The following is a 224739-nucleotide window of genomic DNA, read 5'->3' on the forward strand; positions in this document are numbered from 1 at the left end:
GGCCGCGGACGGGTCGACGAACGCCATCGCGACTGGGTGCCCGAGCGTCGGCGAGAGCGCGCCGGAGGTCACGGAGCCGACGACCGTGCCGTCGAGCAGTACCGGGTACCCGGCGCGGGCGGCACGGCGGCCCTCCATCACGAGGCCGACGAGCACGGGGGCGTCGTCCGCGGGCTCGACACCCGACGAACCGACGAACGCCCCGTCCTTCGCGACGACCCGGCCGAGTCCGGCCTGCGCCGGGCGGGTGGACACCGTGAGCTCGTGCCCGTAGAGCGGCATCCCGGCCTCGAGGCGCAGGGTGTCGCGCGCGGCGAGCCCGGCGGGCACCACGCCACGCGGCGCACCGGCGTCGAGCAGCGCGTCCCAGATCGCCGGCGCGACGTCGGGGTCGCTGTAGATCTCGAAGCCGTCCTCGCCGGTGTACCCGGTCCGGGCGACGAGCACCTCGGCGCCGTCGAACGTCGCGTGCAGCACCCGGTAGTAGCGGAGCTCGTCGAGCGGCGACTCGGGCTGCAGCCGGTCCTCGACCACGAGTTCGTCGAGCGTCCCGGCGGCCGCTGGGCCCTGGACCGCGACGAGCGCGGTGGTGTCGGAGTCGTCGCTGACCTGCACGTCGAAGCCCGCGGCGCGTTCCTGCAGCGCGGACACGGCGACGGCACGGTTGGCGGCGTTCGCGACGACGAGGTACGAGTGCTCGGACACCCGGTAGACGACGAGGTCGTCGAGGATCCCGCCCGTCTCCTCGAGCAGGAGCGAGTACTTCGCGCGGCCGACGGTCATCGCGCCGAACGCCCCGGCGAGCGCATGGTCGAGGAAGGCCACGGCGTCGGGGCCGGTGACGCCGATCTCCGCCATGTGCGAGAGGTCGAAGACACCCGCGGCCTGGCGGACGGCGTGGTGCTCGGCGAGGTCGGACGAGTACCGGACCGGCATGCGGTAGCCGGCGAAGTCGGTGAACGTGGCACCGGCCGACTCGTGCGCCGCTTCGAGCGGGGACGAACGGAGGGATGAGGACATTGCGGAGTTCTCCTGGCGTGCGCAGGGCCCGGCCAGCGCCGGGCGGCACCCGACGACGATCGTCGGGTGGAACTCCCCCTCTGTCATGGGCCTGAGAGTTTCACCGCGGCCCGTGAGGTCCGCGGCTTTCACCGTGGGCGAGACGACCGGCCCCGATGGAGCACGGGCGTCTGCTTTTCAGAGTGGCCTGTCCGCTGCGGTGTTGGACCTGAGAGATTGGCGGGGAGGATGCTCCTTCGGTGCCGCTCGGCCGTCGGCGAGCGACGGCGGGCGGCGTCTCCCGCGGCGGGTGATCGGCCTCGATGTTCTGTTGTCCGCGGAGATCTTACCGAGATCGCGTTACGGGCATGTGAACCGTGCCACCGGTTCGACATCTCGTAGAGTGGCCACGTGGCAGGACAGAGACAGCGCCCCCGCGGGCAGCTCGAGCAGGCGGTGCTCGACGCGCTCTGGTCCGCCGACGGCGGACTGACGGCACGACAGGTGCTGGATGCCTTCCCGGAACCCCGTCCCGCACTCACGACCGTCCTCACCGTGCTCGACCGCCTGGGCCGCAAGGGCGCGGTGGAACGGCAGGAGCACGCGGACGCCGCACTGACGTTCCGTGCCACCCACTCGCGTGAAGAGCAGACCGCGTCGTTGATGTCGACCGCACTGGCGGCCGCCTCCGACCGGGAAGCCGCACTCCTCCAGTTCACGGGTTCGCTGGCCTCGGACGACCTCGACGTCCTCCGCCGCGCCCTCGACGCCCGCGCCCGCTCCTGACGGTCCCCCTCCCGTGGTGGTCACCGGCGTCGTCCTCATCGTGCTCGCGCTGGCGGTCGTCGCCCTCGCGCCACGGATCCTGACGAGGTCCGCCTGGACGATCGACCGGCCGCGCACCGCGCTGGTCTCGTGGTCGCTCGCGGTCGTCCTCGGCGCGCTCGGGTTCGTCGCGGGCATCACGCTCGTGGTGACGGCGAACCGGCCGGTCACCGATCCGTTCGCGCTCGGCGACTCCCCCTCGCACGGCCTGAACATCGGGGTCGCGCTCATCGCAGTCCTGGCGTTCGTCATCGCCGTGCGGGTCCGCCCCGGTTCCGAGCACCGGGCCGTCAAGGAGGCGATGCGCTCCGGTGCCGCCCCGCACCGGGAGATCGACGGCACCCTCGTCGCCGTGGTGGAGGCCGAACACGCCCTGGCCTGCGCAGTGCCGGGGCGAAGTGGTGGCGTCCTCGTCAGCTCCGGTCTCGCAGACCGGTTGCGGACGGACGAACTGGAGGCCGTGGTCGCCCACGAACGAGCGCACCTGCACCAGCGCCACGCGGCCGTCGTCGCGGTCGCGGAGTCGATCGAGCGTGCGGTCCCGTGGATCCCGGGGGCACGCGCCATGGCGCGCTCGACGCGCGTCCTCGTCGAGTTCGCGGCCGACGACGCGGCCGCACGCCGCATCGGACGTGACGCGGTGCGCCGGGCCGTGCTGGTGGCGGACGAGACGAGCGCGCTCGCGGCGATCCGAGCCTCCCGGCTGAGGTGAACGGACACCTGTCGGAGGCGAGGCATATGGTGTTCTCACCGTGAAGCCACTGACCGAAGCAGACATCCGTTCGTCATTCGTCAACGCCACCCAGGACGAACTCGCGCAGCTCCCGATCCCCGGACTCCACGAGATGCTCTGGGACGACCGCGAGTTCCTCGGCTGGCGGGACCCGCAGGCCGCGCGCCGCGGGTACATCGTGTCCTGGATCGACGGACGAGCCGTCGGCATCGTCGTGCGCTCCGCCGGTGGATCGCTCCGCCCCGGGATCGCCGCGATGTGCTCGTTCTGCCACTCCCCGCAGCCCGCGACCCAGGTGCGCCTGTTCTCCGCGGCGCGTGCCGGTGAGTCCGGCCGGAACGGCAACACGATCGGCACCTACATCTGCGAGGACCTCGGCTGCCCGCTCCTCATCCGCACCGCGCCGCCCCACCTGAACCCGCCGGCGACGATCGCGATGCGTGGCGAGGCCCTGCTGCAGCGCGTCCAGAACTTCACGGCCGACATCATGAAGACGGCGTGACCGGACGCTTCAGCACGGCACGCTGGGTCGTCGTCGAGGAACGGGGTGACGGGCGCTGGCGCCTCGCCCTGCACGATGAGGCCGATGATGAACTCGGGGCGTTCGGGATCGGGGTCGAAGGGCCGTGGGACCCGGACGTCGAGCCGCACGTGTCGTTCGTGCTGACGCAGCTCGGGCTCGCGCTCACCGGGGCACGACCGTGGCGCGTCGACGAGCTCGGCGACCACCGCGCACCGGTCCTTCCGGCGTAGCCGGGGCGCCGGTCCGCCGGTCCGCCGGTCCTCCGGTCGGCCGGTCCGCGGCGACGCTCAGTCCGCCCCGGCGACGAAGTTACGGAGGATCTCGCGGTCGTCGTCGGCACGCGCCGCCCAGCAGAGTTCGCTGCGGTGCTCCCCCGTGAGCGGCAGGAGCACGACGGTGTCGGGCGCGGCCAGGGTCGCGCTCGCCGGAGCGACCGTGACGCCGAGACCCGCGCCGACCAGGTGGAGCACCGTCGCCCAGGTCGTTGCCTCCTGCACGACCTCCGGCACCCGGCCGTCCCGGACCACCGGCGCCAGGTTCCGCTCGGTCGCGACGGCCCCGGCCTCGGCGGGGAAGAACACGAACGGGTCGTCGAGCAGTTCCCACCCCGCGATCGAGGTCCGGTGGGCGAACCGGTGCCCGAGCGGGACCGCGGCGACGAACGGCTCGCTCCGGAACGGCCGCAGCCGCACGCCCTCGGTCGGGTCGGGGTCGCGGACGATCGCCAGGTCGAGCTCGCCGCGGACGATGCGCGCGAGGAGCCGGGACGTGTAGCCCTCGGTGAGCTCCACGCGGACCAGCGGGTGGCGCTCCCGGAACCGTTGCACGCGCTCGATCGGGCCGAGCGGCAGCGCCGAGACGACGAAGCCCACGTCGAGCCGACCGGCTTCCCCGCGCCCCACCCGCACTGCCTCGTCGAGGTCCCGCTCCACCTGGGCGAGGAGCGAGCGCGCGCGGCCCTGGAGCACGCGCCCTGCCGGTGTCAGCGCCACGCTCCTGGACGTCCGGGCGAACAGGTCGACGCCCAGCGCGCGCTCGGTGCGCCGGATCTGCTGCGAGAGCGCGGGCTGGGCGACGTGCAGGGCCTCGGCCGCGCGGCCGAAGTGCAGCGCGTCGGCGACCGCGAGGAACGCGCGGAGCTGGCGGAGGTCGACGTCCGGGTGATCCATGCATCCAGCGTATCGATGGTCGCGAACGAGTATTGGACGTGACTTCGTGGTGGACCGAGGATGGGACCATGCCCGACACCGCATCCGTCACCATCAGCGACATGGCCTCGGCCGCCGACGCCGACGCCTTCCGGACACTGAACGAAGCGTGGATCGAACGCTTCTTCACGCTCGAGGACGAGGACCGCAAGCTCCTCGGCGACCCCGTCGGCCAGATCGTCGAACCCGGCGGCGCGGTCTTCGTCGCCCGGATGGACGATGCCGTCGTCGGGTGCGTCGGCATCATGCCCGTCGGCGACGGCGAGTACGAGCTCGTGAAGATGGCCGTCGCGGCCGACCACCAGGGTCACGGCACCGGCCGTCGACTCATCCAGTACGCGATCGACCGCGCCCGCGCCGTGGGTGCGCGACGGCTCGTGCTCGAGACGAACTCCGCGCTGGCGAGCGCCGTGCACCTGTACGAGACCACCGGGTTCCGGCACCTCGGCCCCGAGGAACGGCATGCGAGCCCGTACGTCCGCGCCGACGTCGCCATGGCGCTCGAACTCTGACCACCCCCGGGCTCGGCCGTCCCCCGGGCTCGGCCGTCCCTCTGGCTCGTCCAGCCCGTAGGGTGAGCGCATGGGGATCGTCGGGGTCGTGCTGTTCGCCGTCGCTGGGCTGGCACTGCTGAACGGCATGCCGCACTTCGTGGCGGGCTCGGCGGGGCTGGTGTTCCGCACCCCGTTCGGCCGGTACTCGTCCGCACGGACGAACGTGGTCTGGGGCATGGCGAACTTCGTCATCGCGATCGGACTGCTCTTCGGACGCACCGCCGTCGCCAGTCCGACGAGCGGCGACATCGTCTGGTTCGTCGTCGGGTCCCTCGTCTCGATCCTGCTGTTCGCGTTCCGCGCCGCCGACTTCTTCGACGACCGATCCGACCGTCCTGCTGACGGATCGCAGGAGTCGGCCGACAGTGCCTGAGGACATGCGGATCACCGAACGCACCGACGCCGACCTGGACACCCTCGTCGAGGTGCTCTGGCGCGTCCACACCGACGGCTACCCGGCCACCTGGCCCGACGACCCGCGCGCGTGGCTCCGCCCCGAGGGACTCCTCGGCGCCTGGGTCGCGGTCGAGGACGACCGCATCGTCGGCCACGTCGGCATCGCCGTCCCCGGCCCCGGGCGGATGCCCGAGGTCACCCGGCTCTTCGTCGATCCCTCGCACCGCTCCCGCGGGCTGGCCGACGGCCTGCTCGACGCCGCCGAGCGGTTCGCACCGGGTCCGCACATCCGGCTCGACGTCACGGAGGAGACGCCCGCTGCCTGGCGCCTCTACGAGCGGCGCGGCTGGCGGCTCACCGGCACCGGGCTCGCGGACTGGTCGAAGCCGTCGGGCGAGACGCCGCTGCTGCGGTACTACGCCAAGCGCGTCGGCTGACCCCGCCGCGGGTGCGCTTGCTACGCTCGGCGCATGGCGACGCACGAGGTCCAGGCCGTCCGCGACGAGGGCATGTGGCAGGTGTTCATCGACGGGTTCCTCGTGACCCAGGTCGCCCGCTGGCCCGCGGTGGGCTTCGTCGCCCGTGAATGGGTGGCCCTCACCGAAGAGGTGCCGTCCCGCGAGGTCGACATCCACATCCGGGTCGTCGGCCGCAACCAGTTCCTCGACGCCTGACGGCCCGCTCGCCCCTCAGCGCGCCGCGGTCAGGCGACGTGCCAGACCACGGCCTCCTGCGCGCTCGACGGGTAGGCCGCCGCGATCCGCAGCACCGCCTCGCGCAGGGTGTCCGGCGAGCACGCCAGGTTGATGCGGGCGAAGCCCCGCCCCTCGGACCCGAACGGCACCCCGGAGTTCAGCGCGACGAACGCGTGCTCCCGGAGCTGCACGGCCGGGTCGTCGCCGAGACCGATCCCGCGGAAGTCGAGCCACGCCAGGTACCCCGCGCGCGGCCGTGCGTACACGACGCCGGGCAGGTGCTCGGCGAGGAGCTTCGCGAGCAGCCGGTCGTTCGCCACGATCCGGTCGATGACGTCGTCGAGCCACCCGACGGCGAGCGAGAACGCCGCGAGGTTCGCGTGCAGCCCGAGGATGCTCGTCCGGCAGGCGACCTCCTCCCAGAGGGTGTCGAGGAGTTCGGCGGTCGCGGCGTCGCCGGCCACGATGACGGAGCACTTCACGCCGGCGAGGTTCCACCCCTTGCTCGCCGAGGTGACGCAGACGCTCCGCGCCCCCGCCTCGGAAGCGATCGACGCGAACGGGGTGAACTGCACGCCCGGGTGGGTCAGCGGTGCGTGGATCTCGTCCGAGACGACCAGCACGTCGTACTTCGCGGCCAGCGACGCCAGGGCCTCCAGGTCGGACCGGTCGTGGACGAGCCCGATCGGGTTGTGCGGGTTGCAGAGCAGGAAGACGCTGACGCCGGAGGCGAATGCACGCTCGAGCCCCTCGAGGTCGAGCCGGTAGACGCCCCAGCGCTCCGTGAGCGGGACCTCTTCCACCTGACATCGGGCCTCTTCGATGAGCTCGAAGAACGGCGGGTACACCGGCGGGGTGATCGCGACGCGGCCGCCGTCGGGCAGCGCGAGCCGCAGGGTCTCCACGATGCCGACGCTGACGTCGGTGGCGAGGTACACGCGGGCGGGGTCGACGTCCCAGCCCCAGCGGTCCCGGGCGAACGCGGCGAAGGCCGGTGCCAGCGGGCCCGGCCCGTCGAGGTACCCGAGGTCGGACTGCTGCACGCGCTCGACGAGCGCCTGCCGGATCTCCGGAGCGACCTCGTGGTCCATCTCGGCGACGAACAGGGGCAGCACGTCGGGCGCGTACCGCGTCCACTTGATGCTCGTCCGGACCCCGCGGAGCGTGCCGACCGGGTCCTCCTCGTCGTTCGCCATGCCCTCAGGATGCACCGACCGGGAGGCGCGGCGCGAGTCCGGATGTCATCGAGCGTCGTCTGCGGCCCGCGCTGGGGCCGGTGGCCACCCCGTCGGCCTACTGTCGGTCCCATGACCAGCAGCACAACGAGCAGCAGCACCGCCGACAAGGCGTCGACGCTGCAGACCCTCCACCAGGCACCCGAGATCCTGCGCGTCGTGAACGTATGGGACGCGATCAGCGCGAAGACGGTCGCGGCACTGCCGGAGACCAGGGCCATCGCGACCGCCGGGCACTCGATCGCCGCGTCCTACGGGTACGAGGACGGCGGGATGCCCCTCGACCTGGCGCTCCAGGGCGCCCGGATCGTCGCCGAGGCCGTCGACCTGCCGGTGTCCGCCGACCTCGACGACGGGTACGAGGACCCGGCGGAGACGATCCGTCGTGCGATCGGCTTCGGCATCGTCGGCGCGAACGTCGAGGACCGCCTCCGCCCGTTCGACGAGGCAGTCGCCCGTGTCGCCGCCATCACGAAGGCCGCGGAGCAGGAGGGCGTGCCGTTCCAGCTGAACGCCCGCACGGACGCCATCGCCCGCGGCGGGGACCGCCCGATCGACGAGAGCATCGCGGACGCGATCGCCCGCGGCAAGGCGTTCCTGGACGCCGGCGCACCGCTCGTGTTCGTCCCGGGTGCGATCCAGCGTGACGTCGTGGAGCGGCTCGTCGAGGGGCTCGGCCGCGGGAAGCTCTCCGTGATCGGCCTGCCCGGCGCCCTGCCCGCGGCCGAGTACGAGGCACTCGGCGTCGCCCGCATCTCCTACGGGCCGCTCACCCAGCGCGTCGCGCTCCGGGCACTCCGCGACCTGGCGACCGACCTGTACGACGGTGGCGTCGTGCCGGAGGACACCCCGACCCTGAACTGAACCAGCAGACGGACGGGAGGCCCGTGGCGGAGTCGCCACGGGCCTCCCGTCCGATGTGCGACCGGTACGGTCGGCCCATGGGTCTCGATGTCGACGCGCTGCTCACTCCCCCGTCACCCGTCGCCGCACGGGCGCTCGAGGTCGCGCGTGCCTGGTGCACGCCGGCGCTCGTCAACCACTGCCTGCGCTCGTGGGCGTGGGCATCCCTGCTGGCCACGGCGGAGTCCCTCGACCCGGACCGTGAGCTGCTCTTCGTCGCGACGATGCTGCACGACCTCGGCGTGACACAGTCCTTCGACGCCCACACCGTCCCGTTCGAGGACGCGGGCGGCGCCGTCGGCAGCGTGTTCGCAGTCGGTGCGGGCTGGAGCGGCGAACGAGCCCGTCGTGTCGGCGAGGTCATCGAGCGGCACATGTGGCCCTCCGTCGACCCGGTACTCGACCTCGAGGGGCACCTGCTCGAGGTCGCCACCTCCCTCGACGTCTCCGGCGCCGGCTTCCCGCGCTGGTCACCCGCCGATCTCCGCGCGGTCACGGCGGCCGTTCCGCGGCTCGACTTCTCCGGGTCGTTCCACGCGCTCGTGCACGACCAGGCCGTGCGCAAACCCGGGTCGGCGGCGGCTCGGCTCGACGGATCGGGCAACGTCCTCGCTGGCAGCGACCGATGGATGGACTTCCTGCGGGACGTCGTGTAGAGTTCTTGTTTGGTGCATTGCAGCGAACCCATCTGACTCGCGCACACCGAACCGTCTCGAAGCCGACTCACCCGAGTCGCATTCCCACGAGACCACCGCTCCGCCGCACGTCCGTACTCCGGACCAGGCCGAGCAGCACGTCGAATGCCGACGTGCGCGTGCCCACCACACGCGACCGACGCGACTCAGTCGTCCGTCGGACCGCAGCGTGGGCCGCCAGAAGACGAGAAAGCAACAACCATGACCAGCAACGAACGAATCACCATCCTCGGGACCGCCACCGCGGCACCCGTCATCTCCCCTGACCGCATCGCAGAGTTCCCCGTGCGGGACGCCGGCACCCAGCGCGAGTACCTCGTGCGCGTGCCCGTCGACGTGCTCGACCTCTTCGTCACCCCCGGCACCCGTGTCGAGGTCGACGGCGAGGCCGGCTGGACCGTCCCCGGCCGCCCGTGGCTCGGCGAGTCGAGCCGCACCCTGCTCCAGGCGGCGAGCATCCGTCGTTCGGAGCTCGCGCTCGCGGCCTGAGCCGCTCGGCCTCGGTGCCTGGGTTGCCTGGCACCCCATTGGCCACGAGACGCCGCTGAACACACGAAACGCCGCCGATTCCGGCGGCGTTTCGTCGTTCGTGGGGCGTCTCGATGCGATCGGGGTAGCCACCGCGGCTCAGGGGCCGTCGGCTCCTTCGAACGGAGTCCGGCCGTCGGCGTTGAGCGGGCGATCGGGGCCCGCTCCCGCTGCGGCGTCGCGGAGCCGCCGGATGAACGCCTGGTCCTCCAGGTCGAGTTCGTCCTCGGGCGCCGGGGTCAGGACGAGTTCACTCGCGGGGCCGACCAGCACCGTGGTCGTCTCGATCGCGCCGTCCGCTCCGACCGTTGGCACGTGGACCGTGTCCGTGCGCCCGTTCGCTCCGAGTACCGCCGCGTAGTCAGCGAGCGCTTCGGCGATGAGGTCGCCGGTCATGATGACGCTGCCGTCGTAGTTGATGTACTTCACGTTCCACCTCCCCACGTGACGGTATGCACGGCGGTTCCGTGCACGCCCAGTGGATGCGTTCGGTGGATGAGGCGGGGTGGGCGGCGGTGCGCTGCGCTCCGGGCCGGCGGGTGTGCGTGTGCGGCGGTGCGGCGGTGCGGGTCTCTGCGAGGAAAGCGACAACCCCCAGCCAATTGCGCAACGCATTCGGCAGCGGGATGTCGCTCGATGCGCACGAATGCCTCGGGGCGACATCACGCAGGCGAAAGCGCAGCGCAAACGTGTACGTACTGTCGCATCCCCGGCGAGGGTTGGGGCACGACCGGTCTCGATCTTCCGCGACGGTTGCATCCGGCGGCACTCCGGCAGTTTCGGTCGGATATAGTCCTCGGCTATAGGGAGGCGCACATGTTGCTCGACCGGTCATCTGAGCTCATCAAGTTCGCTCGTGAGGACATCGGCATGTCCCAGACGGACCTCGCACGCGCCGCCGGCATGCAGCAGCCGACCATCTCGGCGTACGAGAGCGGACGGAAGCGTCCGCGACCGGAGACACTGCAGCGACTCCTGACCGCAGCCCGCCTGCGGCCGAGCATTCCCTTGGAGCTCTTCGCCGATGTGATCCGCGCAGAGGCAGGACGGTTCCACCTGTCGAACGTGCGCGTGTTCGGATCGACTGTCCGCGGCGAGGACAACGAGCACAGCGACATCGACCTGCTCGTGTCGCTGGAGCCGGGGGCATCGTTGTTCGACCTCGGGGGTTTCGCGGATGCGGTCGAGCAGCTCACCGGGTTCGAGGTCGACATCCTCACTGAGGACCAGTCCTTCGACGAGCACTTCTCCCACGTCCGAGACCAAGCGGTCCCCCTGTGACCGGCTCCTTCACGAGGAGACCGCGGGTCGGCGTCGGAACCGACTCCGCGACACCCGACCGCTGGCCCGCACTCCAGGAGAGCTTCGTGGATCTGCTCTCCGAGTGCGCACAGATCGTCGAGCTCGGACGCGATGCCTTCAGTGCCCCGCGGAGCCTCACCTACCGGGCAGCAGAAGCGGTGATCATCCACTTCGACGACTTGCTCGGTCGGCTTCCGGATGACCGCGCGGCACGGCTGCCATCCGCGCTGTCACTCGCCGCGGTCCGCAAGACTCGGAAAATCCTGTCCCACGACTACCGTTCCGCACGCGCGGAGATCGTCTGGGACGTGATCGAACAACGGATACCGCAGGTCATCCTCGCGGTGATCGATTGACCGTCAGGAGGCGAGTACGGGACGCGACGCAGCGCTGATCTCGGTCCACACCTCGTCGAGGGAGAGCCCGAGGACGTCCGCGATCGCGGCGATCGTCGGGAAGGCCGGAGTGGCCACGCGACCGGTCTCGATCTTCCGCAACGTCTCCGGCGAGACTCCCGCGTCGAGCGCGACCTCGAGCATCGACCGCTCACCACGAGCCCGACGGAGCAGTGCACCGAGGCGCTGACCGCGTTCGACGTCAGCGGGAGTGAGCGGCAGGCGGACCATGCGACCGATACTAGTACCGGTATAGTCTTGCCGGGATAGTTATTGGCAGCACGGACGGAACGCAGCACATGATCGAGATCTTCACGCCGGACGAGCTCCCCCGCGCACGAGCGGTCGGTGCCCTCGTCGGCCGGATCCTGCACGCACTCCAGGGGCGGGCGCAGGTCGGGACGAACCTCCTCGACATCGACCGATGGGCGAAGGCGATGATCCTCGAGGCCGGCGCGGAGTCCTGCTACGTCGACTACGCGCCGTCGTTCGGCCGGGGTCCCTTCGGCCACTACATCTGCACATCGGTGAACGACGCGGTCCTGCACGGGCTCCCCCGCGACCAGGTGCTCCGCGACGGAGACCTGCTGACGCTCGACCTCGCGGTCTCGCTCGACGGCGTCGTCGCGGACTCCGCCGTCAGCTTCGTCGTCGGGAGGGCAGCGGTGCCAGAAGACCTCGCGATGATCGAGACCACCGAGCGGGCCCTCGCCGCAGGCATCGCCGCCGCAGTGCCCGGCGCGAAGATCGGCGACCTGTCGTCGGCGATCGGTGCGGTCCTGCACGAGGCCGGCTACCCGATCAACCTGGAGTTCGGCGGCCACGGTGTCGGCTCGACCATGCACGGCGACCCGCACATCGCGAACGACGGCCGCCCCGGACGCGGCTACACGCTCCGACCAGGGCTCCTGCTCGCGCTCGAACCGTGGGTGATGGCGGACACCGACGTCCTCGTCACGGACGACGACGGTTGGACCCTCCGGAGCGCGACCGGCGCACGGACGGCGCACAGTGAGCACACGATCGCGATCACCGAGGCCGGCGCCGAGATCCTGACGCTCCGAGGCTGACCGGCGCGAAGCCCCTTGTCAGTACGTGCCCTTGACGACGAAGTAGGAGCCGCGGATCTCGCCCGCGAGCTTCGACCGCTGCCGCGCGAACTTGAACGCCGACAGCTCCTCGGGCACGTCCATCCCGAGCGAGAGCTTGAACCCGACCGCACGCTTGCCGCCGTCCTCGATGGCGTACATCACGTTGATCGCCAGGCCGGACTCGTAGAAGACGTAGGCCATGCGGAGTCCCCCGACCTCGAAGGCGGAGACCTCGAGTGCCGGCGACGCGATCACGATGCCGCGCTCGTCGTCGAGCACCTTCGCCACGTACGCCACGACCTCGGGCGCCTCGTCCGCGGTGCTCGTGACGAACACGTGGTCGTACTTGTTCTTGTAGTACCGGGCCTCGTTCGCGCGGAGGCCGGCGAGCGCTTCGGCGACCGGGGAGGTCTCGAGGCCTGTCGTGGAGACATCGACGAAGTCGACCCTGTACGTCATGGCGCAACGGTACCGCCGATGCGGACGATTCAATCGAACCGGCAGGCGCCGACCCCGAAGTGCTCGTGCGCAGCCACGGGTCAGTTGTTGAAGCGGAACGAGTGCCCCCGCTCACGTGAGCTCACGCTAGTACAGATATCCGCGGATTGGCGGGGATCGACGATTCATGGTGTGCAGGCAGGATAAGGCGAGTTCAGGGGCGTTTGCGGCAGAGATGCGGCACAGCGAAGACTGGCGGATGGAAGCTCCGCCTGTCAGGGTGTGCGGCATGCACCCCGAGGATGAACGCTTCGAGTACCGCACGCGGTTCAGCCGAGAGGCCGACGGGCCGGTCCTGGTGGCAATGGAGCACTTGAGTGGACTGCGGCAAGCGGCCTCTGTCGGGTGGGAACTGGAGGCGCGTCGAGTGGGTCGCTGGCAGCCGTTCGACGCTTCTTCGATCCCAGGCTTGGTTCGGCTGCGTCAGCCAGATTCGAACACGGTGCATGCCGGAGTGCTCATCGACGGTTGGCGGCTCGACTCGGCTGGCGAGACCTACTCGACGTTCTGCGGCCCGAAGACGGGTGCGAACCGGTTGGTCGAGACGACTGACGCGCTGACTTGCAAACGGTGCATCGCGTCGAGCCGATCCTCCGAGAAGCCAACGGACGTGCGAGCTCTCATCAGCTGGCACGCGAAGGAGATCGAGCGTCTCGTTCGGCTGTCGGCGCTCTGAGCAGCGCGCCGAGCTGCTGGTAGTCGACAATGCTCGCCTATCGTGGCGCTGTGGCTGAAGACATCGAGTCCATCATCCGTCGCGTAGTGCGCGAAGAGCTCGAGAGGGCTCAAGTACCGACGGAGCAAGCGGCTGAGCTCAAACAGGCCTACACGGTCCAAAGCATGTCCGAAGCATACGAAGTGAGCGTCTCATACCTCCGCGATGACATCGCCCGGGGAAAGCTGCATCCGAAGTATCTCGGACGCAAGCCACTCGTCGGCATCGAGGAGGCCCGTCGGTGGTTCGCCTCGCTCGCGGACGACCGGCCAAGCACGTAACGACAATCAGCGCTAACCGTCGAGCAACTTCGCGAGTCGCTGGTCTTCAAGGCTGAGGTTGAAGCCGTTGTCGGGGTGATACGTCCATGAGGCGTGGATGCCTCGGAAGTCGGCTTCCTGCATACCGTCCAAAGCGCGGGTGCTGAGCATGCGGTCCTGCAAGGCGGCGCTTGCCTTTACCCGTTTGAGGACGCAAACGACGTTGAGGATGTTGACTTCGTCGGACTCGACGTCAACGTCGTCGTCCGCAGCAGTGGTGAGGATGAGGGAGACGCCCTTGTCGGCGTACTCGACGCCTTCCTTGCCCTTGAGTTCACACTTCGACACCGCGGTCTTGAAGCGCGGTGTGGGCGGCTCCTGCTTCGCGCAACCCGCTACGCCAACGATGACGATGCTTGCGATGGCCAGGGTGGTGAGAGCACGCTTCATAGTCGAAGCATAGGGTTTCTCAACTTTGACCAGCATGCCCCAGTTCGGGCGGTTGGTGTGAGGTGTCGGCGGAGCCTCGGGCTGGGCGATAGGCCCAATGTTCGCCAACACCGATGCTCATCACCGAACCCTAAGAGTCCTCTTGCTCCGCCTCAAGCGTCTTCTCTGCCACGATCTGGGTAAGGGCGGCGATCACATCACCCTTCGAGGCTTGCCTCAGCATAAGGTTCAGTCCAATGCCAGCGAGCACCTGCACGACATCGGCCACCCGCTGCTTCCCGCCTTCGAACATGTCGTCCATCGCGGAGTAACCCATGGGGTCGTCTTCATGAAGCCCCATGAGGACCATCCTGTAGGCAATCGCCTCATCAGCAGGACCGGCCTCGCCTGGTTCTCGCATCGATCGTTCTCCTTCATCGTGTCGGTGGTGGTCTGGATCATCGCATCATGCTCGAGCACAAGTGGGCTCCCCCGGAGCATCCCGACGTCGCGTTGGACGAGCCGTACGGGCTAGGGCCGGAGCACATCGAGGGGCCCGGAGAACGCCTAGCGACGCCACGTCCGGTGTACGTGTGGATCCGGTACCAGCACGCGGGGCTTCTGCGCCTCAGGGGTTTCGCTGTCGCTCACACCCCCGTGGCCGTCCTCGTGCAGGTGACGTGGCAGGGCCGCCTGCAGCAGGTGTGGTGCTGGCGAGCCGCAGTCAAGAATCGGACGTTGAAGGAACGGCGGCGTCCGCGACTGGATCGTTGAGGCTGGCGTGCTTCAGCGCCATGAGCGCTGCACGCTCGTAGTCACCGCGCATGAAGACCTTTGAGAAGGCTCGCTTGATCAGAGGCGGCTGCGAGTCCCGAAGAGTTGCGAATGTCAAGAAGTAAGCGTCGAAGTTGCTGATGCCTTCCCCGAGGGAGCGCGCGTGGTCCATCGAAGGCACCTCCGTTCCGCTCCCCGCAATGAGAAGCCCGCGGACGTAACTCACGTATAGGGCTGTGCGCCGCATATGCACGCGGTGCTTGGCGACCCAACCGCTTGGTAGCTGGCTGACCGCCGCAAACAGTTCTTGCGACGCTTGCGAGGCGTCCGCGGCTTGCTGCCTCTGCACGGCCCCGAGTTCGGGAGACTGGCGGGCGGTGGCGTCGTCGATCATCGACGACATCAGTAGGACAAGTTTTTGGAATCCGTAGATCACCTCGTCGAACTGCTGCCGCCCGCGCAGGAGACGGGCTTTGCGAGCTTCCAGTGCAGGCTTGGCCAGGTACTCGACCGCGAAGGTTGTGACGATGGCGAGCACGATGGGCAGGACGAAGGCCCTGACAAGTGGGTCCTTGAGCAGGTCTTCCAGCACGGCTAGTCGGCCACGCGCTTCGGTGCGGTCTTGGTGTTCCAGTGCCCCGGCTTCCACTCCCCCGTCGCCTCGAAGTGCTGACGTGTCTTGTAGTGATCGTTGAGCGCGCTGAGCACAGCAGCATGGGCCAGCCAGTAGGTCACGAAGACGCCAAGGACCGCGAGGACGAGCCAAACCAGAGTCATGCTCTGATTGTGGTGCATCTCGCTGACATTGTGTCAGTTCTTTGGTGACACCCCCGACCCCGGTTGGGTCGGGGGTGTCACCAGCCGCAGAACGCGGAACTCAGAACCGGGTAGCTCGGACGACTAGCCGGGACGCATAAGTCAGCGTGGCTCCCGAGTCCTGGTAGCCCTTGAGCTTGATGTAGTCGCCTGCGTTGCAATACATGGTGGTGGTTACGTTGCCGTAGGTGCCCGTCGCCCCCGGGCGGAGGTCGGCTGCTGGCGGGTTGGTTGACTGATCGTTCTGCGTGAGCTCGAGGTATCGGGTCCCGGAGCTGTTGGAGGTCCACTGAACGGTGCCGGTGACTTCGTACCAGCCAGCGATCGCCACGGGTCCGACGACGCCGTTGGAAAGCGGCATGAGGCTGCTGTCATAGGTCACCGAGGTGGCCGTAGAGCTACCGAGGGTGGCGAGTGTTGTCGAGCTGCTGAGCGAGAGGCGGCTCTGCTGCTGGATAACGGCGATGCTGTCCATATCCGAGCGCACCCAGGCAGCCGCACGACGGTAGAAGTACGACCCGTCGGCTACGTAGGCCGTGTTGCCCGTGGCCACCGTCGTGTCGGCCCGCATGTCGCTTTCACTCCGGTAGCGGATCGGGCTTCCCGAGAGTGCCGCGTAGCGGAAGCTGTTCGTGATCGTGACGCCCGACGCGTTCGTCGCGGTGACACCAGCCGGGACGAGGACCGCCGCCAACTCGAGCGCACCGGCCGGGATGGAAGGCTTCACCGGCGAGGCACTGGCGATACCAGTCGTCTTGCCCAGCGTCGGCACGCTGTCCGCGTCGCCCTGACCGCCGGCACCACCGTCGTTCTGCTTGACCCAGACGACATCGATACGCGAGTTCGATGACGGGGCAGCGTCCAGCTGCAGATTTACGCTGCCGGTATTAGTGATGATGATCGCGCCGTCCGACGCGGCTCGCGACAGCAGAAAATCGGCCGTCACGATAGCCACGTTCATGCTCGACGTCGATCCGACCACGTTGCCGGTGGCGCTTGACGTCCACAGGACGCCGGTGCGGACCGAACCGTCGGCCGATCGGACAAAGCGCGCTGCGTCCATGAGGCGTGCATCGAGCGGATTGGCTGCGCTGTTCTGGGTGAAACCCTTACTCAGAGTCATCGGTGGATCCTTCCAGGTTTTGCGAATCGTGTGCAGCGGTTCCCCAGCCGAAGTAATCTTCTGCCGAGGCACCCAATGGCCATTGGATTATGTGCTTAGTGTCGTCGATCATTTCGAGACCCGCTTTCTTTCTATTGTCGTCATCCGGCAATCCCTTCGAGGTAGCGGGCTTGAGCTCGCCCTGAGATCTCCGCAACCGTTTCCGAATCGAGGTTCGGCATTGGCTGGAAGTAGTTGTTCTGTTCGATCGTCTTCGTCGGACCAGAAGCAACCATCCGAGAAGGTGTCGGATCCATGTACCGCACGTTCGCGCCGTTGTTCATCGCCTCGAGCAGTGGCCGGTTCGCAGCAGTTGCGTACTGGTTCATCACGAACTCACGCCCATGCACCAGACCGGCAACCTGCGCCGTACCAAAGTTGCCCGTGTACCCGCCAGCGGAATACCCCGGCAGTCCGAGCGCCTTCCCAATCACCTTCTGCAGCGCCTTCGACTGATCCGCGATCGCCTTAGCGATTTTGTCCGCGTTCGCATTCGCCGCCGACAGTTGCTTCTCAGCCGTATCAATCAGCGTCTTGTAGTTCGCGTCCGCAACCTGCCCGCCAATCGCAGCCGACGTCGACTGAATCGACCCGTACTGCGAATTGATCGCAGACAGTTGACCTTTCGACATCGACGCAAGCGACTTCGCCAGAGGCAGACCCTCATCGACGCCGAGAGACGCAACCTCATTCAGAAGCGCCGGTGCCAGACCGTTCTTCTGCAACGTCACCAGCAACGCCTGGAACTGCTTCAGCTTCGACGCACGCGACGTCAAACCACGCAGCAGAGACGAACCCGACCGGTAATTGCCGTACGAGAAATCAGACAACTTCCCCGACACCGAAGACGCCATCGACGTGGACGACGACTTCAGATCATCGAGCTTGTCGGACGCGTTGTCCACAGCCTTCGCGGCGGCATCTGACTGCTTCTGCAGTCGCAGCATCGCTACTTCGTTCTTGTTCGCAATCGACAGGAACGAGGCTCGCTGACGGGTGCTGTACTTCCCGGAGTCCTGCCCCATCGAGTACAGGTCCCGCACGGCCGTGGACGCGTCGTAGGAGCCGTCACGGATCGCTGAGCGGAACGAGATGCGGTCACCCTCATCCGCGCCCGTAGGCGCGTTCTTCGCCTTCGTGAGGGCGTCCGCTGCCCGCTGAGCGACGACCCGGGCGGTCTTCGTCTCAGCCTGCGCTGCGAGAAGGGCCGAACGGTTCGCATCAGTCTTCGCCTTGTTGAACACCGACTGCGCCTGCCGCTGTGCGGTCTGTGCTGCCTTGAAGCGGTTCTTGGCGAGCTTGTTCTGCTCCGTGCGGGTGGCGACGAGCCCACCGTCCGCGTAGTGACCCGCGTTCACTCGGTCGAGGAACCCGGTGCCGTACTTGTCGACCGAGCTGCGGCGGATGATGTACTCGCCGTTGGAGAGCATCGCGGGGATCGAATCGGACGTGCCAGTCCCGGGCCCACGCACGACACCTCCGGAGGCCTTGTAAGCCGCCTTCGCCGCTCCTGGTGCAGCACCAGCGTCCACGGCCTGCTGCACCAGCACCTGCCGGACAGAGATGACACGCCCGTTGTTGCGGGTCACGAAGCTGTCCAGAAGCTGCTGAGCGGTCGAAACGCCCGACAGGTCGACCTGCGTGCGGAGGTTCTTCGGCAGAGCGTTGTAGGTGGCCTGCAGCTTCTGCGTTGCTGCCGAAGCCGTGCCCGTCTGCGCGTCGAAAAGGGTTGCCCACTCCTTGGGCGTGCCGAGGATCTTGTCCGCGTAGTCCTGAGCCGCCTGCCCCGTCACCCCGTACTGGCCGAGAGCAGCGATGAGCGAACTCCGTCCAGTCTCGAGGGCGTCCGTTGCTGCCTTCTGATCCCCGGCCTGCTGGTACAGCGCACCCGCGTAGTTCAGGCTGGACTGCGCGATCGAGTCGAGAGACGCGGAGTTCGCGCGCCCCTTCTCCGTCGACACGTCCAGCGACTTGCCGTTGTCTTCGATCGAAGCGGTGACGGCGTCGATCGCGGACTCGAAATCGCGCTGCGCGGAGTTCACGTCGAGCTGGTCGGACGTAAGACCCTTGATCTGTGCGACCAGATCACTGACCTTCTGGGCCGCGTCCTCCGCAGAGTCCGCGACGTCGCCGGTAGCAGCCGCAACAGCCGCTGCGGGGTCCTTCGCGTCCTGCGCGGCCGATGCATAGTCCCCCATCGCGAGCTGCGCGAGGTTCGTGTCCGACGCGGTGATCCCCATCGCGTTCGCCTGTTCCACGAGCGCGTTGCGGTAGTCGCCGCCGATCGCGTCCACGAGGCGGTGGATCGACGTTGCGGAACCGTCCGTCTGGTCGGCTAGCAACTTGAACGCTTCAGCCGCCCGAGACGGGTCCGCCCGCTGCAGCGTCCCGAGTTCGGTGTTGAGCTCGCGGAGCGCCTTCGCCGCGGCGAACGTGTCCGGGGATGCGAAGCGGGAACTCATCGCCTCGAGGAAGTTGCCGCTGTTGTGCTGCGCGAAGTCCGACAGCACCTTGTCAAGATCCTTGAACTGCGTCTGAATGTCATCCAGCCACGGGGCTTCGTAGCTGCCCTGCCCAATCGTCTTGTAGATCTCCACGGCACTCTTCGCGGTGACGAGCGAGTTCCCAACCTCCGCGCTGGTGGCCTTGAGCTTCGCGAGCTCCAAGTTCAGCAGCGCCACCGACGCGACACCGGCACCGATGCCAAGAGCCCACGGACCGGTCAGGTATCCGCTGATCGAACCGAGCGCACCCTTGCCGGTAATGCCCGCCTCACGAAGCGTGGCAAGAGCGGCGCGGAACTCCACGATCTTCGGGATTGCGACAAGCAGCCCGCCGGCCAAAAGGGATGTCCCACCGGCAACGCCGGTAAGTGCGAGCGCGGATCCCTTAACCGGTTCGGGAAGGTCGTTGAACGCGGCGACGACGTTGGTCATCGTCTGCACAAGCGGACGGAGCGCACCGTCAGCCGCTGAGCCCGTCTCGACCAGTCCAGACTGGAACGCAGATCGCAGCTTCTTGAGGTCACCGTTGAGGTTGTCCGACTTGATGCGCGCCTGCTCCATTGCGTAGCCGGCGTCGTTGTTCTGGTCGATGTACTCCTGGATGCCCTTCGCGCCCTCCTTGTAGAGCACCGTGGCGGCGCGCACGGCATCTGAACCGAAGATCTGCGCCAGCGCCTGCTGCCGCTGTGCATCGCTCAGCGTCGAGAGCTTGTCGTGGAGAACCTGCGCGATATCCGCAGCACCGAGGAACTGTCCGTTGGCGTCCTGGACGTTGATCCCGAGGGATTTCATCAGTTCCGCGGACTGCTTCGACGGGTTGGCGAGCTGCTGCAGCATCGTCTTCAGCGAGGTACCTGCGTCGGACCCGAGCAGACCAGCGTCAGCGAAGGACGACAAGATGCCCGTCGTCTCCTCGAGCGAGAACCCGAAGTTAGACGCGACCAGACCGGACTGGTTGAGCGCGTCACCAAGCTGCTCGACACCACCGAGGGCCTTGCCCGCGCCCGCAGCGAGTTCGTCCGCGATGTGCGGGACGTCCTTGCCGGAGAGCCCGAACTGCTTCATCGCGACGGCGGCAATCTGAGTCGCCTTGCCGAGTTCCACGTTGTCGGACGCGGCCAGCGCGAGCACACCGTTCAGCCCACCGCCGAGGATGTCCTTCGTCGCGAGGCCGGCCTTACCGAGCTCGATCTGTGCCTCAGTGACCTGCTCAGCGGTGTACCCGAAGGAAGCGCCGGCAGTGAGCGCCTGGTTCCGGAACTTGTCCATCTCCGACGCCGTGGCGTTGGTCGCCGCCTGGACCTTCGACATCTGGGCGTCGAAGTCAGCAGCAGACTTCACCACGAGGCCGACCGCCGCAACAGCCGCAGCACCAGCAGTGAGGAAACCAGCGCCGACCTTCTCGGACGCCTCCCCAACCTTCTCGAGCTTGTCGGATTCCTTCGCCGTATCCGCAGTCGCTTTGCGGACCTTCTCCATACCCTTGACGTAATTATCAATAGCGGCACGGATCGTAACTTGCACTACTCTGTCGGCCAAAATATTCTCCTGTGATTAGGAGAAATCGGCACGCCAAAACACTCACCCTTACCCGGGCATGCCAAGATCTCTCTTGTTCATGCCCGGGTAAACCGGCGGGCTGGTACTCGTCAATTCTAAGGCGACCGACTCGCATACGAGTGCCGATAGGGCACCTTCTAGGCCTCGGACGACTACACATTCGGGCTACCATCGGGCGAGTCGGCCCCTGGAGCCAGGTCTTGCGCGCGATGCTCCCACGCGCCATGATCCTGCTATGGACCGTCTCTACCGGGTGTTCGTCAGCTCCACCTTCACCGATCTGGTCGAGGAACGCAGGGAGGTTATGCAAGCCCTACTTGAGCTCGACTGCATGCCTGCTGGCATGGAGCTATTCCCCTCGTCGGACGCTCAGCAGTGGGACATAATTGAGCGCACGTTGGATAATTGCGATTATTATATTGTAGTCGTCGGCGGCCGTTATGGCTCCTTGACGGCCGAGGGGATCAGTTACACGGAAAAGGAATACGATCTCGCCCAAAAGCTCGGTATTCCCATCCTAGGTTTCATCCATGGGGACCCAGGGTCAATTCCCGCAGCGAAGTCTGACTTGGACAAGGATCTACAAGGAAAGCTAGAGGAATTTCGAAAGAAGGTCGAGGGGCGGCACATCAGGCGTTGGTCGAATGCCGACCAACTAGGTTCTGCGGTTTCCCGGTCGTTGACACAGGAGATTCAGCGAAACCCTCGATCCGGTTGGGTGAGAGGGGACAATGCTCTCACTCCCGAACTGGAAGCCGAACTTCGCGCCCTTCGGGCGGGTAGCCAATCACGCGTCGCCCCACCTCAAAGCGCAGAGGGCAAGGTGCTTCGACAGGGAGACGACCTGATCGAAATAACTTTCCTCTTGGTGTATGACTCCTACACTGAACCCGAAGAATTCACAAAGGAAGTCACCTGGGACAGGGTGCTGCAAGTTATCGGGGATAGCTTGATCACCGAGGCTGCAGAGTCGCAGCTGAGAATAGCCCTCTGCAATGCGCTTGCGGACACCGAACCCGATCCCGGCGTGGGTGTCTACGTAGCGCAGAATAGCTGGGCTATCATCGTTCGTCAGCTCCGTGCACTTGGCTATATCGAGTTGGGCACCAAGGCTCGCGCGGTAACTGACAGCCAGGTGTATTGGACCCTAGCGCCAGCTGGGGAAGAACGCATTATGGAGATCTCTGCTCTCTACCGAGAAGGATGACCGCCGGATTTGGCGTGGGGAGAGAAGCGCGCCCGCCCAGGAGGTCAGGGCTGGTACAAGGCTTGGTACAACCCCCACCCCTTGTCACTGGCTCGCCTCGGCAACCTGTTCGATCATCGAATCGGACAGTGCGCGAATCTCGGTGGGCTTGTCGGCTTGGAACGCGAAGTCGTTGAGTGAGTTCTGCAAACTCTGACCGGCACCCTCGTCGCCGTAGCGGATGTCCCATAGTTCCTGCGCCTTGGCCTCGAGGGTGGAGTGGTCTTCGAGGTATCGGTTGATGACGTCGACTTCACCGTCTCCGTATGCCTTCGCGAGGATGGCCTTGGCGAGGATGGTGTCGTTGCTGATGGCTGCCGTTTCGTAGAGCGCAGCCAGCGCCCTTCCATCCTCAGTTCGACTGGCTCGGTCGAGCGCGTCTCGGTACGAGAGCGTGTCCGAAGTGGACGCGTACTTCGGCAGGCCGAACATCTCCGCTTCGAGTGCCGTGCGCCGGCCGGTGAGCGTGGTGTCTCGCTCGTCACGCAGCTGTCCGAGCTGGTAATTGGTGTCGCGGTAGAGCTTGGCGATGGCCTGCTGCTTGGCATCGGGGGTGAAGCGTCGGTCGTTGCGGATCTCTTCGACGCGGCGCTGGTACTGCTGCCGAGTGGCTTCTGCGAGGTCGTGCTGCTTGGTGCGGGGTGTGGTCATGCTCGTTCCTTCCGTGCTTTGAAGTGCGCGAGTTGTTCGCGGTTGATTCGATAGGCGCGACCTACTCTGTTCGCTTTGAGTCTGTTCTCACGGATCGCCTTGCGGATTGCACGGTCTGTCATCGCGAGGGCGTCAGCTGCTTGCTTCGTGCTGAGCCATTCCGATTGTGCGGGTAGTTCCGGCAATGCAGCACTCTGAGTTCCGGTCGCGGCACTTCTCCACGACAATGCCGCTACCTTCATTGCAATTAGCGTCTGATCAATCTCGGCATCCTCACCACGATGCTCGAGGTGATAAGCCTCCAGGCCCGCGTACCGCAGCATCCACGCGGCCACCCGCCCGGAGACGATCAGCACGGGTCCCTCGAGCCCGTGCACAAGTTCATGAGCCTGCCGGCCCCTGGCCGCCACTTACGCCACCTCGTCAGCGGTCGACAGGGAGGCGAGATGGATCAGACAACGTGCGCCACGATCGCGACTCTTGTACCGGTGCTGCTTCTCGCTATCGCCCTTGAGGGCCGGAGCGTGCACGTGAAGCTGCGGCTGCAGCCCTGGTACCCGTGGCTCGTAGGAGCAGCGCTGGTGACCGGGTTCGCGGCGATGGGTCTCGCTTTGTACGGCACGTCGGCGAAGGGCTTTGAGGACGGCGACGGCGCGATCATCGTGACCTGGGTCTTCACCTGCATCACCGCGGCGTGCACGTTCTTCTTCCTCATCATGCTCGCGGTCTCTGTCGAGGTTGAGGCAGACGCTGCGAAGGCGCACGAAGCAGCTGTTGCGAAGATGAACAAGAGCGCGTGGGGACGCTTCCGGCTTCGGTTGGGCGGTCGCCGTGCCAATGGCTAGGAGCCTCACTCGGCGTCCCCCGTGGCGTCCTTGAAGGTCGACCACCACTGCTGAGCGGCGACGCGCAGGTCGTAGTCGCTCCCGTCGCCGACCTTGTACGCCGGCTCGAGGTAGAGCATCGCAAGGTGTAGCAGAGCCCCGTAGAGGACATCCGACCAAGCGTCTGAGCCGAGCTTGGCCGCTGCGAGTGCGTGGTGGTCCACAACAGTCCGCACCAGCTGATTGGGATCGTCGGTGACAGTCGCGAGCTGGGAGGCGAGAGCGTAGCCGGCGAGGCTAATCGATCCGGCCCCGACGACGGTGCTCGGGATGCCATCACTGTCTTCGTAGAGTTGCGTGAGCATCTTGTTGCCGGCTGCCTCCAGTTCGCCGAGGTAGGCCTTCAGCCAGGTGCGGCTTTCGTTGGTCATGGAAATCCCTAACGGTTGTGGTGCAGCCCGAAGGCTGGATGATCGAGACGGGGGCACGTCTCGTCGTGTTCGAGGACGGCATGCGCGATCCCGGGGCCTGAGATGTCGATGACTGCAGCTGCAGAGCAGTCGGGGCAGGCGACGGTCATCGGGTTCATGCGGCACCTGCGATGACTTCGGTGCTGTCGTAGGGGGTGTTAGAAGCGTTAGGAGTGATAGAACCGTCTTCGGAACTAACAGATCTAACGGAACTAACAGGGCCATAGAGGCCCCGTGATGGCTTCAAGATGCGCTTCGCGTCCACTGCGCGCTTGAGGTACACGTCGAGCTGAGCAACCGGGATCGTCGGCAGCAGGTGCTGAATCTCTTGACGCGAGACGGGAGCATCGGCCTGGTAGACGACGCCGATGATGTCGGCCATCCGATCCCCCACGCCCGCGGACACCTTGATCGCGTCAGCGGCAGCGCGGGCAGCCTCCAACCCTCCGCCGTTGAGTGCCCAGGCCCCAGAGTCGGACAGCAGCAGTGCGTACTCGCCCTCCTTCGCATCGCGAGAGGTGACATGCAGCGTCGCGCTCTGCTCCTGTCGCTCACGGCGCAGCACGAGCACGGTGTCGGCAGCTCCTGCGATGCCCTGGGTGCCGCTCACGGCGTCCAGGAAGTCATCTCCGCCGCTCTTCCGGGTGTGGTGGACGATGATGAGGGACGAGCCCGGCTCCGCGTCTGTGGTGGCCTTGAGTGCGCCAAGGAACTCGTAGTCCGCGGCGTACTGCGACTTCGTTGCTGCGGTACTCGGAAGTACCTTCCCGAGGGTGTCGAGGATGACGACGGGGTTCTGGTCGATGTTCCGAGAGATGAACTCTCTGATCGAAGGGATCACCTGACCGCCGTCGAGTGCTGTGACGAACTCGAGTCGGGGGGTAACCACCTCCGGGTTGAGCGTGCGGATGCGCTGCTGCAGACGGCGGGGGCCGTCTTCGAGTGCGAGGTACAAGACCGGTCGGGGCGCGCCCGTAGGTACACCGCCAAGTGCTTTGTCGCCAACGTGGAGCGAGAGCGCCAGGCCGAGCACAAGCCAGCTCTTGCCGATTTTTGGGGCAGCGACGAGCAAGGTCATGCCTTCGGGGATGATGCCTGGCACGACGTACTGAGTGGGTGGGAACTCCTGCTGCATCAGCCAGCGGGCGTCGAAAGTGGTCGGGGGTCGGGTCATTGGGGCTCCTGTCCGGAGTGGATCTGGGCGCGGATCTCGGCCGCACGTTTGGCTGCGGCTTCAGCGCCGCGATGTCTCTGTGCCGTGAGAAAGGCGTCGATGGTTTCGTGCTCACGGGACGGTTGACGTCGGCACATCTCCACGTAGAGGCGGTCCGCCTCGTGTTGGGCGTGGTCGACCTCGAGTTGCCGTGCGGCTCTGCCTTGCTCGTACGCGAAGACGTAGAGCTGGGTCAGTGCGGGTGACAGCTGCCGTAGCTCCACGACGCCGGCCGCCAGGTCGATCGCGAGTTGGTGTAGGTACCGCTCGGCATGTGGCGACAGGGTGATGTGGTCCGGGTACGAGAAAGCCCCCACCTCGAAAAAAGAGGTAGGGGCTGCTCGATCCGGACGACTCACGGCCATTCGGGCGGCTCCGGACGTTCCGCTTCCTGAGCTGCTTCAAGCAGGCAGATGGCGAGCCTCCGCGCCTCATCGCCAGCGAGCTCGGTCAGCGGGCGTTCCGCTCGCACGCCGACGATGCCGTTGATCGCGAGAACGGAGAAGCCTGTGGCTAACGTCTTCCCCGCGCCCATCAGGCAGCCACCTGCAGCGTCGGTGCGAGAAGAGGCACAGCGAGAGTGCGCGTCCTGACATCAGACACTCGAGCAATGAGGGCGTGCGCTAGCCGCAGCGCTTCCGCCGGGGTGAGGATGATCGAGTACCCGTCGCTGAACTGGCTTGGCTGCGCGTCGATGATCACCTCGGCTCGGCCGGTCAGGGTGGTTTCGACTTCTACGAGCTTGATCACGTCGTCCATCAGGCGTCCTCGTTGAGCTCGCTGGCGAGGGCTACGGCGCTGTTGTAGTTCGCGTTGAAGGATGCGACGCGTGCGGGCGTGAGTGGTGTGTCGTCGTCGCAGAGGTAGCCGGCCACGATCCAGCAAGACTCGGCTTCTGGGATCTCTTCGGATGCGGCGTACTTGATGACCTCGACGAGAGTGTCGCGGTCGCTGACGGTGAACGCCTTGTGCTGGAGCAGGTCGCCCCAGGTGAGCATGTGCGGGGTGCCGTTGAGGAGGCAGCCGTTCTCGTGGCAGTCGACGAGGATGATGGCGTCCTGGTCGATGTCGTGCCAGTGAATGTCGGTGGCCTCTGCGACACTGAAAACTGCGGGCTTGATGTTCGTCTGAGACACTGTCTTGTCCTTCTTCGGTTTCGTGATGGTTACTGGTTGGACTGGGGCCCGGTTGCCGCCGGGCCCTTCTTCATGCCGTACGTCATGGTCTTGCCGGACCGAGACGGGCGACGTTCTGCTATTCGGTTGAGGTAGCGCAGCACCTCGGCTGCCACATCAGGTTCGAGGTTCAGCTGGAGCGGCTTGTCCGATACAGACGGCATCCGCAACCACTCCCGGCTGCGATCGAGGCCTCCGCGCGACGCGGGGTCCGGATCATGCCGACGAACCATCAAAGGGCCAGTGAGCTTCCAGTCGACCGGCTGACCCCCACCTTCGATCGCGCGCACAACTGCGTCGAACGTCGGATCCCGATGTGGGAGAACCCCGCGACCTTGGTCCGGCGAGGCTACTGACGGGTCGCGGGTCATCCGGCCTCCCGCAGCGAGGCCGTCGAGTTGCCCTCGATGAGAGCGGACACGTCCTCGCGCCGGACGTACACGCGGCGGCCGATCCTGACGACCTTGATCGGGCAGTCGCGCGAGCGCAGCCACATCCGAGCTGCACCTTCTGTCTTCCGAAGCAGCGGTGCCGCTTCTGGGACGGTGAGCAGAGTGCTCATCGACATCTCCTTCAACTCGAGCTTGCGCCGCCCTGACAAGGCGACACCATCAGTATGCGCAGCATGCGGAGGTTTGTCAAACGTACGAAAGTGGGGCAAGATCAGACCATGCCTTTCCTCATCACGAGCGTCAGTGATCACGACCCCTCCGTAGCTGACGCCACGCTCGAGCCCTTCCCCGGGTTCCGGGTTGTGCCCCGGTTGTTCGTGCGCGTCGAGGGGGAACTGAACGTCGAGTACGAACCAGAGTTCGAGATCACCTTCGACATGCCGACGAGTAAGTACCGACCGACGTTCGTGGGCATCCGCGCAGACGAGGTGAACGGCACGATGCTCCGGACCGTCCGCGTGACTGACTATGTGAAGGGGGCGGCCCGGCTCGGTATCTACCTGCCATTGGACGATGACGTTGATCAGGAGCCGCTCGCATCGCTGTTCGACTTCGACCGAGGCGAGTCCATCTACGGCGACGAGTTTGCCCACTACCTCGCGCAGGGCGGTCCAAACGCTCTGGCGATCGCTCACGTCGCCTTCAGTTATGTCTTCGCCCAGCTCGCGTCTGAGCCGCCGGCGAAGGCCGTCCAGCGAGACGTGCGACTAACGCCCCGGACTGCTGATAACTGGATCTCGAAAGCGAGGGCGGCTGGTCTGTTAAACCCGAGTGGGGACGAGAACGACGCCGCGCCGCAGCTCGAGGCATGGAGCACTGTCATGGAACGATTTGAGGGGATGTCTTGAGATGAGTGACGTCTACAAGCGCACGGACGGCAGCTACCGAGCGCGCTTTGAGTGGAGGGACGACGAGGATCGTCGTCGCGAGAAGACGAAAGTGTTCCGGCTGAAAGGCGACGCACAGCGCTGGCTCGATGACCAGCGGATTGCTTGGAAGACAGGTAGCTGGGTTGACCCGAATCACGGTGTCACCACTCTGCAGGACTTCTTCGATCAGTGGGCACCGCGACAGGTGTGGGAGCCGACCACCGTGACGGCGATGACGCTAGCCGTCGACAAGTGCTCGTTCCGAAACGTACGGCTCGACAAGCTTCGCCGGTCGCACGTCGAGCAGTGGGTGAAGGTGATGACCACGGATCTGGCTGCGTCAACCATCCACACACGAGTGAACAACGTTCGCAGCGCGTTACGGGCCGCGGTGCGCGACAAGTACCTCGGAGCCGACCCCTCAGAGGGCGTCGTTCTCCCCCGACGCCGACGCGCTGCGCAGGCAATGCGGATCCCGACACCTGCCGAGCTGGCGTCCGTGATTGACGCCGCGGACGACTGGTTCAAGACGTACATCCGCCTCTGCGCGTTCGCTGGGCTCCGACTCGGAGAGGCCTCTGCGGTTCAGGCCGGAGACATAGCGTTCCTCGAGCGGAGACTGCAGGTCCGCCGTCAGGTGCAGCGTGCTGGCGGACAGGAGGTTCGGATCTCGCCGCCAAAATACGGCTCAGAACGAGACGTGTACGTGCCGGACGAACTCACCGCGGCTCTGTCGTGGCACATCTCAGAAGTGGGTGTTCGAGGGGATGAGCGGTGGCTGTTCGTCGGGTCTGGCGGCAACCCTCCGCACGGGAACACCATCTACTACTGGTGGGCGAAGACCATCGCTGCAGCCGGCGTTGAGCCCTTCAAGCTCCACGACTGTCGCCACTTCTTCGCGTCTGGCCTGATCGCCGCCGGCTGCGACGTCGTGACCGTCCAGCGTGCATTGGGGCACCACTCCGCCACGGTCACGCTGAACACCTACGCGCACCTATGGCCGGACGCGGAGGACCGGACTCGTGCCGCAACCGCAGGCCTTATGCGCCAGGTTTCCGAGACGAACGCGGCACTGGTGCGGCACGGAGTGGCCGAAACGCTCTAGATCCGCGCAGAATCGGACCCGTCAGTTGTTGATGCGGAACTCCACCACGTCGCCGTCCTGCATGACGTAGTCCTTGCCCTCGATGCGGGCCTTGCCGTGCGCACGCGCCTCGGCGATCGACCCGGCCTCCATCAGGTCGGCGAAGGAGATGACCTCCGCCTTGATGAAGCCCTTCTCGAAGTCGGTGTGGATGACGCCGGCCGCCTGGGGAGCCTTCCAGCCCTTGCCGATGGTCCACGCGCGCGCTTCCTTCGGCCCGGCGGTGAGGTAGGTCTGCAGTCCGAGGGTGTCGAACCCGATGCGTGCGAGCTGGTCGAGCCCCGACTCGGTCTGGCCGGTCGACTCGAGCAGCTCTGCGGCGTCCTCGGGGTCGAGGTCGATGAGCTCGGACTCGATCTTCGCGTCGAGGAACACCGCCTGCGCCGGGGCGACGAGTGCGGACAGCTCGCCCTTGCGTGCCTCGTCGGTGAGGATCGCCTCGTCGACGTTGAAGACGAAGATGAACGGCTTCGCACTGAGGAGGCCGAGCTCGGCGATCGGCGACAGGTCGATCTTGGTCGCGGAGAGCAGTGTGCCCTGCTCCAGGGCGGCGCGCGCTTCGCGAGCGGTCTCGAGCACGATCGGCTCGGCCTGCTTCAGCTTCACGGTCTTCTCGTAGCGCGGGAGCGCCTTGTCGATGGTCTCGATGTCGGCGAGGATCAGCTCGGTGTTGATGACCTCGAGGTCGTCGGATGGCGAGACCTTGTTCGCCACGTGCACGACGTCGTCGTCGGCGAACCCGCGGACGACCTGCGCGATGGCGTCGGCTTCGCGGATGTTGGCGAGGAACTTGTTGCCGAGCCCCTCGCCCTCGCTCGCACCCTTGACGATGCCCGCGATGTCGACGAACGACACCGGCGCCGGCACGGTCTTCTCCGAGTTGAACAGCGTCGCGAGCTGGTCGAGCCGCGAGTCGGGCAGGTTGACGACACCGATGTTCGGCTCGATGGTGGCGAACGGGTAGTTCGCCGCCAGGACCTGGTTCTTGGTGAGGGCGTTGAACAGGGTCGACTTGCCGACGTTCGGGAGACCGACGATTCCGATGGTGAGAGCCACGGGAGTAGAGCCTAACGGTGGAGGGCCTGGACGGCTGCCGCGACCGTCGCGAAGACCTCGGCCTGGGCCCGCTGCGATGCGCGCCACCCACCGGTCACCTCGAGCGAGTGGTCGGCGCCGGCGACGGTCTGGAGGCTCGCAGCCGTCCGCGAGACGCGTTCCGGCCGCCACATGCCGTCGTCCGACCCCCCGATCGCGACGTGCGTGTCCGGTGCGGTCGCCAGCGCGGCGACCACGTCGTCGTTCGTGAGCACCGGCGTCAGCCACACACCGCGCACCTCGCGCCGCACGGCCCAGGGCAGCGCGAAGCACCCGAACGACTTGGCGATGACGAGGTCGGGCACGCGTTCGCCGATCGCCGACCGGACGGCCGCCTCGACGAACGCGACGGGTGCACTCGCCGCAGTCTCGTCCACGGTCCAGGTCGGCGCGATGACCTCGCAGCCGGCGTCGACCGCGATCTGCCGGGACCACCACAACAGCGGCGCCTGCTGTCCGTACCCGGCGCCCTGGAGCAGCAGCACGAGTGGGCGTCGCATGGTCTCGTTCCCCATGTCCCAACCGTACGTGGCAGCCTGGCTGCATGTGGTTCGAACGCGATCGGCTCGGCGTGCACTCGATGGGGCACGATGCCCGAGGACAGCGGCGGTACTTCACCCCCGAGACGATCGACGCGCTCGGGGCGTTGCCCCCGCGAGAACTCGAGGACTTGCACGACGTCCTCGCGCAGCTCGAAGCCGACGTCCTCGTCGAGTACGACCCGGAGGACGCGTCGATCGACCACGACGACGAGGACCGGCACCGACTCGTGACGCTCCCGGTCGACTTCGCGTTCCCGCCGACCACCACCGACCTCGCCACGGCGTTCACCGCACACGTCCAGAGCGTCCCGCTCCGCTGGCGTCTCGACGTCGCAGCGGTCGCGTTCGAGCTCGTCGGGACCCTCCTCGACCCGTACTGGGCGGAGCAGCGGGCACGCCGGACTGCGACGTGGCGCATCACCGCACGACGCCGTCGCGGCTCCCGGCGGTCCCGACGCCGCTGAACCGCGCCGTCGAGGAGCTCGCGCCGGCGCAACGCCGTCCCGCGTTCCGACGATGTCGGCGCCCCGTGCGACGATCGGTTCCGTGCCGTTGAACTTCACCGCGATCGACTTCGAGACCGCGAACAGCTCGCCCGCCAGTGCGTGCTCGGTCGGACTCGTCAAGGTCCGGGCCGGCAAGGTCGTCGAACGGGCGTCGTGGTTCATCCGACCGCCGTTCGGGCACGACGCCTTCCTCGAGTGGAACACCCGCATCCACGGCATCGTCGCCGAGGACGTGGTCCGCGCGAAGACGTGGGAGCAGCAGTACCCCGACCTCGTCGCGTTCGCCGAGGGGGACGTCCTGGTGGCGCACAACGCCCGGTTCGACATGGGTGTGATCGCAGGCGGCTGCTCGGCGACCGGCATCGAGCTCTCCGAGCACCACTCGATGTGCTCGCTGCAGGTCGCGCGGCGGACGTACACGCTCGACTCGTACCGGCTGCCGGTCGCGGCGATGGCCGCCGGCTTCGAGGGCTTCCAGCACCACGACGCCGCGGCCGACGCCGAAGCGTGCGCGGCGATCGTGATCCACGCTGCCGGACGGCACGCTGCGGACACGGTCGAAGCACTCGGCGCAGCAACACGGGTGACGATCAACCCGGTGCGGATCCGTGCCGAGAAGCCGAAGGCGGCGAACCAGCCCCGGCTCTCGAACCGCCCGATGATCTTCGCGGACTGACCAGGCCGGACCGAACCGACGGACCTCCCGGCCGGGCCGCCACAGCGCTACGCTCACCGCATGGCGACCCCCAGCACGATCCAGCGCGAGACGGTCATCGCCGCGCGCCCGTCCGAGATCGTCCCGTACCTCGCGGACCTGCACCGCTGGGTGGAGTGGTCGCCGTGGGAGGGGCAGGACCCGGCCCTGCAGCGCGAGTACGGCGGCACCCCGGGCACGGTCGGGTCCACGTACGCGTGGAAGGGCAACCGCAAGGCCGGTGCCGGTTCGATGGCGATCACGAAGGTCGCCCCGGCAGAGGTCGACGTCGACCTGCAGTTCACCGCACCGTTCAAGTCGTCCAGCGCGGTCGCGTTCCGGTTGACGGACGTGAGCGATGCTGACCACGCGGATGCGGCCACACGCCTCGTCTGGTCGATGACGAGCCCGCAGAACCTGATGTCCCGCGTGATGGGCGTCTTCGTCAACATGGACAAGTTCCTCGGCGGCGACTTCGAGAAGGGGCTCGCGAAGCTCAAGGCGGCGGTGGAGCGCTGACGGAACGGACGCCGATGGTATTGTCACGACAATCCCACGCGGCACCGATGCCGTGCACCCGCACCTCCTGAAGGACCCAGATGACCAACGAAGGCCAGCTGCCGTCCGACCTGTTCATGGACCTGGACCGGTCGGGCCCGATGCCCCTCTACTTCCAGGTCGCCTCGCGCATCGAGGAGTCGATCCGCTCCGGCGCGATGCCTCCCGGCGCCCGCCTCGAGAACGAGATCGCCCTCGGTGAACGGCTCGGCCTGTCCCGCCCGACGATCCGACGCGCGATCCAGGACCTGGTCGACAAGGGCCTGCTCGTCCGCCGCCGCGGCATCGGCACGCAGGTCGTGCACGGCCCGGTGACGCGCAAGGTCGAGCTCACGAGCCTCTACGACGACCTGGCGCAGGGTGCGCAGAAGCCGGCGACGACGCTCCTGGAACGGAACGACGTGCCGGCGCCGGACGTCGTGGCCGAGGCGCTCAGTGTCGAGCCGGGGACGATCGTCGCGCACATCCGCCGGGTCCGGTTCGCCGAGGACGTGCCGATGGCCATCCTCGAGAACTACCTGCCGCCGGAGTTCCTCGACATCACGGAGACCGACCTGCAGGCGCACGGGCTCTACCAGCTGCTGCGTGCCCGCGGCGTCACGATGCGCGTCGCGAAGCAGCGGATCGGCGCGCGGGCGGTCACCGACGAGGAGGCCGGTCTCCTCGAGATCGAGGACGGCGACCCCGTCCTGACGATGAGCCGCACCGCGTACGACGCCTCGGGCCGAGCGGTCGAGTACGGCGTGCACTGCTACCGCCCGGACCGCTACTCGTTCGAGGTCACGCTCGTCGACAAGTAGGCCGTCGTCCGCTGCGCCTCACGCCAGTGCGGGCACCCCGAGCTCGCCGGTGACGTACTGTGCACGCCCGAAACCGAACGACCAGTCCTGCGGGCCGTTCTCGACGTAGCCGATGAAGACGTCCTCCGATGCGACGCCGATCCCGGCGAGCGCGTCGTGGATCGCCGCGTAGAGCGTGGTCTTCGCCTCGTCGGTCCGGCCGCGCTGCGTGAACACCTGGATCATCACGACGCCGTCGGTGCGCTCGAAGCCGAGCCCCGCGTCCTCGGCGATGATCTGCTGCGCCGGGTGCTCGGTGATGATCTGGAACCGGTCGCGCAGCGGGATCCCGTAGACGTCGACGATGGCGGTGTGGATCGCGTCCGCGATGGCGCGGACGGCTTCCGGGCTGCGCCCGGTGGCGAGGTCGATACGGACGAGCGGCATGGCGCCTCCTGCAGTTCGGGACTTTGTCCTGACAAACTAACATGAATCGGCCGGCGACACCACGACGGCCTGGAGGCTCGGTGCCAGCTGGCACCGAGCCTCCAGGCCGGTGGGGTGTCGCGTCGGACGCGCGCTGCCTAGACGGCCGGCACGATGATGTCGCGCACCAGCGCGTCGAGCTGCGCATCGGCGTCCAGGAACTGGCGGAGCGTCGTCACGGTCGCGCCGAACCGCTCGAACTCGTCGATGGTCATGCCGTCGACGTCGTAGCCGCGGGCGAACTCCGGCGTCGCCTTCCGCAGCGCGTCGAGCACGTGCGCCGGGACCTCGTCGTCGATCGCGTCCGGCCGGAACGGGAACGCGTTGGCGTTGATGTCCTTCGACCACTGGAAGGGCGGGGAGACCACGAGGTCGCCGCCCTGGAACTCGGACCACTGCAGGGCGTTGCGGAACGCGGCGACGAGCACACGGGATCGGAAGCCGCGCTCCCGGAAGACCCGGTACGCGTTCTTCACCGCCGCGACGCCGGCCCACTCGAGGTACCCGGGGTCGATCATGACGTGGTCGCGCTTGACGACCGTCTTCAGCCAGTCGTCGAGGCGACCCGCCATCAGCGTCACCACGTGGCCGAACTCCTGCTCCGGCAGGCCGTCGGCGGCGCGACGGTCGAGCGCGCGCTCGATCGCCTCTCCGACGGCGACGACCTGGGCGACCGAGAACGACACCGTCGCGTTGATCGAGACACCGCGGTAGGCCGCTTCCTCGATCGCGGCGATGCCGGTCTTCGTCGCGGGGATCTTCACGATGATGTTCGGCGCGAGCCCGGAGAACCGCACCGCCTGCTCGACCAGTGCGTCCTGGTCGCGGTGGAAGCGCGGGTCGGTCTGCATCGAGAGCCGGCCGTTCCGCCCACCCGACGCCTCGAACGCGGGCAGCAACTGTGCGGCCGCGGCGATCGAGAGCTCCTCGACGGCCTTCCAGCCGATCCAGGACTCCCCCGCGGTCGGGTGCTCGGCTGCGATCTGCCGGATCCGCGGCACCCAGGTCTCCGGGTCCTGCTTGATGCAGGTGTAGGCGATGACCGGGTTGCAGGTGGCGCCGACGGCACCGTACTCGGTGATCGCGGTGGCGAGCTCGCGCGGGTCGGCGGAGTCGTTCCACAGCGCGGTCGGGGTCTGCTCCGCCGCCTGGCGGGTGACCGGGCGGGCGTCGGTCTCGGTGGTGACCGGTGTGTCGAGGGTGTTCGTCATCGGTGCAGTCCCTTCGTGATCGTGTCGAGTTGGAAGCGCGAGACCTCGTCGGCGTTCTCGTCCTCGGCGAAGACGCTCGACACGGCGACCGTGTCCTCACGCGCGGTGAACCCCACGCGGTCGAGCGCGGCCCAGAACCGGTCGAAGTCGACGTCGCCCTGGCCCACCGGGAGGTGCTGGTGGACACGCACGGCGTTGCCCGGCGGGTTGGTGATGTACCGGAGGCCGTGCGACCGGTTGTGGTCGAAGGCGTCGGCGACGTGGACCAGCTGGAGCGAGTCGCCGGCGGCGTCGATGATCGCGTCCATGTCCCCGCCGTAGTGGAAGGTGTGGCACGCGACGTAGACGAAGCCGACGTGCTTCGAGTTCAGCCCGCGGATGACGCGGAGCGCTTCGAGGCCGTCCTCGACGAAGTCGTCCGGGTGCGGGTCGATCAGCACGCGGAGGTCCGCGTCCTCGATGATCGGCAGGAGCTCCTCCATGGCCCAGTAGAACTGCGCCTCGGACTCCTCGGCACGCTCGGGACGGCCGGAGAACTCGGTGTTGATCGTGTCCACACCGAGGCGCTTCGTGATCTCGATGACGCGCTTCCACTGCTTGACCGCGGTCTCACGGGTCTCGCGGTCGGGGCCCGACCAGCGGAGCACCGGCAGGACGCTCGCCACCTGGACCCCGGCGTCCGTGCACGCCGCCGCGAAGGCGTCGACGAGGTCGTCGTCGGCCTTCGGGTGGCGGAAGAACGGGATGAAGTCCTTGTGCGGGGTCAGCTGGAGGTACTCGTAGCCGAGGTCCGCGACCTTCTGCGGGAACTCCAGCAGCGACAGGTCGTGGTGGAACGGGGTCGGGTCGAGGGCGATCTTCGGCATCAGGCCCCCGCGAGTGCGTTCGCACCGGCGTCGTAGAACGCCGGCTTCGCGGTGGCGTAGGTGACGGACTCGAGTGCGCCGGACTGCTGCGCACGGACCGCGACCTCGGCCACGACGGAGGCCGTGTAGCCGTCCCAGGCGCTCGGGCCGTCGATGCCGCCCTGCTTCGCGGCGTCCACCCAGCGCTGGACCTCTTCGTCGTAGGCCGCACCGAACCGCTCGACGAACGACGGGGTCACGCCCTGGCCGGAGACCCCCTGCGACACGAGGTTCAGCGAGGTCTCCCGCCCGATGTACGCCACGCCGGACTCGAAGACCGCGTCGGTCGTCACCTGGTAGCCGAACTGGGCGTTCACGTTGATCTCGACGATCGCCATGGTGCCGGACTCGGTGGTGAACAGGACGAACTGCGGCTCGGGCAGGTCGGCCGGGGCCAGGGAGTTCTTCCGCGGCTTCTTGACCTCCACGCTCGTGATCGCCTCGCCGGTGATGAACGGGATGATGTCGATCTCGTGGATCACCGAGTCGTGGATGAGCATCGACTCGCTGAAGTTCGGCGGCGTGGTCGGGTTCCGGTGCGCGTGGTGCAGCGCGAGGAGGGCGCCGTTCGAGCCGGACTCGCGGAGCGCCTTGAGCTCCTGGTAGCCCTTGTCGAAGCGGCGCATGAAGCCGACCTGGATCTTCGGGCGGTCCGCCGTGGCCTGCTCGAGCTCCACGATCCGGAGGGAGTCCTCGGCGCTCGTCGTGAGGGGCTTCTCGCAGAGCACGGCGAGGCCGCGCTCGAGCGCCGGCACGAGGACCGGCTCGTGCAGGAAGCCCGGCGTCGCGACGATGACGGCGTCGATCCCGGTGGCGTCGAGCGCTTCCTCGAAGGAGGCGGCGGCGATCGCGCCGGGGGCCTTCGCGGCGGCGGCCGTGGCGCGCGCCGTGTCCGGGTCGACGATCGCGACGACGTCGGCGCCCGCGATGGTCGAGGTGATGCGACGGATGTGGTCGCTGCCCATCGCGCCCGCGCCGACGACGGCGACGCGGAGGTTGTCAGTGGTGCTCATGGTGTGCTCCTGCGGTGGTGGAGTGCTGCTGGTGGACGGCTCAGGACGCGCGGGCTGCGGACGTCGAACCGAGGATGTGCTGGAAGGTGCGGTCGGCGATCGGGCCGGGGGCGTCGACCGAGCAGCCGTACATGTCCTGCTCGACGATGCCGAAGACGTCCGGGTTGATCGCCGCGACCGCCTCGATGATCGGCGCGAGCGCGGGGACGCCGTGCGGGGGCTCGGTCATGATGCCCTGGGACACGGCGGTGGCGAACGGCACGTCGTTCTTCAGCACGTCGAAGAGCAGGTCGGTGTCCACCTGCTTGAGGTGCAGGTAGCCGATGCGCTCGGGGTGCTCCGCGATCAGCTTCAGGTTGTCGCCCCCGTAGTAGGCGAAGTGCCCGGTGTCGAGGCAGAGGTTCGTGTACTCGGGGTTCGTGACCTCGAGGAAGCGCACCGTCTCCTTGTACGTCCCGACGTGGCTGTCCGCGTGCGTGTGGAACTGCTGGTGGACGCCGTACTCCTCGAGCAGCGCCTTGCCGAGCTGGTCGTGTCCCTTGCCGAGGCGCTCCCACTGCTCGTCGGTCAGCGTGCGCGACTCGAGCACTTCCTCCGTCGCATCGGAGCGCCAGAGGTCCGGGATCGTCACGAGGTGTTCCGCGCCGAGCTTCGACGCGAGGCCGGCGACCGCCACGGCCTGGTCCCACGCGCGCTGGAACTGGTCCTCGCCCTTGTGGAACCCGGTGAAGACCGTGCCTGCCGAGAGCTCGAGCCCGCGGGACTCGAGCTCGTCGGAGAGCTGGGCGGGGTCGGTCGGCAGGTACCCGTACGGGCCGAGCTCGATCCACTGGTAGCCCGCCGCGGCCGCCTCGTCGAGGAAGCGCTGCCACGGGACCTGCTTCGGGTCGTCGGGGAACCAGACGCCCCACGAGTCCGGCGCGGTGCCGATCCGGATGGAGGCCGGCGCTGCGTCCGTCGAGGGATTGCCGATGGGGGTGGCGGTGTCGGTCATGACGTCGCTGTCGCTTTCTGTGTCGGAGGGGTCAGCCGAGCAGGGGCCGCTGGTTCGCGACCTGCTGCTCGTAGGCGGTGCGGGCGGCCCGGGTACTCGGCAGCGTCGAGGTCTGCGCGACCGGGACGTCCCACCAACCGGCGCCGTCGGGGGCGTACACGAGCGGGTCCGAGTTGACGTGCACGAGCGTGGTGTGGTCGTTCGCCTTCGCCTGGCGCACCGCGGCCTTGAGGTCCTCGATGGCGTCGGGCCCGGGCTGGACCTCGATCACGTCGACGCCGTAGGAACGCGCGTTCGCCGCCAGGTCGACGGGCAGCGGTTCGCCGTTCTCGAAGGACTCGGTCTCGTCGAGGTAGCGGTACTTCGTGCCGAAGCGCTCGGACCCGACGGTCTCGGACAGGTGCCCGATCGACGCGTAGCCGTGGTTCTGGATGAGCACGACGATGATCTTGATGCCCTCGGCCACGGCCGTGACGAGCTCGGTGTGCAGCATCAGGTAGGAGCCGTCGCCGACCATCACGATCGCGTCCCGGTCGGGGGCGCCACGACGGACGCCGATGCCACCGGCGATCTCGTAGCCCATGCACGAGAACGCGTACTCGACGTGGTAGCCGAGCTCGTCCCGCACGCGCCACAGCTTGTGCAGGTCGCCGGGCAGCGAGCCGGCGGCCTGGATCACGACGTCACGCGGGTCGGAGACCTCCTGCACCGCGCCGATGATCTCCGGCTGGCCGGGCAGCGCGTTGCCGGACGGCGCGAACGCGGCGTCCACCAGGGCGTCCCAGTCCTGCTTCCGCGAGGCGATCTCCGCGGCGTACTCCGCGTCCACGGTGAACGCCGGGTCCGCAAGCGACGCGGTCAACGCGACCAGGGCCTCCCGGGCGTCGGCGACCAGCGGGAGCTGCGTGCCGTGCTTGTACGCGTCGAACGCGGCCACGTTCACGTTGACGAACGTGACGTCCGGGTCCTGGAACGCGGTCCGCGACGCCGTCGTGAAGTCGCTGTACCGGGTGCCGATCCCGATCACCACGTCGGCGGAGGCGGCGATCGCGTTCGCGGCGGCCGTGCCGGTCGCACCGATGCCACCGAGGTACTGCGGGTGGTCCCACGTGAGCGAGCCGCCACCCGCCTGCGAGGTGCCGACCGGGATGCCGGTCGCCTCGACGAACGCGGCGAGCTCGGGAGCGGCGTCCGCGTAGAGGACCCCGCCGCCGGCGACGATCACCGGACGCTTCGCGTCCCGGATCGCCGCGACCGCACGGGCCAGGGGTCCGTGCTCCGGCAGCGGGCGACGGATGTGCCACTCGCGCGGCTGCAGGAAGGCGACGGGGACGTCGAACTCCTCGGCCTGCACGTCCTCCGGCAACGCGATCGTCACCGCACCGGTCTCCGCCGGGTCGGTGAGCACGCGCATCGCGGCGAGCGCGATCGAGAACAGCTGCTCCGGACGCTCGACACGGTCGAAGTAGCGGGACAGCGGGCGGAACGCGTCCGTGACCTGGATCGAGGTGTCGTGCGGCATCTCGATCTGCTGCAGCACCGGGTCGGTGGTGCGCGTCGCGAAGGTGTCGGACGGCAGCAGCAGCGCCGGCAGGCGGTTCGTGGTCGCGAGGGCGGCCGCCGTGAGCATGTTCGCGGCGCCGGGCCCGACCGACGCCGTCGAGGCGAAGGTCGCACGGCGGCGGTGCATGCGTGCGAAGCCGACGGCCTCGTGCACCATCGCCTGCTCGTTGCGGGCCTGGTGGTACGGCAGGAGACCGGGCTGCTCGACGTGGAGCTGCTTGATCGCCTGTCCGAGACCCGCGACGTTGCCGTGCCCGAAGATCCCGAAGATCCCCGGGATCGTCCGTTCGCGGACGTCGCCGTCGACGGTCCACTGGTTGGCGAGGAACTCGACGAGTGCCTGGCCGACCGTCATCCGACGCGTGGTCGTCATCGGACTTCCTCCTTGCCGTAGGGCAGGCGCGGGTCGAGCGTCTCGCTCGCCCACACCTGGCGGACCCAGCCGTGGGCGGGGTCGTCGGTGATGTTCCAGACGCGCTCCGGATCCGGCCCGGCCATCACGTTGAGGTAGTACATGTCGTAGCCAGGGGCCGCGACGGCCGGACCGTGCCAGCCGTACGGCACCAGGGCGATGTCGCCGGTGCGGACCTCGCGGAACTCGTCGATCGCGCGGTCGTCCGAGGCGTAGGTCCGGTGCAGGGCGAACGGGTCGGCGGTCTCCGGTGCCACGCCTTCCGCACCGCGGGTCACCGCGGACTCGTAGTAGTAGATCTCCTCGAGGTTCGACTCCTCCCCCGGCACGTTCGTGTCGTGCTTGTGGGGCGGGTACGACGACCAGTTGCCGGCCGGCGTGATCACCTCGCACACGATGAACTTGACCGCGTCGAGTGCTGCCGGGGTGCCGAAGTTGTGCACCTGGCGGCTCGACTGGCCGGCGCCGCGGAGCTCCACGGGCACGTCCTGCCGGGGCAGGTACGTGGTGGGCTTGACCGTGTCGGTGGGCGCTTCCGCGACCGCCACGCGACCTGCTCCGGTGATCCGTGCCTCCGTCCCGGATCCCAGGTAGAGGACGTCGGTCGGACCGTCGAAGACGCTGGCGCGTCCTTCGAGCGCTTGCACGCCGCCGCCGTGGGTCTGCTCGCCGCCGCCGTACGTGACCGTGAAGCTGCCGGCCAGCGGCACGACGATGCGTTCCACGGCGTCGGCGTTCAGCTCGAGCGAGCTTCCGTCGGTCAGCGTCCCGGTCCGGAGACCGGTGTGCGCCCACCCCTCGATGCGACCGTCGACCACGTCGGTCCAGCCCGCGTCGGGGCGGGTGCCCCGCGGGACGAACCAGGAGTCCTGCTGCTGCTGTTCCTGCGTCATCGCCTTCGTCCGGGTCAGTTGTTCGACGGGAAGCCGAGGTTGATGCCCCCGTGCGACGGGTCCAGCCAGCGGCTCGTGATCGCCTTCTGGCGGGTGAAGAAGCTCACGCCGTCGGCGCCGTACGCCTTGTGGTCGCCGAACAGCGAGTTCTTCCAGCCGCCGAACGAGTAGTACGCGACCGGGACCGGGATCGGCACGTTGATGCCGATCATGCCGACCTGCACGTCGCGCTGGAAGCGGCGGGCGGCGCCACCGTCGTTGGTGAAGATCGCGGTGCCGTTGCCGAACGCGCCACTGTTGATGAGCTCGAGGCCCTCTTCGTAGGTGGCCACCCGGACGATCGACAGCACCGGTCCGAAGATCTCCTCGGTGTAGACGCGGCTGGTGGTCGGCACCTGGTCGATCAGCGTCGGGCCGAGCCAGAAGCCGTTCGCGTCACCGTCGGGCTGCACGTCGCGGCCGTCGACGACGACCACCGCGCCGTCCTGCTCGGCGACCTCGATGTAGGAGGCGACCTTGTCGCGGTGCTGCTTCGTGACGAGCGGGCCCATGTCGCACCCGCGACGACCGTCGCCGATGCGCAGCGTGGCCGCGCGCTCCGTGATCTTCTCGATGAGCTCGTCGGCGACGGGCTCGACGGCGACCACGACGGAGATCGCCATGCAGCGCTCACCGGCGGAGCCGAAGCCCGCGTTGATCGCGTTGTCCGCGACGAGGTCGAGGTCGGCGTCCGGCAGCACGAGCATGTGGTTCTTCGCGCCGCCGAGGGCCTGCACGCGCTTGCCGTGCTTGGTTCCGGTCTCGTAGACGTACTGCGCGATCGGGGTCGAGCCGACGAACGAGATCGACTCGACGTCCGGGCTCGTGAGGAGCCCGTCGACGGAGGCCTTGTCGCCGTTCAGCACGTTGAAGACGCCGTCCGGGAGCCCGGCTTCCTTGAACTTCTCGGCGAGCCAGATGGCGGCGCTCGGGTCCTTCTCGCTCGGCTTCAGCACCACGGTGTTGCCCGCCGCGATCGCGATCGGCAGGAACCACAGCGGGACCATCGCCGGGAAGTTGAACGGGCTGATGATGCCGACGACGCCGAGCGGCTGACGGATCGAGTACACGTCGATGCCGGTCGAGACCTGGTCGCTGAACTCGCCCTTGAGCAGCTGCGGGATGCTCGTCGCGAGCTCGACCACTTCCTGCCCGCGGGCGATCTCGCCGAGCGCGTCGTCGATGACCTTGCCGTGCTCGCTGGTGATGATCTCGGCGAGCTCGGCCTTGTCGCGGTTCAGGATCTCGCGGAAGGCGAAGAGGATCTGCTGGCGCTTGGCGAGCGAGAGGTTGCCCCACGCCGGGAACGCCGCCTTCGCGCTGGCGATCGCCGCCTGGATCTCGTCCTCGTTCGCGAGGGCGACCTGCTTCGTGGCGACGCCGATCGCCGGGTCGTAGACCGGGGCGGTGTTGCCCGAGGTGGACTCGACGCGCTTGCCGTCGATCCAGTGGCCGATCGTCGTGGTGACGGTGTCCGAGATGGTCATGCGTTGGTTCCTTCGAGAGTGGTGGTGGTCACGTCTTCGTGGTGGGTGCTCGTGCCGGTGTGGACGAGGCCCGCGGCGACGTCCACCGCGGCGGCGACGTCGCCGTCCGGCGGGTACAGCAGGGTGCGGCCGACGACGAGGCCGCGGACGCCGGGCAGGGCCAGCGCGTCCGCCCACTTCGCGTACGTCTCGAGCGGCTTGCTCGACGGGTCGCCGCCGAGCAGGAGCGTCGGCAGCGTCGTCGCCGCCATCACCCGCTCCATGTCGTCGACGACGGGGATCTTCAGCCAGCTGTAGGCGCTGGTCTCGCCGAGGCCCGCGGCGATGGCCATCGAGGTGATCACGGCGTCGGCGGTCAGGTCGTTCACGACCTTGCCGTCCCGCCAGGTGGACATGAAGGGCTCGAGCATGATCGGCAGGCCGTTCGCCGCCGCCTCGGTGACCGCCCGCGCCGTCGCCTCGAGCGTCGGTGCCGTGCCGGCGTCGGCGAGGTTGATCCGCACGAGCAGCTTGGCGAAGTCGAGGCCGGCGTCCTTGATCGAGCGCGCCGAGTACGCGGTGTAGCGGTCGTCCATCTCGAACGACGCCCCGCGGAGCCCGCCGCGGTTCATCGAGCCGACGACGACCTTGTCGTCGAGGGCACCGAGGAGCGCCAGGTCCTCGAGGATGTCCGGCGTGCCGAGCACCCCGTCCACGCCGGGGCGGCTGACGGCGACCACGAGCCGTTCGAGCAGGTCGTACCGGTCCGCCATCGCGGACTCGTCGTCCCGCACGGCCAGGGCACCGCGTGCCGGGTGGTCGGCGGCGACGATGAAGAGCTTGCCGTCGTCGGCGAGCAGGTCGCGCTTGCGACGACCGTCGAGCGCGGCCTGCACCCGCTCCGGGTGGGCGGCGCGGACGTCGCGCAGCCGGGCGAAGTCAGCGTGGCTGATCTCAGGCATGGATGGCCTCTTCCGTCGGGTTCTCCTGCAGGAACGTCTCGATCTCGTCGCTCGTCGGCATCGCCGTCGAGCACTCGAACCGCGTGGCGACGATGGCACCGGCCGCGTTCGCGAAGGCGAGGATCCGCTCGAGGCCCCAGCCCTGCAGCAGGCCGTGGGTGAGCGCCCCGCCGAAGCCGTCGCCCGAGCCGAGCCCGTTGACGACGTCGATGTGGTGCGGGCGGAGCTCGACGAACTCGTCCCGGGTCTTCGCGAGGACGCCCTTCGGCCCCTGCTTGACGATGGCGATCTCGACGCCGCGCTCGAGCAGGGCGTCGGCCGCGCGGACCGGGTCGGTCTCCCCGACGGCGACCTCGCACTCCTCGCGGTTGCCCACGGCGACGGTGGCGTGGTCGAGGGCGACCGCCACCTCACGCGTCGCGGCTGCCGGCGAGGACCAGAACATCGAGCGGTAGTCCAGGTCGAGGACGGTGTGGAGGGCTGTGGGTGCCTTCGCCTCGGTCCGCGCCTGGAACGCGACGTGGTGCGCGCTGCGGCTCGGCTCCTCGCTGAGGCCGGTCACCGTGGTCCAGAACACCTTCGCGCGCTCGATCTCGTGCAGCGGGAGGGACTTCGCGGTGATCATCAGGTCCGGCGCCTTCGGGGCCCGGTAGAAGTAGAGCGGGAAGTCGTCCGGCGGGAAGATCTCGCAGAAGGCGACGGGGGTGTTCAGCCCCTCGACGGTGTCGATGAACGCGTTGGCGACGCCGAACTCCGGGAGCGTGCGGGCGATGTACCGACCGAACGGGTCGTTGCCCGTGCGGGTGATGACGGCGGCGTCGGCGCCGTGCCGGGCTGCGGCGATGGCGACGTTCGTGGCGCTGCCCCCGACGGACTTCGAGAACGTCGCGACGTCCTCGAGCGGGCCCGTCTGCTGGGGGTAGATGTCGACGCTCACGCGACCCATCGTGATCACGTCGTAGGCGTGGGGAGCTTCGTTCGTCATGCGACGTGAGGGACCTTCCGTGCGGCTTCATCGGCGGACGATCACGACTGTACACCTTCCTTGGCTTAATGTCATGACATGGTTTCGGACGCCGTCTCGACGGCTGCACCGGCCGGCCTGGAGGCTCGCCCCGCGTCCTGCCGGCGGGTGTCGGTGGGTCCTGGGAAGGTCTGGTCATGGACTTCCCCGCCCTGCTCATCGGCCTCCTGATCGGCGCGCTCGCGGGCGCCGCCGTCGCGTGGTCGTCCGCCCGGAGCCGCGCCGGCGCCGCCTCCGCGACGGCTGATGCGCTCCGCGCTCGCTTGGAAGAGGTCCGTCGCGACGCCGATGACCGCCTCGACGCGCAGGACACCCAGTACCGGCGACAGGTCGACTCACTGGAACGGCGGGCGGCCGAGCTCGAGCACCTCGTGCAGCGCATGCACGGCGCCGAGTCCGCCCGGGCGCAGGACGAGTCGAAGGTGCTCACCGCGCTCAGCCCCGTCGCGGACACCCTGGACGTGATGCGCGCCAAGATCGCCGAGCTCGAACGCTCCCGCAGCGAGCAGTACGGCGCGATCTCCACGCAGCTGCGATCGGCCGCCGAGTCCGAAGAGCGTCTGCGCGCCACCGCGGAGACGCTCGCGAGCGCACTCTCCGCCAACAACACCCGCGGGGTCTGGGGCGAGACGCAGCTCCGGAACGTGGTCGAGGCAGCGGGACTCCTCGAACGCGTCGACTTCGACGTGCAGTCCTCCGTCACCACGTCCGCCGGTGCCGCACGGCCCGACATGATCGTGCACCTGCCCGGCGGCAAGAGCATCGCCGTCGACGCCAAGGTGCCGTTCAGCGCCTACCTGCAGGCGATGGAGATCCCCGCGTCCGCCGTCGGCGCCGAGGGGGCGCGACGCACGCAGCTGATGGCGCAGCACGTCAAGGCGCTGCGCGTGCACGTGGACGCCCTCGCCGCGCGGGAGTACTGGTCCGGGTACGACGCCTCACCCGAGCTCACGGTGGCGTTCATCCCGTCGGAGTCGCTCATCGCGAGCGCCCTGGCCGCGGATCCCGGCCTGCTCGACCACGCCTTCCGGAAGCGGGTCGCACTCGCCTCGCCGGTCACGCTGTGGTCGGTCCTCAAGACCGTGGCGTTCTCCTGGCAGCAGGACGTCGTGACCGCTGAGGCCCGTGAGCTCTTCCGGGTCTCGCGGGAGCTCTACGGCCGCCTGTCGACCATGGCCGGCCACGTGGACAAGCTCGGGCGGGCGATCCGGGGCAGCGTCGTGGACTACAACCGGTTCGTGGGGTCGCTCGAACGCCAGGTGCTGCCGAGCGCGCGGCGGCTGTCACTGCTCGACGAGTCGAAGGTGATCGCGGACCCCACCACGATCGAGGACGAGCCGCGCCTGCTCACCGCACCGGAGCTCGTCGGCGCCGACCGCGACGACTAGCGACGGCGGGCACCGTCGCGCGGCGGCGTCCGTCGCGCGTGCCCGCCCGTCGCGCGTGCCCGCCCGTCGCGCGCGCTGCCCGCTCCCCGTCGCGCGTGCCCGCCCGCCGCGCGTGCCCGCCCGCCGCGCGCGGTGCGGATCGCTCCCGCACAACCAAAACCGAACTGCACCACGTGTTCACGTGGCGCAGTTCGGTTTTGGTTGTGCGAGATTCGCCGGCGGCGCGCGCCGGCGTCAGCGGATCAGAACCACTTCTCGGCGCGGTGGTCCGCCTGGATGCGGCGGATGGTGTTCGAGCGCGAGCGCAGCACGAGCGAGTCGGTGTGGATGACCCCGCGCGAGCGGCGGACACCGTCGACGAGGACGCCGTCGGTGACACCGGTGGCGACGAAGAACGTGTTGTCGCCCGTGACCAGGTCGTCCTGGTCGAGGACCTTGTCCAGGTCGTGACCGGCGGCGATGGCGCGCTCGCGCTCCTCGTCGTCCTTCGGCTGCAGCTTGCCGAGGATCACACCACCGAGCGCCTTGATCGCGCACGCCGTGATGATGCCCTCGGGGGTGCCGCCGACACCGACGCACATGTCGATCGGCGAGCCGGGCAGCGCCGCGGCGATGCCACCGGCGACGTCACCGTCGAGCAGCAGCCGGGTACCGGCACCGGTCGCACGGATCGCGCGGATCAGCTCGTCGTGACGAGGACGGTCGAGCACGGCGATGACCATGTCCTCGAGGTCCTTGTGCTTCGCCTTCGCCAGCGCACGGATGTTCTCCCCGATCGGCTTCTCCAGGTCGAGGACACCGCGACCATCGGGTCCGGCGGCGATCTTGTCCATGTAGAAGACGGCGGACGGGTCGTACATCGAGCCGCGGTCCGAGACGGCCATCACGGAGATGGCGTTCTGCCGGCCGGCGGCGGTGAGCGAGGTGCCGTCGATCGGGTCGACCGCGATGTCGCAGGCCGGGCCGTGCCCGTTGCCGACGTGCTCGCCGTTGTAGAGCATCGGGGCGTTGTCCTTCTCGCCCTCACCGATGACGACGACGCCGTCGAAGTTCACCGTGCCGAGGAACTTACGCATCGCGTCGACGGCAGCGCCGTCCGCGAGGTTCTTCTCGCCACGACCGACCCACGGCTGCGCCCGGATCGCCGCTGCCTCCGTCGCACGCACGAGTTCGAGGGCCAGGTTGCGGTCGGGCTGGAGGAACAGGGAGCCGGTTTCAGTGGTGGGAGTCACGCCCGCCAGCCTACTCAGCGGTGCCGGGGTCACACACCGGAGCGGCTGACTACGATCGGTTCGGACGCCACCGAGTCGAAGGAGATCCACGTGCCCATCGCAACGCCGGAACAGTACGCCGAGATGATCGACCGCGCGAAGGCCGGCAAGTTCGCCTACCCCGCGGTCAACGTGTCCTCGTCGCAGACCATCAACGCGGTCCTCCAGGGCCTCACCGAGGCCGGCTCGGACGGCATCCTGCAGGTCACGACGGGTGGTGCCGACTACTTCGCCGGCCACACCGTCAAGAACCGTGCCGCCGGTGCCCTCGCGATGGCCAAGTTCGCGCACGAGGTCGCCAAGAACTACCCCATCACGGTGGCGCTGCACACGGACCACTGCCCGAAGGACGCCCTCGACGGCTTCGTCCTCCCGCTCATCGCGGCGAGCGAGGAAGAAGTCCGACACGGCCGCAACCCGATCTTCCAGTCGCACATGTGGGACGGCTCGGCCGTGCCCCTGGACGAGAACATCGAGATCGCCCGCACGATGATCGAGAAGACCCGCAACATCAACGCCATCCTCGAGGTCGAGATCGGCGTCGTCGGCGGCGAGGAGGACGGTGTCGAGCACGAGGGCACGAACGACGCCCTGTACACGACCTCCGGCGACGTGGAGCGGGTCGTCGACGCCCTCGGCCTGGGCGACAGGGGCCGCTGGATCGCCGCCCTCACCTTCGGCAACGTGCACGGCGTCTACAAGCCGGGCAACGTGAAGCTCCGACCCGAGCTCCTCGGCGAGATCCAGGCAGCGGTCGCGGCGAAGCACGGCACCGGCGAGAACCCCCTCGACCTCGTCTTCCACGGCGGCTCCGGCTCGACCGACGACGAGATCCACGAAGCGGTCCGCAACGGCGTCATCAAGATGAACATCGACACCGACACGCAGTACGCGTTCACCCGCTCGATCGCCGGGTCGATGTTCACCAACTACGAGGGCGTCCTGAAGATCGACGGCGAGGTCGGCAACAAGAAGCAGTACGACCCGCGTGCATGGGGCAAGGTCGCCGAGACGGCGATGGCCGCCCGCGTGGGCGAGGCCGCGAAGGTCCTCGGCTCGGCCGGTCACAGCCAGAGCTGATCCACAGAGCACCATCCGGGAGGGCCGGGGCGCGTCCGCAGGGCGCGTCCCGTGCCACGATGGTCGGGTGACCGTCGACGCCATCGCCTCCGAGTTCGCCCACTTCGTCACCGAGTCGCCGACGGCGTTCCACGCCGCGGCCGTGACCCGCGACCGGCTCGTCGCCGCCGGCTTCGCCGAGCTCGTCGAGCAGGACGCCTGGCCGACCGAGCCCGGCGCGTACGTCGTCGTCCGTGACGGCGCGGTGATCGCCTGGCGCGTCCCGACCGGGGCGACCGCGACCACCCCGTTCCGCATCCTCGGCGCGCACACCGACTCCCCCGGCTTCCGCATCAAGCCGAACCCCGTCGTCCGTGTCGGCGGCTGGGAGCAGTTGAACGTCGAGGTCTACGGCGGTCCGATCCTGTCGACGTGGTTCGACCGGGACCTGCGGATCGCCGGCCGGGTCGTCCACGCCGACGGCACGGTCACGCTGCTCGACACCGACGCCGTCGCCCGGATCCCGAACCTCGCGATCCACCTCGACCGCGGCGTCAACGCCGGCAACGAGATCGACCGGCAGCGGCACACCCTTCCCGTGGTCGGCACGGACGGCACCGCTGCCGGCGGCGTCGACGCGCTGCAGTGGCTCCGCGGCCGCGTCGGGGAGACCGCCGTCTCGTGGGACCTCTTCCTGGCCGACACGCAGGCTCCCGCGCGGGTCGGGATCGACGGGTCGTTCCTGGCGTCGGGCCGGATGGACAACCTCACCAGCGTGCACGCCGGACTCCGCGGGATCATCGACGCCCCGACCGACGGTGCGCACATCCCGGTGTTCGCGGCGTTCGACCACGAAGAGGTCGGCTCCGCGACCCCGTCCGGCGCGGGCGGCCCGTTCCTCGAGGACGTCCTCGGCCGCGTGCAGGAGGGCCTCGGCGCCACCCGCTCCGAGGCCGCCCGGGCGTTCCGCGCCTCGTGGCTGCTCTCGAGCGACGCCGGGCACCTGGTGCACCCGAACTACGCGGAGAAGCACGACCCGACCAACCGGCCGCGGCCGGGCGGCGGTCCGCTCCTCAAGATCAGCGCGAACCAGCGCTACATGACCGAGGCGAAGGGCGAAGCCGTCTTCGCTGCGGCCTGCGACGCGGCCGGGGCGGCGTACCAGCCGTTCGTGAACGTCAACACGATCCCGGGCGGCTCCACGATCGGTCCGATCGCGGCGACCCGGCTCGGGATCCCCACGGTCGACATCGGCGTCGGGCTGCTCTCGATGCACTCGGTCCGCGAACTCGTGCACGTCGAGGACCTCGCGGCGCTGCACGGCGCCGTCACGAGCTTCCTGGCGGGCTGACGGCGGCGGGCCCTGGCTCGGCGGCCCTCGGCTGGGCCCGGGCCTGGGCTTGGGCTTGGGTCATGGCCTCGGCCTGGCCGGTCTGGGTCCCGGTCAGGAACCGGCGTGCTGCACGAGCCACGCCATGAAGTGGCCGTCCTGCATCACGACGGTGAGGAACGCCGACATCGTGACCACGGTCGCGACGACGCCCCCGAGGAGCGGCACCCAGACGGTGCGCTTCCGGCGGCGGAGACGGACGATCGACCACCAGGCGACGAGGACGAACACCACGACGCTGCCGAGGGCGCTCACGATCGCCGCCGTCGTCAGGGCACCCGGGTCGGACAGGGCCGTGTACCGGAGCTCGAGTTCGCGGGCGACGCCGGACGCCACGGTGCCGACGGACAGCGACTGCACGACCGAGACGAGCCCGAACGCGAGCAGCATCACGGAGAGCAGGAAGTCGGCGGGCGATGCGCCGAAGCGGGCGGCGACGGGGCCGTCGGCCGGTGCCTGGTCCCGGGCCGGAGCGGGCGTCCGGGACGCTGTGGTCGTCGGTGGCGCAGTGCTCGTCCGGGGTGCCCCGGTGGCGGCTGCCTGCTGTGCGGCGCGGGCCTGTTCGCGGCGTTCCTGCTCCGCGAGGACCGGGTTGACCCAGCCGTCGGGGGCGTACTCGCCGTACTGCGGGGCCGGACGACCCTGGACGCGGACGTCCGCCGTGCCGGCGTGGTCAGGAGCCGCGCGGTCCGGGACCGCGGACCACCCGTCGTCGGCGCTCACCGGTTCCGCCCGCCCAGCGCGCGCGTCGGGTTGCCCGCCGCGTCGGTGCGGAGTTCCTTGGGCAGGGAGAACATCAGGTCCTCGTGCGCGGTCACGACCTCTTCCACGCTGCCGTAGCCCGCGTCCGCCAGCTGTTCGAGCACCTCGTGCACGAGTTCTTCGGGCACCGACGCACCGCTCGTGACGCCGACGGTCAGCACGCCGTCGAGCCACTCCTGCCGGATCTCCTCCGCGTAGTCCACGCGGTGGGCCGCACGTGCGCCGTGCTCCAGCGCCACCTCGACCAGGCGGACGCTGTTCGACGAGTTCGCCGAGCCGACGACGATCACCAGGTCGGCCTGCGGAGCGACCTTCTTGATCGCGACCTGCCGGTTCTGCGTGGCGTAGCAGATGTCGTCCGAGGGCGGGTTCTCGATGGTGGGGAACTTCTCGCGCAGGAGCCGGACGGTCTCCATCGTCTCGTCGACGCTCAGCGTGGTCTGGGAGAGCCACACGAGGTTGTCGGGGTCGTCCACCACCAGGTCGGCGACGTCCTCGGGTCCGTTCACCAGGATCGTGCGCTCGGGTGCGTGCCCCATCGTGCCCTCGACCTCTTCGTGGCCGGTGTGCCCGATGAGGATGATCGTGCGCTCGGCCTTCGCGAACCGGGTGGCCTCGCGGTGCACCTTCGTGACGAGGGGGCAGGTCGCGTCGATGGCGTGCAGGTCGCGCTCGGCGGCACCGGCGACGACCGCGGGCGAGACGCCGTGGGCACTGAACACGACGTGCGATCCGCGGGGCACCTCGGCGACGTCGTCGACGAACACGGCACCGCGCTGCTCGAGCGTCGACACGACGTGCACGTTGTGGACGATCTGCTTCCGGACGTAGACGGGTTCGCCGTACTGTTCCAGGGCCTTCTCGACGGCGACGACGGCGCGGTCGACCCCGGCGCAGTACCCGCGGGGCGCCGCGAGCAGGACCTTCTTCGTCCCCGTGACCGGGTCGTTCCGCAGCCGACCGCGCGGCGCGGGGCTGCGCGGCGGGGCGAGTGGGACCGAGTGGCCGTTGGTGATCGTCACGTCCCCGATGATAGGTGAGCGGGACCGACACCGGCTGGGCGCACGTCAGCGGTGTCCGGCACGATGGGACCGCACCACCAGGAGGAGCGCATGGCGATCGAACAGGGACCCCCGACGGCCGACAACCCGTGGCCCGTCGCGCTGCTCGGCGCGAAGATGCGGGACTGGATCGACCGCCTCGGCACCGCCTGGGTCGAGGGCGAGATCACGCAGTGGAACGTCGCCGGCGGCAACGTCTACGGCAAGCTCAAGGACGTCGAGGTCGACGCGACCGTGTCGTTCTCGATCTGGTCGAGCGTCCGCTCCCGGGTCCCCGCCGACCTGAAGCAGGGCGCGCGGGTCGTCGCGGCCGTCAAGCCGAACTACTGGGTCAAGGGCGGCTCGCTGACGATGCAGGTCGTCGAGATGAAGCACGTCGGCCTCGGTGACCTCCTCGAGCGTCTCGAACGCCTGCGCCGGACCCTCGCGGAAGAGGGCCTCTTCGACCCCGCGCGCAAGCGTCGGCTGCCGTTCCTCCCCCACCGCATCGGGCTGGTCACCGGCAAGGACTCCGACGCCGAGAAGGACGTCAAGCGGAACGCCCAGCTGCGCTGGCCGCAGGTGGAGTTCCGGACGATCCACGCCGCGGTGCAAGGCGAGCGTGCCGTCGCCGAGGTGACCGCCGCGATCCAGGAACTCGACGCCGACCCCGAGGTCGACGTCATCATCATCGCCCGCGGTGGCGGCGACTTCCAGAACCTGCTCGGCTTCAGCGACGAAGGACTCGTCCGTGCCGCTGCCGCCGCGACGACCCCGATCGTCTCGGCGATCGGGCACGAAGCCGACCGGCCGATCCTCGACGAGGTCGCGGACCTCCGGGCGTCGACCCCGACCGACGCCGCCAAGCGCGTGGTGCCCGACGTCGCCGAGGAACTCGCGAACGTCCGGCAGGCCCGGGCCAGGCTCGGGCTGCGGCTCTCGCACACGCTCTCGGTCGAGGCGGACCGGATCGCGGCGCTCCGCTCCCGTCCGGCGCTCGCCTCCACCGCCTGGCTCGTCGACACCCGCGCCGAGGAAGTGGCGCGCGACCTCTCCCGCGCCCGGGAACTCCTCGACCGCCGCATCGAGCGGTCGCACTCGGACGTCGGGCACCTGACCGGCCGACTCCGGGCGCTCTCGCCGCGCGACACCCTGCGTCGCGGCTACGCCATCGTGCAGACCACGGACGGCGCGGTCGTCCGTGCCGCGGCCGACCTCGACGGCCTGACGGACGTCCGGGTCACCCTCGGCGCCGGCACCGCGACCGGAACGCTCGAGTCGGAGGGCCCGGGCCCCGACGGCGAAGGCTGATCCGGAGCGTCGGTGGACCCTCGGTAGGATCAGGGGGTGTCATCCGAGGAACAGTCCGAGTCCGACGTCCGGTCCCTGAGCTACGAGGCCGCGCGCGACGAACTCGTGCGCGTCGTCGCCGAGCTCGAGCAGGGCTCGGCCACGCTCGAGCGCTCGCTGTCGCTCTGGGAACGCGGTGAGGCGCTCGCCGCCCGCTGCGAGGAGTGGCTCGTCGGCGCGCGCGCCCGACTCGACGCCGCCCGTGCCGCAACCGAGGACGCCGACCGGTGACCGACCCCGAGACCGGCCGCCCGATCGTCGCGGAGCTCGGCCGCCCCGAGACCGCCGAAGAGACCTGGGCCCGCAAGGACACCGCGCGCCGCGCCCGTCGGCAGCACCAGACCGCGTTCAACCTGGTCCTCGCGCTGATCGCATCGCTCGGCATCGTGGTCTTCCTCGTCGCCGTCGTCGCACGCCCCGACAGCACCGTCGACCGTGACGTCGACTACCGTCAGGTCGCCTCGCAGGCGGACGTCCCCGGCGTCACCCTCGCGGCGCCGGCGCTCCCGAGCTCGTACACGTCGAACCGTGCGGACTACAAGGACCGGGCCGCGGACGGCGTCGACGTCTGGACGGTCGGCTTCCTCACCCCGGACGACCAGTTCGTCGGCCTGCAGCAGGGCATCGGCGCGAACCCGACGTGGGTCGCGAACCAGCTCGACCAGCACGCCGCGACCGGCAGCCGCACGATCAGCGGCACGAAGTGGACCGTGTACGACCGCCGCGACGAAGGCAAGGACGCCGGCAACCAGGCGTACTCGCTCGTCGCGACCTTCGGCAAGAGCACCATCGTGCTCGCCGGCACGGCGGACGAGAAGTCCTTCACGACCATCGCCACGGCCGTGGCGAAGCAGCTCGGCGCCTGAGCGCGCAGCACCACCCGAACCCGAGGAGCAGGACCCCATGACCGATCGCGCCGCGTCCACCCCCGCCGAGGCACTCCGTCTCCTCGTCGAGGGGAACGCCCGGTTCGCCGCCGACAAGCGACGCACCGGCCGCATCGACCCCGAGCGGCGCAGCGAACTCGCCGGCTCGCAGTCCCCGTTCGCCACGGTCCTCGGCTGCTCCGACTCCCGCGTGCCGTTCGAGCACGTGTTCGACGCCGGCATCGGTGACGTCTTCGCCATCCGCAACGCCGGCCAGATCGTCGACGACGTCGTCCTCGGCTCGATCGAGTTCGCGGTCGTCGCGCTCGGCACCCCGCTCGTCGTGGTCCTGCGGCACACCAAGTGCGGCGCCGTCGCCGCGGCCCGTTCCGGCGAGCCGGTCCCCGCACCGCACCTGCAGGTCCTCGTCGACGCGATCGCCCCGAGCGTCGAACGGGTGCGCGCGACCGACGCCGACCTGCCCCAGGAAGCCATCGGAGCCGCCCACCTCGAAGCCACGCTCGCCGCCGTGCTCGAGCGCTCCGGTGCCGTGTCCGACGCCATCGCCGAGGGTAGATTGGCCGTCGTCGGTGCGACCTACGACCTCACCACGGGCGAAGTGTCGATCGACACCGTCGTGGGCGACGCCTGACCCACGACATCAGCCCCACCAGGAAGGACCACGACGACGTGACCGACACCACCACGCAGCCCGCGACGACCGACTACCGGATCGAACACGACACGATGGGCGAGGTCCGCGTGCCCGCGTCCGCGCTCTACCGCGCGCAGACGCAGCGCGCCGTCGAGAACTTCCCGATCTCCGGCACCGGGCTCGAGTCGGCGCAGATCGTCGCCCTGGCCCGGATCAAGCGCGCCGCCGCGATCGTGAACGGCCAGCTGGGCATCGTCGACGCCGCCGTCGCGGACGCCATCGTGCAGGCCGCCGACACGATCATCGCCGGTGAGCACCACGACCAGTTCCCGGTCGACGTCTACCAGACCGGCAGCGGCACCTCCTCGAACATGAACATGAACGAGGTCCTGGCGACCCTCGCGTCGCGGAGCGGCACGGACGTGCACCCGAACGACCACGTGAACGCCTCGCAGTCCTCGAACGACGTCTTCCCGACCTCGGTCCACGTCGCCGTGACGGACGCGCTGATCCGGTCGCTCGTCCCTGCGCTCACGCACCTGGCCGAGTCGCTCGAGGCCAAGGCCACGCTCTGGGCCGACGCGGTGAAGTCGGGCCGCACGCACCTGATGGACGCCACCCCGGTCACCCTCGGCCAGGAGTTCGGCGGGTACGCGCGCCAGATCCGTCTCGGCATCGAGCGTGTCAACGCCACGCTCCCCCGCGTCGCCGAGGTCCCGCTCGGCGGCACCGCCGTCGGTACCGGCATCAACACGCCCACCGGCTTCCCGCAGCGGGTCATCGCCCAGCTCGCCGAGGACACCGGCCTGCCGATCACCGAAGCGCTCGACCACTTCGAGGCGCAGGGCGCACGTGACGCCCTCGTCGAGGCGTCGGGCGCGCTCAAGGTCCTCGCCGTCAGCCTGACCAAGATCAACAACGACCTGCGCTGGATGGGTTCCGGCCCGAACACCGGCCTCGGCGAACTGCACATCCCGGACCTGCAGCCCGGCTCGTCGATCATGCCCGGCAAGGTGAACCCGGTCATCCCCGAGGCCACCCTGATGGTCGCCGCGCGGGTCATCGGCAACGACGCCACGGTCTCCTGGGCCGGTGCGTCCGGTGCCTTCGAGCTCAACGTCGCGATCCCGGTGATGGGTACCGCACTGCTCGAGTCGATCCGCCTGCTCGCCAACAGCTCCCGCGTGCTCGCCGACAAGACCGTCGACGGGCTCCAGGCGAACCTCGAACGCGCCCGCGCCTTCGCCGAGTCGTCGCCGTCGATCGTGACGCCGCTGAACCGGGTCATCGGCTACGAGGCCGCGGCCAAGGTCGCGAAGTACGCCGTCGCCGAGGGCATCACCGTCCGCGAAGCGGTCGTGGCGCTCGGCCACGTCGAGCGTGGCGAGGTCACCGAGGCCCAGCTCGACGAGGCCCTCGACGTCCTCAGCATGACCCACCCGAACTGAGCCGCCGCGCGTCGCCGCCACCACGGCTGACGCGACCACACGGCCGACGGGAGGCCCGGTGCCAGCTGGCACCGGGCCTCCCGTCCGTCCCGGCGTCCCCACGTCGGCCAGCGCGTTCTGGTGGCGCACAACGGAAACCGCCTCGAACCACGGACGTCCGTGGTTCGAGGCGGTTTCCGTTGTGCAAGTCCGGCCCGCACCAGCCGCCGCGGCGGGCGGCGCGGCCGCGGCGGGCGGCGCCGCGGGCGCGGCGCTACACCAGGTCGGGCGAGTCGAGCATCTCCGTCACCAGGGCTGCGATCGCCGAGCGCTCGGACCGCGTCAGCGTGACGTGTGCGAACAGCGGGTGTCCCTTGAGCCGCTCGATGACCGACGCGACCCCGTCGTGCCGACCGACCCGCAGGTTGTCGCGCTGGGCGACGTCGTGGGTGAGCACGACCCGCGAGTTCTGCCCGATGCGGGAGAGCATCGTGAGGAGCACGTTGCGCTCGAGCGACTGCGCCTCGTCCACGATCACGAAGGCGTCGTGCAGGGAGCGACCACGGATGTGGGTGAGCGGGAGCACCTCGAGCATGCCGCGCTCGACCACCTCGTCCAGCACGTTGTCGGAGACCAGCGCGCCGAGCGTGTCGTACACGGCCTGCGCCCACGGGTTCATCTTCTCGCCGGCGTCGCCGGGCAGGAAGCCGAGCTCCTGGCCGCCCACCGCGTAGAGCGGCCGGAACACCATGATCTTCTTGTGCTGCTGCCGTTCGAGCACCGCCTCGAGACCGGCGCACAGGGCGAGCGCCGACTTCCCCGTGCCGGCACTGCCGCCGAGGGACACGATGCCGATCTCCGGGTCGAGGAGCGCGTCGATCGCGAGACGCTGTTCGGCAGAACGACCGCGGAGGCCGAACACCTCACGGTCGCCGCGCACCAGGGCGACGGAGCCGGCGGTGTGTACCCGACCGAGTGCGGATCCGCGCTCGGAGTGGATGACCACGCCGGTGTTCACCGGGACTCCGGCCAGCTGCGCGGACGCGATCTCCTCACGCTCGTAGAGGTCGGACATCTGCTCGCCGGACACCTGCAGCTCGGCGATGCCCGTGTAGCCGGAGTCGACGGCGAGTTCGGCGCGGTACTCCTCGGCCGCGAGGCCGACGGACGCCGCCTTGACGCGGAGCGGGAGGTCCTTCGAGACCACCACCACGTCGAGGCCGTCGTTCGCCAGGTTCATCGCGACCGCGAGGATCCGCGAGTCGTTGTCGCCGAGCTGGAGCCCGGACGGCAGGACAGACTGGTTGGAGTGGTTCAGCTCGACGCGGAGCGAGCCGCCCGCGCCGACCGCCACCGGGAAGTCGAGCCGCTCGTGTTCGACACGGAGCTCGTCGAGGATGCGGAGGGCCTGCCGCGCGAAGTACCCGATCTCCGGGTCGTTGCGCTTGGACTCGAGTTCACTGACGACCACGACGGGCAGCACCACGGCGTGCTCGTCGAAGCGGAACAGGGCCCGCGGATCGCTCAGCAGGACCGAGGTGTCCAGCACGTAGGTGCGCTGCGCGGTCCTGGTCGACGCATCGACCGAAGCCGACACCGACGCTGCTGACGAGGTTCCGTGGGAGACGTTCTGAGAGGTCACGACCACTCCATCCCCGGGCCGCGAACGACCCGGTCCTTGTCCTCGACACGGCCACGGAGCGGGTCCCGAAGCACCGACTGTGGCCGCTTCGATCGGGCGCGGTGCCCGATTCGGCAAAGCTACGTCCGGCCACCGACAGGGTCGCCACCGACACGCGGATCGCTCGGTTACGTTCGCGTGAACGGGACCTGAGAGCGAGCGGCGGGCGAGCCGGCCCCGCCGCGCGACTAGAAGGAGGTGGCGTAGGAGATGCAGGCGTCCCGGAACATGTCGAGCGTCTCGTCCGTCGTCGACGCGAACACCGACACGCGGACGGTCCCGAGCCGGGTGCTGGTCGTCACGCCGTGGTTGTGCAGCGCGGCGGACAGCGCGGTGAGGCGCCCCTCGGCCGGCCGGAGCACCACGATGCCGGCACGCTCGGCCGGGTCGCGGCTCGACTCGACCTCGAGCCCGAACTCGTCCGCGATCGCGAAGACCCGCTCGACCCGGTCCGCGACGCGCTCCTGCACCGCCCGGACCCCCACGGCCGTGAGGCGCTCGAGCGAGACCGCGAGCCGTGCCTGGGCGACGGGGTCGATCCGCGTCATCGTGAACCCGGCGGCACCCGGGCGGACCGAGGGCACCTCGACGGGCCAGCCGGTGGTGCCGTGCGGGCCGGAGAGCGCCGGCTGGAGGCGCTCGAGCGCACGGTCACTGAAGGCGGTGAAGCCGGTGCCCCACCCGGCGTGCAGCCACTTCTGGCCGCCGGTGGCGACGACGTCGGCGACCTCGTAGGGGGCGTCGACCACGCCGAAGCCCTGGATCGCGTCGACGATGAGCAGGCGGTCGCCGATCACGTCACGGATCCCGGCCAGGTCGGCGAGGTACCCGGTGCGCCAGTCGACGAGCGACACGGCGACGGCGGTGATCGCGTCCTCGGGCGAGGCGGGGGTGGCGGCCAGCCAGGACTCGACGAGGGACGGCGTGACCCAGCCGGCACCGGACTCGATGACGACGGGACGGACGCGGCCGCCGGTGGCGGACGCGGCGCTGGCGAGTGCGAGCGGCATCGACGGGTACTCGTCCGCGGCGACGAGCACGCCGCCGGTGAGGCCGAACGCGGTGTGCAGGAGCCCGGGGGTGGTCGCGGTCTGCGAGACGACCTGGTCCGCGCGGCGACCGACCAGGCGCGCGGCGACGGCGCGGACGCGGGCGTCCTGCTCGTCGAGCGTCTCCATGGCGCCGAAGCGCATGTGCTCCTGGATGGTGCCGAGGACCCGCTGTTCCTCGAGCACGGCGGTCTGCACCGGGCCGAACGCGGCGTGGTCGAGGTACCCGGGTTCCTCGGCGAAGCCGGCGACGTACTCGTCGATCTCGATCACAGTGGTGCACCTTTCACAGAAGCAGAACCCTGTGAGTGTACTGGGACCCGACCCGGCCGCCGAACCGGAGCGATCGGCGCGTCAGCCGGACCGGAGGGCCCGACGCGTCAGCCGCCGAACCGACGCGACCGCAGCCCGAAGTCACGCACGGCCCGGAGGAAGTCGACCTCGCGCAGGTCCGGGTAGAACGCCTCGACGAAGTAGAACTCGCTGTGCGCGCTCTGCCACAGCATAAAGTCCGACAGGCGCTGCTCCCCCGAGGTCCGGATCATCAGGTCCGGGTCCGGCTGGCCCTGCGTGTACAGGTGGTCGCCGATGAGCTCCGGCGTCAGGACCTCGGCGAGGGTGTCGAGCGTGCCGCCGCCCTCACCGTGCGCCCGGACGATGCTCCGCATGGCGTCCGCGATCTCCCGCCGGCCGCCGTACCCGACCGCCAGGTTGATGTGCAGCCCGGTGTGGTCGGCACTCCGTGCCTCGGCCTCGGACAGTGCGGTGACGAGCTCCTCGGGCAGGCCGTCGTTCGACCCGACGTGCTGCACGCGCCACGACCGGTGGTGCGAGAGGCGGTCGGCCAGCGCGGCGATGATGCCGATGAGCTGCTCGAGTTCGTCGCCGCCGCGGCCCTTGAGGTTGTCCGCGGAGAGCAGGTAGAGCGTGACGACCTGGACGCCGAGGTCGTCGCACCAGGACAGGAACTCGGGGATCTTCGCCGCGCCGGCCCGGTGGCCGTGCGCCGCGGTCTCGAGCCCGAGCTGCTTCGCCCAGCGGCGGTTCCCGTCGACGATCATCGCGACGTGCTTCGGCTTCGGTGCGTCCTCGATCTGGCGACGGATGCGCTGCTGGTACGCGCGGTAGAGGATCCCGCGTCCCGCCCAACCCAGCTTGCCCGTCACGCGACGAGCGTAGTGCACCGGACCTCGGTGCGGACTCCCAGCCGTCGGTCTGCCGGCCCTCCGTATCGTCGGAGCATGCAGCAGGACCTGGACACCGGAACCCTCCCCCACGTCCCGTTCACGGAAGAAGCGGCGACCGCCGTCGACGAGCGGCCCGCCTGGCGTGGGTGGATCCACCTCGGCACGTTCCCGTTCGCCGTCGCGATGGGGATCGTCCTGGTCACCCTCGCCGCCTCACCCGCCGCGAAGGCCGGTTCAGCGGTGTTCATGGCGACGTCGCTGATCATGTTCGGCGTCTCCGCGACCTACCACCGCTTCCCCTGGGGGCCGGTCGTCAAGCGCGTCCTGAAGCGCATCGACCACACGAACATCTTCCTGCTCATCGCGGGGACGTACACGCCCGTCGCGGTGTGTGCGCTGCCGCACACGCTGATGCTCGTGGTGCTGTGGGTGATGTGGGGCGGCGCGCTCCTCGGCATCGCCTTCCGGGTCTTCTGGATCGGCGCACCCCGGTGGCTCTACGTGCCGCTGTACCTCGCGCTCGGCTGCGCGGCCCTCGGGATCCTGCCGCAGCTCTTCGCCGCGAGCGTCCCGATGACGGTCCTGGTCCTGTCCGGCGGACTCGCGTACGTCGTGGGTGCGCTGGTCTACGGGTTCAAGCGGCCGAACCCCTCGCCGACGTTCTTCGGCTTCCACGAGGTCTTCCACGCACTCACCGTCGCCGCCTTCGCGGCGCAGTGGGCGGGCATCCTGCTGGTGGCGCTGCACCCGGTCCGCTGACGCTCGGACCCAGTTCGCCCGGCGGCACGACACGCGCGTTCCTTCCCATGACGCCCGCACTGGGAAGTCGAATCGCGCGTACGAGGTGGAAAGAAAGCACCCCCTACGCGCGATTCGACTCCCTACGCGCGATTCCGCTCACCACGCGCGATTCGACTCACCACGCGCGGGTCGACCCACCACGCCGGATTCCACCCACCACGCGCGAGTCAACCCACCACGCGCGGGTCGACCCACCACGCGCGAGTGGGCGCGCCGAGGGCGGACGGGAGGCCCGTGGCGGGGCCGCCACGGGCCTCCCGTCCGCCGATGGGTCGCGCCTACCCGCGTTCCGTGTCGTCGCCGACGTCGGTACGGCCCGGCTCGTCCGTGGGGACGGTCTCGCCACGCGCCTCTGCTTCCAGGCGCTCCCGGATCTCGGCGCGGTAGCGGGTCCGTCGGATGCGGCGGGTCATGTCGATGACGAGCAGGATCGTCACGACGGCGACGAGGGCGATCGCGATGAACCCGACGACGCCCGGTGTGACGTCCACGTCCGGGACGGTCGAGGTCGGGCTGGGGCTCGGGGTGGCGGCGAGTACTGCCGCGATGGTGCTCACGCGTTGACGTCCTGTTCCGGTGGGATCCCCGCGAAGAGGTCGGACTCCGGCAGGTCGGTGGGCACACGTGCCTCCACCAGCTGGTAGTCCTCGGTCGGCCACACCGTCGCGAGGAGGTCGTTCGGCCAGTAGAAGAAGGGGCTGTCCGGCGGCACCTGGGACGCGTGCGCACGGAGCGCCGCGTCCCGGGCGTCGAAGTACTCGTGCACGTCCACGTGCGTCGTCGCGAGGTCCGGGCGGTCCGCGAAGCGCTCCACCCACTCGCCGAGCTGCGGGACCAGGGGGCTGTCCGGGTCGCGTTCCTTCAGGGCCTCGTAGAAGGCGGTGAAGCGGCGCGGGTTCATGGTGCGCTCGTAGTACAGCTTCGAGATCGCCCAGGGTTCCCCGGCGTCCGGGTACTTGTCCGGGTCGGCGGCGTCGCGCCAGGCGGCCACCGAGACCTCGTGCGTGCGGATGTGATCCGGGTGCGGGTACCCGCCGTTCTCGTCGTACGTGACGAGCACGTGCGGGCGGAACCGGCGGACCACGCGGACCAGTGCCTCGGTCGAGAACTCGAGCGGGACGGTCGAGAACGTGCCGGGGCGGACGGTCTCGCCCTTCTCCGCGTCCGGCAGGCCGGAGTCGTGGTAGCCGAGCCAGACGTGGTCGATCCCGAGCGCCGCCTGTGCCGCCGCCATCTCCCCGCGGCGGAAGCCCGCCATGTCGCGGTGCGCTCGACTGGTCGCGGGTTCGCCGAGCTGGTCGTTGAGGATGTCGCCGGCTTCGCCGCCGGTGCAGGAGACGACCAGGACGTCGTCGCCCGCGGCCGCGTACTTCGCCGCGGTGGCCGCTCCCTTGCTCGACTCGTCGTCGGGATGGGCGTGGACGGCCATCAGACGGTGTGGCACGGGGATCCTCACGGTTCTCGATCGGGGACGCGGGTGATCCACGGAGACCGTGAACTACCCTGGGATCAGGATAATCACCCCGGGAGCCCCGAACTGTCCGAACAGCACAACCCGAGCACCACACGAACCACCGCAGCCGCCCTGGACGACCGCTACGGGCGGACCGCCGGCCGCACCCGCCGGACCCGGACGATCGCGATCGCCGCAGCCGCCGCGATCGTCGTCGTGTTCGGTGCCTGGGTGATCTGGGCGGGCCCCGGCCAGACCTCGCACGGCATCGACAGCGACGACGTTGGCTACGAGATCCTCTCGGCACACCGCGCGGTCGTGCACTCGCAGGTGTCGGTCGACCCGGGCACCGAGATGGACTGCGCCATCCAGGTGCTCGACAAGTCGTACACGATCGTCGGCTGGAAGGTCGTCTCGCTCCCCGCGGTGACCGAGCGCACCCGGTCCATCTCGACCGAGGTGAACACCACGACACGCGGCGTGACCGGCTTGATCCACACCTGCTGGGTTCCCTAGACTGCCGTGATTCGCCTGACGAGACCGACCGCTCCGGTCGGTCTCGTTCTTTCATGGCCGAAGGGATGACTTCCATGAGCAACGACACGCAGGCCATCTGGCTCACGCAAGAGGCACACGACCGTCTCACCGCTGAGCTCGAGGAGCTGAGCGGCGAAGGCCGTGCCGAGATCGCCCGCCGCATCGAAGCCGCGCGCGAAGAAGGCGACCTCAAGGAGAACGGCGGCTACCACGCGGCCAAGGACGAGCAGGGCAAGATCGAGGCGCGCATCCGCGTCCTCACCGAGCTCCTCAAGCACGCCACGGTGAGCGAAGCCGAGTTCGACGGCACCGTCGAACCCGGCACCGTCGTGACCGCGACGATCGCCGGCGACCCGTCGACGTTCCTCGTCGGCAGCCGCGAGATCGTCGCCGAGGGCTCGGACCTGACCGTCTACAGCCCGGTCAGCCCGGTGGGTGCCGCGATCGTCGGTCTCCGTGCCGGTGACACCGCGACGTACACCGCGCCGAACGGCAAGGAGATCACCGTCGAGGTGACGGACGTCGAGCGCTACGAGCCGTAGGGCCCGCACCCCACACCGACAGGAGGCCCGTGGCGGGATCGCCACGGGCCTCCTGTCCGTCGTCGGGAGAGCCGACCGCCTCAGTGCAGCAGCTGCTCCGGGCGGAAGCCCGCCTCGTGGAGCCGCTGGATGACCTCTTCGGCGTGCTCGGGGCCGCGGGCCTCGATCGAGAGGTCCAGGGCGACCTCGCTGATCACGAGCCCCTGGCCGTGGCGGGTGTGCAGGACCTCCACCACGTTCGCGCCGGCGTCGGAGATGACCTGGGAGACCCGGGCGAGCTGCCCCGGACGGTCCGGCAGCATGATCCGGATGCCGATGTAGCGCGACGCGGCGACGAGCCCGCGCGTGATGACCCGCTCCATCATGAGCGGGTCGATGTTGCCGCCGCTGAGGAGCACCACCGTGCGCCCGGTGTCCCGCACCGCGCCGGCCATGATCGCCGCGACGCCCACCGCACCGGCGGCTTCGACCACGAGCTTCGCGCGCTCGAGGAGGACCAGGAGTGCCCGGGCGGTGTCGTCGTCGGAGACCGTGACGATCTCGTCCACGAGGTCGCGGATGATCGGGAAGTTCAGTTCGCCGGGGCGGGCGACCGCGATGCCGTCGGCGATGGTCGGGCTCGTGGTGATGGTGACCGGTTCGCCGGCGTCGAGCGAGTCCGGGTACGACGCTGCGTTCTCGGCCTGCACACCGATGACCCGGATCGGCCGCCCGAGACGCTCGGCGAGGCCCTTCACGGCGATCGCGATGCCGGAGATCACACCGCCGCCGCCGATCGGCACGACGACCGTGTCGACGTCGGGCACCTGGTCGACGATCTCGAGGCCGAGCGTGCCCTGCCCGGCGATCACGTCGGGGTGGTCGAACGGCGGGATGAACACGGCGCCGGTCCGGGCCGCGAAGTCCTTTGCGGCCGACAGCGCTTCTTCGACGGAGTGCCCGCGGAGCACGACCTCGGCGCCGTAGTGCCGGGTGGCCTGCAGCTTCGGCAGCGCCACCCCGACCGGCGTGAAGATCGTCGCCGGGATGCCGAGCTCCCGAGCGGCGAGGGCGACGCCCTGCGCGTGGTTGCCCGCGCTCGCGGCGACGACGCCCTTCGCGCGCTGCTCGGCGGTCAGGGCGGAGAGCCGGTTGTAGGCGCCCCGGACCTTGTACGCACCGGTGCGCTGCAGGTTCTCGCACTTCAGGTGCACCGGGGAACCGAGGACCTCGGCGAGGAACTGCGAGGTCTCCATCGGGGTGACCCGAGCCACGCCCGCAATCGTCACGCGCGCCCGCTCGATGTCGTCGATGGTCGGGATCGTCGGCGCAGTGGTGTCGGTCACGGTCCCATCATCGTCGGTCCGGCCCGTCCTGACGAACCCGTGACGTCAGTTCGTGCTGGCGGTTCCCGGAGCGGCAGCCGGTTCCTTGTCGCTGCCGGGAGCCGGGACGTCGTCACGCGTGGTGTGGCGGCGTCGACGCAGCAGCTGCAGCTGCCCGTGCTGCCCGCGCTTCGGTGTCGCTTCGAGGACGTGGTCCGAGTCGAGCCGGCGCCAGCGACCGCTCGCGATCGTGGTGACCATCGCGTTCAGGGTGGCGATGAGCGGCACGGCGAAGAACGCGCCGGCGATGCCCGCGAGACCGGACGCCGCGGTGACGCCGAGGACGACCGCGAGCGGGTGCACCTTGACCGCGTTGCCCATCACGAGCGGCTGGAGGATGTGCCCCTCGATCTGCTGGACGAGCAGGACGACCGCGAGCACGAGGACCGCGGCGACCGGCCCGTTGAAGATCAGGGCGACGAAGACGGCCAGGAAGCCGGTGACGATCGCACCGACGACGGGGATGAACGCGCCGAGGAACACGAACGCCGCGATCGGGATCACGAGCGGCATGCCGCCGAAGAACAGCCCGACGATGAACGCACCGAGACCGATGCCGACCGCGTCGACGAACGCGACGAAGATCTGCACCCGGATGAAGCTCGTCAGGGTGATCCAGCCGGCCACGCCGGCACCGTCCACCGCGGCACGGGCCTTCTTCGGGAAGAGCCGGACGGTCCAGCGCCAGACGTTCTTGCCGTCGACGAGCAGGAAGATCGTCGTGAACAGGATGATGAACAGCGCTTCGAACGCGTGGGTCGCCCCCGAGCCGGCGCTCGCGACGCCGGACAGGATCGACGCCGAGTTGTCCTGCAGCCACTTCGTGCCGTCGTCGAGCCACCCGTTGACGTCGCTCTGGGTGATGCCGAGGCCGGAGTTCAGGACGAGGTCGCGGATGTTCGCGTACTGCGACACCGTGCGGTCACGGAGCGACGGGTACGACGCGATGACCTGGTCGACGACGAGCCACAGCAGCGCACCGATGGCCGCGAGACCGCCGAGCAGGCTGATCACGATCGCGAGCCACTTCGGCACGTGGTGCCGCTGCATCCAGTTCGAGATCGGCACGAGGAGCGCCGAGACCACGATGCCGACGAGGAACGGGATCAGGATCTCGCTGAAGATGGTCATCAGCCAGATGAAGAGCGCGATCACGCCGACGACGACGAGCACCCGCCAGGACCACGCACCGGCGATCCGGATCCCCGTGGGCACCGACTCCTCGACCACGGGGTCGGGGTGCGACTTCCGCTCCACGACCACTGGTTCGACGACCGTCTTCCTGCCCCATGCCATGGCTGGAGTGTATCTGCGCGGCGGCCGACGTGTTCCAGATGCGGCATATGACCAGAGCGTCGCACGTCGGCGGTGCTCAGTAGGGTCGAGTCGTGCCCAGGACCACGCTCTCCGCCGCCGAGGCCCGCCGCGTCGCACTCGCCGCGCAGGGATTCGGACGGCCGCCGCTCGACACCGTCCCGACCCGGGGCATCAGCGCCGGGATCGGTCGGCTGGGGCTGCTGCAGATCGACTCGGTGAACGTCTTCGAGCGCAGCCACTACCTGCCGCTCTTCGCCCGGCTCGGCGCCTACGACCGGCAGGCCCTCGACCGCCTCACCCTGACCAAGCGCGGCTCGCACCTGGAGTACTGGGCCCACGAAGCGGCGTTCATCCCGCGCGACGACCTCCGGCTGTTCCGCTGGAAGATGGACGCGTTCCGGGTGCGTGACGCCGGCCCGACGCGGATCGACGGAGTCACCCGCACCGAGGCGGTCCGGCGCGAGCTGCACGCGCTCCTGGCGAGCGAGGGCCCGATGCCGGCGAGCGCGGTCGAGCACGAGTCGAACGTCCGGCGCGGTCCCTGGTGGGGCTGGAGCGACGTGAAGCTCGGGCTCGAGCAGATGTTCCGCTGGGGCGAAGCGGTGAGCGCCGGCCGGTCCGGGTTCGAGCGCGTGTACGCGCTGCCCGACCAGGTCCTGCCCGCCGGGTTCCTGGACACCGCACCGGCACGCCCCGACGCCATCCGCGAACTCGTCGCCCGGGCGTCCCGCGCCCTCGGGGTCGGCACGCGGGCGGACATCGCCGACTACTACCGGCTCCGGTCGGACGACACCGGCGCGGCGATCGCCGAACTGCAGGACGCCGGTGTGCTCCTGCCCGTGCAGGTGGAGGGCTGGCGCGAGCGCGCGTGGATGCACGCCGAGGCCCGGGTGCCGCGGGCGCTCACGACCGACGCGGTCCTCAGCCCGTTCGACCCGGTCGTGTGGTTCCGGCGCCGGGCCGAGCGGATGTACGGCTTCCACTACCGGATCGAGATCTACACACCGGCACCGAAGCGGGTCTACGGGTACTACGTGCTCCCGGTGCTGCAGGACGACGCCCTGGTCGGTCGTGTCGACCTCAAGAGCGATCGGCAGCGCGGGGTCCTCCGCGTGCGGACGGCGTGGGAAGAGCCCGGTGCCACGCTCGACCCGGAGCGCCTGGCCGCGACGATCCGCCGGGCCGCCGCGTGGCAGGGGCTCGACGACGTCGAGGTGACCGACCGCGGCACCGCAGCCGCACGGCTCGCCGGAGCGCTGGGCGTCCCGCTCGTGCCCCACGTCGACGCGGACGACGCCGACGCGCCCGAACCGGCCGACGCCGACGGGTCCCAACCGGCCGGGCCCGCGGCACAGGACGCCGCGCAGGACGTCGGCTAGAAGCGGTCCTGGATGCCGCGGAGCCGCGCGATGCGGTCCGGCAGCGGCGGGTGCGTCGAGAAGAGCCGGTCCATCACGCCCGGCTTCATCGGGTCCGCGATCCACAGGTGCGCCATCGAGGAGTTCTGCGTCCGCATCGGCTGCCCGGAGGCGCCGAGCTTCTCGAGCGCCCGCGCCAGCCCCTCGGGGTGCCGGGTGGTGAGCGCCCCGGTGGCGTCGGCGAGGTACTCGCGCTGCCGGGACACCGCCGCCTGCACGCCCATGGCGGCGATCGGTGCCACGATCACGGCGACGATCCCGGCGATGAGCAGGATCGGGTTCGCGCCGCCGCCGCCGTTGTCGTTGTTCCGGTTCCGCCCGCCGGACAGTCCGCTGAAGATCGAGATGCGCAGGAGCACGTCGGCGATGAGCCCGACCGCGACCACCAGCCCGAAGACCATCGTCGACACCCGGATGTCGTAGTTCCGGACGTGTCCGAGTTCGTGCGCCATGACGCCCTCGAGCTCCTGGTCGTCCATGATCTCGAGCAGCCCGGTCGTCGCGGCCACGACCGCGTGCTCCGGGTCCCGGCCGGTCGCGAAGGCGTTCGGCGACGGATCGCGGATGACGAAGACACGGGGCATCGGCATGCCGGTGGCGATCGCCAGGTTTTCCACCGTCCGCCAGAGCCGCGGCTCGGTGTTCCGGTCGATCTCGATGCCGCCCGCGATGGCGGTGGCCTGCCGCGCGGCGGTGAAGTACTGCAGCACGGCGTACCCGAGTGCGACGACGAGGACGATGACGCCGATCGAGACGTTCCCCGCCAGGTACCCGCCGAGGAACCCGAGCGCACCGATGATGACCAGGAACACCAGGACGATGACGACGGTGTTGCGCTTGTTCCGCGCGATCGCGCTGTACATCAGCGGCTTCCGGGACGGTGGGTCAGAACTGGACGCGCGGCGGTTCGGCGATCGCCGAGGGCTCGGCGGTCTCGAAGAAGGACGCTTCGCTGAACCCGCGGCGCTTGGCGAACGTGGAGTTCGGGAGGACCTTGATCTTCGTGTTGAGCTCGCGGACCCCGCCGTTGTAGAACCGCCGGGCCGACTGGATCTTGTCCTCGGTGTCGACGAGCTGGGTCTGCAGCTGCAGGAAGTTCTGGCTCGACTGCAGGTGCGGGTAGCCCTCGGCCACGGCGAACACGCTCTTCAGCGCCTTCTGCATGTGGCCCTCGGCGGCTGAGGCGGCGTCCGCGTCCCCGGCGCTGAGCGTCTCCGCACGGGCCTTCGTGACGTCGGTGAAGACGGCCTTCTCGTGGGTGGCGTACCCCTTCACCGTGTCGACGATGGTGGGGATCAGGTCGGCGCGCCGCTTGAGCTGCACCGAGATGTCACTCCACGCCTCGTCCACGCGGACCTTCAGCGTGACGAGCGAGTTGTACGTGACCCAGAGGTAGATCCCGACGATCACGAGGACCACGACCACCACGCCGACGACGATCAGGGTCGTGATGAGTCCGGTGTCCATGCGGGAGTGCTCCTCGTCGGGTCGGGTTCGGCCAGGTCAGGCCATCGACGATTCTAACGACGCTGCGTGCGCCTGCCGCGCGCGAGCGGTGGTTCACGGGCGATTCCCCAGGCACGCACACCGGGCGTCCGGACAGGGGCCGGATCGCGCGGATCATCCGCGAGGTGTATTGACCGATGGGCCGTCGTCACGTGGGATGGAGGGGCATGAACACGCACGGGGACGACGTGGACACCAGGGCAGTCGGGGGCGACGGCCCCGTTCGTCGTGCCCGCGTGGGGGTGCTCGGCGGTCTCACCGCAGCCCTCGCGGCGGCGCTGCTCGCGCTGAGCGTCGCGCCCGCCGCGGCCGCGACGGGAGCCACCACTGCCGCGGCGGCGAACGGCGCCACCGCAGCCGCAGTCCCCGCGACGCCGACACCGACACCGGCGCCCACCCAGTCGCTGACCCGCCCGAGCGCCGCACCGACCGGCACCCCGACGTCGACCCCGAGCACCCCGCCGACCGGCCGACCGCCCGTCGACCCGACGATCGCCGACCCGGGCGACCTCACGAGCGCCACGGGCCGCTTCCACGGCACCGCGACCCCCGGCCACCGCGTCCGCGTGATCGATCCGAGGGTGACGAGTTCCTCGGTCTGCACGGCGACGACGAGCACCACCGGCGCCTGGTCCTGCTTCGGCCGCGTGCACACCGGCGCACAGCAGGTCTTCACGGTGCAGGACGTCTCCGACACCTCGCGCCACACCGCCGACGCTCCGGCCGCCGACGTCGTCGTGCCGCCCACCATCACCACGCGGGACCCCACCACCGGCACGGTCGTCGGCAGCGGCGACACGGGGACCACCGTGACGGTGTCGGTCTCCGGCTCGCCCGCGGTCCGCACGGCCACGGTCGGGTCCGACGGCCGCTGGGTCGTGTCCTGGTCGACCGGCGCGGCACCGCACCCGAGCGGCACGGTCACGATGACGGCCACCCAGACCGTCAGCACCGCGCGGGGCTACCGGTCCGACCTCCGGAGCGCCGCGTCCGCCCCGGTCTCGGTCACGTTCGACCGGACGCCACCGGCAGCGCCTCGGATCACCGCGCCGCGGACCGGAGAGCGCGTCGCCGACCAGCCGCTCACCGTGCGCGGGACCGGGGAGCCCGCGGCTGCGGTGACGGTCTACGTCGACCGTGCCCCCGTCTGCGGTGCGACCGTCGGCAGCGACGGTGCGTGGTCGTGCTCGACCCGGGGCGTCCCGCTCGCCGCGGGCGCACGATCGGTCACCGCACTGCAGCACGACGCCGCGGGCAACCACTCGGCGTCCTCGACCGCCGTCGTGGTCCGGGTCGCCGGCGCATCCGGCAGCACCCCGGGTGCCACCGCCACCGGTCCGGGCAGCACCGCGTCCGGCAGCACGACCCCCGGCGGCCCGACGGCCGGCGGGACGACGCCGGACCCGGGCGGGGACGGCAGCAGCACGGGTGCACCGGGCACGGGCACGGGCGGCTCCGGTGGTGGCGCGGGCGGGAACGGCTCCGGCGACGGCAGCGCAGGCGCCGGCGCTGGTTCGAGCGGCGGCGCAGGCCACGGCATCGACTGGTCCGGTCCCGCCGGCGACTGGTCCGTCGCGACGACGTTCGACCAGACCGTCCCCACGATCCAGTCCTCGTTCTCCTGGCGCACCCTGCTGGTCGCCGCGGCCGTCGCAGCGGCGTTCCTCCTCCTCGTCGCGGGCCCGGTCCGACTCGTCGCCCGGTCGCTCCACGGCCGCGTGTCCCTGCGACTCGCCTCGTTCACCGGCCGGAACCGTCCGCGCTCCGAGCGCCGCCGCGGGGACGACTCCCTGCCCGGGTGGGTGTCGGTCGGCATCGCCGTGGTGCTCGCCACCGTCCTGACCCTGCTCGGGGTCGGCGTCGAACTCGAGGCGCGCTACGTCCGCCTCGCCATCGCCGTCCTCCTCGGCACCGCCGTGCTCACGGCGGGCGTGGTCGTGGCGACGCGGTGGGCCGCCGGAGCGGACCGGCACGCGGTCGGGTACCGGGTCTCACCGTGGCTCGTGCTCACCGCCCTCGTGGCCTGCGCCGTCACCCGCACGGCAGACCTCTCCCCCGCGGTCGTGGTCGGCGTGCTGCTCGTCCCGGTCGGCCGGACCGACGTGGACACCGGTGCGATGCGCCTCGGGGCTGGGGTCGCCGCCTGCGCTCGGAGCGCCACCTGGCGGTCCGTCGCACTCCTCGTCCTCGCCGCAGCGGGGTGGGTGCTGCACAGCCTCACGCTCGGCTCCGGGTTCTGGGTCTCGCTCGTGTCGGAGTTCGCGATCACGCTCTGCGTCGGTGGCCTCGGCTCGTTCGTGGTCACCCTCCTCCCCCTGCCCGGCTCGGCGGGCGGCGCGCTCTGGGCGCACTCGCGGACCCGGTACGCGTCGATCGCCGCCGTGGGCGTCGCGCTCGGTGCCGCCGTGTACTCGGGCACCGCCGGCACGCACGTCTCCCCCGTCGTGATGGCCGTCGTCGCCTGCGGGTGCGTCGCCGTCGCGGCCGCCACCTGGGTGTGGGTCCGCGTGCTGGAACCGGACACGCGCGCCTGAGCCGAGCCGGGCCTCCCGACCGGGTGCACGTCCGGCAGAGCACCGGACCGGACCGGCCTGGAGGCTCGTCCCACCTCCGCCACGGCGACCCGCGTCGCCGACGCGGCCGGTCTCCGAGCGCGGCGCGTGCCACCCGGATCGGCGCGCGGATACGCTGACGGACGGTGCGACGGCAGCACCGGACGAGCCAGGGAGCGACGATGACCGAGACCCGATCCGACTACGACCCGACCCGCTTCCGCGAGGTCTTCGAGGGCAGCTACACCTACGCCAACGGCTTCGCGCGGAACACGCACCGCTTCGCCGCGCGGCCGGCCCTCCGAGACCCGGACTCCGACCGGTCGTGGACGTACGCCGAGCTCGGCGACGTGGTCGACCGGGTCGGCGGCTGGCTCGTCCGGCACGGGGTGGAGCGCGGTTCGGTCGTGATGGTGGAGCTGTTCAACTCCCCCGAGTTCGCGATGCTCTACCTGGCCTGCCACCGGATCGGCGCGGTGTTCTCGCCGACGAACTTCCGGCTCGCACCCGACGAGGTCGCCTTCATCGTCGACGACTCCGCCCCCGTCGTGCTCGTGTACGACGCGGCACGCGCGGAGGACCTCGCAGCTGCCCGCACCTCGGCGTCGCACCGGCCGGCACACGTCGTCGTGGTCGGCTCCGGTGATCCCGCGGTCGGCTCCGACGTCCCGTTCGCCGACCTCCTCGCCGACGAGCCCGTCACCGCCGACGAGCTCGCCGCCACCGAGCCGCGCTCCACGTACGACGAGACCACCCGCCTGTACACCTCGGGCACCACGGGACGGCCGAAGCCGGTCCCGCTGCCGAGCCTCGTGGAGGTGCTCAGCGCGCACGACGTCATCATGCACTTCCCGCTGAGCCCGTTCGACAAGACGCTCAACATGTCGCCGCTGTTCCACCGTGGCGGTCTGTACTCGGGCGGTCCGAACCCGGTGTTCTACGTCGGCGCCGAACTCACCACGCTCCGGCACTTCGACCCGGACCGGGTGCTCGACCTCGTCGAGTCCGAGCGGCTGACCTTCCTGATCGGCGCGCCGCCGAACCTCGTGCAGCTCGCGAACGCGCAGGAGCGCCGACCGCGCGACCTCTCCTCCCTGAACGGCATCGTGACGATGGGCGCACCGCTCGACCGGGCAGCGGCGCTCCGCTACCAGGAGCTGCTCTCCCCGCGGATCTTCAACGGCTACGGCACCACCGAGACCTTCTGGAACACGTTCCTGCGCCCCGAGGACTTCCCGGACGGTGCCGGCTCGACGGGCCGCGCCTCCACCGACGACGACGTCGCCGTGGTCCGGGTGTACACGGACAAGCTCGCCGATCCGAGCGACACCGTGCCGAAGGACGGCAGCGAGATCGGCGAGTTCGCGGTGCGCACCGTGAAGTCCGGGTACTCGTACCGGAACCCGGGGCTCGAGGCGGAGAAGTTCGCGAACGGCTGGTTCTACCCGGGCGACCTCGCGACCTGGGACGAGCACGAGCGCGTGACGATCGTCGGGCGCAAGGACGACATGATCATCTCCGGCGGCGAGAACGTGCACCCGGTGCAGGTCGAGGCCGTGCTGCAGGAGCACGCGGGCGTCGCGGACTCCGTGGTGGTCGGGGTGCCCGACGAGCGCTGGGGCGAGGTCGTCGTGGCGTTCGTGATCCGCGCGGACCAGGGTCTGCCCGCCGACGACGTGGCCGCGGCGGCGGCGCTCGAGGAGTGGACCGGGACGCACCCGGGGCTCGCGCGGTACAAGCGGCCGCGGCGGTACCGGTTCGTCACCGAGCTGCCGTACAACGCGACGGGCAAGAAGGTGCACTACCTCGCGAAGGCGACCGCCGCCGAGGACCAGGCCGCCGGCCGCTTCATCGAGCCGTAGGGGCGCTGGTCGCGCGGCCAGGAGGCGCTCTGGTCGCGCTCGTCAGTGTGTCGGCGTGCGGCGGGCGAAGAGGCCGGGCAGCAGCCCGCCGATCTTCGTGCCCACACACAGGCTCACGAACGTCGCGAGGGGCGTGGCGAGCGACTCCGGGTCGAACGTGGCGACGGCGACGAGCCCGACCGTCCCCGGCACGAGCAGCAGGAAGGCCGGCAGGAACGACACCGTCGCGGGGATCACCGGCACGAGCCGCTCGAGCCACCGCGTCGCGACGAACAGCACGGCCGCCGCGATGCCCGTCGCGACGACGCTCCCGACGAGCGGCGCGAGGCCGGACACGAGCGCGTAGGCCAGCACCATCACCACGATCGACGCGGCCGTGAGCTTCCAGCCGGCGCCGAACACCAGCCCGATCCCGATGGCGAGCACCCCGACGGCGACCCAGGACAGCCAGTACGGCGGGACGGACTCCCAGCCCGCCAGGTCGTTGCCGACCCCCGCGACCTCCCCCACGAGTGCGGCCGAGGTCGGGTCGACGTGCAGGCCGGTGACGGCGCTGCCGGCGGCGATCCCGGCTGCCATGAACCCGAGGATGATGAGCCCCTGCATGAGCCGGGCCGACCCGGTCACGATGTCGGCCGCGGTGAGCTCGAGGAGCGCGTTCGTGATGAGCGCGCCGGGGACGAAGACCGCGACGGGTGCGCAGACGGCGAACAGCGGCACGTGGTCGAACCCGGTGCCGGCGGCCACGAGGCCGACGACCGCGGTCGAGACGAAGGCGGCGAGGAACGGGACGACGGCGACGGCCTCGCGGTACCGGCGGAGCAGCAGCCCGATGACGCCGACGACCGCGCCGACGCCGAGCGCGACGAGGATCGCCCACCACGGGCACCGGAACACGACGGCGAGCCCCGCAGAGGTCAGCGCGTTCCCGAGCACCCACGGCAGCGGTGCGGGCGGCCGGGTGCCGTCGCGGATCGCCCGGACCCGCGCCGGGATCTCGGCGAGGGCGATCGACCCGCTCTCCAGCCCGAGCACCAGGCGGTTCGCCCTGGCGGCCTGGCGGAAGGAGAGCTCGACGCCCTCGGCGTTCACGATCGTGGCAGCACCCGTCGAGGTCTCGCTCACGATCACCAGCGCGGGCAGCACCCCGACCGCGAGTTCCGGGCCGATGCCGGCGGCGTCGCGGGCCTTCTCGAGCGCCGAACGGACGTCGGTGACCGAGCTGCCGGCGTCGAGGAGCAGGGTGCCGAGCGTGCCGAGGAGCATCCCGACCGGGACGGTCTCGCCGTCGACGACCTCGTGCGCCTCTGGCTGCCGGAGGACTCCACGGAGGTTCGCGATCGCACTGCCGAATCCCACCACCGGAGCATGCTAACGGTCGCGGGTCACCCCGATGAGCAGGGGCGCTCAGCCCGTCGTCTGGACCGCCTGGGTCCGCAGCCGCATCTCGGTCGTGAACCCCTCGGTCTCCGGGTGCAGCTCGTCGTCCGGAGCGGACTGCACGAGCACCCCGATCGCCGGCGCGAGGAGGATGCTCGACGTCGTCGCCATGCCCCACCGGTCGACCGTCGGGACGTGCACGGTGTCGGCCAGACCGGCCTGGGCGAGGGCGGCGGCGTACTCCAGCACGGCGTACGCGGCGTCGTCCGTGGTGAGCACGGACGCAAGGCCGTAGATGATGTGTTTCACGGGCGGGGACCTCCCGGCCCGGAATCGCCACGAGACGGGGGACGACCTCGGCCGAACGGTACGCGCACTCCACGGTGCTTGCCCAGGTTCAGCCCATAGGTTTCGGGGAACCGCAGTTGCGGGAACTCTGAGTTCGGCCGAAGGGCTGTTCCTGATGGAAGCAGCCTCCATGCCGTCTTCATCGACCCTGTACCGACCCACCACCCCGCGTGCTCCGGGCGCCACCTCCGGCACCTCCACGTACAAGGACCTCCTCGAAGAGGTCCGCTCGGCTGGCCTCCTGGAACGCCGTGTCGGCTTCTACTGGACCGTGTTCGCCGTGCTCGTCGGTCTCGTCGCCGTCTGCTGGGCCGCCGTCGCCATGCTCGGTGGCTCGTGGTTCCAGCTGATCCCCGCCGCCGTCCTCGGCGCCCTGTTCACCCAGTTCGCGTTCCTGGCGCACGAAGCCGCACACCGGCAGGTGTTCGCCTCCCGCAAGTGGAACGACCACGCCGGCCGGGTGCTCGGCACCTTCCTCGTGGGGCTCTCGTACACGTGGTGGATGAACAAGCACAACCGTCACCACGGCAACCCGAACACCATCGGCAAGGACCCCGACATCGCGCAGGACACGGTGTCCTTCATCGAGGAAGACGCCGCCGAGCGTCGCGGACTGCTCCGCTACCTCACCCGTGTGCAGGGCTGGGCGTTCTTCCCGCTGCTGACGATGGAAGGCGCGAACCTGCACTTCCTCGGCGTCCGCGCACTCGTCACCGGCCAGCACATCAAGGGCACCGGGCGTGACCGCATCATCGAGGCCGTCCTGCTCGTCGCACGCTTCGCGCTGTACTTCTGGGCGATCTTCACGCTGATGCCGCTCGGCGTCGGCTTCGCGTTCCTCGGTGTCCAGCTCGCCGTCTTCGGTGTGATGATGGGCGGCTCGTTCGCGCCGAACCACAAGGGCATGCCGATCATCGCGGAGGGCGCCCGCATCGACTTCCTCTCCCGCCAGGTCCGCACCTCCCGCAACATCACGGGCGGCATCTGGGCCGACCACCTCTTCGGTGGCCTCAACCACCAGGCGGAGCACCACCTCTTCCCGAGCATGGCGCGGCCGAACCTGCGCCTCGCGAAGCCGATGGTGAAGGCGCACTGCGAGAAGCACAACATCCCCTACACCGAGGCGAGCCTCGGCAAGTCGTACGGCATCGTCGTCGCCTACCTCAACCGGGTCGGGCTCGCGGCGCGTGACCCGTTCACCTGCCCCATGGTCACGGGCTACCGCCTGCACTGAGGCGCGCACGGAACCACGAGACGGAAACAGCACCGCGGGATCCCCGCGGTGCTGTTTCGTTCCGCGGTGCTGTCGCAGCGCCGGGGTCGCTCGGTATCGGTACCCCCGGAGGGACTCGAACCCTCAGCTCAGCGATTTTAAGTCGCGTGCCTCTACCGATTGGGCCACGGGGGCGGGCTGCAACAGCCTAGCGACCAGCGCACACGCCTCGAACGGCTCGAACGCGAACGCCTCGAACGCCTCGAACGCCGAAGGGCGGCCACCCGGTGGGGTGACCGCCCTTCGGCGTGAGCGGAGTGCTACTTCGCGGTGGCCTTCTCGCCGTCGACCGGAGCGGCGTCCTTCGAGACGTCCTCGGCCGGGGTGGCGTACGCCGGACCGGCAGCGCCGGCGGGCGTGCCTGCTTCCGGAGCCGGCGCGGCAACGGCCGCGGGCTCCTCGGTCGCGGCGGGCTTCGGACGGGACGCGAACGCCTCGAACGCGGCGCGCGGGGTCTCACGGTCGTCGAGGGACGCGATGTCGCGGCCCAGGAAGAAGCCGCCGACCCAGTCGCCGATGACGCGCCACTTGCGCTCCCACGACGGCATCGCCATGCCGTGGTAGCCACGGTGCGCGCCCCAGGCGAGGAAGCCCTTCATGGCGAACTTGCCGGACTGGAAGACACCGATGCCGATGCCGAGACCCGCGACGGCGCCGAGGTTCTCGTGCTTGTAGTCGACCGTCGCTTCGCCGCGGAGCGTCGCGACGAGGTTCTTCGCGAGCTGCTTGGCCTGACGGACCGCGTGCTGGGCGTTCGGCACGCACATGCCGCCGACGCCACCACCGGTGAGGTCCGGCACGGCTGCGACGTCGCCACAGGCCCAGGCGTCCGCGATGACCGTGTCCTCGTCGACGACGCGGAGGTCGGGCTGCACGGTGATGCGGCCGCGCGGCTCGAGCGGGAAGTCGGTGCCCTTGACCATCGGGTTCGCCATCACGCCGGCGGTCCAGATGATGAGGTCGGACTCGACGGTCTGGATCGACTCATCCTTGGCCTTGAGCTGGCAGACGCCACCGACGGCCGAGGCGAGCTGCGTGTCGAGGTGCACGTTCGCACCGCGCTGCGCGAGGTTCTTGAGCACCCAGTGCGAGGTCTCGAGCGAGACCTCGGGCATGATGCGGCCCATCGCCTCGACCAGGTGGAAGTGCGTGTCGTCGAAGGACAGCTCCGGGTAGCTCTTCAGCAGGTCGGTGACGAACGAGCGGAGCTCGGCGAACACCTCGATGCCGGCGAAGCCACCACCGACGACGACGACGGTGAGCAGGCGGTCACGCTCGGGACCGGCCGGCAGGTTCGACGCCTTGGCGAAGTTGGTGAGGACCTTGTCGCGGATCGCGGCGGCCTCTTCGATGGTCTTGAGGCCGATCGCCTCGTCCGCGACGCCCGCGATGGGGAACGTGCGGGAGACGGCACCGGCGGTCATCACGATCTGGTCGTAGGACTCTTCCCACGGCTCGCCGATCTCCGGCGTGATGGTCGCGGTCTTCGTGGCGTGGTCGACCTTCGTGACCTTCGCCGTGACGACGCGGGTCTTCTTGAGGTGACGACGGTGCGAGACGACCGCGTGGCGCGGCTCGATCGAACCGGCAGCCACCTCCGGCAGGAACGGCTGGTACGTCATGTACGGCAGCGGATCCACCATCACGACCTCAGCTTCGCCCTGGCGAAGGTGCTTCTCGAGCTTCCAGGCGGTGTAGAAGCCGGCGTAACCGCCGCCGACGACGAGGATCTTGGGCACGGGGAATGGTCTCCTTGGAGTGGGGGTGGTTGCCGGGCGGCTGGTCAGACTTCGCCGCCACCCGCCCCGACTCCAGCGTCTGCACCCTCATCATACGCCCGGCATTCGCACCGGTCGGGCGACCACGATGCGCGTTCGAGCGCGAGGTCGCCGATGGGGTTCACGCCGGGTCCGGCAGCGAGTGAGTGACCGACGAGGGCGTGCAGGCACTTCACGCGGACGGGCATGCCGCCCGCGCTGATGCCGTCGATCTCGTCGACGTGCTCGATGGACTCGCGGTCCGCGAGGTAGGCCTCGTGCGCCGCGCGGTAGCGCTCGGCGGTGTCGGGGTCATCGAGCAGCGCGGCGAGCTCGGGCATGACCCCGGTCGCCTCGAGTGTGCTGACGGCAGCGGTGGCCGCCGGGTGGCACAGGTAGTACAGCGTGGGGAACGGTGTGCCGTTCGACAGCCGCGGCTTCGTGGCGACCACCGTCGGGTTGCCGCAGACGCAGCGTGCCGCGATGCCGACGACGTCGCGAGCAGGGCGGCCCAGCTGGGCCGACACCACCTGCACGTCGTGGTCGGACGGCGGGTCGAACGGAGGGGTCGTCACGGGTACAAGAGGCTACCCGAGTTCCGCGGCTCCCCGCACCGTGTGACGACGGGCGGTCAGTTCGAGGAGTTCCCCGTGCCGGAGACGTCGGGCGCGACGAGCTCCTGCGTGGTCTCCTCGGACAGGCCGGACTTCAGCACGGACGACATCATCGCCTGCACCCAGTCCACCTTCGGCGTCTGCACCTTCGCGCTCACGGGGGTCCCGGAGTCCGTCGTCGGGGAGTCGTCGGAGGTGCTCGTGCCCTCGCCCATCACCAGGAAGCTCTGCTCCCCCGGGTACACGTAGAGCAGCCGGTCACGGGCCTGCGCCTCGATGTAGGCGGGGTCGTCCCAGCGCGCGACGTCCTTCTGCTTCTGCGCGACGTCGGACTTCTGCGCCGCCACCTCACGCTGCTGCTGCGCGATCTGCTCCTGCTGCTGGATGAGCGTCCGGAGCGACGGGGCGAGGACCACGACGAACAGCACGATGATCGCGAGCATGAGCAGGCTGAACCCGGAGAACCGGATCGAGCGGTACCACGGCTGCTCGGCCGTGCCGCCCTCGGGCATCGCCACGGGGACGCGGCGGACGCGGGGCTTCTGGCTGGGCACGTCACGACGATAACCCGGCCGTCGGCGTGGTCCGCGCCGCCGCGCCTGCGTTTCGGCCCCTTCCCAGCCGGGCGTACGGGACGACACGCAGACGCGCCCCGTGCCGTGGTCCGGATGAGCGGACGGGAGGCACGGGGCGCGTCGGGTGGACGACCTGCGTCCGGTGTGCTGCTGGCTAGAGGGTCTGTGCCCCTACAGCGCTGCGGCGCGCGGGAACGCGGTGCGGCCGGCGTAGACCGCGGCGTCGCCGAGCTCTTCCTCGATGCGGAGGAGCTGGTTGTACTTCGCGACGCGGTCCGAGCGGGCCGGGGCGCCGGTCTTGATCTGGCCACCGTCGACGGCCACCGCGATGTCCGCGATGGTGGTGTCCTCGGTCTCGCCGGAGCGGTGCGAGAGGATCGCCGTCATGCCGTGGCGCTGCGCGAGCGACACCGCGTCGAGGGTCTCGGTCAGCGTGCCGATCTGGTTCACCTTGACCAGGATCGAGTTGCCGGCCTTCTCGTCGATGCCCCGCTGCAGGCGCTTCGGGTTGGTGACGTAGAGGTCGTCGCCGACGATCTGCACCTTGCCACCGAGCTCGGCGGTGAGGTGGGTCCAGCCTTCCCAGTCGTCCTCGGCCAGCGGGTCCTCGATGGTGACGAGCGGGTAGTTCGCGACCAGGTCGGAGAAGTAGCTCGTGAACTCCTGCGAGGAGAGCTGCTTGCCCTCGAAGTTGTACTTGCCGTCCGCGAAGAACTCGGTGGAGGCGACGTCGAGCCCGAGCGCGATGTCCTTGCCCGGGGTGAAGCCGGCCTTCTCGATCGCGGCGACGAGGAAGTCGAGCGCCGCACGGTTCGACGCGAGCTCCGGCGCGAAGCCGCCCTCGTCGCCGAGGCCGGTCGCCAGGCCCTGCTTCTTCAGCTCGCCCTTGAGGGCGTGGTAGGTCTCGACGCCCCAGCGGAGCGCTTCGGAGAAGGACTCGGCGCCGTAGGGCACCAGGAAGAACTCCTGGATGTCGACGTTGGTGTCGGCGTGCGCGCCACCGTTGACGACGTTCATCAGCGGGACGGGCAGCGTGTGCGCGTTCGGGCCGCCGAGGTAGCGGAAGAGCGGCAGGTCGGCCGAGTCGGCGGCGGCGCGGGCGACGGCGAGCGAGGCGCCGAGGATCGCGTTCGCACCGAGGCGCGACTTGTTCTCGGTGCCGTCGAGCTCGATGAGCGCGGCGTCGACGAGACGCTGGTCGGTGGCGTCGAAGCCCTCGAGCGCGGGGCCGATCTCGTCGAGCACCGCCTCCACTGCCTTGAGGACGCCCTTGCCGCCGTAGCGGGACGCGTCTCCGTCGCGCAGCTCATATGCCTCGAAGGCGCCGGTGGAGGCACCGGACGGGACGAGCGCGCGCGAGACGACGCCGTCGTCGAGGAGGACCTCGACCTCGACCGTCGGGTTGCCTCGGGAATCGAGGACTTCGCGTGCTCCTACGGCATCGATCACGGCCACGGGGTACTCCCTACACGTTGCGGTTGTGGTTCTTGCGGGGTCGATCCTACCGACGACGGATGAACGGTTTCGCGCCGCGTCGGACGGACTGTGGAGAACTCAGGCGAGCGGGCGGAACTCCACACCCGCGAGCGAGGTGGTGTCGGCGTTCACGGTGGCGAACGCGCCGAAGCCCTGCGCCGCCAGCCCCGCGAGCAGGTTCTTCGTGTTCTTGGTCCGTCGTTCGAGCCGGACACGCTGGTGCTGCTCGAGCGCCTCGCCCTTGAGCGCCGCGAGCCGCACCGGGTCGACGTCCTTGTCGTACACGAGCACCACGGCGTCGGAGGTCGCCGCTTCCGGCAGGGTCACGAGGTCCACGAGCCGCTCGAAGCCGAGCGAGAAGCCGACCGCCGGGACGTCCTGGCCGAGGAAGCGGCCGATCATGCCGTCGTACCGGCCGCCACCGCCCAGGCTGTAGCCGAAGTCCGGGTGCGCCACCTCGAAGATGGTCCCCGTGTAGTACCCCATGCCGCGCACGAGCGTCGGGTCGAAGCGGAGGTCGACGCCCGGCAGCGCCTCGCGCAGTCGGAGGAGGTCGGCGAACGCGTCCGCGTCGAGCCAGGGCGCGCCGGTCACACTCGCCCAGTCGGCGTCCTCGAGTGCACGGATCGTCTGCTCGAGGTCGGGGACGTCGACGCCGACGGTGTCGACGAGTTCGCGGGCGACGCCGTCCGGGCCGATCTTGTCGAGCTTGTCGATCGTGATGAGCGCCCGGTCCGCCGCGGTCGGGTCGGTGACGCCCCACGAGGCGAGGAGCGCGATGAGGATGCGCCGGTCGTTGATGCGGATCGACGTCCCGGTGATCCCGAGCGCGTCGAGTGCGGCCGTCGTGGCGCGGATGAGCTCGATCTCCGCGAGCTGTCCCGGCTCACCGAGGATGTCGATGTCGCACTGCACGAACTGCCGGTAGCGCCCCTTCTGCGGACGCTCGGCACGCCAGACCGGGGCGATCTGCACGGAGCGGAACACGGTCGGCAGCTCCGCGCGGTGCGAGGCGTAGAACCGGGCGAGCGGCACCGTGAGGTCGAAGCGGAGCCCGAGGTCGGCGAGGTCGAGCGGGGCCTCGGCGCTCCGGAGGTCCTCGACGGTGAGGCCGCGCCGCATCACGCCGAACGCGAGCTTCTCGTTGTCCCCGCCGAGCCCGGAGTGCAGCCGCGCGGCGTCCTCGACGACGGGGGTCTCGATCTCGTCGAAGCCGTGCCGCGCGTACACGCCACGGATCACGCCGAGGACGTGCTCGCGACGCGCCTTGTCCGCGGGGAGGAAGTCACGCATGCCACGGGGTGCCGTCACGGTCGTCGCCATGGGGTCAATCCTGTCAGATCGGCGACGCGGGCTTGCGGACCATCCGACCTACTGACATACTGGATCCAGAACCTCGGTTCATGAAGCGCCTGATCCGCTTCCGAACCGATCGCGTGGGCAACGTGCTGCAGTGTGCCCCGCGGTTCGAGCGGGCTTCCCTGCCGGCGCCACTATCCCTGGTGGCGTCGTCTGCCCGCTCGCGGGCGTCCTCCTTTTTTCGGGTTGGGAGGACGCCCGCACTCTCGTCTTGCTCGTCGACGGTCGGGCCTCGGCTCGTCGCTGTCCGACGCTGGTCAGGCCTCGGCTGCTGCGCGCCCCTCGGTCTCCAGCAGCCGCACCGCCGCGCGGAGGCTCTCGATCGCATCGATCCCGTCGCGCTCAGCGGTCGCGACCGACGCGAGCATCGACACGCCCCACGCGACGTCGGACGTGGCGACCGGACCGCCGGACGCACCGACGGGCGTGGCGCCAGCCCCGGCCAGCTCCACGACGGATGCGACCACCGCGTCGGCGGACCCACGTTCCTCCAGGCGTTCCAGCAGTTTCACCGCCCGCTCCAGCGGCGGCATCGCGCGCGGCACCCCGTCGAACGCACTCGTCCGCGACGACTTCTCGGCCGCCTTCGCGGCACGCCAGACCCGGACCACGTCCTCGACGGTGTCGGCCCGCTCGTCGCCGAAGACGTGCGGGTGGCGGCGGACCATCTTGTCCCGCACGGACGCCGCCACGTCCTCGAGGTCGAACTCCCCGGCGCGTGCGGCGATGCCCGCGTGCAGGACCACCTGGTACAGCACGTCGCCGAGCTCCTCACGGAGTTCGCCGACGTCCTCGTCCTCGATGGCGTCGACGAGTTCGTACGCCTCCTCGACCGCGTACCGCGCGAGGGTGCGGTGCGTCTGCTCGCGGTTCCAGACGCATCCGCCGTCCGGGTCCAGCAGGCGGTCGACGACGGCGATGAGGTCGGAGACGGCGGTCATCGGGCCAGTATCCGGTATCGTTGCGGGTGGCGTGTCGGGAAGTCTGGTCGACGGACCGTTTCCCGACCCTCGTACGGAGTCCCATGCTGGCAGTCGTCCGCTCCCCCCGCTTCAGCGCCGTCGCCCTGCTCACCGCGGCCGTGTTCGGCCTCGTCCTGGCGAACACCCCCGCCGGCCCGGGCCTCGAACACCTGCTGCACCTGCACGCACCCTGGGGTGCGGTGGGCCTCGACCTCTCGGTGGCGCACTGGATCAGCGACGGACTCCTCGCGGTGTTCTTCCTGCTCGTCGCGATCGAGCTGAAGCACGAACTCGTCGTGGGCGAGCTGTCGAACGCGAAGACCGCGATCGTCCCCGCGATCGCGGCCGTCGGCGGTGTGCTGGTCCCCGCCGGCATCTACCTCGCGGTGACCGCCGGCACGCAGTACACGCACGGCTGGCCGATCCCCACGGCGACCGACATCGCGTTCGCGCTCGGGGTCCTCGCGATGTTCGGGCGCGGGCTGCCGTCGACGCTCCGGGTGTTCCTGCTGGCGTTGGCGGTACTCGACGACCTCATCGCGATCGTCATCATCGCCGTGGTGTTCGCGCACGACACGCACTTCCTCGCCCTCGGCGGTGCCGCCGTCGTCCTGGTCCTGTTCTGGCTGCTCGGACGCATGCTCCGTCCCGGTCGACCGGGACAGGCCTGGATGATCGCGGCGATGGTCGTGCTCGGCGTCCTGACCTGGTGGCTCGTGTACCACTCGGGCGTGCACGCGACGATCGCCGGGGTCGCGCTCGGGCTCGTGCTGCCCCGGCGCCCCGGGCACACCCTGCACGAGCGCGTGGAGCCCTGGTCGAACGCGATCGTCCTGCCGGTGTTCGCGTTCGCGTCGGCTGCGGTGATGATCCCCGCCGTCGGCATCAGCGAGCTCTCCCCCACCTTCTGGGCCGTCGTCCTGGCGCTGCCCGTCGGCAAGGTGATCGGCATCACGCTGTTCGGGTCCGTCGCCACGCGGATCTTCCGCGGTCCGGGGCGTCCCTCGCTGTCGTTCATGTCGATCGTCACCGTCGGGGTGCTCGGCGGCATCGGCTTCACCGTCTCGCTGCTGATGAACGAGCTCGCGTTCGCGTCGAACGAGGAGATCGTCGACGAGGGCGTGCTCGCGGTCCTGGTGGGCTCGGGCATCGCGATGGTCGCCTCGGCGATCGTCGTCAGCATCCGGGCGCGCCAGTACCGCGCGCGCCGCGAGCTCTCCGAGGCCGAGTCCACCGAGTAGCGCCGCGGGGTGCGTCCGCCACGACCCGCTCCGCCCGGCGCCCGCGGACTCGGACTCGGACTCGGACTCGGAACGACACCCTCGTTGTCGTACGACAGCGGTCTCGTCGTTGCTTGCGGACGCAACGATCTCGGCGGAGTCGGTACGACAGGGTCGCTGTCGTACGACAACGGTCTTGTCGCTGGTTGCGAGCGCGCGCAGACGCGAGCGCGGTGAGCGTGCGCTGACGCCGGACGGGAGGCCCGGTGCCAGCTGGCACCGGGCCTCCCGTCCGGGGTGGCGCAGCGTGCTACGCGGCCGGCGCCTCCGCCGGGGCAGCCGCGCCGTAGACCGCGGTGAGGATGCTCTCGACCCACTCGATCAGGCCGTCGTCGGGCAGGGCCTCGCCGTGCGGACGCGGCATCGGGATGCTCGACGCGTTCTGCTGCGGGAACCACTTCGCGCCTGGGTACATCCGCTTCAGCCGGACCTGGGACGAGTCGGCGAGCTCCTTGCCCGCGACCCGCAGGTTCGACCCCATGACGACCACGTCGGAGAGCCCGACCTGCTGCGCCATCCGCCGGAGCCTTGAGACCTCGACCAGGGTCTGGACAGCCTCCGGCGGCTGCCCGTACCGGTCGGTGAGCTCGTCGAGCACCATGTCGATCGCGTCGTGCTGCGCCGTCGGGGCAGAGGCGGCGGAGAGCTTCTGGTACGCCTCGAGCCGGAGCCGCTCGGACTCGACGTAGTCCTCGGGGATGTGCGCGTCGACGGGGATCTCGAGCCGGAGCTCGGTCTGCCCCTCGGCGACGTCCCCGCGGAACTGGGACACGGCTTCGCCGATCATGCGGAGGTACAGGTCGAAGCCGACGCCCGCGATGTGGCCGGACTGCTCACCGCCGAGCAGGTTGCCCGCACCGCGGATCTCGAGGTCCTTCATCGCGACCTGCATGCCCGCACCGAGCTCGTTGTTCGCCGCGATGGTCTCGAGGCGGTCCTGCGCGGTCTCGGAGAGGGGCTTGTCGGCGTCGTAGAGGAAGTACGCGTACCCGCGCTCACGTCCACGACCGACACGACCACGGAGCTGGTGCAGCTGCGACAGCCCGTACTTGTCGGCGCGGTCGATGATGAGCGTGTTCGCGTTCGCGATGTCGAGGCCCGTCTCGATGATGGTCGTCGAGACGAGCACGTCGAAGCGGCGCTCCCAGAAGTCGACCATCACCTGCTCGAGGGTCTGCTCGGACATCTGCCCGTGCGCGACGGCGATGCGGGCGTCCGGGACGATCTCGGCGAGGTGCGCCGCGACCGACTGGATGTCCTTCACACGGTTGTGCACGTAGAAGACCTGGCCCTCGCGGAGCATCTCGCGCCGGATCGCCGCGGCCACCTGCAGGTCGGACTGCGGGCCGACGAAGGTCAGGATCGGGTGGCGGTCTTCCGGCGGGGTGGCGAGGGTCGACATCTCACGGATGCCCGTCACCGCCATCTCGAGCGAACGCGGGATCGGCGTCGCGGACATCGCCAGGACGTCCACGTTGGTCTTGAGCTTCTTGAGCTGGTCCTTGTGCTCGACGCCGAAGCGCTGCTCCTCGTCGATGATGACGAGGCCGACGTCCTTGAACTGCACGCCCTGCGAGAGGATCCGGTGCGTGCCGATGACGATGTCGACGGTGCCGTCGGCGAGGCCCGCGAGCGTCTCCTTCGACTCCTTCTCGGTCTGGAACCGGCTGAGCGCGCGGAGGTGCACCGGGAACCCGGCGAAGCGCTCCTGGAAGGTCTCCATGTGCTGGCGGACGAGGAGCGTCGTGGGGACGAGCATCGCGACCTGCTTGCCGTCCTGCACGGCCTTGAACGCGGCGCGGATCGCGACCTCGGTCTTGCCGTAGCCGACATCGCCGGAGAGCAGGCGGTCCATCGGGATCGGGCGCTCCATGTCGCGCTTGATCTCGTCGATGGTGGTGAGCTGGTCGGCGGTCTCGGCGAACGGGAACGCTTCTTCGAGCTCGCGCTGCCACGGCGTGTCCAGGCCGAACGCGTGCCCCTTCGAGGCCATGCGCGCGGAGTACAGCTTCACGAGGTCGACGGCGATGTCACGGACGGCCTTGCGGGCCTTGGACTTCGCGGCGGACCAGTCGGAGCCGCCCATCTTCGACAGGGTCGGGGACTCGCCGCCGACGTACCGGGAGAGCTGGTCGAGCTGGTCGGTCGGCACGAAGAGCTTGTCGCCCGGGTACCCGCGCTTCGAGGGCGCGTACTCGAGCACGAGGTACTCGCGCTGCGTCTTCACCGCGTTGCGCCCGCCGCTCGACACCTCGCGCGAGACGAGCTCGACGAACTTGCCGATGCCGTGCGTGGCGTGCACGACGACGTCGCCCGGCTTGAGCTGCAGCGGGTCGACGACGTTCTTGCGGCGGCTCGCGAGCTTCTTGACGGTGCGGGCGCCCTGCTGCGCGGTGCGGCCGTAGAACTCGGCCTCGGACAGGACGGCGATGCGGGGGTCCGGGATGGAGAACCCGTGCTCGACCACTGCGGTCGTGACGATCGCGATGCCGGGCTGCGGCGGCGCGGTGACCGCTTCGGCGCGGGCCGCGACCCCGGCGTCGGCGAGGACCTGCACGGCGCGCTCGACGAGGCCCTGCCCCTGTGCGGTGACCACGACGGCCCAGCCGTCCTCGGTGAGTGCCTTGACGTGCGCGATGGCCCCGTCGGCGCTGCCAGCGAAGCTCGGGACGGCGTCGGCGCGCACGCGGACGTACTCCCCCGCCTCGGCCGCGGCGTCGGCGTCGCTCAGCGGTTCGTCGAGGCCCGAGTCGAACGGCGAGACCGTCCACCAGGTGCGGTCGCCCCGCGTGGCACGGAGCTGCGGGACGGTGAGGAAGTTGCCGGCGTCGAGGTCGATCGGCGCCTGGGCCCCGGCGACCGCGGCGCTCCACGCGGCCTGCAGGAACTCCTGGTTCGTCTCGGCGAGGCTGTGCGCACGGCCGCTCACCCGCTCCGGCGAGAACACCGCGATGGTGGCGTCCGCGGGCAGGTAGTTCGTCATGGGGACGAGTTCCTCGACCAGGGCCGGTGCCAGGGACTCCATGCCCTCCACCGGGATGCCCTCGGCGACCTTCGCGAGCATCTGCGACAGGTTCGGGAACTCGTGCAGCATCTCCCGCGCACGCTGGCGCACGTCGTCACTGAGCAGGAGTTCGCGCGAGGCGGTCAGCTCGACGGAGCCGAGGTCGTCCTCTGTCGAGCGCTGGTCCGCGACGGAGAACGCCTTGATGCCGTCGATCTCGTCGCCGAAGAAGTCGACGCGGACCGGGTGGTCGGCGGTCGGCGGGAAGACGTCGAGGATGCCACCGCGGACGGCGAACTCGCCACGACGAGTGACCAGGTCGACGCGGGCGTAGGCGAGGTCGACCAGCTGCGCGGCGATCGCCCCGAGGTCGTTGCCCCGCGACCCGGTGCGCAGCACGACCGGTGCGAGCGCGGTGAGGTTGCCGGCGATGGGCTGCAGCGCTGCGCGGACGCTGGCGACGACGACCGTGGTCGGCCGGTCGGCGGCGGGGGCGTCGTCCCAGGCCTGGAGCGCCCGGAGCGTCGCGATGCGCGTGCCGACGGTCTGCGCGCTCGGCGACAGGCGCTCGTGCGGCAGGGTCTCCCACGCGGGGAACTCGAGGACCTGCGCCTCGGGGAGGTAGCTCGACACGGCACCGCGGACCGCCTCGGCTTCACGACCCGTGGCCGTGATCACGAGGACGCACTGCGGGCCCTTCCGCTCGGCCATCAGCGCGGCGAGCAGTGGCACACGCAGGCCGTCGACCACCGAGAAGTCGGCGTCGCGGGGTGCGGCGCGGAGGACGCGATCGAACGCGGAGGCGCGCGAGAGCGCAGGGATGATGCCCGAGATCGTCACTCAGGACATGGTACCGGCGACGTCCGACAAGGACCGCCCGGTGCGCGACGGGCGAACGAAGCGCCGGGCGCCAGAGGTCAGGACGGCGCGTGCACGCGCTGCTGCGCGGCGACGAGCCCGAGGTCCACGATCGCCTCGACCGCGTCCGCGGCGTCGCCGATCAGGATCGGCAGCGACTTCTTCTCCGTCGGGGAGAAGTCGCGGAGGACGTAGTCGGCCGGGTCCTGACGACCGGGCGGGCGGCCGATGCCGACGCGCACCCGGGCGAACTCGTTCGTACCCGTGGCCTTGATGATGTCGCGGAGCCCGTTGTGCCCGCCGTGTCCGCCGTTGCCCTTGAGGCGCACGGTGTCGAACGGCAGGTCGAGCTCGTCGTGCACGACGATCAGGTCGGCAGCGGTGGCACCGTAGAACCCGAGCACCGACGACACCGGGCCGCCGGAGGTGTTCATGAACGACCCCGGCTTGGCGAGCACCAGGCGGGGGCCACCCGGCACCAGGCGCCCCTCGGCGACCTGGTTCGGGGTCTTGTGCTTCTTGAAGCTCGCGCCCATGCGCGCAGCGAGTTCGTCGAGGACCATCTGGCCGACGTTGTGACGGTGGCCCGCGTAGTCGGGCCCGGGGTTCCCGAGCCCGACCACGACGTGCAAACGATCAGTCACCAGCGTCGACCAGACGTCCCGAACGGGGTGTTACTCGGAGACCGGCTCGGAGCCGCCCTCGGCACCGGACTCGGCGCCGGCCTCAGCCGATGCCTCGTCCGCGGCGTCGTCGTCAGCGGTGCCGCGCGGGGTGACGATCGCGACGACCAGCGCCTCGGCGTCGGTCTCGAGCTCGGCGCCCTCGGGGAGGGTGAGCTGCGATGCGTGGATCTGCGTGCCGTCCTCGAGGCCCTCGACGTCGACGACGACGTGCTCGGGGATGTCCGTCGCGAGGACGAGCAGCGAGATCGTGTTGAGGTCCTGCACGTGGATGGTGCCGGAGAAGGACTCGCCCTCGATGACGACGGGGACGTCGACGGTGACCTTCTCGCCACGGCGGAGGACGACGAGGTCGATGTGCTCGATGATCTGGCGCACCGGGTCACGCTGGACGTCCTTGACGAGGGCGAGCTGCGCGGTGCCGTCGATGTCGAGGTCCACGACCGCGTTCGCGGTACGGACGAGCAGCATGGTCTCGTGACCCGGCAGCGAGATGTGCACCGGCTCGGTGCCGTGGCCGTAGACGACCGCGGGGATCTTGTCGCTGGCACGGATCTTGCGCGCAGCGCCCTTGCCGAACTTGGTGCGGACTTCCGCTGCGAGCTTGGTGTAGTCGGCCATGGTGCCTCCTGGTGTGGGGAACGACACCGGGATGCCGGCATCGTGGGGTCTGTGGTGTTGCAACTCGAACGCGTGCACGCGTGAGGAACGTTCCCAGAGGTCAGCCGGGTCTCCCACCGCGTCGATCACGGCCGCGCGTACGCGACCCTCGCCGAAGTCGTCCGCAAGTCTAGCAGGACCCGTCCGGGCGTGTCGCACACGGCCCGGAACGGCGCGTGGGAAGTCGAATCGCGCGTAGGGGGTCGAAACGCGCGTAGGAGGTCGGTTCTTTCGACCTCCTACGCGCGATTCGACTTTCGATCGCGCGCGCGATGGGTGAAAACCCGCATCCACGGCGGACGGGAGGCTCGGCGCCAGCTGGCACCGAGCCTCCCGTCCGCCCTTCGGTCCGGCCTAGTGCCCGGACGCCTCCGCCTCGTGTGGCACCTTGAGGAAGCACAGGACCGTGAACGCGAGTGCGTAGAGGACGACGAACGTCCAGACCACGCCGCCGGGTCCGCCCCACGGCAGGACCGCGCTGACGACGGCGTTGCCGAGGAAGGTGGCCCCGCCGGCCGCGGTCGCGTACATCGCCATCGCCGCGCCGCGACGCTCCTCGCCCGCGAAGGCCGGGACGATCGCGCCCATCGGCGTGAAGCCGGCGAGCATGATGCCGAAGACGGTGCCTGCGGCGGTCGCGAGCCAGAAGCCCCACTCCGAACCGGCCGGGACGAGGTGCGGGACGTACCACCAGGCCAGCAGACCGAGGGCCGAGGCGGCGATGCCGAACCACTTCACGGTGCGGATCCAGCCGATGCGGTCGCCGAGTGCGCCGAAGAACGCGTTGAAGACGATGTTGCCCGCGTAGACGATGACGGTCATGGTGAGCCACTTCGACTGCCCCCAGCCGAGCTCGGTGCCGATGATGGCCGGCATGATCACGAACATGCCGAACTCCGGCGCCGTGTTCACGAGGCGGATCACGACGGCCAGCAGGACCTTGGGGCGCGTGATGCAGACCTCGATGCCGCTCGCGATCACCCTGGCGGCGGAGTGCTCGCGCGGGGCGATGCGCCCGAGGCCGGTGCGCTCGTGCACGCCGAAGCGGACGAACGCCCACCCCGCGACGACGAACAGCAGGGAGAGCGCCATCGACCAGGTCTCCCCCGTCGCCGCGCCGCCGAACGCGGGGATGCTGCCGATCGCGATGAGGGAGCCGAGGGTCGGCAGGCCTCCCGTGAACACCACGTAGAACCAGCCGACGGCGGTGGCGTTCCGCTCGCGGGCGACGGTGTGGTTCACCCAGCAGAGGAACGAGAACGCGAACAGCGGGAAGCCGAGACCGCGGAGGAAGTACGTCAGCGCGATGAGTCCGACGGACCCGGTCGGCAGCGCCGCGAGGAACGTGACCTGGAACACGACCCAGAGCGCCGCGCCGATGGTCATCACCCGGCGCGGTCCCCAGAGTTCGGAGAGCACGCCCGCGAAGTACGAGGCGACCAGGACGGCGACGCCGTAGATCCCGATGACCATCGCGGCACTGTCGGTGCCGCCGGCCCCGAGGGCACCCGCGATGTGCGGGGCGATGAAGTTCGACTCGATGCCGTCGCCGGTCATGAAGACGAGGACCCCGAGGAAGCCCCAGCGGAGCGGGTGCGGGATGCCGAGGCGGGCGAGGAGGCCCTCCCGGGAAGCGACGGCGTCGCCGGGACCTGCGGATGGCGCCTCGTCCGGTGACGGTGTGTCGTTGGGTGGGGCGGTGACCCCGTTGGGCGGCGTGAGTGTGGCAGCGCGGTTGCGGTTGACGTCCGACATGCGTCGTCTCTCTGGTGTGCCCCGGAGTGCTCGACCCGGCATCGCGGCATGTCTCCGGGGTGCGCCGCGCGCCGTTCCGCGCTGCCCGCGCAGTGGCTGCGGGAAGCGGGAGGTCGGCGATGATGCGAGTCCTGTACCCGGGGCTCGGCCCCGGCGGACCATCGCCGGCCCGAAGCATGGTGTCCGAGATTAGACCGCTCCAACGGGGTTCGTCAAAGACGACAACTGTTGGGTAACGATGTGTGGTGCGGGGTGTGCGGGGTGGCCGTTCCGCGCGTAGAGGGTCGAATCGCGCGTAGGAGGTCGAAACGCGCGTAGGGGGTCGAATCGCGCGTAGGGGGTCGGTTCTTTCGACCTCCTACGCGCGATTCGTGTTCCCAGTGCGCGCGTGATGGGTGGGAACGCGCGTGGGTGCCGGGCGGGAGGCTCGGTTCGGGCCGGCACCGAGCCTCCCGTCCGGTGGTGACGCACGCCGGGCGCGGGGCGCTCCCCCCATGGCAGCTCCCCACCCCCGACGCGCGGCGCCCGACGCCCGGCACCCGGAGCGCGGCGCGTCGCGTCGCGTCGCGGCGCGCGTCAGTCGACGTCGGCCGGTGCGGCCGGCGCGAGGCGCCGGATCGTCGCGTCGAGTCGGCGATCGACGGCGAGCTGGTCCGCCTCCGCCTTCCGGAGCACGGACGCGTCGCTCGCCGTGACGTGCCGGAGGCGGCTCCACTCCGCGTCGTACAGCGCACTCCGGTAGCCGGAGGACTCCTGGCAGGCGACGTCCCGCTTCGCGATGGTGATCTCCGGGTCCTGCACGGGCGTCGAGGAGATGTTCGTTCCGTAGTCCATCCGGATCGACTGCGAGGGCATCCCGTTCGGCGACGCCGGGAGGTCCGCGAGCCCGGCCGGCGCCATGCACGCGTGCCACTTCGCGGCTGCTGCGACGACGGTGTCGTCCTCGCGGGCAGCGGTCGCGGCGAGGTACGTCAAGCCCTTCGCCACGATCGAGGCGCTCTGCACGGCGCCGCTCGCGTCGTCGGTGCCGAGCGTGCGGTAGCCCTGCCGGAAGCACCGGGTGGTCTCCTGCTCTGAGGCGTCGGCGAACGCCGCGTTCCGCTTCGGGTCCTCACCCCACGCCGTCATGCCGTCCTCGTTCGCGCCGACCGTCGACGGGCCGTGGTAGCCGCGTGTCCGAGCTGTCTCGGCGTCGAGCGGTTCGCTCCAGGCGAGGGCGGGTGACGTGTTGCCCCGCTCCGGTGTCTCGTCCTGGTCGGAGACCGCGTCGAGCCCGGCGATCGTCGCCCACGGCACCGGGAAGTCGATGCCGGCCGCGCGGAGACACGGCTGGATGACCAGGTTCAGTGCGTAGGTGTCCTTCCGGCCCCCCGGCTGGACGTAGCCGTCGAGGGGCATCGTCCAGGCTCCCGGATCCCGTTCGGTCGTCGGCGAGACGGCGACGTCGGCGGGCTCGGGCAGGCCGTGCACGACGCCGGCGGCGAGGCCGATGACGACCAGGGCGAGCGTGCCGGTCTTCGCGGCGCGACTGGTGATCTGCATGGTTCCCCCTAGGCGCGGACGAGGCCGCGTTCGTGTGCGGTGATGACGACCTGGATCCGGTTCCGGAGGCCGAGCTTCATCAGCACGGCGCGGACGTGGGTCTTCACGGTGGCCTCGCTGAGGAACACGCTCGCGGCGATCTCCGCGTTGCTGAGGCCCTTCGCGACGAGCAGGAACACCTCGCGCTCGCGGGCCGTGAGGGCGTCGAGGACCTCGTCCCGGCGGTCCGGCTCGACAGGGGTGCCCTGCGCGCGGAGGAGTTCGAGGGCCTCGGACTCGGTCGGCGCCGGTCTGCCCTCGTGGACGTCCCGGATCGTGGCCGTCACGACCTCGGGGAGCGCGTCCTTCGTCAGGAACGCGGCGGCTCCGGCGCGGAGGGCGGCGAGGACCGCGTCGTCGCGGCGGATCGTCGTCAGGGCGACCACGCGGGGCCGGTCGTCGTCCGCAGCAGCGAGGCGAGCGAGGGTCTCGATGCCGTTCATCACGGGCATCCGCAGGTCGAGCAGGAGCACGTCGGGGTGTTCGGTGGTACAGAGCTCGAGAGCTTCGGCGCCGTCGGCCGCGGTCCCGACGCAGGTCATGTCGTCCTGGGCGTCGACGAGCATCCGCATGCCGGAGGCGAAGAGCCGCTGGTCGTCGACGACGGCGACGCGGATCACCGTGCGACCTCGAGCATCGGCGCCACGGCGGGGGCATCGACGGTCGGCAGCCACGCCGTCACCACCCACTCGTGCTCCGCGTCACCGGTGCCGGCGCGGAGCCACCCGCCGGCGATCCGTGCCCGCTCCTGCATCCCGGCGATCCCGGAACCCGCGCCGTCGAGTTCGACGAGCGGTGCGCCGCCGGTCGACGTCACCACGACGCCGAGGCCCGGTCCACGCCAGTCGAGGACCACGCGTGCCGTGGCGGTCCGGCCCTGGTGCTTGAGGACGTTCGTCAGGCTCTCCTGGACGATGCGGTGCACTGCGGAGCCGACGGCCGGAGCCATGGTGGACGGTGCGCCGTGCTGCTCGAACGACGCGGTCATCCCGAGCTCGCGCATGTCCTCGACCAGGGGCGGCACGTCCTCGAGACCATGCCGTGCGTCGTCGCCAGCGCCCTGGATCCGTTCCACGAGTGCGCGGACGTCGCCGAGTGCCGACCGGCTCACATCGGCGATGTCCTGCAACGCCCGCGCCGCGTGCTCGTCCCGGACCACGATCGCCGCGGCACCCTGGGCTTGCGACACGACGACCGCGAGCGAGTGCGCCAGCGAGTCGTGCACGTCCCGGGCGATCCGCGCCCGCTCCTGCTCCGCATGGAGTTCACCGGTCGTCACCTCGGTCTCCCGCTCGGCCTCGACGACGCGCACCCGAGCGAGCCCGATCCGCCACGTCGCCCCGATCGCGACGCCGACCGCCCACCCGATGCCGCTCGCCCCGGCGATCGCCAGCGCGATGAACGCCAGGTTCGTCCGGGTCCCGGTCGACGAGCCGACCCAGAGTCCCCACACGTCAGGGTCCGCGACCGTGGGGACGACCATCGCCCACGCGGCGGCGACGCTGGCGACCGCGAGGACGGGCACCGCGAGCCATCGCAGGAGGTCCGACCGTCCGGCACCCACGATGCCGACGACGATCGCGATGGCCAGGTACTCCGGCCAGGTCGTGTCGGTCGGCCGGTGCAGCAACCGGAACGCCTGCAGGAGCGGCACCACGACGACGAGCCCGAGGGCGGTCGACGGCATCCAGTTCGCCAGACCGATCGCCACCGCGAGGGCGGACACCACGAGGACGTGGTCCGCGAGCCCGGAGCGGCCGGCCTCGGCGACGATCCAGAGCACGAGGTACACGGCGCCGGCAGCGGGTGCCAGGAGGTGCCGGAACCGGCGGAGGGTGGAGGTCATGACGCCGAGCGTATGGGGACGCTCGGGCGGTCAGCGAGCGGCGGCGGCGCTTTTCATCCGAGGTGATGAGTACACCGCACGAGGGGACCCCGGAGGCTCACCGGGCGGCGAGGGCAGTGCGCAGCAAGGGGCCGAACCGCTCCAACGCCGACACCGACGCGGTCTCGCCGACGCTGAGCGTCACGGTGCGCAGCAGGGAGTCGCCGTCCGACTCGGCTGCGCGGACCACCGTCGAGTCAGCGGCAGCGGTCCGGAGCGCTCCGACACACGACTTCGTCTTCATCCCGGCGTAGAGCACCGCGGTGCTCCGGGTGACGACGTCGTCGCTGCTGAGGTACTCCCACTGTCCGGAGACGGTCTCGACGGCGCTGTAACAGGCGGCGAGCGCGGCCCCGACCGTCCCGGACCGTTCCGCCGCGGCAATCATCCGTTCCTTCGGCAGGTCGATCTCGGCGACGTCGCGCAACCACTTCGAGGTCGCTCGGGTCGTGAGCCAGGCCGCGGTCGCCCGGAGGTCGTGGGTGAGCACGAACTGGTCGACGTCCCGGAAGACGAGTGTCTCTCCCGGTGCGATCGTCTCGTCGAGGAGGGTCGCCGGCGGGTACTGGCTGTGGAACAGCTCGAACCGTGCGACGACGGCGGATCGGGTCGGCCTGGGGTCGAGGGCGCCGGACCGCAGGAGGTCGATCGTCCACACCGACGGGGTCAGGTTCCGCAGGTGAACGGACGCCCCGACGCGGCACTCCTCGAACCAGTACCCCGCCGACAGCGTCGCGTCCTCGGCGTACAGGGACGCCGGGACCCCTCCCGGTGATGTGACGGCGCAAGGATGCGGTCGGCGGAGACCCGGTCCGTTCGGCGCGGCGATCGACGCCACGGACGACACGACGTGGATCGGCGAGACGGCGGCCGCAGCAACGGCGGGAGCGGTGGCGACGGGGAACAGTCCCAGGCACAACGCGGCGACGGTGGCGATCGTGATGCGGACGACGTTGACTCGCATGAGCACCCCTCGGGTCGGGTGGCTGCACGGTACGCCCGCGGTGGCCACCCGGCAAGTGGACGCGGCTGTCTACAGCGCGGAGACGGCCCGTGCTGTCGTCAGCGCGGGTCGAGCTGGGGTTCGCCGAGGCGCCGGTCGAACTCCTGCAGTCGACTCGGCATCGCTGCGACCTCGTACCGTCCCTGCTCGGAGTCGAGCGTCACGATGTGGAGCTGCGGGTTGATCGTCCAGAGCTGACGCCACGGCGGTCGCCTCCCCGTGTCGGGGCCGAGGCGGACGCCCGTGAACTCGGTCTTCTTCCCGCTCGGGATGCGCATCTGCCACCGGTAGCGCTCGAAGGTCACCCCGGTCGGCGTGACGGTGAACCGCCCGTGCCGCCACTTCTCACCGGGTTCCCGGACCGCCGCCTCGATGCGGTCTCCCACGATGCGTTGGCCGATGGCGAGTCCGAGGACCAGCGCACCGCCGCCGATGACGATCGCCACCGCGAAGCCGAGCCCGTACGCCCAGAACGGCCCGCGGTTCTCACGCCCCGTGATCGCGGGGAGGACGAAGAACACGGCGGCGAGTCCGACGACCATGCCGATCACCATCGTGACGACACGGAAGCCGTGCTCTCGGAGGGGTTGACGATCTCGTGGCATCGCTGAGGCTCCTTCGGTTTCAAGCCTGATCGAACCAGATCGTCGCCGCACCGTCCGGACGCGTGCGGTGTCGCGCAATCCGCGGGCGGTCAGCGGCCGAGGTCGCGGCGGTGCCGTTGCGCGGCGGCGAGGAGTTCCCGCGCGCTGTCGCTCGCGGCCTCGGCGTCGTCCCGAGCGTGTTCGAGGCGCTCGATCTCGGCGGTCGCGCGCTCGAGGTCGCGCTGGAGTTCGGCTCGGCGCTCCTCGGCGGCCTCGAGGTCGGTCTCGGCCGCGTCGAGTGCCGCGTCGGCATCGCGGGACTCCGCCCGCGCGGCGGTCTCGGCCTGGCGGGCGGCGCGGCGGTCGGCAGCGGGGTCGCGCTTCGGTTCGGGTTCCGGGGTCGGCTGCGGCTCGTCTCGGGACTCCGGCCGGGAGGCTCGGGCCGGCTTGTGCTTCCGTCTCCCCTCCGAGATGGGGATGGGTGGGGCATCGCTGCCGGACCAGGCATCGGGGACCGCGTCCGGCACCGCGAGCGCGCCGTCCAGGTCGACGTCGTCGAACCCCGCGCTCTCGAGCGGCTGGACCAGGAGTCCCGAGCGGACCGCCGCCCCCGCGTGCGGATCGGCCATCGCGGCCTCGATCGTGGCGCGGACCTGGTCGACCACCGCCGCGGTGACCTCGTGTCCCGCTTCGGAAGCGAGGTCCGCGCCGGCCTGCGCGAGGGCGCCGACGACGCTCGACCGCTGGCGCCGGAGGGCCGCGATCTCCTTCGGGTCGGCGTTCGCCTGGGCCTCGCGGATCGCGGGGCCGAGGTCGACCGCCTCGTCGAGCGAACCGTCCGCTGCCAGGAGGTCGATCACCCAGGCGGCCGGCGCGGGCTTCCGGAGCTTCCCGATCGCTGCCGCGAGGTCCCGGTCGTCCTTCCGGGCGGCCCGCTGCCGTGCGGTGCGTTCGGCGACGAAGTCCGCCGGCGCGCTCCGGAGGAGGTCGCGGGCTGCCTCCGCGAGCGTGTCGATGTCCACGCCCCGGAGGCTACCCGCGCCCGCTCACCAGTCGTGGACGGTGCCGTCGGCCAGGCGGTTGAACGGCAGGTATGCCTGCTCGTAGGGGTACTTGCCCGCTTCGTCCACGTCGAGCGAGACACCGAGACCCGGCTGGTCGCCCGGGTGCAGGTAGCCGTCGGTGAACGTGAAGGTCTGCTGGAAGACCTGGTTCGTGCGGTCCCCGTGCTGCATGTACTCCTGGATGCCGAAGTTGTGGATCGCCATACCGAGGTGCATCTGCGCCGCGAGCCCGACCGGCGAGATGTCGGTCGGCCCGTGGAACCCGGACTTGATCTGGTACATCGCGGCGTAGTCCATCGTCTTCTTCAGCGGGGTCACGCCGCCCATGTGGGTGACGGCACCGCGGACGTAGTCGATGAGCTGGTCGCGGATGATGTCCTTGAAGTCCCAGATCGTGTTGAAGACCTCACCGATCGCGAGCGGCGTCGTGGTGTGCTGCCGGACGAGCTTCAGGGCTTCCTGGTTCTCCGCCGGGGTGCAGTCCTCGAGCCAGAACAGGTCGTACGGCTCGAGCGACTTGCCGAGCTTCGCGGCCTGCAGCGGGGTCATCCGGTGGTGGCCGTCGTGCAGCAGGGGCAGCTCGGGGCCGAACTCGTTGCGGACGGCTTCGAACACGGTGGGCACGTGCCGGAGGTACGCGCGGGTGTCCCAGTCCTCCATCGCCGGGAAGGCACCACGCTGCGCCGGCTCGAAGTCGTACCGGACGCCGGTGTTGCCCTCGGTGGTCTTGTTCGACGCGATGCCGTAGATCGACTCCAGCCCGGGGACACCCGTCTGCACGCGGATCGAGCGGTAGCCCTCTTCCTGGTGCGCGCGGATCGAGTCGAACAGCTCGGGCAGTTCCTTGCCGGAGGCGTGCCCGTACGCCATCAGCCCGGTGCGCGATGCGCCGCCGAGCAGCTGGTAGAGCGGCATCCCTGCGACCTTCGCCTTGATGTCCCAGAGCGCCATGTCCACGGCGGCGATCGCGGCCATCGTGACCGGGCCGCGACGCCAGTACGACGAGCGGTAGAGGAACTGCCAGGCGTCCTCGATGCGGCTGGCATCGCGGCCGATGAGCAGCGGGACGACGTGCTCGGACAGGTACGCGGCAGCCGCGAGTTCACGGCCGTTCAGCGTCGCGTCGCCGAGGCCCGTGACGCCGTCAGCGGTGGTGATCTTCAGCGTGACGAAGTTGCGGTCGGGGCTGGTGACGATCACCTCGGCCTGCTCGATGAGCTGCCCGCGGTCGGCGGACGGCCAGGTGTCCGGACGACCCGATGTCGCGTCGGCGGCTCGGTCGTCCGTCGCGCCGGGGACGGGGGCCGCCGGGTTCGTGGTGCCGGTCGGGGCCTGGTCGGCGTCGGTCATGCTGGTACTCCTTCGGATGCGCGGGCACTGGCCGCGCGGATGCGGTCGGCTGCGGCGGTCACCGCGGTGACGACGGGGGTGGTGTCGAGTTCAGGGGCGATCACGGCGAGGACGTCGTGCACGTCCGAGCCTGCACCGGGAGCGCCCGGGTCGTTCACGAGCTCCGGCTGCGTGGTCACGTGCAGCCACCACGCGGCGACGAGGGTTGCGGCACCGGGGCCGATGCCGGCCGACGGGTCGCGGGCGAGGCGGTGCCGCAGGACGTCCACGACCCGGACGGGCAGCTTCTCGGAACCGCCGGAGGCGATCTGGGTGAGGGTGTGCCGGATGCGCGGGTTCTCGAACCGGTCGACGAGCGCCGCGCGGGCGTCGGCGATCTCCTCGGCGGGGAGGGGCAGCTCGAGCGCGGCTTCGTCCCACAGCTGCTCGACCGCCGTCCGGCAGGTCGGGTCGGCCATGGCGTCGGCGACGGTCTCGTGCCCGAGCTGCAGGCCGAGGTAGGCGAGCAGGGAGTGCGAGCCGTTCAGGAGCCAGAGCTTCCGCTGCTCGTACGGGGTGACGTCGTCGACGACGCGCGCGCCGGCGGTCTCCCACGCGGGGCGCTCGACCCCGGGGAACGCGTCCTCGATCACCCACTCCGCGAAGGGCTCGGTGACGACGGGGACGCGGTCCCCGTCGAGCGCCCCGGGCAGCGCGTCGAGCCCGGCGACGTCCGCGGCCGTGGTCGCCGGGGTGATCCGGTCCACCATCGAGCTCGGGAACGACACGTTCGCGTCGATCCAGGCGCGGAGCGCTTCGTCGGTCACGGCACCGAGGACCGCGTCGCGCAGCACCGAACCGTTGTGCGTGAGGTTGTCGAGGCTCATCAGCGCGATCGGCCCCGCTCCGGCCCGGCGTCGGGCGTCGAGGCCGGCGACCAGGCGAGCCGGGACGTCGGCCCCCGATCGGTAGCCCTGCTCCGTGACCGTCAGTGTGACGATCGCGGTCTCCGGGGACGCGAGCGCGTTCGTCCAGGCGTCGGAGTCGCTGCCCGGGTGGGCGGCGACGATCGTGTCGATCACCTCGGCGGAGTCACCGTCCGCCGCCCGGGTGACCAGGGTGTACCGGCAGTCCTGCGCCGTCAGGGCATCGGCCGCGTCCGGCGAGCGCCCGGTGAACGCGGTGATCCCCCACGGCGCTCCGGACGCGTGCTCGGTGTACCAGGCGAGGTGGGCGCGCGCGAACGCCCCCACCCCGAGGTGCACGATGCCGCGACGGCGCTCGGTCATGCCGACACCGGGACGAGCGACTTGAGGTACGCCAGGTTGTCCGCGGTGCGGGCCGCGAGCGGCAGGTCGGTGGAGAAGTCCTCCACCGTGACCCAGCCGTCGTACCCGTGGGTGCCGAGCGCCGCGAAGTAGTCCGACACGGATGCCTGACCGGCACGGAGCGGTGCCCACTGGTTCTGCCAGATGGCGCTGCCGTCGGCCCGGGTGTCGCCGGTGTCGACCCAGCGGGCGTTCTTCACGTGGACGTGCGCCAGGTACGGGCCGAGGAGCTCGAACGCGGCGAGGTGGTCTTCCTGCCCCTCGATGACGAGGTTGCCGAGGTCGTGGATGACGCCGACGTGCTCCGGGTCGAGGCCGTCGACGAGCCGCAGGGCAGCCGAGGCCGACGGGGTGATCGTCATGTGGTGCAGCTCGACCAGCGCCTTCACACCGAGTTCGGTCGCGCGGGACACCGCCCACTCGAGGTCGGCGCGGGTCCGGTCGAAGACCTGTGCGTAGGTCTCGCCGGTGCGCTCCTTCTCCTGCCGGTACATCGGCATGCTGACACGGACCTGGCGGGCGCCGAGCTCGCTGGTGACGCGGAGCATCGTCTCGACGCCGTCGTGGTTCGCGGCCTGCTGGTAGCCACCGATGCCGGAGTACTCGAGCCCCGCTGCGTCCGTGATGCGGGCGATGTCGCCGACGCGGTCCTGGATGCCGGTGAACTGCCACGTGGCGTTGTTGCCCGCCCAGAAGGACTGCTCGGCCGGCACCGTGGTGCCCTCGGCCGGGCGGTCGTCGACGATGCGCCACTCGATGCCGTCCCAGCCCTGTTCGGCCAGGGTCGTCGCGGCCGCTTCCGGGGTCCAGTCCGGGGTGGATGCGGTGAACACGGAGAACTTCATCGGTTCGCTCCTTCTGCTGCGGTTGCTGCCGGGACGACGGGGACGACGTCGTCGTACTTGCCCTCGATCACGTCGTCGATGCGGACGGGCTGGCCGAGCGTCGCGCTGACGTACAGTCCGCGGACCGTGGCCAGCGAGACCAGCGCGGCGTCGACGGTCACGCCGGGTTCCCGCCCGTTGCGGATCGCGTCCACGATGTCGCTGTACTGGCGTCCGTGGCCGGCGAGGAAGTGCTCTGACTCCTGCGGGCCGCCGACGACGTGCTCCGGGGGGACGATGTCGGCCTTCTGGTCGACGGCGTCCGCGACCGCCGTGGCGTTCGCGGTCGTCGATGCGGACTCGAGGGTGGCGGCGTCCGGCGCGACGTGGAAGTAGGCCAGCCGGTCGTCGTCGACGATGGCGGACCCGTGCGTGCCGTAGATCGCGTAGCGCGCGGAGAGACCCGGGTACGCGGCGGTGGTGCAGTGGATGACGCCGAGCGCGCCGTTCTCGAAGCGGACCGTGGCGACCGCCGTGTCCTCGACCTCGATCCGGTCGTGCGCGAGGAGCCCGATCTGGGCGGAGATCTCCACCGGGCGACCGAGGGTCCACACGAGGAGGTCGACGGTGTGCACGCCCTGGTTCATCACCGCGCCGCCGCCGTCGAGGTCCCAGGTACCCCGCCAGTCGCCGGAGTCGTAGTAGCCCTGCGAGCGGTACCAGGCGACGCTCGCGAGGCCGGAGGTCACCCGTCCGAAGCCCCCGCCGTGCGCGGCCTGCGCCACGGCGACCGAGGCCGGGTCGAACCGGTGCTGGCTGATCACGCTGACGACGAGGCCGCGGTCACGAGCAGACGCGGCGAGCGCGGCGATCTGACGGGCCCGGGGCATCGTGGTGTCGAGCGGCTTCTCGATGACGACGTGCTTGCCCGCGGCGAGCGCCGCTTCGGCGAGTGCGACGTGCATGCCGGACGGGGAGCAGATCGCGACGACGTCGATGTCGGTCTGCGCGATGGCTTCTTCGATCGTCGACGTGGTGAGCGGGCGGGGTGCACCCGATGCCTCGATCTCGTCGGCGGCGCTGGTGGCGGCTTCGGGGATGGCGTCGACGAGGGCGACGACGTCGAGGCCGTCGTTCGCGAGCGCGACGCGGGCGTGGTGGCGACCGATGACGCCGGCGCCGACGACGGCGAGCTTGAGGGGTGCTGTGGTGTCTGCGGTCATCGCAGGGTCACTCCGATCTGGTCGGTGAGGGTGCGGAGGGCTCGCCCCGCGCGGCCGAACGCCGCGGGGCCGGAGAACCCGCCGAGGGAGGTGAAGTCGCTGAGGTGCGGTTCGAGGGACGCGTACCCGGAGTACCCGGCGTCGCGCAGGGCGGTGAGGGTCTCGAGGAGTTCCCCGTCGCCTTCCCCGGCCGGGACCACCGACGAGTCGGCGGCGAGGGCGTCCTTCACCTGGAGGTACTCGACGTACGGGGCGAGCTGCGCCCAGCCGTCGGTGTACGGCTGGACGCCGCACTGGACGTAGTTCGCGTTGTCCCAGGCGAGCCGGAGTGCCGGGGAACCGACGCTCTCGACGATGTCGAGCACGCGCGAGGGGACGTCGCCGTAGATGTCCTTCTCGTTCTCGTGCAGCAGGACCACGCCTTCGCGGGACGCCAGCTCGGCGAGTGCGCGCATCCGCGTGAGGACGGCGTCACGGACGTCCTCCGGCTGGCGGCCCTCGTGGTAGAAGGAGAAGATCCGGATGTACTTCGTGCCGAGCGCGTGGGCCGCGGCGATCGCACGGCCGAGTCGCTGGAGCTCGTGCTCGACGGGTTCGTCGACGGAGACCTTGCCGATCGGCGATGCGATCGCGGACACGGTCTGGCCGCGTTCTTCGAACAGGCGGTGCAGCCCGGCGAGCTGGTCGTCGTCGAGGTCGACGACGTTCACCCCCCAGGCGCTCCGGACCTCGATCGCACTGGCGCCGAGCGCCTGCAGGACCGCGACCTGGATCGCGGGGTCGGCGTCGATCTCGTCACCGAAGCCGGTGAGCTCCCAACTGAGCTGGGTCATTTCGTTCCCTTCATGAGGACCAGGGTGGCCGACGCGGCGGACGCGCGCCGGGCCTCCCGTCCGATCTGTGGACAACTCGCTACTTGACGGAGCCGGCGGTGAGACCGCCCGCCCACCAGGTTCACTTGACGGAGCCGGCGGTGAGACCGCCCGCCCACCAGGTTCACTTGACGGAGCCGGCGGTGAGACCGCCCACCAGGTACCGCTGGAAGATGAGGTAGAGCGCGACGACCGGCGCCGCACACACGATGGAGGCAGCCATCATCTGGCCGTAGATCGGGACGGCTCCGCCCTCCTGCGTGGTGCCGAGCACCTGCAGGACCACGGCGACGGTGCGCGTGTTCGGGGTCGTCATGATCGTGGAGAACAGGACGTCGTTCCACCCGAGCAGGAAGGCGAAGATCGCCGACACGACGATGCCCGGCCACGAGAGCGGCAGCACGATCTTCGTGAGGATCTTCGTCGACGAGGCGCCGTCGATGCGGGCGGCCTCCTCGAGTTCCTTCGGCAGCCCACGGAGGTACGTGACCATCACCCACGTCGAGAACGGCAGGGCGAACGTCAGGTACGTCACGAACAGCCCCCACCGGGTGCCGATGATCTGCACGCCGGTCGCACTCGCGATGTTCGAGAACACCACGAAGACGGGCAGCAGCAGGAGCGTGCCGGGGATGGACTGCAGCGCGAGCAGGCCGCGGAGGAACGTCAGGCGCCCGAGGAACCGGAACCGGACGAGCACGTAGGCGGTCGACACGGCGAGTGCGGCACTCGCCACGGCGACGGCACCGGCGGTCAGGATGCTGTTGACCAGCCCCTCGCCGAGGGCGACCGTCGACCAGATGTCGACGTAGTTCGCGAGGGTGAACTCGGACGGGAAGTACTCACCGCGGGCGACCGCGACGTCCGAGTTGACCGAGCCGAAGACGATGTAGAGCACCGGGACGGCGATGAACGCGATGATGACGGCGATCACGACGATGAGCAGCCAGCGCGGCAGGAGCCGGGTGACGTCGGTGTCGTACGGGCGCTTGTGGCGCTTGGTGTTGCCGGCCGAGGTGATGCTCTCGGTGAGCGTTGCGGTCGGTCGGGTCCTGGTGGCGCTGTAGCCGCTCATGCGCGTGCTCCCTCGATGTCGGCGGCGGCCGGGGCGGCGAGCGTTGCGCGGTCGGCGCGACGCTGCTTGCGGCTGGGCCCGGCGTCGTCACCGGTGTCGAGCTGGACGGCCCGCAGGTAGACGAACAGCGGGATGGCGACGATGATCAGCGAGCAGATCGCCATCGCCGCGGACAGACCGAAGCGGAAGGACTGGAAGCTCGCGATGTACGTCAGGACCGGCATGACCTCGACGCTCGAGGGCAGCGGGATGCCGAACAGCACGAACGGCAGCGTGAAGTTGTTGATGTTGTGCAGGATCGCGATGATCACCGCGAGGCTGAGCGGTCCGCGGAGGTACGGGAAGACCACGTAGCGGAGCTTGATCCACCAGGTCGCGCCGTCGAGCGATGCGGCTTCGTGGACCTCGAGGTCGACGGCCTGGAGGCCCGCCAGGCTGAGCAGGTACACGAACGGCCACGACGTCCAGACCATGACCGCGGCGAGGGCCCAGTAGGACGCGGCACCGTTCAGCCAGAGGACGTCGGTGTGGAAGATCGCGTTCACGACGCCCTGCGGCTGCAGCATCGTCCGGAAGAACGTGCCGACGACGAAGGCGGGGAGCACGTACGGGATGAGGTAGATCGAGCGGACCAGACCGCGGCCCGGGAACCGGTTCTGGGTGGAGATCGCCGCCGCGACGCCGATCGGTACGGTGACGGCGGTGACGAGCACCGCGAGCGACGACGAGATCCAGATGGAGTGCAGGAGCGGCGAGTCCGTGATCGCCTCGGCGAAGTTCGCGAACCCGACGAACGGGGCGCTGAACCACTGGCGCAGCGTGTACTGGTCGAGGTCGAGCATCGCGATCCAGAAGCCGACGAGCAGCGGGACCACGATGATGGCGAGCATCAGCACGCCGCCGGGGATGAGCATCCAGAGCGGACGCTCGCGCTTGTAGAGCGGGGTGGTGCCGTGCGGGCGCACCTCGTGGTGCGTCTGGGGCTTGGCCTGCGTGGTCGTCATCACAGACCTCCGTTCTTCTGACGGTCGAGCGTGGACTGGGCGTCCTCCTGCGCGTCCTGCAGACGCTTCCGGAGCTGGTCGTCGGTGACCTCGCCGCTCTTCAGCGAGGGGATCGACTGCACGACGACGTCGACGAGGGCGAGCTGGATGTCGGACCACGCCCCGGTGAAGGCGGTCGGCTTCGAGAGCTTCCCGGCGTCGATGATCGGCTTGAGCTGCGGGTTCTGGTCCGCGAGCTGCTTGGCTGCGTCGACGTTCGTCGGCAGGTTGCCGAAGAGGTCGTAGTACTCGAGCTGCGCCTTCTTGGAGCTGACCTGCTTGATGAAGTCGAACGACAGGTCCTGCTTCGTGCCGTAGTCCGCGACGACGAAGTTGTCGCCGGAGAGGATGCTCGCCGCCTCGATCCCGTCGGCCGGACGTTCGGTCGCACCCGGGGGCACGGTGGGCAGCAGCGCGAACTCGTAGTCGCCGTCCACCTTGGTGCCCTTGAAGGAGTTGATCGCCGTGGTGGTGGTCATCGGGAAGAACGCGGCCTTGCCGTCGGTGAACTGCGCGAGGGCCTGCGCGTTGTTCCAGCCGATCGCGGCCTTGTCGACGACGCCGTCCTTGGTCACCCAGTCGAAGTAGGTGCGGTAGGCGTTCTGCACGGCGTCCGCGTCGAGTTCGGCCTTGCTGCCGTCCACGATCGTGTTGCCGGCGTTCTCGGCCATGCCCCAGATGAACTTCCACGGGTCGAAGCCGTCGGCGTACGCGACGGCCAGGCCGTGCACGTCACCGCTGGTGGTCGCCTTCGCGTCCGCGGTGAGCTCGTCCCACGTGGTCGGCATCTCGGTGATCCCGGCCTTCGCGAGGAGGTCCTTGTTCACCGCCATCACGAAGGGACGGCTGGCGAACGGGATCCCGATCTGCTTCGAGGCGCTCGGCCCCGAGATCCCGAAGGACGCCGGATCGAACTGGTCCTTGCCGCCGACCTCCTTCCACTCCTTCGCGCCCATCTGGACGAAGGCGCCGGTGGCGTAGGCGGTCGGGGTGAAGGTGGTGCCGATCGCGTAGACGTCCGGGCCCTGCCCGGAGATGACGCTCGTCTGGATGGCGGTCAGTTCCTCTTGTGCAGAGGAGTACGTCTCCCACTGGATGTCGGCTCCGGTGGTGCGCTTGAACTCAGCGGCCGTGTCCTGCTGCCACTGCTTGCGTTCCTTGGGGTAGGTCGTGTCCGCGCCCATCATCACGCGGAGGGTGTTCGGGTCGTCGCCGCTGCCGTTCACGATCGCGCATCCCTGCAGGGACAACGCGGCGAGGGCGACCACGACCACGGAACCGATCAGGGTCCGTGTCTTCATGGGGGTTTCCTCCTCGGAGCCTCCGTCCGGGCGGCACTGCCCGGGGTGACCACCACTGTTGCGTCCGTGGCAACATCCGGCAACCGGTTGCCACTTGTTGCCAGATCCGAATACGTTTCCGACATCGGAGCACCGCCGCTCCGCACTGTCCACCCGTCAAGGAGGCCGCGTGTGACCGAGATCGACACGTCCCGCCGGGTCACGATCCGTGACGTGGCCGACGCCACCGGAGTCGCCCCGTCCACGGTCTCCCGTGCGCTCTCGATGCCGGATCGCGTGAACCGTGCCACGCAGCAGCGCATCCAGGAAGCCGCACGCGAACTCGGCTACGTCCCGAACTCGCAGGCCCGTGCCCTGACGTCCGGGCGGACCCGCGCGGTCGCCGTGCTCGTCTCCGACATCACGAACCCGTTCTACTTCGACGTCATCCGCGGCACGCAGCACCAGCTGGCCGCCGCCGGGTGGACGCAGCTGCTCGTCGACACCGAGGAGTCCGCCGACGCCGAGACCGCCGCGCTCAGCGCCGTCGCCGCGAAGGCCGACGGCGTGGTGCTCACCGCGTCCCGCCTCTCCGACACGCAGATCGCCCGGTACGCCGAACGGATCCCGCTCGTCGTCGTCAACCGCCGCCCGGCCGGCGTGCCCTCCGTGCTGATCGACACCCCCGGCGGGGTCGAGCAGGCCGTGCAGCACCTCGTGTCGCTCGGGCACCGCGACGTCCTCTACGTCGCCGGCCCGGACAGCTCGTGGTCGAACGAGCGCCGCTGGAAGGCGCTCGTGCAGGTCGCGAAACGCCTCGACGTGCGGGTCGCCCGGATCGGCCCGCACGCGCCGTTCGTCGACTCCGGTGCCGCCGCCGCGGACGCCGCCGTCAACGCCGGCGCCACCGCGTGCATCGCCTTCAACGACCTCATCGCCATCGGGATGCTCGGCCGGCTCCGGGAACGCGGCATCCGCGTCCCCGAGGACATCAGCATCGTCGGCTGCGACGACATCTTCGGCGCCGACTTCTGCAACCCGCCGCTCACCACGATGACGTCGCCGATCGAGCGCGCCGGCCGGGTCGCGATCACGATGCTGCTCGGTCGGCTCGGCGCCATCCCCGCCGAGCAGCTGCCCGGCGAACGCATGCGCGGAGCCGTCGCGCTGCCCACCCACCTGACCGTCCGCGAGTCCACCGGACCCGCGCCTTCCGCGCGTCCGCGTGCGTCCTGACCGCGCCGCCGCGCGCCTTCCATCGCGCCGTTGCGCGCCCGCCCATCGCGCCGCCGCGCGCGTTCCCTGAGGAGTTGACGATGACCCAGCACACCCCGACCGCCACCGTGCTCGCCCCGCACCCCGACCGGCTGTTCCCCGCCGACCCGGCGACGCGCACGATCGCGCGGAGCGTCTACGACGCGGTCAAGGACGCCCCGATCATCTCCCCCCACGGCCACGTCGACGCGTCGATGATCGCCGCCGACGAGCCGTTCCCGGACCCCGCAGCGCTCCTCATCACGCCCGACCACTACGTGCTCCGGCTCCTCCACGCGAACGGGGTGCCGCTCGACGCGCTCGGCCGCGACCCGCAGGCGACCCCGAGCGGGCGGTCGATCTGGCACCAGCTCGCGTCGCACTGGGACGACTTCCTCGGAACCCCGGTCCGGTACTGGTTCGAGACCGAACTGCACGACGTGTTCGGCCTCGACCAGGAACCGTCCGCCGCGAACGCCGACGCGCAGTACGACCGCATCGCCGCAGCGCTCCGCGAGCCCTCGTTCCGGCCGCGCGCCCTCTTCGACTCCTTCGGCATCGAGGTCCTCGCCACCACCGACGCCCCGACGGCGGACCTCGCCGCGCACGCGCGGCTCGCCGCCGACCCGTCGTTCACCGGCCGGGTGGTCCCCACGTTCCGCGCGGACGCCGTCTTCGATCCGTCGCGACCGGACTGGAGGCACGTGGTCACGTCGATCGGCGAGGCCGCCGGCATCGACACCGGTTCCCACCACGGGCTCCTGGCAGCACTGCGCGCACGTCGCCAGCACTTCATCCAGCACGGCGCCACGGCCACCGACACCGGGGTGCTCGACGCCGGTTCCGCCCCGCTGCCCGCCGCCGAGCGCGAACGGATCCACACCGCGGCGCTCCGCGACCCGTCGTCCGTCACCACGGCGGACGCCACCGCGTACCGGCACGACATGCTCTTCCGCTGGGCCGAGATGAGCGTCGACGACGGACTCGTCATGCAGCTGCACCCCGGGGTGATCCGGAACCACCACACTCCGACCCTGGAGCGCTTCGGACCCGACACCGGGCACGACCTGCCCGCCGTCGGCGCGTTCACCGAACCCCTGCGTCCGCTCCTCGAGGCGTTCGGCACCGCACCCGGCTTCCACCTCGTGCTCTTCACCGTCGACGAGACCGTGTTCTCCCGGGAGATCGGTCCCCTCGCCGGGTTCTACCCCGCCGTCTACGCGGGCGCGCCGTGGTGGTTCATCGACACCCCGGCCGCGATCGGACGCTACCGCGGCGCCGTCACCGACTCGGCGTCGTTCACGAAGACCTCCGGGTTCATCGACGACACCCGCGCGTACTGCTCCATCCCCGCGCGGCACGACATGGCCCGGCGTGCCGACGCCGCGTACCTGGCCGGGCTCGTCGTCACGCACCAGGTCTCCGAGGAGGACGCCGTCCGCACGGCACGCCGGATCGTGTCCGACATCCCGAAGGCGACGTTCAAGCTCTAGGCGCGCTGCTCCGTCGTTGCCGGGTGCTCCGGCGCCGCGCGGTGCTCGGTCGCAGCGCGGACGAGGGCCAGGGCCGCCGCCATCCGCGGCTCCGGGTCCCCGTCCCAGCGGCACTCCAGGGAGACCAGGCCGCGGTAGCCGCCCTCGTGCACCGCCGCGAGGAACGCCGGCCACGGCCACGCCGATGCGGAGTCCCCCGGGGGCTCGCGGTCGTGGTCGGAGACGTGCACGTGACCGATCCGCGCGGCCAGGTCGCGCACCACGTCGAGGGACTCCGACTCCGCTTGGACGTGGAAGAGGTCCGCGACGACGTCGACGTCCCCGAGGTCGTGCTCGTCGAGGAACGCCACCGCCTCGGCGATGGTGTGGACGAGGTTCGTCTCGCTGCGGTTCAGCGGCTCGAGGACGATCCGGAGGTCGTGCTCCGCGGCGGTGTCCCGCGCCGACCGGACGACCCGGGCGAAGCGCGCGCGTGCCACCGCGACGGGCATCCCGTCCGGGGCGGTCCGTGCGGTGCCCGAGCCGAAGACGATCACCGCGCCCGGTTCCGCGACCGAGGCGACGATCGGGAGCACCTGGGCGAAGTAGTCGTCGACGCGCTCGGGCGCCGCGGTGAGGAGCGGCAGGTCCGGCGGGACGAACAGCGCGAAGGAGGGGAAGCGCTGTCCCGCGTAGAACTCGTTCCTCCGCCACCGGTCGCCGTGCTGCGCCCCGCCGTGCTGCGCCCCGCTGTGCTGCGCTTCGCCGTGCACGGCGAGGTTGCCCGTGATCGCCGGTTCGACGTGGTCTGCGCCGGCTCGTCGTGCCGCTTCCGTCAGTTCCGCTCCGGCGACGATGCCGATCCCGCTGAAGGCCATGCGCCCATGCTGCTCCGGCTCGGGAACCACCGGGCTCGTTGCCACCTGTTGCCACGCCGGCAGTCCCCGCGTGTCACGGTGCCGAGACGAACCCCTCCAGGCGCTCCGCGATCGTGTGTACGTCGTCGAGACGGCCCTCGGCGATCGCGACGATGAAGCCGTAGGACTCGCCGTTCGACATCGTCAGCGTCCGGCCGTTCACCCCGAGGAACACGACGAGGACCATCAACCCGAGTCGCTTGTTCCCGTCGACGAGGGAGCGGTTCCGGACGACGGAGTGCACGAGTGCAGCGGCCTTGTCGACGAGCGTCGGGTACGCGTCCCGTCCACCGACGGTCGCGGCGGCGCGGGCGAGCGCCGCCTCGAGGAGTCCGGGATCGCGCACCAGGACGTCGTCACCGATCGAGCGCCGAGCGATGTGGAGCGCTTCGTCCAGCGTGAGGTGGATCATCGCGTATCAAGGTTGGTATCGCGGGGCGCCTTGCAGTCGAGGAGCATCAGGCGCTCCAGCCGGGAGTGGCGAGGCCGGTCTCGTAGGCGAAGACGACGAGCTGGGCGCGGTCCCTGGCGCCGAGCTTGATCATCGCGCGGGACACGTGGGTCTTCGTCGTGGCCGGGCTGACGAAGAGCCGCTCGGCGATCTCGGCGTTCGTCAGCCCGGCGGCGACGAGTCGCATGACCTCGCGCTCCCGGTCCGTCAGGACGTCGAGTCCGGGAGCCAGCGACGCGGGCTTGGCGTGGGTCGCATAGGCCTCCACCAGGGACCGGGTGGCTCCGGGTGAGAGCAGCGACTCCCCCGCGACCACGGTGCGGATCGCCCGGAGGAGTTCGGCGGGCTCGGTGTCCTTGACGAGGAACCCCGCAGCGCCGCCGCGGATCGCCTCGAACACGTAGTCGTCCTCCTCGAAGGTCGTGAGGACGATGACGTGGACACCCGCGAGCGCCCGGTCCGCGGAGATCCGCCGCGTGGCTTCGAGACCGTCGGTCCCCGGCATCCGGATGTCCATGAGCACCACGTCGGGTCGCTCACGGGCGACGACGTCGACGGCCGTGGAGCCGTCCGGTGCCTCGCCGACGACCGTCATGCCCGGCTCGGCGTCGACGAGCGCCCGGAGGCCGGCGCGGATCAGCCCCTGGTCGTCGACGAGGACGACCCGGATCGGATCCGGCACGGGCGTGGTGGCGGGCGCGGTGTCACTGGTCATCCGGTCCCTGCTTCCCCGATCGGCAACCGCGCGACGACGCGCCACCCGCCGTCCGCTGTCGGCCCGGCGTCGAGGCTGCCCCCGACCGCCGCCGCGCGCTCGCGCATGCCGGTGATGCCGTTTCCGTGCTCCCTGGACGGAGCGCTCGTCCGGCGGAGCGCCGGCTCGGTCGCCGTGCCGGACGCCGTGCCCGGTGCATCGGTCACGCTGATCTCGAGGAGGTCCGCGCCGACGTCGACGAGGACCACGGCGGAGTGCTCGGGCGCGTGCTTCATCACGTTCGTCACGGACTCCTGCACGATGCGGAAGGCGTTGCGGTCGACGACCCCACCGACGACACCGACGTCGCCGTGGACATCGAGCCGGACGTCGACGCCGGCATCACTGGCCCGTGCCACGAGGTCGGGGATCCGATCGAGCCCAGGGGTCGGGTTGCGTTCGGATCCCGTCGGGCCGTCGACCGCGCGGAGCACACCGAGGATCGTGCGGAGTTCGACCAGGGCCTGCCTGCTGGTGTCGCGGATGCTCGTCAGGGAGTCCCGCGTCTGCTCCGGCAGCGCGGCGCCGAGGTGGAGTGCGACCCCGGCCTGCAGGTTGATCAGGGACATGCTGTGTGCGACGGAGTCGTGGAGTTCCCGGGCGATCCGCACGCGTTCGTCGTCCGCACGCTGGCGTTCGGCAGCGGCGCGGGCATTCCGGGCATCGGCGGCACGGGCGACCCGGACACGGACCAGTTCGGTGATCGCGATCGTCGCCGTGAGCCACGCCAGGCTCAGCGTCATCGTGGTCACCGTCGGGAACGGCGCCCGACCCATCAGGGTGTCCGCCGTCGGCAGGAGCACCTGGGCTATGCCCGCGGCGACGTAGACCGGGATGCGGTGCCCGCGGAACCACGCGTTCGCGAGTGCCATCGTGAGCGCCGCGACGAAGGGACCGCGGGGGCTGACGACCAGCGCGAAGCCGATCGTCGTGCCGAGCGTCACCGCCAGCACCGCGACGGGCCACCGCCACCGGAACGGCAGGACGACGACGCCGGCGACGAGGAGCGCCACCGCCAGCGGACCGAGCGCCACCGCGCCGACCCCGGCATCGACATGCCGTGCCCACGGGGGCCCGGTGCCGTCCGCGAACCCGCCGGAGAACCGCGATGCCACGAGGGTGCCGACGATCTGCACCAGGGCGACCGGGAGGACACGACCGACCCGCGCGAAGCGTCGTCGACCGGCCCAGAGGCGGTCGGACAGTGCGGGGCCGGTGGTCATGCGTCGAGCCTAGGGTCGGCACGGATCGGGGGCATCCGGCGCCAGCCGGACCTGTGGACTACTCCCCCGGGCGTAGTCGGCTGTGGAGAACCACGTGCACTACGACCGCGGGAGCAGGCGGAAGTGGGGTCGGGTGGCGGACGCGTGACGAGCCTCCAGACCGGAGCCTTGGAGGGTCGCAACTGCGACACCCGAACCGCCCCAGGAGGCCCTCATGCTCACCACACTCGCCGTCGCCGCGCCGTACATGCACGGCGGCGGGTTCCCGTTCTTCGTCTTCCCCGCGTTCTTCTTCTTCGTGTTCCTGGTGGTGTTCCTGGTCTTCGGCGTCTTCCGCCGCGGCAGCTGGCGCGCGCTCGCCGACGCCCGGTCGGTGCTCGCCGACCGGTTCGCCCGCGGCGAGATCAGCGCCGAGGAGTACCGGTCGCGCCTGTCCGAGCTCAGCCGGAAGTAGCAGTCAGGGCAGGACGTCGAGGATCGCCGCGACGGTCTCGTCCACGGAACCGTGGATCGGGATCGACGCGGCGGCCTCGTCGGCCTCGGGGCGCTCGAGCGTGGCGAACTGCGAGTCGAGCAGCGAGTTCGGCATGTACTCGTGGTGCCGGTGCGACTGGCGCTCGTGGATGAGCTCCTCCGAGCCGTCCAGATAAGCGATGAAGAGGTCCGGCGCGCTGTCACGGAGCCGGTCCCGGTACGTCCGCTTCAGCGCCGAGTTCGCCATCACGCAGCGCTTGCCGCTCGCCTCGACCTCGACGATCCGCGCTGCGCAGGCATCGAGCCAGGGCCAGCGGTCCTCGTCGGTCAGCGGGATCCCCTGCCGCATCTTCTCCTTGTTGGCAGTGGGGTGCAGCCCGTCGGCGTCCACGAACTCGCACGTCTCGCCCCGGTCCTGCAGGGCGGCGGCGAGCGCTTCGCCGACGGTCGACTTGCCGGAGCCGGAGACGCCCATCACGAGCACGGGCGGTCGGACGGATCGGTCGCTCATCCCTCCACCGTATGGAACTCGGTGAACAGTCTCCACAGGTTGCCGTAACACCGATGCGGTCACAGCCCGGGGACCGTAGGTTGGGCGCAAACGTCAGGACAAAGGAGTGGACGTGGCTGACAGCAACGAACAGGCGAACATCGGCGTGATCGGTCTCGCCGTCATGGGGTCGAACCTCGCACGCAACCTCGCGTCGCGTGAGGGCAACACCGTCGCGGTCTACAACCGCACATACGCACGGACCGAAGAACTCCTCAAGGAGCACGGCGACGCCGGCTTCATCGCGTCGGAGGACATCGACGGCTTCGTCGCGTCCCTGTCCAAGCCGCGGACCGCGATCATCATGGTGCAGGCCGGCAAGGGCACCGACGCGGTGATCTCGCAGCTGGCGGAGAAGTTCGAAGAAGGCGACATCATCGTCGATGGCGGCAACGCGAACTTCCACGACACCATCCGGCGCGAGCACGACCTGCGCGAGAAGGGCCTGAACTTCGTCGGCACCGGCATCTCCGGTGGTGAAGAGGGCGCACTGAAGGGCCCGTCGATCATGCCGGGCGGCTCGAAGGAAGCCTGGGAGACCCTCGGCCCGATCCTCAAGTCGATCGCCGCGGTCGCCGAGGGCGAGCCCTGTGTGACCCACATCGGTACCGACGGCGCCGGGCACTTCGTGAAGATGGTGCACAACGGCATCGAGTACGCCGACATGCAGCTCATCGCCGAGTCCTACGACCTGCTCCGTCGCGTCGGGGGCCTCTCGGTCGAAGACCTCGTCGCGGTGTTCCAGGAGTGGAACGGCGGCGACCTGGAGTCCTACCTGATCGAGATCACGGTGGAGGTCCTCAAGCAGCGGGACGCCGACTCGGGCAAGCCGCTCGTCGACGTCATCCGCGACGAAGCGGGGTCGAAGGGCACCGGCGTGTGGACCGTGCAGAACGCGGTCGGGCTCGGCATCCCGGTGTCCGGCATCGGCGAAGCGGTGTTCGCCCGCGCGGTGTCGTCGAAGCCGTCGCAGCGTGCAGCGGTCCAGAAGTCGATCACGAACCGTCCGTCCATCGCCGAGGTACCGGACACCTTCGCCGACGACGTCCGCGCGGCGCTCTACGCGTCGAAGGTCGTCGCGTACGCGCAGGGCTTCGACCTGATCATCGCGGGGGCGAAGGAGTACGGCTGGGGCATCAACCTCGGCAACGTCGCGAAGATCTGGCGCGGTGGCTGCATCATCCGTGCACAGTTCCTCAACCGCATCGTCGAGGCCTACGACAAGAACCCGTCGCTCGAGTCGTTGCTGGTCGACCCGTACTTCGCGAACGCGGTGGCCGAGGGCGAAGCCGCCTGGCGTCGCATCGTCGGCATCGCCGCGGCGTCGGGGATCCCCGCGCCCGGGTTCTCGTCCGCGCTGTCGTACTTCGACTCGCTCGCGTCCGAACGGCTGCCCGCGTCGCTGATCCAGGGGCAGCGCGACTTCTTCGGTGCGCACACGTACCAGCGGATCGACAAGGACGGCACGTTCCACACGCTGTGGTCCGAGGACGACCGTCGCGAGGTCGAGCAGGAGCCGTCGACGCACTGATTCGCTGCCGCACGGAACGGGTCTCGCCATGCGGCGGGGCCCGTTCTGCGTGCTGGCGGGGTGCGGCGGCGGGCAGGCGGCGGCGGGCGCAGGCGGGCGGCCGTCGGCCGTCAGGCCGTCAGGCGGTCCGGCCGTCAGGCCGTCAGGCCGTCAGGCCGTCAGGCCGTCAGGCCGTCAGGCGACGATGCGCTCCCGCGCGAGCTCGGCGAGGAGCCGTTCGAGCTTCGGTCCGCGACCGAGCAACCGGCGTGAGCCCGGCGCCGTCCGGACGTAGAAGGTCGCGACGGCGATCGAGTCGTCGGCCCGCACGTAGTGCATGGCGATCGCGCAGGCGTTCCGGTCAGACGGTGTCGGCACGTCCTCGAGCCCGACGTGCATCACCCGGCTCCACCGGATCACGAGCAGCCGGGTCGCCCGCCGTTCGTCGAGTTCCCACAGGGACGCCTCGGTCGCCCCGAACGCCCAGGTGATGCGGTGTCCGAGCGTGACCTCGGACCGCGCTTCCTCGACCATGGTCCGGAGCTCGTTCGTCGGTGCGGCCGGGACCAGCCACACCGTGGGGTCGATCCGCCGGATGGCCAGCGCGAGCGACTCGTCCTCGCGCCGGCGGCGGAGGCCCTGCATGCGGAGCACCCCGGCCAGGATCACGCTCACCCCGAGCGCGATGACGATCACCTCGGCGATGCCGAACGCCGTGAGGTCCGCTTCGGGGGTCCGTGCGACGACGACGATCCGCGCGACGAGGAGCGCAGCCCAGACCCCGACGATGACCCAGCGCACGATCGCGAGGCGCCGAGCCGGTGACGACGTGTGCCGGGCGCGTCCGTCCCGTGGGACACGGTCGGGTCGGCTCAGCACACCCTGATCCTCGCACGCCGCACTGCACGGCGACACCGAGGAGGGGTGAACGCACGGCACCAACCGTTCACAGGACGACGGACCTACGATCAGGACGTGCCCACCAGCGGAACGTCGCTCCGGCCACGCCTGCTGGCTGCGGTCACCGGTGTCGTGGCGATGCTCGCGTTCCTCGGGGCCGCCGAACTCGGAGCGCTCGTCCTCGGCGGTGCCGGCAGTCCGCTCGTCGCCGTCGGTTCAGCCGTCATCGACCTCGCCCCGGCCGGCGCGAAGAACACCATGGTCGCGCTCTTCGGCACCGGCGACAAGGTCGCGCTCTTCGTGCTGATGGCCGTCCTGATGACCGCGATCTCCGCCGGCGCCGGGATCCTCGAGCGCGCCCGGCCACCCTTCGGTGCCCTGGTCTTCGCCGCCGGTGGTGCCCTGTCACTCCTCGCGGTGACCACACGATCGGGTGCCGGCCAGTTCGACGGCGCTCCGAGCATCATCGGCGTCGCCGCAGCGGTCGTGGTGCTGCGGCTCGTCATGGCCCGACTCCGCCGGTGGGAACTCGTCGCCGCGACCCCGACCCGCGCCGCGTCCGCCATGCCGGAACGCCGGGCGTTCATCGTGTGGTCGGTCACCGCCGGTGCGCTCGCGCTCCTCGTCGGTACCGGAGCACGACTCGGCTCGGCCGCGATGCAGCGCGCAGCGGCCATCCGACGAGCGGTACACCTCCCCGCGCCGAAGACGGCGTCCCCGGCGGTACCGGCCGGAGCCTCCCTCGACGTCACCGGGATCACCCCCTACGTCACGCCGAACGCCGACTTCTACCGGATCGACACTGCGCTCCGCGTCCCCTCGATCGACCCGGCCGACTGGAGCCTCCGCATCCACGGCGCCGTCGAGCACGAGATCGAACTGACCTGGGACGACCTGCTGGCACTTCCCCTCGAAGAGCACATGGCGACGCTGAGTTGCGTGTCGAACGAGGTCGGCGGGGACCTCATCGGCAACGCACTGTGGCTCGGCTACCCGATCCGCCACCTGCTCGCGAAGGCCTCTCCGACCGGCGACGCCGACATGGTGCTCTCCCGGAGCATCGACGGATTCACCGCCGGTACCCCCCTCGACGTGCTGCAGGACGACGGGACGGCGGCGCTCCTCGCCGTCGGCATGAACGGCGACCCGCTGCCGGCGGAGCACGGCTTCCCGGTGCGGATGGTCGTGCCCGGGCTCTTCGGGTACGTCTCGGCGACGAAGTGGGTCACCGAGATGGAGGTGACCCGGTTCGCCGACGCGCAGGGCTACTGGACGCCGCGCGGGTGGTCGGAGCGCGGGCCGGTGAAGCTGGAGTCCCGCATCGACACCCCGGCAAACGGTGCGACCGTGCAGGTGGGCGACCGCGTCCCGATCGCCGGCGTCGCCTGGCAACCGCACACCGGCGTGAAGGCCGTGCAGGTCAAGGTCGGAGCCGAGGACTGGCAGGACGCCGAACTCGCCGACTCGGTCTCCGCCGACACCTGGCGGCAGTGGGTCTACCGGTGGACCGCCACGAAGGGCTCGCACGAGGTGCAGGTGCGCGCGGTGAGCACCGACGGTGAGGTGCAGACGAGCGTCCAGCGACCGCCGGCGCCGAACGGTGCCACCGGCTGGGACACCGTCACGCTCACCGCGCGCTGACGCGCGGCGCGGGCGCGCGGGCGCAGCGCGGCTCAGGCCGGGAGGGTGGCCACGACGCAGGTGCCGTCGACGTCGTCGTCGTGCTCGATGCGCGCGGTGAAGCCGGCAGCGGTGAAGGCCGCAGCGGACACCGGTGCCTGCGCCTCGGACACCTCGATGACGACCGAACCGCCTGCACGCAGCCACTCTCCCGCGCCGAGGGCGATCCGGCGGTGCAGTTCGAGGCCATCCCCGCCACCGTCGAGCGCGACACGGTGCTCGTGGTCGCGTGCTTCGACCGGCATCGTGGCGATGGCGTCCGTCGGCACGTACGGGGCGTTCACCGCGATGACGTCGACGGCCCCGCGGAACCGGTCCGGCAGCGGCGCGAAGAGGTCGCCGCGCACCACGATCCCGCGGTCGCCGATGTTCTCCGCGGCGATGTCGACGGCATCCGGGTCGATGTCGGACGCGACGAGGTCGAGCGCTCCGACGCGCTCGAGGAGCGCGACGGCGATGGCACCCGCACCGCAGCACAGGTCGACCACCCGGTCGTAGCGGTGCAGGAGCCGAGCGGCCTGTTCGACGACGACCGCGGTCCGGGCACGCGGGACGAAGACGCCCGACGTCACACGGATGCGGTGCCCGTCGAACGCGGCCCAGCCCAGGACGTACTCGAGCGGTTCCCCCGCGAGTCGACGCTGGACCAGGGTGCGCAGCCGGGCGGGGTCGCCGTCGCCGGCGGCCAGGAGGAGATCGGCTTCGTCCTCGGCGAAGACGCTCCCCGCCGCCCGGAGTCGGGCGGCGAGGGCGTCACGCGCAGGGTGTGGCACGGGAGCCGTCAGGCGGCGCCGTCGAACATCGAGGTGACCGAGCCGTCGTCGAAGACCTCGTGGATGGCGCGGGCGAGGAGCGGCGCGATCGGCAGGATCTCGAGGCGGTCCCAGCGCTTCTCCACCGGCACCGGGAGCGTGTCCGTGACGACGACTCGGTCGATGAACTCACTCTGCAGGAGCTCGGTGGCGGGGTCGGAGAACACGGCGTGGGTCGCGGCGACGACGACACCGATCGCGCCGGCGGCCTTGAGGGCCTCTGCTGCCTTGGCGATGGTGCGGCCGGTGTCGATGAGGTCGTCGACGAGCAGGCACCAGCGGCCGGAGACGTCACCGACGATCTCGTGCACGCTGACCTGGTTCGGGACGAGCGGGTCGCGGCGCTTGTGGATGATCGCGAGCGGCGCACCGAGCTTCTCGGACCAGATGTCAGCGACGCGGACGCGCCCCATGTCCGGCGAGACGACGGTGAGCGTCGACGGGTCGAGGATCTGCTTGAAGCGCTCGAGGAGCACCGGCATCGCGAAGAGGTGGTCGACCGGGCCGTCGAAGAAGCCCTGGATCTGCGCGGCGTGCAGGTCGACGCTCATGATCCGGTGCGCGCCGGCGGCCTTGAACAGGTCGGCGACGAGTCGCGCCGAGATCGGCTCACGACCGCGGCCCTTCTTGTCCTGCCGGGCGTAGGGGTAGAACGGCGCGACGACGGTGATGCGCTTCGCCGAGGCACGCTTCAGGGCATCGACGATGATGAGCTGCTCCATGAGCCACTCGTTGATCGGTGCGGTGTGCGACTGGATGACGAAGGCGTCACAGCCGCGGACCGACTCGTCGAAGCGGACGTAGAGCTCGCCGTTCGCGAAGGTCCGGGCATCGGTGGGGACCAGGTCGACGCCGAGTTCCTCTGCGATCTCCGCGGAGAGAGCCGGATGTGCCCGCCCCGAGACGAGGACGAGTCGTTTCTGGCCGGTCGTTTTGATTCCGGACAAGTGCCGTACTCACTCCCTGACCCCGAGGGGCCGTGTGTCCAGGACCCGTCGCCGGGCCCTCTTGTGGCGGCGGATCGCCGTCGAGAAGGTGTCATTCGCCTCGCGCACGCCGAGCTGCCTCGGCCGCCGGCGTGCCGGGTCGGTGTTCTTCGACCCAGTCGTCGGTGTTGCGCTGTGGGGCGTAGCTGATCGCGAGCGACCCGGCCGGCACGTCCTTGCGGACGGTGGTGCCTGCGCCGGTGTACGCCCCGTCGCCAATCCTAACCGGGGCGACGAAGACGTTGTGCGAACCGGTGCGGACGTTCGACCCGACCTCGGTCCGGTGCTTGTCGACGCCGTCGTAGTTCGCAGTGATGGTGTTGGCCCCGATGTTCGAGTCCTCTCCCACCTCGGCGTCACCGATGTAGGACAGGTGCGGCACCTTGCTGCCCCGGCCGATCTTCGCGTTCTTGGTCTCGACGAAGGTGCCGATCTTGCCGCCGTCGCCGAGGATCGTGCCCGGGCGGAGGTACGCGAACGGTCCGACGGAAGCGCCGTCGCCGATGACCGCGAGGGTGGCGTCGGTGCGGTTCACGGTGGCACCCACGCCCACCTCGGTGTCGCGGAGGGTCGTGCCGGGTCCGACGACCGCCCCCGACGCGATCGCCGTCGCGCCGATGAGCTGCGTGTCGGGCAGGATCTCGGCGTCGGGTTCGATCGAGACGTCGAGGTCGATCCAGGTCGACGTCGGGTCCTGCACGGTGACGCCGGCGAGCTGGTGACGGCGGACGATGCGGTCGTTCAGCACGCGGGCGGCGTCCGCGAGCTGCGCGCGGTCGTTGATGCCGGCGAGGAGCCAGGGGTCGTCGAAGGTGACGACGTCGACGCGCCCCCCGCGCGACGCGATGAGGGCCGGTGCATCGGTGATGTACTTCTCGCCCTGCACGTTCGCCGTGGTGAGCGACGGAAGCACCGTGCGGAGGTGTGCGAGGTCGAAGGCGTAGATCCCGGCGTTCGTCTCCGTGATCGCGCGCTGTTCGTCGGTGGCGTCCTTGTGCTCGACGACCCCGGCGAACCCGCCGTGCTCGTCGCGCAGGATGCGCCCGAGGCCGGTCGGGTCCGGAGCGATCGCGCTGACGAAGGTGGCGGCGTTCGCGCCGGCGTGGTGCACGTCGACGAGGCGACGGAGCGACTCGGCTTCGACGAGCGGCACGTCGCCCGAGAGCACCACGACCGCGCCGTCGAAGTCGGCGGGCAGCGCTGCCACCGCGACTTCGACCGCGCGCCCGGTGCCGGGGACGTCGTCCTGGTCCACGACGATGGCGTCGGGCATGCGCTCCGTGACCTCTGCCGCGACCAGTTCACGCTCGTGCCGCACGACCACGGCGATGTGCGCGGGCTCGAGCGACTCGGCGGTGCGCAGCACGTGGGCGATGAGGGGCAGGCCGGCGAGCCGGTGTAGCACCTTCGGGGTGGACGACTTCATGCGCGTGCCCTGCCCGGCGGCGAGGACGACGACGGCGATCCGCTGGTCGGTCATGTCCCCATCCTGGCGCACCCGGGCCTCCGAGCACGAGCCGGCCACGGCCCTGTGCAGAACCATGCGCGGATCCGCAGCCTGTGGACGGGTCGGTGCCGAGCCTCCCGGCCGCGGGTGGGTCGATGTGCCTGCAAGAGGCGACAACGACGACGTCGTACGACAGCGAGGTTGTCGTACCGGGTCGGCCCGGAACAGCGGCGGCCGCAAGCGGCGACAACGACGACGTCGTACGACAGCGGGATCGTCGTGCCGCGTCGGATCAGCGCACGCGCCCCTCGTCCCGCACGAACGCCATCAGCACCAGGCCCGCGAGCAGCACCACCACGATGCCGATGATCCCGAAGCGCGTCGACCCGCCGATCGTCACCGCGATCCCGAACATCGCCGGCGCGATGAACGCCGCCGCCCGCCCCGTGGTGGCGTACAGCCCGAAGAGCTCCCCCTCTTTCCCGGGGGTCGCGAGCCGCGTCAGGTACGCCCGCGAGGACGCCTGCACCGGCCCGACGAACACGCACAGCGCGAGTCCGAGGACCCAGAAGCCGACGGGTGCGCTCCCGACGAAGAGCACGGCGGTGCCGCAGACGACCAGTCCGACGAGCGACACGGTGATCAGGGCGCGGGAGCCGAAGCGGTCGTCCAGCCGGCCGGAGAGGGCCGTCGCGACCCCGGCCACGACGTTCGCGACGATGGCGAACTCGATCACCCCGGACGCGCTGAACCCGAAGACCTGCGCGGCGATGATCCCGCCGAAGGTGAACACCGCGCCGACGCCGTCCCGGAAGACGGCGCTCGCGATGAGGAACGCGAGGACGTTCCGCCGTTCCCGCCAGAGCCGCGCGATGTCCCGGCCGAGGTCGCGGTACGCGGAGAACAGGGTGCCGGTGCGGGTGCGGTCGGCGGGGGCCTCGGGGATGACGAGGAAGAGCGGGATCGAACTCACGGTGAGCCAGATCGCGGCGATCCCGATCGCGACGCGGACGTCCCACTGCCCCGTCGCGACGGTCGCGGGCAGGTCCAGGAGCCCGGCGGTGCCCGACCCGCCGAAGTCCTGGATGCAGAGCACGAGCAGGACCACGAGCAGCACGATGCCGCCGAAGTACCCGGCCGCCCAGCCGATGGCCGAGACCCGCCCGGTCCGGGGGCCGGAGGCGACCTGCCCGAGCATCGCGTTGTAGCCGACGCAGGCGATCTCGTACGCGACCGTGCCGATGCCGATGAGGGCTGCTCCGAGCACCAGGAACGGCTGGCTCGGCGCGACGAACACCATCGCCCCGATGGACAGCGCGATGCCGATCGTCGCGATGAGCACCGAACGTCGGCGGTGTCCGGACGAGTCCGCCAGGCGTCCGACCGCCGGGGCGACGAGCGCGACCACGATGCCGGCGATCGTCAGTGCGGCCGAGACGACGGCCGCGTTGTGGGCGAGCTCCCGTTCGACGGCCTGGCGGGCTGCCCGGGACGAGTCCTCCGCCGCGACCAGAGCCGGGTCCACGAACGCGCGGCTCGCCAGGTAGGTGCTGAACACGAACGTCGTCACGACGGCGTTGAACGCGGCCGAGCCCCAGTCCCAGAGGGCCCAGGACACGAGGGCGCGCCGGTCGGTGCGCTGCGGCGGTGGAGCGACGGTCATGCGCGAACCGTAGCGCGTCCGGGTGACGCACCGGTGGCCCCGTTCCGGGTCACGTGCCGGCCGGGAGGCTCGGTGCCGGTGGCGAGCCGAGCCTCCCGTCCGCAGTGTGCACGCACCGCGCGCGACGCGCGCTACGCGGCGGGGACGCCGGCCGGGTAGACGACGGACTTCAGGGACGCCGGATCGGTGTCGCTCTCGAGGGCCTCGCGGACGTCGTCGAGCCCGAAGCGGCCGGTGACCAGCGAGTCGAGGTCGACCTGCCCGGACGCGACGAGCTCGATGGCGACCGGCCACGTGTTCGTGTACCGGAAGATCCCGGTGACCGTGACCTCGAGGTTCTGGATGTGCTCGACGGGCAGCGTCATCTCGGAGTTGCCGAGCCCGACGAGGACCGCGGCTCCGGCGGGCCCGACGGCCTTGATCCCGTCGGAGACCGCGCGGGGTGCTCCGCTCGCGTCGATGAACGCGTCGACGGGGGCGATGTCGGACGCGACGGACACCACGGTCGGGTCGACGACCTCGGTCGCGCCGTAGGACAGTGCGCGCTCCCGACGCTCGGCGACGAGGTCGCTGATCACGATGCGGGACGCGCCGAAGGCCCTGGCCGCCTGCGCGCAGATGATGCCGATCGGACCGGCGCCCGCGATGAGGACCGAGGAGCCGGGGACGATCCCGGCCTTCCGGACGGCCGCGATGCCCACGGAGAGGGGTTCGAGGAGCGCGCCGGCCTCGAACGAGACGGTGTCCGGCAGCGTGTGCGCGAACTCGGCCTCGATCGTGACGTACTCGGCGAAGGCCCCGTCCACCGGCGGCGTCGCGTAGAAGCGCATGTGCGGGCAGAGGTTGTACCGGCCCGCGAGGCACTGCGCGCACCGGTGACAGGGGCGCTGCGGTTCGACCGCGACGCGCTCCCCCACGCGGCCCGCGTCGACGCCGTCGCCGACGGCGACGATCGTGCCGGAGAGCTCGTGGCCGAGGACGAGGGGCTCCTCGACGACGAAGTCGCCGATCCGGCCGTGCCGGAAGTAGTGCACGTCGGAGCCGCAGACGCCGACCGCGGCGACCTGGACGAGGACGTCGCCCGGGTCGACCGCGGGGACGGGACGGTCCTCCACGGTGAGGTCGTCCTGGCCCTGCAGGACGCTGACGCGCTGGGTGCTGCCGCGCTGGGTGTCGGAGCGCTGGGTGCTGGTGGTCATGGGGTGGTCGCTTCCTGCGAGGTGGAGGTGGGATCAGGAGTGGGAGTGGGGGCCGGGGCGAGGGTCGGGTCGTCGAGCAGGTCGCGGAACCCGAGCTCGGCTGCGCCACGGAGGAGCACGTCGGCGCCGAGTGCGGTGGGCACGATCCGGACCCGGTCGGCCATCGCCGCCATCGACTGCGCCCGGACCGCGGTGACGATCCGGTCACCGACGTGCCCGAGGAGCACGCCGAGGAACCCGCCGAGGACGACGACCTCCGGGTTGACGGTGTGGATCGCGTTCCGGAGCCCGGTCGCGAGCGCCGCGACCTGGCGGTCCACGACCCGCTCGACCTCGGGACCCCCGGCGTCCAGCGCGGCGGCGAGGGCCGGCAGGTCGTCCGCGTCGACCCCGGTCACGGCGACGAGGGCGGCTCGGGAGGCCTCGGTCTCGAGACACCCGAACGCACCGCAGTGGCACCGGATCCCGTTGTCCGCCACGAAGGTGTGCCCGAGCTCGCCCGCGTAGCCGTCCGCGCCGCTCAGCGGCCGGTCCGCGCTGATCACGCCGCCGCCGATGCCGCTCGCGCCGCCGTTGAGGTAGACGAGGTCGCGGACCCCGCGCCCGCTGCCGTAGAGGTGCTCCGCCCGGGCACCGAGGTTCGCGTCGTTCGCGACCCGCACCGGCCGTCCGGTCGCGACGGCGAGGGGTCCGGCGAACGGCTCGTCGCGCCAGCCGAGGTGCGGGGCGTACCGGACGAGGCCGTCCTCGACACGGACGGTGCCGGGGATCGAGACGCCGATGCCGACCGTGCGGAACGACCGCATCACGTCCTGCAGGCCGTCGAGGAGCCCGGCGACGATGCGCACGGCGTCCGCGGCGCCCGGCCGGTGGTCGGTGTGCTCGGTGACGCGGTGCCGGATGCTGCCGTCGAGACCGACGAGGGCGACCGTGACGGCGTCGATCTCCACGGTCACGGCGACGGCGACGACGTCGGGGGACGCCCGGACGACGGGGCTCGGACGGCCGACGCCGGGTGCGGCTCCCTCGGACTCGCGGACGAGCCCGAGGTCGACGAGCTCCCCGACGAGCGCCAGCGTCGTCGAGCGGTTCAGCCCGGTGCGGCGGGTCAGGTCGGCGCGCGTCAGCGGTCCGTCCTCGTGCACGATCCGGAGCACGCGGGCGGTGTTCCGCCGCGGCCGGTCGGCGCCGGGCGCAGACTCGCGGGCCACGGGGTCGCGGGGCACGGGCTCGCGGGCGACGGGGTCGCCGGGCACGGGCTCGCGGGGCACGTCGGGTGGCATCGGCGCGGCGCTCACCGCGACTGCGAGTACGCCGCGTCGAAGGCGGCGTCGGGCGGGGCGATCGTGCCGAGGCGCCGGATGAACGCCAGTGCCTCCGGGCCGCCGACGAGCCGGTCCATGCCGGCGTCCTCCCACTCGACGCTCGTCGGCCCGGTGTAGCCGATGTGGTTCAGCACGCGGAACACCCGCTCCCACGGCACGTCCCCGTGGCCGGCGGTGACGAAGTCCCAGCCCCGCCGCGGGTCGCCCCACGGCAGGTGCGACGCGAGCCGTCCGTTGCGGCCGTCGAGCTGCTTCACCGACTCCTTGCAGTGCACGTGGTACACCCGGTCGGCGAAGTCGAGCAGGAAGGCGGCGGGGTCGAGGTCCTGCCACACGAAGTGCGACGGGTCGAAGTTGAACCCGAACGCCGGGCGGTCCGCGAAGACCTCGAGCGTGCGCTTCGCGGTCCAGTAGTCGTAGGCGATCTCGGACGGGTGGACCTCGAGCGCGAACCGCACCCCGACCTCCTCGAAGACGTCGAGGACCGGCGACCAGCGGTCGTGGAAGTCCTGGTACCCGGCGTCGATCATCCCGGGCGGCACGGGCGGGAACCCGGCGACCGTCTTCCAGATCGAGGACCCGGAGAACCCCGTGACGGTGTCGACACCGAGCGCAGCGGCGGCGCGGGCGGTCCACTGCAGTTCCTCGGCGGCGCGCTGCCGGACGCCCTCGGGGTCGCCGTCGCCCCACACGTGCGGCGGCACGATGTCCTGGTGCCTGGCGTCGATCGGGTCGTCGCACACGGCCTGGCCGACCAGGTGGTTCGCGATCGTCCAGACGCCGAGCCCGTTGTCGTCGAGGATCCGGCGGCGGTCCGCGACGTACTCCGGGTCGGTCGCGGCACGCCGGACGTCGAGGTGGTCGCCCCAGCAGGCGATCTCCAGTCCGTCGTACCCCCAGCCGCCGGCGAGCCGGGCGACCTCCTCGAACGGCAGGTCCGCCCACTGGCCGGTGAACAGGGTGACCGGCCGGGAGGCTCGTGGTTCGTCCGTCATGCTGCTTCCTTCCGTCTCGGGCCGGTTCCCGGGCCGTGGCCGGGTCGGACCGTCGTCACCAGGTGTCCGGTCGCGCGTCGAGCGGGACCGTGGCGGCGCGCTCCGGCCGGGACGTCACGGGCACCACGGTGTGTTCCCGTGCGGCGGTCGCGACCGCTTCCATCACCTCGAGCACGTGGTACGCCAGGTCCCCGGACGCCCGGTGTGGACGGTCGGTGGCGATGGCGTGCGCCATGTCGGCGAGGCCGTACCCGCGCCCGGCGTCGGCGTAGCCCGCGCGGACGGGGAGTTCCCGCCACGTGCGGTCGTCGGCGGTGGCGATCGACGCGGTCTCGGAGAACGCGTTCGGGTCCGGGACGGCGAGGGTGCCGGCCGTGCCGTACACCTCGAACAGCGGGGAGCGCGTGGCCCAGACCTCGAAAGAGACGGTCACGGTGGAGACGACCCCGCCCTCGTGCTCGAGGATCGCGACGACGTGCGTGTCGACGTCCACCGGGATCGCGGCACCGGCGTCCGGACCGGATCCGACCGTGCGTGCACGGGCGGACCGGGTGGCGCTCCCGCTGACCCGGACGACCGGGCCGAAGAACGCGACGAGGCTGGTCAGGTAGTACGGCCCCATGTCGAGCAGCGGACCGCCGCCCGGCTGGTAGTAGAACGCGGGTGCCGGGTGCCACAGCTCGTGCCCGGGTGCGCTCCACGCGACGGCCGCGCCGACCGGGTCACCGATCGCGCCGTCGTCCAGTGCGGCCCTGGCGGTCTGGATCCCGGTGCCGAGGACGGTGTCGGGCGCGCTGCCGACCCGGAGTCCGGCGGCGCGCGCCTGCTCGAGCACCGGGGCGGCCTCGGCGGTGGAGGTCGCGAGGGGCTTCTCACCGTAGACGTGCTTGCCCGCGGCGAGCGCCGCGAGCGCGACCGAAGCGTGCGCGGCGGGGATCGTGAGGTTCAGGACGACGTCGACGTCCTCGTGCGCCAGGAGTTCGTCGACGCCGAGGGCGAGGACGCCCTGCTCCGCCGCGACGGTCGCCGCCCGCTCGGTGTCGAGGTCGGCGACGGCGGTGAGCCGCAGCCCCGGCAGGGCGGGGAGGTGCTGGAGGTACTGCCGGCTGATGTTCCCGACGCCGACCATCCCGACGCGGAGCGCCGCGCCGTCGCTCATCGGGCTGCCCACAGGAGTCCCCGTTCGATGACGGTGCGGAGCGGCTGGGACTCGACGACCTCGAGCCGGTGGCCGGGCGCGGAGACGAAGACCCGTCCTGCGCCCCACTGCCGCGTCCAGATCGCCGGCGAGGTCACCGGGCGGTTCCACGCGTCGAAGTCGCGCGCTTCCTGCGTCGTGGTGGCGAGCACGTCGCAGTACTCGTCGCTCAGCACCCAGTACTGCTCGGTGACGAGGTCGAAGTCGGCGATGCCGTCGGTGATCGGGTGGGTCCGGCCGAGGTCCGTCATGTGCACCGTGTAGTGCAGGTAGTTGTCGGCCTGGTCGCCGGCGCGCTCGGCCGGGGGCTTGGCCGCGTGGTGCGCGAACTGCCCGCCGATCATGTGCAGGTAGTCGGCGTTGGCGCGGAACGAGTCGGCGATGCCGCCGTGCCACCCGGCGAGTCCGGTGCCGGCGAGCACGGCGCGCTGGAGGCCGGCGAACTCGTCGTCGGCGATGGTCGACATCGTGACGACCTGCACGATCAGGTCGACGGTGCGCATGAACGCCTCGTCGGCGTAGACGGCGGTGGAGTCCTCCACGCGGACGTCGAACCCGTGCTCCCGCAGGAAGGGGACGAACGCGTCGGTGGTCTCGACGGGTTGGTGTCCGTCCCACCCGCCTCGGACGATGAGTGCCTGGCGCTGCTGCATGGTGCCCTTCTGGTCGTCGTTCACGGGATGGCCGTCCAGCTGCTGCCGTCGGCGGCGCTGCGTTCGACGGCGTCGAGCACGCGCTGCACGTGCAGACCGTCCTCGAACGAGGGCGAGGGGTCCGTGCCGGCGACGATCGCGTCGACGAAGTCCTTCACCTGGTGGCTGAAGGTGTGCTCGTACCCGATGAGGTGCCCGGTCGGCCACCACGCGGCCATGTAGGGGTGTTCGGGTTCGGTGACGAGGATCCGCCGGAAGCCCTGCTCGCCCGCGGGGCCTGCGGACTCGTAGAGGCGGAGCTCGTTCATCGACTCGAGGTCGAACTGGATGGCGCCCTCGGAGCCGCTGATCTCGAGCGTCAGGCCGTTCTTCCGCCCGGTGGCGTAGCGCGTCGCCTCGAACGTGCCGATCGCGCCGTCGGCCGCACCGCCGCCGAGCCGGCCGATGAAGAACGCGGCGTCGTCGACGGTGACCTGTCCGCGCTCGCTCGACGCGGTGCCGGAGAGTCCGACGCCGTCGGCGAGCAGGGGGCGCTCGGTCACGAAGGTCTCGAGGGTGCCGGAGACGCTGGCGAGCTGCGCGCCGGTGACGTGTTCGACGAGGTCGATGGCGTGGGCGCCGATGTCCCCGAGCGATCCGGAGCCGGCGAGCGACTTGTCGAGCCGCCACGTCATCGGTCCGTCGGCGTCGGCGAGCCAGTCCTGCAGGTAGAGCGCGCGGACCTGCCGCACGGTGCCGATGCGGCCGGCTTGCACGAGCTGTCGTGCGAAGGCGATCGCGGGCACCCGGCGGTAGCTGAAGCCGACCATGGCGCGGACGCCGCGTGCCCGGGCGGCTGCGGCGGCGGCCGTCATCGCCTCGGCCTCGGCCACGGTGTTCGCGAGCGGCTTCTCGCACAGGACGTGCTTGCCCGCCTCGAGCGCCGCGATCGCGATCTCGACGTGCGAGGAGCCCGGGGACACGACGTCCACGACGTCGATGTCCGGGTCGGCGACGACCGCGCGCCAGTCGGTCGACGCTGCCTGCCAGCCGTACCGCGCCCTGGCGGCTTCGGCGCGGTCCGGGTCACGCCCGACGACCACCGCCATCTCCGGTTCCACGGCGAGGTCGAAGAACCTCGGGGTGGTCCGCCAGGCCTGCGAGTGGGCGGCTCCCATGAAGCCGTGTCCCACCATCGCGACCCGAAGTCGTTCCTGTGCCATCCGCTCGCTCCCTTGCGATCACGTCCTTGCCACGATCCACCCTAACGCTTATGTTGGGCGCGGCAACATTTTGTTTCGACGACGAACGGTGACCATCATGGCAACGACGCCCACCCGTGCAGACAAGTTCTCCTTCGGTCTCTGGACCATCGGCTACAACGGCTCCGACCCCTTCGGCGGCCCCACCCGCCCGCAGCTCGACGTGGTCGAGGCGGTCGAGAAGCTCGACGAGCTCGGTGCCTACGGCCTGACCTTCCACGACGACGACCTCTTCGCGTTCGGCTCGACCGACGCCGAGCGTCAGACCCAGATCGACCGCCTCAAGGGCGCGCTCGAGGCCACCGGGATCATCGTGCCGATGGTCACCACGAACCTCTTCTCCGCCCCGGTCTTCAAGGACGGCGGCTTCACGTCCAACGACCGGCAGGTCCGCCGCTTCGCGCTCCGCAAGGTGCTCCGCAACGTCGACCTCGCCGCCGAGCTCGGCGCGAAGACCTTCGTGATGTGGGGTGGCCGCGAGGGCGCCGAGTACGACAGCGCCAAGGACGTGCAGGCCGCCCTCTCCCGCTACAAGGAGTCCGTCGACCTGCTCGCGCAGTACGTCACCGACAAGGGCTACGACATCCGCTTCGCCATCGAGCCGAAGCCGAACGAGCCCCGCGGCGACATCCTCCTGCCGACCCTCGGGCACGCGATCGCGTTCATCGACACCCTCGAGCGTCCGGAGCTGTTCGGCGTGAACCCCGAGGTCGGCCACGAGCAGATGGCGGGGCTGAACTTCACGGCCGGCATCGCCCAGGCGCTCTACTCCGGCAAGCTCTTCCACATCGACCTCAACGGCCAGCGCGGCATCAAGTACGACCAGGACCTGGTGTTCGGCCACGGCGACCTGCAGAACGCGTTCTCCCTCGTCGACCTGCTCGAGCACGGCTCCCCGCAGGGCGGTGTCGCCTACGACGGCCCCCGCCACTTCGACTACAAGCCGTCCCGCACCGAGGACATCTCCGGTGTCTGGGACTCCGCCGCGGCGAACATGCGCATGTACCTGCTCCTCAAGGAGCGTGCGCAGGCGTTCCGCGCCGACCCCGAGGTCCAGGCGGCCCTCTCCGCGGCCAAGGTCGACGAGCTGTCCACGCCGACGCTGAACGACGGCGAGTCCTACGACGCGTTCCTGGCCGACCGCTCCGCGTTCGAGGACTTCGACGCCGACGCCTACTTCGGCGGCAAGGGCTTCGGCTTCGTCCGGCTGCAGCAGCTGGCCGTCGAGCACCTCATGGGCGCGCGGAATTGAGAGCGGACGCGCCAGCGGCCGCATTCCGCGCGCCGAGGCGGCCTACCGCCGAGGAGAGCTGATGACACTGGTGGCAGGGGTCGACTCGTCGACCCAGTCCTGCAAGGTCACGATCCGTGACGCCGACACCGGAGCCGTGGTCCGCGACGGGCGCGCGTCCCACCCGGACGGCACCTCGGTCGACCCCCGCCACTGGTGGGACGCCCTCGGCGCCGCCGTGGCGGACGCCGGTGGGCTCGACGACGTGGCGGGCATCGCGATCGCCGGCCAGCAGCACGGCATGGTCGTGCTCGACGCCGACGGACGCGTCGTCCGCGACGCGCTCCTCTGGAACGACGTCCGCAGCGCGGACGCGGCCGCGCAGATGGTCGAGGAACTCGGACGGGAGGCATGGGTCACCCGGACGGGTCTGGTCCCGGTGGCGTCGTTCACCGGGACGAAGCTGCGGTGGCTCCGCGACGCCGAGCCGGAGAACGCACGCCGGGTGGCGGCCGTGGCACTCCCCCACGACTGGCTGTCCTGGCGGCTGCGCGGGTTCGGCCCCGCGGGCGAGAGCCCGCTCGGACCCGACCTCGACGCGCTCGCGACCGACGGCTCGGACGCCAGTGGTACGGCGTACTGGGACCCGGCGCGCCGGGACTACGACCCGGCGCTGTTCGAGCTCGCGTTCGGGCGACGGATGCGCACGGCGACGACGGGCGACGAGGACGCCGTCGTGGTCCCCCGCGTCGTCGCACCGGACGAGGCGATGGGCACGCTGTCGGCGGACGTGACACTCCCCGGCGGCGCGGTCGCCCGCGCCGGGCTCGTCATCGGGGCCGGCACCGGCGACAACGCCGGAGCCGCGCTCGGCCTCGGACTCGCCGCAGGCGACGTCGCGGTGTCCCTCGGGACCAGCGGGACCGTCTTCGGCGTGACCGACACCGGGCTCGCCGACCCGAGCGGGACCGTGGCGGGCTTCGCCGACGGAACCGGGTCGCGCCTCCCGATCGTCACGACACTCAACGCGGCCCGCGTGCTCGAGGTGATCGGCGGCCTGCTCGGCGTCGACCACGGCGAGCTCGGGCGCCTCGCGCTCGAGGCGCCGACCGGTGCCGACGGTCTCGTGCTCGTGCCGTACTTCGTCGGCGAGCGCACGCCGAACCGACCGGACGCGACCGCGTCCCTGCTCGGCATGACGCCGGCGACGACCGACCGGGAGCACCTGGCCCGGGCTGCGTTCGAGGGCATGCTCTGCGCGCTCGCGGACGGCCTCGCCGCCGTCGAGGCGTCCGGCGTCCGAGTCGAACGGCTGCTGCTCATCGGCGGCGCCGCGCGGAACGAGGCGGTCCGCACGATCGCCGCGCAGGTGTTCGGCCGCGACGTGCACCTGCCGGAACCCGGCGAGTACGTCGCCGCCGGGGCGGCGCGTCAGGCAGCATGGGCACTGACCGGGTCACTGCCGACGTGGGAGGTCGCCACGACGACGGTCCCCGCCGACCCGCACCCCGAGGTGCTCGAGCGCTACCGCGCCGCCGTCCGCTGAGGAGGACCCCACGATGCCGCTGACCGACCTGCCCCTCGACGAGCTCCGCACCCACCGGCCGGAGGTCCGCTGTCCGGACGACTTCGACGCGTTCTGGGCGGACACGATCGCGTCGGCTCGGGCGGCGGCGGAACGTGCCGGTGCCGTGCCGGTCCTGACGCCGGCGGTGACGCCGGTGACCGCGCTCACCGTGGAGGACCTCGTCTTCCCCGGCTTCGCCGCCGACCCCGTCCGCGCCTGGGTGACCAGGCCGGCCGGGGCGGGCGACGAGCCGCTGCCGGCCGTCGTCGAGTTCCTCGGGTACAACGGCGGACGGGCCCTCCCCGGCGAGCGCGTCGCCTGGGCCCTCGCCGGGTACGTGCACGTCGTGATGGACACCCGCGGCCAGGGCAGCGGCTGGGGCGGCGGCGAGACCCCGGACCCGCACGGCTCCGGCCCGCACATCGGCGGGTGGATGACGCGCGGGATCGAGGACCCGGCCGACCACTACTACCGGCGCGTGTACACCGACGCGGTGCGGTTGGTCGACGCCGTCCGGACCCTGCCCGGTGTCGACCCGGCGCGGATCGCGCTGACCGGCGGGAGCCAGGGCGGCGGGACCACGATCGCGGCGGCGGCACTCGTGGAGGCGCACGTCGGGCCGGTCACCGCGGTGATGCCGGACGTCGCGTTCCTCTGCGACTGGGAGCACGGGGCACTCGTCGCGACGAGCGACCCGTACCAGGAACTCGTCCGCTACCTCGCCGTGCACCGGGACGCGGCCGAGACGGTGTGGACCACGGCGTCGTACCTCGACGGCGTGAACTTCGCGGCCCGGATCACGGCGCCGGCGCTGTTCTCCGTCGCGCTCATGGACGACGTGGTGCCGCCGCGGACCACCTTCGCGGCGTACAACGCCCTCGCGTCGACCGACAAGCACATCGAGGTCTACCCGTACAACGGTCACGAGGGCGGCGGCTTCCGGCAGTGGGAGCGGCAGGCGGCCTTCCTGGCGGCTCGTCCCTGACGCTCACCGAGGACGTCCCGGTGCGCTGCGGGTCTCGTAGCGCGCCGGCACCCAGGTGAGGACACCCTCGAAGAGCTGGGCGGCGGAGAACAGCACGAGGAAGACGGCGCTGGACGCGGTCGACGCACGTACCCCGATCACCGGGTACAGGAGCAGCGCGACGGCGATGCAGACGCACAGGACCGCGGCGACCAGGGACAGGGAACGCGCGGACGAGAAGGTCGACCCGGTGAGCACCACGCCGGCCTCGAGGACCCAGGCGATCGCGATCACGACCACCCAGGCGCTGAGCTCCCCCGGCGGGTGCACGACCGCGGCCACGCCCGCGACCAGGACGAACGTCCCGAGGACGCCGTGCACGACGCGCCGGGGCATCGCCATGCCGTCGCCCGCACCGGCCCGACCGATGCGCAGGAGTCCCGCCATCACCATGTACGAGCCGAGGAGGTGCACCTCCGCGTCGATCGCGGCGGGGGGCCGGGTGAGGACGAGGACCGCCACGATGAACCCGACCACGCCGAGGACCACGAGCACGGCGCCCTGCCGTGCTCGCCGCGCCGCCGGGCGGGGACGCTGACCCGACCAGTCGGCCGGCACCGGTTGCTCTGTCATGGCCGCGACCCTGCCCCCGATCGGCGTCACCGGATTCACCCGCAACGGATGAACCCGCCCGGCCCGAGCGGATGTAGTCCTGTCATCGGCGCGGCACGGATCACGACGACCATCGCGCGGAAGGGCAGTGGGGATCGTGAGTGGTGCAGGCGCGGGTGCAGGGGCAGGGGCGCCGGGGCAGGAGCCCGTCGTCGTCCCGGACGACGCGGCGGAACGGCGACTGCGCATCGCGCTCGCCGTCGTCGGCGTGGTCGCGGTCCTCGCCGGCGTCACCGCCCTGGTCCTCCCGCACGCGACGGTGGTCGCGGTCGTCTGGGTGTTCGGCATCCACCTGGTGGTGTCCGGCGGAGCGATGCTCGTGCGCGCGGTCGCCGTCGGCGGGTCGTCCGGATGGCGGCGGATCGCGCTCGTGGTCGTCGGCCTGCTCGTCGTCGCCGGCGGGGTCATCGCGATCCTGCACCCGCCGGTCGGGATCCGCGTCCTCGTGCTGGTGACCGGGTTCGCCTGGGCGTTGGAGGGCATCGCGCTCCTGTACGCCCCCGGCGGCGGCCACCGCGGCCTGACCATCACGGCGGCGGTCCTCAGCGTCCTCGGCGGAGTGCTCCTGATCAACGTGCCGGCACTCGGCACGGTGTTCGCCGTCGCCGCCGTCAGCTGCGTGCTCGTCGTCTTCGGCGTCGTCCAGCTGGTCGTGGTCGCGACCTGGTCGGGCGCCTCCGAGGAGGTCGACCTGCCATGACGGTCCAGGAGCAGGAGGCACCGAGCACGCAGGGCGACAAGTCGCTCTCCGTCCTCGCGTTGGCGGCGATGGTCGTCGGTTCGATGGTGGGTGCCGGCGTGTTCTCGCTCCCCCGGAACTTCGCGTCCGGAGCCGGCGTCGTCGCGACGGTGATCGCGTGGATCGTGGCGGGCGTCGGGATGCTGATGCTCGTCTTCGTCTTCCAGGCACTCTCGACGCACCGGCCGGACCTCGACGCCGGCATCTTCGCCTACGCCAAGGCGGGGTTCGGCAACTACATCGGCTTCTTCTCCGCGTTCGGCTACTGGGCGAGCGCCTGCGTCGGCAACGTCACCTACTGGGTCCTCATCGGCTCGACCCTCGGCTCGGTGCTGCCCGCCTTCGGGGAGGGCGACACGCTCCTCTCCGTCGTCGTCACCTCGGCGATGCTCTGGGCGTTCCACCTGTTCGTCCTCCGCGGCACGAAGAACGCGGCGGTCCTCAACACCGTCGTCACCATCGCGAAGCTCGTCCCGATCCTGCTGTTCGTCATCGTCGGGGCGATCGTCGGCACGCACTGGGAGACGTTCCGGCTGAACCTCTGGGGCGGCGCGGAGCCGAGCGCCGGGGAGCTGTTCTCGCAGGTGCGGTCGACGATGCTCGTCACGGTCTTCGTGTTCCTCGGTGTCGAGGGAGCGACCGTCTACTCCCGGTACGCGCGCCGGCGCGAGGACATCGGCCGCGCCACCATCAGCGGCTTCCTCGGGGTCCTCGCCGTCTTCGCCCTCGTCACCCTCGTGTCGTTCGCCGCGCTCCCCGCCGCCGAGCTGAGCGGTCTGCGCCAGCCCTCGATGGCCGGCGTGTTCGGCGCGATCGTCGGGACCTGGGGCACGGTCCTCATCAACGTGGGGCTGGTCGTCTCGGTGCTCGGTGCGTACCTGGCCTGGACGCTGATGTCGAGCGAGGTGCTGTACCAGGCGGCGCGACAGGAGGACGCCCCGCGGTTCCTGACCAAGGTCAACCGGCACGGCACGCCCTGGATGGCGCTGGCCTTCACGAGCGGGCTCATCCAGGTGTTCCTCGTCATCACGATGTTCTCCGACGACGCGCTCACGTCGATGCTCGAGCTCTGCAGTTCCCTGTCGCTGATCCCGTACTTCCTCACTGCCCTGTACGCGGTGCAGTACGGCATCCCGCGGTGGTCGCGGCGCGCGCACCGTGACGTCGACCCGGCCCTCGTGCCGAGCGGTGGGCTGTCACGTCGACAACTCGTCGCGGCCTTCGTCGCGGTCGTGTACACGGTGTTCCTCGTCATCGCGGCCGGCCCCCAGTACCTGCTGCTGTCGTTCCTGATCTACGCCCCGGCGACGGTGCTCTACGTCATCGCCCGACGGGAGCGCACGCTCCGGGTGTTCACCGGCCCGGAGGTGGTCCTCTGCGTCGTCGCGGTCGCGGGCGCCGTCGTCGCCGTCATCGGGCTCGTCACCGGTTTCATCACGCTCTAGTCACCGCATGCACCACGCTCCAGGAGGAGGCACCATGGACAGCGAAGCCACCACGCTCGACGACCAGGAGACCGGGTCCGGACCACGGTTCGGCGCCTACTCCGAGGTCGGCACGCTCCGCCGGGTCCTGGTCTGCGAACCCGGACTGGCGCACCGGCGCCTCACACCGAGCAACAACGACGCGCTCCTGTTCGACGACGTCCTCTGGGTCGAGAACGCGCAGGACGACCACCGCGACTTCGTCAGGAGCCTGCGGTCGCGTGACGTCGAGGTGTTCGAACTCCACCAGGTGCTCGCGGAGACGCTCGCCGTCCCCGGCGCCCGCGACTGGTTGCTCGAGCGGAAGATCACGCCGAACGAGGTCGGCCCGCTCCTCGTCGACGCGACGCTGGAGCACCTCGGCGGGTACACCGACCGCGAGCTCGCGGACGTGCTGATCGGCGGCCTGAACGTCGAGGACCTCGACCCCGAGGGGCGCCCGGACCACCTCCGGCTGCACGGGGACGCCTCGGCCGCCGACTACCTCATGCCGCCCCTGCCGAACATGCTCTACACCAGGGACACCACCTGTTGGATCAACGGGGTGTTCACGCTGAACCCGCTGTACTGGCCGGCACGCCACGACGAGACCCTGCTCATGAAGGCCGTGTACACGTTCCACCCCGAGTTCGCCCCGGCGCTCGACCGGCACGTCTGGGGCGACCCGGACGAGGACTGGGGCCTGGCGACCATCGAGGGCGGTGACGTCCTGCCGGTCGGCAACGGTGTCGTCCTCATCGGGATGAGCGAGCGCACCTCGCGGCAGGCGATCACGCAGGTCGCGTCGGCGCTCTTCGCGCGCGGCGAGGCGGAGCGGGTGATCGTCGCGGGGATGCCGAAGCTCCGGGCGGCGATGCACCTCGACACCGTGCTCACCTTCGCCGACCGGGACGTGGTCACCGTCTACCGCGCCATCGTCGACCACATCCACCCGTTCACGCTGCGACCGGGGCCGGACGGCGGGGTGCACGTCACCGACGAGACCGCGCCGTTCCTCGACGTCGTCGCCGCGGCACTCGGCGTCGACGGGCTCCGGGTCGTGGACACCGGCGGCGACGAGTACGCCGCGGAACGCCAGCAGTGGGACAGCGCCAACAACGTCGTCGCCGTGGAGCCCGGCGTCGTGTACGCCTACGACCGGAACACCCTCACCAACGACCTGCTGGGCGGCGCCGGCATCGAGGTCCTGACGATCCGGGGTGCCGAACTCGGCCGGGGGCGCGGCGGCGGGCACTGCATGACCTGTCCGCTGCTGCGCGACCCGCTGCCCGCATGACCGGCGCACCGGGGTCGACCACCCGGCCGACGACCCGACAGGTCCTGGTGTTCACCGGGGTGGTCTGCGCGCTCGTCGGGATCGGCGTGGCAGCCGGGGCCGTCGGGGGCCACGCGGGCGACCGGGCGACGACGGCCGCCGCACTCCCCGCTGGCACCGGCACGTGCGACGCCGCGCAGGTCGCCCGTCACGTGCTGCCGAGCATGGTCACGATCCGCGTCGGGTCGGCGTCCGGCGAGGGCTCCGGCAGCGGCGAGGTCATCGACGCGTCCGGCATCGTCCTCACGAACGACCACGTCATCGCGGCGGCCGACGGCGACACCGTCTCGCTCGAACTCGACGACGGCACGGAACTGTCGGCGACGATCATCGGCCGCGACCCGCGCACCGACCTCGCCGTCCTCCGCGCCGACACCGACCGCGCGCTCACGCCGCTCGGCTGGGGCGACTCCGACGACCTCGTCGTCGGCGAGCCCGTCGTCGCACTCGGCGCACCGCTCGGGCTGACCGGCACCGTCACGACCGGCATCGTCAGCGCGCTCGGCCGGAGCGTGCCCGTCCCGACCGGGGACGGCAGCGGCACGACCGTCCTCACCGGCGCCGTGCAGACCGACGCCGCGATCAACCCCGGCAACTCCGGCGGCGCCCTCGTCGACTGCCGCGGACGGCTCGTCGGGATCAACACCGCGATCGCCACCGTGCCGAGCGCCAGCGGCGTCAGCAGCGGCAGCGTCGGGATCGGGTTCGCCGTCCCCGCCGCCGTCGCACGGCCGATCGCCGCGGCGCTCCGTGCCGACGGCCGCGTCGCACACCCGACGCTCGGCGTCCGGACGGTCCCCGTCGTGGTCCGGCACCGCGACGACACCACCGCGGTCGGGCTCCAGCTCACCGCCGTGGCCGACGACGGCCCCGCCGCAGCGGCCGGCCTCCGTCCCGGCGACGTGGTCACCGCGATCGGCGGCGTCGACACCCTCCACCCGGACACGGTCGCCCACCTCGAGGCGACCCGTGACGCCGGCGACGACCTCCGCGTCACGGTCGTCCGCGACGGCGACGAGCACGTGGTCACCGCGACCCTGGTCGCGGCCGCGACGTCCTGAACACCACACACGACAGAGAGAGGACCACTGGTCACGATGGACACGGATCGGTTCGGGAAGATCGTCGTCGGCTTCGACGGCTCGGAGGAGTCCACCGCTGCACTCCTGGCAGCGCTCACGCTGGCGGACGGCCTCGACGCGCAGGTCGACGTCGTCACGTCGTGGCGATGGCCGGTGACCTGGAGCAGCCTCCCCGTCGGGAGCTCGTGGTCACCGCTCCACGACGCCGAGGAGATCCGGCAGCAGGCGACGGAGCTGCTCGAGAACACCGGGCCGCACCGTGCGGAGGTGATGACCCGCGAAGCCGAGGGGAGCGCCGCCGACGTGCTGCTCTCCGCCGCGGTCGGCGCCGCGCTCCTCGTCGTCGGCAGTCGCGGGCGCGGCGGGTTCCGCGGACTCCTCCTCGGCTCCGTCAGCACCGCGTGCATGCAGCACGCGCCGTGCCCGGTCCTCATCCACCGCGGGGTGGAGCACCCCGAGGCAACCGGTGTCCCCACCATCGTCGTCGGGGTCGACGGATCGCACGAGTCCGGGCAGGCGCTCCGGTTCGCCGTGACCACGGCACGCCGGCTCGGCCACCGGGTCCGGGTGATCACCACGTGGCAGTGGCCGAAGGCGCTCAACCGGGACGAAGCCCCCTTCGACCACTGGTCCCCGGAACGCGATGCCCGGGCGACGGCGTCGTCCGCACTCGACGCCGCCGAGGACCTCATCGACGACGACGTGGAGGTCACGAGCGACCTCGTCGAGGGGTCCCCCGCCGAGGTCCTCATCGACGCCAGCCGGGACGCAGCACTCCTCGTCCTCGGCAACCGTGGGCTCGGCGGGTTCCGCGGGCTCCTCGTCGGATCGGTCAGCCAGGAGTGCGCCCAGCACGCGCACTGCCCGGTCGTCGTACACCGCTCATGACCGGCCGAACCCGGGGCCGCGTCGGTGCCCGGCTCCTCTGTTCCCTCGCCGTGCTGACGTGCGTGGTCGCGACGGTGGGCGGCTGCGACCGGGCGCGGCCGGACGCGGACACGCCACGGGAGGCCGTGCAGGGCACGTGGGTCCTCGACCACGACGTCGACGCACCGGAGGTCCCGTTCGTCACCTTCGCGAAGGACCGGTCGTGGAGCGCGTCGGACGGCTGCGACCGCGTGTACGGGACGTGGCGGATCACCGCCGCCAACCGCCTGACCGTCGTCACCGGCCCGCACGCCGAACTGTCCTGCGCCGGCGCGGAGATGGTCGACGCGGTGCTCGCCGCCGACACCGCCCGGGTGCCCCGCGCGACCGAACGGCTGCAGCTCCGGGGCGGTGGGTCGACGCTCGCGCTCGATCCGTCGACCGACCCGGACGTCGGCGGCCAGGGCCGGCCGATCGGCTACTGGGTGCACGACCACTCGGCGGGGTCGCCGTACCTCTCGCTGCGGGCCGACGACTCGTACCGGCTGTCCGACGGGTGCGGCACCAGCACGGGTACGTGGAAGTTCTCCACCACCGAGCAGGTCCGGCTGTACCCGACCGACACCGCCAGCAGCACCACGTGCCAGGACGGCGACGACCCCGGGGTGGGTGCCAGCACCCGCGGCAGGGTCTCCGGGAGCACGATGACGCTGAGCACCACGGACGGCGCGACGACGGGCACGCTCCACCGATTCGAGCGATGACCGCGACGAGCGGGTTTCTTGCGGGTTCCCGTCTGCCGTCCGCAGCGTGCTCCGCGCTAGTGTCCGGACCATGGGATACCCGAAGTCCCCTGCGCAACGTCGCGCAGGCACCGTCCTCTCCCGGCTCACCACCGGCGCCCGTTCCGTGACCGCGCGACAGCTCGGCCGGCTCCCCCACGTCGCAGCACGGACACTCGTGCGGCTCGCCAGCGGCTCCGAGACCCGTCGGATGCTGAACCAGGAGCTGCTCGGCGTCGGCCCGGCCACCCCGGCCGACGTGCTCGGCAACTACCTCCGCGGGTACGTGCCCCTCGGCCTCGAAGAGCGCCCCGACGACGTGGTGTGGTCGCTCGTCCAGCCGCGCGCCGTGATCGACGCCGAGAGCGTGCACGTGCCGGACCGGGTGCGCCGCTACAGCCGGAACAGTGACCTGACGATCGACCTCCGCGCACCGTTCGACCCGGTGATCGCCGGGTGCGCCGAGCGCGAGTCGACCTGGATCACCCCGGCGGTGGTCGCGGCCTGGCAGGAACTCGACCGCGCCGGACACGTCCGCGCGTGCGCCGCGTACCGCGACGGCGAGCTGCTCGCGGGGCTCTGGGGCATGGAACTCGGCTCGACGTTCAGCATCATGAGCATCTTCCACCGGGAGAGCCGAGCGGGGACCGTCCTCCTCGCCCGCGTGATGGGCGAGCTCGGCGCCGGCGTCGACATGATCGACTGCGGGTTCATCACCGAGCACATGCCCCGGTTCGGCGCGCACGAGATCCCGCTCGACGAGTTCCAGCGCCGCGCCGTGGACGGGCTCGTGGCGTCGGTCACCGCACCGCAGTCGGAGCCGACGCCGGGGTCGGAGCCGACACCGGACTCGACGCGACCGGCACCGGCGCCACGGATGGCGCAGGTCTAGCCAGTCCTCGGAGTCGACGCCCGGACGCCTGCTCGTTCCACTCGGTCGACGCCCGGGCGGTCCGGCATCGATGCGGACCCCCGTGCCCCGCCGTCCGGTCGCAGCGCCACCGGTCGAAGGCGCTCCGGCAGCGCGAGCCGGTCGTCGGCTGTTCGTCGTTCGGAGTGTCCTGCACGTTGAGAAGACGTACCGAGGAGCGGGATCGTCACGCTCTCCAGCAGAATGCGTCCGCGCCGCGGCACGGCACGGCACGGCACGGCAAAAGCGACATCACCCCGGACGATGCGCCGCGCGTTCACCTGCGCGGTGTCGCTTTCACCGGCCGCTCAGCCCGTCGTCGCCGCCGACGGTGACGCTGAGGGCGAGGCTGTCCCGGGGATGTCCGGCGACGTGTTCGTGTGGCGTTCCCCGTACTTCTCCCGGTTGAGCGCGTCTGCGTCGCCGGGAGCGCACGGCGTCTGCATCTCGACTGTGCTCCCGTACTCCGTCGTGCCGAACTCGATGAAGAAGCCGTCGTCGAACGTTCCCGCACTCGGGTACCGCAGCTGGGTGCCGGGGGCATCGCCGCCGATGTGGGTACGCACGGGTTCGTACCCGGCGCTCCGCCACAACCGCTCGATCCGGTCAACGGTGTCCGCACGCGTGTGCTTGTCGGTCCCCGGGCCGAGGCGGGTGATCCCCCATCGCGCTCCGTCGGCCCCGCAGGCTTCCGCTGCTGAGTCGGACGCGAGCCAGGACCCGCCCACCGCATCCTGGGTCGACTCCGCGAGGGCGTTCCCCGCGGTCCAGGCGATCTCAGCAGATCCCACGCCAGCGGTCTTCGCGTCGGCCATCGTCGGCTCCGTTCCCGAACCCGAACAGCCGTCAATGAGCAGCGCGAAGGCGATCGCGCTGACGACTGCCAGGTTGCGGAGGTGCTGCACAGCGGTCAGACCGAGGCTGCCCAGAACAGGAGCGCTCCGTAGAGGGCGGCCACCTGCAGGACGTACGCCCCGGCGGCCACGATCCCGACGATGCCGATCACGCGCGCTGCCGGCCGTGGTCCGGAGACACGCCGCAGCGCGACCGACACCCAGATGAGCAGGACGAGGAGCACGACGGCGCTCACGACGAAGCCCCAACCCTGCTCGAGCATGCGCTGCTCCGCGCTGAACGCCACGACGCTGAGCGCGATCGCTGCCAGACCGGGGCCGACGATCCACCAGCTCCGGCCGCGTTCATCGGTCCCGTCCCCCTGCGCGTACCCGTCCGTGGGCATCCGCGAGCTCACGAGGTGCTCTCCGCCGACGGTGCCGCCGTCCCGGGGATGTCCGGTGGGGTGTTCGTGTGGCGTTCCCCGTACTTCTCCCGGTTGAGCGCGTTCGCGTCCCCCGGCGTGCACGGCGTCTGCAGCTGCAGCGTGCTCGCGTGTTCCGTGATGCCGAACTCGATGAAGAACCCGTCGGCGAGTGTGTTCCCGGCGGGGTACCGGAGCTGCTTTCCGGGGGCGTCCCCGGTGATGTCCGAACGGACGGGATCCCATCCCTTTGCGCGCCATTGGGTCTCCATGCGGTCGAGCGCGACGTCACGGGCATCCGTGTCGGTGCTCGGGCCGAACCGCGCGATCACCCACTGGGCCCCGTTGGCGCCGCAAGATCGAGCCGCAGTGTCGGCCGAGAGCCAATCACCCCCGATGAGCGCCTGGGTCGCTTCCGCCTCGGCGTTCATCCGGTCCCACTCGCGCTTGGCGCCCGCTGAGTCCGTCCCTGATGCAGTCGATGTCATTGCTGGCTCCTTCGGCGAGGTGTCGGTTGCGCAGCCCGCGACGACGAGGCCGAACGCCAGAACCGGGATGATGACCGTGGTTGGTCGGCGGCGTCGGTCGGTCAAGGGATCCTCGTTCCGGTCGGGGTGTACCCGAGGCTCGTGTAGCCGGTGTTCCTGAGCGGCGACGTCCCCGCATCCAGGTACCCGTACTCGGTCACGGGCTGGCTCCGGAGCCGCGCTTCGGTCGCGGGCGTCGCCCCGTGGTCATCAGTGCCAGGGTAACGGTGCCCGTCGATGGTCTCGGTGTTCGACGAGAACGTCCGGGCGCCCCAGCTCGGGTCGCCCGGGTTGAGCCGATGTGCGCTGTGCAGGGCGAGCACCTGACCACGGTTCGCGGTGAAGGGGTTCCCGGTGTTGATGGGTTGGTCGCCACCGAACGCCGGACGAGCTACTTCCACGTCGCCTCGGCCGATGTTCGCGATGTAGTCCTCCTTGCCCTGGGACGCCCACACGTGGCCCCGCGGGACCTCGACCGCGTGAACGTCGGGCACGCGCGGGTCGACCCCGGCGGAAGCGAGGAGGGTGAGGTTCGCGACCGGCGTCTTGGCGACCGCGAGCGTGGCGGTCGTGGTGCCGTACGAGTGCGCCACGACGGAGAGGTGCGAGCCACCCGACCAGGAGCGGGCGCCGGAGACGCCCTCGAGGAAACCGCTGAGGTTCCGGGCTCCGGCCTCGGCCTTCGCGGACGCGAGGACCTCGGCGCTCGGCGGCATGTCGGGGGTGTCGTAGCCGATCCACGCGACGGTCGCCATCTCCTGACGCACGCCGATCTGGTCCGCCGCGAAGCGCTGCGCCAGCGAGAGGTTCTCGGCGGCACCGGCCCAGGCACGCATGCTGCCCGCCACCGTGTTCCCCATCCCCGGCACGTCCACCGTCACGTTGCTCGCGGTGTCGAGGTCACCCACCGCGACGGCAGCGAGCGGCGGCTCACCGAGCGTCAGCGCGACGATCGTCCGGGGTGCCGCCGGCGTGCTGGCGAGGAGCGTCTCGTCGAGGGCCTCGAGCGCGCCGATGTGGTCTGCGAGCCGCCGGTACTCCGCACCCTCGGCCGCACTGAGGGGCTCCCCACGGCTGATCCTCGCGGTGAGCGTGTCGTACCGGTCACGGGCCTTCGGCAGCTCGACGTCGAGGGTGTGCTGGTTCGCACGGCCACGATCGGCGTACCGCACGCCGTTGAGGTTGCCGACGACCGCGGAGAGCCCGGTGACGAGCGCGGTGCGCTCATCGGCTCCGAGACCCGTCCACCACGCCTTCACCGAGCCGGTGCTCGGCGGGTGGTCGAGCATCCGCTGCGCTTCACCCGGGTGGTCCGCAGCCCATCGGGCGAGCGCGTCCGGCCCCTTCGCGGCGAGGGCGGCGAGCATCGGGAGACGGGCGGCGTCCTGGAACGCCCGAGACGCGGCAGCGAAGTCGACCTGGGTGAGCACCGCCGGCAGGGTGTTCCCGCTGAGCTCCGGCAGCACCAGCGGTCCGCCCCCGATCTGTCCGCGGATCGCCTGCCCGAGGTCGTCCTGCGCGCTCCGCCACCGGGTGTTGAGCCGTCCGGCTCGTCCACGGAGGTCGTCGTTCAGCGCGCGGTACTCCTCGGGCACCGCGTCGTCGCCGTCGGACGCGGCGACCTTCGCGCGGAGTTCGTCGATGTCCGCGAGCAGCGCGCGCCTGGTCCGCCGCACCCCGCTGAGTTCCTCGGCGAAGACGTCGAGCGCGGAGGCCACCGCGGCCCCCGCCGCTCCGAGTGCGTCCGCCTTCTCGGTGGCGCCGTGCATCGCGTCCGGCAGGGGGTCCGTCGCGCCCGGCGACGACAGCACCCCGCCGATGCCGTGCCATCCGTCGCGAACCGCGCCGGCGCTTCGCTGCACCTGCGCGGTCGCGGTACGGAGTGCGCTCGCGCCGTCGCTGACCGGCCCCGCCGTCGGGGTGACGGTCGGCAGCGCGGACTCGTCGATCAGTCCGGCCTTCATCGGGGCACCCCTCGGGAACCGGCGCGGGGTGCGGCAGCGGTCGCCGTGTCGGCCATCGTCACGTCGGCCTCGGCGAAGGCGGCCATCACACCGGTGGCAGCGGCGATGCCCCGCTCGACGGTCCGGACGGCCGCCGTCGCGTCGCCCTGTCGTGCGCTGACGAACGCCTGTGCAGCGCCCACCGGATCGCTGCCGGTCAGCGCGGCGACCACGTCCCGGAGCGCTCCCTCGACGTCGATCGCCGCGCGCTGCATCCTCGTCCCTGCCGCCGCGGCATCGTCGATCTTCGACTGCGCCCCCGCGACGTCGACCTTCCACCCCTGACCCATGGGCCCCCGTCCGTCCCGGCAAGCGTAGCGCTTGCTACAGACGGGAGGTCGGGGGCCCGGCAACCTGTGGACGACTCCGCCCGAGTGGTCAGACCACCGTCCAGCGCACCACGCGCGGCTCGGCGAGCGACACCTCGTGCACCGGCCCGGCGACCCGCAGGGTCGCACGATCCGTCGCCGTCCCGGGGACGGGCTCTGCAGCCGCCCCGTCGGAGACCGCGACGATCCCGCCGGAGTCGACCGGGCCTCCCGGCCGTGATGCCGACGCGTGCGACGCGACCCACACCTCGACGTCACCGGGCTCGACCACCTTCCGCATCCGCCGGTCGGTGAACGCGAACCGCTGCACGGGGACCGTGAAGCGGACCCGGGCGGACTCCCCCGGCGCGAGCGACACCCGGGCGTACCCGAGCAGCTGGACCACGGGGCGCGTGACGCTGGCGTGCACGTCGTGCCCGTAGAGCTGCACGACGTCGGAGCCGCTCCGGGATCCGGTGTTCCGGACCGTGACGGTCGCGGTGAACGTGCCGTCGGTGGTGACGCCGTCGTCGACGACGAGGTCCTCGTGCACGAACGTCGTGTACGTCAGCCCGAAGCCGAACGGCCGGACCGGGGTGGAGTCGGCCGCGGTGACGTCCGACGCACCGCCGAGCCGCGGGTGCAGGTACGAGTACGGCTGTGCGCCGGCGGACCGGGGCAGCGAGACGGGCAGACGGCCCGACGGTTCCGTGGCACCGGTGAGCAGGTCGGCGATCGCGAGGCCGCCCCCTTCCCCCGGGAAGAACGCCTGCACCACGGCGCACGGACGGGGTCCGGGGCCGTCGAGCGCCCAGCCGATCGCGTACGGACGGCCGGTGAGCAACACCAGCACGGTCGGGGTGCCGGTGGCGACGACCGCCTCGACGAGCTCGCGCTGCACGCCGGGCAGGTCGAGCGACTCGGAGTCGTTGCCCTCGCCGACGGTGCCGCGGCCGAACAGGCCGGCCTGGTCGCCGACGACGACCACGGCGACCTCGGACGCTGTCGCGGCAGCGACGGCGTCGTCGAACCCGGACCGGTCGTCCCCGGTGACGGCGCACCCGGCGGCGAACCGGACGTCCGCAGCGGACAGCGCCTGCGACAGCGCCTCGGACACGGTCGGGATCGAGAAGCCGAGGGGCAGGTCCGGGTGGCTCGCGAGCACGTGGTTCGCGAACGAGTAGCAGCCCTGCAGTGCCTCCGCGCGGTCGGCGTTCGGGCCGATCACGGCGACGCGCGCGGTCGACGACGCCAGCGGCAGGACGCCGTCGTTCGACAGCAGGACGAGGGACTCCTCGGCCAGACGCCGGGCGAGCGCCTGGTGCTCCGGGGTGTCCAGGTCCACGTCGGTGGGCGGTGCGTCCGCGTACGCATCCGGGTCGAGCAGGCCGAGCCGCTCCTTCTGCCGCAGCACGCGCAGGACGGCGCGGTCGACGAGTGCCTCGTCGACGTCGCCGGCGCGGACACGGTCGACCAGCGGTGCCAGGTAGGCGTCGCCGGTGGGCAGCTCGACGTCGATGCCGGCCTCGAGCGCCATTGCAGCGGCCTCGCCCCGGTCGGCGGCGATGCCGTGCATCACCTCGAGGAACGCGACGGAGAAGTAGTCCGCGACGACGGTCCCGTCGAAGCCGAGCCGGTCGCGCAGCAGGTCCGTCAGGAGCGACCCGTTCGCGGCGACGGGCACGCCGTCGATCTCCGCGTAGGAGTTCATCACGCTGCGCGCGCCACCGTCGAGCAGCGCCATCTCGAACGGCGGCAGGAACACGTCGGCGATCTCCCGGGCGCCGGCGTGCACGGGTGCGTGGTTCCGCCCCGCCTGCGATGCCGAGTACCCGAGGAAGTGCTTCAGCGTCGCGTCGACGCCGGCGCTCTGCACCCCGCGGACGTAGGCGGTGCCGACGGTGCCGACCAGGTACGGGTCCTCACCGATGCACTCGTCGACACGGCCCCAGCGCGGGTCCCGGATGACGTCGAGCACGGGTGCGAGGCCCTGGTGTACACCGAGCTGCCGCATCGAGCGGCCGATGACCGCACCGACCTGCTCGACGAGGTCCGGGTCGAACGACGCACCCCACGCGAGCGGGGTCGGGAACGTGGCGGCCTTCCACGCGGCGAGTCCGGTGAGGCACTCCTCGTGGACGAGCGCCGGGATCCCGAGCCGGGTCTCGCGCTGCAGACGGCGCTGCTCCGCCCACAGCCACGCGGCGCGCTCGTCGGGTTCGACGGGGCGGGTGCCGTAGACGCGGGTGAACTGGCCGAGGCCGTTGCGGGTGATGTCCGCGAGCGACGCCGCGGGGGCGTCGGCGTCGCTCGCTGCGGTCATCTCGCCCTGCATGGGGGCGACGAGGCCGTTCTGGTCGAGCCAGTAGCCGACGAGCTGGGCGGTCTTCTCCTCGAGCGTCATCTGGGCGAGGAGGGACTCGGGGCTGCGGGTCGCGGCGGTCGCGGTCGTCGTGTCGGTCGCGTCGGTCGTGTCCGTCGCGTCGGTCGTTCCGGCCTGGTGGCTCGTGGGCGCGTCCGTCACGCGGGTCGCGTCCGTCGCGGTCATCCCTTCACCGCCCCGGTCAGGCCGCCGACGATGCGTCGCTGGAACACCGCGAAGAACGCGAGCGCCGGGATCATCGACAGCGAGGTGAACGCCAGGACCTTGGCGGTGTCCACGGAGTACTGCGACGAGAACGCCTGCACCCCGAGCGGCAGCGTGTAGTTCGCCGCGTCGTTGAGGATGAACAGCGGCAGGATGTAGCTGTTCCAGCTGCCGATGAACGCCAGGATGCCGGTCGTCACGACCCCGGGGAGCGACAGCGGCACGACCATCCGGAAGAAGAACCCGATCCGGCTCGCACCGTCGATCGCAGCGGCTTCCTCGAGCTCGTCCGGGATCGCCCGGAGGAACGGCACCAGGATGATGACGGTCGTGGGCAGCGCGAACGCGATCTGCGGCAGGATCACCCCGGCCAGGTTGTTGGTCAGCCCGAGGTCCTTCACGAGCAGGTAGAGCGGCGTGATCGCGACGGTGATCGGGAACATCAGGCCGGCGGCGAAGAGCGAGTAGAGCGCACCGCGTCCGCGGAACTGGTAGCGGGCGAGCACGAAGCTGACCATCAGGCCGAGCACGACGACCCCGATGGTGGTCGTGACGCCCGCGATCAGTGAGTTCCCGAGCTCCTGCCAGAAGACGCCGCTGGAGAGCACGGCGCTGTAGTTGCCGAAGTTCCAGGGCGCGGGCAGGCCGGCCGGGCTCGACGTGATCTGCGCGTTGGTCCGGAAGCCGCCGAGCACGATGTACGCCACGGGGCCGATGCAGACCGCGATGAACAGCAGCGCGATGAAGTAGGTGCCGAGGTTCCGTTCCCGGCGGACCGGGCCCTCGTGCCCCCGGTTCCGGCCCTTGCGTCCCGGCGCGACGATCGATGCGGTGGCGGTCATCGTGTGGCCTTCTCGGTGAGGGCGCCGGCGGTGTCGCGGCGCAGGACGAACCGCTGGTACACGAGTGCGATGACCAGCGAGATGAGGAAGATCACCACGGCCACGGCGTTGCCGTACCCGTAGTTGCCGGAGTTCCGGCCGTTCGCGACCATGTACGTCGCCATCGTCGAGGTCCCCGCGGTGGAGGCGATGTACTGGCCCCAGATGATGTAGACGAGGTCGAACAGCTGGAGCGACCCGATGATCGACAGGAACGCCCAGATGCGCAGCGTCGGGCCGAGCAGCGGCAGCGTGATGCGCCGCTGGATCTGCCAGTAGCCGGCGCCGTCGAGCTGCGCGGCCTCGAACAGCTCCTCCGGGATGCTCTGCAGCCCGGCGAGGAACAGGATGACCGCGAACCCGATGTACTTCCACGAGATGATCGCCAGGAGCGTCCAGATCGCGATGTCCGGGTTGGACAGCCAGTCGTTCCGAAGCGCCCCGAGCCCGAGGGTCTGCAGCAGGTCGTTCGCCGCGCCGGCCGAGGAGAGCATCAGGCTCCACCCGGTGCCGACGATCACCTCGGAGATGACGTACGGCACGAAGATGAGCACGCGGATGAGGCCGCGGCCGCGGATCCGCTGGTTGAGCAGCAGCGCCAGGATGATCGCGATCGGTCCCTGGACGAGGAGCGACCCGATGACGATGAACAGGTTGTGCCACAGCACGCCCCGGAAGTCCGGGTCGGTGAAGATGATCTTGTAGTTGTCGAGCCCGACGAAGTCCGTCGGCGCCCCGTAGCCCTGCCACTTGTAGAAGCCGTAGTACGCGGCGAGTCCGACGGGCAGGATGACGAAGGCGACGAACATGATCGTCGCGGGTCCGGCGAGCAGGGCGACCTCGACCCGCTTGCGGACGTCGGCGGCCGGCTTCCGGGGCCGGGGGGCCGGGGCCGACGGCTGCGCGCCGTCGGCCCCGGTCCGACCCGCGTCCGCCCGCTCACCGGAGCGGGGCGGACGCGGAGCGATCGAGGTGGCCATGGGGTGCGTCAGCCCTTCGCCGCGGCCTGGTTGACCGTCGTCACGATGTCGTCGACGCTGCCCTTGCCGGCGAGCAGGTTCACGACGCTGGTGTTCAGCGCGTTGCCGACGTTCTGGCCGTACAGGGTGTCGAGGTAGTTCGAGACGAACGGTGCCTTGTTGTACGCCGCGAGGACGTTCTTCAGGTACGGCTCCGTCACGACGCTCTGCGCCGACTGGTTCGCCGGGATGGCGTTGAAGGCCTTGTAGTAGGCCTCCTGCACGTCCTTGCCGGTCATGTAGTTGAGGAACTGCGTGCACGGCACCTTCGGGGCCTTCGCGGAGCAGGAGTACCCGTCGACCGCGCCCATCATCGAACCAGGTGCGCCCTTGCCGCCCGAGACCTCGGGGAAGGGGAAGAAGCCGAGGTCGGCGAGGGGCTTGCCGTCCGGGGTCAGGGAGGAGATCACGCCCGGGTCCCACGCTCCCATGAGCTCCATCGCGGCCTTGTGGTTCGCGACGAGACCGGCGGAGCTGCCGGCGCCCTGCTGCGCTGCGGTGGTGAGGTAGCCGTCGTTGAAGGGCTTGGTGTCGAAGAACGCCTTGGTGTCCTTGCCCGCCTGCTCCCAGCAGCTGTTCGTGAACTTCAGGTCCTTCGCGGCGCCGTTCAGCGTCTTCTCGCTGCAGGCACGGAGTGCGAAGTTGTAGTACCAGTGCGCGGCCGGCCATGCGTCCTTCGCACCGACGGCCACCGGCTGGATGTCCGCGGCCTTGAGCTTGGCGATGTCGGCGTTCAGCTCGGCCATCGTGGTCGGGGTGCCCTTGATGCCGGCCTGCTCGAAGAGGTCCTGGCTGTACCAGATGCCCTCGGGGTTGACGTCGACGGGCATGGCGTAGGTCTTGCCGTCGCTCTCGTAGCCCTTGAACGCGCCGTCGCTGATCTGCGCCTTCGCGGTCTTGCCGATCGAGCCGGAGATGTCCATCAGCTGGCCCGCCTGGACCATGGCGGCCATCTTGCCGCCGCCGCGCTGCAGGAACACGTCGGGGGCGGAGCCGGAGTTCAGCGCGGTCTGGAGCTTGCCGTCGAGGTCCTCGTTCTGGATCGCCTGGATCTTGATCGTGACGTTCGGGTGCAGCTGCTCGAAGTCCTTGACGGTCTTCTCCCAGAACGCCTTGCCGGGGCCGGTGGTGGAGTTGTGCCAGAAGGTCATCGTGACCTTGCCGTCGCTGCTCGCCGCGTCACTGCCTGCAGAACAACCTGCGGCGGTGAGTGCGGTCGCCCCGATCAGCGCGATGGCTGCCGCGGCTCGGATCTTCCTCGTCATCGTGGAACTCCTCGGTGTCGTCGTTGACATGCGCGACATCGGCTGCCGCTGGAGAGAGCGTGCCAGGCGCTCACGCAACTTGTCAATCGATATCGATAACGTTTTCTAAACGGCCTCGAACCGGTCCCCACGGCGCGCTTCGAGCGGTACGGTGAGCACATGGAGACCGCTGTCGGCACGCACCCCGGCCCGGGCCGCGTGACGATCGCCGACGTCGCACGTGCCGCCGGGGTGTCGATCCCGACGGTGTCGAAGGTCATCAACAACCGCGACGGCGTGGCCTCGGCGACGATGCTGCGGGTGCAGGAGGTGGTCGAGCGACTCGGCTACGAGACCTCCCTCGTCGCGCGGAGCCTCCGGAGTTCGCGGACCGGCGTGATCGGCATCCTCGTCCCCGAGTTCGAGCCGTTCTCCACCGAGCTCCTCCGCGGTGTGTCCGCAGCGGCGATCGGCACCGGGTACGAACTCCTCGCCTACGCCGGACTCGTGACGGGCGCCAGTCAGCCGGGCTGGGAGCGCCGATCGCTGTCCCGGCTCTCCGGCACCCTCATCGACGGGGCCATCGTCGTCACCCCGACGACGGCGCTCCCGACCTCCTCGATCCCCGTCGTCGCCATCGACCCGCACACCGGCCCAGAGGGACACGCCACCGTCGACACCGACAACGAGGGCGGCGCACGGAGCGCCGTCGAGCACCTGCTCGCGCTCGGGCACACCCGCATCGCGCACATCCACGGGCGCGCCGACCTCGCCTCGGCACAGCTGCGCGAGACGGGCTACCGGGGGGCGCTCGCCGCCGCCGGCATCCACGTCGACGAGGACCTGGTCCGCGCCGGCGACTACCAGGAGGACCGGGCCACCGCCGTCGCCCGCGAGCTCCTCAGCATCCCGGACCGGCCGACCGCAGTGTTCGCCGCGAACGACTCGTCGGCGATCGGCGTGCTGCACGCCGCGGCCGCACTCGGGCTCCGGGTCCCCGAGGACCTGTCGGTGATCGGCTTCGACGACGTCCCGCAGGCCTCGACCACCACGCCGCCGCTGACCACCGTGGCACAGCCCCTCGCCGACCTCGGTGCCGCCGCCGTGGAGATGCTCCTCACGATGCTCCGTGGGGAGCCGTCGCCGGAACACGTCCGGCTGTCCACGAGCCTCCGCGTGCGCCAGAGCACCGGCCCCGTCCCGTCCTAGCCCCGCGTCGCGCCGTCGCGCCGTCGCGCCGCGGTGTAGGCAGTCGAATCGCGCGTAGGGGGTCCGGAGTTCCGACTGCCCACGCGCGATTCACCTTCTCAGCGCACCCGTGATGGGAAGGAACGCACGCGCCGGGCACCGCGCACGCGCCGCACGCGCCGCACGCGCCGCGAGCACCACGCGCACCGCGCGCACCGCGCGCACCACGGGGCACCACGGGCACCGCGCGCACCGCGGGCACCGCGGGCCGCGTCAGCGCCGCAGCGTCTGCTTCGGGTACTCGCCGAACCGCTCCAGGTACACCGCCGAGAACCGCCCCAGGTGCGCGAACCCCCACCGCCGCGCCACGTCCCCCACGGTCACCGACTGCGGGTCGAGCTCGAGCAGGTCCTGCCGGACGTGGTCGAGCCGGACCCCGCGGAGGTAGGTGAGCGGCGAGACGCCGAGCACCCGCGCGAAGGACTCCTGCACCGACCGCACGCTGAGCCCGCCGACGGCGGCGAGGTCCGCGACCGTGACGGTCTCCCGGGCGTGCGCGTGGACGTACTCGACCATCGTCCGGAGCCGTGCGTTCCTCGGCGCCGACAGCTCGGCGGGCAACGCATCCACCTTCGGCGGGAACATGCCGAGGAAGGCCGCGGCGACCCCGCGCTTCGCGTCCGCCCACGCCGTCGAGTCGACTCCGTCCCGGAGCGCACGGGACAGCGCCCCGAGCGCGTCGTGCCACGGGCCGAGGCCCGCGTCGTCGTCCGCCCGGGTCCGGTCGAAGCGGAGCGGCCCGTCGCCGAGGTCGTAGCGTTCCGCGGCGACGTCCCGCACCAGGGAGCGCGCGATGTGCACGAGCCGCTGGTCGTGGTCGGTCCCGCTGAACACGAACTCCTGCTCCGTCGGGGAGAGCAACGGCGCATCGTGCCACATGTCGTGCCGCTCGCCGGCGACGTCGACGACCGCGGTGCCCGACGTGATCCACTGCACGACGTAGTGGTCCCCCGGCGACACGCTGCCGCGGAGGAACCCGGTGACCCGGCAGCGCCGGATCGTCACCTCGTCGTCGCCGACCGCCGTGTACCGGTAGGAGTACGCCTCGCCGGTGCGCCGCGACGTCCACGCGCGCCCGACGTCGGCCGCCGTCAGGTCACGGATCGCCGACTCGGGGTCGCGCCCGGCGACCTCGAACCGGATGAGTTCGCTCACGCGGCTGCCCGCCACGCCGTGCCGCTGCCTGCGCGCCCCATCGCGTTATCCGGATACGCTGACCCGGTGCCCTGGGCGTATCGTGTCGCCCAGCCGACCAGCGCTGAGGAGGCGACCGGGTGACCGCCAGCGACCTCGACCTGGACCTCGATGCCGCACTCACGCGGCTCGACGGAGCGCTGGCCATGCTGCGGACCCGGCTCCGTGAAGAACTCGACGTCGCCGGTGTCGACCTGTCGCTCGTGCAGTTCGTGTCCCGTGCGGAGAGCGGGAGTCGCCCGGTCCGCGTCAAGGACCTGGCCTCGCACCTCGGCATCACCGGGCCGGCGGTCACCAGTGCGGTCGATCGACTCGAGCGGGCCGGTCACCTGGTCCGTCGCCCGAACCCGGAGGACGGCCGGAGCCGACTCATCGGCCTGACGGAGACGACACGGCGCCGCTACCACGCTGCGATGGACAGCACGAACGAGCACCTGCACGAGCTGATGTCCTCCTTCTCCGATCGTGACAAGGCCAGGTTCGTCCGCATCATCGACCGCGTGGTCACCGCGCTCGACGGCGGCGCACCCAACCCCTGAACGGCAGAGTAGAGGGCACGCGGCACCGCTCCGAACGATTGTCCACCGTGCGCAGTTGCATAAGTGTTCTACCTAATTCCGGACCGTGCAAGGCGAACCGCCGTACCGTCGAACCGGCGGGGAACACGGGGAACGGATCAGGACGGAGGACAGCCATGAGCAACTACGACACCGAACCGGGCATCGATCCGGTCCGCATCACGACGTTCCGTCGGATGCACCGCAAGTGGAAGTTCGGTGAACCGCCGCCGGAGGACCAGACGCTGTTCGACGACCTCTTCACGGAGACGACGCGTCAACGCTGACGTCGCGGACACGCGGACGAACACACTGCCGGGAGGCCCGGTGCCGGTCGGCACCGGGCCTCCCGTCGTGTGCGCGGTCCAGCTCAGTGCACGCCGCACGCAGCCGCTGCGCGCCCCACGCCGCGGTCAGGCGGGTGCCGGGGCCGTCGAGTCGGCGACGTGGAGCTCGCACGGGATCAGGGCGTGCGTCAGGTCGGTCGACGCACCCTCGAGCCGGTCGACGAGGGACTCGACCGCGAGACGGCCGAGCGCCGGCCCCGGTGCGTTCAGTGTCGTGAGCACGGGCTCGGTCGCGGTGCCGGCGCTGTCCGAGGACACGATCGCGATCACCGAGACGTCCTCGGGGACACGGCGCCCGCCGGCGCGGAGGCCGCTCACCAGCCCGAAGTTCGAGTCGTCCTTCATGATGACGGCCGCGGTGACGTCGGGGTCGCGGGCGAGGAGCTCCGCCGCCGCGCGACGCCCGCCCTCCGCCGAGGCACCGGACGACACGACGGTGCCCGCGATGCCACGGCGGGCGACCGAGGCACGGAACGCCGCCTCGGAGCGCACCTTCGGCCCGTACTCCGCCATCGCGGTGCCGTCGAGGTCCTCGACGACCAGACCGATCCGCCGGTGCCCGAGGCCGGTGAGGTGGTCGAGCGCGTCCTCGACGGTGCGCTCGAAGTCGATGTCCACGAACGAGATCGCGGAGGGGTCGGCGGTCCGGCCGATCGAGACGAACGGCACGTCCATCCGGGTGAGCTGCTCGATCCGGGGGTCGTGCATGGTGACCTCCATCACGATGACGCCGTCGGCGAGGCCACCGGAGATCAGGTCGCGGACGTCGTCGGCGGTGGCGGCTGACGGCCAGAGCACGAGGTGGTACCCGAGCTCGGACGCACGACCCGCGGCGCTCGTGAAGAACTGCAGCGCCGTCTGGCCGAGGCGGTGTTCGAGCACCGGGAACAGCAGCGCGATGATCCGCGTCCGCCGGCTCGCGAGCGCGCGGGCGACGACGTTGTTCCGGTAGCCGAGCTCCCGCATCGCCGCGGTCACCCGGTCCCTGGTCGCCGGGGAGACCCGCTTGTTGCCGTTCACGACGAAGGACACCGTGGCGATGGAGACCCCCGCCCGGTCGGCGACCTGCTGCATCGTCGCCATGTCGTCTCCTGTCGTGTGCTCCGCTCACTGTACTGGGGAGCTGCTCGGAAAAAGTTCGTCTAAGCGCTTTACTATCGAAGCGCTTAGATGCTAGCTTCGGCGCACTCGGCCACCACCAGAGAAGAGCGAAGCAATGAAGCCTCGACACCGCAGGGTCGCCCCTGCCCTCACCGCCGTCGCCATGCTGGCGACCATCCCCCTCGTGCTCGCCGGTTGTTCCGGCGGGTCGTCCGCCTCATCGGGCGGCAAGGTGACCTCGATCACCGTCCTGGACTACTACAACCAGGGCAACGACAAGAAGGTCATCGGCGACTACCTCGACAAGTGCGGCGCCGCCAACGACGTCACGATCAAGCGGAGCCTGGTCCCCGGGGCCTCGCTCATCCAGAAGGTCCTCCAGCAGGCGTCGTCGAAGACCCTGCCGGACGTCCTCATGCTCGACAACCCGGACCTCCAGCAGATCGCCGAGACCGGTGCGCTCTCGCCGCTCACCGACTACGGCATCTCCACCGACGGCTACGCCAAGGGCGTGCTGCAGGCCGGCACCTACAAGGGCAAGGTCTACGGCCTCGCCCCGACCGTCAACACCATCGCGCTGTTCTACAACAAGGACGTGCTCGCGAAGGCCGGCATCACCCCGCCGAAGACCTGGGACGAACTGAAGACCGACGCGGCGAAGCTCACGACGGGCAGCCAGTACGGCTTCGCGGTCGACGCGAACGCCACGTACGAGGGCACCTGGCAGTTCCTGCCCTTCATGTGGTCCAACGGCGGCGACGAGAAGAACATCGCCACCACGAAGACCGCCGAGGCGCTCGGCCTCTGGACCGACCTGGTCAAGGACGGCTCGATGTCCAAGAGCGTCGTGAACTGGACGCAGGCGGACGTCAACGACCAGTTCATGGCCGGCAAGGCCGCGATGATGATCAACGGCCCGTGGCAGATCCCCGGCCTCAAGGCGTCGAAGGTCGACTACGGCATCGCGCAGATCCCGGTGCAGTCCGCGAGCGACACCGCGGTCGCCCCGCTCGGCGGCGAGGTGTGGACCGTCCCGAACACCGGCGACTCCGCCAAGCAGAAGGTCGCGGCGAAGGTCGTCTCCTGCATGAACGACGCGAAGAACCAGCTCGCGATGGCGAAGCTCCGCTACACGATCCCCTCGAAGACGTCGGCCGCCGAGCAGTTCGGCAAGGACGTCCCGGAGGAGCAGGTGTTCGTCGACCTGGTCGCCAGCGCCCGCGCACGCACCGGTGAGCTCGGAGCCGACTGGCCCAAGGCCGCCACGAAGATCTACACCGCCGTGCAGTCCGCGCTGACCGGGCAGGACTCCCCCGCCGACGCGCTGAAGAACGCGCAGTCGAGCAACTGAGCATGACCAGCACTGCAGAGCCCATCGCCCCGCAGCGGGCCGTCGGCGACGGGGCATCCGCCTCGTCCCGGCGGCCCGGGCGCCGGGGGCCGGGAACGCGCAGCAGGAGCCTCCGCTTCGAGCGGATCGCCCAGCTGCTGTTCTTGCTCCCCGCCGTCGTCTTCCTGCTGCTGTTCTTCGGCTACCCCGTCGTGAAGAACATCATCATGAGCTTCCAGGCGTACACGACGAGCACCTTCTACACGGGCGAGGCCCCGTGGGTCGGACTCGCGAACTACGTCTCCGTCGTCTCGTCCCAGCTGTTCGGCACCGCGCTCCTCAACACGGCGCTGTTCACGATCGGCTCCATCGTCGGTCAGTTCGTCATCGGGCTCGCGCTCGCGCTGTTCTTCCGACGGAACTTCCCGCTCTCCGGGCTCCTCCGCTCCCTGCTCCTGCTGCCGTGGCTCCTGCCGCTCATCGTCTCGAGCGCGGTGTGGAAGTGGATGCTCGACCAGGACTCCGGCGTCCTCAACCAGTTCCTCAACGTGTTCGGGATCGGCTCCGTGCCCTGGCTGACGAGCCCAGCCGTCGCCCTCATCACGGTGATCGGCGTGAACATCTGGATCGGCATCCCGTTCAACACGACGATCCTCTACGGCGGTCTGCAGGACATCCCCGCCGAGCTGTACGAGGCGGCGTCGCTCGACGGTGCCACCGGGTGGAAGGCCTTCTGGGCGATCACCTGGCCGATGCTCCGCCCGGTCGTCAGCGTCACGCTCGTGCTCGGCGTCGTCTACACGATCAAGGTGCTCGACATCATCCTCGGGTTGACGAACGGCGGCCCGGCGAACGCCACCCAGACCATCGCCACGCAGTCCTACGACCTGTCGTTCAAGCAGTTCGACTTCGGGCAGGGCGCCGCGCTCAGCAACATCCTCATCGTGATCTCCGCGCTGTTCGCGATCGTGTACCTGCGCCTGAACCGGAAGGCCGTCGATGACTGAGGCAGCACGCACCACGACGCTGGGCACCCGCGCACTCACGGTCCAGGGCCGGAGACCCGCCCGCGCCACCACCCCGAAGCAGTGGATCCTGTCCGGCGTGGGGATCCTGATCCTCGCCGTGATGCTGTTCCCCGTCTACTGGATGATCAACATCTCGCTGCAGCCGGCGGGCCCGGCGATCGAGGCCGCCTGGTTCCCGATCCACGCGCAGCTGCACGGGTACGCCCAGGCGATCGCGGACCAGGGCGGGGCGCTCGTCACGAGCCTCCTGATCGCCCTGGGCAGCGTGGTCGTGAGCCTGGTGATCGCGACACCGGCGTCGTACGCGCTCGCCCAGTTCAAGGTGAAGGGCGTCGGGGCCGTCCTGTTCGGCATCCTCATCTCGCAGATGATCCCCGGCATCGTCGTCGCGAACGCGCTGTACGCGGCGTACAACGACCTCGGCCTGCTCAACACGATCCCCGGGCTGATCCTCGCCGACTCGACCGCGGGTGTCCCGTTCGCGATCCTCATCATGCGGGCGTTCATGCAGAACATCCCGCCGTCGATCATCGAGGCGGCGAAGGTGGACGGTGCCGGCAACTTCCGGGCGTTCCGCTCGGTCGTCATCCCGATCAGCTTCAACGCGCTGATCACCGCGGGGCTGTTCACGTTCCTGTTCACGTGGAGCGACTTCCTGTTCGCGCTGACCCTCACCACCACCGGCGACGTCCGCCCGATCACGCTCGGCATCTACAACTACATCGGCACCTTCACCGCCGACTGGTCGACCGTCATGGCCGCAGCGGTGATGGCGTCGATCCCCGCCATCGTGCTGCTCCTCGTGGCACAGAAGTTCATCGCCGCCGGGGCCACCGGCGGTGCCGTCAAGTGATCCCAGCACCACCACGACCCCGGAAGGCCGACACCATGACCACCACCCCGCTCCGCATCACCGTCTGGGGCGAGAACGTCCACGAGCAGGTCGAGCAGCACGTCGCGGACCGGTACCCCGACGGCATGCACGGCGCGATCGCGGACGGCATCCGGGAGAACCTCCCCGACGCGCTCGTCCGGACCGCGACGATGCAGGAACCCGAGCACGGTCTGACCGACGAGGTCCTCGCGCAGACCGACGTCCTCACCTGGTGGGGGCACGCGGCACACGCCGACGTCGACGACGCCGTGGTCGACCGCGTGCACAAGCACGTGCTCGCCGGCATGGGCCTCGTCGTCCTGCACTCCGGCCACTGGTCGAAGATCTTCGGCAAGCTGATGGGCACGACGTGCACGCTCCGGTGGCGGAGCGAGCACGACCAGGAACTCGTCTGGACCGTGAACCCGCAGCACCCGATCACCCGCGGCGTGCCGAACCCGATCGTCATCCCCGAGCAGGAGATGTACGGCGAGTACTTCGACGTCCCGACCCCCGACGAGCTCGTGTTCATCTCGGGCTTCACCGGCGGCGAGGTGTTCCGGAGCGGCATGACGTACCGCCGCGGCCTCGGGAAGATCTTCTTCTTCTCCCCCGGCGACCAGGACTTCCCCGTGTACCACCACAAGGACGTCCGCCGGGTGATCGCGAACGCGACCGAGTGGGCCCGCCCGGAGCGCGAGCGCGAGATCCCGACGCTCCGCCGCTACGACCTCGGGGAGTACTTCGAGGGCCAGCACTACCGCGGCCCGTTCGACGACGCCCCGGTCGCGGAGACCGAGACGGCCGCGGAGACCGAGACCGAACCGGCCGAGGCCCGCGCGTGACGCCCCTCCGCGTCGTCCAGGTCGGCGCCGGCGGCATGGGCCGGGCCTGGCTCGGCACGGTCGCCGCCGACCCCGAGGTCGAACTCGTCGGCATCGTCGACCTGGACCTCGACGCAGCACGCGCCGGCGCGGAGACGGCCGGGGACCCGTCGATCCCGGTCGGCACGAGCCTCACCGCACTCGCGGCGGAGACCGGTGCCGAGGCCGTCCTCGACGTCACGGTGCCGGTCGCCCACCACCCGATCACGCTCGAGGCCCTGCACGCCGGCCTGCCGGTCCTCGGCGAGAAGCCGGCAGCGCAGACGGTCGCCGAGGCACTCTCCCTCGCCGCAGCCGCCGAGTCCACCGGTGTGCTGTTCATGGTGTCCCAGTCCCGCCGCTACAACGACCGGCTCGTCGCGTTCCGGCAGCACGTCCGCGGGCTCGGCGACCTCGGCACGCTGAGCACCCGGTTCGCGAAGGCCCCGCACTTCGGCGGCTTCCGCGAGGAGATGGACGACGTCCTGCTCCTCGACATGGCGATCCACCCGTTCGACTCCGCCCGCTACGTGCTCGAGCGGGATCCCGTGTCGGTGTACTGCGAGTCGTACAACCCGTCGTGGTCCTGGTACCGCGGGGATGCTGCGGCGGCGGCGGTGTTCACGTTCGAGGACGACATCCGCTACGTCTACGACGGCTCGTGGTGCGCGCCCGGCGCGGAGACGTCGTGGAACGGCGACTGGCGCGCGTCGGGTGCGGCTGGGACCGCGCTCTGGGACGGCGACCACGACCCGTCGAGCGACCTCGACGGCACACCGGGCTCCCCCGCTGCGGCCGACGGCGTCGGCGAGGAGATCGCGGGGGCGCTCTCGTCCTTCGTCCGGGCACTCCGCACCGGGGCCACCCCGGACGGCGAGGTGCACGGGAACATCATGAGCCTGGCGATGGTGGAGGCCGCCATCGCGTCGACCCGGTCGGGGCAGCGCGTCGTGATCGACGAGGTGCTCGACCGGGCGCACGCCGAGGCGCTGGCAGCCGAGCGCGACGACGCCGCGCGCGAGCGCCTGGCGGCGTGGGGCTCGGTCCGCAACGCACTCACGGCGGCGGTGCCGGCCACGGGGTGAGACGGCGACCCACAACCGACGGGAGGCCCGGTGCCAGCTGGCACCGGGCCTCCCGTCCGTCTGCGGCCGGCTCCGCACCGTGCGAGGTTCCGGACACCGTGCCAGGCCGGGCGCCTGCCGGACCGTCCGCGACCTCGCACAGTCCGCGTCAGCGGCGGTGGACCGCCGCCCGGAGCACGTCGTCGGCGCGGTCGTTCAGCCGGCCGAGCAGCGCCGCGAGGGCGCGCAGGTCGTCGTCGGCGAACTCCCCCACGATGTCGTCGAAGGTCTCGTCGCCGTGGGTGTCGAGCTGGTCCAGCAGGCGACGCCCCGCCGGCGCGAGCTCGAGCAGGCTCGCGCGCCCGTCCTGGGGATCCGGTGTCGTCCCGAGGTGACCGGCCGACACGAGCGATGCCACGCGACGACTCACGACCGGCCGGGACAACCCGGTCAGTTCCGCGACGGCCGTCGACCGGACCGGGCCCAGGTGTTCGACGGCCCGCAGGAGCACCCGCGCCGTCGGGTCCAGGCCGCCGCGCTCCTCGATCAGGACGGAGCGGAGCGCCTGCCGGACCCAGAGGCGGTCGAGCTGCTGCCGGAGAGCACGCTCGGAGTCGTTGCGGTCGTCGGTCACGTGGTCCAGCGTACGACCCGAATTTAGTTGCTTGCTGGAAGCATCTGGTGTAACTTTGCAGTCGCTGCAAGGTCGAGACCGGTGCCGACGCCCACCCCAGGGGTCCGCGCGCACGGCACGTCCGGTCTCCCCCGCAGCCGACCGACCGATCGAACCGAAGGAACCCATGTCAACCGCCACCGCACCCGTCCCGGTGCATCGCGGGCGTCACAGCGCCCCCGCTCCCGGCAGCGCCGGGAACGGCCAGCAGCCGCTCATGACGCACCGTCAGATCCTGCTCGTCATCTACGGCCTGATGGCGGGCATGTTCCTGTCCTCGCTCGGGCAGACGGTGTTCGGCACCGCGATCCGCACCATCGGCGACGACCTGCACGGCCTCGACCAGCAGGCGTGGGTGACGACGGCGTACCTGATCACCTCGACGATCGCGACGCCGATCTACGGCAAGCTCTCCGACATCTTCGGCCGTCGGCCGCTCTACATCTTCGGCATCGTCGTCTTCATCCTCGGCGCCGTGCTCTCCTCGATGTCCACGTCGATGCTCATGCTCGCCGGCTTCCGCGCCGTGCAGGGCATCGGCGCCGGCGCGCTGATGTCGCTGCCGCTGGCGATCATGGGCGACATCCTCGCGCCCCGCGAGCGGGCGAAGTACCAGGGGTACTTCCTCGCCGTGTTCGGCATCTCCTCGGTGATCGGTCCGCTGATCGGCGGCCTCCTCGCCGGCACCAGCGAGATCCTCTTCATCACCGGCTGGCGCTGGGTGCTCCTCATCAACGTGCCGATCGGGATCGCCGCGCTGATCATGGTGATCGTCTTCCTGCACCTGCCGAAGGTGCACGACAAGGCCGAGAAGCCGAAGGTCGACTGGTGGGGCGCGACCGCCGTCATCGTCACGCTCGTCCCGCTGCTCCTCGTCGCCGAACAGGGCCGCACCTGGGGCTGGGGCTCCGCCGCCGCCATCGCCTGCTACGTGATCGGCGTCGTCGGTCTCGTCGCACTGCTCCTCATCGAGTCGAAGATGGGCGACGCGGCGATCATCCCGCTGAAGCTCTTCCGCTCCGGCACGTTCTCGATGGCCACCGTGATCGGGTTCCTCGTCGGGTTCGCGATGTTCGGCGCGATGCTGACCATCCCGCTCTACCTGCAGATCGTCGTCGGCCTCAGCCCCACCCAGTCCGGCTTCGCGACGCTGCCGCTCGTCGGCGGCCTGATGATCGCGTCGATCACCTCCGGCCAGATCGTCGCCCGCGTCGGCCGGTACCGGATCTTCCCGGTGATCGGCACCGCGCTGGTGTCCGCCGGCTACGTCGTCCTGACGTTCATGTCGATCGACAAGCCGCTCTGGTTCCTGATGATCGGGATGTTCCTCATCGGCCTCGGGCTCGGCTCCGTGATGCAGTCCCTGACCCTCGCGTCGCAGGGGTCCGTCCAGGCACGTGACATGGGCGTCGCCACGTCCTCCGCGACCTTCTTCCGCCAGATCGGTGGCACGCTCGGCACCGCGGTGCTCCTGTCGATCCTGTTCTCCGTCATGCCGACGAACATCGTGCACGCGACCGCGAACCGCGCCGACCTCACGAGTGCGCTCGATGCGGCGCTCGACCCCACCGTCGCATCCGCTCCCGCGAACCGTGGCGTGATGCGGCAGATCTGGACGCCGATCGTCACCCCGATCGAGGAGCAGGTCGACGCCGGGCTGGCGGACGGCACGACGGCGGCGAAGCAGGCGGCCGACCAGGCCGTCATCGACCAGGTCACCGCAGCCGTGCAGGCGCAGGTCGCGGCGGGCACCGTCCCGGCTGCGGCAGCGCAGACCGTCATCGACCAGCAGGTCGCAGCGGCCACCCCGGCCGCCGAGGCCACGGCACTCGACGCCGCCGCGTCGAAGGCGCACGCATCGGTCTCCGACGGTGCCCTCGTGGTCGACTGGTCGGACGACGCACAGCGCTCGTACTACGTCGGCCAGGCCGTCCCGACGATCGTCGAGTCGCTGAACGACTCGTCGAACGACTCGAGCGCGTCGGCCACGAACGACACCTCGTTCCTGACCGGTGCCGACAGCCGCCTCACTCGACCGTTCATGAGCGGGTTCAACGCCTCCGCCGTGACGATCTACTGGGTCGGGCTCGGGGTCATCCTGCTCGCGTTCGTCCTGACCTGGTTCTTCCGGGTGCCGCCGCTCCGTGCGCGCTCCGCACTGCAGGAGCGGGCCGACATGTCCGCTTCGGCCGAGCTCGAGGCGGAGGCCGGGATGGCCGCTGCCGAAGCCGGGTCCTTCACCGGGCCGATGACCGGCTCCACGCCGACCGTCCGGCGGTGACGTCGTGACCCCCACCGTGGCCGAGTCCGAGCCGTGCTCGCTCCGGGAGCGGAAGAAGCAGCAGACCCGGCAGGCCATCCACGACGCCGCGCTCCGGCTCGTGGCGGACTCCGGCCTCGGTGGGGTCACCGTCGAGCAGATCTGCGCGGCGGCACACGTCTCCCCGCGGACCTTCTTCAACTACTTCCCGTCGAAGGCGGACGCGGCGCTCGGGTTCCCGCCGAACACCGTGCCCGCCGCGGTCCGGACGCGGTTCCTGGCGTCGTCCGGCGCCCTCGTGTCCGACGTCTGCGCCCTGGTCGCGCACACGGTCGCCCTGCCGCAGGACCGGCACCGCGCCCGTGACCTCGTCGAGCGGCACCCCGAGGTGATGCCGACGATGCTCGACTGGATGGCCGCGACCCGGCGTGCCGTGATCCGGGTCGCCGCCGAGCGCACCGACGAGCAGACCGCCCGCACGGCGGTGACGCTCGTGATGGGCGCGCTCATCGAGCTGGCGCAGCGCACCACCGTGGCCGACGGGGACGAGCTCACCGCGGTGCTGCGGGGCGTCGTCGGCGAGATGGGGGCGCTGGCGCGGGCCTGACGCGCGGGGGCGCGGGGGGCGCGGGGGGCGCGGGGGGCGCGAGCTTCAGCGCGGGATCACGCTGAACAGGAACTTCTTCCGCACCATGTACCAGGCCAGCAGGATCAGCAGCGAGTGGGTGACGAAGCCGATCCACCCGTTGCTCCAGTCGACCCCCGGGATCGACGCGATGGCCAGTGCGAAGAACACCTGCCAGACGAAGACGTAGAGACTCGCCTGCCCGATCGGGATCCACAGCCACCCGATCGCCGCCGCGATCGGCTTCCAGAACACGGTGAGGATCGCGTAGGACACGATCGCGAAGAACGCGATGTCGACCAGGCGCCCCCACTGCAGGTCCACCCGCTGGTACGCCGTGTTGTACAGGTCGTCGTACATCGACGCCGGGAACGGCACAGGCGTGAAGCCGAAGTGGTTCGCGGCCCAGACGTAGACCAGGAACGCCGCGTAGCCGCAGATGCCGACGCCGACGCCGATCAGCACCTTCCCGAGGCGTCCGGTCAACGCACGCACGATCTGCCGGCGGTAGTAGCCGAGGACCAGGCCGTGCGTGAACACGACCTGCCAGGTGAGGAGCGGGAACACCGACTCGAACTGGGAGTTCAGCGGCCGGAACTCCGGGTGGAGCGCCTGGAAGACGTAGAGGGCCCAGCTGCCGATGAGCACCGCCCACCAGAACCCGCGCCGGATCACCCAGAGCAGCGGCGGGATGAACAGGCTCAGCACCACGAAGAGGCCCATGATGTTGAACGGCCACGGCCCCATCTCGAGCAGCAGGAACTGCCGGATGGCGTACCAGGGCGGCGGGTACGCGAGCAGCTGCATGGCGTTCGGGTACAGGTCGTAGACGCGTCCCTCGGCGCCGACGCCGCCGGTCCCGGTCCCCCGGTCCGTGAACGTCGTGATCGCGTCGGTGTTCAGGAACGGCAGGAAGCTCAGCGCGAAGACGACCGCGATCACCACCAGCGTGACGAGGTACTGCTTCCGCGCGCGCTTCCAGGCGCCGACCGCGGCCACCCACTCGCCGAACTTCTTGATCGCGAGCGGGTAGGTCATGCCGAGGACCATGCCGGAGAGGAACACGAACATCTCCGCGCCGGTGATCGCCCCGACCGCGTGCAGCGTGATGTACGAGTACGGACCACCGATCTCGATGTGGGTGATCACCACCGCCAGGATGATGAACCCGCGGAACAGGTCGAGCCGCAGGTCGCGCCCGGGCTTGCCGTCGTCGGGGTACCGCCAGCTCGGCAGGAGTCGGCCGAACAGCCCGCTCAGCAGGAACACGATCGCGAGCCCCACCGCCAACCAGACGATTCACGCCATCTGGTCGCCGCCGGTGTCGAGCTGCTGGTTCGTCGCCGCGTTGCCGTCCTGCGGCGTGACCCGTTCGGTGACGGGGCCGAACACGAACCGGTCGGTGCCCTGCAGGTCGGTGCGGAAGGAGCCCGCGATCCCCGGCACCGCGGTGTCCCGCCAGTCGGCCACGCGGTTGCCGGCCTCGGGTTCGCGCCGGTTCGTCTCGAGGAAGGTCACACCGCGGATGAGCGGGCGGTCCTCGATCGCGCTGAAGACCTGCCGCCACCACCCCTGCTTGACCGCGAGCTCCGTCGCGCCCCGGAGCGAGTGGTCGTACAGCGCACCGGTGTCCAGGAGCATCGGCCGGTCGTGTCCCACGGCGAAGCGGTCGTAGAAGTCGCTCTGCTGCTGGGCGTCGTAGCCCCAGGCCTCGTCGAACCGGGCTGCGACCTCGCCCGACACGGGGACGTCGTTCGTCGTCAGCGGGACGTCCCGACCGGCCGCCTGGGTCGCCTTCCCCTTGCCGAAGAAGAACATCGACATGCCGACCCAGTCGACGGACGAGTCGCCCGGCCAGTAGGGCTGGTACGGATCGTCGGCGGCGGTGAGCTGGCCGTCCCCGTTGGTGTCGAGCTTCGCGGTGTCCGTCGCTGACAGGTCCGCCAGGCGCCCGGCGGACTCGCCGAACGGGTACCCGGCGCCGTACGACGGGGACCAGACCATCAGTGCGTCCGACGTCCCGCCGTGCACCGCGGTCGCGAGCGCGCGGAACGCCCGCACGTACTGCGTCGGCTGCTGCCCCCAGCGCACCCACGTGCCGTTCGTCTGCGGTGCGAAGCGGACGAGCACCTGCGTGTCGTACTGGTCGTGCACTTCCTCGAACAGCGTGTTCGCGTGCCGGGCGTCCGCGGCGGTCAGCGACCGGAGCGCGGCGTCGGGCTCCAAGCTGACGACGAGGGTCGCGCCCTGGGCGGCCGCGGCCCGGGTGGAGCGCAGCAGCTGCCGTTCCGCGCTCGCGTCGACGGGGTAGTCGATCTCCACCGCGTAGCTCGAGGGCGTCGCGCCGAGCCGCCCTTCGTACCCGTCGGGGGCGTCCGATCCCCAGTCGAGGTCCGGCCCGAACCAGGTCTTCCCCGAGGACGGCGACAGCGACGCCGCCTGCGCCGGGATGGCTCCCCCGAGCAGGAGCACGCCGACCGTGACCAGGATCGCCACGACACGGACGAGCGTCCGCCTCACCGTGTGCACACCAGGGTCCAGACGTTGTGCCCGTGTTCGTGCCGGTGTTCGAGGCGGTCCAGCGCGGCGATGGCGAGTGCGAGCCCGCGGCCGCTCTCGGCGTCGAGGTCGGCCATCGTGACGGCGCTGAGGTCGATGTCGACCGGCAGCCCGTTGTCACGGAGCTCCGCGGTGAACTCGTGGTCGGTGGCGGTGAGCTCCACGGAGTATCGGCGTCCCTGCTGTTGGTCGGCGCGAGCGGTGTGCTCGACGATGTTCGCGGCGATCTCGGCGAGCGCGGTCTCGAGCGCGAAGCGGTGCGCCATGTCGTCGACGCCGAGGCCGGCCCACCACGCGCCGAAGCGGTCCTGCACGGTGTCGAGGCTCTCCGGCACGGCGGGCACGTCGAAGGACGCGACGTCGAAGGCCGTCACAGCGGACCACCGGCCGTGCTCGACTCGTGCTCGGACTGCACGCCGGTCCCCGGGCCGCGGTACAGCACCGCGCGGATCACGATGCTGAAGATGAACAGGTCGAAGACGACCCACGCGGTGTTCACGAGCGGCGCGATGCCCGACGCCTGTCCGGCGAGGTACCGGATCCCGATCAGGATCAGCGCGGCGACGAGCGCGGCCATCGCGATCAGCTGGGGCCGGACGAGGTCCCAGCGCGGCTTCTGCTCGGACTCGTCGCGGACCTTCGGGGTGACGCGGAACCCGAGGGGCTTGCCGCGGAACACGTTCTCGAACGCGCTCGTCACGCTCTCGATCCACACCGGGAAGAGCGCGAGGGAGTACTGCTGCCCGCGCCACGTGGGTCTACCGGCCGCGACCACCCAGAACAACAGCTGGTTGAGCACCAGGAACGGGATGAGCCGGGCGAAGAAGTCCACGCTGTAGGCCTGGACGGGGACGACCCCGAACGACAGGCAGAGCACCGGCGCCGCGATGTAGACGATGGCCGCGAAGCCGGACAGGTAGCTCCACATCGTGGAGAAGTACATCAGGCGCTGTCCGAACGACAGGCCCTTCTGCACGAGCGGGTTCTCGCGGAAGAACACCTGCATGGTGCCCTGCGCCCAGCGGAGCCGCTGTACGAGCATCGTCGGCAGGTCTTCGGGGGCGAGGCCCTTCGCCAGGATCTCGTCGTGGTAGGCCGACTTCCAGCCGAGGCCGTGCAGGCGCATCGCGGTCGCCATGTCCTCGGTCACCGAGATCGTCGCCAGGGGCATGATCGCCTGGGCCTCGTCGCCGCGGTTCACGTCGACGGCGCGGGCGAGCACGGCGATCGCCTCGATCGCCGCGACCGGCGACGCGTTCCGCTGCCCGAGGACGTCGAGTGCGGCGTCGTCGAGCCCGGCGAACGTGTTGGCGTCCGTCGACATCGCGGCGAGTTCCTGCAGGTCGTTCCGCACCGACTCGAGGTCGGCCGCGGCGAACCGGAACGCGATCGCGTCGATGCCCCGCTGGAACTCGTACGTGACGTCACCGAGCGGTTCGCTGCCGGCCATCTGGTCGCGGGCGCGGTCCACCACCGCTTCGGCGTCGTCGAGGGCGCGCAGCACGCGCGGGTCCGTCTCGGTCTCGCGGGCGCGGGACAGGAGCTTTCGGGAGGTCTTGATCGTGCGCTGGACGGACGCCTCGACTTCGCGGACGTAGCGGGAGATGCCGAGCTGCATCAGGGCTTCTCGCCGGAGGATGGCGTTCGACCCGCAGAAGAACGCCGCGTTCCAGCCGTCCTTGGACTGCTGGATCGGGCCGTAGAACAGCGGCGCCTGGCTGCCGAGGAGGTCGGCGTCGGGCACGTTCTCGAACCACTGCGGTGTCTGGACGAGCGCCATCCGCGGGTCCTTGAAGTACCCGAGCGTGCGGTCCAGGATCGCCGGGTCGGGGACCTGGTCGGCGTCCAGGATGAGCAGGAACTCGCCCTGGGTCGCCATCAGCGCGTTGTTGAGGTTGCCCGCCTTGGCGTGCCGCGGCCGGTCGATCCAGTCCTGCCCGCGGGTGATCACGCCGAGCCCGAGGCGCTCGGCAGCGTCGCGCATCTCCGGCCGGTTGCCGTCGTCGAGGATCCACGTGCTGTGCGGGTACGTGATCGCCTTCGCCGCGTGCGCGGTGCGCATCACGAGGTCGACCGGCTCGTTGTACGTGGTGATGAACACGTCCACGGTGACGTCGGTGCTCGGGGTCGTCGGTGGTTCGCCGCGTTCCCGGAGCTTCCAGGCACCGAACGCGAACAGCAGCGAGTCGATCACGCTGTACGTCTCGGCGAGGATCAGCGGCACCGCGATCCACCACGAGTGCCAGTTCACCGAGGCGACCCAGCGCCATGCGACGTAGTTGATGCCGGCGAGCGACGCCAGCACCGCAACGGTCCGGACGGTCACCAGGCGGCGGCGCGCCGTGCTCTGCGTGAGGCGCCGGCGGTCCTGCCGGCTGAGGTCGAGCGCCGTCACCGTCGGGCTCCCGAGCCGACGACGGCCGTCGTGGTGCGCTGCAACGTGTCTCCTGATCGCGGCGTGGTGGTTGGTCACGCCCTGTCCGTCGGGTCGGACTCGGCGTAGGGACCTGTCTACCCCAGACCCGCTCCGTCTGTCAGCCCGCCGCCCCGATCTGGGGATGGACGTCGACGGAGAAGCCGATGTCCGCCGCCAGCCGCTCCACCACGAGGTCGAAGTACGCCGCGTGGTCGGAGACCGACCCCACGTAGTGCCCGAACAGCTCGAACGACACCGTCCCGAACACGGCCGTCCAGGCCATCAGCGTGCGCATCACGGCCTCGGCGGGCGCGTCCTTCGCGATCCCCCGCGACCGGATGTACGCGGCCGCACCGTCGACCACCGACCCGACCGGCCGGGGAGCCGGGCTGACCGTGGGCGGTGGGAGGGGCCTCCCGGCCATGGCGTCGACCACGATCCGGACCAGCACCATCGTCGCGCGCGTGGCGGGCTCGATCGTCTCCTGCGGGGCCGCGTAGCCGGGGACGGGACTGCCGTAGAGCAGCGCGAAGTCGCCGGGGTGCGCGACGGACCAGTCGCGGACCGCGCGGCACGCGGCGAGCCAGCGTGCGCCGACGTCCTGCCGGTTGTGCGCGGCGTCGGCACGTTCGACGGCGTCTCCGAGTTCGTCGTAGTCCTGCACGAGGAGCGCGGTCAGCAGGTCGTCCCGGCTCGGGAAGTACCGGTAGAGCGCGGAGGACACCATCCCGACGTCCCGGGCGACGGCCCGGAGGCTGAGCTGCGCGGGCCCCTCGTCGGTCAGCCGTGCCCGTGCGGCAGCCAAGATGCGTCCCCGGATCGTCTCGCGAGCCAGGTCTCGTGCGGTCGGTGGCCGGTCTGTCATCCCTCCACCCTGGCACGCGAGAGCACTGCACACAACCGAGAGCACTGCTCTTGCGGTGGGCGGCACCGCGTGTCATGCTCATCGAACAGAGAGCACTGCTCTCGCGATTCTCGGACGGAAGGACTCCCCATGTCGGACCACCTGGTCATCGGCGCCGGCCCCGTCGGCCGGCACGTCGCCGCACTCCTCGCCGAGCGTGGCGAGCACGTCACGGTCGCCACCCGCTCGGGTCGTGACACCGGCCTGGAGGGCGTTGGTCACGTCGCCCTGGACGCTGCGGACCCCGAGGCACTCACCCGGGCGATCGAGGGTGCGGCCGCCCTCTACAACTGCGCCAACCCGGGCGACTACACGCAGTGGGAGCGGACCTGGCCGCCGCTCGCCGCCTCCCTGCTCACCGCGGCCGAGCGGACCGGCGCGGTGTACGCGATCACCGGGAACCTCTACCCGTACGGCCCCGTCGACGGCCCGATGCGCGAGGACCTGCCCGACGCGGCGACCGACCACAAGGGGATCCTCCGGGCGCGGCTGTGGCGGGATGCCCTCGACGCCCACCGCGCCGGCCGGGTCCGCGCCGTCGAGGTCCGGGCATCGGACTACGTCGGACCCGGCATCGGCGCGAACGGCCACATCACCCGTGTGCTGCCCGGTGCCCTCGCGGGGAAGACCGCGTGGATGATCGGCCGCACCGACCTGCCGCACACCTTCACGGACGTGCTCGACGTCGCGCGGACCCTCGTCGCCGCCGCCGACGACGAGTCCGCGCACGGACGCCTCTGGAACGTCCCCTCGAACCCGCCGAGGTCGCAGGTCGAGGCGCTCACCGACGTGCTCGCCGCAGCCGGGAAGCCGCCCGTGACCGTGCGGCGGCTGCCCGGTGGAGCACTACGTGCGCTCGGGTTGGTCTCGCCGATGATGCGGGAGATCGCCGACATGCGGTACCAGTGGACGGCGCCGTACGTGCTCGACGACACCGCGGCCCGGGCGCACTTCGGCATCGAGCCGACCCCGTGGGACGAGGTGTGCCGCCGCACCGCCGCCGGGGTCGCCGCGTCAGGTCGCGCGTAGGACGTCGCTCCGCGCGTTGGCAGTCGTTTCGCGCGTCGGCAGTCGTTCCGCGCGTAGGACGTCGTTTCGCGCGTAGGCAGTCGTTCCGCGCGTAGGACGTCGTTTCGCGCGTAGGCAGTCGTTCCTTTCGACCCCCTCCGCACGTTTCGACCACCCAGCGCGGGTGCGGTGGGTGAGAACGCAACCCACTGACAGACGGGAGGCCCGGTGCCAGCTGGCACCGGGCCTCCCGTCCGTGTCGTCCTGGGTCAGTAGCGCGGCTTGCGCACCGGACGCTCGTCGCGGTCCTCGCGCGGGCCACGGCGGTAGCCGCCACCGCGGCGGTCCGGCTGGATCTCGATGAGACGACCGCTGATGCGGGTGTCGCGGAGCTTGTCGAGCACGTCGCCCGGCATGTCCGACGGCAGCTCGACGATGGAGAAGTCCGGCTGGATGCGGATCGCACCGAAGTCGTCGCGACGCAGCCCGCCCTCGTTCGCGAGCGCCCCGACGATCTGGCGCGGCTCGACGCGGTGACGACGACCGACCTCGATCCGGTACGGGGTCATCGGCACCGAGCGGCGACGACGGTCGCCACCGTCGGCCTCGCGCTCGCGGCCCTTGCGGTCGTCGCGACGCTGGTCGCGCTCGACCTGGCGGCGGAGGGCGTCCTCGGCCGGGTCGAGGAGCAGCGGGGTGTCCCCCTGCGCGACGACGGCGAGGGCTGCCGCGACGTCCTGCTCGGGGACGTCGTGGTGCTCGACGTAGTGGGCGATGATGTCGCGAAACGCCTCGATGCGCTCACGCGACTCGAGTGCGGCGGTGATGGCGTCGTCGAAGCGCGTCAGGCGGGTGACGTTGACGTCCTCGACCGAGGGCAGCGTCATCTCGGTGAGGGGCTGGCGCGTGGCCTTCTCGATCGCGACGAGGAGACGACGCTCACGCGGGGTGACGAAGCTGATCGCCGCACCGCTGCGGCCGGCACGACCGGTGCGGCCGATGCGGTGCACGTAGGACTCGGTGTCGACCGGGATGTCGAAGTTCACGACGTGCGTGATGCGGTCGACGTCGAGGCCTCGGGCGGCGACGTCGGTCGCGACCAGGATGTCGAGCTTGCCCGACTTCAGCTGGTTCACGGTGCGCTCGCGCTGGGCCTGGGCCACGTCACCGCTGATGGCGGCTGCGGCGTACCCGCGGGCGCGGAGCTTCTCGGCCAGGGTCTCGGTCTCGCTCTTGGTGCGGACGAAGATGATCAGACCCTCGAAGTCCTCCACCTCCAGGATGCGGGTGAGCGCGTCGACCTTCTGCGCGTACGACACGATGAGGTAGCGCTGCGTCGTGTTGGCGGACGTGGTCGTCTTCGCCTTGACCGTGATCTCGGCCGGGTCGTTGAGGTACTGCTTCGAGATGCGGCGGATCTGCGCGGGCATCGTCGCCGAGAAGAGCGCGACCTGCTTGGTGTCCGGGGTCTCGGCGAGGATCGTCTCGACGTCCTCCGCGAAGCCCATCTTGAGCATCTCGTCGGCTTCGTCGAGGACCAGGTACTTCAGCTCGGACAGGTCGAGCGTGCCCTTCGCGATGTGGTCCATGATGCGACCAGGGGTGCCCACGACGACGTCGACGCCGCGGCGGAGCGCGGAGAGCTGCACGCCGTACGCCTGCCCGCCGTAGACCGGGAGGACGTGCACGCCGCGCATGTGCGAGGCGTACTGCTCGAACGCTTCGCACACCTGCAGGGCGAGCTCGCGGGTCGGGGAGAGCACGAGGGCCTGGGGCAGCTTGCTGCCGGCTTCCATGCGGGACAGGACGGGCAGCGCGAACGCGGCGGTCTTGCCGGTACCGGTCTGCGCGAGACCGACGACGTCACGCCCTTCGAGCAGGGTCGGGATGGTCGCGGCCTGGATCGCGGAGGGGGTCTCGTACCCGATCTCCTTGACGGCCTTGAGGACGGGCTCGCTGAGCCCCAGGTCGGCGAACGTCACCACGGGCCCCTCGTCGATGGGCTCGGTGGTGCTGTTCGTGTCGGAACTCATCCTGGTACGGTACCCGGTCCCCGGCGCAGAGCACGACCAAACGATGCGCAAGAACACGGCCTGCATAGGATTCGGGCGTGGACTCCAAAGCTGCCTCGGTCATCCGGATCCTCCGCGCGGAGATCATCGACGGCACGCTCCCCGGCGGCACCCGCCTGAAGGAGGACACCATCGGTGCCCGGTTCGACGTCTCCCGGGTGCCGGTCCGCGAGGCGCTCCGGCAGCTCGAGACCGAGGGGTTCGTGGTCTCCGAGAAGTACAAGGGCGTGACCGTCGCGTCGACCTCCACCGCGGTCGTCGTCGAGCTCATGCAGATCCGCCGCGGGCTCGAGACGCTCGCCGCCGGCCTGGCCGCCCGACGACGCGGGGGCGACCAGGCCGCCGGGTTGCAGGCCGTCGTCGCACGCGGCCGGTCAGAGGGCGAGGCCGGGCACTTCGCCGAGCTCCCGCCGCTGATCTTCGAGTTCCACCGGCTCGTGGCCAGGGCATCGGGGAACGCACGACTCGAGCAGATGATCGAGCGGCTCCTCGAACAGACCGCGTGGGGCTTCGAGCAGGAGATCGAGGACCGGGTGACCTCCAGCTGGACCGACCACGGCGCCGTCGCGGCCGCGATCCTGGCCGGATCGCCGATGCAGGCGCGCCTGCTGATGGACGAGCACATCGAGAAGGACGAGGCGATCTACCGCCGGTCCTTCCCTGGCTAGGAACGTATACAAAGATGCCGCGGTCTGAAACGATGGCCCCCGAAGTCAGCGGTACTTCGGGAACGGAATCGAGACCTTACATGCGCGAAACCAGCCGGAAACAGGTTTTCGTATACAAAAGTCATGACCTCGTGAATCCAGTCCCATCGGACTCACCCCGCGAACCCATCCGTGGAGTTACCCATGACTGCCGTAACCCGCACCACCGCCCCGACCGCCACCGTCCCGCCGTCCGGATCGCGTACCGTCGCCTCCTCGCTCGACCGGATCGGCTTCACCCGAGCCCAGTTCTGGATCTTGATGCTGATCCTCGCCGGGGAGTTCTTCGACACCCTCGAGCAGAACTCCGTCGGCGCGATGGCCACCAACATCAAGGCCTCGCTGCAGATCGGAGACGTCCAGCTCACCACGATCAACACCGCGACCGTCCTCGGCGGTCTGGTCGGTCGGTTCGTCGCCGGCTGGCTCGCCGACCGCTACGGACGCCGTTTCTCGCTCAGCCTGAACCTGCTCGTCTACACGCTGGGCGGACTGCTCAGCGCGATCTCGTTCAACTACGACATGCTCCTCGTGAGCCGCTTCATCGTCGGCATCGGCATCGGCGGCGAGTTCATGATCGGCATCGCGATGCTGTCCGAGATGGTGGCCACGCGCTTCCGCGGCGGTCTCATCGCGACGATCAACGTGGGTGCCGGCGGCGTGGGCAACTTCATCTCCTACGGACTCTTCCTGCTGCTCCTCGGCCCGCTCGCCCCGGCGCTCGGCGGCGACCACCACGTGTGGCGCTGGACGTTCGTCATCCTCGCGGTCCCCGCCCTGTTCGTCGTCCTCTACCGTCGCCGCCTGCCGGAGACCCCGCGCTTCCTGCTCTCGAAGGGCCGCGTCGCCGAGGCGAACCGGTCCCTCGCGATCCTCGCGTCGAACTCGCTGCGACCCACCGACGCGAAGCCCCCGGTGGAGCTGACCGAGGCGGACCTGCCGCCGGAGCAGCTGCACTCCTCCCCCGCCGCGGTCTTCCACCGCTCGGTCCTCCGTCGCACGATCTCGATCGGCGTCGCGTCCTGGATGGCGTTCGGGTCGCAGGTCACACTGAACTTCCTGATGCCGACGCTGCTCGTCGAGCGCGGCTACTCGGTGTCGCAGAGCCTGCTCTACACGATGATCATGAACATCGGTTCGCTCCTCGGAGCCACGACCGCGGCGCTCATCGCCAACCGCGTCGGGCGGCGGAGCGCCGTCACCGCTGCCGGTGTCCTCGGCTGTCTGACGGCCCTGGCGTTCGCGGCGTTCGGCAACAGCACTGCCGCGATCCTCGTGCTCGGTGCGCTCTTCCAGTACTTCACGATGGTGACGAACACCACGCTCGCAGCCTGGACCGCCGAGGTCTACCCGACGTCGATCCGTGCCTCGGGTGCGAGCATCGTGAACGGCATCGGCAACATCGCCGGCGCGGTGATGCCCTTCCTCGCGATCGCCCTCTACGGCTCGTTCGCCTTTGCCGGTGTCTTCGGCCTGGCGGCACTGATGTACGCGATCCTCGTGTTCGCGGCCCGCTTCGCACCGGAGACCCGCGGACGCTCGCTCGAGGACGTCAACGAGCTCGCCCTGTCCCGCTGAGCGCGTGGGCGTCGGCACTCCCGGTGCCCGCACTCCCGGCACCACCAGCACCCGTACCAGCACCAGCACCAGCACCGACCCCATGGAGGAACTCATGGACACCCTCACCGTCTCCGCGACCGCGAACGGCCTCAACTACCTCCCCGAGTACGTGGCGGACGTCTCCGGCATCTTCGCCGAGCACGGCCTGTCCGTGACCGCGAAGGCCTGCGACCCGTGGACCGGCGTCCTCGACGACCTCGAGTCCGGCGAGGCCGACCTCGCTCTCGGTGGCCTCTGGGTCCCCGCGATGTACGCCGGTTCGCCCCGTGCGCTGAGCGTCGTCGGGCAGCTGAACCACAAGTTCCCGATGACCATCGTCGCGCGGAACGCGACCGGGCCGGTCGGGCTGGACTGGCTCGCCGGCAAGGTGGCACTGGCACCCGGCGCGGGCGGCAGCGCTCCGTACGAGTACACGGCCGGACTGATCCGCGAGGCCGGACTCGACCCGGCGGCCACGCGCTGGGTCCGCGACCTCTCGACCGCGATGCTCATCGAGCTCTACCGCGCCGGACTCGGCGACGCGATCGTGCTCGACCTCGTCTCGGCCATGGAGCTCGAGGCCGCCGGTGACGGCACCGTCGTCTTCCGCCACCTGGACACGGGCGTGATGCCGAACAGCGTCTACTACACGCGCACCGATCGCGTCGCGGAGCTCGGCGAGAAGATCGAACGATTCGTCGCGGCGATCGACGTCGCCGAGCGGCGCATCACCGCAGGTGCAGCCGGTGCCGACATCGAGCAGGTCCTCGCCGCGCGCTGGCCCGACAAGGACCACGACCTCCTCCGTTCCGCGGCGCAGCAGATGGCGGACGGCGGCGTCTGGGACAGTGTCACGATCGACCGAGGCGCCTCGGACCGGTGGATGCAGATCCTCGACGAGGGCGGACTGGTGACGCACCGGCCGTCGTTGGAGGAGTTGCTCGGCAGCACCAGCGCCGTCGGTTCCGCCTCGTGACCCTGGTCCTCGGAGCCGACGACGTCCGCCGGCTGCTCCCCGAAGTCGACGCGATCGCTGCGGTCGAGGCCGTGCACGCCGACCTGGGCTCCGGCGCGATGGTGCAGCCCGCCCCCGTCACGCTCGGTGGCACCGACGACGCCCTGTTCCTCCCGATGGCCGTCCGGTCGGACCGGCTCGGCTTCGCGGCGGTGAAGCTGATGGCGGACATCCCCGCGAACGTCGGCACGGCCCTGCCCAGCCAGCGCTCGACGATCCTGGTGTCCTCCGTCTCGACAGGCGAGTGCATCGCGGTCATCGACGGCGCCGGCATCACGCGGGTCCGGACTGCGGCGGCCTCGGCGGTCGCCACCCGGCACCTGGCACGGCCGGACAGTCGGGTCCTCGGCCTGGTCGGCGCGGGCAACCTGGCGATCGAGCACGTCCGCGCGATCAGCGCGGTGAGGCCGATCGAGCAGGTGGTCGTCTGGTCACGCTCGTCATCGACCGTCGAACGGTTCCGCGAACAGCTCGCGGAGGCCGGTGACGGAGCGACGGACGTGGCCGTCGTCGTCGCCGAGGACCCCCACGATGTGGTGGAACGTACGGACGTGCTCTGCACGCTCACCCCGTCCGTCGAGCCGATCGTGCGCGGTGCCTGGCTGCACCGTGGACAGCACGTCAACGCGGTCGGCGCCCGGCCGCGTCCGACGCACCGCGAGCTCGACGCGACCGCGATGGCCAGGGGCACCCTGGTGGTGGACAGCGCGGCGACTGCGCGCGCGAAGTCCGGGGACCTGGTGCTCGCGATCGCCGAGGGCGCACTCCGGACGAACGCGCGACTCGTGGAGCTGGGCGAGGTCGTCGCCGGTCTCGCGAGCGGACGGGCGTCGGAGGACGAGATCACGGTGTTCGACTCGGTCGGGCTCGCGGCGCAGGACCTTGCGGTGGCCGCGGCGGTCATCCAGCTCGCGCAGCGGCACGGGGTGGGCGAAACAGTCCACCTCTCGGCTGCCGCGTCGTCGCTCGCCCCGGTGCCCTGAGGTCCGGCGTCCCGAGGTCCGGCGTCCCGAGGTTCAGGCCGTCCGGCGCTCGCTCCGCACGCGCAGGCGCCGGGTGGGGGCGTTCCGGAGCGTCTCGGCGGGGAACTCCCCGAAGCGCTGTGCGTAGGCCGCGGAGAACCGTCCCATGTGCCGGAACCCCCAGTCGCGGGCGACGCCGCCGACCGTCACCACACCGGGGTCGGCGAGCTGGAGGACGACCCGCACGCGGTCCAGTCGCATGTCCTGGACGAAGGCCATCGGCGATCGACCGGCCTCCTGCAGGAACGCACTCTGCAGCGTCCGTGCGCTGACGTCCGCGGCGCCGCAGAGGTCGGAAAGGGTCACTGGTCCGCCGCAGTGCGCCGCTGCCCAGGAGCGCGCCGCCTCCAGGGTCCGTCGCGCAGCGCGACCACCGACCGACGGCTCGCCGACCGACGGCTCGCCGGCCTGCGCGGTGCCGAAGACGGCGAGGACGGACTCGGCGAGCTCCACCTGGAGCGACGACCGGACCACGGCGGAGTCGTCGCCCGAGACCGCGGCCGACGCCACGGCGGCGATCGCGGCGCGGAGGCCGGGCAGTCCGTCGGATCGCGGACGCCGGTTCAGCGTCGGCACGTCGCCGACGTCGGGTTCCACGAGTCGGCCGACGGCACGGAGGAAGGCCAGGTCGATCCGCACGAGGTGGTGCACGCCGGCGGGAGCGGAGAACGAGAACGGTCGGGCCACCGGGAACGTCTCGGGGACCCCGGGCAGCGTCACGTCACCCTCGGCCCCGGTCCCGATGCGGGCACCGCCCGTCGCCGTCCACCCGAACACCAGCCCGTCGCCCGGGTCCACGACGCCGTGGCGTTCGGTCGACACGGCGGCGTTCAGCAGTTCGACGTGCAGGTCGCGGATCGAGCGGTGCCGCAGGCGGAACGCGGTGTCCGTCCCGAACCCGATGCACTGCGCGTGGTAGCGGTCCTCGTACAGCCGGGTCGCGATGGCGCGGTCGTTCGTGGCCCGGTCCGCAACCCGGTGCTCGACGACGTGTGGTCCGTCGCCGACGCGCGTCAACACGACGAGGCGGACGCCCGTGGTCCGCACACGTGCTCGACGTCACGGTCCTGCCAGGCTCCCACCTCGGGGCCCTGACCATCGACGAATCCGTGCATGACAACCCCTCCTCGCGCTGAACGGCCCCGCACCACGCACACCTCCGCGAGACGATTCCAGTATCGCTCGGACGGATTGCGCAAGAGCAGGGGTTGACAAACCGAGATCGGTACGCTGGCGTCATGAGTGACGAGGACGTGTCACCTCCGGCGCCGGACGTCGTACAGCCGGGTTCGGCGGCGCCCACCGCACGGCTCTCGCGCAACGTGCGCGAGGCGCTGCGGTTCCTGCACGAGCACGCACAGGAGCGCATCTCGGTGCCCGATGTCGCAGCGGCCGTCCACCTGTCCCCCCGCGGCCTGCAGAAGGCGTTCCAGCGCGAGGTCGGGGTCACCCCGGGCCGGTACCTCCGCGCGCTCCGGCTCGACGGCGTGCGGCGGGAGCTGCAGTCCGCGCGACCCACTGACCACAGCACCGTCGCCGAGATCGCGCAGCGTTGGCACTTCAGCAACGCCGGGCGGATGGCGGCGGAGTACCGCTCCGTGTACGGCAGCGCCCCGTCCGCCGCACTGCGCTACTTCGAACCCGACGACGAGCCACGTGACCGGGTCGCGGCCATCGGGGAGCCGGGCAGCACCCGGCGGCGCTTCCGCCTGGTCCTCGACTGCGAGATCGACGTCGAGGATCCAGGAGCCCTGCTCGCGAGCGCCCACCGCCGTTCCGAACGGAGTGGCGACGCGTGGCAGGGGTACCGGCCGGACGGCGGGACCGAGGACCTCGTCGCCTTCCTGCTCAACGACGCCGTCCGCGGCGCCGTCCGTGACGCCGACGGGCTCCGGCTGCTCGCGCTGAACCCGCTGCTGCGGGTACCCGAGGCCGACGGCTCCTACGCCGCGGCGGAGCTCCCGCCGTGGACGGCCGTCCTGAGCCCACCGGGCAGTCCACGGATGGGCCCGCGGGTAGCATCGGAACCGGACCAGGAGGACGCTGATGGATGACGCAGTCGATCGTGCACTCCGCGCGATCCGGTCGACCGAGATCGCGGACGACGACCTCAGTGAGCCGTTCCAGCGCGCGGTCCCCGTGGGCGGCGTCTCCGTGTCCTCGTTCGGGTCCATCGTGGCGAGCGAGACGATCTCGGCGACCGACGACACGGCCTTCCGCGTCGACGAGATCCAGTTCGACCTCGCCGAGGGACCGTGCTGGACGGCGCTCCGGCACCGCGCCCCCGTGCTCGAGGGCGACATCGTCGGCAACCCGAACCGCGAGTGGCCGGCGTTCAACGACGCCGTCCGCGCGGAATCGGTCCGCGCGGTGTTCGCGTTCCCGATCGTCTTCGGCCCGTTCCCCCTCGGCGCGGTCGACATCTACGCGCCGCGCCCCACCGAACTCCGCGGCGCACAGGTCGAGGCGGCCGCGGCCCTCGCCGACGCACTGGGCCGACGGGTACTCCGTCGCGCGATCCGCAGCGCCCAGGACGAGGACGAAGCACTCGTCGACCAGAACCCGTTCTCCCGTCGTGTCGTGCACCAGGCCACCGGGGTCGTCCTCGCGCAGCTCGACGTCACCCCCGAGGACGCCTACCTGCTCATCCAGGGGCACGCGTTCGCCCGCCGCACACCCATGCGGCAGGTCGCCGAGGAGATCCTCGCCGGGACCGTCCGGTTCGAGAAGCACGGGGACCTGATCGAGGAGGTCCGATGACCGCTGCCGAACGAGAAGCACGGATCGTGGAGACCTTCGCGACGCTCGCCGACACCCTGGTCGACTCGTACGACGTCGTGGAACTCCTGCAGACCCTCGTCGAGACCTGCACCGAGGTCCTCGACATCGACGCCGCCGGCATCATGCTCGCGAACGGGTGGGGTGAGCTCGAGGTGATCGCTTCGACCTCCGAGGCCAGCCGCCTCATCGAGGTGCTCCAGCTCGACGCCGAGGCCGGCCCGTGCATGGAGTCCTTCGCGACCGGCCGGACGATCACCTGCCCGGACATCACGGATGCCCCCGACGAGTGGGCGGCGTTCCAGCGTGGCGCTCTCGCACTCGGGGTCCGCTCGGTCCACGCCGTACCGCTCCGGCTGCGCTCCTCCGTCATCGGCACGCTCAACCTGTTCGGCACGTCCGTCGGCGACCTCGTCGAACCGGACGTCCGCATCGCGCGGGCGCTGGCGGACGTCGCGACGATCGGCATCCTGCACGAGCGGACCCTCCGCGAGCACGAGGTCGTCAGCGCGCAGCTCCAGCGCGCGATCGGTTCGCGCGAGGTCATCGAGCAGGCCAAGGGCGTGGTCTCCCACGTCAAGGGCGTGTCCATCGACGACGCCTTCGGAGTGATCCGTGCGCACGCGACCGCGACCGGCGGGCGACTCTCCGACGTCGCCCGCGCGATCGTGGACCGCACACTCCAGCTCTGATCAGGCGATCGGCCCGTACAGTGGCGTCTCCACCTGGTCGAGTTCCAGCTCGGCCGTCTGCTGGATCAGCGCCAGCAGGTCGGCGTCGAGACCCGGCGCGAACTCCTCCAGCCGCTCCGGGGCGATGAACGAGGGCGCACCCTTCGGCGCCTGCTCTGATGCGTCCAGGTCCGTCCCGTCCCCCGAGGGCGACGCTCCGCGGAAGATCTTCGCCGCCTCCGACGCACCGTCGAGGTCGAAGCTGTACTGCTTGCTCTGCAGGCCGAGGTCGACGAGCTCCTTGACCTCCGGGAACTGCTCGGCGTTCGTCTTCGGGATCGGCAGCAGCGACTTCCACTCGACGCCGAGCGCCTCGAGGGCCTTCGCGTAGGCGTTCTCGTGCGCCTGGTCACGGACGATCAGGTACGCCACGGTCGCCCGCGCCGTCGGGTTGTCCGTCATCTCGTAGATGCGGCACTTCTGCAGCCGGCCGGTCGACTCGAGCATCAGGTTGTAGAGCAGGTCGAGCGGCAGGTTGCCGGAGTTGTAGACGTAGCTGCCGCTCCACGGGTTGCCGGCGGAGTCCACGGGCAGTGCCCCCTGCGCGCCGACGAGGTAGTGGTGGATGTTGCCGGTGTCGAGCGCGATGCGCAGCGGCGTCGCGCCCTTCGCACCCGGCTGGTCGACCGGGTCGGTCACCTTGCCGGTGTATCCCGGTGCGCCGTCGAGCAGGCGGGAGATCGTCGTGCCGATGAGTTCGACGTGGCTGATCTCCTCGGTGCCGACGCCCTGGATGAGGTCCCGGAACGGCTTCGCGGCTGGGCCGCGGAAGTTCATCGCCTGGAAGAGGTACTGCATCATCGTGCGCATCTCGCCGAACTGGCCGCCGAGCCCTTCCTGCAGGGCGTTCGCGGCTGCGGGGTCCGGGTCGCCCGGGGCGATGTCGTTGATCCAGGTCTGTGCGTGGAAGTACATGCTGACTCCTGATCCGTGCGGCGTCGTCACCGCGCGGTGCTCACGCTCCTCGGGGCGGCCTGGGCACGGAGTCGGGTGATCCACGAGGCGCAGCGCGCGCCGCGCGGCGCGCGGCGCAGCGCGCCGTGCAGGTCCGCGGGCGGTGCGCCGTGGCGGCGCGCAACGGAAACCGGCTCGAACCACGGACGTGCGTGGTTCGAGCCGGTTTCGGTTGTGCGGGAGCGTTCCGCACCGCGGCCGGGGCGAGCAGACGGCGGACGGGAGGCTCGGTGCGGGGCCGACCCGGGCCTCCAGGCCGTCAGGGGGTCTGGTCCGCCGCGGTGGCCGGGTCGGTCGTGGCGGTGACTGCGGGTGCGTCGGAGTCAGCTGCGTCGGGTGCGTCGGCTGTAGCCGTGGCTGCGGCGGCCGCGGCCACCGCTGCGGCCGCCAGCCGGTCCGCTCGGCGGAACTCGCCGTTGCGGGCGAGCGCGCCGGCGGCGCCCGCCGCCACCGAGATCGGGCCGAGGATGATGAACCAGTCCGGGAGCGCCACGAGCGGCAGCGCCGCCAGGACGCCGGCGAGCGCCGAGGTCGCCGCGATCTGCAGCAGCCGGGAGCGGACGGGGCGCATCGCACGCCCGAGCAGCATCGTGAACGGGAGTGCCACGATCGCGGCCGCCATCGTCGGCAGGAACGCGACCACGTCGACCATCAGCATCCAGACCACGGTGCCGCCGATCGCGCTCAGCCACGAGCCGAAGGAGGTCTCGACGTCCCAGCCGGACGACGCGCCGGCCCCGACCAGGCCGATGACGACCGTCGCCGGCAGGGTCACGCCGAGCATCCAGCCGAAGGCGCGGATCTCGAGCCACCGGCTGTCCGACCAGGTCCAGGTCGCCGGTGCGGTGGCGCTCATGCCGCGCGCCCGGCGACGATGCCGACGATCTCGGTGACCGCCGTGCGGAACGGCCGGATCCGGAGCAGCGGGAGGGCGAAGCGCAGGACGCCGAGCATCGCGTCGACGAGTCGGTTCGTCCGGCTCTGCCCCGGCGAGGTGTCGTACGTCCAGAACAGCGCGAACAGCAGGTAGCCCGTCCAGAGCGCCGTCGGCAGGTCCTCGGCGAGGTCGGCTGGGAGCTTCTGCCGGGCGCCGGCGACCGCACGGCGGAAGAGGTCGAGCACCAGGTCCCGGGCTTCGGACGACTCGGCGGACAGCGGGTTGATCGGCGAGTCCGGGGCGACCGCGGCGGCGAGGAACTGCGGCGCGATGGCGTGGTAGGTGGCGAGGTTCGTCAGGCCCGAGCGGACCACGATGCCGATCCGGGCGGTGAGGTCGTCGGTGGTGTCGAGCAGGGGCAGCGCGACGGCGCGGTGCTCCTGCTGCACGTCGACGTAGAGCTCCTGGACGAGGTGGTCCTTCGTCGGGAAGTGGTAGTAGGCGTTGCCGACGGAGAGCCCGGCCTCTGCCGCGATCCCGCGCATCGTGGTGGCGTCGTAGCCCTGCTCCCGCAGCGACCGGATCGCCACCGCGCGGATGGCTGCCCGTGTGCGCTCCCGCTTCGGGAGCGGCTTCCCCTCGTTTTCGAACATGTTCAAAAACTACACCCCACCCGGTCCGGTGTCACTAGGGTGGTGCGATGACGAGCGTGCGGGAGTTCCAGGTCACCGTCGACTGCGCCGACCCGCAACGGGTGGCGCGGTTCTGGGCCGACGTGCTCGGGTACACCGTCCAGGAGTCGGGGACGTCGTGCGTCGACCCGAACGGCGTCGGGCCCCGGCTGTACTTCCAGCAGGTGCCGGAGGGCAAGGTCGTGAAGAACCGCGTGCACCTCGACGTGCGGGTCGGGACCGGGCTCGTCGGTGCCGAGCGGCTCGATGCGCTGGAGGCCGAGTGCGCGCGACTGGTCGCGATCGGTGCCACGCGCGTCCGGCTCCTGCCCGCGGACGACGACGAGGAGTCGTGCATCGTGATGCAGGACGTCGAGGGCAACGAGTTCTGCCTGGACTGATCCGTCCGACCACCCTGCTCACCCTGACGAAGGAGTCGGCGTGCTCTCACCCACCCAGGAACGGCTCACCACGCTGATGGACCGTGTCGTCCCCGGCGACGAGGACCCGTCCGCGAGTCAGGCCGGTGGCCTGGCGTTCCTCGAGTCGGTGGTCGCCGAGCGACCCGAGTGGGCCGACCGGCTGGACGACGTGGTCGCCCGCGAAGAGGCCAGTGTGCACTGGGACTGGTTCGCCGAGCTCGTCGCGGGTGGCTTCTACGCCGACCCGGCCAACGGCGGCAACGCGGGCGCGGCGTCGTGGCGGATGGTCGACTGGCAGCCGGAACCCCTCGGCGGGTGGCCGACCACGTTCCCGGTCGCCGAGGCGACGCCGGTCACCGTGCACCCGGCTGCGCTGGAGGACCGCTACGACGCGATCGTGATCGGCTCCGGAGCCGGCGGCGGCGTGGCTGCCTGCGGCCTGGCCGAAGCCGGACGCCGTGTCCTCGTGGTGGAAGCGGGCGAATGGCCCGCCATCGGCACGCTCGCCGAGGACCACCTCCGGAACCCGCGGTCCGACTGGGGCCTCGCGCCGCGCTCCGGCCCGACCGACGACCGGGACGTCCGGGTCGCCGACGACGGCCGCACCCGGCTGCCGATCCGGCCCGCGGACCCCGGGTGGAACAACAACGCGTCCACCGCCGGCGGCGGCACCCGTGTGTACGGGGCGCAGGCCTGGCGGTTCGCACCCCTCGACTTCCGGATGGCGTCGACGTACGGGGTCCCGGACGGCAGCGCGCTCCGGGACTGGCCGATCTCCTACGACGACCTGGAGCCGTACTACTCACGTGCCGAGTGGGAGGTCGGGGTCAGCGGCGGCATCGACGACGGCAGGTGGAGCGGGCCGCGCTCCCGTCCGTACCCGATGCCGGCCGTCGCCGCAGGTCCGGCCCGCGAGCGGTTCGCGGCGGCGGCGTCCGCGCTCGGCTTCGGCACGGTGCACGTCCCGCTGCTGGTCAACAGCACGCCGTGGCTCGGCCGACGGGCCTGCGCGGGGTGCAACCAGTGCGTCGGGTTCTCCTGCCCGGTCGACGCGAAGAACGGCTCGCAGAACACCATGCTGACCCGGGCGTTCGCCACCGGCCGCGCGCAGGTCGTGCTGCGGACGCGCGCCGCTCGGCTCCGCATCGACGCGACCGGACGGGTCGTCGGCGTGACCCTCGTCGGCACCCGGGACGGCCGGGACTGGCAGCGCGACGTCGACGCAGCGGAGATCGTCGTCGCAGCCGGGGCGATCGAGTCCGCACGGCTGCTCCTGAACAGCCGGAGCGACCTGGAACCGAACGGCATCGGGAACGGCAACGACCTGGTCGGGCGGCACCTGCAGGGGCACGTGTACGGCGGGGCGACCGGTGTGTTCGACGACGTGGTGGAGGACCTGGTCGGCCCCGGCCCATCCATCGCGACCACGGACCACCGGCACGGCAACGCCGGGCTCGTCGGCGGCGGCATGATCGCGAACGAGTTCGTCGCCACCCCGTCGAACACCTACCGGTACCTGGTCGGTGCGGGGCTCCTCCCCCGGGCCGGCACCGCATCGAAGGAGGGCATGCGCCGCCTGGTCCGCCGGACCGCCCGACTGATGGGCCCGATCCAGGAGGTGACCTCCGCCGACTCCCGCGTCCGCGTGGACGACGGGGTCACCGACCGGTACGGCGTGCCCGTCGCCCGCCTGAGCGGCAGCGTGCACGCGGAGGACCTGCGTGCCCGCGACGCGACGAGCGCACGCAGTGCCGCGTGGCTCCGCGCCGCCGGAGCCGTCCGGGCCGTCGAGGTCGGGGGCACTCCGGTCGGACCGTCCGGCGGGCAGCACCAGGCTGGGACGCTCCGGATGGGGTCGGACCCGTCGCACTCGGTCGTCGACGAGTTCGGCCGGGTGTGGGGACACGAGAACCTCCGCGTGACCGACGGGTCGGTGCACGTCACGAACGGCGGGGTGAACCCGGTGCTGACGATCTTCGCGACGGCGATGCGGAGCGTCGAACAGATGACCGCGGAGTAGCGCAGCCGACCGCGGAGGAGGTCAGTCGACGGCGCGGAGCGTCGTGCTCGGGTACTCCCCGAACCGCTCCGCGTAGACCCCGGAGAACCGCCCCAGGTGCGCGAACCCCCAGCGGAGCGCGATGTCCTTGACGCTGGTCTCGCCGGGGTCGGCGCGACGGAGTTCGGAGTGCACGTGGTCGAGGCGCACCGCGCGCAGGTACTCGCTCGGCGACGTGTCGAGCGCCCGCCGGAAGCCGTCCTGCAGCGCTCGGACCCCGAGGCCCGCAGCCTTCGCGGCTGCGGTCGGCGTGATCGGCAGGTGTGCGTTCGCGTGGATGAACTCGACGGCGGTGCGCACGCGTGCGTTCCCGGGCACGAGGAGCGCGGGCGGCAGCGACACCGGCAGCTGCGGGTAGAGCTCGAGGAACGCGATGGCGGCGAGCCGGGACATCTCCGCGCGGAGCAACGGCGACGCGGGCGCACCGATCAGGGTGCGCGAGATCAACCCCATCGCCTGCCCCCACGTCCGGACGGCGTCCCGCCCCGGCACGACCGCGCCGTCCACCCGGAGTTCGCCGTGCTCGATGCCCGTCTGCTCCGCGGCGACCCGTTCGACGAGCCCGCGGTCGAGGTGCACGAGCTTCTGGTCGAAGTCGGCGTACGAGAACCGGAACGGACGATCCGCGGGGAAGAGCACCGGCGTCCCCGGTGCGACGGCGACCTCGGCTGCGCCGACGTCGACGACGCCGCCGCCGGTCGTCACCCAGTTGACGATGAACTCGTCGCCGGTCGGCAGGATCTCACCGTCGAGCCGTCCGCCGTGGAAGGACGAGGTGCGGAGGGTCATCGACTCGTCGCCGATGGCGTGGTGCGAGTACGAGAACGGGCGGCCCTCCACCTCGGCCGCCGACCACCGGAGGCCGTGGTACAGCTCGCGGAACATCTCCACGGCCTCGCCACGATCGGTGCCGCGTGCTTCGATGCGCACGCGGGCAGGGGCTTCCTCGGTCACGACAGCATCGTCACACACGCAGATGACGCGGAGCCCGTCAGTGGCACGTCCCTGTCCGGATCGCGCCGGTCACTGCGGTCCGTACAGCCCGATGAGCATCGCGGCGGACGTCCGCGCCTCGCGAGCCGGGGCGACCGTGCCCATCGTCGCCGCTGCGACCTGCGCCCCTTCGGCCAGCAGGACGATCGAGGCCGTCAACATCGCCGGGAGACCGGCGCTGGTCACGAGGTCGTCGACGATCCCGGTGAACACCCGCGTGTGGTCACGCACCATCGCGAGGACCCGCGGGTTCGTCCGACCGAGCTCCCCGTACGCGTTGATGAACACGCAGCCGGCGAAGTCGTCCTCGGCGAACCAGCCCTCGAGGAACGTGAAGATGCCGATGAGCGCGTCGCGGGGATCGTCGATGGGGTCGACCGCGCGGAGCAGGTTGCCGGTCCACCGGTCGTGCTGCTGGCGGAGGACCGCCTCGACGAGGGCGTCCTTCGACACCACGACCGAGGCCGCACGGCCCGCCGGCACACCGGCACGGAGCGCGACGTCCTCGAGTTCCACCGTGGTCGTCCCGGCGCGGTTGAAGAGGTCGTCCGCGGCCGCCATCAACCGTCGGTGGCACTCGACGTCACTGAGGACTGCGGGCATGACGGGTCCGATCGGGAGGGTGCTGCGGAGGAGTTCCGAGTCCTGACCATAGGCCAGCGTCGCCCGAGCGCCGCCAGGTGTCCGATGACCGGCGGTCCGGACGCCCCACCTGTCCGCGATGCGCGGCGCTGGCGGGTCCGGCCGCGCAGTACGGTCGGGGCATGAGCGGCGGACGCACGAGCAGCACAGAGCAGGACGACGAGACCCCACCGGGTGAGGCGGACCGCCGTGTCGGCACCGAGCTCCGCTGGCCGGCCGTCGTGGCGGTCCTCATCGCGCTCGGCCTCTACGGCGCCCTGCCGAGCGAGTTCCCCGCGTCCCTGCGCTTCGGTGTGGTCGCCCTCGGGCTCGTCCTGCTCATCCCGGTCACGATCCTCAACCCCGTCCGGCTCGACCGTCAGACCCGCTGGTCGCGCACCATGTCCACGGCGCTCGCGCTGCTGCTGGTCGTCGCGAACCAGGCGGCACTGGTGATCCTGATCGTCGTCCTGGTGTCCCAGGAGCACCCGAACGGTCCAGCAGACCTGCTCGCCGCGCTCCAGGTCTGGATCACGAACATCATGGCGTTCGGCCTGTTGTTCTGGGAGCTCGACCGCGGGGGCCCGGTGTCCCGCCGTGTGGACCACCGGGCCGACCTGCCGCCGGCGGACTTCCGGTTCCCGCAGGACGAGGACGAGAACACGGTCATCGAGGTGCAGCGACGCTCCTCGGTGAAGAGCGACTGGGTGCCCTCCTTCGTCGACTACCTCTACCTCTCCCTGACGAACTCGACGGCGTACTCCCCCACCGACGTGATGCCGCTGTCCTCCCGGGTGAAGGGGTTGATGGGTCTGCAGTCCGCCGCGTCGTTCGTGATGGTCGCGCTCGTCATCGCCCGCGCCGTCTCCCTGCTCGGATCCTGACGCGAGCGGGATCCCCTGACGCGCGCGGAATCCCCTGACGCGAGCGGTATCGTCGGCCCCGACCACCCCGGAAGGACCCACGATGACCGTCACCACCCCGGTGGACACCGCCGCCCTCGACGAGCTCCTCGGTGCCGACCAGGTCCTCCGCGACCCGGCCTCGCTCGAGCGCTACAGCCACGACGACGCCGAGTGGGCCGAGTTCTCCCGGCCGCTGGCGGTCGTCCGGGCCCGGAGCACCGACGACGTCGTCGCCGCGGTCCGCTGGGCGGCAGCAGCCGGCGTCCGGGTCGTCCCCCGCGGAGCCGGCACGGGACTCTCCGGCGGCGCGAACGCCGTCGCGGACAGCATCGTCCTGTCCCTCGAGCTGATGAACGCCGTGCTCGAGGTGAACACCGACGAGCGCTACGCCGTCACCCAGCCCGGCGTCATCAACGACGCCCTCCGCGCCACCGTCGCCGAGCACGGCCTCTGGTACCCGCCGGACCCGGCGAGCTCCGCGATCTCGACCATCGGCGGCAACGTCGCCACGAACGCCGGCGGCATCTGCTGCGTCAAGTACGGCGTCACCCGCGACTACGTCCTCGGGCTCACCGTCGTCCTCGCGGACGGCTCCGTGGTGCAGCTCGGCCGGAAGACCGCGAAGGGCGTCGCCGGCTACGACCTGACCGCGTTGATGGTCGGCTCCGAGGGGACGCTCGGCATCGTCACGAGCGTCACCGTGAAGCTCCTCCCCCTCGCCGGCCGCGACGAACGCGCCGTCATCGGCTACTTCCCGTCCCTCAGCGCCGCCGGTGACGCCGTCGCGGCGATCTCCCGCGCCGGGATCATCCCCGCCGCGCTGGAGATCGTCGACCGCACCTGCCTCCGCGCCGTGGACGAGTGGATGCACCTCGGTCTGCCGTCCGAGGTCGACACCCTCCTGCTCGCCCGCATCGACGAACGCGGGGCGGCCGGGGACGAGATCGCCGACCACGTCGCCCGGGTCTTCGGGGACGCCGGTGGCACCGACGTCGAACGCGCCACCGACCCGGAGGAGATCGACCGACTCTTCCAGGCCCGCCGGCTCGCCTACCCGGCGCTCGAACGCCTCGGCCCGGTCCTGACCGAGGACATCTGCGTCCCCCGCAGCGCGGTCCCCGAGATGCTCCGGCGGATCCAGGCGACCGCCGCCGCGAACGACGTCACGATCGCCAACATCGCGCACGCCGGTGACGGCAACCTGCACCCGCTGATCATCGCGCCGGAGGACGACCCCGCCGCGAAGGACCGAGCGAAGACCGCCTTCGACCGGATCGTCGCCGACTGCCTGGCGCTCGGCGGCACGGTGACCGGCGAGCACGGCGTCGGGCTGCTGAAGCTCCCCGGCCTCCGGCAGGAGCTCGGCGAGCGCGTCATCGCGATGCACCGCTCCGTCAAGGACGCTCTCGACCCCGCCGGCACGCTCAACCCCGGCAAGGCGTTCTGATGGTCGCCACCTTCACCTCCTCCGACGGCGCCCGCCTCGCGTACACCGACTCCGGTCCGGCGGGCCCCGGCGGGCGCACGGTCGTCCTCGTCGCCGGCTACGCCATGCCCGCGACGGGCTGGGCACTGCAGGAGGACGCCCTCCGCGCCGCCGGGCACCGGGTGATCGCCTTCGACCGCCGGAGCCACGGCGAGAGCGAGGACACCCTCCGGGGTCAGCGGGTCGCCCGCCACGGTGCCGACCTGCACGAGCTGCTGGAGGTCCTCGACCTGCAGGACGCCGTCCTCGTCGGGCAGTCCATGGGCGCGAGCACGATCTGGGCCACGATCGACCTGTTCGGCACCGAGGGCATCGCCGGCGTCCTGACCATCGACCAGACCCCGAAGCTCATCAACACCGACGACTGGCCGCACGGCTTCTACGGCATGACGCCGGAGAACAGCGGCACCTTCTTCGACCAGGGCATCCCGGACACCGGCCGCGGCCTCCGTGTCGACCAGGGGAACGCCGGCGTCCAGCGACTCATCGCCAGGATCGGCGGCTTCCCGGCCGTCCGCACCCCGAACGCGCCGGAGACCGTCCGCCTGCTCCGCGACCACGGCCAGCAGGACTGGCGCGACGTCGTCGAGCGGCTCGACGTCCCCTTCACGATGGTCGCCGGACGGGACAGCCAGCTCTGGCCGTGCTCCCACGCCGAGGCAGCCGTCGGCGTGAACCCGAACGGCAGGGTCGTCGTCATCGAGGACGCCGGCCACGCCACCAACCTCGACCAGCCCGACGCCTTCAACGACGTCCTCCTCGCCTTCCTGGAGTCACTGTGAACCGTCACCCCGCGCCCGTCCAGCCCGGCCCCGGCCAGGAGTCCGTCTGGGACTACCCCCGCCCGCCCCGCGTCGAGTCCTCCACCGAGCGGATCGTCGTCCGACTCGGTGGCGTCGCGATCGCGGACACCACGTCCGCCGTCCGCGTCCTGGAGACGAGCCACCCGCCCGTCTACTACATCCCCGCGGACGACTTCGTGCCGGGAGCGCTGACCCCCACGACCGGCTCGAGCATGTGCGAGTTCAAGGGACGTGCGAGCTACTTCGACGTGCACGGCGGCGACACGACCGTCCCCCGTGCCGGCTGGACCTACCCCACCCCCGAGCCCGGCTTCGCCGAGCTGCTCGACCGCGTCGCGATCTACCCCGGCCAGATGGACTCCTGCGAGGTCGCGGGCGAGACCGTCCACGCCCAGGCCGGTGACTTCTACGGCGGCTGGATCACGTCGAAGGTGGTCGGCCCGTTCAAGGGCGAACCCGGCACCCTCGGGTGGTGACGCTGCGGCTCTGCAGATGGTGACGGGCCGGACGGGAGGCGCGGGTCGGGCCCGCCCCGTGCCTCCCGTCCGGCACCGTGGTCCAGTTCTGGTCCGCGCCGGTCAGGAAGGACGTCGGGAGGAGTCGGTGTGCAGAAGCCAGTCCATGTCGAGGTGTTGGCGGACCTTCTCCTTCGGTGAGATGTCGGCGACGTCCGAGACGAAGTCGATGTCGACGCGGTGGATCCGACCGGTGAACGGGAAGCCCTCGCGGGTTCGGTAGTACTCGTCGACGGGGCGATGGTGTTCACGCCGAACCCGAGCGTCGAGTCATTGATCGCGACCGGGCCCGCCGCATCGAGTGCGCTGAAGACGGAGGTATCGCCCGTCGTGGAGCCCCGCGTCTGCGCACTCGATCGCGCTGGCGCTGGCGCTGCGGCAGGGACAGGACAAGGGGCCAGGACGGGGCGCGGGACAGCGACCCGCCCCCGCCACCTGATCTGGGGTGTTCTCGAAGCGAGGGATCCTCCATAAGGTCGAGATCGGCCGTCCGGCCCGTTGCTTCGTCTGCCCTCTTCCCAGAACGGGTCCATGCGTCCTCGTCCTCCTCGTCGCGCCCGAACGGTGCTCGGCGTCCTCCTCGCCGCCGTCGTCGTCCTCAGCGGAGCCGTCACGACAGCCCCCGCGTTCGCGAGCACCGTCGACCCGTCGGGATCGACCGCGTCGCCGTCGCCTGAAGTGTCGGAGCAGCCGACGGACCCCGATGACCCCGGCGCACCGACGGCGACTCCCACGCCCGATGTCCCGACGCCGTCCGAGTCACCGACGCCGTCCGCGACCGCGACCCCGACGCCGGAACCGACGACCACTGCCCCACCCGAGCCGACGCCCACGGCGACGGCGACAGCAACGGCGACGCCGGAACCGACCCCGGCCTCCCGGCCGACCGCGCTCCGCGTGAACGGGGCGACTTCGCCCATGGCGGTCGACCCGAGCGCCACCGTGCGGTTCTCATGGGTGCCGGACGCGGCGGTGGAGCGCACCTACCGGATCGTCGTGGCCACGTCGCCGGCGGCAGCGGCGGCGGGCACCGGGGACGTCTGGGACTCCGGGAACGTAACGTCGGCGGCGACGCAGAACGTGCCGTACCGGGGACCGCGCCTGGCGAACTCGGCGCGGTACTGGTTCAGCGTGCAGAGCACCGGCGACGACCGCCCCGCCTCGCCGTGGGCGACGCCGTCGACGTTCGGCACCACGGTGAGCGCGTGGTCCGCGAAGCCGATCTGGTCCGCGAAGCCGACCACCGCGTGGCAGAGCTACACCGTCGACGCGACGGTCACCGTGGACGCGGTGGCCATGGGCGTGGTGTTCCGGGCGAAGGACGCACGCAACGGGTACCTGTGGCAGTTCCGCGCGGACAACGACACGCTCGTGCCGCACGTCCAGCGGAACGGCGCCTACCGGGCACTGCCCGCGATCCGGCTGGCGAACGCCGGCGTCCGCATCACCCGGGGCTCCGCGTTCCCGGTCCGCATCGTGGTCACGGGGAACCGGATCGTCACCTCGGTCCGCGGGACGGTCGTGGACGACCGGCGGGACTCGACGTTCACCGAGGGGTGGGTCGGCGTCCGCACCGGCGCTTCGGAGCGGGGATCGATCACCGGACTCCGCGTCACGTCCTCGGACGGGGCGGCGCTCTGGTCGGCGAGCGGGACGACGTCGACCCCGGACCTGCCCTGCACGACGCTGAAGAACGGGCGGACGACGGTCGGCGTCCGCGCGAACTGCGTGTACGACGCGTGGGCGAACTACACCGTGCACGCGACGGTGATGATGGGCGCGTCGCCGACCGGCATCGTCCTCCGCGCGTCGGACGACGCGAACGGGTACCTCTGGCAGTTCGACACGGCGACCTCGACGCTCCGCCCGCACGTGCAGGTGCACGGGTCCTACCGGCTGCTGAAGACGGTGTCCCTGAAGACCAAGGTGCTGAAGGCGCACCAGTACGCGATCCGGATCCAGGTGCAGGGCTCCACGATCCGCACCTGGTTCGCCGGGCGGCTCGTGGACACCCGGACGGACAAGACGTTCAGCCGAGGGCTGGTCGGCTTCCGGACCAGCACGAAGGAGACGGTGCAGGCGAACGTCTTCACCGTCACCGCGCCGTCCGGGCTGCAGGTGTACGCGAAGAACTCCGCCCGGACCGACATGTCCTGCGCGACCCTCAGCGCGACGGGCGTCCTGTCGGTGCCGAAGGGGAGCCGCTGCCTCATCGACTCGGCCGTGCCGGACTGGACGTTCGCCAGGACCTCGTTCACCCTGCCCGCCGGGAAGATCCGCTGGGCGACGGTGTGGTCCACCGGGTCCTCGCCGGCGCCGACGCGGCAGTACGTGTACCGGCTCTCGGTGAACGGGTCGTTCGCCGCCGCCGGCCCGGTGCGGCCCATCGGCACCGAGGTCCGCTACGACAGCACGGACGTCACGTCCCTGCTGCACGCCGGGCAGCGGAACGCGCTCGCCGCGCTCGCCTACACGACGGCGGACCGGCGGTTGCTGGTCCAGCTCGTCGTCACCTACGAGGACGGCACGCGTGTCGTCATCGGGAGCGGATCGTCGTGGCGCACGCTCGACGGCACCGGCGCCTTCCGTCCGGGCGCCTCGGTCGGCACCGGGTACTACGTCGCCCCGTCGGAGAACATCGACGCGGCCCGGTACCCGGACGGCTGGGACACGGCCGCGTTCGACGACAGCAGCTGGCGGGCCGCCGAGGTCCGCCCGACGATCGCCGCGCTGACCGCGTCCCCGCTCGTGCCGATCGTGGAGACCACGCACGCGGTGCGCTCGACCGTCCGTTCCGCATCCGGCACGCTCGTCGTCGACTTCGGCAGGACGTGGATGGGCGGCATCAGCCTGGCCGTGTCGAGCAGCGCGGCCCGGAACGTCACCGTGACCTACGGCGAGACCCTGACCTCGGCGAAGACCATCGCCGCGACGACCACGGCCGGCAACCGCTGGGTCGATTCCTACCGTCTGCGCCCCGGCAAGCAGACGATCGCGGGCTGGGGGCTCCGGGTCTTCCGGTACGTGCAGATCACCGGGCTGCCGTCCGGCGTCACCGCGTCCGCCGTCCGGGCCGTCGCGCTGCACTCCCCCATCGGGACCGACGCCGACTTCGACTCCTCCAACGCCACGCTCGACGCGGTCCGCGACCTGTCCGCCACCACGATCGAGAGCACCACGCTCGGCATGTACGTCGACTCGTGGGAGCGCGAACGGGCACCGTACGAGGCCGACGCGTACATCGAGCAGCTCGCGCAGGCGGCGCTCGACACCGACTCCGCCGCCGCCGCGTACACGTCGCGGTGGCTCCTGGCGAACGCCACCTGGCCGACCGAGTGGCCGCTGTTCGACGCCCTCGCCGTCCACGCCCGGTGGATGGAGACCGGCGACACCACCGAGATCTCCGCGAACTGGGCCGCACTGCAGAAGACCCTGCTGACGAAGTACATCGACACGGGGACCGGCCTGGTGCGGCACGACTCGTCGAAGGACATCGTGGACTGGCCCGGCGCCGAACGCGACGGGTACGTGTTCACGACGACCAACACCGTCGTGAACGCGCTGACGTACCGGGACCTCGTCGTGATGTCGGAGCTGGCGACCGCGATCGGCCGGACCGCCGACGCCGCGACGTACACGAAGCAGGCCGCGGCGCTCCGCACCGCGATCAACGCCCGGCTCTGGGACCCGACCAAGCGCGCCTACCGCGACGGGCTCACCGCGAGCGGCGGTGCCGTCGCGCACTGGGCCGTGCAGGCGAGCGCCTTCGCACTCGCCGCCGGCGTCGCCGACACGTCGACGGCCACCCGGGCAGCGGCGTACGTCGCCGGCCGCGGCATGGCCTGCAGCGTGTACTGCGCCGCGTTCCTCGTGCCGGGGCTGTTCGCGAACGGCCAGGCCACGGCGGCGACCGCGATGCTGACCAGCACCGGGAAGCGGAGCTGGTCGAACATGATCCGCGTCGGTGCCGGCGCGACGATGGAGGCGTGGGACCTGTCCCTCAAGGCGAACACGACCTACTCCCACCCGTGGGCGGCGTCACCGGCCTCGATCGTGGTGTCGAGCCTCGTCGGGCTCCGGGCCACCACGCCCTCGTGGTCCACGTTCGAGGTCGCGCCGGAGCCCGGCGGGATCGCGAACGCGACGCTCGCGCGGCCGACCGTGCGCGGGACGATCCGGGCCGGGTACGCGATCGTGGGGTCCGGGGTCGACGTGGCGGTGTCCGTGCCGGCGACCACGCGTGCAAGCGTGCGGGTGCCGGGGACGAGCTCGAGCGTGTGGGTGGACGGGGTGTCGCAGCCGGCGACGCGGACGGGCGGGGATGCGGTGGTCGAGGTCGGGCCCGGGTGTCACACGGTGTCGGTCGGCGCGACGCCGGCTGCGGTGCTCCGCGGGGTGTGCCGGTAGCGCTCACCGCTCACGTGCCCTCCGCGTCGAACGGCGCCACCTCCCCCGTTGCCAGCGGAACGACCGGCGCGGTTGCCCGGACCCGCGGCGCGGTCACCTGCACGGTCTCGACGACGGTCGGCACCAGGGCTTCGGCCGGCGCCGCCAACGCGTCCCGGACGATCCGCCGCGGGTCGTACTGCCGCGGGTCCAGCGACCGCCACTCGACGTCGTCGAAGTCCGGCCCCATCTCCTCGCGCAGCTGCGACTTCGCGTCCTGCGCGAATGCCCGCGCCGCCTTGACGAACTCCGCGAGCGTCTGCGCGTAGTGCGGCAGGTGCCGCTCGTGCACACCCTCACCGACACCGGCCGCGCAGCACTCGACGGTGGCCACGAGATCGCGGCGGAGGTGCTCCAGGACCTGTTCGCACCGTTGCACGAAGCGCAGCGAGGTGCCCTGATGGAGGCGCTCGCCGTGCTCACCGCTCAGGAGACGGTGATCGCCACGAGCCCCGCGACGCCGGCGAGGGAGAGCAGCACCACCACGAACGGGTCGATGCCCATCCGCGTTGCGCGGACTGTCTGAACGGTGCGTGATCTGTCTGGTCGTACGATCCGGGCCATGAGCACGACCGACGAACAGCCGCGCGGAGCGGACCGGTTCGAGCGCCTGTCCGCGGGACTCACCAGCGTCCTGGAACCGGAACTCGAAGTCCTCGACGCGATGGACCGCGTCATCGCTGCGTGCGTCGAGCTCACCTCGGCGACCGAGGCCGGGGTCGTCCTGGGTGACGCATCCGGCACCCTGCACGTGATCGCGTCGACCAGCGAGCGCAGCAGCGACGCGGAGGAGGCGCAGCTCGGCACGAACGAGGGCCCGTGCGTGGACTGCCACCGAACCGGGAAGGCGATCGACGTGCCGGACGTGGCCACCCACGAGTCGGTGTGGCCGGTGTTCACGGAGACCCTGCGCGGGCGAGGACTCCACGGGACGTTCGCCGAACCGATCCGGCTGCGGGACGCGACGATCGGCTCGTTGTGCGTCTTCGCAGCACACCGGGACGGACACGACGACAGTGACGTGGTGCTGATCCAGCTGCTCGCCGACGCCGCCTCCGCCGCACTCGTCCGGCAGCGGGACGGCGGGCGCCTGCACAGCCTCGACGAGCAGGTCCAGGACGCACTCCAGGCGCGCGTGGTCGTGGAGCAGGCGAAGGGTGCGCTCGCGTTCCGACGTGGCATCCGCATCGACGAGGCCTTCCAGGTCCTCCGGCGCGCGGCGCACAGTGCTGGCAACGGCATGCGGGCCTCGGCCGAGGACGTCGTCCACCGCGGCTCGGACCTCGGGAGCACCGCCTGAGGAGCATCCGCGGCGGACACCGCTTCTAAGGGGACCCACCACCGCCGGTTCACCCCTTGACCGCGCCGCCCAGCCCCGCCGAGTTCAGGAACATCCGCTGGAACCCGAGGAACAGCACCACCGGGATGAGCGTGGAGATCGCCAGTGCCGCCAGGAACACGTCGAGCTCGGTCGTGGACTGGATGCTCGGCAGCCGCACCGAGAGCGGCTGGAGCGCCGGGTCCGGCAGGACGAGCAGCGGCCACAGGAAGTCCTTCCACGAGTTGATGACCGCGAACACGGACACCACCCCGAGGATCGGCTTGGACATCGGCAGCACCATCGACCAGAACATCCGGAACGGTCCGGCGCCGTCGGTCGACGCGGCCTCGAAGACCTCCCGCGGGAGCGCGTCGAAGAACCGCTTGACGAGCAGGATGTTGAACGCGTTGGCGCCGGCCGGCAGCCAGACCGCCCAGTACGTGTTGATGAGCGACGTCCCGATCACGGGCGGGTGCAGGATCGTCAGGTACAGCGGGACGAGCAGCACCACCGACGGGATGAACAGCGTGGAGAGCACCATGCCCTCGAGCACGCGCGCGTACGCCGGCCGCAGGATCGAGAGCACGTAGCCGCCGGTCGTCGCGACCAGGATCTGCATCACCCACGCCCCGATGGCCAGGACGAGCGTGTTCCCGAAGTACAGGCTGATGTGGACGTCGTTCCAGGCCGCGGAGAGGTTCGCCCAGTCGACGCCGTTCGGGAACAGCGCGAGCGGCGTGCGGAGCGTGTCCTGGGTCGGGGTGATCGCGGACTTGGCGAGCCAGAGCATCGGCCCGAGGCCGAGCCCGACCAGGCCGATGAGCAGCAGCCCGTTCAGCGAGAACAGTGACGCACGGACGGAGCGCCGGCCGCGGTCGGCACGCGCGATGATGCCGCGGCTGGTGCTGTCCACCGGGGCCGCCGACCGACGCGGCGGTCGGCGGACTGGCCGGAGCGGCGGTCGACGCACCGGTGCGACGCTCGCACCGGCGGGGTCGTCGGAGCCGAGGACGGGTGCGGAGGGAACCGTCGAGGTCATCAGACGCTCCACTTCTTCGTGAGCCGGAAGTACAGGATGCTGAGCGCCGCGAGCACGATCGCCAGCATGATGCTGAGCGCGGTGGCCGATCCGTAGTCGCCGCCGGTCGAGTTCGCGAACGCGTAGTCGTAGATCATCAGCAGGATCGTCGTGGTGGAGTTGTTCGGCCCGCCGCCGGTGAACAGGTACGGCTCGAGGAACACCTGCGCCGTCCCGATCACCTGCAGGATGAGCGTCACGAACAGCACGCCGCGGAGCTGTGGCAGCGTGACGTGCCAGATCTTCCGCCACACGCGGGCGCCGTCCACCTCGGCGGCGTCGTAGAGCTCGGGCGGCACCGAGAGCAGCGCCGCCAGGTAGATGATCACGGTGCCACCGGCCGCCGCCCACGTCGCCTCGAGCACCAGGGACGGCATCGCGGTGCCGGCGTTCTGCAGCCACGGCTGTGGCGGGATCCCGACGAACCCGAGGATCGTGTTGAAGACACCGGTCGCGGATCCGTCGTAGAAGAACTTCCAGAGCAGCACCGCGACCACCGGCGGGACGACCACCGGCAGGTAGACCAAGGCGCTGAAGAAGCCCTTCGCCCGACGGAGCTCGCTCATCAGCACGGCCATCACGAGCGGCAGCGGGTAGCCGAACACCAGGGCCAGCACCGCGAACCACACGGTGTTGCCGATGGCCGTCGGCAGGAGCGGGTCGTGCAGGACGTTCGCGAAGTTGTCCCAACCGACGAACGTCGGCGCGGTCACCAGGTTCGTCTGCTGGAAGGACATCACCGTCGCGCGGACGATGGGCCACCAGGAGAACAGCCCGAAGACCAGGATCAGCGGGAGGGCGAAGACGAGCGTCGAAAGCCCACCCCGACGCAACCAGGTCGCGGGGGTGCGCCGCCGGTCCCGAGGACCGTCAGGGTCCGGACGGGAGGCTCGGCGCGGCTCCCGCAACCCGGTTGCGTTGGTCGTCATCTCACTTGGCCGAATCGAGCTTGGCCTGGATCTGCGTCTGCGCGTCCGACAGCAGCTTCGCCGGGTCCGCTGACTTGTCCGTCAGGACGGCCTGGACCACCGGGTCGAGCAGGCCGTAGAGCTCCTGCGTGTTCTTCGCCGGCTCCGGGACGATCGTCTGGTCGAACTGCTGCTCGGTGTACGGCTTCATCTGGTCGAGCGGCACGTTGATCCACTCCTTGGTCCACTCGAGGGTCTTGTCGTAGGTGGCCTTGTCGAAGACCGGGACCTGCGGCGCACCGACCGGCTGGTCGGAGGCGGCGAGGGTCTTCGCGTCGCGCTGGGCGTCGGCCTTCGTGAAGAGCTTCTGCATGTAGTAGAAGTCGATCCACTTGACCGCTGCGGCCTGCTGCTCGGCGGTCGACTTGGCGCTGACCGCGGCGAGCGTGCCACCGCCGAGCGCTCCGGCGTCCTTCCCGCTGAGGGGCACGACCGTCTCGCCGTAGGACTTCGGGTCGATCTGGTTCTGCGACACGAGCGAGCCGTAGTTGCCGCCGCCGGAGACGTACATGCCGACCTGGCCGGAGGCGAACGCCTGGTTGATGGCGTTCCAGTCGTAGAGGAAGTTGCCGCCCATCGAGTCGTCCTTCCACCGCATGTCCTGCATGAGCGTCAGGGCCTTCTCGTACGCGGCGGTGTCGACGGTGGCCTTGGTCTTCGCGCCGGAGCCGGTCTCCGCACGACCGCCCATCGCGTAGGCCAGTGACGTGAGGATCCAGCCGCCCGTGTTGCCCTGGGTCATCGTCGCGTAGCCGGCCTTGCCGGTCTTGTCGGCGATCTGCTTCGCGTCGGCGCGGACCTCGGCCCAGGTGGTCGGCGGCGAGTCCGGGTCGAGACCGGCCTGGGTGAACAGGTCGCGGTTGTAGTGCAGCGCCTGGCCGTACGCCGCGATGGGGAGGGCTTCGATGTCGCCGTCCGCGTTCTCGCCGTTCTTCACGACGTTCGGGTTGAACTTCTCCGCGTACGGCAGCTTCGAGACCAGGCCGGAGATGTCCGCGATCTGGTTCTGCTGGATGAGCGACTTGCCGTCCGTGAACGGGATCGTGAACACGTCCGGCAGCGTGCCGCCGGCGAGCTCGGCGGCGAACGTCGTGCCGGTCCACGTGTACTCACGGCTCGTCACGGTGATCTTCGGGTTGGCCTTCTCGAACGCCTTCACCTGGTTCTGGAAGGCGACCTTGGCCGGCTTCTCGAGGCCGGCGTCGATGGCGACGACGATCTTGGTCTTCCCGTCGGAGCTGGCGGCGTTCGATCCGGTGCTGCAGCCGGCGAGCATGCCGATCGCTGCGGTGGTGGCGATCGCGGCGAACGCGATCCTGGTGCGTGACTTCATCGTCATGTCCTCTTGGTCGTGGAGCGGGTCGGGTGGTGCGTGCTGTGTCAGGCGGAACGGACGGTGAGCCAGACGCTCGTGTCCGGGGGCAGGGTGTGGTCGGGGAGGGGTCCGCTCGCGAGCAGGACGTCGGCGTCGTCGGGGAGCGGCACCGCGGTCGTCCCGCAGTTCGTGCGGTGGAGCAGTGCGCCCCGGTGGAACGCGATGACGTCGGGGGCGTCGTCGTCCCAGACGAGGTCGCCGTGCTGCAGGTCGTCGCCACGGCGGAGTTCGAGCACCCGGCGGTACAGGGACAGCGTCGACGCGGGGTCGTCCTGCTGCGCGGCCACCGAGTACGTCCCCCAGTCCGCGGGCTGCGGGAGCCACGGCTCGCCGGTGGCCCCGGCGGGGCTGAAGCCGGCCGTCGCGGGGTCGGTCGTCCACGGCAGCGGGACACGGCACCCGTCGCGGCCCGGGTCGACACCCCCGGAACGGTGGTGCATCGGGTCCTCGATCCGGTCGAGCGGGATGTCCTCCACCTCGGGCAGCCCGAGCTCGTCGCCCTGGTAGACGTAGAGCGCACCGGGGAGCGCGGCGGCGAGCATCGCGGCGGCCCGGGCACGTCGGGCGCCGACGACGAGGTCGCTCGGCGTCCCGGACCGCTTGGTGTCGAACGCGAACGCGCTGTCCTCGCGCCCGAACCGGGTCACCGGGCGGGTGACGTCGTGGTTCGAGAGCACCCACGTCGCCGGGGCGCCGACGGGTCCGTGCACGGCGAGGGTCTCCTCGATCGCGGCACGGAGTCCCTCGGCGCCCCACGGCCGCGCCATGAAGTCGAAGTTGAACGCCATGTGGATCTCGTCGGGCCGCAGGTAGAGCGCGAACCGCTCGAGGTCCGCCAACCAGATCTCCCCCACGAGGACCCGGTCGCCGAGGGTGTCCCCGTCGTCCGTCGCCGCACGCGCGGTGTACTCGTCCGCGACCGCACGCCATCCGCGGTAGATCTCGTGCAGGTCGTCGCGGTCGACGTTGGGGTGCTGCCCGGCGGGGTACTCCCCCACGATCTCCGGCAGCGCCGGGTCCTTCGCCACGAGTGCGGCGGAGTCGATCCGGACACCGGCGACCCCGCGGTCGAGCCAGAACCGGAGGACGTCCTCGTGCTCACGCCGGACGTCCGGGTGGTCCCAGTTCAGGTCCGGCTGCTCGGGGGTGAACAGGTGCAGGTACCACTGCCCTGGCGTGCCGTCGGGGTCCGTGGTCCGCGTCCAGGTGCTGCCGGAGAAGCTCGACGGCCAGTTGCCGGGCGGCAGGTCCCCGTCCGGTCCGAGCCCGTCGCGGAACCAGAACCGGGCCCGGGCGTCGCTGCCCGGTTCGCTCGCGAGTGCCTCCTGGAACCAGGCGTGCTGGTCGGACACGTGGTTCGGGACCACGTCGACGATCGTGCGGATGCCGAGCGCAGCGGCCTCGGCGATGAGCGCCTCAGCCTCGGCGACGTCGCCGAAGTCCGGGTGGATCGCGCGGTAGTCCTCGACGTCGTACCCGCCGTCGGCCAGCGGTGAGCGGTACCAGGGGGTGAACCAGATCGCGTCGATGCCGAGGGCGGCGAGGTACCCGAGCCGTGACCGGACGCCCGCGAGGTCGCCGATCCCGTCGCCGTTCCCGTCCGCGAAGCTGCGGACGTAGACCTGGTAGATCGCGGCGGTGCGCCACCACTCCTGGTCGGTGACCGGCGTCGTGGAGCCGATCCGAGCCTCCAGACCGGGGTCGTCGGAGGCCGACGTGCCGGGCGTGGCCGCGGTGTCACGGGGCGGGCTGAGCGTCATCGTCCGGTCCTTCCGACGGTCGGGCGACAGTGCCTCGACCGGATTTGGTTTAGCGCTATACTCGGCGCTGGAGTGACAATATGGTGCTCCGCTCCCGGATGTCAACTCCCCTCACGAAGCAGGAACGAACCGCCCGTGCCCGTCACCCTCAAGGACATCGCCGCCGAGGCCGGAGTCAGCCTCATGACGGTCTCGAACGTCGTGAACGGCAACCACGACAAGGTCTCCGCCGGCACCATCGAGCGCGTCCGCGCCATCGTCGATCGGCGCGGCTACGTGGCCAACGCGTCCGCGCGGAGCCTCGCCGCGAAGACCTCACGGCTGATCGGCCTGCTCGTCCCGTCATCCGAACACGACATCCTCGTGCTCAGTCCGCACAACGTCGCGGTGTTCGGGTTCCTGGAACGGCAACTCCGCGATCGCGGCTACCACCTGCTGTTCCGCGGCGTGAACGAGACCGCCGAGGTCGACGTCGCACTGCGGTCCTGGAACCTCGACGGCGCGGTCGTGCTCGGGTTCCTCGACGAAGAGGTCGACGGTTTCCGACCGACCGGCGGCACCCCGATCCTGGCGCTCGACAGCTACTCCGCGAACACCCGGACCACCGGGGTGCGCTCCGACGACCGGGAGGGCGGACGGCTCGCGGCCGAACACCTGCTCGCCCTCGGACACCGGCGGATCGCGTTCGCCAGCCCGGCGTTCTCCGACGTGGGCCTCGTCCGCCAGCGCTTCGAGGGGTTCCTGCAGGCGCACCTCGAGGCCGGCGTGGCATGGGACCCGGCCGACCAGGTCGTCGTCGACCCGACCTGGGAGTTCGGCGTCACCGCCGGCGCAGCGCTCGCCGGCGACCACCCGCACGTCACCGCCGTGTTCGCCACGGCCGACATCCTGGCCGTCGGCATCACGGAGGGGCTCCGGCAGGACGGCCGCTCCGTCCCCGGCGACGTGTCGATCGTCGGCTTCGACGACATCGACGTCGCGCACTACGTCACGCCGAAGCTGACGACCGTCCGCCAGGACGTCGCGGCGAAGGGGTCGATCGCGGCGAGCATGCTCCTCGACGAGGTGCAGGGCCGGGGTGCACCCGGCGAGCCCGTGGTCATCCCCGTGGAACTGGTCGTGCGGGATTCGACGGCGGTGCGCTGAGCGCTCCGCGCGGTCCGGTGCCCCGATCCGCGGCGTTCCGGCGTCGACCGGAGGACGATGGTGGGCACCGACGCACATGAACGGAAGCGAGTCGACGATGACCGCAGACGATCCCCTCGAGACGGACCCGGAGCACTACCGGCTGCTGTGGGAGAACGAGCACGTCCGGGTGCTGGACTACACGGACGAGCCGGGCGACCAGACCCACCCGCACCGGCACCCGAACAGCGTGATGGTGACGCTGACCGCGTTCGAACGGCAGCTCGCCGCCGACGACCGGACCGTGGACGTCGCGCTCCCCGCCGGGAAGGCCGTGTGGCTCGCCGCGCAACGACACTCCGGCCGCAACACCGGCGCGACCCCGACACACACCGTCCTCATCGAGCTGAAGGACGCGCCAGGGGCCGGAGCGCCGACATCCGTCCTCGGCCCGGTGCCGTGACCCGCCGTGGCCGTTCCGAGGTCAGCGCGGACCGTCGATCTCGAGCCAGGACCCGGCACCGCCCCGAGCGTCGCCGTCGATCCCGGGTCGTTCCCGCAACGCGGCGAGTTCCCGGTCGATCGCGGCGCGGTCCGTCGTCGACCCGAGTTGCCGGTCGAGGTCCGCGTCCGGTCGGCCCGTGACGTCGGGGATGCCGTTCGTCGCGAGGAGCTCGTCGGTGGCCGCAGCTCGAGCCTGCATCTGCGCGATGCGTTCCCTGGCGTGGTCGAGCCGTGCCGCGGCCTGGTCGAACTGACCGCTGATGCCGGCGACCGCCTCGTTGACGCGGACCTGTGCCGCTGAGGCCGCGTAGGAGGCCTTGATCGTCTCCTTCTCGATCCGGAACGCCGCGAGCCGTTCGCGGAGCCGCTGCTCCGTCTCCTGCAGCCGGGTCTGCTGGCGTTCGAGCCCCTCGAACTGCACGCGGAGCGTCGCGACCTGCGCGGCGACCGACGTCCGTCGTTCCAGGGCGATCCGAGCGAGGTCCTCGCGTCCCTGGTCGATCGCGTCCCGCGCCTGCTCGCCGAGCCGCGCGTACCGGGCGCCCTCCTCCTGTCCCTGGAGCTCGACGCGCTTGCGGGCCGTGGCGATGTCGGCGATCCCGCGGCGCACCTGCTGGAGCATCTCGGCCTCACGGTCGTAGGTGTCGTCGAGGGCGTCGCGTGGATCGTCCATCCGGTCGATCGCTCGGGCGGCCTTGCCCTGCATGATGGCCTTCAGGCGTCCGGTGTTGCTCACGGTCGGTCCCTTCGTGTCAGGTCTCGGTACGCATTCGTCCCGGCCGCCAGCGCGGCCGCTTCCCGGTCGACGTCGTCCCGGAGGATCGAGATCCGTCCGCCGGTCTCGCTGGTGACGGAACGGATCGTGCTCGAGAGACGGTCGACGATGCCGGACAGCTCGGCGGTCTGGCTCCGGAGCGCCGGCAGCTCGACCGCGACCCGGCCGGCGTCGTGGTCGGTCAGGAGGAACGCGATCGCTCCGTCGACGGAGGCCGCACCCGCATCGATGCGGAGGACGAGCCGCCGGACTCCGGGCTCCGCTCGGTCGACCGCGATCGCGTAGGCGAGCGCCGCATGCGCCCGTTCGACCGTGCGAGCGAGGTCCGCCCTGAGCGCGATCGCGGTCCGCCGTGGTCCGGGCGTCGTCGCCATCCGGACCCGCCAGCCGATCGTCCGGACGGTCGTGCTGCGTCGGAGGGCGCGGGCCATCCGCAGCACGATGATCGCCACTGCCGCCCAGAACGCGATGAGCGCCACCACGAGCGAGACCAGCACCCAGCCGAGAACGTCCATCGAGAACCTCCTGCCGACCAGGATCACTCGCGCCGCGGCGACGGACCATCACCCGATCGGGGCGATATCGAGCGGTCCGGTCCCGCCGGGACCGCCCGCGGGTCTACCGTCGGGCGGACCGGGGAAACCAGGGCCCCGGGGTTGGGGAACACTGTGGCGTGGAGCAGGGTCGATGCGACCGTGAGCAGCAGATGACCAGTGCGACGCGGGTGCGTCGGATCACCGCGACGGGTGTGGTCGGTGCGGCGATCGGGGCGTTCGCCCTCACGGCAGCCTCAGCGGGACCGGCGCAGGCGGCGGACGTCGCTCCGGTCAACCCCGTCACCGTGCCGGTCGACGGCCACGCGGCGAACCAGGGATTCCTGGTGTTCGTGCAGGGCGACGTCGCACTCTCCGCCGACGAGGCAGAGGGCACAGTCGCCGCGGGCGGGGACCTGGCGTTCGACACGGACTACAACATCGCGGCCGGCAGCGTCCCGATCGGCGCGCCCACGCTGCCCGGCGACGACCGTCCGACGTACCTCTACGTCCAGGGCGGTGTCCAGTTCCCCGCGGACAGCGGCGCGATCCTCCGTGTCCTCAACGGCGGGCTCACGCACATCGGCGACACGTCGACCTACGACGCGTTCGACGCCGACCAGAACGGGGCGTCGATCGCCTACCGGATCGCTCCGGAGGGCGGTACCGCCGAGAGCATCCCCCGCATCGAGGGGACCGTCGCCGAGCCGGCTACCACCGTCCCACGGCTGGCCGACCCGTCGGTCCTCGACTTCGACGCGTCCTTCACCCGCTACCGCGCGCTCTCGACCGACATCGGCACGTGCCCGGCGACGACCACCCTCGCGGACGACGAGGGCACGCCCGTCACCACCCCCGTCCCCGACGGGTCGGCCGCCCGTGTCGCCGTCCGACCGGGCGTGACGAACGTGCTGACCGTCTCCGCGGCCGACCTCGCCGCCCTCGGGCAGCTCACCTTCGACGGGCTTCCCCGATCGGACAGCCCACTGGTGGTCAACGTCACCGGGACGTCGTTCGACGGGTCCATCCCGAACCTCGCGAACCTGACGAACGGGCAGGCTCCCTTCGTGCTGTGGAACTTCCCCGACGCGACGACCGTCCACGTCACCGGTGCCGACGCGCTCGAAGGCACCATCTACGCGCCACGTGCCCTCCTGCAGTGGGACGTCACACAGAACATCGAGGGCAACGTGATCGCCGCGTCCTTCGTCCACGGGGTCCCGGCCCGACCAGGCCCCGCCCCTCGTGAGATCCACGGCTTCCCCTTCGCGGCCGAGGTGTCGTGCGTCACGACCGACGCCGTGACCGGGAACTTGACGCTCGTCAAACAGGTCGACGGCGGCACGGCCTCCGCGTCCGACTGGACGCTGTCCGCTGCCGGGGCCGGTGCCGGGGCCACGACCATCAGCGGTCAGAGCGGCAGCTCCGCGGTGACCGACCAGACCGTCGCTGCTGGCGACTACGCCCTCTCCGAGTCGGGCGGCCCCGACGGGTACACGGCTGGCGACTGGACGTGCGTCGGCGCGCGGGTCACCGGCGCGACGGTCACCGTCGAGGGCGGTGACGACGTGGTGTGCACCATCGTCAACACGGCCCTGTCGCCGACTCCGACACCGACACCGACGCCGACACCCACCCCGACGGCGCAACCGACTCCGACCCCCACCGGCACGCCGGCCCCGGACGCCGGGCCGCCGTCGGACCCGGGTGCCGGCGCGGGGCCGGGGATCACCGGTGACGGTGGGGAATCGCCCTGGGGGGATGCGGGCTCGCTCGCCTTCACCGGGTACGACCCGCTCAGGCTCACACTCGTCGCCGGAGCGCTCCTGCTCGGCGGGCTCACGCTGACCCTCGTCGTCGCACGGCAGCGCGCACGTCGCTCGTGACCCGACGACCCACTCTGGGCTACCGCAGCAGCCCTTCCTTGGTCAGCCAGTCCTTCGCCGCGGTCGCGGCTTGGGCCTTCTCGCTCCCTTCGACACGGTTGCGCAGCGCGATGAGGTCGTCTGTGGTGAGCTTCGCGGAGATCTTGTTCAACACCGAAGCGAGTTTCGCGCTGGAGATCTTCTTGTTGAGGAACGGCAGGACGTTCTGCGCCGCGATCAAGTTCTCGGGGTCCTTCAGCACGAGCAGCTTCTTCGTCACGAGGTCGGGCGACGTCGTGTAGATGTCGGCCACCTGCACCGTGTCGTCGACGAGCGCCTTGACCGTGTCGGGTCCGCCGTAGTCCTCGATCGACTTGAACGTCACCTTGTCGACGCCGTACGTCGACTTGAGCCCGGGGATGCCGTAGGGAAGTGTGCCGAACTGCGGGTTGGCTCCGAGCGTGAACGGCTGGATCTTCGCCAGGTCCGAGATCGACGTGAGGCCCTCCTTCGCCGCCTCCGCCTGGGTCACGACGTACGCGTCCTTGTCCTGCGCCGGCGACGGGTCGAGCACCTGGAAGTCGCTCGGGACCTCGGTCTTCAGGGCCGCGTCGACGTCCGCTGTCGTCTTCGCGGTGGCCTTGGTGTCGTAGAAGAACAGCAGGTTGCCGTTGTACTCCGGCATGAGGTTGATCGAACCGTCCTTGAGCGCGGGGATCGTGGTCTGCCTGGGGCCGAGGTTGAACTTGGTCGTCACGTCGAACCCCGCGTCCTTCAGGGCCAGCGCGTACATGTTGCCGAGGATCTCGCTCTCCGGGAAGTTGAACGAACCGACCACGATCGGCGTGCTGCCCGATCCGGAGCTGCCCCCTGGAGCCGCCTTCGTGGGATCAGAAGTGGAACATCCGGAGAGGGCGACGATCGTTCCGATCGCCACCACGCCCGCGAGGATGCGTGTCGTGGTGCCTGCTGTGAACATCAGTGGTCCCTTTCGTCGACGGTGGATACCGTCACCGCGCGGCGCCGGGATGGCAGCGTACGGACGTGTGTGCGACGGCGGCGGGTCGGTGCTTCGTGGCCGCGTCGGGTGAGGCGCTGCGCGAGCGCGAAGAGCCCGTCGATCACGAGGGCGAGCACCGTGACGAGCAACGCGCCACCGAGGATGAGGTCGTTGTCGTTCAGGCTGATCCCGGTCGAGATGATCGCACCGAGCCCGCCGAGCGAGACGTACGACGCGATGACCACCGTCGCGATGACCTGCAGGACCGATGCGCGGATCCCGCCGATGATGAGCGGCAGCGACAGCGGGATCTCGACCTTCCAGACGATCTGCAGTTCGGTCATCCCGATCGAGCGGGCGGCATCCACCGTCTCCGGATCCACGGACTCCACTCCTGCGTACGCCCCGGCGAGGATCGACGGGATCGCCAGGACGACGAACGCGATGATGGACGCGAAGAACGCGGTCTGCGTGAACGGCACGGTCAACCCGATGACGACGAAGAGGGTGCCGAGCAGACCCAGGGTCGGCAGGGCGCGCATGCCGCCGCTGAAGGCGATGACGAACCCGCGTCCGCGGCCGGTGTGGCCGATGTACAAGCCCAGTGGAAGCGCGATCAGGGCTGCGATCGCGACGGAGATGAACGTGTACAGGAGGTGCTCGACGATCCGGTCCTGGATCGGGAGCGGAGTCTGGAGGCCGGGACGGTAGTTCGCCGAGTCGAGGAGCCAAGCGACGGCGTTGAGGAAGAACTGCACGGTCAGGCCCCGCGTTCGATCGTCGCCAGCGCTGCGCGCCGCCGTGGCCGGAGCGGGGTTCGACGCGACCACGGCATCAGCACGCGCCCGATCGTCACGAGGACGGCGTCGAAGACCAGTGCGATGACGAGGCTCGCCACCACGCCGACGAGGATCTCTTCGAGGAACTGCCGATGTCGCCCGTCGGTGAACAGGAAGCCGATGTTCGCGGAACCGACGAGGGCGCCCACCGAGACCAGGGCAACGGTGCTCGCGGAGACCACCCGCATCCCTGCGAGGAGGACGGGGCCGGCCAACGGGAACTCGACCGCCCAGAAACGGTGCCACGCCGAGAAACCCACCGAGGTGGCCGAGTCGATGACGTCCGCCGAGACGGCGCCGAACGCGTCGGACGACAACCGCACCATGATGGCGACCGCGTAGACGGAGAGCCCGACGACGATGTTGACGGGATCCGTGATGCGTGTCCCGAGCAGGTACGGGAGGATCACGAAGAGCGGCAGGGACGGGATCGTGTACAGCAGACTGCCGCCGCCGACGATGACCGATCGAACTGGCCGCCAACGGTTCGCCACCCACCCGAGCGGCACCGCCACGACGAACCCGAGGACGATCGGCACGGCGGCGAGCGCCGTGTGCGTGACGGTGAGGCTCCAGATGAGACCGAAGTTCGCGGTGATCCAGTGCAGGTCAGCACCCCAATCCTCATCGGAAGGCCAGCGGATGGGGCCTTCGTCCCGCAGGGCTGCTGCGTCCGTCTGAGAGTAGCCGCGCAGGACGGTTCTGACCGGGTGGCGAGGTGTTCGGCTTATTCGCGGATGGCACTGGTGGCGCGGATCACGGATCCCAGTGGTGACGGGCGTTCCACGGGTTTCGGGTATCTGTTCCACGGAAGGTCGTGCTGTCGCATCCTGATGGCGCGGCGTGCGCCTTGCACGCTCAAGCGAGAGCGCCGATGTCACCGAGATCGCTCGGCCTCAGACCTCCAGCGACGCGCTCAGAGCGGGGATCCGTCTTGCAGCAAGATCTCCTTCGAGCGCCAACCGGTACAGCTCCTTGTCGCGTTGCACGATATCGAGCGACTCGGATGCCATCAACGACAGGACGGAGTGAACTTCTTCCACGGTAACTCCAAGGTGGCGAAGATCGCGTCGAAGGTCTGCGACGCCAAGCCACGCACCGGCACGCATCGGTTGAACGTCGGCAGCCTCCTCCATGAGTTGACGGAGGACGGCGTGCATGACTGCAGAGCGTCGCTTCCGCTCATCACCTGCGCGTTCGAGGACCTGGTGACGCTCGACTGCGGTAAGCGTCGGATCGACCAGAGATTCAATCTCGTTCCAGTCCAACCCTCTGGAGGCGTGTTCGGTGACTGCCGTCACGAGGGTTCGGAGCAAGAGGATGCCGACTGCGGCTTCTTGGTCCGCGGCAGTATGAGTTCGCCTGTGGAAGTCGTTACCAACCACGAGGGAGGTGCTCGCTCCCTCTGCGGCTCGATGTTCGGCCAGAGCCTGGAAGCTCACCTGGCTCTCTGGGACGACATCTTCCCCGCTGCTCTTGGCATCGATGGCTAGGGCGAGTGCCTTGCCCAGGATCACGCGGGTGGCGGTCACGTCGGTGCGCCCAGCGCCACCAATCCGCTCCGCTTGGAACCCGAGAAATCGGAACGCATCCCGCGTGGCGTACTCCATCCGGTTTGGATCGCGACTGTCCGTGGCGGAGGCCAAGAGCTCAGCGACGAGCAGGTCGGCGTGTTGCTTGGCCGAAGAAGTCACCGCAGCGACCGGCCGGGGCTCGACTTCTCCTGACGGAGAGGAACTGGACGCGAGATCGAGCGGCAGTATGCCCGCAGCCGCTCTCCCCAGCGGGGTCAGGTGAAACTCCTTCTGTGAGAGCTTCGTAACCATGCCGGCTTCGCGAAGAAGTCCGAGCCTCGCACGGACAGCGCTTGTCGACAGCGCGTTCCGGCCGGCGACTCCACTCCTGCTTGCGAGTTCAGCCGTAGTCAGAGCGCCCTCACGAAGCAGCCCGAGTATCTCACCGACAAATCGCACACGAGCGTGCGCGATGCGGACGAAGTCAACGCCTTCACCCGAGGAGGCCCACTCAAGCGCTTCCGGCGTGGCGGCCCAGGCGGACTCACTCACACGAGAGATCAGGCCGAGAACATGGAGGCTTCCCCGCGCCTGCCGAGCCGAAGCCGACGAGACTCCGTACGAGACCAGGGCCTCGTCGATTGAGAGTTCATCCACGGGCGCCTCCGCAAGTTGGACGACGTGGTGTGCGACTGAGAGCGAACCCGTCTCCGGCGAGGGCAGGTAAAGGCTTCCACCGTCCGCTCGGCTGCTGAATCCCCCAGACTCGAGTGCATTGAGAGCCGCAAGCGTCTTCAGCCCGGCGCTCGGCACCTCTGGGGCGGTGCCGATCTGCTCAAGGGAGGGCTCGCCCAGCTCTAGCGCATTGAGCACCTCGGCCCCAGAGGGGGTGAGACGGAGGAGACCGTCGAAGAGGGTTGCCATTCCAGTCGCACGAAGCCAGTTAGAACGGCGTCGCACCTGATCCAGCGACGCCCAACCCATGCGGTATTTCTCGTTTGCGACTTCACGCAACGACTCGTGGGTGAGTGGTCGGTCCACCAGTTGAACGAGAAGCTCGCCCATGAACCGGACCCTAGCGTGCAGAAGCATCACCAGCTCGAGAGGGTCCTTCTTCTTCGCCCACGCTTCCACGTCAACGGTGCCCCGGAGGTGGCCATCCCGCCGCTCCGTGAGTCCAGCGCCGAGGAAGCGGGACACGTCACTGAGCGAGAGTTCTCTGTCCCCGGCAGACACGCGCTTGGATCCCGATTTGGCATGCGCCAGGCCCTCCACCATGCCTGCGAGGGTGTCAAGCCAGTCCTCCATGGGCCCTGGCATGTGGGGAGCAGTTTGAGCTCTGTCGGACCAGCGCAGGGCTCTGACGGGGTTATGCACAGCAATAACCTCTAGCGCTTGCCAGAGATCCGCAACCGCGTGCCATCACGCGGGACGGTCAGGACGGCTGTAGGACCGGGCTTCATTCCGACCTTGATCCCACACGCGACCTTCGCCCAGTCTCGCTTGACGGCGAAGCGGGTGGTCAGGAACTCGACGCTCGCGCTGCTGTTCGAGGATCCGCTCGGTCTCATCAGGCAAAGCGGACCCGCACTCGATACCTTCAGTCTGAGAGCGGCTTTAGCCCGATCTCGCGTGCAAGACGCTGGAGCTCGCGATCTTCTGCTTCGTAGCCAGCCCGTCCAACGTTGCGCAACGGGTGCGCTTCAGGATCCAAGATGAAGCTGTACGCCCGATTCGGGAGCGCTTTGGCGGACTTGCCCGTCAGAAGCGATGCGCGGATCTTCGCAACCACCTCATCGTCGAGGCTCGTTCGAGCCAACCAGTCGAGCTCGGACTGATCGGCGGGCGGTACGGCCCGCTCTTGCTCCGCCTGGGCCTTCCCTTCGATGTGTTCGCCGAGTCGAAGCTGCCATCCAATCTGGTGGACGTACGCAATCAGGTCGCGAAGGTGCTCTTCGTCTCGCACGTCTGCAGGAGACATCGGATTCCCGAGACGGTCAAGGTCGACGTAGAAGCCCCGCTGCTTCTGCTTGTCGTGACGCTTTGACCATGCGCGCAGGGTCCCAAGGAGCGCCAGGTTGCGCTCAGGCTCCGACGGCTGTTCGTCAAACCAGTATTTCTCCTCTTCCAGAAACTGATGCACCTGACCAAGCTTCTTCGTGTGACTCGCCCACAGTGCATCCAGCCACTCGCACCGGAACTGAGCGCCTTCGGGCTCCCACACCATCTGAAGTCGGCGCTCATGGAGAGCGATGGCTTTGCCGGACTCCTCGATTGCAAGGATCGCGATGGACCTAGCCAGCCCTACGTCGCCGCCGTCGAGAAGCCTGATGGAACTACTCAGGAGTTTGTCGGCATTGGCGAGCAGTGCATCCCCAAGCGCGATGACCTGCGGCGGCGTCCGCTGGGATAACCCCAACTTCACCGACGGATACGAGCCGGGCGCTACGGGCAGGCGGACTCATCGTGCCCTCCTGGCGACGAACCTGCCGGAGATCGCGATCACCGTCGGTGCCGCCACATCTGGATCTGCTCACACAGGCGAACGCCAGCGACATCTAGCTGACCGCCGTGGCGGCGCTCCTCACGCTGGTCTACGCGGCGGTCGGGTTGATGTTCCGACCGAGGCTGCGCATCGCCGGGATGGGCATGGACTCCCTCGTCGTCGTGCTGCTCTACTTCGCCGTCGCGGGGCTCATCGCTATCGCCTTCCATGAAGGCCGTTGCCACGCCTCGTGAGGGTACTGCCCGCTTTCGCTGGAAAGTGAAAGCGGGCAGCCGCGCCGCACCGAGGATCAGAAAACTCAAGGCGCGGGCGCTAGGACGGTAACCAGCCGTCCTACCCCCATTGTGCGGCATCTCGGATGTGGGTCAGCGCCGAGGCGGGTCCGGCAGGGAGCAGCCGGTGTACGGGAGCGAGCCTCGGGGTGACGTTAGAGACGCCACCGCCCGGGACGAATCAACTCCTTCGTCGCCATCCGGCACGGACCTCACCGATGCCCGCCGACTCACCGGCATCACCGCACAGGGCGAGGCGCGCGTAGTCGCTTGACGAAGGTTTGGGTGCGGCGCCCGACGTGTGCCGGGGCGGCTGAGGTGAAGTCATCGCAGTCCGCTGAGTTCGGGTTCGAGAGCTTGTCTTTCGTGGCGGGAGTGACGGCCGTGTCGCCAACCATCACTCGGCGGTTCGACGGAATTCGGAGATTTCCAGGCCGAGATCGCCCACGCGTTCGAGGAGCGCGTGGACCTCCGTCGGATCACCGAAGGATCCCGTTAGCAGGGTCTGCGCTGGTCCGATCTGAACCAGTTCGAACTCCGGGAAGGCTGCAGCGAGCGTTTCCGACATGGCGTACGGTAAGCGGAACTCGTAACGGCTCATTTGACCATTCCTCCCAACCGGCTCGATCCCATCGTCGAACCTGAGGTTGGTTGGCGCGTCCCACATTCCGGGTGAAACCGGGCACGCCATCGAGTTCAGATCAACCCGTGCTTCCTTGCTGCTGCGACAGCATCGGCACGACCTGAGACGGCCAGCTTCAGGTAGATGCTCCGCAGGTGCGTCTTCACCGTGTTGCTGCTGAGGTGATGCTTCGCTGCGATGACGCCTACCGTCTGATGCTCCGGGAGTTCGAGGAGCAGCTCTCGCTCCTTCCGGGTGAGCGGGACGAAAGCGGCGCCGTCCGTGAGATGAATGTCCGCGACCGAGCACAGCGTGAGCAGATGGGCGGCGTAAGGCTCAACGCCGCCGTGTTGTCCCTGGGTGGCGAACACGATCCTTGCTCCCCGTCCTTGACAGGCGAGGAACTCCCGCGCGTACCCGTACTGCTCGCTGACTTCCATTGCATGGCGTACTTGGTCTGCCGCGTCGTTCATTCGGCCGCTGCTCAAAGCTCGGTCGGCAACCGCCAGATGTCCTTGCACGACGGAGGTCCCGTTCCACGCGCCATCCTTGAAGCTCAGGCGTTCGGTGAGCGCGTGCTCGGCCGTCCGATCTCCTCCGACCGTCTCGCGAACGCGCATCGTCAGGACCTCCAGTGAGTCGCTGCCGAGGATGCCGGAAACCAGACGGCGGACCTCGGCGGCGCTGGCTGCGCCGTGCAGAACCCCTGACCATTCGTGGAGGCGGGGCGCAACGGCAGCGACGATACGAGGATGAGCGGCGCCGTCGGTGCGGACAAGGTCAAGAAGCTGTGGGAACGCCTCCCGCACTGTCCGTCGGTCATCGAGCGCGTGCAGCAGGAGCAGCGATCGCGTTTCGAACCCAAGACCGAGCTCGGTTCCTGTGGGATCAGCCGTCTCGATCTGGTGGACGGCCTTGAACGACACCGGCTCGCAGCGTTCATAGGAGCACAGCGTGTTGATCAGCATGGCTCGCGCTGTTGCGCGGTTGTACGGCGGCGACGTGTCGAACGGTACTGCCGCCATTCGCTGTTCTTGCACGGCGGCCGTTCGCCAGTCACCTCGTCGGCCGGCGAGCGTGGCTGCCAGATCGGTGGCGACGAGGAACACCCACGCGGCCCCGCTTCGGTGTGCGGCGGCTTGCACGGAAAGGAGTAGTGCTTCGGCGTCCTCGAATCGGTCCGTCGCGATCAGGCAGTGTGCGATCGCGAGTCGAACGCCCAACGCGGCAGGCAGCGAAGGCAGCGGTGTCGTGCGCAGATACGTACCGAGCGACTCGAGCGTTGTTGCTGCTTCCACCGGATCGACGATCAACAGTGCCGAAATGGTGCGGATGATCGGTCGCCACCGTTCTGCGACGTCGTCCGGCGCATCGTTGAGCGATCGGTTGATCGTGGCCATGTGATCTGTCGCGCCGATGCGGTCAGGGAAAGATGGCACGTCCATCGCGAGCCGTATCACTGCCACCGGGAGGGACGGGCACGTGCCCTCCAACTTCCGCAATGCCTTGGCGACGATGCCGCTGCGCCCCTGCATGAGCAGCAACAGTCCGGAGCGCTCCAGCTGCTCGGCGAGGATGGAGACGTCGCGGGACTGTATTGCTTGCTTCATCGCATCGTCGTGCGAACCGGACTCCTCGTACCACCGCGCTGCCACCGCGTGGTTCTGGATCGCCCCGCATTCATCTCGCCGTCGATACTCCGCCCGCATGTAGCCGACCAGGATCGGGTGGATTCGGAACCCGTCGATCTGCCGGTCAGCGTCAACGAACATATGCCGTGAACTCAAGCGTTGCAGGACGGCACCGGCGTCGCGGCGTCGTGTGAGCGTCACAGCAAGGTCAAGTGGCACGTCCTCCGTCACCGATGCTCGCATCAGCACCTCGCGATCCGAGTCGTTCAACCCGTCGAGGATGCGGCGGACAAGGTAGTCCGCGACTTGGTGATTGTCGCCGTCGAATTCCTGGATTGCCGCGGACGTGCTCGACGCAGCGGCGAGGTACGGCATGGCCAAACCGAGCCCAGCTGCCCATCCTCCGACGTGAGCGGTGAGGATGTCTGAGTCACTCACGCTGAGAGGCACACCGCACTGTCGGGCGAGTTCAAGAGTCTCATCGGAAGTGAAGGCGAGGTCCTTGTGGGGCAAGGAGAACGCCCCACCTGCAGCGTCGATCACTTCGGCGAAACCGTCGGGCGCGTACCGACCCGTCATCACGATACGGACGGTCTCCGGAAGCGCGGCGACGAGGTTCACCAGCGGCGCGACGCCGAGACCTCCGACAAGCGCGTTCACGTTGTCGATGAGCACCCACCGGAGTCCAGGAGGCGATGACGTTTGGGCAGCCTCGCCGGGAACGTCACGTTGCGCTCCTTCGCGGATGACCTGTACCACGACGCCGCGCGCGATGAGGATGTCTTCCCACTGCTCAAGCAGTGTTGTCTTGCCGATGCCACCTGGTCCCCAGATGGTGAGGAGCCGTTGGTCGGACTCACCGAATGTCGTCAGGTGCGTCAGGAGCCGTCGCCGTCGGACTCGGGCGCGACCCGTCGTCGTATCTCCGCGGAGGGCCATGATGGTTGTCTGCATGGACTCGCCTTTCCCCTGAAGAAGGCTTGATCTCCCTGCGACAGTAGAGCGGTATGCCCGGTGATGTAAGGCTCCACCGCTTCCCGCCGCAACGGGGCACGATTCTCACCCATATTGGGTGACCAAGCTGCCTGGAGATGGGCAGGTGTTCGCCGCTCAGTGCCGGCTGCGATGGCGATGCCGTTTCCGTCACCCGCGGTCGTTCGGGCCGGACGTCGTGAGGGCGGCGACGGCCGCCGCGTTGCTTGAGTAGATCGTCACGTCGCCGGTGAGCGCGAATTCTTCGAGCTCCGCCTGCAGTTCGGGGCGGAGCCGACTGTAGGAGACGGTCAGGTTCTGATTCCGGCACCATTCCAGCGTGTCGCCCATGACGTCTGCAGCTGTGGTGTCCACCCCCGTCACAGCCTCGCAGTCGAGCACGAGGTGCCGTACGTGTTCGCTCCTGCCTGCCTCGACGGTGGCCCGCACGGCATCACCGAAGCGCTGTGCGTTGCCGAAGAACAACGGTCCGGCGAAACGCAGCACGATGACGCCCGGAGCCGTGGTGAAGACGCCGTCCTTCGCTGATCTGAACGCGTCGAGCGGTTCTCCGTCTCCAGTGAGCACGTCGACCGGCGGGTTAGAGGCGCGGCGCACCACGTCGATGAGAGACAGGATGAACGCGATGACTACCCCGATCACCGGGCCGAGGAACAACGCCCCGAGGAAGCACACCGCCGCGACGGCGAACTCGAAGCGCCGGAGCTGCCAGAGACGCGCGAGTTCCCGCAGACCGAGCAACGGAACGACCGCGACCGCCACGATGGCGCCGATCGCCGGTGAAGGGATGTCTCGCAGGAGGGCCGTGCCGAAGCACACGACGACAAAGGTGAGGATCGCGGCGACGAGGGCGGGCAGTTGCGTTCGCGATCCGGCTTGGTCCATGGCAGCGGTACGCGAGGCGGAGGAGCCAACGGTGAACCCGCCGGTCACCCCCGCGCTGAGGTTGGCGGCGGCGAACGCGAACAGGTCGCGGTTCGGGTCGTCGTGGTAGCCGTGTCGCTCGGCGTAACGACGTGCCACGAGGAGTCCCTCGGCTATGGTCACGAGCGTCAGGGCCAGCGCGCTCGGCACCACCTGGAACCATTGCGTCAAGCTGATCTGCGGCCAGGTGAAGGTTGGCGGTCCGGCCGGCACATCTCCCAGGATCGACACCCCGGCGTCGTCCAGGTGGAACACGACGAGTGCGACGGTCGACGCGACGAGGACCACGAGTGCCCACGGCACTGAGCGGAGCCTGCGTCCGATGAGGAGCACCGCTATGGAGGCGACAGCGATCAGGACGGACCAGAGGTTGGTCCCGCCGAGTCCGGTGAGCAGCTGACCGGCTTTCTCCACGAACTCGCCGCCGCTGTCGATGTGGACGCCGAGCATTTTCGCGAGCTGGCTGACGAGGATGTCGAGCGCGAGGCCGCCGACGAACCCGACGAGGATCGGCGCGGACAGGAAGTTCGCGAGGAACCCGAGCTTGAGGACGGCGCACAGCGCGAACATCACCGCGCCGATCAATGCCTGGGCGAACGCGAGTTGCAGGTACGTGTCGCTGTCCGCCGCGACCAATCCGGTGAGCGAGGACCCGACGAGCGCCGCTGCGGCTGCGTCCGGCGAGGCGACGAGCTGTCGACTCGAGGCCAAGAGGGCGTACAGCACGGCAGGCACGATGAGTGCGTAGAGACCGGCGGTCGGCGGCAGTCCTGCGATCTGCGCGTAGCCGATGTTGAGTGGGATCGCGATGGCAGCGAGGGTGACGCCAGCCAACGCCTCTGTGCGCCAGTTACCCGCGCTGAGCCCGGCAAGTACTCGCATTAGAAACTCTCAATCCCTCTGCCGATGTTGATGACTCCGCTGATCAGGAAAAGCACGGTCATGATCGCCGTGGCCTGGCGTGACAGCTCAACCCGCATCTGGTCCAGCGGCCCGTCTGCCCGGCGACCAAGTATCCGGGAGAGCACGATCGGACCCGCGACTGTCGTTGATGCCACCGCGACGAACACACCGATCGTCCAAACCTCCGTTCCGATCGCAGCGTTGCTCGTGCCGATCGTCAAACCCGCGGCGCAACCCGACAGGAGGTTTTTCGGGTTGACGGACGCCAGGGCGAGTCCGATTCCGGTCGTCCTCCAGGGTTTCAACGCCTCAACCGTCCTGAGCCAAGGCGGGGGCCCCTGGGCTGATCCTGTTGCCCCGTGCGGGCGGATCTGCCGGATGGCCAGTGCAATGAGCGTTGCGCCGAACAGGATCTTGAGGGTGCCGATGATCGGCCGGGATGCGTCCTCGCTGACGGTGTTTATGGCAGAGGCGAGGATGGTTGCCGTCGTGAGAAGCAGGAGGACCCCAAGAACCCACCCTCCGACGAAAGCTCCCGCTACTCGAGATGCTTGCGGTGTGCGGAGCATCACGATGACTGCGATCACCGGTATGGGACTGATCGCGATCGTGACCGCTTGTGGGAGGAGTTCACCAATCAGCGTTGCAGCGTTCATCGCTCTGGTCGGCGTCGCTTGGCGGGTGTGACCCCGGAGAGGTCCCCGAGCGCTGGGCGCATCCAGCGTGCGTCCGGGTTCGCGTCGACGAGGAGCGCGCGGACGAGGAGCGTGAGCGGGAGCGCGAGGATCGCGCCGAGCGGCCCGAGGAGCGCCGACCACACGACCACGGACAGGAACGAGATCGTCTGGTTCAACGACACCGCGGAGCCGGTGATGTGCGGCTGCAGGCCCGACTGGATGACACCGTTGATCACCGCGTAGACGACGATCACCGCGAGGGCCGTCGGCCACCCGAACGCGAGCAGTGCGAGGAACGCTGGGGGGATGAGGCCGATCCAGTAGCCGATGTTCGGGATGAACCCGGTGATGAAGGCGAGCAGACCCCAGAGCAGCGCACCCGGGATCCCGAGGACCACCAGCGCCAGCGCGTCGAGCGCCGCCACCGCTGCGCCGAGCAGCGCCGTGACGAGCATGTACCGGCGCACGCTCACCGTGTACGCGACCAGTGCCTCCACCAGGCCGGGACGCGCCGGTCGGAGCCGACCCGCGATGAGGTGTCCCCAGCCGGCGTCGAGGGTCATGAACACGATGAGTGACAGCACGAGGAAGGTGGAGAAGCCGAACCCGAAGACGCTCCCGATGAGACCGGACACCACGCCGACGATCTTCCCCGGGTCGAAGGTGGCGAAGACCGCTGCGACCTGCTCCGGTCCCACGCCGAGGGATTCCAGGCCGTTGGCGACCGATTGCTCGAGATCGGCGAACTGGTCGGAGTACTGCGGGAACAGCGTCGCGAACTGCGCGAGAGAGATCACGAGCGCGGCGGTGAACGCCACGGTGACCACGAGCACGATGACGATCACGACCGCTGACGCGAGGCTCCGGGCGAACCCGAGGCGTTCGAGGAAGACCCGAGCCGGTTGCACGCAGATGGTGACGACAAGCGCGAGGACGGTCGGGCCGATGATCGGGGCGAACCGCGCACAACCGAACGCGACGACGACGGCGCAGGCGAGGCCGATGACGGTGCGCAGGCCGCGGCCGAGACCGGCGCGGTCGTCCGGCGAGCGCGGGGCCGCGTCCGCGGCCGGCGGCACCGGCGCGGTGTCGTGATTGCGTCTTCTCCACAACACGGTGGTCTCCTCGTGGTTCGTCGGCGCTGGTACCGGTCAGGGGTGAACCGGCGCGGCGGGGACGGCGTCGTCCGGAGGGACTCCGGCCGTGTCGGCAGGGCCGGGTGGGCGCGAGACGAGCTCGACGGTCGCTACCGCGACGAGCCCTCCGACGAGGGTCCACACGATCAGTGCCGGCTGCAGTGGCCGGTGCAGGACGATGACCGCCGCCGCTCCGAGCGCGATGAGCGTCCGCAGCACCAGCCGCCAGCGGTACACGGCTTCGCCGACCCGTCCGGTGGTGACCCCGTGGGCTCGTGCGCTGCCCCGCGCGGCCGCGGCCAACCGGTTCCACCCTCCGCGGACCCGGACGGCGGGACGGGACGAACCCGAGAACCAGGCGACCACGGCGACCGACAGCGCCAGCACGGTGACGGCGATCGAGGCGCTCAGGACGAAGGCTACCGCCGCGTCGTACACGGCCCTGGCGGCGTTCCTCGGCATGAGGTCCGGAGCGAGTGCCCGGACGGTGACGATGCGGCCGAACGCGACACCCAGCACGGTCACGAGCATCGCGACGGCGATACCGACGGCGGCCAGCGCGAGCGCTCGGGACCGTCGACGGGCCATCACCACCCCGACACCGATGCAGGCGACGACGAGCCACGGGAGCCACAGTGCGGTGACCTGCACGAGCGCGTACGCGGTCTGCGCGCGGACGGCTGCGTCCGAGGACGCCACGACGATGGTGCGGTCGATTTCGGGGAGACGGGACGCGAATGAGATGCCGCGGTCGAGGAGCCGCTCCTTGACCTCGGCCACGATCGGCCCGAGTTGGATCCCGATCGAGCCGTCCGCCGCGATCGTCACCGCCGCCCGGTCGTCACCGCTCAGGGCCCCCACCATCTGGGTGTGGCCGGTTCGGAGCAGCCGTTGCCACAGCTCCGCGAACGCATCGGACGCGACGAACCGCCGCACGGTCTGGTGGACGAGCTCCTCGACGCCGGCCGCCGCCGGGGCTTGCAGGGTTGAGAGTGCCTGGGCGGCACGCGGCGGGAGATCGAGCTGGCCGACACCGTCGAACACCGTCTTCGTCAGGGCGCGGACGTCGAGCTGCTCGTCGACCGCGTCGATCGTTCGACTCACCACCAGGCTCTGCACGGCCTGGTCGCGGGCGAGCGGCGCGAAGGTCTGCACGAAGGCCTCGGTGGAGGTCAGCTGCCGGTCTGCCCACGCGCTCACCACGGCGACCGGGGCGAGGATCGCCCCGATGACGATGAGCGCAGCCGACGGGATCACCCATGCCCGACCCCGGCGGGCCGGAGCCGGCCGGTCGGGCCCCGTCGCCGCGTCGAGCTCCGCCCGCAACCGGGCGTTCTCGACCCGGAGTGCCGCGAGTTCGGCCTCGGCGTCGGTGCTCATGGGTGATCCCGTCCGCTGCGGACCCGGTTACCGGCTCGCGGTCATGTCGTGCGCGAGTTCGTGTTCGTCAGCTTCGGACAGGGACGTCTGCACGATGGTGCCGCCGAACCCGCGGAGCGCCTCACCGAACTTGTCCTCGGTGATCTTCGTCGCGTACAGGACGACGGCCGAGCGCCCGTCCGCGACGGCGGACTTCACCCGGTCCCGGAACTCAGCGTTGAGCCCCGTCTTGTCGAGTCCGGCGATGAGCCCGCCGAGCGCGCCGCCGATGACGAATCCGAAGAACGGGACGAAGAACAGCAGGCCGAGCAGGCTGCCGAAGAGCGCACCCGTGCCGACTCCCACCCCGACCTTGCCGGCCGGCCCGGGTGTCTCGACGTGGGTCTTGCCCTCGGAATCGGCACGCACGAGCGCGACTCCGGCGAGCTCGACGACGAGATCCTCCTGCAGCCGTTGCACTTCCTCGTACGCCGCGACGGCTTCCGCTTCGTCGTTAAACGAGATGACAATGAGATCGGACATTGTTTGAACCCTTCGATTGCGAGCGACGGAGACGAGGGTCTCTACGCGCTGTAGCGGTTGGCTCGCAGGGGTGCGGCGTCAGTGATCAGCTGATGCGCCTTCTCGACCGTTGCCGCGTCGCCATGGACGATCACGAGGTACCGGTCGGCTTTGAGGTCGTCCTCGTACTGCGGAATCTCCTCCTCGGGGACGGCCAGGCCGACCAGTGCACCGAGACCCGCACCGATGCCGGCACCGACCAGTGTGCTCGCCAGCCAGCCCGCCGCAGCAACCCAACCGATGCCCGGCAGCCACACAAACCCGAGGAGCAGCCAGCCGGTCAGGGCACCCCAGAGCGCTCCCCACCCGCCGAACGATCCCGCCTGGTTGCCGACGGGGATCCAGCCGTGGACGGTCTTCTCGTCCTTGACGCCCTTCCCGACGACGGACACGACATCCTCGCCGTAGCCGGCTTCCTTGAGGGTCTGCACCGCGGCGAGAGCCTCGTCGCTAGAAGCGAACACGCCGATGGTGGAGTCGGAGGTTGTGGTGGTGGTCATGGTTTCCTGCCTTCTTCCGAGTGGGTAGTGCGTGGGTGTGGCTACGGCGCGAGCAGGCGCTGCTTCGCCGCCGTGAACTCTTGGTCGCTGAGCAGACCCTGCTGGCGTAGTGCACTGAGGCGGTCGAGTTCGCTCATCAGATCGGTCGGGCCGGGTGGGGAGGGTGCTGGAACTTGCGAGGTCGGGATGGTCTGTTCGAGTTCGTATGCGTTCGCTTCCTCGCGGCGTTGCGCATTTTCCTGCTGGTGGGTCGCAACCGCGCCGCCGACCGCTGAGGCCGTTCCAGCGACGACGGCCGTTCGAGCGGCGAGGCCGAGCAGGCCGGGTCTTCCGAATCTCCGAAATGGCATGTCCTGCCCCTTTCACTTGATGTGTGCTGCCGCGGCGAGCTCGTTGAGTTCTGGGGCCGGTACGCGCACGGTCTCGAGCAGTTCGCCGCCGCTCTCTGAGAAGCGTTCCGCGAGGTTCTTCGCCCAGAGCAGTTCCATGACCGCGATCGCTGCTGACATGCCGGGGGTGAGCCCGTCGGCGATGCTGTCGACGTCGTCGTTGCCGGCGAGGCCGCGGGCGTCGAGTGTGACTTCGCCGAGTGCGCCGTCGGTCGGGAGATCGTCGATCTCGAGGACTGACACGGCGCCGTCGACGGCACGGGAGACGACGAGGATGTCGAGGAGTCGTACCGTGCTGTCCGCGACCAGGGCCGCGAGTGCTTCGAGCACTCCTGGGTCAGGCAGAACGCCCGGGTATCGAATGATGTACACCTCGGCGGGGCCGAAGTCGAAAGCTGTCACCGTCACACCGCCGCGTGCGTCGAGGGGGCCTGACGGGAGGTGCCGAGTGCCGTGGACTTGATTGCTTCGAACTCCGCCTGCGTGATTGCACCGTTCTCGAGCAGCGTCCGAGCTTTGGCGATCTCGTCCGCGGGTGACGATCCGGCGACATGGCGGATGTAGCCCTCCGTGGCCTGCTTCTGCTTGTCGGCGGCCCCTGCCTGCCGGTCGGCCATGCCTCGGCCTCGTGCAATGAAGTAGACGAACACCGTGAGGAACGGTACGAACACCAGGAAGAACATCCAGATGGCCTTGTACCAACCGTTCAATGTTCGGTCCCTGACGAGGTCCGCGAGAACGGCGAAGATCGCGAACAGCGACGCGATGAACGCGAATCCCAGCAGGCTGTACCAGAGGATCGACCAGAACCAGTACCAGAAGTCCATTGCGATGTTCCCTTCTATCGGTGTGGTGTCCGGTCTACGGCGAGGGAACATGCGCGGCACCACCCGGATCGGGCGATCTGTGGTTGAGGGGCCGTGATCCCGCTCGCGCGACGCGGGTGTGTGCCGTCTCGTGGCATCTGACCGGACGAATTCGGCGCCGACGTCCGATGCGCGGTGGTCGCCAGTGCCCTCAAGCTCGGCGCAGATGCGCGGCTTGAACTGGTCGTCGAGAACGAGTACGCGGCACGAGTCGATGGAGTCCCGGTTGGCGGTGCCTGTGTCGTCAGCGAGGGCGGCGACGACGGAAGCTACGGCGAAACGTCCCGCGCCGTAACGCCGGCCACCCGTCACCATCCTTCAGGCGACCGTCGCGGGCCAGCCCGTCCCACTTGTCCAGCTCGTCACCATCACGATCACATGCACGCTCAAACCCGTTCCGACACCGACACCGACGCCCGCATTGACACCCGCATCGACACGGACACGGAATTCCACCGCGCCGCCGGTGCCGTCGTCGGCCGGGGCTCAGGGGAACCGGCGAACGCGGACGGATCTCTGGCGTACACCGGTTCCGACAGCGCTGCGATGATGTCGCTCCTGCTCCTCCCCAGCGTGCTGCTCGGTGGAGGGAGCCTCCTCAGGCCAAACGACGTCAGCGATGGGTTCGCCCGGTTTGGGCGATGCAGGAAGCGGTCACACCGGCGTGAACTTGCGACATCACACGATCGCGAGGAGGCCACCAGATGAGCGACAGACTGCATCCGGACCGAGCCCGGCAGGACGACCCGACCATCAAGATCACGGTCGTCCCGGTGCCTCGCATCGACGGGGCCCTTCCCACCCGCACCTCCGTCGTGCCCCCGAAGCCTCTGTCCACGAGCACTACGCCGCGACACCGAGCGTGAGACAAACTAACCGCTCTCCGCGTCCGACACGACAGCGGCAACGGGGGTCGTGGACATCAGACGTCCTCGGGACTGACTTCGAGTCGATGCCCCTGCAGCTCGACGACGATGACGAGGGGGCCGTCATCGCGACTTTGGTCCGCCGAACCGCGACGCATCGGCTGCCAGGACGGTGGCGGACCGGGCTACGACATCGCTCCGACAGACGTCCACTGGGCGGAGCCGATGTTCTCTACGTGCACGGGTGGTCGGACTACTTCTTCCAACGTGAGCTGGCGGAGCACCTCGAAGCCCTCGGCGCACGCTTCTTCGCCTTGGACCTCCGGAAGTACGGCCGGAGCCTGCTCCCACATCAGACCCCCGGTTACGTCGACGACTTGGGGACGTACGACGAGGACATCGCCGCGGCACTCCACGCCATGGGTCACGGCGAGGACGCACGTGGACATCGACGGCTCATCCCGCTCGGGCACTCCACCGGCGGACTCATCCTCGCGCTGTGGAGCGCTCGGCATCCAGGGACCGCCGCCGGCTTGATCCTCAACAGTCCCTGGCTCGAGTTTCAGGCCACCGCCCTCGGACGGGAGTTCCTTGCGCCGCTGATTCGACTCGGTGCGCGTCGGAACCCGCTCGCGCCCATGCCGACCATCGACCCCGGCTTTTACACCCGCACCATCTCCAACGGCGCAGAGGGAACCTGGAGCTACGACCAACACTGGCGCCCCGAACGGGGTTTCCCACTGCACCCCGGCTGGCTCGCCGCGGTATTCGACGCCCAAGACGCGATATCGCGCGGGCTGCGCACGACGACCCCAACGCTCGTGCTCCTCAGCTCGCAGAGCCTCCTGTCTCCTCGCTGGAGCAACGCGATGGCGCACGCGGATGTCGCACTCAACGTCGACGCCGTCGCCCAACGCGCGCTGTCCCTCGGAGACGACGTCAGCGTGGTCCGCATTCACAACGCCGTACACGACGTCATGCTCTCCGAACCGTCAGTCCGAGAGCACGCGTACACGGCCATCCGCCGGTGGTCGCGAACGATTCCCCTTCCCGGAACCTAGCCGCTGCCTGTAAACCACCGCGACCACCAATGAGGCGGCCCGCCGGTTGCGCTGAGGAAAGGACACACATGCAGGACTTTCTGAACCAACTGCTGAAGGAGTCGTCCTTCAACGTTTGGGACGTCGTCCTCGCGGCCGTGGTCGTCGTCCTCGGGTGGATGGCTTCCATCTGGGCGCGAAAAGGCACTCGTAAGCTCCTCGAACGTTGGAGTGGTCTCGGTGCAGAATCGACCAACTTGCTTTCCCGCCTGGTTCGGTACGGCATCCTGCTCCTCACCGTCGGCATCGTCCTCTCCGTCCTCGGGGCGCCCCTTCAACCAGTGCTTGCCGCAGTCATCATCGTCGTCACGGTCGCTGTCCTCGCCTTGCGCGGAATCGCGGCCAAC

The 224739-nt window shown here is 70.3% G+C and carries 224 protein-coding genes, 1 tRNA gene and 1 riboswitch (2 of these 226 cut by a window edge); of the genes, 88 read left to right on the forward strand and 137 right to left on the reverse strand.

Annotation, left to right across the window (positions count from 1 at the left end; translation table 11 throughout):
- A protein-coding gene (gene gcvT / locus EDF27_RS10490; protein WP_132048679.1) for a glycine cleavage system aminomethyltransferase GcvT crosses the window boundary here: on the reverse strand, positions 1-1020 show its 5' portion. 96 nt of this gene lie to the left of the window's left edge; 1020 of the gene's 1116 nt are visible here — the first part of the coding sequence; it begins with the start codon at positions 1018-1020; the stop codon falls past the left edge of the window.
- 70 nt (positions 1021-1090) lie between these two features.
- Positions 1091-1211: riboswitch (glycine riboswitch) on the reverse strand.
- 199 nt (positions 1212-1410) lie between these two features.
- Between gcvT and EDF27_RS10495 the strand changes: the two genes are divergently transcribed.
- From EDF27_RS10495 to EDF27_RS10510, 4 genes are read left to right on the forward strand one after another with little or no spacing between them, the layout of a single operon-like run.
- Positions 1411-1785: a BlaI/MecI/CopY family transcriptional regulator gene (locus EDF27_RS10495; protein WP_123654131.1), complete on the forward strand. Its 375-nt coding sequence runs from the start codon at positions 1411-1413 to the stop codon at positions 1783-1785.
- Between the two features lie 13 nt (positions 1786-1798).
- Positions 1799-2536: a M56 family metallopeptidase gene (locus EDF27_RS10500; protein ID WP_123703083.1), complete on the forward strand. Its 738-nt coding sequence runs from the start codon at positions 1799-1801 to the stop codon at positions 2534-2536.
- Between the two features lie 40 nt (positions 2537-2576).
- On the forward strand, positions 2577-3059 hold the full coding sequence (locus EDF27_RS10505; protein ID WP_123654133.1) for an FBP domain-containing protein: 483 nt from the start codon (positions 2577-2579) through the stop codon (positions 3057-3059).
- Positions 3056-3310, forward strand: coding sequence for a hypothetical protein (locus EDF27_RS10510; protein WP_132048681.1), 255 nt, complete (start codon positions 3056-3058; stop codon positions 3308-3310). The genes EDF27_RS10505 and EDF27_RS10510 overlap by 4 nt, the downstream gene beginning before the upstream one ends.
- A gap of 57 nt (positions 3311-3367) precedes the next feature.
- Here EDF27_RS10510 and EDF27_RS10515 read toward each other — a convergent pair whose 3' ends face one another.
- The gene (locus EDF27_RS10515; protein ID WP_132048683.1) at positions 3368-4249 is read right to left on the reverse strand and encodes a LysR substrate-binding domain-containing protein; all 882 of its coding nucleotides are present in this window, start codon (positions 4247-4249) and stop codon (positions 3368-3370) included.
- 68 nt (positions 4250-4317) lie between these two features.
- Here EDF27_RS10515 and EDF27_RS10520 point away from each other — a divergent pair, with 68 nt between their 5' ends.
- The 4 genes from EDF27_RS10520 to EDF27_RS10535 all read left to right on the forward strand — a co-directional run bounded on the left by EDF27_RS10520 (position 4318) and on the right by EDF27_RS10535 (position 5912).
- The gene (locus EDF27_RS10520; RefSeq protein WP_123654136.1) at positions 4318-4800 is read left to right on the forward strand and encodes a GNAT family N-acetyltransferase; all 483 of its coding nucleotides are present in this window, start codon (positions 4318-4320) and stop codon (positions 4798-4800) included.
- A gap of 70 nt (positions 4801-4870) precedes the next feature.
- On the forward strand, positions 4871-5215 hold the full coding sequence (locus EDF27_RS10525) for a hypothetical protein (RefSeq protein WP_123654137.1): 345 nt from the start codon (positions 4871-4873) through the stop codon (positions 5213-5215).
- A 4-nt stretch (positions 5216-5219) separates the two neighbouring features.
- A complete protein-coding gene (locus EDF27_RS10530) occupies positions 5220-5675 on the forward strand; it encodes a GNAT family N-acetyltransferase (protein ID WP_132048685.1) in 456 nt (151 codons plus the stop codon).
- Between the two features lie 33 nt (positions 5676-5708).
- Positions 5709-5912, forward strand: a complete 204-nt coding sequence (locus EDF27_RS10535) for a hypothetical protein (protein ID WP_132048687.1) — start codon at positions 5709-5711, stop codon at positions 5910-5912.
- A 29-nt stretch (positions 5913-5941) separates the two neighbouring features.
- Here EDF27_RS10535 and EDF27_RS10540 read toward each other — a convergent pair whose 3' ends face one another.
- Positions 5942-7129: an aminotransferase class I/II-fold pyridoxal phosphate-dependent enzyme gene (locus EDF27_RS10540; RefSeq protein ID WP_132048689.1), complete on the reverse strand. Its 1188-nt coding sequence runs from the start codon at positions 7127-7129 to the stop codon at positions 5942-5944.
- Between the two features lie 111 nt (positions 7130-7240).
- On the opposite strand from EDF27_RS10540, the gene EDF27_RS10545 reads away from it, so the two are divergent.
- From EDF27_RS10545 to EDF27_RS10555, 3 genes are all read left to right on the forward strand, one after another.
- Positions 7241-8032, forward strand: a complete 792-nt coding sequence (locus EDF27_RS10545; RefSeq protein WP_123654141.1) for an isocitrate lyase/phosphoenolpyruvate mutase family protein — start codon at positions 7241-7243, stop codon at positions 8030-8032.
- Between the two features lie 77 nt (positions 8033-8109).
- Positions 8110-8727 (forward strand): HD domain-containing protein, encoded by a 618-nt coding sequence (locus EDF27_RS19680; protein ID WP_165931444.1) that lies wholly within the window; start codon positions 8110-8112, stop codon positions 8725-8727.
- A gap of 240 nt (positions 8728-8967) precedes the next feature.
- Positions 8968-9255 carry a hypothetical protein gene (locus tag EDF27_RS10555; RefSeq protein WP_123654142.1) on the forward strand — a complete coding sequence of 96 codons (288 nt, stop codon included), beginning with the start codon at positions 8968-8970 and terminating at the stop codon, positions 9253-9255.
- Between the two features lie 138 nt (positions 9256-9393).
- Here EDF27_RS10555 and EDF27_RS10560 read toward each other — a convergent pair whose 3' ends face one another.
- Complete coding sequence (locus EDF27_RS10560) at positions 9394-9723, reverse strand: hypothetical protein (RefSeq protein ID WP_123654143.1); 330 nt, start codon at positions 9721-9723, stop codon at positions 9394-9396.
- Positions 9724-10110: 387 nt separating this feature from the next.
- On the opposite strand from EDF27_RS10560, the gene EDF27_RS10565 reads away from it, so the two are divergent.
- Both EDF27_RS10565 and EDF27_RS10570 read left to right on the forward strand, forming a co-directional pair.
- Positions 10111-10575: an XRE family transcriptional regulator gene (locus EDF27_RS10565; protein WP_132048691.1), complete on the forward strand. Its 465-nt coding sequence runs from the start codon at positions 10111-10113 to the stop codon at positions 10573-10575.
- 86 nt (positions 10576-10661) lie between these two features.
- Positions 10662-10952, forward strand: a complete 291-nt coding sequence (locus EDF27_RS10570) for a HepT-like ribonuclease domain-containing protein (protein WP_132048693.1) — start codon at positions 10662-10664, stop codon at positions 10950-10952.
- Positions 10953-10955: 3 nt separating this feature from the next.
- On the opposite strand, the gene EDF27_RS10575 is transcribed toward EDF27_RS10570, so the two are convergent.
- Positions 10956-11222 carry a helix-turn-helix transcriptional regulator gene (locus EDF27_RS10575; protein ID WP_132048696.1) on the reverse strand — a complete coding sequence of 89 codons (267 nt, stop codon included), beginning with the start codon at positions 11220-11222 and terminating at the stop codon, positions 10956-10958.
- Between the two features lie 68 nt (positions 11223-11290).
- On the opposite strand from EDF27_RS10575, the gene map reads away from it, so the two are divergent.
- The gene (gene map, locus EDF27_RS10580) at positions 11291-12061 is read left to right on the forward strand and encodes a type I methionyl aminopeptidase (protein ID WP_132048698.1); all 771 of its coding nucleotides are present in this window, start codon (positions 11291-11293) and stop codon (positions 12059-12061) included.
- A gap of 18 nt (positions 12062-12079) precedes the next feature.
- Here the strand turns inward: map and EDF27_RS10585 are convergent, their stop codons facing one another.
- Positions 12080-12541, reverse strand: coding sequence for a phage tail protein (locus EDF27_RS10585; RefSeq protein WP_123654148.1), 462 nt, complete (start codon positions 12539-12541; stop codon positions 12080-12082).
- 268 nt (positions 12542-12809) lie between these two features.
- On the opposite strand from EDF27_RS10585, the gene EDF27_RS10590 reads away from it, so the two are divergent.
- Entirely contained in the window at positions 12810-13256 is a 447-nt protein-coding gene (locus tag EDF27_RS10590) for a hypothetical protein (RefSeq protein ID WP_132048700.1), read from the forward strand.
- Positions 13257-13306: 50 nt separating this feature from the next.
- The gene (locus EDF27_RS10595) at positions 13307-13576 is read left to right on the forward strand and encodes a hypothetical protein (protein WP_132048702.1); all 270 of its coding nucleotides are present in this window, start codon (positions 13307-13309) and stop codon (positions 13574-13576) included.
- A 12-nt stretch (positions 13577-13588) separates the two neighbouring features.
- Here EDF27_RS10595 and EDF27_RS10600 read toward each other — a convergent pair whose 3' ends face one another.
- The 6 genes from EDF27_RS10600 to EDF27_RS10630 all read right to left on the reverse strand — a co-directional run bounded on the left by EDF27_RS10600 (position 13589) and on the right by EDF27_RS10630 (position 20719).
- Positions 13589-14005: a hypothetical protein gene (locus EDF27_RS10600; RefSeq protein ID WP_132048704.1), complete on the reverse strand. Its 417-nt coding sequence runs from the start codon at positions 14003-14005 to the stop codon at positions 13589-13591.
- Positions 14006-14135: 130 nt separating this feature from the next.
- Entirely contained in the window at positions 14136-14405 is a 270-nt protein-coding gene (locus tag EDF27_RS10605) for a hypothetical protein (protein WP_132048706.1), read from the reverse strand.
- Positions 14406-14708: 303 nt separating this feature from the next.
- Positions 14709-15350, reverse strand: coding sequence for a hypothetical protein (locus EDF27_RS10615; RefSeq protein WP_132048708.1), 642 nt, complete (start codon positions 15348-15350; stop codon positions 14709-14711).
- A gap of 2 nt (positions 15351-15352) precedes the next feature.
- Complete coding sequence (locus tag EDF27_RS10620) at positions 15353-15535, reverse strand: hypothetical protein (RefSeq protein WP_132048710.1); 183 nt, start codon at positions 15533-15535, stop codon at positions 15353-15355.
- A 100-nt stretch (positions 15536-15635) separates the two neighbouring features.
- Positions 15636-16697 (reverse strand): hypothetical protein, encoded by a 1062-nt coding sequence (locus EDF27_RS10625; protein WP_132048712.1) that lies wholly within the window; start codon positions 16695-16697, stop codon positions 15636-15638.
- A 140-nt stretch (positions 16698-16837) separates the two neighbouring features.
- A complete protein-coding gene (locus EDF27_RS10630) occupies positions 16838-20719 on the reverse strand; it encodes a phage tail tape measure protein (RefSeq protein ID WP_132048714.1) in 3882 nt (1293 codons plus the stop codon).
- 316 nt (positions 20720-21035) lie between these two features.
- On the opposite strand from EDF27_RS10630, the gene EDF27_RS10635 reads away from it, so the two are divergent.
- The gene (locus tag EDF27_RS10635) at positions 21036-22007 is read left to right on the forward strand and encodes a DUF4062 domain-containing protein (RefSeq protein WP_132048716.1); all 972 of its coding nucleotides are present in this window, start codon (positions 21036-21038) and stop codon (positions 22005-22007) included.
- A gap of 84 nt (positions 22008-22091) precedes the next feature.
- Here the strand turns inward: EDF27_RS10635 and EDF27_RS10640 are convergent, their stop codons facing one another.
- Together EDF27_RS10640 and EDF27_RS10645 are read right to left on the reverse strand one after the other, a co-directional pair.
- Entirely contained in the window at positions 22092-22697 is a 606-nt protein-coding gene (locus EDF27_RS10640; protein ID WP_132048718.1) for a hypothetical protein, read from the reverse strand.
- Entirely contained in the window at positions 22694-23053 is a 360-nt protein-coding gene (locus EDF27_RS10645) for an excisionase family DNA-binding protein (protein WP_132048720.1), read from the reverse strand. The genes EDF27_RS10640 and EDF27_RS10645 overlap by 4 nt, the downstream gene beginning before the upstream one ends.
- Positions 23054-23143: 90 nt before the next feature.
- Between EDF27_RS10645 and EDF27_RS10650 the strand changes: the two genes are divergently transcribed.
- Positions 23144-23542 carry a hypothetical protein gene (locus EDF27_RS10650; protein WP_132048722.1) on the forward strand — a complete coding sequence of 133 codons (399 nt, stop codon included), beginning with the start codon at positions 23144-23146 and terminating at the stop codon, positions 23540-23542.
- Between the two features lie 5 nt (positions 23543-23547).
- Here the strand turns inward: EDF27_RS10650 and EDF27_RS10655 are convergent, their stop codons facing one another.
- From EDF27_RS10655 to EDF27_RS19690, 8 genes are all read right to left on the reverse strand, one after another.
- Positions 23548-23952 carry a hypothetical protein gene (locus EDF27_RS10655; RefSeq protein WP_132048724.1) on the reverse strand — a complete coding sequence of 135 codons (405 nt, stop codon included), beginning with the start codon at positions 23950-23952 and terminating at the stop codon, positions 23548-23550.
- 154 nt (positions 23953-24106) lie between these two features.
- Positions 24107-25165 carry an AAA family ATPase gene (locus tag EDF27_RS10660; RefSeq protein ID WP_132048726.1) on the reverse strand — a complete coding sequence of 353 codons (1059 nt, stop codon included), beginning with the start codon at positions 25163-25165 and terminating at the stop codon, positions 24107-24109.
- Complete coding sequence (locus tag EDF27_RS10665; RefSeq protein WP_132048728.1) at positions 25162-25569, reverse strand: hypothetical protein; 408 nt, start codon at positions 25567-25569, stop codon at positions 25162-25164. The genes EDF27_RS10660 and EDF27_RS10665 overlap by 4 nt, the downstream gene beginning before the upstream one ends.
- Complete coding sequence (locus EDF27_RS10670) at positions 25560-25739, reverse strand: hypothetical protein (protein ID WP_132048730.1); 180 nt, start codon at positions 25737-25739, stop codon at positions 25560-25562. The genes EDF27_RS10665 and EDF27_RS10670 overlap by 10 nt, the downstream gene beginning before the upstream one ends.
- Positions 25739-25963, reverse strand: coding sequence for a hypothetical protein (locus EDF27_RS10675; RefSeq protein WP_132048732.1), 225 nt, complete (start codon positions 25961-25963; stop codon positions 25739-25741). Before EDF27_RS10675 ends, EDF27_RS10670 begins: the two co-directional genes overlap by 1 nt.
- Entirely contained in the window at positions 25963-26340 is a 378-nt protein-coding gene (locus EDF27_RS10680) for a hypothetical protein (protein ID WP_132048734.1), read from the reverse strand. Before EDF27_RS10680 ends, EDF27_RS10675 begins: the two co-directional genes overlap by 1 nt.
- A gap of 29 nt (positions 26341-26369) precedes the next feature.
- Complete coding sequence (locus tag EDF27_RS19685; protein WP_165931445.1) at positions 26370-26543, reverse strand: hypothetical protein; 174 nt, start codon at positions 26541-26543, stop codon at positions 26370-26372.
- A 203-nt stretch (positions 26544-26746) separates the two neighbouring features.
- On the reverse strand, positions 26747-26941 hold the full coding sequence (locus tag EDF27_RS19690; RefSeq protein WP_165931446.1) for a helix-turn-helix domain-containing protein: 195 nt from the start codon (positions 26939-26941) through the stop codon (positions 26747-26749).
- Between the two features lie 108 nt (positions 26942-27049).
- On the opposite strand from EDF27_RS19690, the gene EDF27_RS10690 reads away from it, so the two are divergent.
- On the forward strand, positions 27050-27679 hold the full coding sequence (locus tag EDF27_RS10690) for a hypothetical protein (protein WP_132048738.1): 630 nt from the start codon (positions 27050-27052) through the stop codon (positions 27677-27679).
- Position 27680: 1 nt separating this feature from the next.
- Positions 27681-28805: a site-specific integrase gene (locus EDF27_RS10695; protein WP_132048740.1), complete on the forward strand. Its 1125-nt coding sequence runs from the start codon at positions 27681-27683 to the stop codon at positions 28803-28805.
- A gap of 21 nt (positions 28806-28826) precedes the next feature.
- Here the strand turns inward: EDF27_RS10695 and ychF are convergent, their stop codons facing one another.
- Both ychF and EDF27_RS10705 read right to left on the reverse strand, forming a co-directional pair.
- On the reverse strand, positions 28827-29900 hold the full coding sequence (gene ychF / locus EDF27_RS10700; protein WP_132048742.1) for a redox-regulated ATPase YchF: 1074 nt from the start codon (positions 29898-29900) through the stop codon (positions 28827-28829).
- 11 nt (positions 29901-29911) lie between these two features.
- Positions 29912-30454: a hypothetical protein gene (locus tag EDF27_RS10705; protein WP_132048744.1), complete on the reverse strand. Its 543-nt coding sequence runs from the start codon at positions 30452-30454 to the stop codon at positions 29912-29914.
- Positions 30455-30483: 29 nt separating this feature from the next.
- On the opposite strand from EDF27_RS10705, the gene EDF27_RS10710 reads away from it, so the two are divergent.
- The 4 genes from EDF27_RS10710 (at position 30484) to EDF27_RS10725 (ending at position 33039) form a co-directional block, all read left to right on the forward strand.
- Entirely contained in the window at positions 30484-30945 is a 462-nt protein-coding gene (locus EDF27_RS10710) for a hypothetical protein (protein ID WP_132048746.1), read from the forward strand.
- An 82-nt stretch (positions 30946-31027) separates the two neighbouring features.
- A complete protein-coding gene (locus EDF27_RS10715) occupies positions 31028-31663 on the forward strand; it encodes an exonuclease domain-containing protein (RefSeq protein WP_243698304.1) in 636 nt (211 codons plus the stop codon).
- Between the two features lie 60 nt (positions 31664-31723).
- The gene (locus EDF27_RS10720) at positions 31724-32200 is read left to right on the forward strand and encodes an SRPBCC family protein (protein WP_123703122.1); all 477 of its coding nucleotides are present in this window, start codon (positions 31724-31726) and stop codon (positions 32198-32200) included.
- 80 nt (positions 32201-32280) lie between these two features.
- Positions 32281-33039 (forward strand): GntR family transcriptional regulator, encoded by a 759-nt coding sequence (locus EDF27_RS10725; protein WP_123703125.1) that lies wholly within the window; start codon positions 32281-32283, stop codon positions 33037-33039.
- An 18-nt stretch (positions 33040-33057) separates the two neighbouring features.
- Here the strand turns inward: EDF27_RS10725 and EDF27_RS10730 are convergent, their stop codons facing one another.
- The 10 genes from EDF27_RS10730 to iolC form a co-directional block, all read right to left on the reverse strand.
- Positions 33058-33465, reverse strand: a complete 408-nt coding sequence (locus EDF27_RS10730; protein WP_132048747.1) for a tautomerase family protein — start codon at positions 33463-33465, stop codon at positions 33058-33060.
- A gap of 137 nt (positions 33466-33602) precedes the next feature.
- Positions 33603-34715, reverse strand: coding sequence for a transaldolase family protein (locus EDF27_RS10735; RefSeq protein WP_207909608.1), 1113 nt, complete (start codon positions 34713-34715; stop codon positions 33603-33605).
- The gene (locus tag EDF27_RS10740) at positions 34712-35581 is read right to left on the reverse strand and encodes a sugar phosphate isomerase/epimerase family protein (protein WP_123654173.1); all 870 of its coding nucleotides are present in this window, start codon (positions 35579-35581) and stop codon (positions 34712-34714) included. The genes EDF27_RS10735 and EDF27_RS10740 overlap by 4 nt, the downstream gene beginning before the upstream one ends.
- Complete coding sequence (locus EDF27_RS10745; protein ID WP_132048749.1) at positions 35581-36633, reverse strand: Gfo/Idh/MocA family oxidoreductase; 1053 nt, start codon at positions 36631-36633, stop codon at positions 35581-35583. Before EDF27_RS10745 ends, EDF27_RS10740 begins: the two co-directional genes overlap by 1 nt.
- 40 nt (positions 36634-36673) lie before the next feature.
- Positions 36674-37627, reverse strand: coding sequence for a sugar phosphate isomerase/epimerase (locus EDF27_RS10750; protein WP_123703129.1), 954 nt, complete (start codon positions 37625-37627; stop codon positions 36674-36676).
- Between the two features lie 31 nt (positions 37628-37658).
- Positions 37659-39563: a 3D-(3,5/4)-trihydroxycyclohexane-1,2-dione acylhydrolase (decyclizing) gene (iolD, locus tag EDF27_RS10755; protein WP_132048751.1), complete on the reverse strand. Its 1905-nt coding sequence runs from the start codon at positions 39561-39563 to the stop codon at positions 37659-37661.
- Complete coding sequence (gene iolB, locus EDF27_RS10760) at positions 39560-40495, reverse strand: 5-deoxy-glucuronate isomerase (RefSeq protein WP_123654177.1); 936 nt, start codon at positions 40493-40495, stop codon at positions 39560-39562. Before iolB ends, iolD begins: the two co-directional genes overlap by 4 nt.
- A 14-nt stretch (positions 40496-40509) precedes the next feature.
- Positions 40510-42021, reverse strand: a complete 1512-nt coding sequence (locus EDF27_RS10765; protein ID WP_132048753.1) for a CoA-acylating methylmalonate-semialdehyde dehydrogenase — start codon at positions 42019-42021, stop codon at positions 40510-40512.
- Positions 42018-42962 (reverse strand): deoxyribose-phosphate aldolase, encoded by a 945-nt coding sequence (locus tag EDF27_RS10770; protein ID WP_165931447.1) that lies wholly within the window; start codon positions 42960-42962, stop codon positions 42018-42020. Before EDF27_RS10770 ends, EDF27_RS10765 begins: the two co-directional genes overlap by 4 nt.
- Positions 42955-43947 (reverse strand): 5-dehydro-2-deoxygluconokinase, encoded by a 993-nt coding sequence (iolC, locus tag EDF27_RS10775; protein ID WP_123654179.1) that lies wholly within the window; start codon positions 43945-43947, stop codon positions 42955-42957. Before iolC ends, EDF27_RS10770 begins: the two co-directional genes overlap by 8 nt.
- Positions 43948-44123: 176 nt before the next feature.
- On the opposite strand from iolC, the gene rmuC reads away from it, so the two are divergent.
- Complete coding sequence (gene rmuC / locus EDF27_RS10780) at positions 44124-45374, forward strand: DNA recombination protein RmuC (protein WP_132048755.1); 1251 nt, start codon at positions 44124-44126, stop codon at positions 45372-45374.
- 242 nt (positions 45375-45616) lie between these two features.
- Here rmuC and glpX read toward each other — a convergent pair whose 3' ends face one another.
- Positions 45617-46606, reverse strand: coding sequence for a class II fructose-bisphosphatase (gene glpX, locus EDF27_RS10785; RefSeq protein ID WP_123654181.1), 990 nt, complete (start codon positions 46604-46606; stop codon positions 45617-45619).
- Positions 46607-46696: 90 nt separating this feature from the next.
- Between glpX and fbaA the strand changes: the two genes are divergently transcribed.
- The gene (gene fbaA / locus EDF27_RS10790; RefSeq protein ID WP_132048757.1) at positions 46697-47725 is read left to right on the forward strand and encodes a class II fructose-bisphosphate aldolase; all 1029 of its coding nucleotides are present in this window, start codon (positions 46697-46699) and stop codon (positions 47723-47725) included.
- A 67-nt stretch (positions 47726-47792) separates the two neighbouring features.
- Entirely contained in the window at positions 47793-49055 is a 1263-nt protein-coding gene (locus tag EDF27_RS10795; protein WP_132048759.1) for a M18 family aminopeptidase, read from the forward strand.
- Between the two features lie 93 nt (positions 49056-49148).
- Here the strand turns inward: EDF27_RS10795 and EDF27_RS10800 are convergent, their stop codons facing one another.
- The gene (locus tag EDF27_RS10800) at positions 49149-49817 is read right to left on the reverse strand and encodes a DUF6264 family protein (protein WP_132048761.1); all 669 of its coding nucleotides are present in this window, start codon (positions 49815-49817) and stop codon (positions 49149-49151) included.
- A complete protein-coding gene (locus EDF27_RS10805; RefSeq protein ID WP_132048982.1) occupies positions 49814-50872 on the reverse strand; it encodes a 4-hydroxy-3-methylbut-2-enyl diphosphate reductase in 1059 nt (352 codons plus the stop codon). Before EDF27_RS10805 ends, EDF27_RS10800 begins: the two co-directional genes overlap by 4 nt.
- 96 nt (positions 50873-50968) lie before the next feature.
- Between EDF27_RS10805 and xseA the strand changes: the two genes are divergently transcribed.
- Genes xseA through EDF27_RS10830 form a run of 5 tightly spaced genes read left to right on the forward strand, consistent with a single transcriptional unit; the run spans position 50969 to position 55215 of the window.
- On the forward strand, positions 50969-52207 hold the full coding sequence (gene xseA / locus EDF27_RS10810; protein WP_132048763.1) for an exodeoxyribonuclease VII large subunit: 1239 nt from the start codon (positions 50969-50971) through the stop codon (positions 52205-52207).
- A gap of 36 nt (positions 52208-52243) precedes the next feature.
- On the forward strand, positions 52244-52477 hold the full coding sequence (locus EDF27_RS10815) for an exodeoxyribonuclease VII small subunit (RefSeq protein ID WP_123654186.1): 234 nt from the start codon (positions 52244-52246) through the stop codon (positions 52475-52477).
- Complete coding sequence (locus EDF27_RS10820) at positions 52474-53112, forward strand: DUF4245 domain-containing protein (RefSeq protein ID WP_165931448.1); 639 nt, start codon at positions 52474-52476, stop codon at positions 53110-53112. Before EDF27_RS10815 ends, EDF27_RS10820 begins: the two co-directional genes overlap by 4 nt.
- A 37-nt stretch (positions 53113-53149) precedes the next feature.
- Positions 53150-53764: a carbonic anhydrase gene (locus tag EDF27_RS10825; protein ID WP_123703152.1), complete on the forward strand. Its 615-nt coding sequence runs from the start codon at positions 53150-53152 to the stop codon at positions 53762-53764.
- A gap of 38 nt (positions 53765-53802) precedes the next feature.
- Positions 53803-55215, forward strand: coding sequence for a class II fumarate hydratase (locus tag EDF27_RS10830; protein WP_123654189.1), 1413 nt, complete (start codon positions 53803-53805; stop codon positions 55213-55215).
- Between the two features lie 253 nt (positions 55216-55468).
- Here the strand turns inward: EDF27_RS10830 and EDF27_RS10835 are convergent, their stop codons facing one another.
- The 3 genes from EDF27_RS10835 to EDF27_RS10845 all read right to left on the reverse strand — a co-directional run bounded on the left by EDF27_RS10835 (position 55469) and on the right by EDF27_RS10845 (position 59090).
- Positions 55469-56791 (reverse strand): PhoH family protein, encoded by a 1323-nt coding sequence (locus EDF27_RS10835; RefSeq protein WP_243698327.1) that lies wholly within the window; start codon positions 56789-56791, stop codon positions 55469-55471.
- 272 nt (positions 56792-57063) lie between these two features.
- Positions 57064-58197, reverse strand: coding sequence for an aminotransferase class V-fold PLP-dependent enzyme (locus tag EDF27_RS10840; RefSeq protein WP_123654190.1), 1134 nt, complete (start codon positions 58195-58197; stop codon positions 57064-57066).
- 107 nt (positions 58198-58304) lie between these two features.
- Positions 58305-59090, reverse strand: a complete 786-nt coding sequence (locus tag EDF27_RS10845) for an isoprenyl transferase (RefSeq protein WP_185017199.1) — start codon at positions 59088-59090, stop codon at positions 58305-58307.
- A 75-nt stretch (positions 59091-59165) separates the two neighbouring features.
- On the opposite strand from EDF27_RS10845, the gene EDF27_RS10850 reads away from it, so the two are divergent.
- A complete protein-coding gene (locus tag EDF27_RS10850) occupies positions 59166-59870 on the forward strand; it encodes a hemolysin III family protein (RefSeq protein ID WP_123654191.1) in 705 nt (234 codons plus the stop codon).
- Between the two features lie 320 nt (positions 59871-60190).
- Here the strand turns inward: EDF27_RS10850 and EDF27_RS10855 are convergent, their stop codons facing one another.
- Complete coding sequence (locus EDF27_RS10855) at positions 60191-60469, reverse strand: hypothetical protein (RefSeq protein WP_123654192.1); 279 nt, start codon at positions 60467-60469, stop codon at positions 60191-60193.
- Complete coding sequence (gene mca / locus EDF27_RS10860; RefSeq protein ID WP_132048765.1) at positions 60466-61356, reverse strand: mycothiol conjugate amidase Mca; 891 nt, start codon at positions 61354-61356, stop codon at positions 60466-60468. Before mca ends, EDF27_RS10855 begins: the two co-directional genes overlap by 4 nt.
- 33 nt (positions 61357-61389) lie before the next feature.
- Here mca and EDF27_RS10865 point away from each other — a divergent pair, with 33 nt between their 5' ends.
- Both EDF27_RS10865 and greA read left to right on the forward strand, forming a co-directional pair.
- The gene (locus EDF27_RS10865; protein WP_123654194.1) at positions 61390-61881 is read left to right on the forward strand and encodes a DUF4307 domain-containing protein; all 492 of its coding nucleotides are present in this window, start codon (positions 61390-61392) and stop codon (positions 61879-61881) included.
- A 74-nt stretch (positions 61882-61955) separates the two neighbouring features.
- A complete protein-coding gene (gene greA / locus EDF27_RS10870) occupies positions 61956-62444 on the forward strand; it encodes a transcription elongation factor GreA (protein ID WP_123654195.1) in 489 nt (162 codons plus the stop codon).
- A gap of 80 nt (positions 62445-62524) precedes the next feature.
- On the opposite strand, the gene ilvA is transcribed toward greA, so the two are convergent.
- Together ilvA and EDF27_RS10880 are read right to left on the reverse strand one after the other, a co-directional pair.
- Positions 62525-63769, reverse strand: a complete 1245-nt coding sequence (gene ilvA, locus EDF27_RS10875) for a threonine ammonia-lyase (RefSeq protein WP_123654196.1) — start codon at positions 63767-63769, stop codon at positions 62525-62527.
- A gap of 45 nt (positions 63770-63814) precedes the next feature.
- A complete protein-coding gene (locus tag EDF27_RS10880) occupies positions 63815-65104 on the reverse strand; it encodes an AI-2E family transporter (RefSeq protein WP_243698305.1) in 1290 nt (429 codons plus the stop codon).
- A gap of 92 nt (positions 65105-65196) precedes the next feature.
- Between EDF27_RS10880 and EDF27_RS10885 the strand changes: the two genes are divergently transcribed.
- On the forward strand, positions 65197-66504 hold the full coding sequence (locus tag EDF27_RS10885) for a crosslink repair DNA glycosylase YcaQ family protein (protein WP_132048767.1): 1308 nt from the start codon (positions 65197-65199) through the stop codon (positions 66502-66504).
- Here the strand turns inward: EDF27_RS10885 and EDF27_RS10890 are convergent.
- A complete protein-coding gene (locus EDF27_RS10890; RefSeq protein ID WP_132048769.1) occupies positions 66501-67406 on the reverse strand; it encodes a M48 family metallopeptidase in 906 nt (301 codons plus the stop codon). The genes EDF27_RS10885 and EDF27_RS10890 overlap by 4 nt on opposite strands.
- 22 nt (positions 67407-67428) lie before the next feature.
- Positions 67429-68010, reverse strand: a complete 582-nt coding sequence (locus EDF27_RS10895) for a LemA family protein (protein WP_243698306.1) — start codon at positions 68008-68010, stop codon at positions 67429-67431.
- Positions 68011-68216: 206 nt separating this feature from the next.
- Between EDF27_RS10895 and EDF27_RS10900 the strand changes: the two genes are divergently transcribed.
- A complete protein-coding gene (locus tag EDF27_RS10900; RefSeq protein WP_132048771.1) occupies positions 68217-70583 on the forward strand; it encodes an Ig-like domain-containing protein in 2367 nt (788 codons plus the stop codon).
- Between the two features lie 200 nt (positions 70584-70783).
- On the forward strand, positions 70784-72463 hold the full coding sequence (locus EDF27_RS10905; RefSeq protein ID WP_132048773.1) for an AMP-binding protein: 1680 nt from the start codon (positions 70784-70786) through the stop codon (positions 72461-72463).
- 42 nt (positions 72464-72505) lie between these two features.
- Here EDF27_RS10905 and EDF27_RS10910 read toward each other — a convergent pair whose 3' ends face one another.
- Together EDF27_RS10910 and EDF27_RS10915 are read right to left on the reverse strand one after the other, a co-directional pair.
- Entirely contained in the window at positions 72506-73825 is a 1320-nt protein-coding gene (locus tag EDF27_RS10910) for a threonine/serine exporter family protein (RefSeq protein WP_207909609.1), read from the reverse strand.
- A 45-nt stretch (positions 73826-73870) separates the two neighbouring features.
- Positions 73871-74152, reverse strand: coding sequence for a hypothetical protein (locus EDF27_RS10915; protein WP_123654201.1), 282 nt, complete (start codon positions 74150-74152; stop codon positions 73871-73873).
- A gap of 169 nt (positions 74153-74321) precedes the next feature.
- Between EDF27_RS10915 and EDF27_RS10920 the strand changes: the two genes are divergently transcribed.
- Complete coding sequence (locus tag EDF27_RS10920) at positions 74322-75425, forward strand: acyl-CoA desaturase (protein ID WP_123654202.1); 1104 nt, start codon at positions 74322-74324, stop codon at positions 75423-75425.
- A 100-nt stretch (positions 75426-75525) separates the two neighbouring features.
- On the opposite strand, the gene EDF27_RS10925 is transcribed toward EDF27_RS10920, so the two are convergent.
- From EDF27_RS10925 to EDF27_RS10955, 7 genes are all read right to left on the reverse strand, one after another.
- Positions 75526-75599 (reverse strand) — tRNA-Leu (locus EDF27_RS10925).
- A 125-nt stretch (positions 75600-75724) separates the two neighbouring features.
- Positions 75725-77203 (reverse strand): FAD-dependent oxidoreductase, encoded by a 1479-nt coding sequence (locus EDF27_RS10930; RefSeq protein ID WP_123654203.1) that lies wholly within the window; start codon positions 77201-77203, stop codon positions 75725-75727.
- A gap of 44 nt (positions 77204-77247) precedes the next feature.
- The gene (locus tag EDF27_RS10935) at positions 77248-77796 is read right to left on the reverse strand and encodes a DUF501 domain-containing protein (protein WP_123654204.1); all 549 of its coding nucleotides are present in this window, start codon (positions 77794-77796) and stop codon (positions 77248-77250) included.
- A gap of 56 nt (positions 77797-77852) precedes the next feature.
- Positions 77853-78389, reverse strand: coding sequence for a septum formation initiator family protein (locus EDF27_RS10940; protein WP_185017203.1), 537 nt, complete (start codon positions 78387-78389; stop codon positions 77853-77855).
- A 192-nt stretch (positions 78390-78581) separates the two neighbouring features.
- Complete coding sequence (eno, locus tag EDF27_RS10945; RefSeq protein ID WP_123654205.1) at positions 78582-79865, reverse strand: phosphopyruvate hydratase; 1284 nt, start codon at positions 79863-79865, stop codon at positions 78582-78584.
- Positions 79866-79964: 99 nt separating this feature from the next.
- Positions 79965-81209, reverse strand: coding sequence for a histidine--tRNA ligase (hisS, locus tag EDF27_RS10950; RefSeq protein ID WP_132048775.1), 1245 nt, complete (start codon positions 81207-81209; stop codon positions 79965-79967).
- Positions 81210-81502: 293 nt separating this feature from the next.
- Positions 81503-82186, reverse strand: coding sequence for a MazG family protein (locus EDF27_RS10955; RefSeq protein WP_132048777.1), 684 nt, complete (start codon positions 82184-82186; stop codon positions 81503-81505).
- Between the two features lie 83 nt (positions 82187-82269).
- On the opposite strand from EDF27_RS10955, the gene nhaA reads away from it, so the two are divergent.
- Positions 82270-83448, forward strand: coding sequence for a Na+/H+ antiporter NhaA (gene nhaA, locus EDF27_RS10960; protein WP_185021651.1), 1179 nt, complete (start codon positions 82270-82272; stop codon positions 83446-83448).
- Positions 83449-83737: 289 nt separating this feature from the next.
- Here nhaA and mfd read toward each other — a convergent pair whose 3' ends face one another.
- The 18 genes from mfd to EDF27_RS11050 form a co-directional block, all read right to left on the reverse strand.
- Positions 83738-87331 carry a transcription-repair coupling factor gene (gene mfd, locus EDF27_RS10965; protein ID WP_132048779.1) on the reverse strand — a complete coding sequence of 1198 codons (3594 nt, stop codon included), beginning with the start codon at positions 87329-87331 and terminating at the stop codon, positions 83738-83740.
- Between the two features lie 77 nt (positions 87332-87408).
- Positions 87409-87993: an aminoacyl-tRNA hydrolase gene (gene pth / locus EDF27_RS10970; RefSeq protein WP_132048781.1), complete on the reverse strand. Its 585-nt coding sequence runs from the start codon at positions 87991-87993 to the stop codon at positions 87409-87411.
- A 30-nt stretch (positions 87994-88023) separates the two neighbouring features.
- Positions 88024-88653 carry a 50S ribosomal protein L25/general stress protein Ctc gene (locus EDF27_RS10975; RefSeq protein WP_123654210.1) on the reverse strand — a complete coding sequence of 210 codons (630 nt, stop codon included), beginning with the start codon at positions 88651-88653 and terminating at the stop codon, positions 88024-88026.
- 393 nt (positions 88654-89046) lie between these two features.
- Entirely contained in the window at positions 89047-90447 is a 1401-nt protein-coding gene (locus EDF27_RS10980) for an RbtT/DalT/CsbX family MFS transporter (protein WP_132048783.1), read from the reverse strand.
- Between the two features lie 576 nt (positions 90448-91023).
- Positions 91024-91989, reverse strand: coding sequence for a hypothetical protein (locus EDF27_RS10985; RefSeq protein ID WP_132048785.1), 966 nt, complete (start codon positions 91987-91989; stop codon positions 91024-91026).
- Positions 91990-91997: 8 nt separating this feature from the next.
- Complete coding sequence (locus tag EDF27_RS10990) at positions 91998-92648, reverse strand: response regulator transcription factor (protein ID WP_132048787.1); 651 nt, start codon at positions 92646-92648, stop codon at positions 91998-92000.
- A complete protein-coding gene (locus EDF27_RS10995) occupies positions 92645-93874 on the reverse strand; it encodes a histidine kinase (RefSeq protein WP_132048789.1) in 1230 nt (409 codons plus the stop codon). The genes EDF27_RS10990 and EDF27_RS10995 overlap by 4 nt, the downstream gene beginning before the upstream one ends.
- 97 nt (positions 93875-93971) lie before the next feature.
- On the reverse strand, positions 93972-94877 hold the full coding sequence (locus tag EDF27_RS11000; protein WP_132048791.1) for a hypothetical protein: 906 nt from the start codon (positions 94875-94877) through the stop codon (positions 93972-93974).
- A gap of 98 nt (positions 94878-94975) precedes the next feature.
- Positions 94976-95521, reverse strand: a complete 546-nt coding sequence (locus EDF27_RS11005; protein ID WP_132048793.1) for a hypothetical protein — start codon at positions 95519-95521, stop codon at positions 94976-94978.
- Positions 95522-95610: 89 nt separating this feature from the next.
- Positions 95611-96522: a hypothetical protein gene (locus tag EDF27_RS11010; protein ID WP_123654215.1), complete on the reverse strand. Its 912-nt coding sequence runs from the start codon at positions 96520-96522 to the stop codon at positions 95611-95613.
- A gap of 24 nt (positions 96523-96546) precedes the next feature.
- Positions 96547-97914 carry a D-mannonate dehydratase ManD gene (gene manD, locus EDF27_RS11015; RefSeq protein ID WP_243698307.1) on the reverse strand — a complete coding sequence of 456 codons (1368 nt, stop codon included), beginning with the start codon at positions 97912-97914 and terminating at the stop codon, positions 96547-96549.
- Entirely contained in the window at positions 97911-99182 is a 1272-nt protein-coding gene (locus EDF27_RS11020; RefSeq protein ID WP_132048795.1) for a mannitol dehydrogenase family protein, read from the reverse strand. The genes manD and EDF27_RS11020 overlap by 4 nt, the downstream gene beginning before the upstream one ends.
- Positions 99179-100066, reverse strand: coding sequence for a sugar phosphate isomerase/epimerase family protein (locus tag EDF27_RS11025; RefSeq protein WP_123654217.1), 888 nt, complete (start codon positions 100064-100066; stop codon positions 99179-99181). The genes EDF27_RS11020 and EDF27_RS11025 overlap by 4 nt, the downstream gene beginning before the upstream one ends.
- Positions 100063-101268 carry a Gfo/Idh/MocA family oxidoreductase gene (locus EDF27_RS11030; protein ID WP_123703184.1) on the reverse strand — a complete coding sequence of 402 codons (1206 nt, stop codon included), beginning with the start codon at positions 101266-101268 and terminating at the stop codon, positions 100063-100065. The genes EDF27_RS11025 and EDF27_RS11030 overlap by 4 nt, the downstream gene beginning before the upstream one ends.
- A complete protein-coding gene (locus tag EDF27_RS11035; RefSeq protein ID WP_123703186.1) occupies positions 101265-102101 on the reverse strand; it encodes a sugar phosphate isomerase/epimerase family protein in 837 nt (278 codons plus the stop codon). The genes EDF27_RS11030 and EDF27_RS11035 overlap by 4 nt, the downstream gene beginning before the upstream one ends.
- A 163-nt stretch (positions 102102-102264) precedes the next feature.
- Positions 102265-103215, reverse strand: coding sequence for a carbohydrate ABC transporter permease (locus EDF27_RS11040; RefSeq protein ID WP_243698308.1), 951 nt, complete (start codon positions 103213-103215; stop codon positions 102265-102267).
- Positions 103212-104219, reverse strand: coding sequence for a sugar ABC transporter permease (locus EDF27_RS11045; RefSeq protein WP_132048797.1), 1008 nt, complete (start codon positions 104217-104219; stop codon positions 103212-103214). Before EDF27_RS11045 ends, EDF27_RS11040 begins: the two co-directional genes overlap by 4 nt.
- The gene (locus EDF27_RS11050) at positions 104219-105559 is read right to left on the reverse strand and encodes an extracellular solute-binding protein (RefSeq protein ID WP_207909610.1); all 1341 of its coding nucleotides are present in this window, start codon (positions 105557-105559) and stop codon (positions 104219-104221) included. Before EDF27_RS11050 ends, EDF27_RS11045 begins: the two co-directional genes overlap by 1 nt.
- Positions 105560-105730: 171 nt before the next feature.
- Here EDF27_RS11050 and EDF27_RS11055 point away from each other — a divergent pair, with 171 nt between their 5' ends.
- Both EDF27_RS11055 and uxaC read left to right on the forward strand, forming a co-directional pair.
- Positions 105731-106774: a LacI family DNA-binding transcriptional regulator gene (locus tag EDF27_RS11055; RefSeq protein ID WP_123654221.1), complete on the forward strand. Its 1044-nt coding sequence runs from the start codon at positions 105731-105733 to the stop codon at positions 106772-106774.
- Between the two features lie 80 nt (positions 106775-106854).
- Positions 106855-108285: a glucuronate isomerase gene (uxaC, locus tag EDF27_RS11060; RefSeq protein WP_132048799.1), complete on the forward strand. Its 1431-nt coding sequence runs from the start codon at positions 106855-106857 to the stop codon at positions 108283-108285.
- Here the strand turns inward: uxaC and EDF27_RS11065 are convergent.
- The 4 genes from EDF27_RS11065 to EDF27_RS11080 all read right to left on the reverse strand — a co-directional run bounded on the left by EDF27_RS11065 (position 108282) and on the right by EDF27_RS11080 (position 111609).
- Positions 108282-109142 carry a sugar phosphate isomerase/epimerase family protein gene (locus tag EDF27_RS11065; protein ID WP_132048801.1) on the reverse strand — a complete coding sequence of 287 codons (861 nt, stop codon included), beginning with the start codon at positions 109140-109142 and terminating at the stop codon, positions 108282-108284. The genes uxaC and EDF27_RS11065 overlap by 4 nt on opposite strands.
- A gap of 73 nt (positions 109143-109215) precedes the next feature.
- The gene (locus EDF27_RS11070) at positions 109216-109593 is read right to left on the reverse strand and encodes a type II toxin-antitoxin system death-on-curing family toxin (RefSeq protein WP_132048803.1); all 378 of its coding nucleotides are present in this window, start codon (positions 109591-109593) and stop codon (positions 109216-109218) included.
- A 46-nt stretch (positions 109594-109639) separates the two neighbouring features.
- Positions 109640-110347 carry a response regulator transcription factor gene (locus EDF27_RS11075; RefSeq protein ID WP_132048805.1) on the reverse strand — a complete coding sequence of 236 codons (708 nt, stop codon included), beginning with the start codon at positions 110345-110347 and terminating at the stop codon, positions 109640-109642.
- The gene (locus tag EDF27_RS11080) at positions 110344-111609 is read right to left on the reverse strand and encodes a histidine kinase (protein ID WP_132048807.1); all 1266 of its coding nucleotides are present in this window, start codon (positions 111607-111609) and stop codon (positions 110344-110346) included. The genes EDF27_RS11075 and EDF27_RS11080 overlap by 4 nt, the downstream gene beginning before the upstream one ends.
- 214 nt (positions 111610-111823) lie before the next feature.
- On the opposite strand from EDF27_RS11080, the gene EDF27_RS11085 reads away from it, so the two are divergent.
- The gene (locus EDF27_RS11085; RefSeq protein WP_207909611.1) at positions 111824-112063 is read left to right on the forward strand and encodes an SHOCT domain-containing protein; all 240 of its coding nucleotides are present in this window, start codon (positions 111824-111826) and stop codon (positions 112061-112063) included.
- Between the two features lie 3 nt (positions 112064-112066).
- On the opposite strand, the gene EDF27_RS11090 is transcribed toward EDF27_RS11085, so the two are convergent.
- Positions 112067-112594 (reverse strand): gluconokinase, encoded by a 528-nt coding sequence (locus EDF27_RS11090; RefSeq protein ID WP_132048809.1) that lies wholly within the window; start codon positions 112592-112594, stop codon positions 112067-112069.
- Positions 112595-112706: 112 nt separating this feature from the next.
- Between EDF27_RS11090 and gndA the strand changes: the two genes are divergently transcribed.
- Entirely contained in the window at positions 112707-114164 is a 1458-nt protein-coding gene (gndA, locus tag EDF27_RS11095) for an NADP-dependent phosphogluconate dehydrogenase (RefSeq protein ID WP_132048811.1), read from the forward strand.
- Positions 114165-114338: 174 nt separating this feature from the next.
- On the opposite strand, the gene EDF27_RS11100 is transcribed toward gndA, so the two are convergent.
- Positions 114339-115022 (reverse strand): hypothetical protein, encoded by a 684-nt coding sequence (locus EDF27_RS11100; protein ID WP_123654230.1) that lies wholly within the window; start codon positions 115020-115022, stop codon positions 114339-114341.
- Between the two features lie 96 nt (positions 115023-115118).
- Here EDF27_RS11100 and EDF27_RS11105 point away from each other — a divergent pair, with 96 nt between their 5' ends.
- The gene (locus EDF27_RS11105; RefSeq protein WP_347812799.1) at positions 115119-116684 is read left to right on the forward strand and encodes a molybdopterin-dependent oxidoreductase; all 1566 of its coding nucleotides are present in this window, start codon (positions 115119-115121) and stop codon (positions 116682-116684) included.
- Between the two features lie 32 nt (positions 116685-116716).
- Here EDF27_RS11105 and EDF27_RS11110 read toward each other — a convergent pair whose 3' ends face one another.
- The 10 genes from EDF27_RS11110 to EDF27_RS11155 form a co-directional block, all read right to left on the reverse strand.
- A complete protein-coding gene (locus tag EDF27_RS11110; RefSeq protein WP_132048813.1) occupies positions 116717-117496 on the reverse strand; it encodes a putative protein N(5)-glutamine methyltransferase in 780 nt (259 codons plus the stop codon).
- 8 nt (positions 117497-117504) lie between these two features.
- The gene (locus EDF27_RS11115) at positions 117505-118482 is read right to left on the reverse strand and encodes a ribose-phosphate diphosphokinase (protein WP_123654232.1); all 978 of its coding nucleotides are present in this window, start codon (positions 118480-118482) and stop codon (positions 117505-117507) included.
- 91 nt (positions 118483-118573) lie between these two features.
- Complete coding sequence (gene glmU / locus EDF27_RS11120; RefSeq protein WP_123703206.1) at positions 118574-120001, reverse strand: bifunctional UDP-N-acetylglucosamine diphosphorylase/glucosamine-1-phosphate N-acetyltransferase GlmU; 1428 nt, start codon at positions 119999-120001, stop codon at positions 118574-118576.
- Between the two features lie 259 nt (positions 120002-120260).
- A complete protein-coding gene (locus EDF27_RS11125; protein WP_123654234.1) occupies positions 120261-121631 on the reverse strand; it encodes an MFS transporter in 1371 nt (456 codons plus the stop codon).
- 131 nt (positions 121632-121762) lie between these two features.
- On the reverse strand, positions 121763-122830 hold the full coding sequence (locus EDF27_RS11130; protein WP_123654235.1) for an NAD(P)-dependent alcohol dehydrogenase: 1068 nt from the start codon (positions 122828-122830) through the stop codon (positions 121763-121765).
- Positions 122827-124113, reverse strand: a complete 1287-nt coding sequence (locus EDF27_RS11135; RefSeq protein ID WP_123654236.1) for an ROK family transcriptional regulator — start codon at positions 124111-124113, stop codon at positions 122827-122829. Before EDF27_RS11135 ends, EDF27_RS11130 begins: the two co-directional genes overlap by 4 nt.
- An 11-nt stretch (positions 124114-124124) precedes the next feature.
- On the reverse strand, positions 124125-125150 hold the full coding sequence (locus EDF27_RS11140; protein WP_132048815.1) for a sugar phosphate isomerase/epimerase family protein: 1026 nt from the start codon (positions 125148-125150) through the stop codon (positions 124125-124127).
- A gap of 55 nt (positions 125151-125205) precedes the next feature.
- Positions 125206-126309 (reverse strand): Gfo/Idh/MocA family oxidoreductase, encoded by a 1104-nt coding sequence (locus tag EDF27_RS11145; RefSeq protein WP_132048817.1) that lies wholly within the window; start codon positions 126307-126309, stop codon positions 125206-125208.
- The gene (locus tag EDF27_RS11150) at positions 126306-127001 is read right to left on the reverse strand and encodes a ThuA domain-containing protein (RefSeq protein WP_132048992.1); all 696 of its coding nucleotides are present in this window, start codon (positions 126999-127001) and stop codon (positions 126306-126308) included. The genes EDF27_RS11145 and EDF27_RS11150 overlap by 4 nt, the downstream gene beginning before the upstream one ends.
- 20 nt (positions 127002-127021) lie before the next feature.
- On the reverse strand, positions 127022-128203 hold the full coding sequence (locus tag EDF27_RS11155; protein ID WP_132048819.1) for a Gfo/Idh/MocA family oxidoreductase: 1182 nt from the start codon (positions 128201-128203) through the stop codon (positions 127022-127024).
- A 97-nt stretch (positions 128204-128300) separates the two neighbouring features.
- On the opposite strand from EDF27_RS11155, the gene xylA reads away from it, so the two are divergent.
- The 3 genes from xylA to EDF27_RS11170 all read left to right on the forward strand — a co-directional run bounded on the left by xylA (position 128301) and on the right by EDF27_RS11170 (position 132025).
- Positions 128301-129494, forward strand: a complete 1194-nt coding sequence (gene xylA, locus EDF27_RS11160; protein ID WP_123654240.1) for a xylose isomerase — start codon at positions 128301-128303, stop codon at positions 129492-129494.
- A 61-nt stretch (positions 129495-129555) separates the two neighbouring features.
- The gene (gene xylB / locus EDF27_RS11165; protein WP_123703214.1) at positions 129556-131019 is read left to right on the forward strand and encodes a xylulokinase; all 1464 of its coding nucleotides are present in this window, start codon (positions 129556-129558) and stop codon (positions 131017-131019) included.
- A gap of 13 nt (positions 131020-131032) precedes the next feature.
- A complete protein-coding gene (locus EDF27_RS11170) occupies positions 131033-132025 on the forward strand; it encodes an acetylxylan esterase (RefSeq protein ID WP_132048821.1) in 993 nt (330 codons plus the stop codon).
- A 3-nt stretch (positions 132026-132028) separates the two neighbouring features.
- Here the strand turns inward: EDF27_RS11170 and EDF27_RS11175 are convergent, their stop codons facing one another.
- A complete protein-coding gene (locus EDF27_RS11175; RefSeq protein ID WP_123654243.1) occupies positions 132029-132637 on the reverse strand; it encodes a DUF308 domain-containing protein in 609 nt (202 codons plus the stop codon).
- A 136-nt stretch (positions 132638-132773) separates the two neighbouring features.
- Here EDF27_RS11175 and EDF27_RS11180 point away from each other — a divergent pair, with 136 nt between their 5' ends.
- The 7 genes from EDF27_RS11180 to EDF27_RS11210 all read left to right on the forward strand — a co-directional run bounded on the left by EDF27_RS11180 (position 132774) and on the right by EDF27_RS11210 (position 139837).
- Complete coding sequence (locus tag EDF27_RS11180) at positions 132774-133376, forward strand: DUF308 domain-containing protein (protein ID WP_165931449.1); 603 nt, start codon at positions 132774-132776, stop codon at positions 133374-133376.
- A complete protein-coding gene (locus tag EDF27_RS11185; RefSeq protein WP_123654245.1) occupies positions 133373-134860 on the forward strand; it encodes a basic amino acid/polyamine antiporter in 1488 nt (495 codons plus the stop codon). Before EDF27_RS11180 ends, EDF27_RS11185 begins: the two co-directional genes overlap by 4 nt.
- A 34-nt stretch (positions 134861-134894) precedes the next feature.
- Positions 134895-136175: an arginine deiminase gene (locus EDF27_RS11190; protein ID WP_123654246.1), complete on the forward strand. Its 1281-nt coding sequence runs from the start codon at positions 134895-134897 to the stop codon at positions 136173-136175.
- On the forward strand, positions 136172-137275 hold the full coding sequence (locus tag EDF27_RS11195; protein WP_132048825.1) for a trypsin-like peptidase domain-containing protein: 1104 nt from the start codon (positions 136172-136174) through the stop codon (positions 137273-137275). Before EDF27_RS11190 ends, EDF27_RS11195 begins: the two co-directional genes overlap by 4 nt.
- Positions 137276-137311: 36 nt before the next feature.
- Positions 137312-138184 carry a universal stress protein gene (locus EDF27_RS11200; RefSeq protein ID WP_123654248.1) on the forward strand — a complete coding sequence of 291 codons (873 nt, stop codon included), beginning with the start codon at positions 137312-137314 and terminating at the stop codon, positions 138182-138184.
- Positions 138181-138927, forward strand: a complete 747-nt coding sequence (locus EDF27_RS11205) for a hypothetical protein (RefSeq protein ID WP_132048827.1) — start codon at positions 138181-138183, stop codon at positions 138925-138927. Before EDF27_RS11200 ends, EDF27_RS11205 begins: the two co-directional genes overlap by 4 nt.
- A 70-nt stretch (positions 138928-138997) precedes the next feature.
- On the forward strand, positions 138998-139837 hold the full coding sequence (locus tag EDF27_RS11210) for a hypothetical protein (protein WP_132048829.1): 840 nt from the start codon (positions 138998-139000) through the stop codon (positions 139835-139837).
- Positions 139838-140163: 326 nt separating this feature from the next.
- On the opposite strand, the gene EDF27_RS11215 is transcribed toward EDF27_RS11210, so the two are convergent.
- The 9 genes from EDF27_RS11215 to EDF27_RS11255 all read right to left on the reverse strand — a co-directional run bounded on the left by EDF27_RS11215 (position 140164) and on the right by EDF27_RS11255 (position 149703).
- Positions 140164-140760, reverse strand: a complete 597-nt coding sequence (locus EDF27_RS11215; RefSeq protein WP_165931450.1) for a hypothetical protein — start codon at positions 140758-140760, stop codon at positions 140164-140166.
- Positions 140761-140765: 5 nt separating this feature from the next.
- Positions 140766-141095, reverse strand: a complete 330-nt coding sequence (locus EDF27_RS11220) for a hypothetical protein (RefSeq protein WP_123654252.1) — start codon at positions 141093-141095, stop codon at positions 140766-140768.
- Between the two features lie 8 nt (positions 141096-141103).
- Positions 141104-141601: a hypothetical protein gene (locus EDF27_RS11225; RefSeq protein WP_132048835.1), complete on the reverse strand. Its 498-nt coding sequence runs from the start codon at positions 141599-141601 to the stop codon at positions 141104-141106.
- Positions 141602-141702: 101 nt separating this feature from the next.
- Positions 141703-143604: an alpha/beta hydrolase gene (locus EDF27_RS11230; protein WP_132048837.1), complete on the reverse strand. Its 1902-nt coding sequence runs from the start codon at positions 143602-143604 to the stop codon at positions 141703-141705.
- On the reverse strand, positions 143601-143933 hold the full coding sequence (locus EDF27_RS11235; RefSeq protein ID WP_123703231.1) for a hypothetical protein: 333 nt from the start codon (positions 143931-143933) through the stop codon (positions 143601-143603). The genes EDF27_RS11230 and EDF27_RS11235 overlap by 4 nt, the downstream gene beginning before the upstream one ends.
- A gap of 88 nt (positions 143934-144021) precedes the next feature.
- Positions 144022-146499: a glycoside hydrolase family 3 N-terminal domain-containing protein gene (locus EDF27_RS11240; RefSeq protein WP_132048839.1), complete on the reverse strand. Its 2478-nt coding sequence runs from the start codon at positions 146497-146499 to the stop codon at positions 144022-144024.
- The gene (locus tag EDF27_RS11245) at positions 146496-147380 is read right to left on the reverse strand and encodes a carbohydrate ABC transporter permease (RefSeq protein ID WP_132048841.1); all 885 of its coding nucleotides are present in this window, start codon (positions 147378-147380) and stop codon (positions 146496-146498) included. Before EDF27_RS11245 ends, EDF27_RS11240 begins: the two co-directional genes overlap by 4 nt.
- Positions 147377-148399, reverse strand: coding sequence for a sugar ABC transporter permease (locus EDF27_RS11250; protein WP_132048843.1), 1023 nt, complete (start codon positions 148397-148399; stop codon positions 147377-147379). Before EDF27_RS11250 ends, EDF27_RS11245 begins: the two co-directional genes overlap by 4 nt.
- A gap of 8 nt (positions 148400-148407) precedes the next feature.
- A complete protein-coding gene (locus tag EDF27_RS11255; protein ID WP_123654259.1) occupies positions 148408-149703 on the reverse strand; it encodes an extracellular solute-binding protein in 1296 nt (431 codons plus the stop codon).
- Between the two features lie 159 nt (positions 149704-149862).
- Here EDF27_RS11255 and EDF27_RS11260 point away from each other — a divergent pair, with 159 nt between their 5' ends.
- Complete coding sequence (locus EDF27_RS11260; RefSeq protein ID WP_123654260.1) at positions 149863-150891, forward strand: LacI family DNA-binding transcriptional regulator; 1029 nt, start codon at positions 149863-149865, stop codon at positions 150889-150891.
- Between the two features lie 252 nt (positions 150892-151143).
- Here the strand turns inward: EDF27_RS11260 and EDF27_RS11265 are convergent, their stop codons facing one another.
- Entirely contained in the window at positions 151144-152085 is a 942-nt protein-coding gene (locus tag EDF27_RS11265) for a helix-turn-helix transcriptional regulator (protein ID WP_165931451.1), read from the reverse strand.
- Positions 152086-152204: 119 nt separating this feature from the next.
- Between EDF27_RS11265 and EDF27_RS11270 the strand changes: the two genes are divergently transcribed.
- Both EDF27_RS11270 and EDF27_RS19695 read left to right on the forward strand, forming a co-directional pair.
- The gene (locus EDF27_RS11270) at positions 152205-152663 is read left to right on the forward strand and encodes a MarR family transcriptional regulator (protein WP_123654262.1); all 459 of its coding nucleotides are present in this window, start codon (positions 152205-152207) and stop codon (positions 152661-152663) included.
- Between the two features lie 155 nt (positions 152664-152818).
- The gene (locus tag EDF27_RS19695) at positions 152819-152968 is read left to right on the forward strand and encodes a hypothetical protein (protein ID WP_165931452.1); all 150 of its coding nucleotides are present in this window, start codon (positions 152819-152821) and stop codon (positions 152966-152968) included.
- A gap of 126 nt (positions 152969-153094) precedes the next feature.
- On the opposite strand, the gene EDF27_RS11275 is transcribed toward EDF27_RS19695, so the two are convergent.
- Positions 153095-154111, reverse strand: coding sequence for a LacI family DNA-binding transcriptional regulator (locus tag EDF27_RS11275; protein WP_243698309.1), 1017 nt, complete (start codon positions 154109-154111; stop codon positions 153095-153097).
- 133 nt (positions 154112-154244) lie between these two features.
- Here EDF27_RS11275 and EDF27_RS11280 point away from each other — a divergent pair, with 133 nt between their 5' ends.
- From EDF27_RS11280 to EDF27_RS11300, 5 genes are read left to right on the forward strand one after another with little or no spacing between them, the layout of a single operon-like run.
- A complete protein-coding gene (locus EDF27_RS11280; protein WP_123703236.1) occupies positions 154245-155480 on the forward strand; it encodes an ABC transporter substrate-binding protein in 1236 nt (411 codons plus the stop codon).
- 2 nt (positions 155481-155482) lie between these two features.
- On the forward strand, positions 155483-156466 hold the full coding sequence (locus tag EDF27_RS11285; protein ID WP_132048847.1) for a sugar ABC transporter permease: 984 nt from the start codon (positions 155483-155485) through the stop codon (positions 156464-156466).
- Complete coding sequence (locus EDF27_RS11290; RefSeq protein ID WP_123703238.1) at positions 156459-157340, forward strand: carbohydrate ABC transporter permease; 882 nt, start codon at positions 156459-156461, stop codon at positions 157338-157340. Before EDF27_RS11285 ends, EDF27_RS11290 begins: the two co-directional genes overlap by 8 nt.
- Before the next feature lie 35 nt (positions 157341-157375).
- Positions 157376-158206, forward strand: coding sequence for a ThuA domain-containing protein (locus EDF27_RS11295; protein WP_123654266.1), 831 nt, complete (start codon positions 157376-157378; stop codon positions 158204-158206).
- A complete protein-coding gene (locus EDF27_RS11300) occupies positions 158203-159309 on the forward strand; it encodes a Gfo/Idh/MocA family oxidoreductase (protein ID WP_279433187.1) in 1107 nt (368 codons plus the stop codon). Before EDF27_RS11295 ends, EDF27_RS11300 begins: the two co-directional genes overlap by 4 nt.
- Before the next feature lie 148 nt (positions 159310-159457).
- Here the strand turns inward: EDF27_RS11300 and EDF27_RS11305 are convergent, their stop codons facing one another.
- Entirely contained in the window at positions 159458-159922 is a 465-nt protein-coding gene (locus EDF27_RS11305) for a MarR family winged helix-turn-helix transcriptional regulator (RefSeq protein WP_165931453.1), read from the reverse strand.
- A gap of 166 nt (positions 159923-160088) precedes the next feature.
- On the opposite strand from EDF27_RS11305, the gene EDF27_RS11310 reads away from it, so the two are divergent.
- Positions 160089-162242 (forward strand): MDR family MFS transporter, encoded by a 2154-nt coding sequence (locus EDF27_RS11310; protein WP_207909612.1) that lies wholly within the window; start codon positions 160089-160091, stop codon positions 162240-162242.
- A gap of 4 nt (positions 162243-162246) precedes the next feature.
- Complete coding sequence (locus EDF27_RS11315) at positions 162247-162828, forward strand: TetR/AcrR family transcriptional regulator (protein ID WP_123654268.1); 582 nt, start codon at positions 162247-162249, stop codon at positions 162826-162828.
- Between the two features lie 45 nt (positions 162829-162873).
- Here the strand turns inward: EDF27_RS11315 and opgC are convergent, their stop codons facing one another.
- From opgC to EDF27_RS11340, 5 genes are all read right to left on the reverse strand, one after another.
- On the reverse strand, positions 162874-164130 hold the full coding sequence (gene opgC, locus EDF27_RS11320) for an OpgC domain-containing protein (RefSeq protein ID WP_165931454.1): 1257 nt from the start codon (positions 164128-164130) through the stop codon (positions 162874-162876).
- Positions 164131-164145: 15 nt separating this feature from the next.
- Positions 164146-165375: a hypothetical protein gene (locus tag EDF27_RS11325; protein ID WP_123654270.1), complete on the reverse strand. Its 1230-nt coding sequence runs from the start codon at positions 165373-165375 to the stop codon at positions 164146-164148.
- Entirely contained in the window at positions 165363-165779 is a 417-nt protein-coding gene (locus EDF27_RS11330) for an ATP-binding protein (RefSeq protein ID WP_165931455.1), read from the reverse strand. The genes EDF27_RS11325 and EDF27_RS11330 overlap by 13 nt, the downstream gene beginning before the upstream one ends.
- Positions 165776-167731, reverse strand: a complete 1956-nt coding sequence (locus EDF27_RS11335; RefSeq protein ID WP_243698328.1) for a glycosyltransferase — start codon at positions 167729-167731, stop codon at positions 165776-165778. The genes EDF27_RS11330 and EDF27_RS11335 overlap by 4 nt, the downstream gene beginning before the upstream one ends.
- Positions 167732-167939: 208 nt before the next feature.
- Positions 167940-168686 (reverse strand): TetR/AcrR family transcriptional regulator, encoded by a 747-nt coding sequence (locus tag EDF27_RS11340; protein ID WP_123654272.1) that lies wholly within the window; start codon positions 168684-168686, stop codon positions 167940-167942.
- 129 nt (positions 168687-168815) lie between these two features.
- On the opposite strand from EDF27_RS11340, the gene EDF27_RS11345 reads away from it, so the two are divergent.
- Positions 168816-169754 (forward strand): NAD-dependent epimerase/dehydratase family protein, encoded by a 939-nt coding sequence (locus EDF27_RS11345; RefSeq protein WP_132048853.1) that lies wholly within the window; start codon positions 168816-168818, stop codon positions 169752-169754.
- A gap of 248 nt (positions 169755-170002) precedes the next feature.
- Here the strand turns inward: EDF27_RS11345 and EDF27_RS11350 are convergent, their stop codons facing one another.
- Entirely contained in the window at positions 170003-171766 is a 1764-nt protein-coding gene (locus EDF27_RS11350; RefSeq protein ID WP_123654274.1) for a DEAD/DEAH box helicase, read from the reverse strand.
- Positions 171767-171843: 77 nt separating this feature from the next.
- On the opposite strand from EDF27_RS11350, the gene EDF27_RS11355 reads away from it, so the two are divergent.
- The 4 genes from EDF27_RS11355 to EDF27_RS11370 all read left to right on the forward strand — a co-directional run bounded on the left by EDF27_RS11355 (position 171844) and on the right by EDF27_RS11370 (position 176109).
- On the forward strand, positions 171844-172473 hold the full coding sequence (locus EDF27_RS11355; RefSeq protein ID WP_123654275.1) for a GntR family transcriptional regulator: 630 nt from the start codon (positions 171844-171846) through the stop codon (positions 172471-172473).
- A 183-nt stretch (positions 172474-172656) separates the two neighbouring features.
- Positions 172657-174090 carry an MFS transporter gene (locus EDF27_RS11360; RefSeq protein ID WP_243698310.1) on the forward strand — a complete coding sequence of 478 codons (1434 nt, stop codon included), beginning with the start codon at positions 172657-172659 and terminating at the stop codon, positions 174088-174090.
- 94 nt (positions 174091-174184) lie between these two features.
- Positions 174185-175087 carry an ABC transporter substrate-binding protein gene (locus EDF27_RS11365; protein ID WP_165931456.1) on the forward strand — a complete coding sequence of 301 codons (903 nt, stop codon included), beginning with the start codon at positions 174185-174187 and terminating at the stop codon, positions 175085-175087.
- Positions 175084-176109: an ornithine cyclodeaminase family protein gene (locus EDF27_RS11370; protein ID WP_132048855.1), complete on the forward strand. Its 1026-nt coding sequence runs from the start codon at positions 175084-175086 to the stop codon at positions 176107-176109. Before EDF27_RS11365 ends, EDF27_RS11370 begins: the two co-directional genes overlap by 4 nt.
- 33 nt (positions 176110-176142) lie before the next feature.
- Here the strand turns inward: EDF27_RS11370 and EDF27_RS20265 are convergent, their stop codons facing one another.
- The gene (locus EDF27_RS20265; RefSeq protein ID WP_123654278.1) at positions 176143-177195 is read right to left on the reverse strand and encodes a helix-turn-helix transcriptional regulator; all 1053 of its coding nucleotides are present in this window, start codon (positions 177193-177195) and stop codon (positions 176143-176145) included.
- A 191-nt stretch (positions 177196-177386) separates the two neighbouring features.
- On the opposite strand from EDF27_RS20265, the gene EDF27_RS11380 reads away from it, so the two are divergent.
- From EDF27_RS11380 to EDF27_RS11390, 3 genes are read left to right on the forward strand one after another with little or no spacing between them, the layout of a single operon-like run.
- Positions 177387-178202 carry an AraC family transcriptional regulator gene (locus EDF27_RS11380; RefSeq protein ID WP_123654279.1) on the forward strand — a complete coding sequence of 272 codons (816 nt, stop codon included), beginning with the start codon at positions 177387-177389 and terminating at the stop codon, positions 178200-178202.
- Complete coding sequence (locus tag EDF27_RS11385; protein WP_132048857.1) at positions 178195-178908, forward strand: GAF and ANTAR domain-containing protein; 714 nt, start codon at positions 178195-178197, stop codon at positions 178906-178908. The genes EDF27_RS11380 and EDF27_RS11385 overlap by 8 nt, the downstream gene beginning before the upstream one ends.
- Positions 178905-179618 carry a GAF and ANTAR domain-containing protein gene (locus EDF27_RS11390; RefSeq protein WP_132048859.1) on the forward strand — a complete coding sequence of 238 codons (714 nt, stop codon included), beginning with the start codon at positions 178905-178907 and terminating at the stop codon, positions 179616-179618. Before EDF27_RS11385 ends, EDF27_RS11390 begins: the two co-directional genes overlap by 4 nt.
- Here the strand turns inward: EDF27_RS11390 and EDF27_RS11395 are convergent, their stop codons facing one another.
- The 3 genes from EDF27_RS11395 to EDF27_RS11405 all read right to left on the reverse strand — a co-directional run bounded on the left by EDF27_RS11395 (position 179619) and on the right by EDF27_RS11405 (position 182141).
- A complete protein-coding gene (locus tag EDF27_RS11395; protein ID WP_132048861.1) occupies positions 179619-180572 on the reverse strand; it encodes a manganese catalase family protein in 954 nt (317 codons plus the stop codon).
- A 298-nt stretch (positions 180573-180870) separates the two neighbouring features.
- A complete protein-coding gene (locus EDF27_RS11400; protein WP_123654283.1) occupies positions 180871-181467 on the reverse strand; it encodes a hypothetical protein in 597 nt (198 codons plus the stop codon).
- A complete protein-coding gene (locus EDF27_RS11405; protein WP_123654284.1) occupies positions 181464-182141 on the reverse strand; it encodes a TetR family transcriptional regulator in 678 nt (225 codons plus the stop codon). The genes EDF27_RS11400 and EDF27_RS11405 overlap by 4 nt, the downstream gene beginning before the upstream one ends.
- Before the next feature lie 47 nt (positions 182142-182188).
- Here EDF27_RS11405 and EDF27_RS11410 point away from each other — a divergent pair, with 47 nt between their 5' ends.
- Together EDF27_RS11410 and EDF27_RS11415 are read left to right on the forward strand one after the other, a co-directional pair.
- Complete coding sequence (locus tag EDF27_RS11410) at positions 182189-182560, forward strand: VOC family protein (RefSeq protein WP_123654285.1); 372 nt, start codon at positions 182189-182191, stop codon at positions 182558-182560.
- Between the two features lie 40 nt (positions 182561-182600).
- Positions 182601-184601: a GMC family oxidoreductase gene (locus EDF27_RS11415; RefSeq protein ID WP_243698311.1), complete on the forward strand. Its 2001-nt coding sequence runs from the start codon at positions 182601-182603 to the stop codon at positions 184599-184601.
- Positions 184602-184622: 21 nt separating this feature from the next.
- On the opposite strand, the gene EDF27_RS11420 is transcribed toward EDF27_RS11415, so the two are convergent.
- Complete coding sequence (locus EDF27_RS11420) at positions 184623-185594, reverse strand: helix-turn-helix domain-containing protein (protein WP_132048863.1); 972 nt, start codon at positions 185592-185594, stop codon at positions 184623-184625.
- Between the two features lie 69 nt (positions 185595-185663).
- Positions 185664-186236 carry a TetR/AcrR family transcriptional regulator gene (locus EDF27_RS11425; RefSeq protein ID WP_123654287.1) on the reverse strand — a complete coding sequence of 191 codons (573 nt, stop codon included), beginning with the start codon at positions 186234-186236 and terminating at the stop codon, positions 185664-185666.
- A gap of 161 nt (positions 186237-186397) precedes the next feature.
- Between EDF27_RS11425 and EDF27_RS11430 the strand changes: the two genes are divergently transcribed.
- The 5 genes from EDF27_RS11430 to EDF27_RS11450 all read left to right on the forward strand — a co-directional run bounded on the left by EDF27_RS11430 (position 186398) and on the right by EDF27_RS11450 (position 194370).
- Positions 186398-187138, forward strand: coding sequence for a DUF1345 domain-containing protein (locus EDF27_RS11430; protein ID WP_123654288.1), 741 nt, complete (start codon positions 186398-186400; stop codon positions 187136-187138).
- An 82-nt stretch (positions 187139-187220) separates the two neighbouring features.
- Positions 187221-188606 carry an FAD-linked oxidase C-terminal domain-containing protein gene (locus EDF27_RS11435; protein WP_132048865.1) on the forward strand — a complete coding sequence of 462 codons (1386 nt, stop codon included), beginning with the start codon at positions 187221-187223 and terminating at the stop codon, positions 188604-188606.
- Positions 188606-189427 carry an alpha/beta hydrolase gene (locus tag EDF27_RS11440; RefSeq protein WP_132048867.1) on the forward strand — a complete coding sequence of 274 codons (822 nt, stop codon included), beginning with the start codon at positions 188606-188608 and terminating at the stop codon, positions 189425-189427. Before EDF27_RS11435 ends, EDF27_RS11440 begins: the two co-directional genes overlap by 1 nt.
- Complete coding sequence (locus tag EDF27_RS11445; protein WP_132048869.1) at positions 189424-189924, forward strand: DUF427 domain-containing protein; 501 nt, start codon at positions 189424-189426, stop codon at positions 189922-189924. The genes EDF27_RS11440 and EDF27_RS11445 overlap by 4 nt, the downstream gene beginning before the upstream one ends.
- Positions 189925-190494: 570 nt before the next feature.
- Positions 190495-194370: a family 78 glycoside hydrolase catalytic domain gene (locus tag EDF27_RS11450; protein ID WP_132048871.1), complete on the forward strand. Its 3876-nt coding sequence runs from the start codon at positions 190495-190497 to the stop codon at positions 194368-194370.
- 10 nt (positions 194371-194380) lie between these two features.
- Here EDF27_RS11450 and EDF27_RS11455 read toward each other — a convergent pair whose 3' ends face one another.
- Positions 194381-194701, reverse strand: coding sequence for a Sec-independent protein translocase TatB (locus tag EDF27_RS11455; RefSeq protein WP_123703255.1), 321 nt, complete (start codon positions 194699-194701; stop codon positions 194381-194383).
- On the opposite strand from EDF27_RS11455, the gene EDF27_RS11460 reads away from it, so the two are divergent.
- Complete coding sequence (locus EDF27_RS11460; protein ID WP_132048873.1) at positions 194696-194935, forward strand: hypothetical protein; 240 nt, start codon at positions 194696-194698, stop codon at positions 194933-194935. The two genes, EDF27_RS11455 and EDF27_RS11460, sit on opposite strands and share 6 nt — an antisense overlap.
- A 36-nt stretch (positions 194936-194971) precedes the next feature.
- Positions 194972-195709, forward strand: coding sequence for a GAF and ANTAR domain-containing protein (locus tag EDF27_RS11465; RefSeq protein ID WP_123703257.1), 738 nt, complete (start codon positions 194972-194974; stop codon positions 195707-195709).
- Positions 195710-195758: 49 nt separating this feature from the next.
- On the opposite strand, the gene EDF27_RS11470 is transcribed toward EDF27_RS11465, so the two are convergent.
- From EDF27_RS11470 to EDF27_RS11485, 4 genes are all read right to left on the reverse strand, one after another.
- On the reverse strand, positions 195759-196643 hold the full coding sequence (locus tag EDF27_RS11470) for a carbohydrate ABC transporter permease (protein ID WP_311316806.1): 885 nt from the start codon (positions 196641-196643) through the stop codon (positions 195759-195761).
- Positions 196644-196768: 125 nt separating this feature from the next.
- Positions 196769-197737, reverse strand: coding sequence for a sugar ABC transporter permease (locus EDF27_RS11475; protein ID WP_185017216.1), 969 nt, complete (start codon positions 197735-197737; stop codon positions 196769-196771).
- A gap of 1 nt (position 197738) precedes the next feature.
- Positions 197739-199115 carry an extracellular solute-binding protein gene (locus EDF27_RS11480; RefSeq protein ID WP_243698312.1) on the reverse strand — a complete coding sequence of 459 codons (1377 nt, stop codon included), beginning with the start codon at positions 199113-199115 and terminating at the stop codon, positions 197739-197741.
- Between the two features lie 41 nt (positions 199116-199156).
- Positions 199157-200911, reverse strand: coding sequence for an alpha-amylase family glycosyl hydrolase (locus EDF27_RS11485; protein WP_132048875.1), 1755 nt, complete (start codon positions 200909-200911; stop codon positions 199157-199159).
- 135 nt (positions 200912-201046) lie between these two features.
- Between EDF27_RS11485 and EDF27_RS11490 the strand changes: the two genes are divergently transcribed.
- On the forward strand, positions 201047-202057 hold the full coding sequence (locus EDF27_RS11490) for a LacI family DNA-binding transcriptional regulator (protein WP_132048877.1): 1011 nt from the start codon (positions 201047-201049) through the stop codon (positions 202055-202057).
- 97 nt (positions 202058-202154) lie between these two features.
- Positions 202155-202499, forward strand: coding sequence for a cytoplasmic protein (locus tag EDF27_RS11495; protein WP_123654312.1), 345 nt, complete (start codon positions 202155-202157; stop codon positions 202497-202499).
- Positions 202500-202520: 21 nt separating this feature from the next.
- Here EDF27_RS11495 and EDF27_RS11500 read toward each other — a convergent pair whose 3' ends face one another.
- Together EDF27_RS11500 and EDF27_RS11505 are read right to left on the reverse strand one after the other, a co-directional pair.
- The gene (locus EDF27_RS11500) at positions 202521-203276 is read right to left on the reverse strand and encodes a PspA/IM30 family protein (RefSeq protein ID WP_132048879.1); all 756 of its coding nucleotides are present in this window, start codon (positions 203274-203276) and stop codon (positions 202521-202523) included.
- Positions 203273-203830: a hypothetical protein gene (locus EDF27_RS11505; RefSeq protein ID WP_132048881.1), complete on the reverse strand. Its 558-nt coding sequence runs from the start codon at positions 203828-203830 to the stop codon at positions 203273-203275. Before EDF27_RS11505 ends, EDF27_RS11500 begins: the two co-directional genes overlap by 4 nt.
- A gap of 191 nt (positions 203831-204021) precedes the next feature.
- On the opposite strand from EDF27_RS11505, the gene EDF27_RS11510 reads away from it, so the two are divergent.
- Positions 204022-205734, forward strand: coding sequence for a collagen-binding domain-containing protein (locus tag EDF27_RS11510; RefSeq protein WP_132048883.1), 1713 nt, complete (start codon positions 204022-204024; stop codon positions 205732-205734).
- Positions 205735-205753: 19 nt separating this feature from the next.
- Here EDF27_RS11510 and EDF27_RS11515 read toward each other — a convergent pair whose 3' ends face one another.
- The 5 genes from EDF27_RS11515 to EDF27_RS11535 all read right to left on the reverse strand — a co-directional run bounded on the left by EDF27_RS11515 (position 205754) and on the right by EDF27_RS11535 (position 211491).
- The gene (locus EDF27_RS11515; RefSeq protein WP_132048885.1) at positions 205754-206692 is read right to left on the reverse strand and encodes an ABC transporter substrate-binding protein; all 939 of its coding nucleotides are present in this window, start codon (positions 206690-206692) and stop codon (positions 205754-205756) included.
- Positions 206692-207471 carry an ABC transporter permease gene (locus EDF27_RS11520; RefSeq protein WP_132048887.1) on the reverse strand — a complete coding sequence of 260 codons (780 nt, stop codon included), beginning with the start codon at positions 207469-207471 and terminating at the stop codon, positions 206692-206694. The genes EDF27_RS11515 and EDF27_RS11520 overlap by 1 nt, the downstream gene beginning before the upstream one ends.
- Before the next feature lie 2 nt (positions 207472-207473).
- Positions 207474-208091: an ABC transporter permease subunit gene (locus EDF27_RS11525; protein ID WP_347812800.1), complete on the reverse strand. Its 618-nt coding sequence runs from the start codon at positions 208089-208091 to the stop codon at positions 207474-207476.
- 357 nt (positions 208092-208448) lie between these two features.
- On the reverse strand, positions 208449-210344 hold the full coding sequence (locus EDF27_RS11530) for a hypothetical protein (protein WP_132048889.1): 1896 nt from the start codon (positions 210342-210344) through the stop codon (positions 208449-208451).
- A gap of 322 nt (positions 210345-210666) precedes the next feature.
- Entirely contained in the window at positions 210667-211491 is an 825-nt protein-coding gene (locus EDF27_RS11535) for an AbiV family abortive infection protein (RefSeq protein WP_165931457.1), read from the reverse strand.
- Between the two features lie 146 nt (positions 211492-211637).
- Here EDF27_RS11535 and EDF27_RS19700 point away from each other — a divergent pair, with 146 nt between their 5' ends.
- Positions 211638-211805, forward strand: coding sequence for a hypothetical protein (locus EDF27_RS19700; RefSeq protein WP_165931458.1), 168 nt, complete (start codon positions 211638-211640; stop codon positions 211803-211805).
- A gap of 436 nt (positions 211806-212241) precedes the next feature.
- Here EDF27_RS19700 and EDF27_RS11540 read toward each other — a convergent pair whose 3' ends face one another.
- From EDF27_RS11540 to EDF27_RS20295, 11 genes are all read right to left on the reverse strand, one after another.
- Positions 212242-212445 carry a hypothetical protein gene (locus tag EDF27_RS11540; protein WP_132048893.1) on the reverse strand — a complete coding sequence of 68 codons (204 nt, stop codon included), beginning with the start codon at positions 212443-212445 and terminating at the stop codon, positions 212242-212244.
- Between the two features lie 95 nt (positions 212446-212540).
- On the reverse strand, positions 212541-215051 hold the full coding sequence (locus EDF27_RS11545; protein WP_123703278.1) for a LuxR C-terminal-related transcriptional regulator: 2511 nt from the start codon (positions 215049-215051) through the stop codon (positions 212541-212543).
- Positions 215052-215240: 189 nt separating this feature from the next.
- Positions 215241-216848: a SulP family inorganic anion transporter gene (locus EDF27_RS11550; RefSeq protein WP_243698313.1), complete on the reverse strand. Its 1608-nt coding sequence runs from the start codon at positions 216846-216848 to the stop codon at positions 215241-215243.
- A gap of 47 nt (positions 216849-216895) precedes the next feature.
- Positions 216896-217573, reverse strand: a complete 678-nt coding sequence (locus EDF27_RS11555; RefSeq protein ID WP_123703282.1) for a GAP family protein — start codon at positions 217571-217573, stop codon at positions 216896-216898.
- Positions 217570-218673: an AI-2E family transporter gene (locus tag EDF27_RS11560; protein WP_165931459.1), complete on the reverse strand. Its 1104-nt coding sequence runs from the start codon at positions 218671-218673 to the stop codon at positions 217570-217572. The genes EDF27_RS11555 and EDF27_RS11560 overlap by 4 nt, the downstream gene beginning before the upstream one ends.
- Positions 218674-218745: 72 nt before the next feature.
- The gene (locus EDF27_RS11565) at positions 218746-220110 is read right to left on the reverse strand and encodes a hypothetical protein (RefSeq protein WP_123703285.1); all 1365 of its coding nucleotides are present in this window, start codon (positions 220108-220110) and stop codon (positions 218746-218748) included.
- A gap of 27 nt (positions 220111-220137) precedes the next feature.
- Positions 220138-220632, reverse strand: coding sequence for a DUF1269 domain-containing protein (locus tag EDF27_RS11570; RefSeq protein WP_123703287.1), 495 nt, complete (start codon positions 220630-220632; stop codon positions 220138-220140).
- 41 nt (positions 220633-220673) lie between these two features.
- Positions 220674-221171 carry a general stress protein gene (locus EDF27_RS11575; protein ID WP_123703289.1) on the reverse strand — a complete coding sequence of 166 codons (498 nt, stop codon included), beginning with the start codon at positions 221169-221171 and terminating at the stop codon, positions 220674-220676.
- A 41-nt stretch (positions 221172-221212) separates the two neighbouring features.
- Positions 221213-221521, reverse strand: a complete 309-nt coding sequence (locus EDF27_RS11580) for an SHOCT domain-containing protein (RefSeq protein WP_123703291.1) — start codon at positions 221519-221521, stop codon at positions 221213-221215.
- A gap of 12 nt (positions 221522-221533) precedes the next feature.
- Entirely contained in the window at positions 221534-221968 is a 435-nt protein-coding gene (locus EDF27_RS11585; RefSeq protein WP_132048895.1) for a DUF6325 family protein, read from the reverse strand.
- Positions 221965-222741, reverse strand: coding sequence for an SHOCT domain-containing protein (locus EDF27_RS20295; protein ID WP_311316808.1), 777 nt, complete (start codon positions 222739-222741; stop codon positions 221965-221967). The genes EDF27_RS11585 and EDF27_RS20295 overlap by 4 nt, the downstream gene beginning before the upstream one ends.
- Positions 222742-223528: 787 nt before the next feature.
- On the opposite strand from EDF27_RS20295, the gene EDF27_RS11595 reads away from it, so the two are divergent.
- Positions 223529-224353, forward strand: a complete 825-nt coding sequence (locus tag EDF27_RS11595; protein ID WP_243698314.1) for an alpha/beta hydrolase — start codon at positions 223529-223531, stop codon at positions 224351-224353.
- A gap of 68 nt (positions 224354-224421) precedes the next feature.
- Positions 224422-224739, forward strand: partial view of a mechanosensitive ion channel family protein gene (locus EDF27_RS11600; RefSeq protein ID WP_165931460.1) — the 5' portion only. 540 nt of this gene lie beyond the right edge of the window; only the first 318 of its 858 coding nucleotides appear in the window; the start codon lies at positions 224422-224424; its stop codon lies beyond the right edge, outside the window.

The sequence above is a fragment of the Curtobacterium sp. PhB136 genome (genome assembly GCF_004346855.1).
Lineage (GTDB): Bacteria > Actinomycetota > Actinomycetes > Actinomycetales > Microbacteriaceae > Curtobacterium.

What these genes read in the sequence shown, in the direction of transcription:
- EDF27_RS10515 (WP_132048683.1), bottom strand. Translation starts at nt 4,249, where the DNA reads ATGGATCACCCGGACGTCGACCTCCGCCAGCTCCGCGCGTTCCTCGCG.
- EDF27_RS10520 (WP_123654136.1), top strand. Translation starts at nt 4,318, where the DNA reads ATGCCCGACACCGCATCCGTCACCATCAGCGACATGGCCTCGGCCGCC.
- EDF27_RS10525 (WP_123654137.1), top strand. Translation starts at nt 4,871, where the DNA reads ATGGGGATCGTCGGGGTCGTGCTGTTCGCCGTCGCTGGGCTGGCACTG.
- EDF27_RS10530 (WP_132048685.1), top strand. Translation starts at nt 5,220, where the DNA reads ATGCGGATCACCGAACGCACCGACGCCGACCTGGACACCCTCGTCGAG.
- EDF27_RS10535 (WP_132048687.1), top strand. Translation starts at nt 5,709, where the DNA reads ATGGCGACGCACGAGGTCCAGGCCGTCCGCGACGAGGGCATGTGGCAG.
- EDF27_RS10540 (WP_132048689.1), bottom strand. Translation starts at nt 7,129, where the DNA reads ATGGCGAACGACGAGGAGGACCCGGTCGGCACGCTCCGCGGGGTCCGG.
- EDF27_RS10545 (WP_123654141.1), top strand. Translation starts at nt 7,241, where the DNA reads ATGACCAGCAGCACAACGAGCAGCAGCACCGCCGACAAGGCGTCGACG.
- EDF27_RS19680 (WP_165931444.1), top strand. Translation starts at nt 8,110, where the DNA reads ATGGGTCTCGATGTCGACGCGCTGCTCACTCCCCCGTCACCCGTCGCC.
- EDF27_RS10555 (WP_123654142.1), top strand. Translation starts at nt 8,968, where the DNA reads ATGACCAGCAACGAACGAATCACCATCCTCGGGACCGCCACCGCGGCA.
- EDF27_RS10565 (WP_132048691.1), top strand. Translation starts at nt 10,111, where the DNA reads ATGTTGCTCGACCGGTCATCTGAGCTCATCAAGTTCGCTCGTGAGGAC.
- EDF27_RS10575 (WP_132048696.1), bottom strand. Translation starts at nt 11,222, where the DNA reads ATGGTCCGCCTGCCGCTCACTCCCGCTGACGTCGAACGCGGTCAGCGC.
- map (WP_132048698.1), top strand. Translation starts at nt 11,291, where the DNA reads ATGATCGAGATCTTCACGCCGGACGAGCTCCCCCGCGCACGAGCGGTC.
- EDF27_RS10585 (WP_123654148.1), bottom strand. Translation starts at nt 12,541, where the DNA reads ATGACGTACAGGGTCGACTTCGTCGATGTCTCCACGACAGGCCTCGAG.
- EDF27_RS10590 (WP_132048700.1), top strand. Translation starts at nt 12,810, where the DNA reads ATGCACCCCGAGGATGAACGCTTCGAGTACCGCACGCGGTTCAGCCGA.
- EDF27_RS10600 (WP_132048704.1), bottom strand. Translation starts at nt 14,005, where the DNA reads ATGAAGCGTGCTCTCACCACCCTGGCCATCGCAAGCATCGTCATCGTT.
- EDF27_RS10605 (WP_132048706.1), bottom strand. Translation starts at nt 14,405, where the DNA reads ATGCGAGAACCAGGCGAGGCCGGTCCTGCTGATGAGGCGATTGCCTAC.
- EDF27_RS10620 (WP_132048710.1), bottom strand. Translation starts at nt 15,535, where the DNA reads ATGACTCTGGTTTGGCTCGTCCTCGCGGTCCTTGGCGTCTTCGTGACC.
- EDF27_RS10625 (WP_132048712.1), bottom strand. Translation starts at nt 16,697, where the DNA reads ATGACTCTGAGTAAGGGTTTCACCCAGAACAGCGCAGCCAATCCGCTC.
- EDF27_RS10630 (WP_132048714.1), bottom strand. Translation starts at nt 20,719, where the DNA reads ATGGAGAAGGTCCGCAAAGCGACTGCGGATACGGCGAAGGAATCCGAC.
- EDF27_RS10635 (WP_132048716.1), top strand. Translation starts at nt 21,036, where the DNA reads ATGGACCGTCTCTACCGGGTGTTCGTCAGCTCCACCTTCACCGATCTG.
- EDF27_RS10640 (WP_132048718.1), bottom strand. Translation starts at nt 22,697, where the DNA reads ATGACCACACCCCGCACCAAGCAGCACGACCTCGCAGAAGCCACTCGG.
- EDF27_RS10650 (WP_132048722.1), top strand. Translation starts at nt 23,144, where the DNA reads ATGGATCAGACAACGTGCGCCACGATCGCGACTCTTGTACCGGTGCTG.
- EDF27_RS10655 (WP_132048724.1), bottom strand. Translation starts at nt 23,952, where the DNA reads ATGACCAACGAAAGCCGCACCTGGCTGAAGGCCTACCTCGGCGAACTG.
- EDF27_RS10660 (WP_132048726.1), bottom strand. Translation starts at nt 25,165, where the DNA reads ATGACCCGACCCCCGACCACTTTCGACGCCCGCTGGCTGATGCAGCAG.
- EDF27_RS10665 (WP_132048728.1), bottom strand. Translation starts at nt 25,569, where the DNA reads ATGGCCGTGAGTCGTCCGGATCGAGCAGCCCCTACCTCTTTTTTCGAG.
- EDF27_RS10670 (WP_132048730.1), bottom strand. Translation starts at nt 25,739, where the DNA reads ATGGGCGCGGGGAAGACGTTAGCCACAGGCTTCTCCGTTCTCGCGATC.
- EDF27_RS10675 (WP_132048732.1), bottom strand. Translation starts at nt 25,963, where the DNA reads ATGGACGACGTGATCAAGCTCGTAGAAGTCGAAACCACCCTGACCGGC.
- EDF27_RS19685 (WP_165931445.1), bottom strand. Translation starts at nt 26,543, where the DNA reads ATGCCGTCTGTATCGGACAAGCCGCTCCAGCTGAACCTCGAACCTGAT.
- EDF27_RS19690 (WP_165931446.1), bottom strand. Translation starts at nt 26,941, where the DNA reads ATGAGCACTCTGCTCACCGTCCCAGAAGCGGCACCGCTGCTTCGGAAG.
- EDF27_RS10690 (WP_132048738.1), top strand. Translation starts at nt 27,050, where the DNA reads ATGCCTTTCCTCATCACGAGCGTCAGTGATCACGACCCCTCCGTAGCT.
- EDF27_RS10695 (WP_132048740.1), top strand. Translation starts at nt 27,681, where the DNA reads ATGAGTGACGTCTACAAGCGCACGGACGGCAGCTACCGAGCGCGCTTT.
- EDF27_RS10705 (WP_132048744.1), bottom strand. Translation starts at nt 30,454, where the DNA reads ATGGGGAACGAGACCATGCGACGCCCACTCGTGCTGCTGCTCCAGGGC.
- EDF27_RS10710 (WP_132048746.1), top strand. Translation starts at nt 30,484, where the DNA reads ATGTGGTTCGAACGCGATCGGCTCGGCGTGCACTCGATGGGGCACGAT.
- EDF27_RS10720 (WP_123703122.1), top strand. Translation starts at nt 31,724, where the DNA reads ATGGCGACCCCCAGCACGATCCAGCGCGAGACGGTCATCGCCGCGCGC.
- EDF27_RS10725 (WP_123703125.1), top strand. Translation starts at nt 32,281, where the DNA reads ATGACCAACGAAGGCCAGCTGCCGTCCGACCTGTTCATGGACCTGGAC.
- EDF27_RS10730 (WP_132048747.1), bottom strand. Translation starts at nt 33,465, where the DNA reads ATGCCGCTCGTCCGTATCGACCTCGCCACCGGGCGCAGCCCGGAAGCC.
- EDF27_RS10735 (WP_207909608.1), bottom strand. Translation starts at nt 34,715, where the DNA reads ATGACGAACACCCTCGACACACCGGTCACCACCGAGACCGACGCCCGC.
- EDF27_RS10740 (WP_123654173.1), bottom strand. Translation starts at nt 35,581, where the DNA reads ATGCCGAAGATCGCCCTCGACCCGACCCCGTTCCACCACGACCTGTCG.
- EDF27_RS10745 (WP_132048749.1), bottom strand. Translation starts at nt 36,633, where the DNA reads ATGAGCACCACTGACAACCTCCGCGTCGCCGTCGTCGGCGCGGGCGCG.
- EDF27_RS10750 (WP_123703129.1), bottom strand. Translation starts at nt 37,627, where the DNA reads ATGACCGACACCGCCACCCCCATCGGCAATCCCTCGACGGACGCAGCG.
- iolD (WP_132048751.1), bottom strand. Translation starts at nt 39,563, where the DNA reads ATGACGACCACGCGTCGGATGACGGTCGGCCAGGCACTCGTCGAGTTC.
- iolB (WP_123654177.1), bottom strand. Translation starts at nt 40,495, where the DNA reads ATGACGCAGGAACAGCAGCAGCAGGACTCCTGGTTCGTCCCGCGGGGC.
- EDF27_RS10765 (WP_132048753.1), bottom strand. Translation starts at nt 42,021, where the DNA reads ATGACCATCTCGGACACCGTCACCACGACGATCGGCCACTGGATCGAC.
- EDF27_RS10770 (WP_165931447.1), bottom strand. Translation starts at nt 42,962, where the DNA reads ATGCCTGAGATCAGCCACGCTGACTTCGCCCGGCTGCGCGACGTCCGC.
- iolC (WP_123654179.1), bottom strand. Translation starts at nt 43,947, where the DNA reads ATGACGAACGAAGCTCCCCACGCCTACGACGTGATCACGATGGGTCGC.
- rmuC (WP_132048755.1), top strand. Translation starts at nt 44,124, where the DNA reads ATGGACTTCCCCGCCCTGCTCATCGGCCTCCTGATCGGCGCGCTCGCG.
- xseA (WP_132048763.1), top strand. Translation starts at nt 50,969, where the DNA reads ATGGCGATCGAACAGGGACCCCCGACGGCCGACAACCCGTGGCCCGTC.
- EDF27_RS10825 (WP_123703152.1), top strand. Translation starts at nt 53,150, where the DNA reads ATGACCGATCGCGCCGCGTCCACCCCCGCCGAGGCACTCCGTCTCCTC.
- EDF27_RS10850 (WP_123654191.1), top strand. Translation starts at nt 59,166, where the DNA reads ATGCAGCAGGACCTGGACACCGGAACCCTCCCCCACGTCCCGTTCACG.
- greA (WP_123654195.1), top strand. Translation starts at nt 61,956, where the DNA reads ATGAGCAACGACACGCAGGCCATCTGGCTCACGCAAGAGGCACACGAC.
- EDF27_RS10880 (WP_243698305.1), bottom strand. Translation starts at nt 65,104, where the DNA reads ATGGCATGGGGCAGGAAGACGGTCGTCGAACCAGTGGTCGTGGAGCGG.
- EDF27_RS10890 (WP_132048769.1), bottom strand. Translation starts at nt 67,406, where the DNA reads ATGTACAGCGCGATCGCGCGGAACAAGCGCAACACCGTCGTCATCGTC.
- EDF27_RS10895 (WP_243698306.1), bottom strand. Translation starts at nt 68,010, where the DNA reads ATGGACACCGGACTCATCACGACCCTGATCGTCGTCGGCGTGGTGGTC.
- EDF27_RS10900 (WP_132048771.1), top strand. Translation starts at nt 68,217, where the DNA reads ATGAACACGCACGGGGACGACGTGGACACCAGGGCAGTCGGGGGCGAC.
- EDF27_RS10905 (WP_132048773.1), top strand. Translation starts at nt 70,784, where the DNA reads ATGACCGAGACCCGATCCGACTACGACCCGACCCGCTTCCGCGAGGTC.
- EDF27_RS10920 (WP_123654202.1), top strand. Translation starts at nt 74,322, where the DNA reads ATGCCGTCTTCATCGACCCTGTACCGACCCACCACCCCGCGTGCTCCG.
- hisS (WP_132048775.1), bottom strand. Translation starts at nt 81,209, where the DNA reads ATGGCGACGACCGTGACGGCACCCCGTGGCATGCGTGACTTCCTCCCC.
- EDF27_RS10955 (WP_132048777.1), bottom strand. Translation starts at nt 82,186, where the DNA reads ATGACCGCCGTCTCCGACCTCATCGCCGTCGTCGACCGCCTGCTGGAC.
- nhaA (WP_185021651.1), top strand. Translation starts at nt 82,270, where the DNA reads ATGCTGGCAGTCGTCCGCTCCCCCCGCTTCAGCGCCGTCGCCCTGCTC.
- EDF27_RS10975 (WP_123654210.1), bottom strand. Translation starts at nt 88,653, where the DNA reads ATGGCCGACTACACCAAGCTCGCAGCGGAAGTCCGCACCAAGTTCGGC.
- EDF27_RS10980 (WP_132048783.1), bottom strand. Translation starts at nt 90,447, where the DNA reads ATGTCGGACGTCAACCGCAACCGCGCTGCCACACTCACGCCGCCCAAC.
- EDF27_RS10985 (WP_132048785.1), bottom strand. Translation starts at nt 91,989, where the DNA reads ATGCAGATCACCAGTCGCGCCGCGAAGACCGGCACGCTCGCCCTGGTC.
- EDF27_RS10995 (WP_132048789.1), bottom strand. Translation starts at nt 93,874, where the DNA reads ATGACCTCCACCCTCCGCCGGTTCCGGCACCTCCTGGCACCCGCTGCC.
- EDF27_RS11000 (WP_132048791.1), bottom strand. Translation starts at nt 94,877, where the DNA reads ATGCGAGTCAACGTCGTCCGCATCACGATCGCCACCGTCGCCGCGTTG.
- EDF27_RS11005 (WP_132048793.1), bottom strand. Translation starts at nt 95,521, where the DNA reads ATGCCACGAGATCGTCAACCCCTCCGAGAGCACGGCTTCCGTGTCGTC.
- manD (WP_243698307.1), bottom strand. Translation starts at nt 97,914, where the DNA reads ATGACCGACGCCGACCAGGCCCCGACCGGCACCACGAACCCGGCGGCC.
- EDF27_RS11020 (WP_132048795.1), bottom strand. Translation starts at nt 99,182, where the DNA reads ATGACCGAGCGCCGTCGCGGCATCGTGCACCTCGGGGTGGGGGCGTTC.
- EDF27_RS11025 (WP_123654217.1), bottom strand. Translation starts at nt 100,066, where the DNA reads ATGAAGTTCTCCGTGTTCACCGCATCCACCCCGGACTGGACCCCGGAA.
- EDF27_RS11030 (WP_123703184.1), bottom strand. Translation starts at nt 101,268, where the DNA reads ATGACCGCAGACACCACAGCACCCCTCAAGCTCGCCGTCGTCGGCGCC.
- EDF27_RS11035 (WP_123703186.1), bottom strand. Translation starts at nt 102,101, where the DNA reads ATGACCCAGCTCAGTTGGGAGCTCACCGGCTTCGGTGACGAGATCGAC.
- EDF27_RS11040 (WP_243698308.1), bottom strand. Translation starts at nt 103,215, where the DNA reads ATGAGCGGCTACAGCGCCACCAGGACCCGACCGACCGCAACGCTCACC.
- EDF27_RS11045 (WP_132048797.1), bottom strand. Translation starts at nt 104,219, where the DNA reads ATGACGACCACGCAGGCCAAGCCCCAGACGCACCACGAGGTGCGCCCG.
- EDF27_RS11050 (WP_207909610.1), bottom strand. Translation starts at nt 105,559, where the DNA reads ATGAAGACACGGACCCTGATCGGTTCCGTGGTCGTGGTCGCCCTCGCC.
- uxaC (WP_132048799.1), top strand. Translation starts at nt 106,855, where the DNA reads ATGACCCAGCACACCCCGACCGCCACCGTGCTCGCCCCGCACCCCGAC.
- EDF27_RS11065 (WP_132048801.1), bottom strand. Translation starts at nt 109,142, where the DNA reads ATGGCCTTCAGCGGGATCGGCATCGTCGCCGGAGCGGAACTGACGGAA.
- EDF27_RS11070 (WP_132048803.1), bottom strand. Translation starts at nt 109,593, where the DNA reads ATGATCCACCTCACGCTGGACGAAGCGCTCCACATCGCTCGGCGCTCG.
- EDF27_RS11075 (WP_132048805.1), bottom strand. Translation starts at nt 110,347, where the DNA reads ATGACCAGTGACACCGCGCCCGCCACCACGCCCGTGCCGGATCCGATC.
- EDF27_RS11080 (WP_132048807.1), bottom strand. Translation starts at nt 111,609, where the DNA reads ATGACCACCGGCCCCGCACTGTCCGACCGCCTCTGGGCCGGTCGACGA.
- EDF27_RS11085 (WP_207909611.1), top strand. Translation starts at nt 111,824, where the DNA reads ATGCTCACCACACTCGCCGTCGCCGCGCCGTACATGCACGGCGGCGGG.
- EDF27_RS11090 (WP_132048809.1), bottom strand. Translation starts at nt 112,594, where the DNA reads ATGAGCGACCGATCCGTCCGACCGCCCGTGCTCGTGATGGGCGTCTCC.
- glmU (WP_123703206.1), bottom strand. Translation starts at nt 120,001, where the DNA reads ATGACCGACCAGCGGATCGCCGTCGTCGTCCTCGCCGCCGGGCAGGGC.
- EDF27_RS11125 (WP_123654234.1), bottom strand. Translation starts at nt 121,631, where the DNA reads ATGACCGTCGCTCCACCGCCGCAGCGCACCGACCGGCGCGCCCTCGTG.
- EDF27_RS11130 (WP_123654235.1), bottom strand. Translation starts at nt 122,830, where the DNA reads ATGACCACCAGCACCCAGCGCTCCGACACCCAGCGCGGCAGCACCCAG.
- EDF27_RS11135 (WP_123654236.1), bottom strand. Translation starts at nt 124,113, where the DNA reads ATGCCACCCGACGTGCCCCGCGAGCCCGTGCCCGGCGACCCCGTCGCC.
- EDF27_RS11140 (WP_132048815.1), bottom strand. Translation starts at nt 125,150, where the DNA reads ATGACGGACGAACCACGAGCCTCCCGGCCGGTCACCCTGTTCACCGGC.
- EDF27_RS11145 (WP_132048817.1), bottom strand. Translation starts at nt 126,309, where the DNA reads ATGAGCGACGGCGCGGCGCTCCGCGTCGGGATGGTCGGCGTCGGGAAC.
- EDF27_RS11150 (WP_132048992.1), bottom strand. Translation starts at nt 127,001, where the DNA reads ATGCAGCAGCGCCAGGCACTCATCGTCCGAGGCGGGTGGGACGGACAC.
- EDF27_RS11155 (WP_132048819.1), bottom strand. Translation starts at nt 128,203, where the DNA reads ATGGCACAGGAACGACTTCGGGTCGCGATGGTGGGACACGGCTTCATG.
- xylA (WP_123654240.1), top strand. Translation starts at nt 128,301, where the DNA reads ATGGCAACGACGCCCACCCGTGCAGACAAGTTCTCCTTCGGTCTCTGG.
- xylB (WP_123703214.1), top strand. Translation starts at nt 129,556, where the DNA reads ATGACACTGGTGGCAGGGGTCGACTCGTCGACCCAGTCCTGCAAGGTC.
- EDF27_RS11170 (WP_132048821.1), top strand. Translation starts at nt 131,033, where the DNA reads ATGCCGCTGACCGACCTGCCCCTCGACGAGCTCCGCACCCACCGGCCG.
- EDF27_RS11175 (WP_123654243.1), bottom strand. Translation starts at nt 132,637, where the DNA reads ATGACAGAGCAACCGGTGCCGGCCGACTGGTCGGGTCAGCGTCCCCGC.
- EDF27_RS11185 (WP_123654245.1), top strand. Translation starts at nt 133,373, where the DNA reads ATGACGGTCCAGGAGCAGGAGGCACCGAGCACGCAGGGCGACAAGTCG.
- EDF27_RS11190 (WP_123654246.1), top strand. Translation starts at nt 134,895, where the DNA reads ATGGACAGCGAAGCCACCACGCTCGACGACCAGGAGACCGGGTCCGGA.
- EDF27_RS11195 (WP_132048825.1), top strand. Translation starts at nt 136,172, where the DNA reads ATGACCGGCGCACCGGGGTCGACCACCCGGCCGACGACCCGACAGGTC.
- EDF27_RS11200 (WP_123654248.1), top strand. Translation starts at nt 137,312, where the DNA reads ATGGACACGGATCGGTTCGGGAAGATCGTCGTCGGCTTCGACGGCTCG.
- EDF27_RS11205 (WP_132048827.1), top strand. Translation starts at nt 138,181, where the DNA reads ATGACCGGCCGAACCCGGGGCCGCGTCGGTGCCCGGCTCCTCTGTTCC.
- EDF27_RS11210 (WP_132048829.1), top strand. Translation starts at nt 138,998, where the DNA reads ATGGGATACCCGAAGTCCCCTGCGCAACGTCGCGCAGGCACCGTCCTC.
- EDF27_RS11220 (WP_123654252.1), bottom strand. Translation starts at nt 141,095, where the DNA reads ATGCCCACGGACGGGTACGCGCAGGGGGACGGGACCGATGAACGCGGC.
- EDF27_RS11225 (WP_132048835.1), bottom strand. Translation starts at nt 141,601, where the DNA reads ATGACATCGACTGCATCAGGGACGGACTCAGCGGGCGCCAAGCGCGAG.
- EDF27_RS11230 (WP_132048837.1), bottom strand. Translation starts at nt 143,604, where the DNA reads ATGAAGGCCGGACTGATCGACGAGTCCGCGCTGCCGACCGTCACCCCG.
- EDF27_RS11235 (WP_123703231.1), bottom strand. Translation starts at nt 143,933, where the DNA reads ATGGGTCAGGGGTGGAAGGTCGACGTCGCGGGGGCGCAGTCGAAGATC.
- EDF27_RS11240 (WP_132048839.1), bottom strand. Translation starts at nt 146,499, where the DNA reads ATGACCGCGACGGACGCGACCCGCGTGACGGACGCGCCCACGAGCCAC.
- EDF27_RS11245 (WP_132048841.1), bottom strand. Translation starts at nt 147,380, where the DNA reads ATGACCGCCACCGCATCGATCGTCGCGCCGGGACGCAAGGGCCGGAAC.
- EDF27_RS11250 (WP_132048843.1), bottom strand. Translation starts at nt 148,399, where the DNA reads ATGGCCACCTCGATCGCTCCGCGTCCGCCCCGCTCCGGTGAGCGGGCG.
- EDF27_RS11255 (WP_123654259.1), bottom strand. Translation starts at nt 149,703, where the DNA reads ATGACGAGGAAGATCCGAGCCGCGGCAGCCATCGCGCTGATCGGGGCG.
- EDF27_RS11260 (WP_123654260.1), top strand. Translation starts at nt 149,863, where the DNA reads ATGGAGACCGCTGTCGGCACGCACCCCGGCCCGGGCCGCGTGACGATC.
- EDF27_RS19695 (WP_165931452.1), top strand. Translation starts at nt 152,819, where the DNA reads ATGAGCAACTACGACACCGAACCGGGCATCGATCCGGTCCGCATCACG.
- EDF27_RS11275 (WP_243698309.1), bottom strand. Translation starts at nt 154,111, where the DNA reads ATGGCGACGATGCAGCAGGTCGCCGACCGGGCGGGGGTCTCCATCGCC.
- EDF27_RS11280 (WP_123703236.1), top strand. Translation starts at nt 154,245, where the DNA reads ATGAAGCCTCGACACCGCAGGGTCGCCCCTGCCCTCACCGCCGTCGCC.
- EDF27_RS11285 (WP_132048847.1), top strand. Translation starts at nt 155,483, where the DNA reads ATGACCAGCACTGCAGAGCCCATCGCCCCGCAGCGGGCCGTCGGCGAC.
- EDF27_RS11290 (WP_123703238.1), top strand. Translation starts at nt 156,459, where the DNA reads ATGACTGAGGCAGCACGCACCACGACGCTGGGCACCCGCGCACTCACG.
- EDF27_RS11295 (WP_123654266.1), top strand. Translation starts at nt 157,376, where the DNA reads ATGACCACCACCCCGCTCCGCATCACCGTCTGGGGCGAGAACGTCCAC.
- EDF27_RS11310 (WP_207909612.1), top strand. Translation starts at nt 160,089, where the DNA reads ATGTCAACCGCCACCGCACCCGTCCCGGTGCATCGCGGGCGTCACAGC.
- EDF27_RS11340 (WP_123654272.1), bottom strand. Translation starts at nt 168,686, where the DNA reads ATGACAGACCGGCCACCGACCGCACGAGACCTGGCTCGCGAGACGATC.
- EDF27_RS11345 (WP_132048853.1), top strand. Translation starts at nt 168,816, where the DNA reads ATGTCGGACCACCTGGTCATCGGCGCCGGCCCCGTCGGCCGGCACGTC.
- EDF27_RS11350 (WP_123654274.1), bottom strand. Translation starts at nt 171,766, where the DNA reads ATGAGTTCCGACACGAACAGCACCACCGAGCCCATCGACGAGGGGCCC.
- EDF27_RS11360 (WP_243698310.1), top strand. Translation starts at nt 172,657, where the DNA reads ATGACTGCCGTAACCCGCACCACCGCCCCGACCGCCACCGTCCCGCCG.
- EDF27_RS11365 (WP_165931456.1), top strand. Translation starts at nt 174,185, where the DNA reads ATGGACACCCTCACCGTCTCCGCGACCGCGAACGGCCTCAACTACCTC.
- EDF27_RS11380 (WP_123654279.1), top strand. Translation starts at nt 177,387, where the DNA reads ATGAGTGACGAGGACGTGTCACCTCCGGCGCCGGACGTCGTACAGCCG.
- EDF27_RS11385 (WP_132048857.1), top strand. Translation starts at nt 178,195, where the DNA reads ATGGATGACGCAGTCGATCGTGCACTCCGCGCGATCCGGTCGACCGAG.
- EDF27_RS11390 (WP_132048859.1), top strand. Translation starts at nt 178,905, where the DNA reads ATGACCGCTGCCGAACGAGAAGCACGGATCGTGGAGACCTTCGCGACG.
- EDF27_RS11395 (WP_132048861.1), bottom strand. Translation starts at nt 180,572, where the DNA reads ATGTACTTCCACGCACAGACCTGGATCAACGACATCGCCCCGGGCGAC.
- EDF27_RS11400 (WP_123654283.1), bottom strand. Translation starts at nt 181,467, where the DNA reads ATGAGCGCCACCGCACCGGCGACCTGGACCTGGTCGGACAGCCGGTGG.
- EDF27_RS11405 (WP_123654284.1), bottom strand. Translation starts at nt 182,141, where the DNA reads ATGTTCGAAAACGAGGGGAAGCCGCTCCCGAAGCGGGAGCGCACACGG.
- EDF27_RS11410 (WP_123654285.1), top strand. Translation starts at nt 182,189, where the DNA reads ATGACGAGCGTGCGGGAGTTCCAGGTCACCGTCGACTGCGCCGACCCG.
- EDF27_RS11425 (WP_123654287.1), bottom strand. Translation starts at nt 186,236, where the DNA reads ATGCCCGCAGTCCTCAGTGACGTCGAGTGCCACCGACGGTTGATGGCG.
- EDF27_RS11430 (WP_123654288.1), top strand. Translation starts at nt 186,398, where the DNA reads ATGAGCGGCGGACGCACGAGCAGCACAGAGCAGGACGACGAGACCCCA.
- EDF27_RS11435 (WP_132048865.1), top strand. Translation starts at nt 187,221, where the DNA reads ATGACCGTCACCACCCCGGTGGACACCGCCGCCCTCGACGAGCTCCTC.
- EDF27_RS11440 (WP_132048867.1), top strand. Translation starts at nt 188,606, where the DNA reads ATGGTCGCCACCTTCACCTCCTCCGACGGCGCCCGCCTCGCGTACACC.
- EDF27_RS11450 (WP_132048871.1), top strand. Translation starts at nt 190,495, where the DNA reads ATGCGTCCTCGTCCTCCTCGTCGCGCCCGAACGGTGCTCGGCGTCCTC.
- EDF27_RS11465 (WP_123703257.1), top strand. Translation starts at nt 194,972, where the DNA reads ATGAGCACGACCGACGAACAGCCGCGCGGAGCGGACCGGTTCGAGCGC.
- EDF27_RS11475 (WP_185017216.1), bottom strand. Translation starts at nt 197,737, where the DNA reads ATGACGACCAACGCAACCGGGTTGCGGGAGCCGCGCCGAGCCTCCCGT.
- EDF27_RS11480 (WP_243698312.1), bottom strand. Translation starts at nt 199,115, where the DNA reads ATGACGATGAAGTCACGCACCAGGATCGCGTTCGCCGCGATCGCCACC.
- EDF27_RS11485 (WP_132048875.1), bottom strand. Translation starts at nt 200,911, where the DNA reads ATGACGCTCAGCCCGCCCCGTGACACCGCGGCCACGCCCGGCACGTCG.
- EDF27_RS11495 (WP_123654312.1), top strand. Translation starts at nt 202,155, where the DNA reads ATGACCGCAGACGATCCCCTCGAGACGGACCCGGAGCACTACCGGCTG.
- EDF27_RS11505 (WP_132048881.1), bottom strand. Translation starts at nt 203,830, where the DNA reads ATGGACGTTCTCGGCTGGGTGCTGGTCTCGCTCGTGGTGGCGCTCATC.
- EDF27_RS11510 (WP_132048883.1), top strand. Translation starts at nt 204,022, where the DNA reads ATGACCAGTGCGACGCGGGTGCGTCGGATCACCGCGACGGGTGTGGTC.
- EDF27_RS11515 (WP_132048885.1), bottom strand. Translation starts at nt 206,692, where the DNA reads ATGTTCACAGCAGGCACCACGACACGCATCCTCGCGGGCGTGGTGGCG.
- EDF27_RS11530 (WP_132048889.1), bottom strand. Translation starts at nt 210,344, where the DNA reads ATGGTGGAGGGCCTGGCGCATGCCAAATCGGGATCCAAGCGCGTGTCT.
- EDF27_RS11540 (WP_132048893.1), bottom strand. Translation starts at nt 212,445, where the DNA reads ATGAGCCGTTACGAGTTCCGCTTACCGTACGCCATGTCGGAAACGCTC.
- EDF27_RS11545 (WP_123703278.1), bottom strand. Translation starts at nt 215,051, where the DNA reads ATGCAGACAACCATCATGGCCCTCCGCGGAGATACGACGACGGGTCGC.
- EDF27_RS11555 (WP_123703282.1), bottom strand. Translation starts at nt 217,573, where the DNA reads ATGAACGCTGCAACGCTGATTGGTGAACTCCTCCCACAAGCGGTCACG.
- EDF27_RS11565 (WP_123703285.1), bottom strand. Translation starts at nt 220,110, where the DNA reads ATGAGCACCGACGCCGAGGCCGAACTCGCGGCACTCCGGGTCGAGAAC.
- EDF27_RS11570 (WP_123703287.1), bottom strand. Translation starts at nt 220,632, where the DNA reads ATGTCCGATCTCATTGTCATCTCGTTTAACGACGAAGCGGAAGCCGTC.
- EDF27_RS11575 (WP_123703289.1), bottom strand. Translation starts at nt 221,171, where the DNA reads ATGACCACCACCACAACCTCCGACTCCACCATCGGCGTGTTCGCTTCT.
- EDF27_RS11580 (WP_123703291.1), bottom strand. Translation starts at nt 221,521, where the DNA reads ATGCCATTTCGGAGATTCGGAAGACCCGGCCTGCTCGGCCTCGCCGCT.
- EDF27_RS20295 (WP_311316808.1), bottom strand. Translation starts at nt 222,741, where the DNA reads ATGGTGACGGGTGGCCGGCGTTACGGCGCGGGACGTTTCGCCGTAGCT.